Source organism: Mesorhizobium bavaricum, from assembly GCF_056781655.1.
The window spans coordinates 849,756-1,073,482 of record NZ_CM165566.1 but is presented as its reverse complement, the minus strand read 5'-3'; the positions used below and the strand labels follow the sequence as shown (position 1 = coordinate 1,073,482).

The 223,727-nt window shown below is 64.2% G+C and carries 214 protein-coding genes and 2 tRNA genes (2 of these 216 cut by a window edge); 117 read left to right on the top strand and 99 right to left on the bottom strand.

Translation table 11 applies throughout. The features are described 5' to 3' along the window. A protein-coding gene (locus AC1RZR_RS05105; RefSeq protein WP_481827841.1) for an RNA polymerase sigma factor crosses the window boundary here: on the top strand, positions 1 to 413 show its final stretch. Its footprint begins 835 nt before the window's first position; only the last 413 of its 1,248 coding nucleotides appear in the window; its start codon lies beyond the left edge, outside the window; the stop codon is at positions 411 to 413. Positions 414 to 449: 36 nt separating this feature from the next. Here AC1RZR_RS05105 and AC1RZR_RS05100 read toward each other — a convergent pair whose 3' ends face one another. From AC1RZR_RS05100 to hrcA, 6 genes are all read right to left on the bottom strand, one after another. Further along, complete coding sequence (locus AC1RZR_RS05100; protein WP_481827840.1) at positions 450 to 1,076, bottom strand: glutathione S-transferase family protein; 627 nt, start codon at positions 1,074 to 1,076, stop codon at positions 450 to 452. 199 nt (positions 1,077 to 1,275) lie between these two features. Then, positions 1,276 to 2,256, bottom strand: coding sequence for a cysteine synthase A (gene cysK / locus AC1RZR_RS05095; RefSeq protein ID WP_481827839.1), 981 nt, complete (start codon positions 2,254 to 2,256; stop codon positions 1,276 to 1,278). A 196-nt stretch (positions 2,257 to 2,452) separates the two neighbouring features. Then, positions 2,453 to 3,070: a LysE family translocator gene (locus tag AC1RZR_RS05090; protein ID WP_481827838.1), complete on the bottom strand. Its 618-nt coding sequence runs from the start codon at positions 3,068 to 3,070 to the stop codon at positions 2,453 to 2,455. 174 nt (positions 3,071 to 3,244) lie between these two features. Beyond that, complete coding sequence (locus tag AC1RZR_RS05085) at positions 3,245 to 4,612, bottom strand: PQQ-dependent sugar dehydrogenase (RefSeq protein ID WP_477268678.1); 1,368 nt, start codon at positions 4,610 to 4,612, stop codon at positions 3,245 to 3,247. Between the two features lie 111 nt (positions 4,613 to 4,723). Further along, the gene (locus AC1RZR_RS05080) at positions 4,724 to 4,921 is read right to left on the bottom strand and encodes a hypothetical protein (RefSeq protein WP_379094055.1); all 198 of its coding nucleotides are present in this window, start codon (positions 4,919 to 4,921) and stop codon (positions 4,724 to 4,726) included. 23 nt (positions 4,922 to 4,944) lie between these two features. Then, positions 4,945 to 6,030 carry a heat-inducible transcriptional repressor HrcA gene (gene hrcA / locus AC1RZR_RS05075; protein WP_379094052.1) on the bottom strand — a complete coding sequence of 362 codons (1,086 nt, stop codon included), beginning with the start codon at positions 6,028 to 6,030 and terminating at the stop codon, positions 4,945 to 4,947. 175 nt (positions 6,031 to 6,205) lie between these two features. Between hrcA and rph the strand changes: the two genes are divergently transcribed. From rph to AC1RZR_RS05035, 8 genes are all read left to right on the top strand, one after another. Continuing rightward, the gene (gene rph / locus AC1RZR_RS05070) at positions 6,206 to 6,922 is read left to right on the top strand and encodes a ribonuclease PH (RefSeq protein ID WP_379019093.1); all 717 of its coding nucleotides are present in this window, start codon (positions 6,206 to 6,208) and stop codon (positions 6,920 to 6,922) included. 206 nt (positions 6,923 to 7,128) lie between these two features. Beyond that, a complete protein-coding gene (locus AC1RZR_RS05065) occupies positions 7,129 to 7,539 on the top strand; it encodes a VOC family protein (protein ID WP_477268677.1) in 411 nt (136 codons plus the stop codon). A gap of 14 nt (positions 7,540 to 7,553) precedes the next feature. Beyond that, positions 7,554 to 8,216 carry an RdgB/HAM1 family non-canonical purine NTP pyrophosphatase gene (gene rdgB, locus AC1RZR_RS05060; protein ID WP_477269810.1) on the top strand — a complete coding sequence of 221 codons (663 nt, stop codon included), beginning with the start codon at positions 7,554 to 7,556 and terminating at the stop codon, positions 8,214 to 8,216. After that, positions 8,213 to 9,376: a radical SAM family heme chaperone HemW gene (gene hemW, locus AC1RZR_RS05055; protein WP_477268676.1), complete on the top strand. Its 1,164-nt coding sequence runs from the start codon at positions 8,213 to 8,215 to the stop codon at positions 9,374 to 9,376. The genes rdgB and hemW overlap by 4 nt, the downstream gene beginning before the upstream one ends. Before the next feature lie 53 nt (positions 9,377 to 9,429). After that, positions 9,430 to 9,753: a low molecular weight protein tyrosine phosphatase family protein gene (locus AC1RZR_RS05050; RefSeq protein ID WP_477268675.1), complete on the top strand. Its 324-nt coding sequence runs from the start codon at positions 9,430 to 9,432 to the stop codon at positions 9,751 to 9,753. A gap of 23 nt (positions 9,754 to 9,776) precedes the next feature. Further along, the gene (locus AC1RZR_RS05045; RefSeq protein ID WP_477268674.1) at positions 9,777 to 10,214 is read left to right on the top strand and encodes an EamA family transporter; all 438 of its coding nucleotides are present in this window, start codon (positions 9,777 to 9,779) and stop codon (positions 10,212 to 10,214) included. A 404-nt stretch (positions 10,215 to 10,618) separates the two neighbouring features. Further along, positions 10,619 to 11,545, top strand: coding sequence for a 16S rRNA (cytidine(1402)-2'-O)-methyltransferase (rsmI, locus tag AC1RZR_RS05040; protein WP_477268673.1), 927 nt, complete (start codon positions 10,619 to 10,621; stop codon positions 11,543 to 11,545). Beyond that, positions 11,538 to 11,915: a YraN family protein gene (locus tag AC1RZR_RS05035; protein ID WP_477268671.1), complete on the top strand. Its 378-nt coding sequence runs from the start codon at positions 11,538 to 11,540 to the stop codon at positions 11,913 to 11,915. Before rsmI ends, AC1RZR_RS05035 begins: the two co-directional genes overlap by 8 nt. Before the next feature lie 93 nt (positions 11,916 to 12,008). Here the strand turns inward: AC1RZR_RS05035 and AC1RZR_RS05030 are convergent, their stop codons facing one another. Further along, positions 12,009 to 12,815: an undecaprenyl-diphosphate phosphatase gene (locus tag AC1RZR_RS05030; protein ID WP_477268669.1), complete on the bottom strand. Its 807-nt coding sequence runs from the start codon at positions 12,813 to 12,815 to the stop codon at positions 12,009 to 12,011. A gap of 159 nt (positions 12,816 to 12,974) precedes the next feature. On the opposite strand from AC1RZR_RS05030, the gene AC1RZR_RS05025 reads away from it, so the two are divergent. From AC1RZR_RS05025 to AC1RZR_RS04975, 11 genes are all read left to right on the top strand, one after another. Continuing rightward, positions 12,975 to 13,667 carry a glutathione S-transferase family protein gene (locus tag AC1RZR_RS05025; protein WP_111545347.1) on the top strand — a complete coding sequence of 231 codons (693 nt, stop codon included), beginning with the start codon at positions 12,975 to 12,977 and terminating at the stop codon, positions 13,665 to 13,667. After that, entirely contained in the window at positions 13,648 to 14,802 is a 1,155-nt protein-coding gene (gene queG / locus AC1RZR_RS05020; RefSeq protein ID WP_481827837.1) for a tRNA epoxyqueuosine(34) reductase QueG, read from the top strand. Before AC1RZR_RS05025 ends, queG begins: the two co-directional genes overlap by 20 nt. Beyond that, the gene (locus AC1RZR_RS05015; RefSeq protein ID WP_477268665.1) at positions 14,799 to 15,701 is read left to right on the top strand and encodes an SDR family oxidoreductase; all 903 of its coding nucleotides are present in this window, start codon (positions 14,799 to 14,801) and stop codon (positions 15,699 to 15,701) included. Before queG ends, AC1RZR_RS05015 begins: the two co-directional genes overlap by 4 nt. Positions 15,702 to 15,767: 66 nt before the next feature. After that, positions 15,768 to 16,859, top strand: coding sequence for a penicillin-insensitive murein endopeptidase (gene mepA, locus AC1RZR_RS05010; RefSeq protein WP_477268663.1), 1,092 nt, complete (start codon positions 15,768 to 15,770; stop codon positions 16,857 to 16,859). 188 nt (positions 16,860 to 17,047) lie between these two features. Beyond that, positions 17,048 to 18,094, top strand: coding sequence for a glucokinase (locus tag AC1RZR_RS05005; RefSeq protein WP_477268661.1), 1,047 nt, complete (start codon positions 17,048 to 17,050; stop codon positions 18,092 to 18,094). A gap of 78 nt (positions 18,095 to 18,172) precedes the next feature. Beyond that, entirely contained in the window at positions 18,173 to 20,056 is a 1,884-nt protein-coding gene (locus AC1RZR_RS05000) for an ABC transporter ATP-binding protein (RefSeq protein ID WP_481827836.1), read from the top strand. After that, a complete protein-coding gene (gene dapB, locus AC1RZR_RS04995) occupies positions 20,053 to 20,880 on the top strand; it encodes a 4-hydroxy-tetrahydrodipicolinate reductase (RefSeq protein WP_481827835.1) in 828 nt (275 codons plus the stop codon). The genes AC1RZR_RS05000 and dapB overlap by 4 nt, the downstream gene beginning before the upstream one ends. Positions 20,881 to 20,967: 87 nt before the next feature. Beyond that, on the top strand, positions 20,968 to 21,588 hold the full coding sequence (locus tag AC1RZR_RS04990; protein ID WP_481827834.1) for a 2,3-bisphosphoglycerate-dependent phosphoglycerate mutase: 621 nt from the start codon (positions 20,968 to 20,970) through the stop codon (positions 21,586 to 21,588). 74 nt (positions 21,589 to 21,662) lie between these two features. Continuing rightward, positions 21,663 to 21,747, top strand: a tRNA-Leu gene (locus AC1RZR_RS04985). Positions 21,748 to 21,896: 149 nt separating this feature from the next. Continuing rightward, positions 21,897 to 23,588: an FAD-dependent oxidoreductase gene (locus AC1RZR_RS04980; RefSeq protein WP_481827833.1), complete on the top strand. Its 1,692-nt coding sequence runs from the start codon at positions 21,897 to 21,899 to the stop codon at positions 23,586 to 23,588. Further along, on the top strand, positions 23,588 to 23,896 hold the full coding sequence (locus AC1RZR_RS04975; RefSeq protein ID WP_481827832.1) for a UBP-type zinc finger domain-containing protein: 309 nt from the start codon (positions 23,588 to 23,590) through the stop codon (positions 23,894 to 23,896). The genes AC1RZR_RS04980 and AC1RZR_RS04975 overlap by 1 nt, the downstream gene beginning before the upstream one ends. 25 nt (positions 23,897 to 23,921) lie before the next feature. Here AC1RZR_RS04975 and AC1RZR_RS04970 read toward each other — a convergent pair whose 3' ends face one another. The 3 genes from AC1RZR_RS04970 to AC1RZR_RS04960 form a co-directional block, all read right to left on the bottom strand. Beyond that, a complete protein-coding gene (locus AC1RZR_RS04970) occupies positions 23,922 to 24,092 on the bottom strand; it encodes a hypothetical protein (RefSeq protein ID WP_477268649.1) in 171 nt (56 codons plus the stop codon). Positions 24,093 to 24,192: 100 nt separating this feature from the next. Continuing rightward, positions 24,193 to 24,372: a hypothetical protein gene (locus AC1RZR_RS04965; protein WP_477268647.1), complete on the bottom strand. Its 180-nt coding sequence runs from the start codon at positions 24,370 to 24,372 to the stop codon at positions 24,193 to 24,195. Positions 24,373 to 24,491: 119 nt separating this feature from the next. Next, entirely contained in the window at positions 24,492 to 26,513 is a 2,022-nt protein-coding gene (locus AC1RZR_RS04960) for a transcriptional regulator (RefSeq protein WP_481827831.1), read from the bottom strand. 213 nt (positions 26,514 to 26,726) lie between these two features. Here AC1RZR_RS04960 and AC1RZR_RS04955 point away from each other — a divergent pair, with 213 nt between their 5' ends. The 16 genes from AC1RZR_RS04955 (at position 26,727) to AC1RZR_RS04880 (ending at position 45,087) form a co-directional block, all read left to right on the top strand. Beyond that, a complete protein-coding gene (locus tag AC1RZR_RS04955; protein ID WP_481827830.1) occupies positions 26,727 to 27,815 on the top strand; it encodes a PLP-dependent cysteine synthase family protein in 1,089 nt (362 codons plus the stop codon). An 11-nt stretch (positions 27,816 to 27,826) separates the two neighbouring features. Continuing rightward, positions 27,827 to 29,314, top strand: a complete 1,488-nt coding sequence (locus AC1RZR_RS04950) for a pyridoxal phosphate-dependent decarboxylase family protein (protein ID WP_481827829.1) — start codon at positions 27,827 to 27,829, stop codon at positions 29,312 to 29,314. Positions 29,315 to 29,342: 28 nt separating this feature from the next. Continuing rightward, the gene (locus AC1RZR_RS04945) at positions 29,343 to 29,720 is read left to right on the top strand and encodes a hypothetical protein (protein WP_481827828.1); all 378 of its coding nucleotides are present in this window, start codon (positions 29,343 to 29,345) and stop codon (positions 29,718 to 29,720) included. A gap of 158 nt (positions 29,721 to 29,878) precedes the next feature. Beyond that, complete coding sequence (locus tag AC1RZR_RS04940; RefSeq protein ID WP_379093985.1) at positions 29,879 to 30,250, top strand: hypothetical protein; 372 nt, start codon at positions 29,879 to 29,881, stop codon at positions 30,248 to 30,250. Positions 30,251 to 30,445: 195 nt separating this feature from the next. After that, positions 30,446 to 31,072 carry a CDGSH iron-sulfur domain-containing protein gene (locus AC1RZR_RS04935; protein ID WP_481827827.1) on the top strand — a complete coding sequence of 209 codons (627 nt, stop codon included), beginning with the start codon at positions 30,446 to 30,448 and terminating at the stop codon, positions 31,070 to 31,072. 269 nt (positions 31,073 to 31,341) lie between these two features. Continuing rightward, positions 31,342 to 33,384: a hydantoinase/oxoprolinase N-terminal domain-containing protein gene (locus AC1RZR_RS04930; RefSeq protein WP_481827826.1), complete on the top strand. Its 2,043-nt coding sequence runs from the start codon at positions 31,342 to 31,344 to the stop codon at positions 33,382 to 33,384. 229 nt (positions 33,385 to 33,613) lie between these two features. Continuing rightward, positions 33,614 to 35,782, top strand: coding sequence for a malate synthase G (locus AC1RZR_RS04925; protein ID WP_481827825.1), 2,169 nt, complete (start codon positions 33,614 to 33,616; stop codon positions 35,780 to 35,782). A gap of 341 nt (positions 35,783 to 36,123) precedes the next feature. Then, positions 36,124 to 37,266 carry a GNAT family N-acetyltransferase gene (locus tag AC1RZR_RS04920; protein WP_481827824.1) on the top strand — a complete coding sequence of 381 codons (1,143 nt, stop codon included), beginning with the start codon at positions 36,124 to 36,126 and terminating at the stop codon, positions 37,264 to 37,266. A gap of 80 nt (positions 37,267 to 37,346) precedes the next feature. Then, positions 37,347 to 38,174 carry a MurR/RpiR family transcriptional regulator gene (locus AC1RZR_RS04915; RefSeq protein ID WP_477268627.1) on the top strand — a complete coding sequence of 276 codons (828 nt, stop codon included), beginning with the start codon at positions 37,347 to 37,349 and terminating at the stop codon, positions 38,172 to 38,174. Next, complete coding sequence (locus tag AC1RZR_RS04910; RefSeq protein ID WP_481827823.1) at positions 38,158 to 39,054, top strand: N-acetylmannosamine kinase; 897 nt, start codon at positions 38,158 to 38,160, stop codon at positions 39,052 to 39,054. The genes AC1RZR_RS04915 and AC1RZR_RS04910 overlap by 17 nt, the downstream gene beginning before the upstream one ends. A 71-nt stretch (positions 39,055 to 39,125) precedes the next feature. Continuing rightward, the gene (locus tag AC1RZR_RS04905) at positions 39,126 to 39,848 is read left to right on the top strand and encodes an N-acetylmannosamine-6-phosphate 2-epimerase (RefSeq protein WP_481827822.1); all 723 of its coding nucleotides are present in this window, start codon (positions 39,126 to 39,128) and stop codon (positions 39,846 to 39,848) included. After that, the gene (locus tag AC1RZR_RS04900) at positions 39,845 to 40,867 is read left to right on the top strand and encodes a Gfo/Idh/MocA family protein (protein ID WP_481827821.1); all 1,023 of its coding nucleotides are present in this window, start codon (positions 39,845 to 39,847) and stop codon (positions 40,865 to 40,867) included. Before AC1RZR_RS04905 ends, AC1RZR_RS04900 begins: the two co-directional genes overlap by 4 nt. A gap of 99 nt (positions 40,868 to 40,966) precedes the next feature. Next, positions 40,967 to 42,259, top strand: coding sequence for an ABC transporter substrate-binding protein (locus AC1RZR_RS04895; protein ID WP_481827820.1), 1,293 nt, complete (start codon positions 40,967 to 40,969; stop codon positions 42,257 to 42,259). 73 nt (positions 42,260 to 42,332) lie between these two features. Continuing rightward, complete coding sequence (locus AC1RZR_RS04890) at positions 42,333 to 43,208, top strand: carbohydrate ABC transporter permease (RefSeq protein WP_481827819.1); 876 nt, start codon at positions 42,333 to 42,335, stop codon at positions 43,206 to 43,208. Further along, positions 43,208 to 44,020: a carbohydrate ABC transporter permease gene (locus AC1RZR_RS04885; RefSeq protein WP_481827818.1), complete on the top strand. Its 813-nt coding sequence runs from the start codon at positions 43,208 to 43,210 to the stop codon at positions 44,018 to 44,020. Before AC1RZR_RS04890 ends, AC1RZR_RS04885 begins: the two co-directional genes overlap by 1 nt. Before the next feature lie 5 nt (positions 44,021 to 44,025). After that, entirely contained in the window at positions 44,026 to 45,087 is a 1,062-nt protein-coding gene (locus tag AC1RZR_RS04880) for an ABC transporter ATP-binding protein (RefSeq protein WP_481827817.1), read from the top strand. Positions 45,088 to 45,130: 43 nt separating this feature from the next. Here AC1RZR_RS04880 and AC1RZR_RS04875 read toward each other — a convergent pair whose 3' ends face one another. Next, positions 45,131 to 46,660: a YifB family Mg chelatase-like AAA ATPase gene (locus AC1RZR_RS04875; protein ID WP_481827816.1), complete on the bottom strand. Its 1,530-nt coding sequence runs from the start codon at positions 46,658 to 46,660 to the stop codon at positions 45,131 to 45,133. Between the two features lie 181 nt (positions 46,661 to 46,841). Continuing rightward, positions 46,842 to 47,786 (bottom strand): glutathione synthase, encoded by a 945-nt coding sequence (gene gshB / locus AC1RZR_RS04870; RefSeq protein WP_379093958.1) that lies wholly within the window; start codon positions 47,784 to 47,786, stop codon positions 46,842 to 46,844. Between the two features lie 248 nt (positions 47,787 to 48,034). On the opposite strand from gshB, the gene AC1RZR_RS04865 reads away from it, so the two are divergent. The 10 genes from AC1RZR_RS04865 (at position 48,035) to AC1RZR_RS04820 (ending at position 59,054) form a co-directional block, all read left to right on the top strand. Beyond that, positions 48,035 to 49,306, top strand: coding sequence for a glycosyltransferase family 2 protein (locus AC1RZR_RS04865; RefSeq protein WP_481827815.1), 1,272 nt, complete (start codon positions 48,035 to 48,037; stop codon positions 49,304 to 49,306). Positions 49,307 to 49,314: 8 nt separating this feature from the next. After that, a complete protein-coding gene (locus AC1RZR_RS04860; RefSeq protein WP_481827814.1) occupies positions 49,315 to 49,701 on the top strand; it encodes a GtrA family protein in 387 nt (128 codons plus the stop codon). Positions 49,702 to 49,802: 101 nt separating this feature from the next. Further along, the gene (locus tag AC1RZR_RS04855; protein ID WP_481827813.1) at positions 49,803 to 51,602 is read left to right on the top strand and encodes a GtrA family protein; all 1,800 of its coding nucleotides are present in this window, start codon (positions 49,803 to 49,805) and stop codon (positions 51,600 to 51,602) included. 148 nt (positions 51,603 to 51,750) lie between these two features. Beyond that, positions 51,751 to 53,100, top strand: coding sequence for a putative bifunctional diguanylate cyclase/phosphodiesterase (locus tag AC1RZR_RS04850; RefSeq protein WP_379093946.1), 1,350 nt, complete (start codon positions 51,751 to 51,753; stop codon positions 53,098 to 53,100). 166 nt (positions 53,101 to 53,266) lie between these two features. Continuing rightward, positions 53,267 to 54,034, top strand: a complete 768-nt coding sequence (locus tag AC1RZR_RS04845; protein WP_481827812.1) for an SDR family NAD(P)-dependent oxidoreductase — start codon at positions 53,267 to 53,269, stop codon at positions 54,032 to 54,034. Next, complete coding sequence (locus AC1RZR_RS04840; protein WP_481827811.1) at positions 54,031 to 54,975, top strand: 2-dehydro-3-deoxygalactonokinase; 945 nt, start codon at positions 54,031 to 54,033, stop codon at positions 54,973 to 54,975. The genes AC1RZR_RS04845 and AC1RZR_RS04840 overlap by 4 nt, the downstream gene beginning before the upstream one ends. Then, complete coding sequence (locus AC1RZR_RS04835; protein ID WP_477268586.1) at positions 54,972 to 55,610, top strand: 2-dehydro-3-deoxy-6-phosphogalactonate aldolase; 639 nt, start codon at positions 54,972 to 54,974, stop codon at positions 55,608 to 55,610. Before AC1RZR_RS04840 ends, AC1RZR_RS04835 begins: the two co-directional genes overlap by 4 nt. Next, positions 55,610 to 56,491 carry an SMP-30/gluconolactonase/LRE family protein gene (locus AC1RZR_RS04830; protein ID WP_481827810.1) on the top strand — a complete coding sequence of 294 codons (882 nt, stop codon included), beginning with the start codon at positions 55,610 to 55,612 and terminating at the stop codon, positions 56,489 to 56,491. Before AC1RZR_RS04835 ends, AC1RZR_RS04830 begins: the two co-directional genes overlap by 1 nt. 121 nt (positions 56,492 to 56,612) lie before the next feature. Then, complete coding sequence (locus tag AC1RZR_RS04825) at positions 56,613 to 57,686, top strand: D-alanine--D-alanine ligase family protein (RefSeq protein ID WP_481827809.1); 1,074 nt, start codon at positions 56,613 to 56,615, stop codon at positions 57,684 to 57,686. A gap of 87 nt (positions 57,687 to 57,773) precedes the next feature. Next, positions 57,774 to 59,054: a low temperature requirement protein A gene (locus tag AC1RZR_RS04820; protein ID WP_477268580.1), complete on the top strand. Its 1,281-nt coding sequence runs from the start codon at positions 57,774 to 57,776 to the stop codon at positions 59,052 to 59,054. Between the two features lie 39 nt (positions 59,055 to 59,093). Here AC1RZR_RS04820 and AC1RZR_RS04815 read toward each other — a convergent pair whose 3' ends face one another. The 4 genes from AC1RZR_RS04815 to AC1RZR_RS04800 all read right to left on the bottom strand — a co-directional run bounded on the left by AC1RZR_RS04815 (position 59,094) and on the right by AC1RZR_RS04800 (position 61,031). After that, positions 59,094 to 59,510, bottom strand: a complete 417-nt coding sequence (locus tag AC1RZR_RS04815) for a GFA family protein (RefSeq protein ID WP_481827808.1) — start codon at positions 59,508 to 59,510, stop codon at positions 59,094 to 59,096. A gap of 19 nt (positions 59,511 to 59,529) precedes the next feature. Next, on the bottom strand, positions 59,530 to 59,994 hold the full coding sequence (locus AC1RZR_RS04810) for an SRPBCC family protein (protein ID WP_481827807.1): 465 nt from the start codon (positions 59,992 to 59,994) through the stop codon (positions 59,530 to 59,532). Beyond that, the gene (locus tag AC1RZR_RS04805; protein WP_135899705.1) at positions 59,991 to 60,311 is read right to left on the bottom strand and encodes an ArsR/SmtB family transcription factor; all 321 of its coding nucleotides are present in this window, start codon (positions 60,309 to 60,311) and stop codon (positions 59,991 to 59,993) included. Before AC1RZR_RS04805 ends, AC1RZR_RS04810 begins: the two co-directional genes overlap by 4 nt. A 174-nt stretch (positions 60,312 to 60,485) precedes the next feature. After that, positions 60,486 to 61,031 (bottom strand): autotransporter, encoded by a 546-nt coding sequence (locus AC1RZR_RS04800; RefSeq protein WP_481827806.1) that lies wholly within the window; start codon positions 61,029 to 61,031, stop codon positions 60,486 to 60,488. 179 nt (positions 61,032 to 61,210) lie between these two features. Between AC1RZR_RS04800 and AC1RZR_RS04795 the strand changes: the two genes are divergently transcribed. Next, positions 61,211 to 61,957, top strand: coding sequence for a GntR family transcriptional regulator (locus AC1RZR_RS04795; protein ID WP_481827805.1), 747 nt, complete (start codon positions 61,211 to 61,213; stop codon positions 61,955 to 61,957). A 10-nt stretch (positions 61,958 to 61,967) separates the two neighbouring features. Here AC1RZR_RS04795 and AC1RZR_RS04790 read toward each other — a convergent pair whose 3' ends face one another. From AC1RZR_RS04790 to dnaK, 6 genes are all read right to left on the bottom strand, one after another. Further along, a complete protein-coding gene (locus tag AC1RZR_RS04790) occupies positions 61,968 to 62,255 on the bottom strand; it encodes a DUF1330 domain-containing protein (RefSeq protein WP_477268569.1) in 288 nt (95 codons plus the stop codon). Between the two features lie 18 nt (positions 62,256 to 62,273). Beyond that, on the bottom strand, positions 62,274 to 62,987 hold the full coding sequence (pyrF, locus tag AC1RZR_RS04785; RefSeq protein WP_481829020.1) for an orotidine-5'-phosphate decarboxylase: 714 nt from the start codon (positions 62,985 to 62,987) through the stop codon (positions 62,274 to 62,276). A gap of 26 nt (positions 62,988 to 63,013) precedes the next feature. Beyond that, positions 63,014 to 63,610 carry an NADPH-dependent FMN reductase gene (locus tag AC1RZR_RS04780; RefSeq protein ID WP_481827804.1) on the bottom strand — a complete coding sequence of 199 codons (597 nt, stop codon included), beginning with the start codon at positions 63,608 to 63,610 and terminating at the stop codon, positions 63,014 to 63,016. 227 nt (positions 63,611 to 63,837) lie between these two features. Continuing rightward, entirely contained in the window at positions 63,838 to 64,440 is a 603-nt protein-coding gene (gene pmtA / locus AC1RZR_RS04775; RefSeq protein WP_481827803.1) for a phospholipid N-methyltransferase PmtA, read from the bottom strand. 115 nt (positions 64,441 to 64,555) lie between these two features. Continuing rightward, positions 64,556 to 65,686: a molecular chaperone DnaJ gene (dnaJ, locus tag AC1RZR_RS04770; RefSeq protein WP_378919643.1), complete on the bottom strand. Its 1,131-nt coding sequence runs from the start codon at positions 65,684 to 65,686 to the stop codon at positions 64,556 to 64,558. Positions 65,687 to 65,899: 213 nt separating this feature from the next. Then, positions 65,900 to 67,816 (bottom strand): molecular chaperone DnaK, encoded by a 1,917-nt coding sequence (dnaK, locus tag AC1RZR_RS04765; RefSeq protein ID WP_481827802.1) that lies wholly within the window; start codon positions 67,814 to 67,816, stop codon positions 65,900 to 65,902. A gap of 213 nt (positions 67,817 to 68,029) precedes the next feature. On the opposite strand from dnaK, the gene AC1RZR_RS04760 reads away from it, so the two are divergent. The 5 genes from AC1RZR_RS04760 (at position 68,030) to AC1RZR_RS04740 (ending at position 77,832) form a co-directional block, all read left to right on the top strand. Further along, positions 68,030 to 70,270, top strand: a complete 2,241-nt coding sequence (locus tag AC1RZR_RS04760) for a hypothetical protein (protein ID WP_481827801.1) — start codon at positions 68,030 to 68,032, stop codon at positions 70,268 to 70,270. A gap of 10 nt (positions 70,271 to 70,280) precedes the next feature. Further along, positions 70,281 to 74,132, top strand: a complete 3,852-nt coding sequence (locus AC1RZR_RS04755) for a DUF7929 domain-containing protein (protein WP_481827800.1) — start codon at positions 70,281 to 70,283, stop codon at positions 74,130 to 74,132. A gap of 199 nt (positions 74,133 to 74,331) precedes the next feature. Then, the gene (gene rpe, locus AC1RZR_RS04750) at positions 74,332 to 75,009 is read left to right on the top strand and encodes a ribulose-phosphate 3-epimerase (protein ID WP_477268557.1); all 678 of its coding nucleotides are present in this window, start codon (positions 74,332 to 74,334) and stop codon (positions 75,007 to 75,009) included. A 388-nt stretch (positions 75,010 to 75,397) separates the two neighbouring features. After that, on the top strand, positions 75,398 to 76,144 hold the full coding sequence (locus tag AC1RZR_RS04745) for a GntR family transcriptional regulator (protein WP_477268555.1): 747 nt from the start codon (positions 75,398 to 75,400) through the stop codon (positions 76,142 to 76,144). Positions 76,145 to 76,317: 173 nt separating this feature from the next. Beyond that, positions 76,318 to 77,832, top strand: coding sequence for a malonate--CoA ligase (locus AC1RZR_RS04740; protein ID WP_481827799.1), 1,515 nt, complete (start codon positions 76,318 to 76,320; stop codon positions 77,830 to 77,832). Positions 77,833 to 77,871: 39 nt separating this feature from the next. On the opposite strand, the gene AC1RZR_RS04735 is transcribed toward AC1RZR_RS04740, so the two are convergent. The 5 genes from AC1RZR_RS04735 to AC1RZR_RS04715 are packed head-to-tail and all read right to left on the bottom strand — an operon-like array spanning position 77,872 to position 82,881. After that, complete coding sequence (locus AC1RZR_RS04735; RefSeq protein WP_481827798.1) at positions 77,872 to 78,984, bottom strand: NAD(P)/FAD-dependent oxidoreductase; 1,113 nt, start codon at positions 78,982 to 78,984, stop codon at positions 77,872 to 77,874. Positions 78,985 to 78,993: 9 nt separating this feature from the next. Beyond that, complete coding sequence (nagA, locus tag AC1RZR_RS04730; RefSeq protein WP_481827797.1) at positions 78,994 to 80,166, bottom strand: N-acetylglucosamine-6-phosphate deacetylase; 1,173 nt, start codon at positions 80,164 to 80,166, stop codon at positions 78,994 to 78,996. Beyond that, positions 80,163 to 81,197, bottom strand: a complete 1,035-nt coding sequence (locus tag AC1RZR_RS04725; protein WP_481829019.1) for an SIS domain-containing protein — start codon at positions 81,195 to 81,197, stop codon at positions 80,163 to 80,165. Before AC1RZR_RS04725 ends, nagA begins: the two co-directional genes overlap by 4 nt. Positions 81,198 to 81,220: 23 nt before the next feature. After that, positions 81,221 to 82,003 carry a GntR family transcriptional regulator gene (locus AC1RZR_RS04720; protein ID WP_379093883.1) on the bottom strand — a complete coding sequence of 261 codons (783 nt, stop codon included), beginning with the start codon at positions 82,001 to 82,003 and terminating at the stop codon, positions 81,221 to 81,223. Beyond that, positions 82,000 to 82,881, bottom strand: a complete 882-nt coding sequence (locus AC1RZR_RS04715; protein WP_477268546.1) for a glucosamine kinase nucleotide-binding domain-containing protein — start codon at positions 82,879 to 82,881, stop codon at positions 82,000 to 82,002. Before AC1RZR_RS04715 ends, AC1RZR_RS04720 begins: the two co-directional genes overlap by 4 nt. A gap of 199 nt (positions 82,882 to 83,080) precedes the next feature. Between AC1RZR_RS04715 and AC1RZR_RS04710 the strand changes: the two genes are divergently transcribed. From AC1RZR_RS04710 to AC1RZR_RS04685, 6 genes are all read left to right on the top strand, one after another. After that, positions 83,081 to 84,040: an N-acetylmuramic acid 6-phosphate etherase gene (locus tag AC1RZR_RS04710; protein WP_477268544.1), complete on the top strand. Its 960-nt coding sequence runs from the start codon at positions 83,081 to 83,083 to the stop codon at positions 84,038 to 84,040. A 2-nt stretch (positions 84,041 to 84,042) separates the two neighbouring features. Continuing rightward, the gene (locus AC1RZR_RS04705; protein WP_481827796.1) at positions 84,043 to 85,302 is read left to right on the top strand and encodes an ABC transporter substrate-binding protein; all 1,260 of its coding nucleotides are present in this window, start codon (positions 84,043 to 84,045) and stop codon (positions 85,300 to 85,302) included. 237 nt (positions 85,303 to 85,539) lie between these two features. Next, positions 85,540 to 86,469, top strand: a complete 930-nt coding sequence (locus tag AC1RZR_RS04700) for a carbohydrate ABC transporter permease (protein ID WP_477268540.1) — start codon at positions 85,540 to 85,542, stop codon at positions 86,467 to 86,469. A 10-nt stretch (positions 86,470 to 86,479) separates the two neighbouring features. Beyond that, positions 86,480 to 87,319 (top strand): carbohydrate ABC transporter permease, encoded by an 840-nt coding sequence (locus AC1RZR_RS04695; RefSeq protein WP_477268538.1) that lies wholly within the window; start codon positions 86,480 to 86,482, stop codon positions 87,317 to 87,319. Next, complete coding sequence (locus AC1RZR_RS04690) at positions 87,316 to 88,395, top strand: Gfo/Idh/MocA family protein (protein WP_481827795.1); 1,080 nt, start codon at positions 87,316 to 87,318, stop codon at positions 88,393 to 88,395. The genes AC1RZR_RS04695 and AC1RZR_RS04690 overlap by 4 nt, the downstream gene beginning before the upstream one ends. A gap of 15 nt (positions 88,396 to 88,410) precedes the next feature. Further along, positions 88,411 to 89,409, top strand: a complete 999-nt coding sequence (locus AC1RZR_RS04685; RefSeq protein WP_023810856.1) for an ABC transporter ATP-binding protein — start codon at positions 88,411 to 88,413, stop codon at positions 89,407 to 89,409. A gap of 59 nt (positions 89,410 to 89,468) precedes the next feature. Here the strand turns inward: AC1RZR_RS04685 and AC1RZR_RS04680 are convergent, their stop codons facing one another. From AC1RZR_RS04680 to AC1RZR_RS04660, 5 genes are all read right to left on the bottom strand, one after another. Continuing rightward, positions 89,469 to 90,314, bottom strand: a complete 846-nt coding sequence (locus AC1RZR_RS04680; RefSeq protein ID WP_481827794.1) for a fumarylacetoacetate hydrolase family protein — start codon at positions 90,312 to 90,314, stop codon at positions 89,469 to 89,471. Between the two features lie 25 nt (positions 90,315 to 90,339). Further along, a complete protein-coding gene (locus tag AC1RZR_RS04675; RefSeq protein ID WP_477268532.1) occupies positions 90,340 to 91,071 on the bottom strand; it encodes an SDR family oxidoreductase in 732 nt (243 codons plus the stop codon). A gap of 253 nt (positions 91,072 to 91,324) precedes the next feature. Continuing rightward, entirely contained in the window at positions 91,325 to 93,697 is a 2,373-nt protein-coding gene (locus tag AC1RZR_RS04670; RefSeq protein WP_481827793.1) for an aldehyde dehydrogenase family protein, read from the bottom strand. A gap of 67 nt (positions 93,698 to 93,764) precedes the next feature. Continuing rightward, positions 93,765 to 94,820 carry a deoxyribose-phosphate aldolase gene (deoC, locus tag AC1RZR_RS04665; protein WP_481827792.1) on the bottom strand — a complete coding sequence of 352 codons (1,056 nt, stop codon included), beginning with the start codon at positions 94,818 to 94,820 and terminating at the stop codon, positions 93,765 to 93,767. A gap of 247 nt (positions 94,821 to 95,067) precedes the next feature. Beyond that, positions 95,068 to 95,895, bottom strand: coding sequence for a ferredoxin--NADP reductase (locus AC1RZR_RS04660; RefSeq protein WP_477268526.1), 828 nt, complete (start codon positions 95,893 to 95,895; stop codon positions 95,068 to 95,070). A 220-nt stretch (positions 95,896 to 96,115) separates the two neighbouring features. Between AC1RZR_RS04660 and AC1RZR_RS04655 the strand changes: the two genes are divergently transcribed. The 4 genes from AC1RZR_RS04655 to AC1RZR_RS04640 all read left to right on the top strand — a co-directional run bounded on the left by AC1RZR_RS04655 (position 96,116) and on the right by AC1RZR_RS04640 (position 102,018). After that, positions 96,116 to 98,200: a hydantoinase/oxoprolinase family protein gene (locus tag AC1RZR_RS04655; RefSeq protein ID WP_481827791.1), complete on the top strand. Its 2,085-nt coding sequence runs from the start codon at positions 96,116 to 96,118 to the stop codon at positions 98,198 to 98,200. A 1-nt stretch (position 98,201) separates the two neighbouring features. Then, positions 98,202 to 99,941 carry a hydantoinase B/oxoprolinase family protein gene (locus AC1RZR_RS04650; RefSeq protein WP_481827790.1) on the top strand — a complete coding sequence of 580 codons (1,740 nt, stop codon included), beginning with the start codon at positions 98,202 to 98,204 and terminating at the stop codon, positions 99,939 to 99,941. Positions 99,942 to 100,057: 116 nt separating this feature from the next. Continuing rightward, positions 100,058 to 100,834, top strand: coding sequence for an ABC transporter substrate-binding protein (locus tag AC1RZR_RS04645; protein ID WP_481827789.1), 777 nt, complete (start codon positions 100,058 to 100,060; stop codon positions 100,832 to 100,834). Positions 100,835 to 100,887: 53 nt separating this feature from the next. Further along, complete coding sequence (locus tag AC1RZR_RS04640) at positions 100,888 to 102,018, top strand: aminomethyl transferase family protein (protein WP_481827788.1); 1,131 nt, start codon at positions 100,888 to 100,890, stop codon at positions 102,016 to 102,018. An 81-nt stretch (positions 102,019 to 102,099) separates the two neighbouring features. On the opposite strand, the gene AC1RZR_RS04635 is transcribed toward AC1RZR_RS04640, so the two are convergent. Further along, entirely contained in the window at positions 102,100 to 104,004 is a 1,905-nt protein-coding gene (locus AC1RZR_RS04635) for a BTAD domain-containing putative transcriptional regulator (RefSeq protein WP_481827787.1), read from the bottom strand. Positions 104,005 to 104,121: 117 nt separating this feature from the next. Between AC1RZR_RS04635 and AC1RZR_RS04630 the strand changes: the two genes are divergently transcribed. Continuing rightward, the gene (locus tag AC1RZR_RS04630) at positions 104,122 to 104,328 is read left to right on the top strand and encodes a hypothetical protein (protein WP_481827786.1); all 207 of its coding nucleotides are present in this window, start codon (positions 104,122 to 104,124) and stop codon (positions 104,326 to 104,328) included. A 123-nt stretch (positions 104,329 to 104,451) separates the two neighbouring features. Here the strand turns inward: AC1RZR_RS04630 and AC1RZR_RS04625 are convergent, their stop codons facing one another. The 6 genes from AC1RZR_RS04625 to AC1RZR_RS04600 all read right to left on the bottom strand — a co-directional run bounded on the left by AC1RZR_RS04625 (position 104,452) and on the right by AC1RZR_RS04600 (position 111,539). Then, the gene (locus AC1RZR_RS04625; RefSeq protein ID WP_477268512.1) at positions 104,452 to 105,108 is read right to left on the bottom strand and encodes a methionine ABC transporter permease; all 657 of its coding nucleotides are present in this window, start codon (positions 105,106 to 105,108) and stop codon (positions 104,452 to 104,454) included. Next, complete coding sequence (locus tag AC1RZR_RS04620) at positions 105,089 to 106,177, bottom strand: methionine ABC transporter ATP-binding protein (RefSeq protein ID WP_481827785.1); 1,089 nt, start codon at positions 106,175 to 106,177, stop codon at positions 105,089 to 105,091. The genes AC1RZR_RS04625 and AC1RZR_RS04620 overlap by 20 nt, the downstream gene beginning before the upstream one ends. A gap of 76 nt (positions 106,178 to 106,253) precedes the next feature. After that, entirely contained in the window at positions 106,254 to 107,108 is an 855-nt protein-coding gene (locus AC1RZR_RS04615; protein WP_481827784.1) for a MetQ/NlpA family lipoprotein, read from the bottom strand. A gap of 250 nt (positions 107,109 to 107,358) precedes the next feature. Continuing rightward, positions 107,359 to 108,846 (bottom strand): aldehyde dehydrogenase, encoded by a 1,488-nt coding sequence (locus AC1RZR_RS04610; RefSeq protein WP_481827783.1) that lies wholly within the window; start codon positions 108,844 to 108,846, stop codon positions 107,359 to 107,361. Next, positions 108,843 to 110,045, bottom strand: a complete 1,203-nt coding sequence (locus AC1RZR_RS04605; protein ID WP_481827782.1) for a cytochrome P450 — start codon at positions 110,043 to 110,045, stop codon at positions 108,843 to 108,845. The genes AC1RZR_RS04610 and AC1RZR_RS04605 overlap by 4 nt, the downstream gene beginning before the upstream one ends. A 45-nt stretch (positions 110,046 to 110,090) precedes the next feature. Next, positions 110,091 to 111,539: an APC family permease gene (locus AC1RZR_RS04600; RefSeq protein WP_481827781.1), complete on the bottom strand. Its 1,449-nt coding sequence runs from the start codon at positions 111,537 to 111,539 to the stop codon at positions 110,091 to 110,093. Between the two features lie 166 nt (positions 111,540 to 111,705). On the opposite strand from AC1RZR_RS04600, the gene AC1RZR_RS04595 reads away from it, so the two are divergent. From AC1RZR_RS04595 to AC1RZR_RS04570, 6 genes are read left to right on the top strand one after another with little or no spacing between them, the layout of a single operon-like run. Further along, entirely contained in the window at positions 111,706 to 112,476 is a 771-nt protein-coding gene (locus tag AC1RZR_RS04595; RefSeq protein WP_477268503.1) for an IclR family transcriptional regulator, read from the top strand. After that, positions 112,476 to 113,756: a Tm-1-like ATP-binding domain-containing protein gene (locus tag AC1RZR_RS04590; RefSeq protein ID WP_481829018.1), complete on the top strand. Its 1,281-nt coding sequence runs from the start codon at positions 112,476 to 112,478 to the stop codon at positions 113,754 to 113,756. Before AC1RZR_RS04595 ends, AC1RZR_RS04590 begins: the two co-directional genes overlap by 1 nt. A gap of 8 nt (positions 113,757 to 113,764) precedes the next feature. Further along, positions 113,765 to 114,421, top strand: a complete 657-nt coding sequence (locus AC1RZR_RS04585) for an HAD family hydrolase (protein WP_481829017.1) — start codon at positions 113,765 to 113,767, stop codon at positions 114,419 to 114,421. 20 nt (positions 114,422 to 114,441) lie between these two features. Beyond that, positions 114,442 to 115,791 (top strand): aminotransferase class III-fold pyridoxal phosphate-dependent enzyme, encoded by a 1,350-nt coding sequence (locus AC1RZR_RS04580; protein WP_481827780.1) that lies wholly within the window; start codon positions 114,442 to 114,444, stop codon positions 115,789 to 115,791. A gap of 33 nt (positions 115,792 to 115,824) precedes the next feature. Continuing rightward, positions 115,825 to 117,132, top strand: coding sequence for an aminotransferase class III-fold pyridoxal phosphate-dependent enzyme (locus AC1RZR_RS04575; RefSeq protein WP_481827779.1), 1,308 nt, complete (start codon positions 115,825 to 115,827; stop codon positions 117,130 to 117,132). Next, the gene (locus AC1RZR_RS04570) at positions 117,129 to 118,151 is read left to right on the top strand and encodes a phosphotransferase enzyme family protein (protein ID WP_481827778.1); all 1,023 of its coding nucleotides are present in this window, start codon (positions 117,129 to 117,131) and stop codon (positions 118,149 to 118,151) included. Before AC1RZR_RS04575 ends, AC1RZR_RS04570 begins: the two co-directional genes overlap by 4 nt. A 17-nt stretch (positions 118,152 to 118,168) precedes the next feature. Here AC1RZR_RS04570 and hpaH read toward each other — a convergent pair whose 3' ends face one another. The 5 genes from hpaH to AC1RZR_RS04545 are packed head-to-tail and all read right to left on the bottom strand — an operon-like array spanning position 118,169 to position 122,783. Continuing rightward, positions 118,169 to 118,969 carry a 2-oxo-hept-4-ene-1,7-dioate hydratase gene (hpaH, locus tag AC1RZR_RS04565; RefSeq protein ID WP_481827777.1) on the bottom strand — a complete coding sequence of 267 codons (801 nt, stop codon included), beginning with the start codon at positions 118,967 to 118,969 and terminating at the stop codon, positions 118,169 to 118,171. Beyond that, entirely contained in the window at positions 118,966 to 119,841 is an 876-nt protein-coding gene (locus tag AC1RZR_RS04560) for a fumarylacetoacetate hydrolase family protein (protein ID WP_481827776.1), read from the bottom strand. Before AC1RZR_RS04560 ends, hpaH begins: the two co-directional genes overlap by 4 nt. Before the next feature lie 31 nt (positions 119,842 to 119,872). Then, positions 119,873 to 120,853, bottom strand: coding sequence for a 3,4-dihydroxyphenylacetate 2,3-dioxygenase (gene hpaD, locus AC1RZR_RS04555; RefSeq protein WP_481827775.1), 981 nt, complete (start codon positions 120,851 to 120,853; stop codon positions 119,873 to 119,875). A 14-nt stretch (positions 120,854 to 120,867) separates the two neighbouring features. Further along, entirely contained in the window at positions 120,868 to 122,385 is a 1,518-nt protein-coding gene (gene hpaE / locus AC1RZR_RS04550; protein ID WP_481827774.1) for a 5-carboxymethyl-2-hydroxymuconate semialdehyde dehydrogenase, read from the bottom strand. 11 nt (positions 122,386 to 122,396) lie between these two features. Continuing rightward, positions 122,397 to 122,783, bottom strand: coding sequence for a 5-carboxymethyl-2-hydroxymuconate Delta-isomerase (locus tag AC1RZR_RS04545; RefSeq protein WP_481827773.1), 387 nt, complete (start codon positions 122,781 to 122,783; stop codon positions 122,397 to 122,399). Between the two features lie 222 nt (positions 122,784 to 123,005). Here AC1RZR_RS04545 and hpaR point away from each other — a divergent pair, with 222 nt between their 5' ends. Beyond that, the gene (gene hpaR, locus AC1RZR_RS04540) at positions 123,006 to 123,401 is read left to right on the top strand and encodes a homoprotocatechuate degradation operon regulator HpaR (protein ID WP_477269798.1); all 396 of its coding nucleotides are present in this window, start codon (positions 123,006 to 123,008) and stop codon (positions 123,399 to 123,401) included. 30 nt (positions 123,402 to 123,431) lie between these two features. Here hpaR and AC1RZR_RS04535 read toward each other — a convergent pair whose 3' ends face one another. Both AC1RZR_RS04535 and AC1RZR_RS04530 read right to left on the bottom strand, forming a co-directional pair. Continuing rightward, the gene (locus tag AC1RZR_RS04535; protein WP_378985887.1) at positions 123,432 to 123,941 is read right to left on the bottom strand and encodes a flavin reductase; all 510 of its coding nucleotides are present in this window, start codon (positions 123,939 to 123,941) and stop codon (positions 123,432 to 123,434) included. Positions 123,942 to 123,947: 6 nt separating this feature from the next. Continuing rightward, positions 123,948 to 125,492, bottom strand: coding sequence for a 4-hydroxyphenylacetate 3-hydroxylase N-terminal domain-containing protein (locus tag AC1RZR_RS04530; RefSeq protein WP_477268484.1), 1,545 nt, complete (start codon positions 125,490 to 125,492; stop codon positions 123,948 to 123,950). A 92-nt stretch (positions 125,493 to 125,584) separates the two neighbouring features. Here AC1RZR_RS04530 and AC1RZR_RS04525 point away from each other — a divergent pair, with 92 nt between their 5' ends. From AC1RZR_RS04525 to AC1RZR_RS04465, 13 genes are all read left to right on the top strand, one after another. Then, positions 125,585 to 126,454, top strand: a complete 870-nt coding sequence (locus tag AC1RZR_RS04525; RefSeq protein WP_477268482.1) for a helix-turn-helix domain-containing protein — start codon at positions 125,585 to 125,587, stop codon at positions 126,452 to 126,454. A 150-nt stretch (positions 126,455 to 126,604) separates the two neighbouring features. Continuing rightward, positions 126,605 to 127,699, top strand: a complete 1,095-nt coding sequence (locus AC1RZR_RS04520; protein WP_481827772.1) for a transporter substrate-binding protein — start codon at positions 126,605 to 126,607, stop codon at positions 127,697 to 127,699. Next, on the top strand, positions 127,696 to 128,298 hold the full coding sequence (locus tag AC1RZR_RS04515) for an ANTAR domain-containing response regulator (RefSeq protein WP_481827771.1): 603 nt from the start codon (positions 127,696 to 127,698) through the stop codon (positions 128,296 to 128,298). Before AC1RZR_RS04520 ends, AC1RZR_RS04515 begins: the two co-directional genes overlap by 4 nt. 1 nt (position 128,299) lies before the next feature. Beyond that, the gene (locus AC1RZR_RS04510; RefSeq protein ID WP_481829016.1) at positions 128,300 to 129,184 is read left to right on the top strand and encodes an ABC transporter permease; all 885 of its coding nucleotides are present in this window, start codon (positions 128,300 to 128,302) and stop codon (positions 129,182 to 129,184) included. After that, entirely contained in the window at positions 129,181 to 130,101 is a 921-nt protein-coding gene (locus AC1RZR_RS04505) for an ABC transporter permease (RefSeq protein WP_481827770.1), read from the top strand. Before AC1RZR_RS04510 ends, AC1RZR_RS04505 begins: the two co-directional genes overlap by 4 nt. 45 nt (positions 130,102 to 130,146) lie before the next feature. Beyond that, positions 130,147 to 131,790: an ABC transporter substrate-binding protein gene (locus tag AC1RZR_RS04500; RefSeq protein WP_481827769.1), complete on the top strand. Its 1,644-nt coding sequence runs from the start codon at positions 130,147 to 130,149 to the stop codon at positions 131,788 to 131,790. Further along, positions 131,780 to 132,724 carry an acetamidase/formamidase family protein gene (locus AC1RZR_RS04495; RefSeq protein WP_481827768.1) on the top strand — a complete coding sequence of 315 codons (945 nt, stop codon included), beginning with the start codon at positions 131,780 to 131,782 and terminating at the stop codon, positions 132,722 to 132,724. The genes AC1RZR_RS04500 and AC1RZR_RS04495 overlap by 11 nt, the downstream gene beginning before the upstream one ends. Beyond that, complete coding sequence (locus tag AC1RZR_RS04490) at positions 132,721 to 134,538, top strand: ABC transporter ATP-binding protein (protein WP_481827767.1); 1,818 nt, start codon at positions 132,721 to 132,723, stop codon at positions 134,536 to 134,538. Before AC1RZR_RS04495 ends, AC1RZR_RS04490 begins: the two co-directional genes overlap by 4 nt. A 430-nt stretch (positions 134,539 to 134,968) precedes the next feature. Further along, entirely contained in the window at positions 134,969 to 136,177 is a 1,209-nt protein-coding gene (locus tag AC1RZR_RS04485) for an ABC transporter substrate-binding protein (RefSeq protein WP_481827766.1), read from the top strand. A gap of 12 nt (positions 136,178 to 136,189) precedes the next feature. Next, entirely contained in the window at positions 136,190 to 136,969 is a 780-nt protein-coding gene (locus AC1RZR_RS04480; RefSeq protein WP_481827765.1) for an ABC transporter ATP-binding protein, read from the top strand. Then, complete coding sequence (locus AC1RZR_RS04475; RefSeq protein WP_481827764.1) at positions 136,962 to 137,672, top strand: ABC transporter ATP-binding protein; 711 nt, start codon at positions 136,962 to 136,964, stop codon at positions 137,670 to 137,672. The genes AC1RZR_RS04480 and AC1RZR_RS04475 overlap by 8 nt, the downstream gene beginning before the upstream one ends. Further along, the gene (locus AC1RZR_RS04470; protein ID WP_481829015.1) at positions 137,672 to 138,559 is read left to right on the top strand and encodes a branched-chain amino acid ABC transporter permease; all 888 of its coding nucleotides are present in this window, start codon (positions 137,672 to 137,674) and stop codon (positions 138,557 to 138,559) included. The genes AC1RZR_RS04475 and AC1RZR_RS04470 overlap by 1 nt, the downstream gene beginning before the upstream one ends. Position 138,560: 1 nt before the next feature. After that, positions 138,561 to 139,532 (top strand): branched-chain amino acid ABC transporter permease, encoded by a 972-nt coding sequence (locus AC1RZR_RS04465; protein WP_477268460.1) that lies wholly within the window; start codon positions 138,561 to 138,563, stop codon positions 139,530 to 139,532. A gap of 46 nt (positions 139,533 to 139,578) precedes the next feature. Here the strand turns inward: AC1RZR_RS04465 and AC1RZR_RS04460 are convergent, their stop codons facing one another. From AC1RZR_RS04460 to AC1RZR_RS04425, 8 genes are all read right to left on the bottom strand, one after another. After that, positions 139,579 to 139,971, bottom strand: coding sequence for a lysozyme inhibitor LprI family protein (locus AC1RZR_RS04460; protein WP_481827763.1), 393 nt, complete (start codon positions 139,969 to 139,971; stop codon positions 139,579 to 139,581). A 134-nt stretch (positions 139,972 to 140,105) separates the two neighbouring features. After that, complete coding sequence (locus tag AC1RZR_RS04455; RefSeq protein WP_481827762.1) at positions 140,106 to 141,086, bottom strand: 2-dehydropantoate 2-reductase; 981 nt, start codon at positions 141,084 to 141,086, stop codon at positions 140,106 to 140,108. A 2-nt stretch (positions 141,087 to 141,088) separates the two neighbouring features. Then, positions 141,089 to 142,615, bottom strand: a complete 1,527-nt coding sequence (locus AC1RZR_RS04450) for an acyl--CoA ligase (RefSeq protein WP_481827761.1) — start codon at positions 142,613 to 142,615, stop codon at positions 141,089 to 141,091. Between the two features lie 77 nt (positions 142,616 to 142,692). Then, a complete protein-coding gene (gene ggt / locus AC1RZR_RS04445) occupies positions 142,693 to 144,279 on the bottom strand; it encodes a gamma-glutamyltransferase (protein WP_481827760.1) in 1,587 nt (528 codons plus the stop codon). 30 nt (positions 144,280 to 144,309) lie between these two features. After that, positions 144,310 to 145,110: an ABC transporter permease gene (locus tag AC1RZR_RS04440; RefSeq protein ID WP_481827759.1), complete on the bottom strand. Its 801-nt coding sequence runs from the start codon at positions 145,108 to 145,110 to the stop codon at positions 144,310 to 144,312. Next, entirely contained in the window at positions 145,107 to 146,021 is a 915-nt protein-coding gene (locus AC1RZR_RS04435) for an ABC transporter permease (protein WP_481827758.1), read from the bottom strand. Before AC1RZR_RS04435 ends, AC1RZR_RS04440 begins: the two co-directional genes overlap by 4 nt. Further along, positions 146,018 to 147,103 (bottom strand): ABC transporter ATP-binding protein, encoded by a 1,086-nt coding sequence (locus tag AC1RZR_RS04430; protein ID WP_481829014.1) that lies wholly within the window; start codon positions 147,101 to 147,103, stop codon positions 146,018 to 146,020. Before AC1RZR_RS04430 ends, AC1RZR_RS04435 begins: the two co-directional genes overlap by 4 nt. 77 nt (positions 147,104 to 147,180) lie before the next feature. Then, positions 147,181 to 148,221: an ABC transporter substrate-binding protein gene (locus tag AC1RZR_RS04425; protein ID WP_481827757.1), complete on the bottom strand. Its 1,041-nt coding sequence runs from the start codon at positions 148,219 to 148,221 to the stop codon at positions 147,181 to 147,183. 230 nt (positions 148,222 to 148,451) lie between these two features. Here AC1RZR_RS04425 and AC1RZR_RS04420 point away from each other — a divergent pair, with 230 nt between their 5' ends. Then, positions 148,452 to 149,162, top strand: a complete 711-nt coding sequence (locus AC1RZR_RS04420) for a GntR family transcriptional regulator (RefSeq protein ID WP_481827756.1) — start codon at positions 148,452 to 148,454, stop codon at positions 149,160 to 149,162. Between the two features lie 675 nt (positions 149,163 to 149,837). Here AC1RZR_RS04420 and AC1RZR_RS04415 read toward each other — a convergent pair. Continuing rightward, positions 149,838 to 150,596: an SDR family oxidoreductase gene (locus AC1RZR_RS04415; protein ID WP_481827755.1), complete on the bottom strand. Its 759-nt coding sequence runs from the start codon at positions 150,594 to 150,596 to the stop codon at positions 149,838 to 149,840. Between the two features lie 9 nt (positions 150,597 to 150,605). Continuing rightward, entirely contained in the window at positions 150,606 to 151,682 is a 1,077-nt protein-coding gene (locus tag AC1RZR_RS04410; protein ID WP_477268440.1) for an AraC family transcriptional regulator, read from the bottom strand. 158 nt (positions 151,683 to 151,840) lie between these two features. Between AC1RZR_RS04410 and AC1RZR_RS04405 the strand changes: the two genes are divergently transcribed. The 3 genes from AC1RZR_RS04405 (at position 151,841) to AC1RZR_RS04395 (ending at position 154,982) form a co-directional block, all read left to right on the top strand. Next, the gene (locus tag AC1RZR_RS04405) at positions 151,841 to 152,299 is read left to right on the top strand and encodes a (2Fe-2S)-binding protein (RefSeq protein WP_481827754.1); all 459 of its coding nucleotides are present in this window, start codon (positions 151,841 to 151,843) and stop codon (positions 152,297 to 152,299) included. A 2-nt stretch (positions 152,300 to 152,301) separates the two neighbouring features. After that, a complete protein-coding gene (locus AC1RZR_RS04400; RefSeq protein WP_481827753.1) occupies positions 152,302 to 154,542 on the top strand; it encodes a xanthine dehydrogenase family protein molybdopterin-binding subunit in 2,241 nt (746 codons plus the stop codon). A 65-nt stretch (positions 154,543 to 154,607) separates the two neighbouring features. Beyond that, on the top strand, positions 154,608 to 154,982 hold the full coding sequence (locus tag AC1RZR_RS04395) for a c-type cytochrome (RefSeq protein ID WP_481827752.1): 375 nt from the start codon (positions 154,608 to 154,610) through the stop codon (positions 154,980 to 154,982). A 273-nt stretch (positions 154,983 to 155,255) separates the two neighbouring features. Here the strand turns inward: AC1RZR_RS04395 and AC1RZR_RS04390 are convergent, their stop codons facing one another. After that, positions 155,256 to 156,785, bottom strand: coding sequence for a winged helix-turn-helix domain-containing tetratricopeptide repeat protein (locus tag AC1RZR_RS04390; RefSeq protein WP_481827751.1), 1,530 nt, complete (start codon positions 156,783 to 156,785; stop codon positions 155,256 to 155,258). Positions 156,786 to 157,013: 228 nt separating this feature from the next. Between AC1RZR_RS04390 and AC1RZR_RS04385 the strand changes: the two genes are divergently transcribed. Continuing rightward, the gene (locus AC1RZR_RS04385; RefSeq protein WP_481827750.1) at positions 157,014 to 157,268 is read left to right on the top strand and encodes a DUF1127 domain-containing protein; all 255 of its coding nucleotides are present in this window, start codon (positions 157,014 to 157,016) and stop codon (positions 157,266 to 157,268) included. 162 nt (positions 157,269 to 157,430) lie between these two features. On the opposite strand, the gene AC1RZR_RS04380 is transcribed toward AC1RZR_RS04385, so the two are convergent. Together AC1RZR_RS04380 and AC1RZR_RS04375 are read right to left on the bottom strand one after the other, a co-directional pair. Next, positions 157,431 to 157,507 (bottom strand) — tRNA-Arg (locus AC1RZR_RS04380). Positions 157,508 to 157,786: 279 nt separating this feature from the next. Then, complete coding sequence (locus tag AC1RZR_RS04375) at positions 157,787 to 159,277, bottom strand: ATP-binding protein (protein ID WP_481827749.1); 1,491 nt, start codon at positions 159,275 to 159,277, stop codon at positions 157,787 to 157,789. Positions 159,278 to 159,554: 277 nt separating this feature from the next. Here AC1RZR_RS04375 and rpmH point away from each other — a divergent pair, with 277 nt between their 5' ends. The 4 genes from rpmH (at position 159,555) to AC1RZR_RS04355 (ending at position 162,615) form a co-directional block, all read left to right on the top strand. Next, a complete protein-coding gene (gene rpmH / locus AC1RZR_RS04370) occupies positions 159,555 to 159,689 on the top strand; it encodes a 50S ribosomal protein L34 (RefSeq protein ID WP_008833937.1) in 135 nt (44 codons plus the stop codon). Between the two features lie 16 nt (positions 159,690 to 159,705). Next, positions 159,706 to 160,059: a ribonuclease P protein component gene (rnpA, locus tag AC1RZR_RS04365; protein ID WP_111545239.1), complete on the top strand. Its 354-nt coding sequence runs from the start codon at positions 159,706 to 159,708 to the stop codon at positions 160,057 to 160,059. A 14-nt stretch (positions 160,060 to 160,073) separates the two neighbouring features. Next, on the top strand, positions 160,074 to 161,888 hold the full coding sequence (yidC, locus tag AC1RZR_RS04360; protein ID WP_481827748.1) for a membrane protein insertase YidC: 1,815 nt from the start codon (positions 160,074 to 160,076) through the stop codon (positions 161,886 to 161,888). 166 nt (positions 161,889 to 162,054) lie between these two features. Beyond that, positions 162,055 to 162,615, top strand: coding sequence for a fasciclin domain-containing protein (locus AC1RZR_RS04355; RefSeq protein WP_481827747.1), 561 nt, complete (start codon positions 162,055 to 162,057; stop codon positions 162,613 to 162,615). 190 nt (positions 162,616 to 162,805) lie between these two features. Here AC1RZR_RS04355 and AC1RZR_RS04350 read toward each other — a convergent pair whose 3' ends face one another. From AC1RZR_RS04350 to AC1RZR_RS04340, 3 genes are read right to left on the bottom strand one after another with little or no spacing between them, the layout of a single operon-like run. Next, positions 162,806 to 164,353 carry a DHA2 family efflux MFS transporter permease subunit gene (locus AC1RZR_RS04350; protein ID WP_481827746.1) on the bottom strand — a complete coding sequence of 516 codons (1,548 nt, stop codon included), beginning with the start codon at positions 164,351 to 164,353 and terminating at the stop codon, positions 162,806 to 162,808. Beyond that, positions 164,350 to 165,642 carry an HlyD family secretion protein gene (locus tag AC1RZR_RS04345; RefSeq protein WP_481827745.1) on the bottom strand — a complete coding sequence of 431 codons (1,293 nt, stop codon included), beginning with the start codon at positions 165,640 to 165,642 and terminating at the stop codon, positions 164,350 to 164,352. The genes AC1RZR_RS04350 and AC1RZR_RS04345 overlap by 4 nt, the downstream gene beginning before the upstream one ends. Continuing rightward, a complete protein-coding gene (locus tag AC1RZR_RS04340) occupies positions 165,635 to 166,087 on the bottom strand; it encodes a MarR family winged helix-turn-helix transcriptional regulator (RefSeq protein WP_481827744.1) in 453 nt (150 codons plus the stop codon). Before AC1RZR_RS04340 ends, AC1RZR_RS04345 begins: the two co-directional genes overlap by 8 nt. Positions 166,088 to 166,259: 172 nt before the next feature. Here AC1RZR_RS04340 and AC1RZR_RS04335 point away from each other — a divergent pair, with 172 nt between their 5' ends. From AC1RZR_RS04335 to yihA, 3 genes are all read left to right on the top strand, one after another. After that, entirely contained in the window at positions 166,260 to 166,580 is a 321-nt protein-coding gene (locus AC1RZR_RS04335) for a hypothetical protein (protein ID WP_481827743.1), read from the top strand. Between the two features lie 125 nt (positions 166,581 to 166,705). Further along, positions 166,706 to 167,344 (top strand): CatB-related O-acetyltransferase, encoded by a 639-nt coding sequence (locus AC1RZR_RS04330; RefSeq protein ID WP_481827742.1) that lies wholly within the window; start codon positions 166,706 to 166,708, stop codon positions 167,342 to 167,344. Beyond that, a complete protein-coding gene (yihA, locus tag AC1RZR_RS04325; RefSeq protein ID WP_379105078.1) occupies positions 167,341 to 168,000 on the top strand; it encodes a ribosome biogenesis GTP-binding protein YihA/YsxC in 660 nt (219 codons plus the stop codon). The genes AC1RZR_RS04330 and yihA overlap by 4 nt, the downstream gene beginning before the upstream one ends. A gap of 107 nt (positions 168,001 to 168,107) precedes the next feature. Here the strand turns inward: yihA and AC1RZR_RS04320 are convergent, their stop codons facing one another. Further along, on the bottom strand, positions 168,108 to 168,842 hold the full coding sequence (locus AC1RZR_RS04320; protein WP_481827741.1) for a TetR/AcrR family transcriptional regulator: 735 nt from the start codon (positions 168,840 to 168,842) through the stop codon (positions 168,108 to 168,110). 144 nt (positions 168,843 to 168,986) lie between these two features. On the opposite strand from AC1RZR_RS04320, the gene AC1RZR_RS04315 reads away from it, so the two are divergent. After that, positions 168,987 to 170,171: an HlyD family secretion protein gene (locus AC1RZR_RS04315; protein ID WP_477268409.1), complete on the top strand. Its 1,185-nt coding sequence runs from the start codon at positions 168,987 to 168,989 to the stop codon at positions 170,169 to 170,171. 22 nt (positions 170,172 to 170,193) lie between these two features. Next, on the top strand, positions 170,194 to 171,789 hold the full coding sequence (locus AC1RZR_RS04310) for a DHA2 family efflux MFS transporter permease subunit (protein WP_481827740.1): 1,596 nt from the start codon (positions 170,194 to 170,196) through the stop codon (positions 171,787 to 171,789). A 223-nt stretch (positions 171,790 to 172,012) separates the two neighbouring features. Here AC1RZR_RS04310 and msrB read toward each other — a convergent pair whose 3' ends face one another. The 4 genes from msrB to AC1RZR_RS04290 form a co-directional block, all read right to left on the bottom strand. Continuing rightward, positions 172,013 to 172,516 (bottom strand): peptide-methionine (R)-S-oxide reductase MsrB, encoded by a 504-nt coding sequence (gene msrB, locus AC1RZR_RS04305; protein ID WP_481827739.1) that lies wholly within the window; start codon positions 172,514 to 172,516, stop codon positions 172,013 to 172,015. 209 nt (positions 172,517 to 172,725) lie between these two features. Next, positions 172,726 to 173,283: a fasciclin domain-containing protein gene (locus AC1RZR_RS04300; RefSeq protein ID WP_481827738.1), complete on the bottom strand. Its 558-nt coding sequence runs from the start codon at positions 173,281 to 173,283 to the stop codon at positions 172,726 to 172,728. A gap of 214 nt (positions 173,284 to 173,497) precedes the next feature. Continuing rightward, a complete protein-coding gene (locus AC1RZR_RS04295) occupies positions 173,498 to 174,226 on the bottom strand; it encodes an anti-sigma factor (protein ID WP_481829013.1) in 729 nt (242 codons plus the stop codon). Further along, positions 174,223 to 174,762, bottom strand: a complete 540-nt coding sequence (locus AC1RZR_RS04290) for a sigma-70 family RNA polymerase sigma factor (protein WP_379105067.1) — start codon at positions 174,760 to 174,762, stop codon at positions 174,223 to 174,225. The genes AC1RZR_RS04295 and AC1RZR_RS04290 overlap by 4 nt, the downstream gene beginning before the upstream one ends. Positions 174,763 to 174,999: 237 nt before the next feature. Between AC1RZR_RS04290 and AC1RZR_RS04285 the strand changes: the two genes are divergently transcribed. Both AC1RZR_RS04285 and argB read left to right on the top strand, forming a co-directional pair. Next, positions 175,000 to 176,496, top strand: coding sequence for an amidase (locus AC1RZR_RS04285; protein ID WP_481827737.1), 1,497 nt, complete (start codon positions 175,000 to 175,002; stop codon positions 176,494 to 176,496). Between the two features lie 217 nt (positions 176,497 to 176,713). Beyond that, positions 176,714 to 177,607: an acetylglutamate kinase gene (gene argB / locus AC1RZR_RS04280; RefSeq protein WP_379105064.1), complete on the top strand. Its 894-nt coding sequence runs from the start codon at positions 176,714 to 176,716 to the stop codon at positions 177,605 to 177,607. Positions 177,608 to 177,638: 31 nt separating this feature from the next. Here argB and AC1RZR_RS04275 read toward each other — a convergent pair whose 3' ends face one another. The 3 genes from AC1RZR_RS04275 to AC1RZR_RS04265 all read right to left on the bottom strand — a co-directional run bounded on the left by AC1RZR_RS04275 (position 177,639) and on the right by AC1RZR_RS04265 (position 180,424). Continuing rightward, positions 177,639 to 178,037 (bottom strand): RidA family protein, encoded by a 399-nt coding sequence (locus AC1RZR_RS04275; protein WP_477268398.1) that lies wholly within the window; start codon positions 178,035 to 178,037, stop codon positions 177,639 to 177,641. 246 nt (positions 178,038 to 178,283) lie between these two features. After that, positions 178,284 to 179,831 carry a magnesium-protoporphyrin IX monomethyl ester anaerobic oxidative cyclase gene (gene bchE, locus AC1RZR_RS04270; RefSeq protein WP_481827736.1) on the bottom strand — a complete coding sequence of 516 codons (1,548 nt, stop codon included), beginning with the start codon at positions 179,829 to 179,831 and terminating at the stop codon, positions 178,284 to 178,286. 116 nt (positions 179,832 to 179,947) lie between these two features. Further along, a complete protein-coding gene (locus tag AC1RZR_RS04265) occupies positions 179,948 to 180,424 on the bottom strand; it encodes an Lrp/AsnC family transcriptional regulator (protein WP_027040109.1) in 477 nt (158 codons plus the stop codon). A 139-nt stretch (positions 180,425 to 180,563) separates the two neighbouring features. Between AC1RZR_RS04265 and phhA the strand changes: the two genes are divergently transcribed. Continuing rightward, the gene (phhA, locus tag AC1RZR_RS04260) at positions 180,564 to 181,400 is read left to right on the top strand and encodes a phenylalanine 4-monooxygenase (RefSeq protein WP_481827735.1); all 837 of its coding nucleotides are present in this window, start codon (positions 180,564 to 180,566) and stop codon (positions 181,398 to 181,400) included. 106 nt (positions 181,401 to 181,506) lie between these two features. Here the strand turns inward: phhA and AC1RZR_RS04255 are convergent, their stop codons facing one another. Further along, positions 181,507 to 181,989, bottom strand: a complete 483-nt coding sequence (locus tag AC1RZR_RS04255; protein ID WP_481827734.1) for a MarR family winged helix-turn-helix transcriptional regulator — start codon at positions 181,987 to 181,989, stop codon at positions 181,507 to 181,509. Positions 181,990 to 182,084: 95 nt separating this feature from the next. Between AC1RZR_RS04255 and AC1RZR_RS04250 the strand changes: the two genes are divergently transcribed. Beyond that, the gene (locus AC1RZR_RS04250) at positions 182,085 to 182,252 is read left to right on the top strand and encodes a hypothetical protein (protein ID WP_477268389.1); all 168 of its coding nucleotides are present in this window, start codon (positions 182,085 to 182,087) and stop codon (positions 182,250 to 182,252) included. A 79-nt stretch (positions 182,253 to 182,331) separates the two neighbouring features. On the opposite strand, the gene AC1RZR_RS04245 is transcribed toward AC1RZR_RS04250, so the two are convergent. The 3 genes from AC1RZR_RS04245 to AC1RZR_RS04235 form a co-directional block, all read right to left on the bottom strand. Beyond that, on the bottom strand, positions 182,332 to 183,771 hold the full coding sequence (locus AC1RZR_RS04245; protein ID WP_481827733.1) for a GMC oxidoreductase: 1,440 nt from the start codon (positions 183,769 to 183,771) through the stop codon (positions 182,332 to 182,334). After that, entirely contained in the window at positions 183,768 to 183,968 is a 201-nt protein-coding gene (locus AC1RZR_RS04240; protein WP_481827732.1) for a hypothetical protein, read from the bottom strand. Before AC1RZR_RS04240 ends, AC1RZR_RS04245 begins: the two co-directional genes overlap by 4 nt. Positions 183,969 to 184,170: 202 nt before the next feature. Further along, positions 184,171 to 184,932, bottom strand: a complete 762-nt coding sequence (locus AC1RZR_RS04235; protein WP_477268383.1) for a GGDEF domain-containing protein — start codon at positions 184,930 to 184,932, stop codon at positions 184,171 to 184,173. A 161-nt stretch (positions 184,933 to 185,093) separates the two neighbouring features. Between AC1RZR_RS04235 and AC1RZR_RS04230 the strand changes: the two genes are divergently transcribed. Next, on the top strand, positions 185,094 to 185,801 hold the full coding sequence (locus AC1RZR_RS04230) for a pyrimidine 5'-nucleotidase (protein WP_481827731.1): 708 nt from the start codon (positions 185,094 to 185,096) through the stop codon (positions 185,799 to 185,801). Between the two features lie 33 nt (positions 185,802 to 185,834). Here AC1RZR_RS04230 and AC1RZR_RS04225 read toward each other — a convergent pair whose 3' ends face one another. Next, complete coding sequence (locus AC1RZR_RS04225) at positions 185,835 to 186,674, bottom strand: LOG family protein (RefSeq protein ID WP_477268379.1); 840 nt, start codon at positions 186,672 to 186,674, stop codon at positions 185,835 to 185,837. 228 nt (positions 186,675 to 186,902) lie between these two features. On the opposite strand from AC1RZR_RS04225, the gene dapD reads away from it, so the two are divergent. The 4 genes from dapD (at position 186,903) to AC1RZR_RS04205 (ending at position 189,340) form a co-directional block, all read left to right on the top strand. Further along, a complete protein-coding gene (gene dapD, locus AC1RZR_RS04220) occupies positions 186,903 to 187,757 on the top strand; it encodes a 2,3,4,5-tetrahydropyridine-2,6-dicarboxylate N-succinyltransferase (RefSeq protein WP_379105039.1) in 855 nt (284 codons plus the stop codon). 70 nt (positions 187,758 to 187,827) lie between these two features. Continuing rightward, complete coding sequence (locus AC1RZR_RS04215) at positions 187,828 to 188,181, top strand: DUF805 domain-containing protein (RefSeq protein WP_477268376.1); 354 nt, start codon at positions 187,828 to 187,830, stop codon at positions 188,179 to 188,181. Beyond that, complete coding sequence (locus AC1RZR_RS04210; RefSeq protein WP_481827730.1) at positions 188,174 to 188,551, top strand: DUF805 domain-containing protein; 378 nt, start codon at positions 188,174 to 188,176, stop codon at positions 188,549 to 188,551. The genes AC1RZR_RS04215 and AC1RZR_RS04210 overlap by 8 nt, the downstream gene beginning before the upstream one ends. 12 nt (positions 188,552 to 188,563) lie before the next feature. Further along, positions 188,564 to 189,340: a hypothetical protein gene (locus AC1RZR_RS04205; protein ID WP_481827729.1), complete on the top strand. Its 777-nt coding sequence runs from the start codon at positions 188,564 to 188,566 to the stop codon at positions 189,338 to 189,340. Here AC1RZR_RS04205 and AC1RZR_RS04200 read toward each other — a convergent pair. Continuing rightward, positions 189,240 to 190,283, bottom strand: coding sequence for a 2-dehydropantoate 2-reductase (locus AC1RZR_RS04200; protein WP_481827728.1), 1,044 nt, complete (start codon positions 190,281 to 190,283; stop codon positions 189,240 to 189,242). The two genes, AC1RZR_RS04205 and AC1RZR_RS04200, sit on opposite strands and share 101 nt — an antisense overlap. Positions 190,284 to 190,398: 115 nt before the next feature. Here AC1RZR_RS04200 and dapE point away from each other — a divergent pair, with 115 nt between their 5' ends. Next, positions 190,399 to 191,592 (top strand): succinyl-diaminopimelate desuccinylase, encoded by a 1,194-nt coding sequence (gene dapE, locus AC1RZR_RS04195; protein ID WP_481827727.1) that lies wholly within the window; start codon positions 190,399 to 190,401, stop codon positions 191,590 to 191,592. A 2-nt stretch (positions 191,593 to 191,594) separates the two neighbouring features. Continuing rightward, positions 191,595 to 192,227 (top strand): transporter, encoded by a 633-nt coding sequence (locus AC1RZR_RS04190; RefSeq protein WP_379105033.1) that lies wholly within the window; start codon positions 191,595 to 191,597, stop codon positions 192,225 to 192,227. Here the strand turns inward: AC1RZR_RS04190 and truA are convergent. From truA to def, 4 genes are all read right to left on the bottom strand, one after another. Further along, positions 192,197 to 192,964 carry a tRNA pseudouridine(38-40) synthase TruA gene (gene truA / locus AC1RZR_RS04185; protein WP_481827726.1) on the bottom strand — a complete coding sequence of 256 codons (768 nt, stop codon included), beginning with the start codon at positions 192,962 to 192,964 and terminating at the stop codon, positions 192,197 to 192,199. The two genes, AC1RZR_RS04190 and truA, sit on opposite strands and share 31 nt — an antisense overlap. 131 nt (positions 192,965 to 193,095) lie before the next feature. Further along, positions 193,096 to 193,605, bottom strand: coding sequence for a GNAT family N-acetyltransferase (locus AC1RZR_RS04180; protein WP_379105031.1), 510 nt, complete (start codon positions 193,603 to 193,605; stop codon positions 193,096 to 193,098). Continuing rightward, positions 193,602 to 194,537: a methionyl-tRNA formyltransferase gene (gene fmt, locus AC1RZR_RS04175; RefSeq protein ID WP_481827725.1), complete on the bottom strand. Its 936-nt coding sequence runs from the start codon at positions 194,535 to 194,537 to the stop codon at positions 193,602 to 193,604. Before fmt ends, AC1RZR_RS04180 begins: the two co-directional genes overlap by 4 nt. A gap of 4 nt (positions 194,538 to 194,541) precedes the next feature. Next, the gene (def, locus tag AC1RZR_RS04170; protein WP_379105028.1) at positions 194,542 to 195,072 is read right to left on the bottom strand and encodes a peptide deformylase; all 531 of its coding nucleotides are present in this window, start codon (positions 195,070 to 195,072) and stop codon (positions 194,542 to 194,544) included. Positions 195,073 to 195,175: 103 nt separating this feature from the next. On the opposite strand from def, the gene AC1RZR_RS04165 reads away from it, so the two are divergent. Beyond that, a complete protein-coding gene (locus AC1RZR_RS04165) occupies positions 195,176 to 196,447 on the top strand; it encodes a DNA recombination protein RmuC (protein ID WP_477268361.1) in 1,272 nt (423 codons plus the stop codon). Positions 196,448 to 196,589: 142 nt separating this feature from the next. On the opposite strand, the gene AC1RZR_RS04160 is transcribed toward AC1RZR_RS04165, so the two are convergent. The 3 genes from AC1RZR_RS04160 to AC1RZR_RS04150 form a co-directional block, all read right to left on the bottom strand. Further along, positions 196,590 to 196,994, bottom strand: a complete 405-nt coding sequence (locus AC1RZR_RS04160) for a GFA family protein (RefSeq protein WP_379105026.1) — start codon at positions 196,992 to 196,994, stop codon at positions 196,590 to 196,592. Positions 196,995 to 197,067: 73 nt separating this feature from the next. Continuing rightward, positions 197,068 to 198,033 (bottom strand): cation diffusion facilitator family transporter, encoded by a 966-nt coding sequence (locus AC1RZR_RS04155; protein ID WP_481827724.1) that lies wholly within the window; start codon positions 198,031 to 198,033, stop codon positions 197,068 to 197,070. Positions 198,034 to 198,180: 147 nt separating this feature from the next. Beyond that, entirely contained in the window at positions 198,181 to 198,990 is an 810-nt protein-coding gene (locus AC1RZR_RS04150) for a transglutaminase-like domain-containing protein (protein ID WP_477268354.1), read from the bottom strand. Positions 198,991 to 199,202: 212 nt separating this feature from the next. Here AC1RZR_RS04150 and AC1RZR_RS04145 point away from each other — a divergent pair, with 212 nt between their 5' ends. After that, positions 199,203 to 199,328: a hypothetical protein gene (locus AC1RZR_RS04145; protein WP_258591069.1), complete on the top strand. Its 126-nt coding sequence runs from the start codon at positions 199,203 to 199,205 to the stop codon at positions 199,326 to 199,328. Between the two features lie 205 nt (positions 199,329 to 199,533). Then, positions 199,534 to 199,848, top strand: a complete 315-nt coding sequence (gene sugE / locus AC1RZR_RS04140) for a quaternary ammonium compound efflux SMR transporter SugE (RefSeq protein ID WP_481827723.1) — start codon at positions 199,534 to 199,536, stop codon at positions 199,846 to 199,848. Between the two features lie 166 nt (positions 199,849 to 200,014). Here sugE and AC1RZR_RS04135 read toward each other — a convergent pair whose 3' ends face one another. After that, complete coding sequence (locus tag AC1RZR_RS04135; protein WP_481827722.1) at positions 200,015 to 200,443, bottom strand: DUF6481 family protein; 429 nt, start codon at positions 200,441 to 200,443, stop codon at positions 200,015 to 200,017. A gap of 314 nt (positions 200,444 to 200,757) precedes the next feature. On the opposite strand from AC1RZR_RS04135, the gene AC1RZR_RS04130 reads away from it, so the two are divergent. Next, complete coding sequence (locus AC1RZR_RS04130) at positions 200,758 to 201,819, top strand: LLM class flavin-dependent oxidoreductase (protein ID WP_481827721.1); 1,062 nt, start codon at positions 200,758 to 200,760, stop codon at positions 201,817 to 201,819. Between the two features lie 39 nt (positions 201,820 to 201,858). On the opposite strand, the gene AC1RZR_RS04125 is transcribed toward AC1RZR_RS04130, so the two are convergent. Further along, positions 201,859 to 202,689 carry a helix-turn-helix domain-containing protein gene (locus tag AC1RZR_RS04125; protein WP_481827720.1) on the bottom strand — a complete coding sequence of 277 codons (831 nt, stop codon included), beginning with the start codon at positions 202,687 to 202,689 and terminating at the stop codon, positions 201,859 to 201,861. A 94-nt stretch (positions 202,690 to 202,783) separates the two neighbouring features. Next, positions 202,784 to 203,338 carry a carboxymuconolactone decarboxylase family protein gene (locus tag AC1RZR_RS04120; RefSeq protein WP_477268345.1) on the bottom strand — a complete coding sequence of 185 codons (555 nt, stop codon included), beginning with the start codon at positions 203,336 to 203,338 and terminating at the stop codon, positions 202,784 to 202,786. A gap of 302 nt (positions 203,339 to 203,640) precedes the next feature. Between AC1RZR_RS04120 and AC1RZR_RS04115 the strand changes: the two genes are divergently transcribed. The 3 genes from AC1RZR_RS04115 (at position 203,641) to AC1RZR_RS04105 (ending at position 206,761) form a co-directional block, all read left to right on the top strand. After that, a complete protein-coding gene (locus AC1RZR_RS04115) occupies positions 203,641 to 204,810 on the top strand; it encodes an AI-2E family transporter (protein ID WP_477268343.1) in 1,170 nt (389 codons plus the stop codon). 67 nt (positions 204,811 to 204,877) lie between these two features. After that, positions 204,878 to 205,879, top strand: coding sequence for an LLM class flavin-dependent oxidoreductase (locus AC1RZR_RS04110; protein WP_481827719.1), 1,002 nt, complete (start codon positions 204,878 to 204,880; stop codon positions 205,877 to 205,879). A gap of 111 nt (positions 205,880 to 205,990) precedes the next feature. Continuing rightward, positions 205,991 to 206,761, top strand: coding sequence for an inositol monophosphatase family protein (locus AC1RZR_RS04105; RefSeq protein ID WP_481827718.1), 771 nt, complete (start codon positions 205,991 to 205,993; stop codon positions 206,759 to 206,761). 91 nt (positions 206,762 to 206,852) lie between these two features. Here AC1RZR_RS04105 and AC1RZR_RS04100 read toward each other — a convergent pair whose 3' ends face one another. From AC1RZR_RS04100 to AC1RZR_RS04075, 6 genes are read right to left on the bottom strand one after another with little or no spacing between them, the layout of a single operon-like run. Continuing rightward, a complete protein-coding gene (locus tag AC1RZR_RS04100; protein WP_481827717.1) occupies positions 206,853 to 207,314 on the bottom strand; it encodes a MarR family winged helix-turn-helix transcriptional regulator in 462 nt (153 codons plus the stop codon). Then, the gene (locus tag AC1RZR_RS04095) at positions 207,311 to 207,895 is read right to left on the bottom strand and encodes an amino acid synthesis family protein (RefSeq protein ID WP_477268335.1); all 585 of its coding nucleotides are present in this window, start codon (positions 207,893 to 207,895) and stop codon (positions 207,311 to 207,313) included. The genes AC1RZR_RS04100 and AC1RZR_RS04095 overlap by 4 nt, the downstream gene beginning before the upstream one ends. Then, entirely contained in the window at positions 207,888 to 208,769 is an 882-nt protein-coding gene (locus AC1RZR_RS04090; RefSeq protein ID WP_481827716.1) for a UPF0280 family protein, read from the bottom strand. Before AC1RZR_RS04090 ends, AC1RZR_RS04095 begins: the two co-directional genes overlap by 8 nt. Further along, positions 208,769 to 210,310, bottom strand: a complete 1,542-nt coding sequence (locus AC1RZR_RS04085) for a 6-hydroxynicotinate reductase (protein ID WP_481827715.1) — start codon at positions 210,308 to 210,310, stop codon at positions 208,769 to 208,771. Before AC1RZR_RS04085 ends, AC1RZR_RS04090 begins: the two co-directional genes overlap by 1 nt. Then, positions 210,307 to 213,123 carry a molybdopterin-dependent oxidoreductase gene (locus AC1RZR_RS04080; protein WP_481827714.1) on the bottom strand — a complete coding sequence of 939 codons (2,817 nt, stop codon included), beginning with the start codon at positions 213,121 to 213,123 and terminating at the stop codon, positions 210,307 to 210,309. The genes AC1RZR_RS04085 and AC1RZR_RS04080 overlap by 4 nt, the downstream gene beginning before the upstream one ends. Continuing rightward, on the bottom strand, positions 213,120 to 213,983 hold the full coding sequence (locus tag AC1RZR_RS04075; RefSeq protein ID WP_477268326.1) for an FAD binding domain-containing protein: 864 nt from the start codon (positions 213,981 to 213,983) through the stop codon (positions 213,120 to 213,122). The genes AC1RZR_RS04080 and AC1RZR_RS04075 overlap by 4 nt, the downstream gene beginning before the upstream one ends. Positions 213,984 to 214,246: 263 nt before the next feature. Between AC1RZR_RS04075 and pncA the strand changes: the two genes are divergently transcribed. Together pncA and AC1RZR_RS04065 are read left to right on the top strand one after the other, a co-directional pair. Further along, positions 214,247 to 214,861: a bifunctional nicotinamidase/pyrazinamidase gene (gene pncA / locus AC1RZR_RS04070; protein ID WP_481827713.1), complete on the top strand. Its 615-nt coding sequence runs from the start codon at positions 214,247 to 214,249 to the stop codon at positions 214,859 to 214,861. Positions 214,862 to 214,988: 127 nt separating this feature from the next. Further along, positions 214,989 to 216,314 (top strand): sodium:proton antiporter, encoded by a 1,326-nt coding sequence (locus AC1RZR_RS04065; protein WP_481829012.1) that lies wholly within the window; start codon positions 214,989 to 214,991, stop codon positions 216,312 to 216,314. Here the strand turns inward: AC1RZR_RS04065 and AC1RZR_RS04060 are convergent, their stop codons facing one another. The 7 genes from AC1RZR_RS04060 to pncB form a co-directional block, all read right to left on the bottom strand. Then, on the bottom strand, positions 216,315 to 217,034 hold the full coding sequence (locus tag AC1RZR_RS04060) for an ABC transporter ATP-binding protein (protein ID WP_477269790.1): 720 nt from the start codon (positions 217,032 to 217,034) through the stop codon (positions 216,315 to 216,317). It abuts the gene before it with no gap. Between the two features lie 11 nt (positions 217,035 to 217,045). Beyond that, positions 217,046 to 217,771 (bottom strand): ABC transporter ATP-binding protein, encoded by a 726-nt coding sequence (locus tag AC1RZR_RS04055; RefSeq protein WP_481827712.1) that lies wholly within the window; start codon positions 217,769 to 217,771, stop codon positions 217,046 to 217,048. Then, positions 217,768 to 218,730 (bottom strand): branched-chain amino acid ABC transporter permease, encoded by a 963-nt coding sequence (locus AC1RZR_RS04050; protein ID WP_481827711.1) that lies wholly within the window; start codon positions 218,728 to 218,730, stop codon positions 217,768 to 217,770. The genes AC1RZR_RS04055 and AC1RZR_RS04050 overlap by 4 nt, the downstream gene beginning before the upstream one ends. Then, a complete protein-coding gene (locus tag AC1RZR_RS04045) occupies positions 218,727 to 219,608 on the bottom strand; it encodes a branched-chain amino acid ABC transporter permease (RefSeq protein ID WP_477268316.1) in 882 nt (293 codons plus the stop codon). The genes AC1RZR_RS04050 and AC1RZR_RS04045 overlap by 4 nt, the downstream gene beginning before the upstream one ends. Before the next feature lie 181 nt (positions 219,609 to 219,789). Next, complete coding sequence (locus tag AC1RZR_RS04040) at positions 219,790 to 221,091, bottom strand: ABC transporter substrate-binding protein (protein WP_481827710.1); 1,302 nt, start codon at positions 221,089 to 221,091, stop codon at positions 219,790 to 219,792. Positions 221,092 to 221,305: 214 nt separating this feature from the next. Further along, on the bottom strand, positions 221,306 to 222,784 hold the full coding sequence (locus AC1RZR_RS04035) for a hypothetical protein (protein WP_481827709.1): 1,479 nt from the start codon (positions 222,782 to 222,784) through the stop codon (positions 221,306 to 221,308). 30 nt (positions 222,785 to 222,814) lie between these two features. Continuing rightward, positions 222,815 to 223,727, bottom strand: the 3' portion of a protein-coding gene (pncB, locus tag AC1RZR_RS04030; protein ID WP_481827708.1) for a nicotinate phosphoribosyltransferase. The gene runs 392 nt beyond the window's last position; 913 of the gene's 1,305 nt are visible here — the last part of the coding sequence; its start codon lies beyond the right edge, outside the window; the stop codon is at positions 222,815 to 222,817.

The window sequence follows — 223,727 nt, the reverse complement described above, 5'->3', positions numbered from 1 at the left end:
CCCTGCTCCGCCGCGCCGCCACCATGGGCGTCATCGGCCGCTACCAGTTAGAGGCGGCGGTGCAGTCCGTCCATGCGGCGCGGCGGCTGACCGGCCTGACCGACTGGGGCGCGATCCGAGGCTTCTACGATGCGCTGTCGGTCATCGCCGGCTCCCCGGTGGTGGCGATCAACCGAGCCGTGGCGATCGCCGAGGCCGAGGGCGCCGCGGCGGGACTGGCGGCCCTTTACGTGCTGGGCGACGACAAGCGGCTTGATGATTATCAGCCTTATTGGGCAGCCCGTGCGGGGCTGCTGGCCAGGCTGGGCACAATCGGGAAAGCGGTGGAGGCCTATGATCGGGCGATTGGCCTGGAACGCGACCCGGCGGTGCGCCGCTTCCTGCAAGGAAAACGGGCAGCGCTCAGGAATTAGGCGTCGAAGGATGGAACTTCGCCGCCGGCAATCCGCTCAGGCTGGCCACATCTCGTGCGACAGGTTGAGCGTCTGCATCAGCGGATGTTCGCGCAGCCCGGCCCACAGACGTTCAACGTTCGGCCAGGCCGCTCGCGCCCTGTCGGCGTCGGGATGCCAGGCCACCAGCATGACGAGATAGATGTCGGCCAGTGACATCCGGTCGCCGACCAGCCAGTCACGGCCCTCAAGAGCGGTATCGAGAACGGCGAAGCCGCGATCCATCTCGGCAATGGCTGCCTGCTTGACCGCCTTCGTGCCGTCGGCATCGGTCGTGTAGCGATGGGCGTAGTACAGCCGCAGGATCGCTGGATAGAGCACCGACGACATGAAGGCCATCCAGCGCAGGAAGTCGACGCGGGCCGGCGCGTCGACTGCCGGCGCCAGGCCGGCATTGGGGTGCCGCTCGGCAAGCAGGATGCAGATCGCCGCTGATTCGGTCATCGAGCGGCCGTCCGGCAAGGTCAGCACCGGAACCTGGTTCAACGGACTGATGTCGAGGAACGCCGGATCGGGCCGGTCCGCCTTCGGCACGTCGATCTGCTCGAATGGCGCGTTCGCCAGCGCCAGCGCCGCCTCGACGACGAAGCCGCCGCTGCCCGCACGGGTGTAAAGCTTGTACATGAAATCCTCCCCCCGGCCCGCGCAAAGCAGGTCGAGGGCGATATGAACCGGAAGCAGGGTCCTGCTCAAGCCGGTGGCGTCGGCCACGGCCGGTTTTTCGGCGGGCCAGGCGGAAACGCCGATGCAGAACTTTTGATGCCGGCAGGAGAGAGAGAGAGAGAGAGAGAGAGGGCGCGAAGGATCGCGCCCAATCGGTTCCCTACGCCCCCAGCCCCTCAAATAGGATTGTCGACAAGTAGCGTTCGGCGAAGGACGGGATGACCACGACAAGGTTCTTGCCCTTGTTCTCCGGCCGCGAGCCGACGACGATTGCCGCCTGCAGGGCCGCGCCCGACGAGATGCCCACCGGCACGCCTTCGAGGCGGGCGACGAGGCGGGCATTGGCGACCGAATCCTCGTTCGAGACCTTGACGATCTCGTCATAGATCGTGGTGTCGAGGATTTTTGGCGCAAAGCCGGCGCCAATGCCCTGGATCTTGTGCGGGCCGGGCTGGCCACCCGACAACACCGGCGAGGATTCCGGCTCGACGGCGACGACATGCACCGAGGGCTTGCGCGTCTTCAGCACCTGGCCGACGCCGGTGATGGTGCCGCCGGTGCCGATGCCGGCGACGAAGATATCGACCTCGCCATGCGTATCGTTCCAGATTTCCTCGGCCGTCGTCGTGCGATGGATTTCCGGGTTGGCCGGGTTCTCGAACTGCTGCGGGATGATCGCGTTGGGGATCGTCGCGGCCAGTTCGTCGGCCTTGGCGATGGCGCCCTTCATGCCTTTCGGGCCCTCGGTCAGCACCAGTTCGGCACCGAGCAGCGCCAGCATTTTCCTGCGCTCGATCGACATCGTTTCCGGCATGGTCAGGATCAGCTTGTAGCCCTTGGCGGCGGCGGCGAAGGCAAGCGCGATGCCGGTGTTGCCAGACGTCGGTTCGATCAGCGTCGTCTTGCCGGGAGAAATCTTGCCGGAGGCCTCCAGCGCCTCGATCATCGCCACGCCGATACGGTCCTTGACCGAGGCGATCGGATTGAAGAATTCGAGCTTGGCGATGAGATTGGCCACGATGCCCTTTTCCTTGGCGAACTTGTCGAGCCGCACCAGCGGCGTGTCGCCGATCGTGTCTGTGATGGAATTGTAGACGCGGCCGCGACCGGGCACGCGGGCAGGGGTGACGGGCTTGTTCATTGGTTTCGCTCCCAGGACTTCAGGCAAGTGAGAATTTCAGGCACATGGCATTGCAGCCGGCAAGATAGGGCCTTCGGTCGCGCAAGATAGCCTGTCGGTCGAAAATATCGAGTGGGGCCCGTGTCTAAAACATCAGGCTCCCGGAAAAGCATTTCCCGGAAAAGCCTGCCCCTGGAATGTTTTGGCCGAAAGCGGCCTACTGGCGGGCGGCAATCGCCGCCGCGGCGCCGACCATGAAGCCGGCGGCGGTACGGTTCAACGCCTTGAGCGCGCGCGGCGACTTCAGGAACCAGCGCGCCTTGGCCGCCAGCGCCAGATAGGGCACCAGAACCACGAGGAGCACGACAACCGTCAGTGCGACGAGAATGCCGTAATCGGCCAGCGTGATCGTCTTCAGGTCGACGATGGTCGGTGTGATCGCCAGGTAGAAGATCATCGTCTTCGGATTGCCGAGCGTGACGGCGAGGCCGGCGATGAAGCTTGAAACCAGCCCGCCCTTGCCCTTCTTCGCCTCGACCGTCTCGGGCGTGATGCCGCTGGTCCAGAAGCGCCAGCCAAGGAAGGCGAGGTAGGCGACACCGAGCCATTTGATGGCCAGGAAAACCATGCCGAAGGTCTGCGCGACGAAGGCAAGGCCAAGCACCACGGCGGTCAGATAGGTGAGATCGCCAAGCATCAGGCCAAAGGACATCGCCAGCGACGAGCGGAATCCGGAGCCGAGCGCCCGCGCGACGAGCGCGGTGACGCCGGGGCCGGGAATGGCGGCGGCGATGCCGAGAGCGGCACTGTAGGCGAGGAAGCCGGTAAGGGTCATGGTTGCGGCCTTGCGCGTCAAAAGTCTTGGTCTTTATGCATCTCGTTGTCCCAAAACCGCTGCGTACTTTTGCGCGACATGCATTATGACGGCGCCTTATGACACAAGGTCAACCAGGCGTGAATTCCCTGGAGCCGGATTCGATTGCACCAAGCCGACATGCGCCCAGGCGCATCAGGAGCGGCCGCCATAGGTGACGCGCCAGATTGTGCCGTTGCCATCTTCGGTCACGATCAGCGCGCCATCCCCGGCCACCGCCACGCCGACAGGCCGTCCCCACACCTCGCCGTTGGAGACGACGAAACCGGTGATGAAATCCTCATACTCGCCGGTCGGCTTGCCGTCCTTGAACAGCAACCTCACCACCTTGTAGCCGGTCCTGTTGCCGCGGTTCCATGAACCGTGCAAGGCGACGAAGGCGTCGCCTTTGTATTCGGCCGGAAAGCCGGAACCGGCGGGCAAGTTTTTTCCGTCGTAGAAGGCGATGTTGAGCGGCGCCGAATGCGCCTGCATCAGCACATCGGGAATGGTCGCCTTGCCGGCAAGGTCGGGGCGTTCGCCCTTGTGGCGCGGATCCTCGTTGTTGCCGATATAATACCAGGGCCAGCCATAGAAGGCGCCGTCCTTGACCGCGGTCGCATATTCGGTCGGCACATTGTCGCCGAGCGCATCGCGCTCGTTGACGACGCACCACAGCGCGCCGGTCGCCGGCTGAACGGTCATGCCCGAACAGTTGCGCAGGCCGGTGGCGACGATGCGGCCATTCTTGCCGTCGGGGTCGAAGGCCAGCACATCGGCGCGGCCGTCTTCAGACCCCCAGGCGGCACCCAGCGGCTTCGACTTCGCCCAGGCGTCGAGGCCGCCATCCGGCTCCCTTGTCATGTCCTGCGCGACATTCGAACCCGAGCCGACCGACAGGTAAAGCGTCTTGCCGTCCGGCGAGAAAACGATGTCGCGGGTCCAATGATGACTGGCAGGGATGCTATCGACGATGGTTTCCGGATCACCGGCGGCCTTCAGGTCGCCATCGCGGTAGGCAAAGCGCACGATGCCGTCGCTGTTGGCGACGTAGACCCATTGCGGATCATTGCCCGGCGGATAGAAGGCGATGCCGTAGGGCTGGTTGAGATCGCCAGCAAAGATGCCGTCCTTCGCCAGCTTCGCGCTGCCCTCGGCGAGACGATAGACGCGGATCTGGTTGGCTTGGCTGTCGGCGACGAAGAGATCGCCGTTCGGCGCGATGCGCACGACGCGCGGATTGTTGATACCCGACGCGATCAGCTCGGCCGAAAAGCCCGGCGGCAGCTTCGGCTTCGCGTCAGCTGGCCTTTCGACCAGGCCGGCGCTGTTCGAGGTGGATTTGCTGACGTAAGGCCTTGGCAGGTCCTCCGGCCTGATCAGGCGGCGCACCCCCGGCCTGTCGGCGCGCCAGTCGCCGAAGGCGGCCGCGCCTCTCAGCACCGGCTGCTCCGCCTGCTGGGCGAATGTTATGGCGGTGAGAAACAGTGCCGCGGGAATAGCCAGCCCGGCCGATCGGATCATTCTGTTCTCCAATTCCGGCCACAGAGACCGGTTGCGAAGAGAACAAACGGGCAGTTTCGTCGATCGTTCCGTGGCACACGATGAGTTCAAGTGAAACGGAGGTTGCCAGCCTCAGTTGCCGGCGGCGTAAAAATCGTCGTCGAGGCGTTTTTCCAGTTCGACGAGATCGGCCGGCAGCGGCAGGCCCATGGCGCGCATTTCCCGCAGTTTTTCGCGCAACTGCTCGTGGATTTCGTGCTGGTCTTCCGGCTGGTTGATCATCTCTTCCAGCAACAGGCTGATCCGGGCCTTGAATTCTTCGAGCGCCATCGTCGTCTCCTCGGTTACCCAGCTCAACGCAGCATGCGGGAAATCAGCTGCGCCGTATAGTCGACCATCGGCACGATACGGGCATAGTTGAGCCGGGTCGGGCCGATGACGCCGAGCGCACCGACGACGCGGGCATCCTTGTCGCGATAGGGCGCGACCACCAGCGACGAGCCCGACAGCGAAAACAGCTTGTTTTCCGAACCGATGAAGATGCGCACGCCCGATCCCTGTTCGGCCAGGTCGAGCAGCTGGATCAACCCGTCCTGCGTCTCCATGTCCTCGAACAGGTGGCGCAACAATTCGATGTCGGCCTGGGCGGTAACGTTTTCGAGCAGATTGGCGCGGCCGCGCACGATGAGCCGCGCCGGCAGGCCGCTGTCGGCGCCCGCCCACACCGCCAGCCCTTTTTCGACCAGGTCCTGCGACAGCGTGTCGAGCGCGGCCCTGGTCTCTTCCTTGATGCGGGCAATCTCGATCCGCGCCTCGGCCAGCGTGCGGCCGCGAATATGGGCGTTGAGGAAGTTCGAGGCTTCGTGCAATTGCGAAACGGTGATGCCGGCCGGCAACTCGACGACGCGGTTTTCGACGTCGCCATTCTGCGACACCAGCACCGCCAGCGCCTTGGTCGGCTCGAGCTGGATGAATTCGATATGCTTCAGCGCCACCTCGTTCTTGGCGGCCAGCACCAGGCCGGCGCCGCGCGACATGCCCGACAGCATCTGGCTGGCCTCGGTCAGCATATGCTCCAGTGTCGCGCCTGAGCCGGACGCCCGGACCTGCGCCTCGATGGTGCGCCGCTCCTCGTCGGAAAGGTCGCCGAGTTCCATGAAGGCATCGACGAAGAAGCGCAGGCCGGCCTGCGTCGGCAACCGGCCGGCCGAGATGTGCGGCGCATAGATCAGGCCGAGATGCTCGAGGTCGCTCATCACATTGCGGATGGTGGCGGGCGATAGTGAGGACGGCAGGATGCGCGACAGGCTGCGCGAGCCGACCGGTTCGCCGTCCTTCAGGTAGGAATCGACGATGCGCCGGAAGATGTCGCGCGAACGCATGTCGAGCGACTGAAGCGCGGGCGACAGCAGACTGGGTTCGGCGACTGCCTTGGTCATTCGGCCAAAAACCTCCGGCCCAAGGATATAGACTTCACCACGGCCCGCGCAACCGGTGTCTGAGTCAGATCACCCGCTGTCTGAGTCAGATCATCCGGCCATTTTCCTTTGCGCCACGCGCCCCATGTGGTTACAAGCCGGCCAAGAATCCGAAAAATGACGGGAAAGAGCCTGAATGCGCCCCTCCAAACGCCAATTCGATGAAATGCGCGCCATCTCCTTCGAGCGCGGCGTCTCCAAGCACGCCGAAGGCTCATGCCTGGTGAAGTTCGGCGACACGCATGTCCTGTGCACGGCCAGCCTCGAGGAGAAGGTGCCGGGCTGGATGCGCAATTCCGGCAAAGGCTGGGTCACGGCGGAATACGGCATGCTGCCGCGCTCGACCGGCGAGCGCATGCGCCGCGAAGCCTCCGCCGGCAAGCAGGGTGGCCGCACGCTGGAAATCCAGCGGCTGATCGGCCGCTCCTTGCGCGCCGTAGTCGACCTGCAGGCGCTGGGCGAACAGCAGATCACCGTCGACTGTGACGTTATCCAGGCCGATGGCGGCACCCGCACCGCGTCGATCACCGGCGGCTGGGTGGCGCTGTATGATTGCCTGCGCTGGATGGAAGCCCGCCAGATGGCCAGCGTCGCCAAGGTGCTGAAGGATCATGTCGCGGCGATCTCCTGCGGCATCCATGACGGCCAGCCGGTTATCGACCTCGATTATCTCGAGGATTCCTCTGCCGGCACCGACGCCAATTTCGTCATGACCGGCAAGGGCGGCATCGTCGAGATCCAGGGCACCGCCGAGGGCGAGCCTTTCTCCGAAGAACAGTTCGCAGCCCTGATGGGTCTGGCCAAGAAGGGCATCCAGCGCCTGGTCAGCCTGCAGCAGATGGCGGTGGCTTAGTTTTTTATGCCGAGCTTGAGCGCCCCCCTTTGGCCTGCCGGCCATCTCCGCCTCCAGGGGGGAGATCGGCTTTCGCCAACTGTCGGCGGCGCGATTTGTGCGGAGGCGCTGAAGCTGCCGATCTCCCCATTTGAGGGGGGTCCGAAGGACGGGCCGAGACCGGTGGCTCGGGCCAGGCAAGCCGGCAGGCCAAAGGGGAGCGCTTCGTGACGCCTCCCGCAATCCTGGAATCCGCTCTCTACGTTACAGACTTGCAAGCCGCCGAAAGCTTCTACGCCGACGTGCTTGGACTTCCCCTCCTCGGCAAGGTCGACGGTAGGCATCTTTTTTTCCGCTGCGGGCCTGGCGTGCTGCTCATCTTCAACGCCGAGGCGACGAAAGTGCCGCCCGCAGCCGACGCGAGACTGAAAGTGCCGCCGCATGGCGCGGTCGGCGAGGGTCATCTGTGCTTTGCGGCCAGCGCCGACGAGATCGCGGAGTGGAAAGCGCATCTTGAAGCAAAGAAGATCGCCATCGAAAGCGAATTTGAATGGCCGCAGGGCGGCCGTTCGATCTATATACGCGACCCCTCGGGCAATTCGATCGAATTCGCCGAGCCACGAATCTGGGGCATATGATGCATTCGCCAACCATTCACTCGCTTGACGGAAAAAAGATCGTCGTCGCCAGCCACAATGCCGGCAAGCTGCGCGAATTCGCCGATCTGATGGGGCCGTTCGGCTTCGAAGCGAAGTCGGCCAAGGACTATGGCCTGCCGGAACCGGACGAGACCGGCACCACCTTCGAGGAGAACGCCTACATCAAGGCGCTCGCCGCTGCCCAGGCGACCGGCCTGCCGGCGCTGTCGGATGATTCCGGCCTGTGCGTCGACGCGCTCGACGGCGCGCCCGGCGTCTACACCGCCAACTGGGCCGAAACCCCGGACGGTTCGCGTGATTTCGGCATGGCCATGCAGCGCACCGAAGTGGCACTGCAGGAAGTCGGCGCCGCCTTGCCGGAACAGCGCACGGGGCGCTTTGTCGCCGTGATCTGCCTGGCCTTTCCCGACGGTGACGCCGAATATTATCGCGGCGAGGCCGAAGGCACGCTGGTCTGGCCGCCGCGCGGCGAACTCGGCTTCGGCTACGACCCGGTGTTTTTGCCCAACGGCTTCGACAAGACCTTTGGCGAGATGAGCGCCGAGGAAAAGCACGGCTGGAAACCCGGCCAGCCGACCGCGCTGTCGCACCGCGCCCGCGCATTCCAGAAATTCGCCCAGGCGCGATTGGATCTGGCCAGATCGGGCTCGGTATGAGCATGCTGCTTGACCGGGCGCCCGGCTTTGGCGTCTACGTCCATTGGCCGTTCTGCGCGGCCAAATGCCCCTATTGCGACTTCAACAGCCACGTCCGCCACCAGCCGGTCGACCAGGACCGCTTCGCCGCCGCTTTCGAGGCCGAGCTTGCGACAATGCGCGAGCGTACCGGGCCGCGTGAGGTGACCAGCATTTTTCTCGGCGGCGGCACACCGTCGCTGATGAAGCCGGAAACCGTGGCCAGGGTTTTGGACGCCGTGGCGAAGAACTGGACGGTGCCTGATGGCATCGAGGTGACGCTGGAGGCCAATCCGTCCTCAGTCGAGGCCGAACGTTTTCGCGGCTACCGGGCTGCAGGGGTCAATCGCGTGTCGCTCGGCGTGCAGGCACTGAACGATGGGGATTTGCGTTTCCTCGGCCGGCTGCACAATGTCGAAGAAGCGCTTCATGCGATCGGTCTGGCGCGAGAAATCTTTCCGCGCCTGTCCTTCGACCTGATCTATGCCCGGCCCGGCCAGACGCCCGACGCCTGGCAGGCCGAGCTCGAACAGGCGATCAGCCATGCCGCCGATCATCTGTCGCTCTACCAGCTGACCATCGAGGAGGGGACGCCCTTCCACGCCCTGCATGCGGCGAAGAAATTCATCATTCCCGACAACGACGCCGCCGCCGACCTCTATGCGCTGACACAGGAGATCACATCGGCGCACGGACTACCGGCCTACGAGATTTCCAACCACGCCCGGCCGGGCGCCGAGAGCCGGCACAATCTGACCTACTGGCGCTATGGTGAATATGTCGGCGTCGGGCCGGGCGCGCATGGCCGCTTCGTCGAAAACGGGCGCCGCACGGTCACGATCGCCGAACGGATGCCGGAAACCTGGGCCAATCTGGTCGAGGCCAAGGGCCATGGCGTCACCGGCGGCGAGATCCTGACGCGCTCGGAAGAGGCCGACGAATTCCTGCTGATGGGCCTGCGGCTGGCCGAAGGCATCGACCTCTCGCGCTACGAGGCGTTTTCCGGACGCGCTCTGTCGAGCGCGCGACTATCGGTGCTGCAGGGCGAGGGGCTGGTGGCGCCGATCGGCAACGCTCGGCTCCGCGCCACGCCGACCGGCATGATCGTGCTCGACGCCGTGGTGGCGGATCTGGCGCGCTGAAGCATGATCCCGAAAAGTGGGTCCCGGTTTTCGGACAAGATCATGTTCGGTCCTTGAAAAACGTCCTCTTCGTCTGCAGCCAGAACCGCTTGCGCAGCCCGACCGCCGAGCAGGTGTTTTCCAAGCGCAGGGATGTCGAGGTCGCGTCGGCCGGAACCAACCACGATGCCGACACGCCGTTGACGCATGGACTCGTCGCCTGGGCCGACATCATCTTCGTCATGGAAAAGGCGCACCGCGCCAAGCTGCAGAAGAAATTCAAGGCCAGCCTGAAGAACGCCCGGGTCATCTGCCTCGACATACCGGACGACTATGAATTCATGGACCCGGTTCTGATTCGCCTTCTGGAAACACGCGTTTCGCGATATCTCGGTTGAGACGTCATCCGCGAGGCCACCGAATGAACCTGACCGTTTCCTCCTGGCAATTCTGGGCACTGTTGTCGGCGGCTTTCGCAGCGCTTACGGCGATCTTCGCCAAGGTCGGCATCGAAAACATCAATTCGGATTTCGCCACCTTCATCCGCACGATGATAATCCTCGTCGTGCTCGGTGCCATCCTGCTGGCCAGCGGCCAGTTCCAATCACCGGCTACGATCTCTGGAAAGACCTGGCTTTTCCTCGGCCTGTCCGGTCTGGCCACCGGAGCCTCGTGGCTTTGCTACTTCCGCGCCCTGAAGATCGGCAATGCGGCGCAGGTGGCGCCGATCGACAAGCTAAGCGTCGTGCTTGTGGCGGTGTTTGGCGCGATCTTTCTCGGCGAGCGACTCTCCGGAGCGAACTGGCTTGGCGTCGCCCTTATCGCGGCGGGGGCGGTGCTGGTCGCCTATCGGGGCTAGCGGTACGCCGTTGCGGGCGTTTTTCGTTTCAAGACGGGTGATGAAGATATCGAAGCGATTGGGCATCGTCCGGTCAGTGCTCCGTCGTGCTGTCGGTTTCGGAAAGTTCTACGCTCGCGGGTAAAGTGCGCGCGGCAGGCTCTTGGCCCGGGGTGCTCTCGGGTTTGGCAGCCAGGCGCCTGTCCCTAGGCTTGGCAACGCGCTTGCGGCCGGCATAGTAGGGCTCGAAAGCGTCCTGTATCGTCAGGGTGTCCATCCTGTCCTCCTCCGGAATCAGGAGCTAAATCTGCCGAACCCGGTTTCGTTCCCCACTGTGGCAAAGGAATGGCGGAATCTCACATCGATCCACGCTTTTGCAACCGGGCGTGAGCCGTGCCAAACAGGGCTGAACGGAGAAGGCATCAGTGACCGGCGAGACAGCCAAGCGCAGCTATGTGGTCGGGCAGACCGAGATCGCGGCCCGCCCGCTCGAGCCGGCGCTCTACCTGGTGGCGACCCCGATCGGCAATCTCGCCGACATCACGCTGCGCGCGCTGGAAACGCTGGCCGCCGCCGACATCGTCGCTTGTGAGGACACGCGGGTTTCACGCGTGCTGCTCGACCGTTACGGCATTCGCCGCCGCACCACGGCCTATCACGAGCACAATGCCGGCGAGGCCGGGCCGAAACTGATCGCGGCACTTCAATCTGGACAGAGCGTGGCGCTGATTTCCGATGCCGGCACGCCGTTGGTGTCCGATCCTGGCTACCGGCTGGTCGGCGAGGCGATCGATCATGGCATTCGCGTCGTACCGATCCCTGGTCCGTCGGCGCCACTCGCGGCGCTGACGGCGTCCGGCCTGCCTTCCGATGCGTTCCTGTTCGCCGGCTTCCTGCCGGTCAAGACCGGGCAGCGGCTGACGCGGCTGGAAGCGTTGAAAGCCGTGCCGGCGACGTTGATCTTCTTTGAATCGCCGCGCCGGCTGGCCGAGTCCCTCGGCGCCATGGTCGAAGCGCTTGGCGGCGAGCGCAAAGCTGCGATTGGCAGGGAATTGACCAAGACTTTCGAGGAGATGCGCACCGGCACGCTGCAGGTGCTGGCCGACCACTATGCGGCGGCCGATACGCCGAAGGGCGAGATCGTCGTCTGCATCGGCCCCGCCGAGGCCAAGGCCGACGAGCCGGCCGACATCGACCGCCTGTTGTTGTCGCTCGCCGCAGAAATGCCTGCCTCCAAGGCGGCGGCGGAAGCCGCGAAAATGACCGGCGGCCAGAAACAGGCGCTCTATCGGCGGCTGCTGGAGCTCAGGGATGCCGCCGAAGACCCCATCGCGGAAGGCGACGGTGGCTGAGCGGCCCAGCGCCAGTCGCCAGAAGGCCTATCGGCGCGGCCATCGCGGCGAATGGCTGGCGGCGGCAGCGCTGATGCTGAAGGGCTACCGGATTCTCGCGCGCCGTCATCGCACCCGCTTCGGCGAGATCGATCTGATCGCCCGGCGCGGCGACCTGGTGCTGTTCGTCGAGGTCAAGGCGCGCCGCACGCTGATCGAGGCCATGGAGGCGATCGGCCATGAATCGGAGCGTCGCATCGAAGCGGCTGCCGACATCTGGCTGTCGCGCCAGTCCGACTATGGCAAACTGTCAATGCGCTTCGACATGGTCGCGGTGCTGCCCTGGCGCTGGCCGGTGCACATCGAGAACGCGTTTTATGGAAGGAATTAGGGGAGAACCGTTGCTCGCCCTTCGCCTGGCGCAGGGCGTTCGTCGTTCGGAAAACCAAGCAATTGGCTTTCAGTCCGCTTCGCGGACGACAGCTCACCCCCAAATCATTAGCGCCACCAGCCCGACGCCGCCAACCACCAGCCGCCACCAACCGAACAGCGAGTAGCCGTTGCGCGAGACGTAACCGAGCAGGAAGCGCACGACGATGAGCGCCGTGACGAAGGCGGCGACGAAGCCGATGGCGATGATCGGCAGATCGGCGCTGCTCAGAACGTTGCGGTTCTTGAACAGGTCGAAAGCGAAGGCACCGACCATTGTCGGGATGGCGAGGAAGAAGGAGAATTCCGCCGCCGCGCGTTTGTCGACGCCCAGAAGCAGCGCCCCGACGATCGTCGATCCCGAGCGAGACGTGCCGGGGATCAGCGACAGGCACTGGAAAAGCCCAATCTGCAGGTAAAGCCGGGTCGGGAACCGCTCGACGTCGCGGTAGACCGGCTTGAGGTTCATGCGGTCCACCGCCAGCAGCACGACGCCGCCGATGATCAGCATAATGCAGATCAGCCTTGGCGATTCGAACAGCACCGTCTTGATGAAATCATGCGCCAGCGCGCCGATGAGGGCCGCTGGCAGGAAGGCGATGAGGATGCCGATGACGAAGTGCCGCGTCAGCCGGTCATGCGGCAGGTCGAGCAGCATTTGCCACAGCCGACGGAAATAGACGCTGAGAATCGCCAGGATCGCGCCGAGCTGGATCAGGATTTCGAAGGCCTTGCCTGTCGAATGGAAGCCGAGGAAATGCCCGGCGAGCAGGATGTGGCCGGTCGACGAAACCGGTATGAACTCGGTCAGCCCCTCCAGCAGGCCGAGCAGCAGGGCTTCGACGATGGTCTGGCTTTCCATGGCTACCTCGGCATTCGCGTGACGGCTAACAGAACGGCTTGCTTGTCATGGCCTGCAAGTCCCCCTATAGGTCGCAACACCTGACGGCCCGCAGACCGGGCGGCCAAGACTTACCGGTGCGACCGGCGATTCGCCAGTGCGCTTTATCATCGCGGAACCATGCTGACGCTTTTCCATCATCCCATGTTCGCCACCTGTCGCTTCGTCCGCCTCGCTTTCGGCGAGTATGGCGAGGAGTTGGCCCTGATCGAGGAAAAGCCGTGGACGCGGCGCAAGGAGTTCCTGGCGCTGAACCCGGCCGGCACGCTGCCGATTCTGCTGGCCGAAGGCGACGTGCCGATCGTCGGCGCAACCGTCATCGCCGAATATCTCGATGAGACGCGCGGCGTCTTGAAGCGTGACAAGCGGCTGTTCGCAGAGGATCCGATGCAGCGCGCCGAAATCCGCCGGCTGATCGACTGGTATCTCAACAAGGCCGAAAGCGAAGTCACCCGTCATCTGGTGCGCGAACGGGTGCTGAAGCCGGTCATGCCGGAAACGGCAGGCGGTGGCTCGCCCGATTCGGGCGCGATCCGCGCCGCGCGCGCCAACATCCGCCAGCACATGAAATACACCAACTGGCTGGCAGGCACCCGCCATTGGCTGGCTGGCAGCAGGGTCACCTATGCCGACCTCGCGGCCGCCGCGACGCTGTCGGTGCTCGATTATCTCGGCGAGATCGACTGGCGCGAACACGCCGCCGCGCGCGAATGGTACACGCGGGTGAAGTCGCGGCCCTCCTTCCGGCCGCTCTTGACCGACCGGGTGCGCGGCCTGTCGCCGGTGTCGCATTATGCGGACCTCGACTTCTGACGCCGCGAAACTGCGCGCGCTGATCGACGCAGAGGCGCATCGTGCCGGCTTCGATGCCGTCGCCGTCACCACCCCCGATGCGATCCCGCTGGCGCCGGCGCGCCTGGCCGAATTTGTCGCCGACGGGTTTCACGGTTCGATGGACTGGATCGCCGAGACGCTCGAACGCCGCAGCGAACCAACCGCGCTGTGGCCGCAGGTGCGCTCGATCATCGTGCTGGCGATGAATTACGGCCCCGACCAAGATCCGCGCGGGGTGCTGGCCAAGCGCGACCGCGGCGCGATCTCCGCCTATGCGCAGAACCGCGACTATCACGAGGTGATGAAGGGCCGGCTCAAGGAAATCGCCGGCAAGCTTGTGGCGCGCGCCGGCGGCGACGTGAAGGTGTTTGTCGACATCGCACCGGTGATGGAAAAGCCGCTGGCCGAGGCCGCCGGGCTCGGCTGGCAGGGCAAGCACACCAATCTGGTCAGCCGCGAGCATGGCTCCTGGCTGTTCCTGGGCACCATCTTCACCACAGCCGAACTCCTGCCCGACCGGGCCGAGATCGACCATTGCGGTTCCTGCCGCGCCTGCCTCGACGTCTGCCCCACCGACGCTTTCCCGGCACCCTACCGGCTCGATGCGCGGCGCTGTATTTCCTATCTGACCATCGAGAACAAGGGGCCGATCCCACATGAATTCCGCGAGAAGATCGGCAACCGCATCTATGGCTGCGACGACTGCCTCGCCGCATGCCCGTGGAATAAGTTCGCCCGGGCGGCTTCCGAGGCAAAGCTCGCCGCACGTGACGAATTGCGCGAGCCGCCGCTCGCCGAATTGCTGCATCTCGACGACGCAGCCTTCCGCACCTTCTTCTCCGGTTCGCCGATAAAACGCATTGGCCGCGACCGTTTCGTCCGCAACGTGCTGATCGCCGCGGGCAATTCCGGCGATGCCGTGCTTGCCGGTGCAGTGCGTGCACTGCTGGACGACGCCTCGCCGCTGGTGCGGGGCGCGGCAATATGGGCGCTGGCGCGGCTTGTGCCCGATGCCGAATATTCCGAACGGGCCGTTGCCGGCCTGAAAACCGAGAACGATGCGGCGGTGCGCGACGAATGGCGTCTGGCGCTGGCAACCAGGGCACATGCATGAGCGAAAAGCAGATCTTCATCTTCGGCGCCGGCTATTCCGGCAAGGCTTTTGCCCGAGCCAGCAAAGATGCCGCCAGGATCTTTGGCACGACGCGTTCGCCGGAGAAGTTCGAGGCGCTGCCGCAGGCCGGCATCGCGCCGCTGCTGTTCGACGGCGCACTGACCGGTGAAATCGGCGAGGCGCTGGGAAAAACCACGCATCTGGTGATTTCGGTCGCCCCGGAAGAGGCCGGTGATCCCGTGCTGAATGCCGCCCGCGCCGCGATCGTGACCCGGATGCCGGCGCTCGAATGGATCGGCTATCTCTCTACGGTCGGCGTCTACGGCAATTATGATGGCGCATGGGTCGATGAAACGGCCGAGTGCCGGCCCGTGTCGAAGCGCTCGGTGATGCGAGTGGCGGCCGAACAGGACTGGCTGGAATTGGGCCGGGAGATCGGCCGGCCGGCGGCGATCCTGCGGCTGTCCGGCATTTATGGCCCCGGCCGCAACGCGCTGGTCAATCTGGAAAACGGCACCGCCAGGCGGCTGGTCAAGCCGGACCAGGTGTTCAACCGCATCCATTGCGACGATATCGCGGGCGCGCTGTGGCAGCTTATCGACCGCAATACCGGCGGCATCTTCAACGTCACCGACGACCTGCCGGCGCCGCCGCAGGATGTCGTCGCCTATGCCGCTTCGCTGATGGGTGTCACACCGCCGCCCGAAATTCCCTTCGACGCCGCCCAACTTTCGCCCATGGCGCGATCCTTCTATGGCGAGAACAAGCGCGTCGCCAATGCGGCGATCAAGGTGGCGGGCTATTCCCTGCGCTTTTCGGACTACCGCGCCGCTTTCGACCATATGTGGGCAAGCGGCGACTGGCGCGACGGCGAAGCGCGCAGCCCGATGAAGCGCTAATCATCGAAGCGCCGCGCGTTGCGTGTTATGATTCGGTCTTGGAATTGCGGTGGGGGATCCGGGTTCATGAAGACAGCGATGCGGCCATCTCTTGGCAAGAAATCATTGCTGGCGGCAGCACTTGGTCTGCTCGCCCTGACCAGCCTCGCCGTGCAGCCGGCAACGGCCGAAGAGCGCGCAAAAGACCTGTTCGGCGCCAAGAAACTGCCGGCGGCAACAGCCGCGCAGTCGATCGGCTTCTATTCAAGAGGCTGTTTTGCCGGCGGCGTCGCCATCCCGATGGATGGCCCGACCTGGGAGGTGATGCGGCCGTCACGCAACCGCCGCTGGGGCCACCCGGCGATGATCGCCGTGATCGAGAGACTGTCGCGCGACGCCGCGGCCGATGGCTGGCCCGGCTTGCTGATCGGCGACATTTCGCAGCCGCGTGGCGGCCCGATGATGACAGGCCATGCCTCCCACCAGATCGGCCTCGACGCCGACATCTGGCTGACGCCGATGCCCAGCTCTCCACTGTCGATGGCTCAACGCGAAACCAAAAGCGCCACCTTGATGGTCGACGAGAAGACCCATCTGGTGAAGGATGCGCTGTGGACGCCGGCGCATACGCGGCTTCTGCAGCGGGCGGCGAGCTACCCGCAAGTCGAACGCATCCTGGTCAATCCGGGCATCAAGAAAAAGCTCTGCGACACCGTCAAGGGCGACCGCGACTGGCTGCGCAAGATCCGGCCGTTCTGGGGCCACGACTATCATTTCCACATGCGCATCGGCTGTCAGCCGGGCTCGCCCGACTGCAAGGCCCAGGAAGCAACGCCGGCCGATGACGGCTGCGGCAAGCCGCTCGCCTGGTGGTTCACGCAGGAGCCGTGGCGGCCCAACAAGAACCCGGATGCGCCCAAGGCGCGCGACCTGATGACGATGGCGAACCTGCCGAAGGAATGCCGCGCCGTGCTCGACGCGCCGGGACCGGCGTCCGCCGAGGCCGCGACCTATCATGGCGGCGGTGTGCCGGTCGCGGTCGCGGCGCCCGAGCCCGAAGCACCTTCGCTGCCCGCCAGCACGGCCAGTGGAGCGGCCGGCTTGCCAACCTCGGTGAACGCTTTCACCGCGACCCCCGAGATCGGCATCCCGCTGCCGCGGCCACGACCGGGAAACTGACCGCCGTGGTGTTTAACCAGGGTTGAACCGGTTTAGCGTGCGGTTTTGCGAAATAGTGGCCGTTTGGCCGCAGAACCCGTTCCTGCGCGCCGCTGGTCTCGAAAAGCGATTTCCCTTTTCAAACTCATGCGCTAGTCAACGGGTGAACGGCGAGACGCCGTCGGGGGCGCCGGGGAACGGATGAGAGCATGCCAAGCACGGGCGATGACGATACTTTGTTGCGGTTTCCGGTCCTGATCGGCGACATTGGCGGCACCAATGCGCGCTTTTCGATCGTGCTCGACTCGAATTCGGAAGCGACTGAGCCGCAGATCGTCCAGACCGCCAATTACAACACCATCGACGAGGCAATCCAGGCGGCCGTGCTCGACCGCTCCTCGATCCGGCCCAATTCGGCGGTGCTGGCGGTGGCCGGCCCAGTCGACAGCGACGAGATCCAGCTCACCAACTGCCCGTGGGTCGTCAAGCCCAGGCAGATGTTCGCCAGCCTCGGCTTGAGCGACATCGTCGTGCTCAACGATTTCGAGGCGCAGGCGCTGGCCGTCGTCGCGCTCGGCGAAGAGCACATGGAAAAGATCGGCGGCGGCACGCCGGAACCCAATGCCGGGCGCGTGGTGCTGGGTCCGGGAACCGGGCTCGGCGTCGCCGGGCTGGTCTATGCGCTTGCCCACTGGATCCCGGTGCCCGGCGAGGGCGGCCATATGGATATCGGCCCACGCACGCCGCGCGATTTCGAGGTTTTCCCGCATATCGAGAAGCTCGAGGGCCGCATTTCGGGCGAGCAGATCCTGTGTGGACGCGGCCTCGTCAACGTCTACCGGGCGGTGGCCAAGGCGGATGGTAAGCCCGCCCCCTTCTCCACGCCGGCCGAGATCACCGGTGCGGCACTGGCCAAGACCGATCCGGTCGCGGAAGAAGCGCTGGAGACCTTCGTCACCTGCCTCGGGCGCACCGCCGGCGATCTTGCCTTGGTGTTCATGAGCCGCGGCGGCGTATTCCTCACCGGCGGCATCGCGCAGAAGATCGTGCCGGCGCTGAAGGCCGGCAATTTCCGCGCCGCCTTCGAGGACAAGGCGCCGCACAGCGCGCTGATGCGCACCATGCCGGTCTATGTCATCACCCACCCGCTGGCAGCGCTTTTGGGCCTTGCCGCCTACGCCCGCAACCCGTCGCTGTTCGGGGTCCAGACCGAGGGCCGCCGCTGGCGCGACGAAGTTAGTCATCCCAAGGCATAGGCAAGCCGGCCGCTTGGCGCTAAGAGGAGTGCCGAATTGCCCGGCCGCGGGAAGCGGAAACCTTGTGAAGCGCCCGATTTGACACTTCAATCCCCTAATTCGTCGAGACCCCGTGCGGGCGAGATCGTGGCGGTCATCCGCCGCATCCTCGAGGAAAATGGCCGCGACTACCGAGGCGCGTACATTTTCACGATCCTCTGCCTGCTGACCGTGTCGGCGACGACGGCCCTCGCCGCCTGGATCATGAGCCCGGTCGTCAATCAGATCTTCTACGAACGCCGCGGCGATCTGATCCCATGGATCTGTGCCGCATTGCTCGGCGCTTTCATTCTGCGCGGCCTTGCCGGCTACGGCCAGGCGGTGACGATGGCCAGGATCGGCAACAATCTGGTGGCGCGCTACCAGCAGCGCATCTTCAACCACCTGATGAAGCTCGGCGTCAGCTTCTTCAACGACACCCGGTCCGGCCGGCTTGCGGCGCAGGTCAACGAGAACGTCAACGGCATTCGCGACCTGCTGTCGATGACGGTGACCTCGACCGCGCGCGACGCCGTCTCGCTGATCGGCCTGGTCGGCGTCATGATCTACCAGGATCCCATACTCTCCTTGAGCTCGCTGCTGATCGGGCCGCCGCTGATCTGGACCGTCACCTACCTGATGCGCCGGGTGCGGCGCATCACGCGGGAATCGGTGCAGATCAACTCGCGGCTGATCGGCGCCATGCAGGAGGCCACCCAGGGCATCGCCATCGTCAAGGCCTTCACCATGGAGGACGAGCTGTCGCGCCGGATCAGCAAGCTCGCCGACGATGCGGAACAGCGATCGAACAAGATCGCCCGCGTGTCCGAGCGGTTGACGCCGATTTCCGAACTTCTGGCCGGCATCGCGTTCGCCAGCGTCATCGCCTATTCCGGCTATCGGGCCACCGTTCTCGGCCAGCCGCCGGGCGCGGTCTTTTCCTTCATCACGGCGCTGACGCTGGCCTATGATCCGGCTCGCCGACTGGCACGCATGCAGGTCGGCATGGAACGCGCGCTGGTCAATGCGCGCATGATCTACGAGCTTCTCGACATCGAGCCGCAGCAGGGTGATGTGTCCGGAGCCGCCGAGGCGAAATTCACCTCCGGCGAAGTGCGTTTCAACAACGTGTCCTTCCGCTATGTCGAGGAAGCGCCGGTCCTGCAGGACCTGAGTTTCGTCGCCGCCGCCGGCAAGGTGACCGCCATCGTCGGCGCTTCGGGTGCCGGCAAGACGACGCTGGTAGCGCTGCTGCAGCGCTTCTACGACGTCGAGGCGGGCAGCATTGAGATCGACGGCCAGGACATCTCGAAGATCACCAAACAGTCGCTGCGCGGCTCCATCGCCTATGTCTCGCAGCAGCCCTATTTGTTTGAAGGCACCATCCGCGACAACATCCGCTACGGCCGGCTGGGCGCCACCGATGCCGAGATCGAGCGTGCCGCGCAACAGGCCGCGGCCGACGATTTCATCCGCCAGCAGCCGCAGGGTTATGACACCGCGGTCGGCGAGAACGGCGTGACGCTGTCAGGCGGCCAACGCCAGCGCGTGTCGATCGCGCGTGCCATCGTGAGGCAGGCGCCGATCCTTTTGCTCGACGAAGCGACATCGGCGCTCGACAACGAGGCCGAAGCCCGTGTCCAGCAGGCGCTCACCCAGGTCATGGAAGGGCGCACCACCATCGTCATCGCGCACCGGCTGTCGACGGTGGTCAATGCCGATCACATCATCGTCATGGAGCAGGGCCGGCTGGTCGAAGAGGGCACGCATGCCTCGCTGATGGCCGATCCGCACAGCGTCTATGCGCGCTTCCACCGCATACAGGGCGTCAAGGGCCTGGGGCTTGTCGACGACAGCGCGCCGATCCAGACTTCGGCGCGAGGCCCAGTTCAGGGCCCAGTCCAAGGCATCGAGACGCAGAGCATCGCCGGGAGCACAACATGAGCGATACGTCCGCAACCGAGATGGGCCTGGTGGTGGTGGGCGCTGCCGGCCGCATGGGCCAGACTCTGATCCGCGCCATCCACACCATTCCTGGCGCGCGGGTCATCGGCGCCGTCGAGCGTGCGGGCTCGCCCTATTTGGGCAAGGATGCCGGCGAACTCGCCGGCGTCGGTCGCATCGACGTGCCGATCGGCGATGATCCGCTGCCGGTCTTCGCCAAGGCAGACGGCGTGCTCGATTTCACCACGCCGGCCTCGAGTGTCGACTTCGCTGGCTACGCGGCGCAGGCGCGCATCGCCCATGTCATCGGCACGACGGGATGCTCGGCCGACGACAATGCGAAAATCGCTGCGGCGGCGCGCCATGCGGCGATCGTCAAGTCTGGCAATATGAGCCTCGGCGTCAATCTTCTCGCGGTGCTGGTCGAACAGGCGGCGCGCGCGCTCGACGCTGACGATTTCGACATCGAGATCCTCGAAATGCACCACAAGCACAAGGTCGACGCGCCGTCGGGCACGGCGCTGCTGCTCGGCGAGGCCGCCGCCGCCGGGCGCGGCATCCCGCTTGAAGGCAACGATGTGCGTGTCCGCGACGGCCACACCGGGGTGCGAAAAACGGGCTCGATCGGCTTTGCCACGCTGCGCGGCGGCTCGGTGGTCGGCGATCACAGCGTGATGCTGGCCGGCACCGGCGAGCGCATCACGCTGTCCCACCATGCCGAGGACCGCGCCATCTTCGCCCGCGGCGCGGTCAAGGCCGCGCTGTGGGCGCGCGGCCGCAAGCCGGGACTGTATTCGATGCGGGATGTGCTCGGCCTTAGCTGAGCGGCCAATCCACACCTTGTTTTAACGCAATTCCGGACGGAAAACCGCTTCACACTTTTCCTGGAATTGCTCTTGAAGGGAGCAAACATGTCGAGAACCCTCGTGCTCGTGCGCCACGGCCAGAGCGAATGGAACCTGAAGAACCTGTTCACAGGCTGGCGCGATGTCGACCTGACCGAGCAGGGCCACGCCGAGGCAAAATCCGCCGGCCAGAAACTCAAGGCGCGCGGCCTGAAATTCGACATCGCCTTCACCTCGGCGCTGGTCCGGGCGCAAAAAACCTGCCAGCACATTCTCGACGCCGTCGGCCAGAGCGATCTGACAACCATCCGCGACCAGGCGCTGAACGAGCGCGACTATGGCGATCTCTCCGGCCTCAACAAGGATGACGCTCGCAAGAAATGGGGCGAGGAGCAGGTGCATGTCTGGCGCCGCTCCTACGACGTGCCGCCGCCCGCCGGCGAAAGCCTGAAGGACACCGGCGCGCGTGTCTGGCCCTATTACCTGCACGACTTGCAGCCGCATGTGCTGCGCGGTGGCACCGTGCTGGTCGCCGCGCACGGCAATTCGCTGCGCGCGCTGATCATGGCGCTGGACGGCAAGTCGGGCGAGGAGATCGTCAAGCTGGAACTCGGCACCGGCGTGCCGGTCATCTACACGCTCAACGCCGATTCCACGGTGGCTTCCAAGGAAGTGCTAGAGAGCTGAGCCGGCAAGCAGCAAACGCTTTGAAAAAAGCGCGTTGACACACATCGCTCGCCCGCTTACATGAGCCCGCACCAGCCCAGATGGCGGAATTGGTAGACGCGCACGGTTCAGGTCCGTGTTCCGCAAGGAGTGGAGGTTCGAGTCCTCTTCTGGGCACCAAATTCCCGTTTCGAACCTTTCGATGGTTCAGAAACCCCAAAGAAAAAGCCCGGCTTGTCCGGGCTTTTTCTTTGCCGCCACCTCGCCTCCCGGCTAGGCGCTGAACAAACCCCTTCAAACTCTGCGGCCGCTTCGGTACGGTCGAAACCATGTCTCAAACCAGCAATCCGATCTTCGGCGCGCGTCGCGATCAGGCGTTTCCCACGCTGGCTGAAGCCGACATCGATCGCATGCGGCGGTTCGGCGAGGCCAGCTTCTATGCCGCCGGCGAGCACATCGTCACGGCCGGCGATGTGGCGCCCGGTTTGATCGTCGTGCTGTCGGGCAAGGTCGACATCATCCAGGACGGCGGTCTCGGCCGGCGCGAAACGATCGTCACGCATGGTCCGGGCAGCTTCGTCGGCGAACTGGCCCAGCTTTCGGCCCGGCCCTCGCTGGTGAATGCGCAGGCCGCCGAGCCGGTGGAGGCGTTCGTCATCGCCTCGCAGAGGCTGCGCGACCTGATGGTGCAGGAAGCCAATCTCGGCGAGCGCATCATGCGCGCGCTGATCCTGCGCCGTGTCGGGCTGCTGGAGAGCGCCACCAGCGGGCCGATCATCATCGGACCCGTCGACAATGCCGACGTGTTGCGGCTGCAGGGTTTCCTGGCTCGCAGCGGTCAGCCGCACCGGGTGCTTGATTCCAACAGTGATCCTTGCGCCAAAACCCTGGTCGAGCGCTTCGATGTCGACCCTCACCATCTGCCGATCGTGCTGTGTCCGAACGGCCGGCTTTTGCTCAATCCCGGCGAGAAGGACCTCGCCCGCTGCATCGGCCTGCTGCGGCCGATCGATGCCGACAAATTATACGACGTCGCCATCGTCGGCGCTGGACCGGCCGGGCTGGCGGCGGCCGTCTATGCGGCTTCCGAAGGGCTGTCGACGATCGTGCTTGATTGCCGCGCATTCGGCGGACAGGCCGGCGCCTCCTCGCGTATCGAGAACTATCTCGGCTTCCCGACCGGCATTTCGGGCATGGCGCTGATGGCGCGCGCCTACAACCAGGCGCAGAAATTCGGCGTCGAAATGGTGATACCGGACGAGGCGAAGCTGCTGAGCGCCGCGACCGACGGCGCCCGGTACCGGCTTGATGTCGGCGACGGCGAGACCGTGCGGACGCGCACCGTGGTGATCGCCAGCGGCGCGCGCTATCGCCGCCTCGATGTCGCCAATCTGGCGCAGTTCGAGGGTACATGCGTGCATTATTGGGCCTCGCCCATCGAAGCGCGGCTTTGCGCGGGCCAGGAAGTGGCATTGGTCGGCGCCGGCAATTCGGCTGGACAGGCGGCTGTCTACCTAGCCAGCCATGTGCGCAAGGTGGCACTGCTGGCGCGCGGCGGCAGCCTCGATGCCAGCATGTCGCGCTATCTGGTCGAGCGCATCAAGGCGCAGCCGAACATCGAGGTGCTGACCGGGACCGAGGTCGAGGCGCTGGAGGGCGACGAGGGCAATCTCGGCTCCGTGCGGTGGCGCAACCGCGCCAACGGTGCGGAAACGACGCGCCCGATCCGCCATCTCTTTCTGTTCATCGGCGCCGATCCGAATACGGACTGGCTGGCGAACTGCGACGTGACGCTGGACGCCAAGGGTTTCGTCCGCACCGGATCGGACCTAGGATCGGCGCATTGTGTGATGGAGACGAGCCGCAGCGGGGTGTTTGCCATAGGCGACGTCCGCGCCGGCTCGGTCAAGCGCGTTGCGGCGGCTGTCGGCGAAGGTGCCCAGGTGGTTGCGGCGTTGCACGCCTATCTCGCGCAAGACGGCAGCCACGCCGTTACGCCGGAACGGATCGGGAGAGTGTGATGGCGGATGAATGCAGGCATGCGGCTGATATCAAGGACGTGACGCCGAGCGCCTTCGGCTGCGAGGAATGCCTGAAGAGCGGTTCGCAATGGGTGCATCTGCGGCTCTGCCGCACCTGCGGCCATGTCGGCTGCTGCGACGACTCGCCCAACCGTCATGCCACCAAGCATTTTCACGCGACCCGCCATCCCATCATCGAGGGCTACGATCCGCCGGAAGGCTGGGGTTGGTGCTACATCGACGAGGTCTTCTTGGATCTCGGCGACCGCACCACGCCACAGAACGGTCCGATCCCGCGCTTTTATTAAGGAGGCAGCCAGGGTGATCGCGCGATCAGTCTCGCTTCGGCGATGCCGGCGCGGGCTCCTGGTTCTCCACGCTGTTGTCGTTTACCTGGAAGGCTATTCCTTCAACCTTCTTTTTCTTTAGGTCGCCGGTCTGTTGCTGCGGCGGGCGCTTTGGATTTTCCGCGGTGTTGTCGTTCACGTCGAGGGCTCTCGTCATCATGTCCTCCATGCCTGGAAACACAATGTTCGACGCTGCGTGGGGTTCCCAGCCAGAAGAAAGTGCTCTCCCGAGAGGACAACAGCCGACGGGTATGCGCTTATCGCACGGAGCCGGTGACGGTCGGGTCGACCGTGCCGGGAACGGATTTGCGTTCGTTGCCGGCAAGTGCGGCGATGAGCAGCAGGCTGGCGACAACCGGCACGAACAGGATGGCAACGCGGGCTTGCACGTAAAAGATGGTGCGCCATTCGTTGCGCTTCTCGGGGCTGTTGCTCATCATACTCACTTTGTCAGACCCCCCGGCCATGATATAGCCGGGAACGGTTAAGCAACTCCTTCCGACTTTGTTAACCCGGCGGAATTGAGGCGAAGGTCTTGGGTCACCATCCCCCGGCTTCAGCCCAGCCCGATCCGCCTTGCGCCTTGCCGGAACAGCGCCACCGCGTCCGGTTCGAAGCGGAAGGTGCCGATGAAATCGTCGACGCCGTAGTTCGGCAACGTCTTGCGGATGGCAGCGGCAAAGCCGCGCGCCTCGTCGAGCCGGCCCGCCAGCGCCAGGCAGTGTGCGGCGATCGCCAGGATGATGGCGTGGGCATTGGGCCGCGCCGCCGCCTTCAGCGCCCATTCGGCCGCTTCCTCGAACTGGCCGAGCCGTACATGCGCCATCGCCCGCGCGCCCAGCATGCCGAACAGCAGCGGGTCGAACGGGCTGAGATGGCGCGAATGATCGGACGAGCCAATCGCTGCCTGCGGGTCGCCCGACTGCGAGTGCACGAAGGACAAAGCATAGTGGCCAAGCGCGAAGTTGGGGCTGAGATCCACCGCCCGTTCCAGTTCGAGCAGCGAGTTGTCCTGTTCGCCGCGCAGCCACAGCGCCCGGCCCATCGCCCAGTGCGCGGCCGGATTGTGGTCGTCGACCAGCAGGCTGTGGCCGGCGCTTTCGAAGGCCAGCCCGCTTTCCCGGTCGCGGTCGCCCCAGCGCTGGAAGGCGTTCTGCCAATGGGTAAAGGAGAGGCCGGCATAGGCGCGGGCGAAGGTGGGATCGAGCTGCACTGCCATGTCGAAAAAATGCCGCGCCTGCTCGTTCTCGGCCTGGGTGAAGCGGTACATGTGCCAGAGGCCGCGGTGATAAGCTTCCCAGGCGTTGAGCGAATTGGGCGCCTTGAGCATGGCGCGGTTGCGCTCGACCGTTTCGATCTCGGCCGAGATCGACGAGACGATGCTGTTGCCGATATCGTCAAGCACGCCGAAGATGTCGTCGGGCCGGCGCTCGAATGTCTCGGCCCAGACGATCCTGGCCGTGCGCACCTCGATGAGTTCGACGCTGACAATCAGGCGGCCGGGCGGGCTGCGCACAGTGCCGGTGGCGACATAGTCGACATTCAGCCGGCGGCCGGCATCCTCCGGCGCGATGCTCTTCTCTGCCAGCGCGAACACCGATCCGCGTGCGATGACGAAGAAATCCCTAAGCTTGGCGAGACGGGTGATGATGTCGTGGGTAAAACCGTCGGCGAGCCCGCCGCGTGTGCCGGTTTCCTCGACAAACGGCATCACCGCCAGCGAAGCCTGGCTGGGCTCGACCGCGCCGGCATCGCCAGGCGCGGCGACCAACTGCGACACCGCGGACAGGCAGGCAGGCTGTGCCGGGAGCAAGATCCCTGACCGTTGCTCGCGCATCGCCCGCCAGGCGATTTGAACCGGCCCGAAATCGAGCTCCTCCGACTGGAACAGCCGAGCCGCCGACGCCAAATGCTCCTCGGCGGCGCCGATGGCGCCACGCTCCGCCAGATTGGACAGCAACGCCAGATGCGCGCGCGTGTCGAATGGCGCCAGCTCGACCCATTTGTCGAGATGCGCTGACACATCCGGTGTGTCAGCCGGAGGGTTTGCGGCGAGATGTTCCAGCACGGCGGCATGGCATGAGTGAAAGCGGCGGCGCTGGGCGACCAACCAGCTGTTGAAATGCGGGCTGCGGTCGAGTTCCAGCCCGTCGAGAAAATCGCCGGCGAACAATTCGGCGAGTGTCCGGAGCCGCTCCGTATCGAGCGTGTCGACCCCCTGCGCGGCCGCACGGGCGACCTCCAGCGCATCGACCAGGCAATCGCTCAGGTCAAGCGCGACCGTGTCGCCTTGCGTCTCGACCCGGCGCCGGTCCGGCGCGTCGAGCGCACCGCGCAGCTTGCTGAGGCACCATCGCAATTCGCCACGGGGGTCGTTGGGCACGTCCCACAACAGCTCGCACAGGCGACTGCGGCCGACGGCATGCGGCGCCAGCGCCAGATAGGCGAGCAGCGCGCGCAGCTTGCGTGACGCCGGCAGCGCAACCGGAACGCCGTTGCGGGAGATCGTCAGCGATCCAAGCAGGCGCACGGATAGGCCGGTCGCTTCGCCGTCCAGTCTCGATCTGGCGGATTCCACGTGCTTTTCCACGCCTGCTCCCACGCTGGCCTGTCGGCCTCTCCTATACCACCGAAGGCGACACGGCGCATCCGACGGCGATTTTCCGCGCCGGATACCGCCATTGCCACATCGTCGGCAGTCAGTCCTATCGCGGCAAGGTCTCGAAACCTCGCCGCCCAAGCCGCCGGTTTGTAACCGGCTTGTGATGGAAAACGATCGAGGAGATCAAAGATGTTGCATCAGCAGAAAATCAGAACCACGGCCGGGCGCGGCCGCCTGTTCGACAGCATTCTCGACACCGTCGGCGATACGCCGGTGGTCCGCATCAACAATCTGGGGCCGGCCCATGCGACGATCTTTGTGAAGGCCGAGTTCTTCAACCCGGGCGCTTCGGTGAAGGACCGGCTGGCGCTCAACATCATCGAGGAAGGCGAGCGCACTGGTGCGCTGAAGCCGGGGCAGACGGTGGTCGAGGCGACCAGCGGCAACACCGGCATCGGGCTGGCCATGGTCTGCGCGCAAAAGGGCTATCCGCTGGTCGTCACCATGGCCGACAGCTTTTCCGTCGAGCGCCGCAAGCTGATGCGCATGCTGGGCGCCAAGGTGGTGCTGACGCCGCGCGCCGAGAAGGGTTTTGGCATGTACAAGAAGGCGGTGGAACTGGCTGAGGCCAATGGCTGGTTCCTCGCCCGCCAGTTCGAGACGGCCGCCAATGCCGCCATCCACGAAGCGACCACGGCGCGCGAGATCGTCAATGATTTCGCCGGTTCGCGGCTCGACTGCTTCGTCACCGGCTATGGCACCGGCGGCACCGTCGTCGGCGTGGCGCGGGTGCTGCGCCGCGACCGGCCGGACACCCGCATTGTCCTGTCCGAGCCGGCCAACGCGCAGCTCATCGGCAGCGGCAAGGCGCAGCAGCGTGGTGCCGATGGCGCTCCCGCGGCCACCCACCCGGCCTTCGAGCCGCATCCGATCCAGGGCTGGACGCCGGATTTCATCCCCAACGTGCTGCAGGAGGCAATCGACGCCAGCCTCTATGACGAGGTGATGCCGGTTGCCGGGCCCGAGGGCATCAAATGGGCCAAGGCGCTGGCGCGCCAGGAAGGCATCTTCACCGGCATTTCCGGCGGCGCCACCTTCGCCGTGGCGCGGCAGGTCGCCGAACGGGCGCCGGCCGGCGCGGTGATCCTGTGCATGCTGCCCGACACCGGCGAGCGCTACATGTCGACGCCACTGTTCGACGGCATCGAGGCCGAAATGGACGCCGACGAGATCGCCTTGTCGCGCTCGACGCCTGCATGCCAGTTTCCGGCGGCTTGAGGGAGACAGTCATGGACACGGCGCAGGAAATCCTCGGCATAGCGGCCGAGGAAACGCTTGACCCCTCGGACTGGGCCGATGTGCAGGCCCTGTCGCACCGGGTCATCGATGACGCGATCGACTACCTGCAGGACGTACGCGACCGCCCGGTCTGGCGAGAGATGCCGGCGGATGTGCGAGATGTCTTCGCGACACCCTTGCCTCGATCGCCGGCGCCCCTTGCCGCTGTCTATGGCGAGGTCTCGCGGACCGTGATGTCCTATCCGATGGGCAACATCCATCCGCGCTTCTGGTCCTGGTATATGGGGTCAAGCAACTTCACCGGCGCGCTCGGCGATTTCCTGGCGGCAATCCAGGGCTCCAACCTCGGCGGCGGCAACCACGCCGCCGGGCTGATGGACAGCCAGGTGGTCAACTGGTGCAAGCAGATGCTGGGTTTGCCCGCGTCGGCCAGCGGCACGCTGGTCAGCGGCGGCTCGATGGCCAACATCATCGGGCTGACCGTGGCGCGCAACACCAAGGCCGGCATCGACGTGCGCGAGCACGGCGTTGCCGCCATCGAGAAGCCGCTGCGCTTCTATGGCTCGGACCAGATCCATTCCTGCCACCGCAAGGCGATGGAAGCGCTCGGCCTGGGCAACCGGGCGCTGCGCCGCATCCCGACCGATGCCGGACTGCGCATCGACATCGCTGCCTTGCGCGCGGCGATCGCCGAGGACCGCGCGGCCGGGTTCAAACCGGCCTGCGTCATCGGCACGGCGGGCACGGTCAACACCGGGGCGATCGATGATCTGCAGGCGCTTGCCAAGCTGGCGCATGAGGAAGACCTCTGGTTCCATGTCGACGGCTGCATCGGTGCGCTGATCGCCATCGCGCCCGACAATGCCCATCGCGTCGCCGGCATCGAATGGGCCGATTCGGTTGCGCTTGATCCGCACAAATGGCTGCACGCGCCTTTCGAGGTCGGCTGCGCCCTGGTCAGGGACGCCGCCGCGCACCGCAGGACCTTCACCGTGACGCCAGAATATCTGGAATCGACACCGCGCGGTCTTGCCTCCGGCGAATGGCTGCATGACTACGGCTTGCAGACGTCGCGCGGCTTTCGCGCGCTGAAGGTGTGGATGGCGCTGAAGGAGCATGGCGCCGACAAGTTCGGCCGCCTGATCGACCAGAACATCGCGCAGGCGGGTTACCTCGCCGGGCTGATCGAGGCCGAGCCGCAGCTCGAGCTGGCCGCCAAGCCGACCATCAACATCGTCTGTTTCCGCTATCAGGCCGGCCTCGCCGGTGAGGCGCTGAAGGCGCTCAACACCGAGATCATGTTGAGGCTGCAGGAAGAGGGCATTGCCGCGCTGTCGGACACCACCGTGCATGGCCAGCACTGGCTGCGGGTGGCGATCACCAATCATCGCACCCGGCGCGAGGATCTCGACCTTCTGGTGCGTGAAACGGTGCGGCTGGGACGGCGGATCGCGGCACAACGCCCTGCGTCTTCCTAGTTCCCTGCGGGCATGCGATTCTGCCGCCATGATTCGGGAGATCGAGACCGTGACGCTGGTTCGCATGGCTGCACTTGTTGCCGTGCTCTTCACCACCTCGGCCGAGGCCACCGAGATGGCTTTCTTCGTCAAGAACCTGCGCAAGGAAGCGGTTGCGGTCGAGTTGTTCAGCCGCGACCGCGAAACGGTCTGGCCAGGCAACGATCAGGTGTTCCTGATCGACCCCAGCTCGCAGAAATCGGTGCCGCTCACCTGCAATCAGGGCGAACACATCTGCTACGGCGCCTGGGTCGATGGCAACGACAGCATCTCCGCCGGCGTCGGGCCGGACAATGACCAGCCCTGCGATACCTGCTGCTTCATCTGCGTGGAACATTCGACCGAGACGATCGATCTGGTGCCCTAGGGGACGCGTCTTGCCGTCTCCCCGGATGGAGAAGGGAAAGAAGTGCACCAATATCCCCAAAATCAGTCCGGAATTGTTGCAATCGTCCCTTTGGCGGCCACGTGCACCATGCGATGATTGCACAGCGGCCAAGTGGGCCGCCTATTCAGGGGGTTACCATGTCTTACGCTTATGCGCGCCGTACGCTGGCCGCGCTGTCTCTCGTCATGCTGGTCGCGCCGTCGGCGCATGCCGGCGATGTCACCTTCGCCATCAAGAACAGCCATCCCAATGCCATGCGCCTCGAGCTTTACAGCCAGGACCGTGACTATGTCTGGCCGGGCAACGACCAGGATTTCTACCTCAATGACGGCGAGACCAAGTCGTTGCCGGTTTCCTGCAACGAGGGCGAGTCGATCTGCTACGGCGCCTGGGTCGATGGCGACGAAGAGACCTATTGGGGCGTTGGTCCCGGCAACAAGGAAAAATGCGACGACTGCTGCTATACCTGCAGCGGCGGCGAGACCGAGGAGATCGATCTGGTTCCCTGACCGGTTTGCCAGCTTGACGGCTTTCCGGCGGGCGCCATAGAGCAATTCCAGGAAAAGTGTGACACGGTTTTCCCGGGAAAAGCGCGTAGCGCTTTCCCTTAGGGAATTGCGCTGAACACAGCGTGCACAAATACCCAAAGCGCGCCGCGCCGGACTGTTCGGGCGCGACGCGCTTCAGGCAATAGGAGCCCAGCCATGGCCGGCATGGTCGAAAGTGACAAGATCGACGTCGGGTTTTCCGGCAAGCGCTGCATCCATTCGCGCAACTGCGTGCTTGGCGATCCGCATGTCTTCGTGCCTAACGCGCCAGGGCAATGGATCCATCCCGAGGCCGCCAGCGTCGAGAAGATCGTCGCCATCGCCGAAAGCTGCCCCTCGGGCGCCATCACCTATATCAGGAAGGATGGCGGGCCGCAGGAACAGCCGCCGGTGGTCAACACCGTGCGGCTGCGGGAAAACGGCCCGCTGGCCGTGCATGCCGAGATCGTGCTCGACGGCGAGACCTTTTATCGCGCCACGCTCTGCCGCTGCGGTGCGTCGGAAAACAAGCCGTTCTGCGACGGCAGCCACAACAAATCAGGGTTCACCGCCACCGGCGAGCCGCCGCTGAAGGACACGCCGGCGCTGGAAATGCGCGACGGGCCGCTCAACGTCACGCCGACGAAAGACGGTCCGCTCAAGCTCGAGGGCAATCTGGAGATCGTCACCGGCACCGGCCACACCGTCGATCGCACGCAACGCACCTTCCTCTGCCGCTGCGGCCATTCGGCCAACAAGCCGTTTTGCGATGGGACGCACAAGAAGGTTGGGTTTGTGGGCTAAGGTGTCGAGATTCAGGTGAGGCCGGCGTGCAAATGGCGGCGTCGTGCGCTTTCGCTGCTCACGTACTTCAAGCACGCTCCGCTCCGATTCTCGGAAGCCACCATTTTCGACTCGGCTTGACCTGAATTTCGACACCTTAGCGGAGGTGCTAATGCCTCTTGGGGAGATCGAACCCATCGTGGCCTAGCGCTCGCGTCTTTATCGCCCGGCCCGTATCGGCTAAGGGGCGGGGAGCAAAAACACCTCGCCCCCCGCCGGATCCGCAAAGAATGACCGCCAAGACCAAGCCAAAGCCGCTGTTCCTCGGGATCGACACCGGCGGCACCTACACCGATGCCGTGCTGTGGTCTGAAACGGAAGGTAAGCAAGAGGGGCCGAACAAGGGCAAGGTGCTGGCCAAGGCCAAGGCACTGACCACGCGGCATGACCTGGCCGTAGGCATTTCCGGCGCGGTCGATGCGGTGCTGCAGAAGGCCGGCACCGATCCGGCTGCCATCAAACTGGTCTCGATGTCGACTACGCTTGCCACCAACGCGCTGGTCGAGGGCCAGGGCGGCCGCGTGGCGCTGGTGATGATCGGCTTCTCCGAGGCCGACCTTGCTCGTGACGGGCTGAAGGCCGCCCTCGGCACCGACCCGGTGGTGTTCTGCTCCGGCGGCCACGACGTGCATGGCAATGCCGCCAAGCTCGACCTGTCCGGCCTGGAGGCAGCGCTGCCGGAACTTGGCGCCTCGGTCTCCGGCTTTGCCGTCTGCGCCTATTTCGCCACCCGCAATCCGGCGCATGAGATCACTGCCCGCGAGCTGATCCGCGAAAAGACCGGCCTGCCGGTCACATCAAGCCATGAGCTGTCGGCCAAGCTCGGCGGTCCGCGCCGGGCGCTCACCACACTGCTCAATGCCAGGCTGATCTCGATGATCGACCGGCTGGTGGCGGCGACCGAAGGCTTCCTCGAAGCGCGCAACATCGCCGCACCCCTGATGGTGGTGCGCGGCGACGGCGCGCTGGTGTCGGCGGCGTTTGCCCGCCAGCGGCCGATCGAGACCATCCTGTCCGGCCCGGCCGCCAGCCTGGTCGGCGCCCACCACATGACCGGGCTCGACAACGCCATGGTGTCCGACATCGGCGGCACCACCACCGACGTCGCCGTGCTCGACCAGGGCCGGCCGCGGCTCGATCCGGAAGGCGCCACCGTCGGTGGCTTCCGCACCATGGTCGAGGCGGTGGCCATGCGCACCTTCGGCCTTGGCGGCGATTCCGAAGTGGCGCTGGAGGATGGCTCGCTCAACCCCAAGATCCTGCTCGGACCGCGCCGCTTGGTGCCGCTGGCGCTGGCCGGCATGGCGCATGGCGAAGCGGTGACAGCCGAGCTGGAGCGCCAGCTGCGCGCGCCCAATCCTGGCCGCATGGACGGCCGCTTCGCGGTGCGCACCGGCGTGCCGGACCGGCTCGCCGCCGGATTGACCGGCGCCGAAGCTCGGCTTTACGAGGCGATTGGTGCCGTGCCGCTCGCCGTCGACAGGCTCTTGACCTCGAACGCGCAGAACGCGACGCTGAACCGGCTGGTGTCGCGCGGGCTGGTGCATGTCGCCGGCTTCACGCCGTCGGACGCTGCCCATGTGCTGGGCAAGCAGGCGAACTGGGATCCGGTCGCCGCTCGGCTGGGGGCCGAACTCTTCGCCCGCAAGCGCGACGGCCGCGGCCAGCCGATCGCTGCGTCGCCGGAGGTGATCTCGGAAAGGGTGCTGGTGACGCTGACACGCTGGTCGGCCGAATACATCCTTGAAACCGCCTTTGCCGAGGACGGCCTCGACGGCGCCTCTACGGTGGCGCATGCGCTGGTGCAGCGCGCCGTCGATGCCCATCCCGGCATTGCCCGGCTGAGCGTCACGCTCGACCGCCCGGTCATCGGCCTCGGCGCTTCGGCGCCACTGCATTATGCCGGCCTGCCGCCGCTGATCGGCAATGAGTGTGTGGTGCCGGAAGATACCGATGTCGCCAACGCGCTCGGCGCCGTCGTCGGACAGGTGCGGGTGTCGGCCGAAGCACGGGTCAGCCAGCCCAGCGAAGGGCTGTTTCGCCTTGCCTCAGGGGAAACCGTGCGCGATTTCCTCGACGAGGCGGCGGCGATCGCGGCCGCCGAGGCCGATGTCCGGGCCATCGTCGCCGAGCGCGCCAGGGATGCCGGCACCGACAGCGCCGAGATCGAAGTCGCGACCGAATTCCGCGTCTCGACCGTCGAAGCCCAGCGCATGTTCATCGAGGCGCATGTGGTGGCCGTGGCCTCGGGAAGGCCACGCATTGCCGTGTAGATTCAGCTGATGCCGGCCTGCAAATGGCGGCTTCCTGCGCTTCCGGTGCTCACGTACTCAAAAGTACGCTCCGCTCCGGTTCTCGGAATCCGCTATTTTGACTCGGCCTGATCTGAATCCCGCACGCCGTGTGAAGCGATGCAAATACACCGCCTTCACCCTAAGCTGAATTGACCCGGCAAACCTGACATGCCAAAGGCCCGCAAAGCCTTTCATCTGGAGAAGCCTGATGACCGATCGCATCGAGATCGCCGGATTGCGGATTGCCCGCGAGCTGCATGACTTTGTGGCAGGCGAGGCGTTGCCCGGCACCGGCATCGAAGCGGCGGGCTTCTGGAACGGCTTCTCGGCCATCGTCCACGACCTCGGCAGCAAGAACCGGGCGCTGCTGGCGAAGCGCGACGCCATGCAGGAAAAGCTCGACGGCTGGTATCGCGACCACGGCGCGCCCGTCGACATGGAGGCCTACAAAGCCTTCCTCAAGGAAATCGGCTACCTTGTTCCCGAGGGCCCCGCCTTCAGCGTCTCGACCGATAATGTCGATCCGGAAATCGCGGTCGTTGCGGGCCCGCAGCTGGTCGTGCCGGTGATGAATGCCCGCTATGCGCTCAACGCCGCCAATGCGCGCTGGGGTTCGCTCTATGATGCGCTCTATGGAACCGACGCCATTCCCGAGACGGACGGCGCCGAAAGAGGCAAAAGCTTCAACCCGACGCGCGGCGCCAAGGTCGTTGCCTGGACGAAGACCTTCCTCGATGAGGCTGCCCCGCTCACCCTCGGCAAATGGGCTGGGGTGAACGGCCTGTCGCTGGCGCAAGGCGCGCTGCGACTGAGTGCCGGCGCGGGTTCGACCACGCTGGCCAACCCGAAACAATTCGTCGGCTACCGCGGCGATGCAGCCAATCCCGCTGCCGTTCTGCTTGTCAGGAACGGCCTGCATATCGAGATCGTGATCGACCGCAACAACCAGATCGGCCGCACCGATCCGGCGGGCATCGCCGATGTCATCCTGGAATCGGCGCTGACCACCATCCAGGACTGCGAGGATTCGGTCGCGGCGGTCGATGCCGAAGACAAGGTCGTGATCTACCGCAACTGGCTCGGCCTGATGAAAGGCGACCTGGCGGAAGAGATCACCAAGGGCGGCAAGAGCTTTGTCCGCAAGCTCAATCCCGACCGCGCCTACACCACGCCGGCCGGCGGCACGCTGACGGTGCCTGGCCGGTCGCTGATGCTGGTCAGGAATGTCGGCCACCTGATGACCAATCCGGCGATCCTTGACCGCGACGGCAACGAAGTGCCGGAAGGCATCATGGATGCGGCGATGACGGCGCTGATCGCGCTGCACGATGTCGGGCCGAGCGGCCGCCGCGCCAATTCCCGCGCCGGCTCGATGTATGTCGTGAAACCCAAGATGCACGGGCCGGAGGAAGTCGCCTTCGCCGTCGAGATCTTCGACCGTGTCGAAGCCCTGCTCGGCATGGCCAGGAACACCATCAAGATGGGCATCATGGACGAGGAGCGGCGCACCACCGTCAACCTCAAGGAGGCGATCCGCGCTGCCCGGGAACGCGTCGTGTTCATCAACACCGGCTTCCTCGACCGCACCGGCGACGAGATCCATACCTCGATGGAAGCCGGCCCGATGATCCGCAAGGGCGACATGAAGCAGGCCGCCTGGATCTCCGCCTACGAGGCCTGGAATGTCGACACCGGGCTGGAGTGTGGGCTGGCCGGCCACGCCCAGATCGGCAAGGGCATGTGGGCGATGCCCGATCTGATGGCGGCAATGCTCACCGAGAAGATCGCCCATCCCAGGGCCGGCGCCAACACCGCCTGGGTGCCGTCGCCGACCGCGGCGACGCTGCATGCCACGCACTACCACAAGGTCGACGTCCATGCCGTACAGGCGGCGCTGAAGAGCCGGCCGAAGGCGAAACTTGACGACATCTTGTCGGTGCCGGTCGCGGTGCGGCCGAACTGGACTCCCGACGAGATCCAGCGCGAGCTCGACAACAACGCGCAGGGCATTCTGGGCTATGTCGTGCGCTGGATCGACCAGGGCGTCGGCTGTTCGAAAGTCCCTGACATCAACGATGTCGGCCTGATGGAGGACCGCGCCACGCTGCGCATCTCCTCGCAGCATATCGCCAACTGGCTACACCACGACGTCTGCTCGCGCATCCAGGTGATGGATTCCCTGCGGCGCATGGCGGCCATCGTCGACCTGCAGAATGTCGGCGACCCGCTCTACCACCCGATGGCCGCCGACTTCGACCGCTCCATCGCCTTCCAGGCCGCCTGCGACCTGGTCTTCAAGGGCCGCAACCAGCCCAACGGCTACACCGAGCCAGTGCTGCACGCACGGCGGCTGGAGTTGAAGGCGCAGCAGAGATAGAGCCTGAACACCCGCGCCATGCGAAAGCGAGTGCCGGGAAAAGCCGATCCAACCCACCGGCATATAGGCACTGCGGCCGGTGCGCCTGAGCTGGCTGGCGATGACGCCGACGATTGCGGCGGCTTCGCCGAACATGATCTGCAACGATTCTGGCATCCAGCCGAGCCGGCGGGGTGGCCTTTGAGAGGCTGCACCTGTGCTGGTGCCAAGCGCCGGTCGTCCAGACGACTGCCCGCCATTGGATTTCAGGGTGCGGAGGGTCCCGAGCTCACGCAGCCGAGTTCGCGGTTGCGTACGGATATTTTCAAGCTATGATGAAAATCTCCACAGACGGAAAAGCTATGAAAAAAAACTTCATACCCACCGTCGAGACAGCCACCGCGGAGGATGCCCCGGAGATAGCTGCCTTGCTAAGCTGGGCCTTCGGCTTCGGCAAGGCTCGGTCCGAGGAATACATTGCCAATGTCGGCCTCGACTCGCTCCGGCTGCTGCGCAGCGGGGGCAAGGCCGCCGCCTGCGCGGCGCTGCTAGAGACTGCGCACGGTTTCCATGGCAAGCCGGTGCCGGCGGCCAACATCGCGCATGTGGCGATAGCGCCGGAGCATCGCGGCCGGGGTCTGGCCGTGCCCTTCGTCGATGCCTTGTGCGCGGAGGCGCAGGGCAAAGGGGCTGTCATCGCCACGCTGTTCGCCTCGACGCGGCCGGTCTATCGCAAGAGCGGCTTCGAGCTCGCCGGCCATGAGATCATCTACGAGGCCGACACCATCAGCCTGCCGGTTGCGAGCAAGCTTGCCTTCGAGCGCGTCGAGCTGGATGATCCACGCATCGCCATCGCCTATTCCGCCAAGACGACCCGGGAGGCCGGTTTGCTCAGCCGTGGCCAGCCGCACTGGAATGAGCTGTGCCGAACACCGACCGACGCGCTGGCTGCCTATCTGGCCGAAGGTGACGCTGCCTATCTCATCCTCGACATGGGTGACGAGACCTGCCTGATGGTTCGCGACTGGTACGCCGGCTCGCCGCAGGCGGCGCAAGGCGTTCTTTCCTTCCTCGCCAGGTTCCGCTCGGTCTATCCTGTCGTGCGCTGGCATGGCGGCCCGCAAGACGATCTGGTGGCGGCGATGCCGGACAAGGGCTGGCGTCTGGCCCATCAGGAGGAATGGCTTTTGAGGGTGCTCGATCCCGCCGCCGCCTTGCGGCAGCGCGGCTATCCTGTCGACGATACCAGGCTGGCGCTGCGCATCGGTGAGGCGGAGACGGCGCTGGAGATCGAAATCAAGTCCGGCGCGGTCGAGGTTCGCGAGGCGACCGGCGCGTGCCCGATCGTCACCCTTCAAGGCCCTGCCTTCGTGCAGATATTCACAGGCTTTCGAAGCGCCTCGAAACTGGCGCAGTATGGCCAGGCCGTCGGCGCCGCGGCGGACATACGCCTGTGTGACCAGCTGTTTGCCGGCCCGCCGCCCTGGGTGGCGGAGCATTTCTGAGCATGATCCCAAAAAGAGGATACCGGCTTTTGGACAAGATCATGCTCAAACAAAAAGAATCGTAGCAGCAAGGACTCTTCATGACACATGCGCTTATTGCCTCGCTGAGGGCGGCCGCCGGAGACATGACGCCCGCGCTGGCGCGCGTCGCCGACACGGTGCTGGCGCAGCCCGAAGCCACTTTGCGCCAGAGCATAACCGAGCTTGCCGAAGCCTCCGCTTCGTCCGAGGCCAGCGTCATGCGCTTCTGTCGCGATCAGGGCTTCACCGGTTTCCAGGATTTCAAGCTCGCTCTGGCCAAGGAACTGGCAACCGACGAACGGGCCAGGGACATCGGCTTGCCGACCGATGACATCCAGCGGCTGGTGGAAACCGCCATCATCTCGTTGCGCGAAACCGAGCAGCTGATTGTCAGGGAAGACATTGCCAAGGCCGCGCGGCAGCTTCTGGCGGCAACTGTAGTCGACTGCTTCGGCATTGCCGCCTCCGGCGTGACGGCGCAATATCTTGCCTACAAGATGACCCGCATCGGCAAGCTGAGCCGCGCCCTGGGCGATGCGCATCTGGCGGTCATGGCGGCGGGAACCGCGCAACCGGGCACCGTGCAGGTGGTCATTTCGAGTTCGGGCTCGACCGTGGACGCGGTGCGGATCGCCGAGCTCGCCCGGTCGCAAGGCGCCTTCGTCATCGGCATATCCAACCGCTCGAAGAGCCCGCTGGTCGCGGCCTGCGATCTTGCTCTGATCGCGTCCTGGCCGGAAACGCCGCTGACCGGCGGTGCCTTCCCCTCGAAGATCAGCCAGCTTCTGATCGTCGATGCGCTGGTGGCCGAGATGACGCGGCAGGATCCGGCGCGGCTGGTGCTGCTCGGCCGCACGGCGGAGGTTGTGAGTGACCGCAGCTTCTGATCGTCCGGTCTTTGCCGTTGACATCGGCGGCACCAAGATTGCCGCCGCAGAGGTTCTCGGGCGGCAGGTGCTCGACCGGCGGCAAACGGCGACGCCGAGGACAGGCAGAGGCGACGATCTTGTCGCGGCAATCGCCGGCCTGGCACCGAAACATGCGCTCAGTGCCGTCGCCGTCGCCACCACCGGCATCGTTCGCGACGGAGCGCTGACCGCGCTCAACCCAGGGACCTTGCCGATCGAGAACAGCTATCCGCTGGCGCGGGCGCTCGAACAGGCGCTCGGCGTGCCGCCACTGGTCGTCAACGATGCCCAGGCAGCCGCCTGGGCCGAATTCGCAGTCGGTGCCGGCCACGGCTTCAACAATTTCGCCTTCATTACGGTCTCGACCGGTATTGGCTGCGGCCTGGTTATCGACGGCCGCTTGCTGACCGGTGCCGCCGGGCTGGCTGGCCATGCCGGCCATACCATGTCCGATCCCGGTGGCGTCGCCTGCGGCTGCGGCCGGCGCGGCTGCCTGGAAACGATCGCCTCGGGCACCGCGCTTGCCCGTCGCGGCAGCGAGCGGCTTGGCCGCTCGGTTGGTGCGCCCGACCTGTTCGAAGCCGCCGCGCAAGGCGACGGGATCGCCGCCGAGGTGATCGCTTCGGCCGTCGATGCGCTGGTCAACGCCTTTGCCGACCTGACCGCGGCAGCGGACATCGATTGCTTCGCCGTCGGCGGCGGCGTTGGACTGGCCGCCGGCTTCATCGAGGCTTTGCAGGCACGTTCCCTACATCTGCCGCCCATTTTCCAGCGACCGATCGTTGCCGCCCGGGCGGGTGCCGATGCGGGTCTGCTCGGGGTCGCTTTGCTAAGTGACGGAAATTTTCATCATAAATGATTGCTTGACAAAAACTTTCATCCGCGATTGATTGCAGGGGTAACGCTTCCCGACGTGAGGAGATGCCCCCGGTGCAGGTCCCCCAGGCGCAAGGCAATGTGCTGGCTCAGCTCGATGGCACGCTGGTGGTCTCGTGCCAGGCCGAAGCAGGCATGCCGCTCGACACGCCCGACCACATTGCCGCCATTGCTCGGTCGGTCGTCCTCGGCGGCGCGACCGGCGTGCGCATCGAAGGTGCCGCCAACATTGAAGCCGTCCGCCGGCGGATCAGCGTTCCGGTCATCGGCCTGATCAAGGCCCGCCGCGCCGACGCCGAAATCTACATCACCCCGACACTCGATGACGTAGCCGCCGTCATTGACGCGGGTGCCGACATCGTCGCCATGGACGCCACCAATCGGCCCCGCCCCGCCACCCTCGAAGCAATGCTCGGCGCGATCGCGGCCAGGGGACGCCTGTCGATGGGCGACGTCAGCACACTCGACGAAGGCAAGCGCGCCATCGATGCCGGCGCCTCGGTCATCAGCACCACCATGGCCGGCTACACCCCTTATTCCACCCAACAGCGCGGGCCCGACTTCAAGCTGATGGAGCAGCTCGCCGGCGCCGGCCTGCCGTTCGTCGCCGAAGGCCGCATCTGGACGCCGCAGGAGGCCGTCCGCTGTTTCGAGCTCGGTGCCCGTTTCATCGTTGTCGGCGGCGCCATAACGCGGCCGGACGCCATCACCCGGGGGTTCGTCGACCAGGTCGCGTCGTGGAGCGCCAACCCGCAATTGAAGAGGAACCAGTCATGATCAAGCGCCGCCGCGTCGCCGTCATCGGAGCGGGCTTCATGGGCTCCATGCACGCCGCGATCTTCGCCAACATGGTCGGCTGCGAACTGGCGGCGATCGTCGACCCCAATCTGGAGCTGGCCGGTGCCGTCGCGGCCAAGGCGCCGGGCTGCAAGGTCTATGGCAGCCACGAGGCGCTGCTGGCGACCGAGCGCGATCTCGACCTCGTCTCGATCTGCACACCCGACAATCTGCATCTGGCGCCGGCGGTTGCCGTGGCCGAGGCCGGCATCAACGTCTTCGTCGAAAAGCCGATCTCCTCCAAAATCGAGGATGCGCAGGCGATCATCGCCGCATGCGAGGCGGCCGGGGTCAAGCTCGGGGTCGGGTATCTCCTGCGCTTCGACCCCCGCTACGCGGCCGCCAGGGACTTGATGACATCGGGCAAGATCGGCGAGCCCATCCACATCTATGTCCGGCGCAACAGCGCCCGCACCGAGGGCCCGAAGCGCTACGGCGGCAAGCTGCCGCTGGCACTGCATGTCACCGTGCACGATGTCGACATGGTGCTGTGGATGCTCGACGGGCAGCACCCGGTTTCCGTCTACGCCCAGCAGACCGACCGGCTGCTCGGCGCCTCCGGCACCCAGGACAGCATCGCTGCGATCGTGCGCTTCTCCGGCGGCACGGTGGTGAATTTCGAAAGCGCCTGGTCGCTGCCGGCCGGAGCTCGCCAGATGATCGACGCCCGCATGGAGCTGATCGGCACCGAAGGCTCGTTCGAAGTCCAGTGCGGCGACAGCGGTCTCTACTATGCCAACAATGAAAGCTCACGCGAGATCGACACCCAGCATTGGCCTGTCGTCAATGGCCGCCTCGACGGCGACCTGGCGCGCCAGCTCAGCGGTTTGCTCGCCTGGCTTGATGGTGCGGCGATGCCGATCGCCAGCGGTCGCGATGCCCTTCGTTCGCTCGAACTCACCCTTGCAATGATGCAATCGGCCGAGAGCGGCGAAATCGTGCGCCTCGGTGGAGCATAATCCCGAAAGGTGGGTACCGGTTTTCGGAAAAGATCATGTTCAAACAAGCAGATGCGCGAATCCAACGAGGCCAAGCGGCCCAACAATGGGAGACGAAAAATGCTTACCAGACGCAATGTGTTGATGCTTACCGCGGCCGTCGCCGCACTCGCCACGGCCATGCCGGCCTCGGCGCAGGACAAGCCGTTCGACGGGGTGCAGCTGTCGGTGCTGCTCGAAGGTCATCCGACGACCGACGCCATCCAGAGGATGCTGCCGGAATTCAAGCAGCAGACCGGCATCGACGTCGCGCTCGAAATCGTTCCCGAAGGCGACATCACGGCCAAGGAGCTGCTGGAGTTTTCCTCCAAGTCCGGCCGCTATGACGTCGTCCAGAACAACATCATCTACCTGCCAGGCTTCGTGAAGTCCGGCTTCATCGTGCCGCTCGACGACTTCCTGGCCAAGCACGCAGCGCAGTTCGACAAGGCCGATTTCGTGCCCGGCTATTTCAACACCAATGTTCTCGACGGCAAGCTCTACGGGCTGCCGGTCTATGGCGAGAGCACTTTCGTCATGTACCGCAAGGACCTGTTCGAACAGTATGGTCTCGCCGCGCCCAAGACGTTCGAGGACATCGAGAACGCGGCCAAGACCATCTCCGAGAAAACCAACAAACAGATCGCCGGCATCACCATGCGCGGCCAGCAAGGCATCCAGGGCGTCTATGTCTGGGCTGCCTATCTGTGGGGCTTCGGCGGCTCGTTCCTCGACGCCAGCGGCAAGTCGGCGCTGGCAACGCCGGAAGGCATCGCTGCACTCGACGCCTTCACCAAGGTGCTGAAGGACTACGGTCCGGTGGGCGTCGCCAATTTCGGTTGGGAGGAAAACCGCCTGCTGTTCCAGCAGGGCAAGGCGGCGATCACGCTCGATGCCACGGTCAACGGCGCCTACAATGAAGATCCCACGGCCTCGTCGGTGGTCGGCAAGGTCGGCTATGTGCCGGTGCCGATGCAGTCGTCGTCGCCCAAGGGCGGTTCGTCGTCACTCGCCGTCCACTCGATGTATGTCTCCGCCGAGTCCAAGAATCAGGAAGCGGCCGCGTTCTTCGCTGCCTGGGCGACCGCGAAGGAGCAGCAGCTGAAGGCGATCGAAACCGATCCCAATTCCGGCGTGACATCGCTTGCGGTGCTGAACAGCGACAGTTTCAACAAGCGCTACGGCGCCTTCAAGGAAGGCATGATCGCCGCCATCAATGCCGGCAATCCGCAATATCTGCCGACCGTCGAGCAAGCCAACGAGATCATCAACAACACCGGCATTGCCGTCTCCAAGGCGCTTTCCGGCACCGCCAGCGCTGCCGACGCCCTGAAGGAAGCAGATGAAGCCAACAACGCCGCGCTCGCCCGATAAGCGGGCAGGCGTGCCCTGCCGCATGCGCTCCCTGTGCGCGGCAGGGCGAATTCCCGAATTGATGGATTGAACCGTGGCAACAGCAGCGTCGGATCCGACCAGGCACTTCTTCCAGCCGATCATCCTCTGCTTGACCGTTGCCTCGGTCGCGCTGACGCTGTTCGTGATCTGGATATCGCTGCACGACCTGTCGTTGATGCGCGCCGGGCGCGAGAAGTTCGTCGGCCTCGACAACTATCTCCGCTTCTTCGGCGATCCGCGCGCCATGGCCGCACTGTGGCGCACGGTGCTGTTCACGACGCTGGCGACCGTGATCGAGATCGCGCTCGGGCTCGCCGTCGTGCTGTTTCTCGACCGCGACTTCGCTATGAAGCGGCTGGTCAGGACGCTGCTGCTGGTGCCGATCATCATGACGCCGGTGGTCGTCGGCCTGACATGGCGCTTCCTCTTCGATCCGGCCACCGGCATGGCGAACTACCTTCTGTCGCTGGCCGGCCTGTCCCAGGTCGACTGGTTGGGCAGCCCGCAGCTGGCGCTGTATTCGGTGCTCATCGCCGACATCTGGCAGTGGACGCCTTTCGTCATCCTTTTGGTGATGGCGGCACTGGAATCGGCGCCGACCGACCCGCTCAATGCCGCCCGCGTCGATGGTGCGCGCGAATGGCAGGTCACCTGGTATGTGCTGTTGCCGATGCTGCGCCGCGCGCTCGCCATCGTCGCGCTGATCAGGGCGATCGATAGCATTAAGGCTTTCGACCTCTTCTACATCATGACACGCGGCGGGCCGGCGCTGTCGACCGAAACGCTGAACTATTACGGCTACATCGCCGCCTTCACCAATTTCGACATCTCCTACGCGCTGGCCATCGCCATCATCCTGACGATCTTCACCAATGTCGCGCTGCTGACCATGTACAGCGTTCTGTTTCCGAAATCGGGAGAGCGCTGATGGCCAGGCGGGCGCTTTTCTATCTCGGGCTGCTGCTGCTTTTGCTGGCTGTGCTGTTTCCGCTCTACTGGGTCGTCGTCACCTCGTTCAAGACGACGCGCGATGCCTTTGCCATTCCCCCGGTCTGGCTGTTCAGCCCGACGCTGGAAAACTACCGCACGGTGTTCGCCAACCGCGGCTTCCTCAGCGCCTTCGCCAACAGCTTCATCATCTCCATCCTGTCCAGCGCGCTTGCGGTCGCCGTCGGCTCGATCGCCGCCTACGGACTGGCACAGCAGCCGGGCGACCTGCGCCGCTCCAAGGAAAAATTCATCCTCAGCCTGCGCATCGCGCCGGCTCTGCTGTTCGTCATCCCGATGTATTATCTGGCGACCCGGATCGGCGCGCTCAACCAGCATTGGCTGCTGATCGCCGCCTATGCCTTCGTCAACGTACCGTTCGCCATCTCGCTGCTGATCACCTTTTTCGACGACATTCCCAAGGAGTTGCGCGACGCGGCCCGCGTCGACGGCGCACGCGAGTTTAGCGTGTTCTGGCATGTCTATCTGCCGGCCGCCCGCGGCGGCATGGTGGCGACACTGATCCTGTGCGTGCTGTTCACCTGGAACGAGTTCTTCGTTGCCCTTGTGCTGACCGGCCGCGACACGCAGACGCTTCCAGTCAGTATCACCTCGTTCCTGACATTCCAGGGCATTCAATGGGGCGCGCTCACCGCCGCCGCCACCCTCATCATGCTGCCGATGATCGTGCTTGGCATTCTGGTGCAAGGGCAGATCGTGCGCGGTATGACACTTGGCAGCGTGAAGGGTTAGATCCGATGGCGAATTTGTCTATAAGGTCGGTGTCGAAATCCTACGGTGCGGTCAGCGTGCTGGAAGATGTCTCTGTCGAGGTCGAAGAGGGATCCTTCGTCGTGTTGCTCGGGCCGTCGGGCTGCGGGAAATCGACGCTGCTGCATGCCGTTGCCGGACTGAACCCGATCGATTCCGGCACCATCGTCATCGGCGACCGCAACGTCACCAATCTTCCCGCGCGCGAGCGTGACGTGGCGATGGTGTTCCAGTCCTACGCGCTCTACCCGACCATGTCGGTGGCCGAGAACATTGCGTTCCCGCTGAAGATGCGCGGGCTCGACCGCAAGACATCAGACGAGAAGGTCGCTGCGGTGGCGAAGCTGCTGCAGATCGAACCCTTGCTGGGTCGCAAGCCGCGTGAGCTATCCGGCGGCCAACGACAGCGCGTCGCCATCGGCCGAGCGCTGGTGCGCGATCCCCGGCTGTTCCTGTTCGACGAGCCGCTGTCCAACCTCGACGCGGCGCTGCGCACGGAGCTCAGGGCCGAGATCAAGCGCCTGCACCAGTCGATCCGCCGGACCATGGTCTATGTGACGCATGACCAGACCGAGGCGCTGACGCTGGCCGACAAGATCGTCGTGCTCAAAGCCGGCAAGATCGAGCAGATCGGTACGCCGCTGTCGCTCTATGACGATCCCGACAATGCCTTCGTTGCCGGCTTCATCGGCTCGCCGCGCATGAATTTTCTAAAAGGCAAGGTGGCCGAGGACGGCCAAAGCCTGCTCGTCGGCGACGCCAGGGTCGACATCGCCCATCTGGCAACGAGGCTTGGACATGGCCAGCAGGTCAGTTTGGGCATCAGGCCGGAACATCTCGACGACAAGCAGGGGGTTGAGCTTTCGCTCACCGTCGACGTCACCGAGCGCCTGGGATCGACCTCCTATGTCCACGGTGTGCTGCCGAGCGGCGAAACGGTGGTTGCCGAACGGCGCGAGGACCAGCCCCATTTCGGCGAAACCATAACGCTGCGCTTCCTGCCCGGCCGCACGCGCATTTTCGACGCGCAAGGGGCACGCGTTCGCTGATGCCACCGCGCCGGTTTGCCGCTTCCATCAAGGAGCGAATGCGTCAAGCCGCCTGCGCGACGCGTTCCGAACTCATGCGGTAGGAGATTGCTTCCGCCAAATGGATGCGGCCGACCGTCTCGCTGGCGTCGAGATCGGCCAGCGTGCGTGCCACCTTCAGCACGCGATGATAGGCGCGGGCGGAAAACGCGAGCTTTTCGCTGGCGTCCTTGAGCAGCGACAGGCCGGCGTCGTCGGGCATGGCAATCTCCTCGATGACCGACGGCGCGCAATGCGCGTTAGTGGTGGCTCGGGCGCCGAGCCGTTCGAAACGCTCGCGCTGGATGGTGCGGGCTCGCGCCACACGCAGCGCCACGGCCGCACTTTTCTCCGCCCGGTCCGGCCGGATCAGGTCGCTGGCCGAGACCGCCGGCACCTCGATCCGGAGGTCAATGCGGTCGAGCAGCGGGCCCGAGATGCGCGCCTGGTAATCGGTGCGGCAGCGCTCGCCGCGCAGGCAGCGGTATCCTGGCTCGCCGGCCATGCCGCATCGGCACGGGTTCATCGCCGCGACCAGCTGGATGCGCGCCGGATAGGTGACGCGATGGTTGGCGCGCGCGATCATGCAGTCGCCGGTCTCCAGCGGCTGGCGTAGCGCGTCGAGCGTCTGCGGCGTGAACTCGGGAAACTCGTCGAGGAACAGCACGCCGTGATGGGCAAGCGACACTTCTCCCGGCCGTGCGCGCAGGCCGCCGCCGACCATCGCCGCCATCGAGGCCGAATGGTGCGGGGCGCGGAACGGCCGCCGGTCGGTCAGCTTGCCTTCACCGAGTTCTCCCGCCACCGAGGCGATCATTGAGACTTCGAGCAATTCCTTCGGCGCCAGCGGCGGCAGGATCGACGGCAACCGCTGCGCCAGCATCGACTTGCCCGATCCAGGCGGCCCGACCATCAGTAGGTTGTGTCCACCAGCCGCCGCCACTTCCAGCGCCCGCTTGGCGGTCTCCTGGCCCTTGATGTCGGCGAGGTCGGGCAGGTCGCGCGCCGACGCGTGGATGCCGGCCTCGGGCCGCGACAGCACCTGCGTGCCGCGAAAATGATTGGCAATCGCAATCAGGCTGCGCGGCGCTAGAATGTCGAAATCGGCGCCGGCCCAGGCCGCTTCCGGCCCGCAGGCGAACGGGCAGATCAGGCCCTTGCCTTCGGCGTTGGCGCCGATCGCCGCCGGCAAGGCACCGGCGACCGCGGCAATCGTGCCGTCGAGCGACAATTCGCCAAGCACGACATAGCTGGCCAGCATGTCGCCCGGAATGGCGCCCAGGGCCGCCATCAGGCCAAGCGCGATCGGCAAATCGTAGTGGCTGCCTTCCTTGGGCAGGTCGGCTGGTGCCAGATTGACCGTGACCTTCTTCGACGGCATCGACAGGCCGGAGGCATGCAATGCCGCCTGCACCCGTTCGCGGCTCTCCGCCACCGCCTTGTCGGCCAAGCCGACGATATGCATGTTGACCTTGCCGGGTGCGATCATCACCTGCACGTCGACCGGCACGGCCTCGATGCCCTGGAAAGCGACCGTGCGAACCCGCGCCACCATTCGTGCAACCCCGATATGGGCTGGCCCCAGCCCGTGTGAGGCCGGGAATGGCCCCACAGGGAGACAATCACAGTTCCCCGGTCAAATCAAGAACATTACAGGAACATGCAGTCGCACCGGTCGCGGCCGGGTTGTGCCTGGTTGAAAAGGCGGAACATGGTTAAGACAAAATGAAAACGGACTAGGTCCGCCGCTTGTCCTCGACCGCGTCCCAGAACAGGCTGGCAATGTCGGCGCCGCCAAAACGCCTGACTTCGCGCACGCCGGTCGGCGAGGTCACGTTGATCTCGGTCATGTAGTCGCCGATGACGTCGATGCCGACGAGGATGAAGCCGCGTTCCTTCAGCGCCGGCCCGATGCGGGCGCAAATCTCGCGCTCACGCTCCGTCAGCTCGGTCTTTTCGGCGCGGCCGCCGACATGCATGTTGGAGCGTGAATCGTGCTCGGCGGGCACCCGGTTGATGGCGCCGACCGGTTCGCCATCAATCAGGATGATGCGCTTGTCGCCCTTGCGCACATCCTTCAGGTAGCGCTGCACGATATAGGGCTCGCGGAACATCTGGCCGAACATTTCCAGGAGCGAGGCGAGGTTGCGGTCGGCCTCCAGCAGATGGAAGATGCCGGCGCCGCCATTGCCGTAGAGCGGCTTGATGATGATGTCGCCGAACTCCTTGCGGAAGGCGGCAACCTCGAGCGGATCCTTGGTGATCAGCGTGTCCGGCATCAGGTCGGAGAACTCGGTGACGAAGATCTTTTCCGGGCTGTTGCGCACCCAGGCCGGGTCGTTGACCACCAGCGTCTTCGGATGGATGCGCTCCAGGATATGCGTGGTGGTGATGTAGTTCATGTCGAAGGGTGGGTCCTGGCGCAGCAGGACCACATCCATTTCCGAAAGGTCCGTGCGCACCTTTTCGCCGAGCGAGTAATGGTTGCCCTTCTCGTCGCGCACCTGCATCTCCTCGATGCGGGCAAACACCTTGCCGTCGCGCAGCGACAGCCGGTCGGGCGTATAGTGGAACAGCTGATGGCCGCGCCGCTGCGCTTCCAGCGACAGCGCGAACGAGGTGTCGCCGGCGATCGACACCGTGGAGATATGGTCCATCTGGACGGCGATCTTCAGCTTCATGGCAAGTCTCCGGCGGCTCGGATGGGCAACTGTCTTGCCTGTACAGGCTCATTGCCCGTCTGCCAATCGTGACATTTTGAAGTTGGCATCAGCGATCCGCAACGCGGGGGAGGCCCTGACCGTTCCGGTCATTTGGAGACAAGGCGAGGCTGTGCGTCATCGTTTTCTTAAGCCTTGCCGTGCAAGGGTAAGCTCTGAATGCGCCCGGCCGATCTGACGCAGCCGGGCACTCGATGGAACAACGACCAATGAACGCCGTCACCGCCATCCGCGCCACCGCAACCAAACAGCTCGAACTCACCATCCTGATGCCATGCCTCAACGAGGCCGAGACGCTGGCCATCTGCATCGGCAAGGCCAGGGCCTTCCTCGACCAGGCGGGCATCTCCGGCGAGGTGCTGATATCAGACAATGGCAGCACCGACGGATCGCAGGCGATTGCCGAGGAGAGCGGCGCCCGTGTCGTCCCGGTTGCGCAGAAGGGCTATGGCGCAGCCCTTCTGGGCGGCATCGCTGCAGCCAAGGGCCGCTTCATCATCATGGGCGATGCCGACGACAGCTATGATTTCGGCGCGCTGGAAGCGTTCGTTGCGCGGCTGCGCGATGGCGCCGACCTGGTCATGGGCAATCGCTTCCAGGGCGGCATCGAAGCCGGCGCCATGCCGCCGCTGCATCGCTATCTCGGCAACCCGGTGCTGAGCTTTGTCGGCCGCCTGTTCTTCCGTATCAAGACCGGTGATTTCCACTGCGGCTTGCGCGGCTTCAACGCCGACAGCATCAGGAAGCTCGACCTGCAGACGACGGGCATGGAATTCGCCAGCGAGATGGTGGTGCGCGGCGCCCTTGCCGGCCTGCGCATCGAGGAAGTCCCGACCACACTCAAGCCCGACGGCCGCAGCCGGCCGCCGCATCTCAGGACCTGGCGCGACGGCTGGCGGCATCTGAAATTCCTGCTCGTCTACAATCCGCGCTGGATGTTCTTCATCCCGGGCACGGTGCTCGGCGGCCTTGGCATCGTGTTCGCGGCGCTGCTGGTGTTCGGGCCGCTGCGCGTGATCAACAATCTGTCGCTCGACCTCAACACCTTCGTTGCCGCCTGTTTCATGGTCGTCACCGGCGTCCAGCTCATCACCTTCGGTGCCATTTCGCGCTACTATGCCGAGATAACCGGGATCCTGCCGCGCAGCAGCCGGTCCGACTGGCTGACCAGAACCATCAGCACAGACCGTCTCGCCGCCAATGCCGGCATCTGCTTTGCCGGCGGCGTGCTGTTCTTCGGCTATGCCGTGGCGCGCTGGGCGCATCTCGGCTTCGGCCCGCTGAACGATTCCGAAATCCCGCGCATCGTCGTGCTGGGCCTGAGCCTGATGGTCATTTCACTCCAGGCCTTCTTCTCGGCCTTCCTGCTCGGTGTCCTGGAAATACCGGTCAAGCGGCTGAAAGCCGGCCAGGCCGGCCGTTCCAATGAATTACGGGCCAATGAATCGGCGGCCACCCAAACGCCGCCGCGCGACGCGTGAGCCAGGCATTGCCAGTCTTTGTCCAGACGCGCCTGTTCCGGTTCCTGACGGTCGGCGTCGGCGCCGCATTGCTGCTGTTCGTTCTGTCGTGGCTGCTGGTCTCGCTGGGCTTCTCGCCCTTCGTCGGCAGTGTCGTTGCCTATGGGCTCACCTTCATTGTTGCCTATAGCGCGCAGCGCGGCTGGACATTCGGCGGCCAGCACGATCATGCCAGCGCCATGCCGCGCTATCTCGCGCTGCAGCTCGGATGCGCTCTGTTTTCGGGGATGGTGTCGCACCTGGCGGTCACCCGTTTCGGCATGTCGGCGCTTGCCATGTCGGCGCTGATGACGGTTGCCGCAAGCACGGTGAGCTACATTCTGTCGTCCCTATGGGTGTTTCCGGCGCGCGATTAGCTGGATCGCGGGCGGCTTTACGCTTTGTGAAGCGGCCTGCGTTAGCCTGCGCTGATAGACATTGGCTGAAAGCCCATCCCATGCCCACCGCACATACCGCGATGCTTTCCAAAGATGGGGCACGCGCCTCCTGGCGAGCGGACCTCATTCTGGCGCTGCTTGCCACGCTCGGCTTCCTTGCCGTCAACGCCTGGGCCGGGTTCCCGGCGCTGACCAATGCCGGCGGCGACAATGACGATCTGCTGCGGCTGGTCGAGGTGCGCGACCTGCTGGCCGGCCAGGGCTGGTTCGACCTGCATCAATACCGGATGGGCCTGGACGGCGGCTTCGTCATGCATTGGTCGCGGCTGGTCGATGCGCCGATCGCCGCCATCGTGTTCGCCGTATCGAGCCTGACCGGCAGCACCACGCTTGCCGAGGACATCGCGCAGGTGGCGTGGCCGGCACTGCTCTTCGGCCTGACCATGGTCTTCATCATTCGTGCCGCACGCAGCTTTGCCGGCGATGGCGCGATGCTGCCCGCCGTCATCGTCGGCGCGGCGGCATTGTATTTCATCGGCATCTTCGCGCCGGGCGCGCTCGATCATCACAATGTCCAGCTGATGCTGACCGTTGCCAGCCTGAGTTTCCTGCTCGAAGCGCCTGTGCACCGGCCGGCGGCATTGCTTGCTGGCCTGTGCGCCGCGCTGACCTTGGCCGTCGGCATGGAAACTGCCCCCTACGTCGCCAGCATCGGCGTCGGCGTGGCGGCGCTGTTTGCCTTTGATGCAGCCGGCGAAAGGGGGATCGCCAGGGATTTCGGCCTTGGCTTTGCCGGCGTATCGGCTCTTGTCTTCGTCGCCACCATCCCGATCTCGGCCTGGAGCCAGGCACAATGCGATGCCTTCTCGACGGCACAGTTCGTCGTGGCGGCCCTTACCGGAACCGGCCTTGCGGCGATCGCCTCGATCGAAGCGGTCGGCCTCTCGCGCGGACGGCGTCTGCTGTCGCTTGGCGTGCTTGCCCTCGTGCTCGGCGCGGTCCTCCTTCTGCTGTTCCCGCAATGCCTCTCCTCTCCCTATGCCGGGCTTGATCCGCGGCTGCAGACGCTATGGCTCGATCATATCGAGGAGGCGCAGTCGCTGTTCCAGCTGGTCGCCCACGATCCCGCCGAGGTGGCGGCGCGCTATGCCACGCCGCTGGTGGCGATCGTGCTGATGGCGCAGCGCTTCGTCCGTGGCGGCTGGCGGCGGCAGGACAGTCTAGTTGCCGTGCTGCTGGTCGTGGCGTTCGTGGTCAGCGCCTGGCAAGTGCGCGGCTCGACCTTCTCGATCGCCTTCGCGGTGATCCCTCTTTCGGCCTGGATCGCCAAATGGCGGCGGCGGGCCGAAACCAGCCCGTCGCGCAGCTCGGCGCTGCGCATGGCCGCGGCCTGGCTCATCTCGGTGAACTCGATCTGGTCAGGTGCCGCCCAGGCGGCGTCGGCGGCGCTCGCAACCGGTGCAAAGATCGCCAGCGACGCTGGCGTCGACCCGGCCTGCCAGGCCAAGGCCAGCTTTGCCGCACTCGGCAGGCTGCCGGATACCACCGTGCTCGCTGTTTCCAATCTCGGATCGCCGATCCTGATTTACTCCGGACATCGCGTGTTCGCCGGGCCCTACCACCGCAACGTCGCCGGAAACCTGCTCGCGCTCGACGCTTTCCTCGGGTCCGATGCGCAAGCCAGGTCGATCGTCGGGGAGCATCACGTCGGTCTTGTCGCGCTCTGCCGCGGCAACCCCGAAAGCCAGCTTCTCGCCTTCACCGCGCCGGGCGGTTTTCTCGCCGGGCTGATGCGCGGCGACGTACCGGAATGGCTGGAGCCGATCGCGGACACACGTGGCGCCTCGCTCGAACTCTATCGCGTCCGGCCCAACGGCTGAGGATCTGCGTGAAGGCCTGACGCGCGTGGCGTCAACCCTGCTGAAAGCAATGCCTTTTACCCGCGAATAATCGATTTGGGGATACGTTTCCTAAAGGGTTTGCTGCCAGTCTGAGACTAAATTCCGACGTCACAAAACAGGGACACCGATGCAAACTTCGTTTGGCACCGGACAGGCAAACAGAGAGAGCACGGATCTGGCATTCACCGATCCGTTGACCGGGCTTGGCAACCATCGCCGCTTCTTCGACAAGGTCGATCGCCTGATCAGCGACCGTGCCGACGACCCGGCGCCGTTCACCGTCGGCATTCTCGATCTGGACGGCTTCAAGCCGATCAACGACCTGTTCGGGCACAAGGCCGGTGACGATATCCTGATCCAGGTCGCGATGCGGCTGCGCGCCTCGATGGACGGCTATTCCACGGTCTGCCGCATCGGCGCCGACGAATTCGCCTTTCTCTATCCGATGGTGTTCAGCGAGGACGCTGCGGCCGACAAGTCCCGCATGCTGATCGAGATTCTTTCGGCGCCCTATGATGTCGGCGAACGCACCGCCAGGCTTTCGGCCTCGGTCGGCTGCTCGCTGTTTTATTCGGGCGACGAGACCACCGAGATCCTGGTCAACAAGGCAGAGACGGCGCTCTACCACGCCAAGCGTTCCGGCCGTGGCCGCGTCGTCGTCTACACTCGCGAGATGGAAGAGGCGGCCAAGCGCGTCACCCGCATCGAACAGGCGCTGCGCCGCGCTGTCTCGGCCGGCGAGGTGGAGCCGCATTTCCAGCCCATCGTCGACCTCAACACGCGCCGCACCATCGGCTTCGAGACGCTGGCACGCTGGACCGATCGGGACCTCGGCTCCGTGCCGCCAACGGTGTTCATTCCCATCGCCGAGGAGCGCGGCATCATCGGCCCGCTGTCGCAGCTGGTGCTGCGCAAGGCGACCGAAGCGGCCAGAAGCTGGCCGAAGGACCTGTTCCTGTCGTTCAACCTGTCCCCCTCGCAGCTCGTCGACCAGAACACCGGCCTGCACATACTGGCAATTCTCGACCGCACCGGCTTCGATCCGCGACGGCTGGAGATCGAGATCACCGAGACCGGCCTGATGAACGATCCTGCCTCGGCCGAGAAGATCGTCGAGGATCTGCGCCGCGTCGGCATCCGCGTTTCGCTTGACGATTTCGGCACCGGCCAGTCCTCGCTCGGCCGCTTGCGCGAGTTCCATTTCGACAAGCTCAAGATCGATCGCGCCTTCGTCTCTTCCATTCTCGACGACCGCCCGTCCGAGCACATCATCCGTGCCATTCTCGCCATGTGCGAGGGGCTCGGCATGGACGTGGTCGCCGAAGGCATCGAGCAGGAGGCGCAGGCCGACCGCCTGGTCCAGTTCGGCTGCGCCGGCGGGCAGGGCTATCTGTTCGGCAAGCCCGTCGATGCCGATGCCACGCTCGGCTACCTCCGCGATTCCTTCCGCGGCGCCTTGCACGCCAAGGCGGTCTGACCGCCAATTTCGAAGCGGTCCGCAATCCCGATGATGCCGCCCTGCGCATCCGGTGCGGCGCATTGTCGTTTTGTCTGACATAAGCCCGCAAATCCGCCTTTTCGCCCTTGCCCGCAGGACTTCTCTGGCTAGGATGCGCGCCGGTCATGCAGGGAGAGAACAGATTATGATGCCTTCGGCGCATTTTGCCGACCTCGAGGGAGCCTCGGTGCTGATCACCGGCGGCGGCTCCGGAATTGGCGCGGCGCTGACCGAGGGTTTTGTGCGCCAGGGCGCCCATGTCGCCTTCATCGACATCGCCGATGGCCCAAGCATCGCCCTTGCCGACCGCATCGAGAAGACGTTCGGCCGCCGGCCGCTGTATCTCAAGACCGACCTGCGCGACGTCGAAGCCCTGCGTGCGTCCGCCGCCAGGGCGGCCGACGCACATGGCGATGTCACCGTGCTGATCAACAACGCGGCGTGGGACGAACGCCACGCCGTGGAAGACGTGACAGTGGAGTTCTGGGACAACAACCAGGCGGTCAATCTGCGGCCGCATTTCTTCACCGCACAAGCGGTAGCGCCGGGCATGAAGCGGTCCGGCGGCGGCTCGATCATCAACTTCACCTCGACGTCCTATCTGATCAATCACCCCGACATGCCGGCCTACACTGCCGCCAAGGCCGGCATCCTCGGCCTGACCAAGGGGCTGGCCGGCAAGCTCGGCGTTGATGGCATCCGCGTCAACGCCGTAGCACCCGGCTGGGTGATCACCGAGCGGCAGAAAGAGCTCTGGGTGACCGAACAGGCGCTGGCCGCCCATGTCGCCAAGCAGTGCATCAAGCAGGTGATGCAACCGGACGACATCGTCGGCACGGTGCTGTTCCTGGCCTCGGACGCATCGCGCATGCTGACCGCGCAGATGCTGATCGTCGATGGAGGTTTCCTGTGAGCGAAGCGCCGGCGGTAGCGGCCGTGGACTGGGGCACGACCCGCATGCGGGTCTGGCTGATCGATAAGAGCGGCAAGGTTGTTGCCGAACGGCGTGGCGATGACGGCCTCATCACCGCTCAGCAGAAAGGCTTTTCGAGCATCCTCGAAGGGCATCTGGCGGCGATGGCCGCGCCGGAGGCGCTGCCCGTCATCATCTGCGGCATGGCCGGCTCGCGCCAGGGCTGGCTCGAGGCGCCCTATGTCACCGTGCCGGCGCCGCTTAGTGCCATCCTGGCAGGTGCCGCCCGGGTGCCCGGCCAGGACCGCGACATCCGCATCGTGCCGGGCCTTGCCCAACGGCTGGCCGATGCGCCCGACGTCATGCGGGGCGAGGAAACCCAGCTTGCCGGCGCCGGCCTGCCGGCCAACGGACGCCAGCTGGTCTGCATGCCAGGCACCCATTCGAAATGGGTGCTGGTCGAGGACGGCGCTGTTGCCGGCTTCGGCACCTGGCCGACCGGCGAGCTGTTCTCGGTGCTTGCCGCGCACTCGATCCTGCGCCATTCGCTTGGCGAACACCCTAAGCCGGTCACCTCGGACAATCCATTCTTCCGCCGCTGGTGCGAAACGGCATTGACTGAGGACGGCGATGTCACCTCGCGGCTGTTTTCCATCCGCGCCGCCGGCCTGCTGCAGGATCTGCAAGCGGACGATGCCGCCGCCTGCCTGTCCGGCCTGCTGATCGGTGGCGAGATTGCCTCGGCCAGCCGCCGCCATGGCGCCGGTGCGGAACCCGTCGTGCTGGTCGCGTCCGGCGCGCTTGCAGCACTCTACCAAGTCGCACTCGGCCTTGCCGGGCTTAAGGTCCGCACCGTCGATGCCGACGAGGCGGTGCGTGCCGGTCTCGTCGAAGCCGCGCGCGAGAACGGCATGATCGCCAGAACCGGAGCAGCCCTATGAGCCAGACCGCACCTTTTCCCAAGCTCAAGCGAGGACTGGTCGCCATCCTGCGCGGCCTCAAGCCGGCCGAGGCGATCGCGATCGGCCAGGCGCTGTTCGACGCCGGCATCGAGGCGATCGAAGTGCCGCTCAACTCACCGGAGCCCTTTACGTCGATCGCCCGGATCGTCGAGGTGCTGCCGAAAACAGCGCTCGTCGGCGCCGGCACGGTGCTGACAGCAACCGATGTCGATGGCTTGCACAAGGCCGGCGGGAGACTGCTGGTCAGCCCCAACATCGATGCCGAGGTGATGGCGCGTGCGATGCAGTACGGCCTGGTGACGATGCCCGGCGTGTTCACGCCCACCGAGGCTTTCCAGGCGATCCGGCTCGGCGCCTCGGCGTTGAAATTCTTCCCGGCGAGCGTGCTCGGTGCGGTAGGCATTTCCGCGATCCGGGCTGTGTTGCCGGCGCAGACATTGGTCGGCGCTGTCGGCGGTGTCTCGGAAAAGGACTTTGCCGGCTACAAGGCTGTCGGGGTGACGGTGTTTGGTCTTGGCTCCAGCCTGTTCAAGCCGGGCATGAGCGTCGACGAGGTGGCGGTGCGCGCGCACGCCGCCGTCACGGCCTGGGACGCGGTGTTCGGAGAAGCATGATGAGCGAAGCGGCCGTTTCGGTTTTTTCCGATCATATCTGCCAGCTCGGCGAAGGGCCGAGCTACGATCCCGCCACCGATGCGCTGTTCTGGTTCGACATCGTCAACGGCCAGCTTCTGGAAAAGCCCGTGGCCGGCGGCGCGCTGAAAATCCACGAGCTTGGCCAGATGGCAAGCGCCATCGCCATCATCGACGACCAGCGCCAGCTGATCGCCACCGAGACCGGCCTCCATGTCCGCGATGTCGCGACCGGCACCATGACGCTGCACACGCCTATCGAGGCCGACAATCCAGCCACCCGGTCCAACGATTCCCGTGTCCATCCCTGTGGTGCGCTGTGGACGGGCACGATGGGCAAGGCGGAGGAAAAGGGGGCCGGTTCGATCTACTGGTTTTTCAAAGGCGAACTGCGCCGCCTGTTTTCGGACATCACCGTGTCGAACTCGATCTGCTTTTCGCCGGATGGCGCGCTCGCCTACTACACCGACACCTCGACCGGACTGTTGATGCGGGTCGACTGCGACCCGGCGACCGGCCTGCCCTCCGGCGAGCCGAAAATCTTCGTCGATCACCGTTCGGCCAAGGGTTATATCGACGGCTCGGTGCTCGACCGTGACGGCGTGCTGTGGAATGCAGTCTGGGGCGGCAAGGTGCTCAAGGCCTACGCCCCTGACGGCACGCTGCTGCGGTCTGTCGCCATGCCGGTGACGCAGCCATCCTGTCCGGCCTTTCTTGGCAAGAACGCCGACCGGCTGGCAGTGACGTCCGCCTGGAAGGGGAAAGACGACAAGCAGCGCCAGCTCGATCCGCAGGCGGGCATGACCTTCCTGCTCGACATCAAGGTCAACGGCCGTTTCGAGCCGCGCGTGCTGATCGCGTGATTGAACCGCGATCGGCCGGTGCGCTGTCACGCAACCGTCCGACCCGGTCGGTTTCGCGAGAGCCGATTGCCCTCGCCGTGCGATGGTAGGCGATCCAACCGCTGGAAAACCGTGCCAAGTCATGACGAGCCAAAAGCCAAAACTGATCCTCGTCCATGAGCCGGAAAAAGCCTGCTTCGACCGTCTGGTCGCCGACGGCCATGCACCGGAGCGTGCCGCCGAAATCGCTTCCTATCTGGCGCAGTCGACCGATCTCGCCCCCGAATTCGACGCGCTTGCCGCCGCCTCCCAGGCACGCGGCCTGTCGTTCACGGCACTGGCGCTCGACGATGCGGCAAGCGTGCTCGCCGGCGAGCATCCCGGCACGGCACTGGTCTGGACGCTGACCGACGGCATTGCCTATTTCCGCGGCGGCGCCGCACCCGCTTTGGCGAGGCTGGGCGGGCTCAAAACGATCGGCGCCGACGATGCGCTGTTCGCGCTCTGCCAGGATAAGTTCCGCTCCGGGGCGGTGCTTGGCGCGCTCGGCCTGCCGGTGCCGCCGGCCGGTCTTGCCCGCGATGGCAGATGGCTGGTCGAACCGCCAGCGTCTGCCGCCGGCTGGTTCGTCAAGCCCAACCGGCTTGGCGCCAAGATCGGCATCTGGGCGGATTCGCGCACCAGCGATCTCGGCCATGCCCTGGAGCTCAGCCGCCGCGTGTTTGCGGCCTATCGCGATGACGTCGTCGTCCAACCCTATGTCGCCGGCCGCAACGTGCGCGCCAGTTTCCTCGGCCTGGTGCAGGGCGCTGGCGTCGAAGCGCTTGGCGTCGCCTTTGTCGATTCGGGCGGCGATTTCCAGACCATGGCGGACAGCCTGGCGCTCTACGGCGACACTGGCGAGGCGGCGAAGGCGGCGGGACATTATGCCGAACCGGTGCTCGTTGCGGTCGCCGACAGCCAGCTGGTCGCCGACGCCAGGATTCGCGCCATCGCCGAGCGGCTGATGAGCGGGCTCGGCCTGCGCGACGTATTCTCCATCGATCTCCGGGTCGAGGCGGATGACACGGTCCATCTCATAGAGTTCGAAGTCTGCCCCGGCCTGCCCTGCTTCGACTTTCGCGCCTATTGCCGCCAGCAATGGGGTCTGGAGCTTGCCGACGCCATGGCCGAGGCCGCGGCGAGCCGGCTGGTTGGCCCAAACCATCGTATTTGAACGGCGCGGCAGCTCCGGCTGTGCGCCTTGACGCGTCCTGCCTTGCGTCTAGTGTCGGCTCACGACCCTCAAGCCGAAGGCCGCGCGATGACCACCACGCCCGTCAACCCCGAAGCCCTTCATCATCATGTCAGGCGCATGGCCGGGCGCGATCCGCATGAGGTGCATCGTGTCGCGACGCCGCTCGAGCTTCTGTTCGACCTGACCTTCGTGACCGCGTTCAGCTTCGCCTCGTCCCAGCTCGCCCATGCGCTGGCCGAGGGCCACTACGCTGCCGCCTTGCTCGGCTTCGCTTTCGCCAGCTTCTCCATCTGCTGGGCCTGGATCAATTTCTCCTGGTTCTCCTCGGCCTATGACACAGACGACTGGATCTTCCGCCTCGTCACCATGGTACAGATGATCGGCGTGCTGGTGCTGGCGATCGGCCTGCCACGCATGTTCGCCTCGATCGAGCACGGCGAGCACCTCAACAATTCGGTGATGGTGCTTGGCTATGTAATCATGCGGGTGGCGATGGTCTTCCAGTGGCTGCGCGCTGCCCGGCAGGACCCCGCCCGGCGCCGCGCCTGCCTGACCTACGCCACCGCCATCGCGGTCGCCCAGATCGGCTGGTTGGTGCAGATCGTCGTGGATTTCCCAGTCGGCACCAGCATCATACTCGCCTGCATTCTCGGGCTCATCGAACTGGCGGGGCCAGTGATCGCCGAACGCAAGGATGGCGGCACGCCCTGGCATGCGCACCACGTGACCGAACGCTACAGCCTGTTCGCCATCATCGCCCTGGGCGAGGGGGTCGTCGGCACGCTGGCGACCCTGTCGGCCGTGGTCGAGGAGCAGGGCTGGACCGTGGATGCGGCACTGGTCTGCGTCGCCGGCACCGGGCTCACCTTCGGCATGTGGTGGGTCTACTATATGCTGCCCTCAGCCCCGATCCTGCATGCGCACCGCAACCGATCATTCATCTGGGGCTACGGGCAGATGCTGATTGTCGCTGCCATTGTCGCGACGGGCGCCGGGCTGCATGTCGCGGCCTATTTCATCGAGCACAAGGCGCATATCGGCCCGGTTGCAACGTTGCTTACCACCGCCGTTCCCGTCGCTTTCTTCCTGGCGGCGATCTATGCGCTCTACACGTATCTTGTTCAGCGCTTCGACCCGTTCCACATCTGGCTGCTGCTCGCCACCGCGGCTGTGGTGGCGCTTGCCGTCCTCGCAGCACTTGCCGGCGTCGACATGGCTGTCTGCCTGATCATTCTGATGCTGGCGCCGGCCGTCTCCATCGTCGGCTACGAAATGCTCGGGCACCATCATCAGGCGGAAGCGCTGGCAGGCGTCGAACACTCGACGCGACAAGAAGCGAACCGCTAATTCGGATCATATCGGCCGGTTTGCGACTGCCCAGCAGAGCTATCCATGCGGCATTCGCTCGAATGCCTGCAACGAGGAATCAATCGTGTCCCAGGCATGGCCGCCGACCGTGTAGGTGACTACCTGTGGATTGAAATCGCCGGGGTCGTCGAGGCTGGTCGCGTGGACCGCAATCAGGTCCGGCATGGCGACGAATGTCAGGTAGACCGGTGCTCCGCAGGTCGGGCAGAAGGCATGGATCTTTTCGTTGCCGCTGGCGCCTTTCACACGCCAGGTGCTCGCCTCACCGGTGATTTTCATGTCGGCGCGCCGGCCGAAGGTCAGATAGGATCCATGGCCGGTGCCCGCGCGCTTCTGGCAATCGAGGCATTGGCAGTGGTTCTGGAAGATGGGCTCACCGCTTGTTTCATAGCGGATCGCGCCGCACGCACAGCCGCCGATATAGCGCTTGGTCATTGTCGTTCTCCCGCTGGGGTCAGGCCGATTTCGGCTTGGCGAAAAGGTCGATGCCACTGCCGGTTTCGAGGAAGGATTTCATGCTGGACAGCACGGCCGGCCATCCTTGGCTGATGCCTTTCGCCATGCCGCTGCCAGCTTCGAGTTCGTCATGGGTGACGGTCAGCCGCACCATGGTGTCGTATTCCTCGATGCCGAACGTAACCCGGCTGTATTGTGACGGATCGCCGGCCTGCGAGGCGTTCGCCCAGGTCATGACGAGACGGGTCGGCGGCGAGATCTCGACGACCTCGCCGACGAGTTCGACGGTCCGCTCGTCATTGGCGCGGATATGTTCCCACTTCGATCCCGGCTTCCAGTCGGAGACGTTCTCGTGGCCCCAGTAGCGCTTCGCGATGTCAGGCCTGATTATGGCCTCGAACACTTTTTGCGGCGTCGATCTGATATAGGTCACGTAGACAAAGCTGGTCGTTTCTCGGGTCATTGGTCGTCTCCTTCGAGTTCTTGCTTCAGGTCGTGCAGCAGGCTCAGCCGCTGGCGTTCGAATTTCCGCACCCACCGCTCGTAGACTTCGTGCAGCGGCACAGGGTTGATGAAATGCAGCTTTTCCCGGCCGCGCTTGACCGTGCTCACCAGATTGGCCGCCTCCAGCAGGTCGATGTGCTGGGTGGCGGATTGCCGGGCCATGTCCAGGTTTTCGCAGAGCTGACCGAGCGTCTGCCCGTTCTTCTCACACAGAAGGTCAAGCAGCCTCCTGCGTGTCGGGTCGCCCAGTGCCTTGAAAACCTTGTCGGCGTCCATCAGCCTCACTCGTCCGCTTGTAAGGCTACAATATGCAGGTATTTACCTGCATGTCAACGGCAGCAATTCCAGGAAAGTGTGAAACGGTTTTCCCGGGAAAAGCGCGTAGCGCTTTCCCTGGGGAATCGCGTCAAACAAAGAGATACCGGCGCCGTGGCGATCAGCTGGCAAAGGCTACTCGGGCTGAATGGGCCGTGCGCCGGCCATGTAGCGGTCGTTGTCGAACGGCTCCGCATGGCTGTCGGCCAGACTCCACAGCTGGCGGCTGGTGCCTGGCAGATCACCCAGGTAAACGTGAAGCGCTCCCGAGCGGCCATTGCCCGTATTCGCAACCGAGTGAATTGTATCGGGGGACATGTGCGTCACCGCCGGTGCCACAAAATCCTGCCGTTCTGGAGTGTCAATTTCGTCGCCGGTGGCCGGGTAAATGAAATTTGTCTCGCTGCCCCTGTAGATGCCGATCAAGGCATCCATCAGGTGGTTGTGCGGCGGATACTGCACGCCGGGAGAGAGCGTGATGTGATAGATCGTCAGGTTGGGGCTCGCATGCAGGAGCAACTCATCGTCTTCCTCCTCGTGAACGAGCCTGCCGAGCGAATGGAAACGGTTCGTATAGAAGCTGAGCACGGCCTTGACCCCATCGAAGGGATCGGGGTCTGCCGCCGCGTTGACGATATCCGTGATGGCAGGGTACAGAGGGGAGTCGGCGGATAGGGGCATTCCACGGTTCCTGTCTGAGATGCTCAGTTGAGGTATCTAGGACGGTCAACGCTAGCCAATGCCGATGCCGACGTCAATCGGGGGCCAGGGCATGATCCCGAAAGGGGAATCCGGTTTTCTCGGACAAACGGTTTCCGTTTGTCCGGAGATCATGCAGAATAAATGGATAGTGCGAAATCATGAAATCGACGAAAGCCACGCCATCGAAGTCGCCCGATACCACGGTCGGGACGACGGCACTGTCGACGGCGGACGTCCTGCGCAGCCAGCAGGCATACGAGCAGTTGAAGAGCGACATCGTCGCCTGCGTCCTGTCGCCCGGCGAAGCCTTGACGGAGAAGCAGATCGAGGCCCGCTACGCGATCAAGAAGGCGACGATCCGCTCAGCGCTGGCCCGCCTCATGCAGGAAGGGCTGGTCAGTAGCGAGCCGCGTCGCGGTTATATCATCACCACGTTGACCTTGCGCGACGTCGGCGAGATCTTCGACGTCCGCAGCCTGATCGAACCGGAAGTGTTCAGGTTTGCCGCCCCAGGCATCACCGAGCGGGGGCTGGATGACATCAGGCTGGCCGCAAGAAAGGTGCTGAAACCCGAAACGCTGCGCAGCCATGTTGCGTTCCTAGCGGCCGACCGTGGCTTTCGTCTGGCGATTGCCGAACTGTCCGGGAACCTGCGGCTGGCACAGCTCCTCAGTCAGATTCTCGATCAGTCGGAGCGCGCGCTGCATCTCGGCTTCAAGTCACGCGATTTCACCCAACTGATCATCGAACAGCAGAAGCAATTGCTGCAAGCCTGCGAGAAGAGCGACGTTCCCGGCATTGTCAAACTTGCCCGCTCGCACTGCCTCGCCCTCAAGCACCAGCTGATCGGAGCCCTGCTTGGCGGGGCGAAGCTGAGGGAAGTGAACCTTCAGGACTTCGTCTGACGCGGCGACTTCAGATGCCTTCGACCAGCACGATCTCGCCGTCGGCGACCTTCTGGCGGATGGCGACGGCGCGCTGGTATTCCGGCGAGTGGTAGCAGTCATGCGCCGCGGCGAGCGATTCGAATTCGATGACGACGTTGCGGGCGCGCCCGACACCCTCGGCCAGCTCATGCGCACCGCCGCGCGCCAGGAATTTCGCGCCGAAGCGCTCGAAGGCAGGCTTGGCAGCGGCAACGTAGTCCTTGTAGCCTTCGGTGTCGTGCACATCGACACGAGCGATCCAGTATCCCTTGGGCATTCTTTTTCTCCCTGGTCCTTACGCCGAGCGCATTTCGGCGATGATCGCTTCGGCCGCTTCTCGCCTGTCGGCCACCGCGACGATCGGTCGGCCGACAACGAGGTGGCTGGCACCGTTGCGGATTGCTTGCCCCGGCGTCACCACGCGCTTCTGGTCGCCATGGTCGCTGCCGGCCGGCCGGATGCCGGGCGTCACCACCGCCATGTTGGGCCCGACGATGCGGCGCACCGCTTCGGCTTCCGCGGCCGAGCAGACGATGCCGCCCATGCCGGCATGCAGCGCCTGTTCCGAGCGTCTCAGCACCAGCGTATGCGGGTCATATTCATAGCCGACGTCGATCATGTCCTGCTCGTCCATTGAGGTCAGCACGCTGACGGCGAGCAGGCAAAGCTCGCTGCCCCTGGCCGCTTCCACAGCTGCCCGCATCGCCTTGGGATAGGCATGGATAGTCAGCATGGTCACGCCCATCTTGACGATGTTCTCGACGCCCTTGGCCACCGTGTGGTCGATGTCTAGCAGTTTCATGTCGAGGAAGATCTTCGTCCCGCCGCTGGCCAGTTCCCTGGCGAAGTCGAGCCCGCCGGCGAAGGCCAGCTGATAGCCGATTTTGTAGAAGGAGACGACGCCGTCGAGTTCGCGCACTGCCTTCTCGGCCTCCTGCACTGTCGGCACGTCGAGGCCGACGATCAGTCTTTCCTGGATGGATTGGGCCTGTATCGATTGGGGCTGCATGGATTTGGTCCGCATGGTATCGGCGATCACGCCTCGATCCGGGTGGACAGCATGCGCGATGTTTCGATCAGCGTGCGGCATAGGTGCTCCATCGATTTGTACAGTCTTTCGTCGCGGAAATTGCCGTCCTCGTCGAAGGCGCTGCCGCCCTCGGGCACCGAGCATTCCGGCGTCACCACCTCCATCTGGCAGCGCACCAGCACGGCGCGCAGATGGTTGATGCAGCGGATACCGGCAAAGTGGCCGTTGGAGGACGAGCAGAGGCCGGCCACCTTGCCGGCAAGCGGCCTGACCGGCCGGCCGCCATCCCTGCGCACCCGGCTTACCCAGTCGATCGTGTTCTTCAGCAGCGGCGGAATGGAGCCGTTATATTCGGGCGTGGCGATCAGCAGCCCGTCATGGGCGTTCACCAGGCGGCCGAGTTTCAGGGCATTTTCGGGAACGCCTTTTTCCTTTTCCAGGTCCTCGTCGAGGATTGGCAGGGGATAGTCGGCGAGCGTGATGCGGGTCACCTCGGCGCCCTGCATGGCGAGCTCCTTTTGCGCCACATCGGCCGTCCTGCCGCTGTAGGCGCCGCTGCGCACCGAGCCGGCGAAGACGAGGATTTTCGGGATCACTGCCATTGGCCAACCTTGTTCCCGGACAGGTACAGCCAGAGACCGCTCAAATCAACGCACCGGTCCAAAAATCGAAACCGATTTTGGCGGCACATGCGTGAAGGGTGTGTTGAAATTCAGGTCAGGCCGAGCCGAAAAGGGTGGCTTCCGAGAACGGAGCGGAGCGTACTTTTCGCACGTGAGCACCGGAAGCCGCCGATTGCAGGCCGGGCTCACCTGAATATCGGCACACCCTAATGCGCTTCGCGCCGGTAGATCCATAGCTGTGTCGGCGGGATGTTGCGGAAGATGAAATCGAAATGCTTGACCGTGTAATCACCACGGCCGGCTGGGATCGGCGACATCGGGCCATAGGTCAGCTGCACGATCGGCCGGCCGACCGGGATGCGGTCGAGCAGGCTCTCGATATAGGCGATGCGCTGGGCGACCGGAAAATTGAGCAGCGGTACGCCGGAAACGACGGAATCGAAGATCATCCCGCTCTTGTCGCCAAGCGTGGCGTTGAGGTTGAAGGCATCGCCCTCGATGACGTTGACGCCGGGATAGAGCTGCCGCAGGTGGCGGACGAAATCGGTGGAATATTCGACCGCGTAGAGGTTTTCGGGCCGCACGCCCTGGGCCAGGATGGCGCGGGTGATGACGCCGGTGCCGGGACCGACCTCGAGCACCGGCAGGCCGGATTTCGGATTGACGATCGAGGCCATCTTGCGGGCGGTGATCGAGCTGGTCGGCACGATCGAGCCGACCGTCTTCGGCTTGTCGATCCAGCCCTTGAAGAATTTGAGTTCGTCGTCGAACTTTTCGGCAAGCGCCTTCCGCAGTCCGGGACGTGTCATGCAAGCTCTCCTCAACTCTCCCCGCAAGTTACTTAACACCTGAGCGGCGCAAGGCAAGGCAAGGCGGCGCCGATGTCGTGGATAAGATAACTTTCGTCGCGTCTCGCGATATGCATCACCGCTCGCCGAAGGACTCGAAGAAATCCTTCATGCGAGCGAAAAATCCGCTCGATTGGGGCGAATTGTCCTGCGAGGAGAGCTGTTCGAACTCCTCCAGCAGCTCGCGCTGGCGGCGGGTGAGGTTCTGCGGCGTCTCGACCGCGGTCTGGATGTAGAGGTCGCCGACATTGGGCTGGCGCAGCACCGGCATGCCCTTGCCCTTGAGGCGGAACTGGCGTCCGTTCTGGGTGCCTTCCGGCACCTTCACCTTGGTCTGCGTGCCATCCAGCGTCGTCACTTCGAAGGAACCGCCAAGGGCGGCCGTCGTCATCGAGATCGGCACCTTGCAGTAGAGATCGGCGCCATCGCGCTGGAAGAACTCGTGCGGCTTCACCGCCAGGAAAATATAGAGGTCGCCTGACGGCCCGCCGCGCAGGCCGGCCTCGCCCTCATTGGCAAGGCGGATACGGGTGCCGTCCTCGATGCCGGCCGGGATGTTGACCGACAGCGAACGCTCTTCGGTGACGCGGCCCTGGCCGGCGCATTTCGGGCATGGGTCCTTGATGGTCTGGCCGCGGCCCTGGCATTGCGGGCAGGTGCGCTCGATGGAGAAGAAGCCTTGCGTGGCGCGCACCTTGCCATGGCCGTTGCACATGGAGCAGGTGACAGGCTGGGTGCCGGGCTTGGCGCCGCTGCCCGAGCATTCCGAGCAGGAGATCGAAGCCGGCACGCGGATCTGCGCTGTCTTGCCGGCAAAGGCCTCCTCCAGCGAGATTTCCATATTGTAGCGCAGGTCGGCGCCGCGCTCGCGCCCGCCCGACGAGCGGCGCTGGCGCCCGCCCATCATGTCGCCGAAAATATCCTCGAAGATGTCGGCGAAGCCGCCGGCGCCAAAGCCTTGCGCACCGCCATTCATGCCGCCCTGCTCGAAGGCCGCGTGGCCGAAGCGATCATAGGCGGCGCGCTTCTGCGGGTCCTTCAGCGTCTCGTAGGCTTCGTTGATTTCCTTGAACTTGTGCTCGCAGGAATGATCGCCGGGGTTGCGGTCGGGGTGGAACTGCATGGCGAGCTTGCGGAAAGCGCTCTTGAGCTCCTTCTCGTCGGCGCCTTTCTGGACACCCAGCGTTTCGTAGAAATCAGCTTTCATTTTTTCCCGCTGTCCAGATGCTCAACGTCTTGAAGCATTGTTGCGTCTTTTGCCGGCACTGACGTTTCGATTTAGGTGCGATGGAACCGCGATGCCAGTGTCGACGCGGCTTTGCTCGCAATTTTTTGGCGAGGTCCGTGCTTTTTCTGCAAGGGGTTGCAAAAAAGCCCGGCCTTGCGCCGGGCTTTCAGCATTATCTTGCCGTCAAACGGTTCAGGCCGACTTCTTCTTGTCGTCGTCCTCGTCGATTTCCTCGAAATCGGCGTCGACCACGTCGGAGTCCTTGGCGGCGTCCGCCTTGGCGTCGGCTTCCGCGGCCTCCTTCTGCGAAGCCTCGTACATGGCCTGGCCAAGCTTCATCGAAGCCTCGGCCAGCGACTGCGACTTGGCCTCGATGTCGGCCGCGTCGTCGCCTTCGGCCGCAGCCTTCAGCGCCGTGATCGCGTCTGCGATCGCCGTGCGGTCGGCTTCCGAGACCTTGTCGCCATATTCCTTCAGCGACTTCTCGGAAGAATGCACCAGAGCTTCGGCCTGGTTGCGGGCCTCGACCAGCGCACGCCGCTTCTTGTCGCTCTCGGCATTGGCCTCGGCGTCCTTGACCATCTTCTCGATGTCGGCGTCAGAAAGACCACCCGAAGCCTGGATGCGGATCTGGTGCTCCTTGCCGGTGCCCTTGTCCTTGGCCGAAACGTTGACGATGCCGTTGGCGTCGATGTCGAAGGTGACCTCGATCTGCGGAACGCCGCGCGGCGCCGGCGGAATGCCGACCAGGTCGAACTGGCCGAGCGCCTTGTTGTCGGCGGCCATTTCGCGCTCGCCCTGGAAGACGCGGATGGTCACGGCCGACTGACTGTCCTCGGCCGTCGAGAACACCTGGCTCTTCTTGGTCGGGATCGTCGTGTTGCGCTCGATCAGGCGCGTGAACACGCCACCCAGCGTCTCGATGCCGAGCGACAGCGGCGTCACGTCGAGCAAAAGCACGTCCTTGACGTCGCCCTGCAGCACGCCGGCCTGGATGGCGGCGCCGAGTGCGACGACCTCATCCGGGTTGACGCCCTTGTGAGGCTCCTTGCCGAAGAACTGCTTCACGATCTCCTGGATCTTGGGCATGCGGGTCATGCCGCCGACCAGGACGACTTCGTCGATTTCGCCAGCCTTCAGGCCAGCATCCTTGAGCGCCGCCTTGCAGGGGTCGATGGTGCGCTGGACGAGGTCGTCGACCAGCTGCTCGAACTTGGCCCGCGTCAGCTTCAGCGTCAGGTGCTTCGGCCCGGTCGCATCGGCGGTGATGAAGGGCAGGTTGATCTCGGTCTGCGTCGTCGACGACAGCTCGATCTTGGCCTTTTCAGCCGCCTCCTTGAGGCGCTGCAGGGCCAGCTTGTCGTTCTTCAGGTCGATGCCCTGTTCCTTCTTGAACTCGGCCGCCAGGTACTCGACCAGGCGCATGTCGAAATCCTCGCCACCGAGGAAGGTGTCGCCATTGGTCGACTTCACCTCGAACACGCCGTCGCCGATCTCGAGCACCGAAATGTCGAACGTGCCGCCCCCAAGGTCATAGACGGCAATCGTCTTGCCTTCCTTCTTGTCGAGGCCGTAGGCGAGCGCGGCGGCAGTCGGCTCGTTGATGATGCGAAGCACTTCCAGGCCGGCGATCTTGCCGGCGTCCTTGGTTGCCTGGCGCTGGGCGTCGTTGAAATAGGCCGGAACGGTGATGACCGCCTTCTCGACCTTCTCGCCGAGATAGGCTTCCGCCGTTTCCTTCATCTTCTGCAGGATCATGGCCGAGATCTGGCTGGGCGACTGCTTCTTGCCGCCGGCTTCGACCCAGGCATCGCCATTGTCGCCCTTGACGATTTTGTAGGGGACAAGCTTCTTGTCCTTCTCCGTCACCGGATCGTCATAGCGGCGGCCGATCAGGCGCTTGACCGCGAAGATGGTGTTTTCAGGATTGGTGACCGCCTGGCGCTTGGCCGGCTGGCCGACGAGACGTTCGCCGTCGCCGCTGATGGCGACGATCGAAGGCGTCGTGCGCGCGCCTTCCGCATTCTCGATCACCTTCGGCTCCTTGCCATCCATGATGGCGATACAGGAGTTGGTGGTGCCGAGATCGATACCGATTACTTTTGCCATTTTTCTAGTCTCTCCGCTAAGCAGGCTCTCAGGACCCGTACAGGCGTTCCGACGAAAGCCCCTGTTCACAAGAAAATCCGTTCCGGCAACCGGCATTCCGGCGCCGAACGGCTTGGCGCGTATATAAGAACAGGCGGCATCGCGCGCAAGCATTCTGCGCAAGGCTTCCATGAACCTTTCCACCGCCGCCTGCGACTGATGTCCAGGTGCCGCATGGTGCGGCCCGGAAAGGAAGCCCCCATGACCAGTAACCCAGAGGCTCTGCGGTCTCCGGGAACGACAGGAGCTCGGCGCGACCACCGCCTTCGGGACGGGGTCGATGCGCTGGGCTTTCTGCTCATTCCGTTGACCCTGCGTAAGAGCAGGCGTATCGTGAGGTTGAGGAAAGCAGACAATTCGATCAGGGAAGAACGTGCCGGACCACCGCGCCTTGCCCTGTTTTGCGCGGCAAGGCCGGACGTTTCTCCCGTGGCTAACGGGGGTAGCTTCATGTCTCGCGTCCGCGGCACGTTCGTGTCTTCTCTTGACGGCCGCGTGCGCCGGGCCATGCGTCCAGGCGGATTGCTGGCGCTGGCGCTCACCGCCATTCTGTGGCTGGGTGGCGCCGGGCAGGCGCAGGACAGCCAGACCCAGATCATCTATCCCGGCTCGATGGCGGTGACCGGATTTTCCGGCACCATCATTCCCAATTTCGACGAGGGCCTGCCGCCCGGCGTCGATCCGGTCGACGAAACCTTCATCGACACCACGCGCGCCACCTTGCGCGTGTTCGACGTCTCGCATCTCGGCGGGCCGGCCGCGGGCCAGCTCGTCTTCACGCCGCCGCCCTTCGAGGTCACGGCCGAACAGATCGGCCAGGTGTTCGGCCTCACCTATGATGACGGCGTGCGCGACGGTGTTCCGTCCGGCATTCCCAATCTTTATGCCGGCGCCACCTCGCTGCACGGCATCCGCATCGTCACCCCGGATGCCGACGACGATGGCAGGCCGGAGCGGCAGCGCCGCGGCACGGTCGGCGCCACCTTCATGGAAGGCCAGTTCGGCACCGAAAACGGTGGCGGGCCGGGCACCGTCTGGAAGATCGACGGCATCACCGGCCAGGTCTCCAAGTTTGCCGACATCGACACCAACAGCGGTCCCGGCATCGGCAATCTCACCTTCGATCCCATCCACCGCCAGTTCTTCGCCTCCGACCTCGACACCGGCCTGATCCATCGCATCGACGCCGACGGCAGGCTGATTGACAGCTTCGACCATGGTGTTGCCGGCCGTCCGGCGCATGGGCTGGCTCCGCTCGCCGACGATGGTTCGGTGATGGACATACAGGGCGCGGCCTTCGACAGCGAAGACCCCGACAACTGGGGCTACACGCAGGACGAGCGACGCGTCTGGGGCGTCTCCTATCATGGCGGCCGGCTCTATTATTCGGTCGGCGAAAAGTCTGAAATCTGGTCGGTGGGCATTGCCCGCGACGGTACCTTTGCCGGCGACCCGCGCTGGGAACTGACGGTCAAGGCCGACAAGGACTACGCCGTCACCGACATCGCCTTCGACAACAGCGGCTTCATGTACCTGGCCCAGCGCGGCCCGGTCGAAAACCGTTACGACTACAGCCAGTTCGCCGATTCCGGCAAGGGCGAGGTCATCCGCTACTGGCGCGAGAATCCGGACGATCCGGCGACGGAATCGGTCTGGGTCGAAGTGCCGCAGGAATATGCCGTCGGCTTCCCGCAAGGTAACCGGCAGTCGGCCGGCGGTCTCGACTTGCAATATGGCTATGACGCGGACGGCAATCTCGACACCTCGGTCTGTACGCAGACGCTGGTCAACACCGGCGACAAGCTGCGCGACAATCCGGCTCTCGCCGAGCAGCTCGCTACCGGTGGGCCGCTCGCCGTGCATGGCGTGCAGATCACGCCCAAGGAACTGGTCAAGCCGGCCAACGTGCCGCCCTTCGGCTCCTGGTTCGTCGATTTCGACGGCTATTTCGAAGATCCCGAAGTGGAAGGCCATGTCGGTGACGTCGCCGTCTGGCATCCCTGTGAGGGCCGCGCCGGCTATTATGAAGAAATCCCGGGCGGCTACCTGCCACCCTTCTATCCGCCGGACTTCCCACCGCCCGGCAATCTGCCCCCCTGTCTCGATGTCGAGGACGTCCAGTATTTCTGCACGCCTTCCGGTCTCGAGGCCGATCTCTATCTCCATGACCATGCCGGCTTCGGCGGCGATTCGATCAAGGCCCAGTCCAGGACGCCAGGCGTCGGGGTGACTTCCCCCATGTCGCATGCGCCCGGCACGCCATACACGATCGGCATCACCGGCCACTATCCGGGCGACACAGTCGATGTTGGGCTCTGCTTCTACAGGAAGTCCGACAAGGACAAGGGTGGCTACTACCCTTGCTGCAAGATGACTTTGCCGCTCAGAACCCCAGCCGTCAGCTGCGAACGTTGAGGAGGGGAAGATGAAAAATCTCGCACTTTCCCCGCTCGCGGCAAACAACAAGTCAACCGTCATGGAGACGATCATGAAACCCCTGTCATACGCCAGGCGCGGCGCGCGCTGGCTGATGGCGGCCGGTATCGCGGTCGCCATGCTAACCCCTGTGCAAGGCTTCGCGGAAAGCGCCACGCCGATCAGTCCGGAGCTGAGGCTCGACCTCGACAACTCGCGCGTCGTCACTCCGGGGCCGGACTGGGTCGTGCCCTTCTTCACCAAGAAAGGCACTCAGAGGAGCTGCGACTATGTCGTCTTTTCCCTGAGCTTCGGCTTGCGCGGCGATCCGCAGGGCTTTGCCGCCCCCAGCTTCGCGGCCAGACTGAAAAAAGCTCGGCTCGACTTCAGGGACCAGCTTCCGCACGGCCTTGAGATCGTCAACGTCAATGTGGCCGGCGACGGCACGGATGCGGCCGGCGGACCCCTGCCGGGTGCAACGATCGGCACATCGGCAAGTCCGAACGATACGGCGACGGTTTCCGATTTCCGGATTTCCGCCGCCGACCTCGACGGCGTCGGCGCTCCCAACGAGCGCGTCATAACCTTCCAGATCACGGCCAAGATCGACCATGCGGCGTTTCCTTCGCCGACGATCGTCGACAACCAGGGCATGATCAAAGTGACGCCGGAAGCCGGCACGGGGAGCATCATCCCGTCGCAGGATCCGAGCAAGCCCGACGACGGCGACTTCAAGACCGGAGAAAAGACCTCGATCAAGATCGACGTCACCAAGTGCAATCCGCCGCCGCCACCTCCCGGCAAGGAATGCTTCAAGGTGGAACGCGGCACGGTTGATTGCGTGCCCGGTGGCGGCGCCTTCATCTACCACATGCCTGTCGGCCCCGAGATGGGCGGCAAGTGGGTGCAGGTTTCGACGACAACGCCCGGCATCACCATCATCCCCGACACCCAATTGGTGCCGGCGGGCGGCGGCGTGCTCAACTGGAAGATCGTCGGTGCGTCACCCGGCGATGTCATCCACCTCATCGTCACCGGCATCGAAACCTATGCCGGCCCGAAGGAGGGCTGGGGCCTGTGCTGCACGCAGACCATCGACATCGTCATCCCGCGCGACCAGAGATGCCCGCCCAAGGACAAGGAACCGGACCTCAAGGTTGAAAAGCGCGCCGAAGTCCAGCGTTGCACGATGGGCGGCGGCTGCGACTTCACCATCAGGGTCACCAATGTCGGCACCGGTGCCTATCACGGCAAGATCGTGCTCGACGAGGTGACGCTGCCGGTCGGCTCAACGCTGGATTCAGGGCCCAATCCGCCCTGGGTCTGCGTACCCGGCACCACCCCGATGACGTGCACCTATCCGGTGACCACGCTCAATCCGGGGGCCTTCGTCGACCTCAAGCTCGGCTTCAAGCCGGCTGGCGGCTGGCGAGGCAGCGTCCTGCGCAACTGCGCCGCCTACAACTATGCGGCCAGCGGCAAGTCGCTGTTCGGCAGCCAGTCGAACGATCGCGGCTGCGCCTCGATCCCGATCTGCCGGCGTGGCGATCGTGACCGCGAGTGCCAGCCACCGGTCGACAAGAAGGTCGACCTGATCCTCAAGAAGCGTGCCCGCACAGAGGTCTGCACGGCCGACGGCATCTGCACGTTCGTGATCGACATCATCAACAACGGCACCTTCACCTACAATGGGCCGCTGACGGTGATCGACAGCTATCCGGGCGGTGCGCCGGCCTCCTCGACCTTCGGCCCGACCCCGCCATGGACATGCGGCCCGACCGGCCCCGGCCTGTTCCGCTGCGACAATGCGGGCATCTCCCTCGCACCGGGCGCCTCGACGCCGATCTTCGTCAAGGCGGTCATGCCGGCCGGCTACCAGTCGGACACGGTGGAGAACTGCGCCGAGGTGAAGGCCATTCCTGGTGAAAACGACCTCACCAACAACAAGGCTTGCGCCAAGGAACGCATCCGTCACCCCAATGGCGGCAAGCCCGCTTTGCGCATTACCAAGGTGTGCAATGGCTCGCTGGCCGGCGCCGCGGTCGTCTCTTGCCGCATCACCGTCGTCAATGCCGGCACGGCTGCCCCCACCGGTCCGGTGCGGGTCAACGACGCCGCCACGCTGGTGTCGGGCGGCGCGCCCGTCCAGATCCAGACCGTCACTCCCGACGGCGCGGAATGGGCGTGCGGACCAGTTCCGGCCAATGCGCTGTCGTGCCAGATTCCTGGTGCGGTCATGACACCCGGAACCAGCCGCCACTTCGACGTGACGGTTTCGGCGAACGGCGAGTTCGAGAACTGCGCGCGGGGTTCGTATGGTCCGGCGCCAGGCGACGACGTCGTCTATCCGATCGGCCAGGCCTGCGCCAAGGGCGGCGGCACTTCGACCATTCGCGTCGAAAAGACCGGCGACCGCGAATGCAAGCTCGGCCAACCCTGCACGTTCGAGATCACCATCACGAACGACGGTGCAAGTCCCTTCTCCGGTCCGGTTCGCATCGGTGATGCGATCGGCGTGGAGGGTCTCGGCCGGCTGGACGGCGTTGCGATCACCTCGATCGAACCGCCCTTCGGTTGCTCGCCGGAGCCGGCAACCTTGCCGCTGTCCTGTATTGCCAACCTGACGCTCGGCGCCGGGGAAAGCCAGGTGCATCATGTCACCGTGGTCATACCCGACGACGGCCGCCTGGCCAATCTGCGGGGCAACGTCAACGGCCAGAACTGCGTCGGCGTCCTGTCTCCCGACACACGGGTGCAAGGCGGCGACGTGCTCCCCGGCGACCAGGCCAATGTGCAGGGCGATCGCGGCAAGGCCTATGCGTGCCACCCCTTCACCATCACGCATGAGGTGAAGAAGGAGTGCTCGCAAGGCTTTGTCATGAACGATGCCGGCCGGTGCGTCTGCCCGGCAGGCACCACCTTCCGCAACGGCCAGTGCTCACCCGACGGTGGTGTCATCGTCGAGCCAAAGCCGAAGCCCTGCGTACTGCTCGAAGGCCAGATCCGCACCGAGGACGGACGTTGCGTCTGCCCACGCGGAAGCGGGCTTGAAAACGGAAGATGCGTCAAGACTGACAAGCCTGAGCAGTGCACCATCCGAGGCCAAGTCCATAACTCTGACGGCGATTGCGTCTGCCCGAAGGGTACGGAAGTCAGGGGCAATGCCTGCCGACCGATCCGGCCGAAGCCTGAGCAGTGCATGATCCGAGGCCAGGTCCACAATTCGGACGGCGATTGCGTCTGCCCGAAGGGTACGGAAGTCAGGGGCAATGCCTGTCGTCCGATCCGGCCGAAGCCTGAGCAGTGCACGATCCGAGGCCAAGTCCATAACTCTGACGGCGATTGCGTCTGCCCGAAGGGTACGGAAGTCAGGGGCAATGCCTGTCGTCCGATCCGGCCGAAGCCCGAGCAGTGCACCATCCGTGGCCAGATCCACGACGCCAACGGCAATTGTGTCTGCCCGAGGGGTACCGAGGTGCAAGGCAATGCCTGCCGGCGCAAGCAGCCGACGGTGGAGCAGTGCGAGATACGTGGCCAGGTCCACAACAAGCGCGGCGAGTGTGTCTGTCCGCGTGGGACCGAGGTGATCGACGGCGCATGCCGCAGGTCCAGGCCGCAGGTTGAGTGCGCACCGGGTTCGCAGCTGATCAACGGCCAGTGCCAGCCGATCATCAAGCGGCGCTGCCCGGTCGGGACAGTTGGGCGGTATCCAAACTGCAGGCCAATCCGCGGACAACCGTCGTTGGAACCGGGCCTGCTGAACCCGAACGTCCTGCAGCAGCTTTTGCCGCGGCGCAAGACGCAAAGCGACCAGCAACTGCAGGACGATTCGGCTGGAAACATCCAGAACACCAAGCCGTAACCGTCTGCGACACAGACCAGAACCCGCCGGATCTGATCCGGCGGGTTTTTGTTTGGATCGCGCCAATCGGCGCCAACACGGGCGGTGACGTTCTAGCCTGTGCAGCCGCGGCGCCTGCGCACTCGACAAGTCACCTGTGGCGCATTAGGCAGTCGATCCAGAGTGGCCGGATGAAGGGCGCTCGGAAAGGCCGCACCTAATGAGCAAAAAGACCTTGATCGCACCATCGGTGCTGGCATCGGATTTTTCCAGGCTCGGCGACGAAGTCGAGGCTGTGGTGGCTGCCGGCGCCGACTGGATCCACCTTGATGTGATGGACGGGCATTTCGTCCCCAACATCACTTTTGGGCCGCCGGTGATCAAGGCGATCCGCAACCGCACCAAGGCCTTCTTCGACTGCCACCTGATGATCGCGCCGGCCGACCCCTATCTGGCCGCCTTCGCCGAGGCCGGATGCGACGGCATGACGGTGCATGCCGAGGCCGGGCCGCATCTCGATCGTTCGCTGCAGACGATCAGGAACCTTGGTAAGAAGGCCGGTGTGTCGCTCAATCCGGCAACGCCGGAAAGTGCGGTCGAATATGTGCTCGACCGGCTCGACCTGATCCTGATCATGACCGTCAATCCGGGCTTCGGCGGCCAGGCCTTCATTCCGGCGATCGTCGACAAGGTGAAGCGGGTCAAGGCGCTGATCGGCGGCCGGCCGATCCGCATCGAGATCGACGGCGGTGTGTCGGCCGAAACCGCGCCGCTGGTCACCGCCGCCGGCGCCGACGTGCTGGTGGCAGGCGCTGCCATCTTCAAGGGCGGCAGCGTCGACGCTTACCGGCAAAATATCCAGGCGATCAGGACGGCAGCAGACAACGCAGCCGGCTAACCCATTGCGTTCATCTCGTCCTTGGCCCTCACGCTGGCCAAACGGCTCTCGTGCCGGGCACGCTCCGTCAGGATGATTCGCAAAGCATCGCGCCCCCGATGGGGGTCTGCGTAGATCCTTCTTTGCGCGCGATAGAAAGGACGATCGCGCGTGCACACAAGAACAGATGATCCTGCGTGCATACAAAACATGTTAAGTTTCCGAAGGTTGTAGAAATGAGCGGATTTGCTGGATCGAACAGCGAAACATCGCATATTTCTTCGTGCTTAAGTACAATAACGGTATCTTCAGCTTGAGCGTTAGCGGGCGAAGGCTGTAGAGTACACGTACGGAAGGGACTGCTTTCGGACTCGAATTGCCCAAACAGAATTGGGGACAAGGAGTCGCTTTGACATACGGAGCTGCCAATCTGAATGACGACGGCGCAGGACCCAAGAGCACGCTTGCCAGCACGGTCTATCACCAATTGCGGGACGACCTTCTCGGTGGAGTTCTTGAAGCCGAGAGCAAGCTGCGGGTCGAATGGGTGGTTTCCAAGTATGGGGCCGGCGCTTCCCCTGTCCGTGAGGCTCTCAATCGCCTCGCCTCGGAGGGGCTTCTCGGCAGGCACGACCAGCGCGGCTTCTTCATCATGCCCGTCAGCGCGTCGGAACTCGAAGAGCTGACGCGCACCCGTTGCTGGCTCGAGGAACGAGCGCTTCGCGAATCCATCGCTCACCGCACCGCCGAATGGGAAGAACAGCTCGTACTGGCGTTGCATCGCCTGGGGCGTGCGTCACGTCTTTCGCAGGAGGATCTCTCTTCGCTCAATCCGGATTGGGAGAGGCTGCACCGCATCTTTCATCGGGTCCTGGTTTCGGCCTGCCGGTCGCAATGGCTGGTGGGCTTCTGTGAGCAGCTTTCCGATCACGCCTATCGCTACCGGCAAATGGCAAGTGACGGCGAAAGCGTCAAGCGCGACGATTTCGGCGAGCATCGCCTGATCGCCGAATGTGCGCTGGACGGCAATGCCGACGGTGCCGTCGAAGCCCTGATCAACCACTACCAGTTGACCGCTGCCATGTGCATGGAACGCTTCCAGCGAGGCGAAGGTCCAAAGGCGGTTGTCGGCAAGGCCGAACGCGCCCGGCGATAGCGTCGGTTCCCGGCACTCTTTTGCGGCCATTGCTCGCAACCCGTTGGTGCGGTGAGTGACCGCTGTCGGTGGTCTTGACGGCGCGGCCAAGAACCGCGAACTCTCGCCGCCAATGCATGCCAATCGAAAAGCATGCCCAGCGCCGCCGTTTCCGCCACCCCCAGGAAGACTCTATGAGCAACCATCTGTTCGACGCGTTCCGTTCCCGGATGCCGGCGCCCGCGCGCCTGTTGATGGAAACCGATGATGGGCGCTCGCTGACCTATGGCGATATGCTGACGCGGTCGGCGCAGCTGGCGCATGCGCTCTTGCAATTGGATGTCGAGCCCGGCGACCGGGTCGCCGTTCAGGTCGAGAAGAGTCCCGAAGCCGTCCTGCTCTATCTCGCCTGCCTGCGTGCCGGTGCCGTCTTCCTGCCGCTCAACACCGCCTACACACTGGCCGAGCTGGAGTACTTCTTCAGCGATGCTGCACCACGCCTGGTCGTCTGCGATCCGACCAGAGCGGCCGGCATCGGCGCACTGGCGGAAAAATCGGGCGCTGCCACCGTCACGCTCGGCCGCAATGGCGAAGGATCCCTGACGGAGCAGGCCTCACGCCTGCCGGCGGACTTCCACGATGTGGTGCGCGGCGGGGACGATCTCGCGGCGATCCTCTACACGTCGGGAACGACCGGTCGCTCGAAAGGCGCCATGCTCAGCCACGAGAACCTCGCCTCGAACGCGCGGGTGCTGGTCGACCACTGGCGCTTCACGAGGGACGATGTGCTGATCCACGCGCTGCCGATCTTCCACACCCATGGTCTGTTCGTCGCCACCAACGTCGTGCTGATGGCCGGCGCCTCGATGCTGTTCGAACAGAAATTCGACCCCGCCCGCATCGTCTCGCTTTTGCCGCGCGCCACCGCCCTGATGGGTGTGCCGACCTTCTACGTGCGCTTGCTGCAGCAGGACGGCCTGGACCGTCAGGCGGCGAAAGCCATCCGCCTGTTCATTTCCGGTTCGGCGCCGCTGCTGGCCGAGACGCACAAGGCCTGGCGCGCACGCACCGGCCACGCGATCCTCGAACGCTACGGCATGACCGAGACCAACATGAACACCTCGAACCCCTATGACGGTGAACGGCGCGCCGGCACGGTCGGCTTCCCTTTGCCGGGCGTAGCAGTTCGCATCGCCGATCCCGACAATGGCCGGCCGCTTGCCCAGGGTGAGGTCGGCATGATCGAGGTCAAGGGCCCGAACGTCTTCGGCGGCTACTGGCGCATGCCGGAGAAGACCAAAGCGGAATTCCGCGCCGACGGCTTCTTCATCACAGGCGATCTCGGCATGGTCGACGCCGACGGCTACGTCCACATCGTCGGCCGCGGCAAGGATCTGATCATTTCCGGCGGCTACAACATCTATCCGAAGGAACTCGAAAGCGAGATCGACGCGCTTGACGGGGTTAGCGAAAGCGCCGTCATCGGCGTTGCCCATCCGGATTTCGGCGAAGGCGTCACCGCCGTCGTGGTGCGGTCGCCGGCGTCGCAAATCACCGGGGCCGAAATTCTCGGCGCAATCGCTGAGCGCGTCGCAAGATACAAGCACCCGAAACGGGTGATCTTCGTCGACGAACTGCCGCGCAACACCATGGGCAAGGTGCAGAAGAATCTTTTGCGCGACACCTACAAGGGTCTCTACACTTCCTGAGGCTGGACGTGCTTGAGGCTGGGGGTGCGCAAGCGGTTGTCAGCCCGGGTGCAACAGCTCCACGACATGCTCGGCGATCGCCAGGCTTGACGTCAGGCCGGGGCTCTCGATGCCGAACAGATTGACGATCTGGCCGGCGCCATGGTCGGCCGGACCCTGGATCGTGAAGTCGGCCGCCGCCTGGCCCGGGCCGGACAGTTTTGGCCGGACGCCGGCATAGGCAGGCTGCAGGGCACCGTCGGCAAGACCAGGCCAATAGCGTCTGATCTCGTCGTAGAAGGCCTCGCCGCGGGTGGGATCGACCGTATAATCCACGCTGTCGATCCATTCGACATCCGGGCCAAAGCGCGCGCTGCCGGCGAGATCGAGGGTGAGATGAACCCCGAGGCCGCCATTGACCGGCACGGGATAGATCAACCGCGAGAAAGGCGACCGTCCCGAGAGCGAAAAATAGTTGCCGCGTGCCAGCCAGTGCGGCGGAATGTGGGCTTGCGGGAAACCTTCGATCCGGCCTGCCACGGCCTGTGCATCGAGACCCGCGGCGTTGACGAAGGCGCCGGCCTGCAAGGCGAAGCTCTCGCCATTGGCATCACGCGTATCGATCCGGATGCCGCCGGCCTCGATGGCCGCGTTGGAAACGGTGGTGAGGAACGCAAAAGAAGCGCCGGCGGCCTCCGCGTCGCCGCGCAGCGACAGCATCAGCGCCTGGCTGTCGATGATGCCGGTCGATGGCGACAGCAGCGCGCCGGCGCATCGCAGCGCGGGTTCGAGGCTTTCGGCTTGTGCCTGCGTCAAGATTTCGAGATCGGCGACCCCGCAGCTCTGAGCGTTGGTCCGGATCGCGCCCAGCCTGTCCAACTGGTCCGGTTCCACGGCGACGATCAGCTTGCCGGTGCGGGCATGGGCGACATTGTGCTCGCGGCAATAGGCGTAGAGCCGCTCGCGGCCCTCGACGCAGAACCGGGCCTTCAGGCTGCCCGGCGCATAATGGAGCCCGGCATGGATGACTTCGGAATTGCGCGAACTGGTGCCGGTGCCGATCGTGCCGGCCTGTTCGACCACCAGCACCTCGCGGCCCGACAGGGCAAGCGCCCTGGCGACGGCGAGCCCGACGACGCCCGCTCCCGCAATGACGCAATCGACGTCATGCATGGCCTGATATCACCTCGCGCTATCGGTTGAAAAAACCCTGTCGCCGCCGATCCAGACGTTTCTGATATCGAGATCGTCCGACAGTGCGACAATGTCCGCCGCCGTGCCGTTGGCGAAGCGCCCGAGCCGGTGCGACTGGCCGATCGCCTGCGCCGGATAGAGCGAGGCCATCCGCAACGCCTCCGACAGGTCCAGTCCGACAACCCGGTGGACGTATCGAATAGCCGAGATCATGTCGAGATCCGCACCCGCCAGCGTGCCGTCGGCGAGCCGAAGGGTGCCATCCCTGCGATAGATGGTGCGGCCGTTGAGCGTGAACGAGGTCATGTCGGTGCCGATCGTCGCCATGGCGTCGGTGACCAGCACGATCCGGGCCGGTCCCTGCTTGGCGCGCAGCGCGATCTTGATGGTGGCGGGATCGACATGGATGCCGTCGGCGATGATACCGGCCGACAAGGTGCCGATGTCGATGGCCGCACCCGCCAGCCCGGGCTCGCGGTTGCCGATCTGGCTCATTGCGTTGAACAGATGGGTGACCATCGATGCACCGGCCGCGGCAAAGGTGCTGGCCGTGGTGTAGCCGGTGTCGGAATGGCCGAGGCTGACGATGATGCCGGCCCTGGTCAGCGCCGAGACGCGCACCGGTTCGACGGATTCCGGTGCTATGGTGGTGAGCAGCACCGGCAGTCTTTGCCGCGCCGCGACCAACGTCGCCTGGTCGGCGTCCGTCATCGGCCGGATCAGCGCCGGATCATGCGCGCCCTTGCGGGCGATCGACAAATGCGGTCCTTCCAGATGCAGGCCGAGGAAACCCGGCAGCTTGCGCAGCGCCGCTGTTTCGCCGGCAGAAATCGCGGCGGTGGTGATGGCGGGCGTGTCGGTGATTAGCGTCACCAGCAACGCCGTCGTGCCGAAGGGCACGTGTGCCCGGCAGATGGTTTCGATCGAGGCGACATCGGGGTGGTCGTTGAGCATGACGCCGCCGCCACCATTGACCTGCAGGTCGACGAAGCCGGGCGCCAGCATGCCGCCGCCGGTCTCGATGACGCGGATGTCGGAGGGAATGGCGCCTGTGGGCAGGATGGCCTCGACGAGACCGTCGCGCACGACGAGTGCGTGGCCGTCATGCCAGTCGTCGCCATCGAAAATGCGGGCGCCAGTCAGGGCAAAGCGGTCGCTCATACGGTCTCCGTCACCTTGCGAAGATTGCGTGGCGTGTCCGGATCGAGGCCGCGATGGCGGGCGAAGGCCTCGACGAACATGTAGAAGGAGACGATCAGCGTCAGCGGATCGGTCAGCGGGTGGCCGGTGGCGACATGCGGCAGGCGCACGGCGCGCTGGGCAAGTGCGGAGGTGACGAACACCGGCGCTCCCTTGGCCGCCAGGCTGTCGGCGGCTTCGGCGACGGACGGTTCGGATGCATCGCGCGCGGCCAGCGCCAGCACCGGAAAGTCCGGGCCGATCAGTGCCAGCGGGCCATGCATGACTTCGGCAGCACTGTAGGCCTCGGCATGCATGCCGCAGGTCTCCTTAAATTTCAGCGCCGCCTCGTTGGCCATCGCCGCCGACGGGCCGCGGCCGAGGATGAACAGCGACTTCTGCTTCTCGATAGTCTCGGACAGCACCGTCATCCAGTCGCAGGCGATCGCCTTGTGGAAATGCTCGGGCAATTGGAAAAGTGCTGCCAGCAGCGCCTCGTCGCCGGTGGCATGCGCCATCAAGGCAAGGCCCGCAACGGCGGAATTGATGAAGGTCTTGGTCGCCGCCACGCTGCGCTCCGGCCCGGCCAGGATATCGATCGCATAGTCCGAGGCGCGGGCCAGCGGCGAATCGGCGGTGTTGGTGATGGCGATGGTCAGCGCGCCGCCGGCTCGCGCGGCCTCGGCCATGGCGACGATGTCGGGGCTCTTGCCCGACTGCGAGATCGCCAGGCAGGCCGAGCCGCCGAGCCTGAGCCTGGATCCATAGATCGAGGCGATCGACGGACCGACCGAAGCGACGGCAAGTCCGGCGGTGAGCTCGACGGCATATTTCATGAAGGTAGCGGCATGGTCGGACGAACCGCGCGCCACGGTGACGACAAAATGCGGGTCACGTTCGCGGATGCCGCGCCCGGCCTCGCTCAGCACCGCGCCGGAGCCGTCGAGCAGGCGGGCGACGGCCTGCGGGATCTCTTCGATCTCGCGCCGCATATGGGTCATCTCAGTCGACATGGTCGGCTCAGTCGGCTCTGCAGTCATGGTCGGCCCTCTTCGCTCGGCCCTGTCAGCCGCAGTTCGGCGACGAAATCATAGGCGTCGCCCCGGTAGATGGAGCGGGTGAATTCGATCACCTTGCCGCTCGCCAGATAGGAAATGCGTTCGATGTGCAGGCCGGCAATTCCCGGCGGCACTTCGAGCAGGCGCGCGTCGCCGTCGCCGAGATTGGCGGCGGAGATGCGCTGCACCGCCCGCACCGGCCGGTTGCCGGTCAATTCCAGCGCCGCATAGAGCGAGGAGCCTATCCCCGCCGGGTCGGGCAGCACGCTGGCCGACAGCGACGCGCGTTCGATCGCCAGCGGCGTGTCGTTGGCAATGCGCAGGCGCGCCACCCGCGCCACAAGTTCGTTCGACGACAGGCCGAGCACCATCATCTCGTCCGGCGAGGGCGCGTAAAGGCCGCGGTCGAGCCAGGCCGAACGCACCGCCATGCCGCGCCGCGCCATGTCCTCGGTAAACGAGGTCAGCCGCGACAGCGATTGCTCGACGCGTTCCATGCGCGGCGCCACGAACGTGCCGGAGCCGTGGCGTTGCACCAGGATGCCGCCCTTGACCAGGTCCTGCACCGCCTTGCGCACGGTGACGCGCGAAATGTCGGCCTTGGTGGCGATGTCGCGCTCGGAGGGTAGCGCGTCGCCCGGTCCGATCAGGCCGCGATTGACCGCGTCCTCGATGCTCTTGCGCAGTTGCAGATAGAGCGGCGCGCCGCTTTGCGACGACTGTTTCAGCGTGGCGAAGATCTGGTCGGCGGCATCGCTCATCGAGCCGCCTCCGCTGTCCCGGTAAAAAGGCGGGCCGCCATCTGCACCGCGCCGCCCAGCGCATCGTCGAGCGGCGGCTTCAGCAGGACCCGGTAGCGCGCCGACAGGCGCGGCGCGTAGAGCGGCGCCAGCCCGCCGAGCAGGCATAGCGGCGCGTCGTCGGCGAGGTCGAGCGCGCCGAGCGCGGCTTCGACATCGGCGACCACCCTGTCCAAAATCCAGTTGGCGACGCTGTCGCCTTTTTCGGCATGCTCGAACACCTTGGGCGCGAAGCCGCCGAAATCGCCGGGCTTGGCGTTGGTGGTGAATTCGACCACGTCCTCAGGATTGTTGCGGAAGACCGCGAGCATGCTCTGCGTCAGCGGTGAGCCCTGGCGGACGCCGTCATAGGCGAGCAATGTCTGTTCGAGCAGGTCGCGGCCGATGCGCGCGCCGCTGCCCTGGTCGCCGACCTGAAACCCCCAGCCGCCGATGGCGCGCGATTTGCCGTTCTTGCGTGCCATATAGGCGGTGCCGGTGCCTAGGATCGCCATGGCGCCGTCGCCGGAGCCGACAGCGCCTTCCAGCGCGATCTCGGCGTCGGTCTCGACGCGGCTGATGCTGAACGGCAGGATGGCCTCGAGTTGCTGCCGGTAGGTGCCGACATTGGCGCCGGCGAGGCCGAGAATGGCCGGTGTCTGCGGAATCAGGTTCGGATCCTGCCCGGCGGCGATGAACGCCTGCCGCGCGGCCTCGACGATGTTCGACCGGGCACCGGTCAGGTCGGTGCGGATGTTGGCGGCGCCGCTCTTGGCGCGGCCAACAACGGCGCCATCCGCAGTTGCCAGGGCGGCCCTGCAGCTGGTGCCGCCGCCATCGATACCGAGCACGAAATTCACGCGATTTCTCCTCCGGGCGGATAATACCAATAAAATACCAATAGCCAAGGATTAATTTGCGTTTCAAAAAGATTAAGCCGTATTTTATTGAAAAACCTACATATTTCGTCGACTCAGCGATTTCCGGTCAGCGAATTCGTTAATGCATGTGGACAAGTGGTATTTTTTTGGTATTGTTTTCCGAATTGGAGGAACCGGGATGGCCGAAACGCGCACCGAAGCGCTTCACCAGAATGCCGAGGGGCTGGATATCCAGGCCCCGGACGCCATCCTTTCTTCTTTAGCCGATGCGCAGATCGAGGCTGCAAAGGTCGTGCACAATGCCATTCCCGAAATCGCCAGGGCAGCCGAGATCATCGCGGGTAGACTGAAGGGCGGCGGCAAGCTTGCCTATGCCGCGGCCGGCAGTTCCGGCCTGATGGCGCTGGCCGACGCGCTCGAGTTGCCCGGTACGTTCGGCATTCACCGTGACCGCATCGCCATCCTGATCGCCGGCGGCGACGAAGCCTTCCGGACGCTGGCCGGCGGGCCGGAAGATGATACCGAGGAGGCCGCAGCAGCCGTCATCAATGCCGGCATCGGCAAGGGCGACTGCCTGATCGCTATTTCCGCCAGCGGCACCACGCCCTATGCGGTGCGGGCCATCGAGGAAGCCGCTCGTCGCGGTGCCGCCACCATCGGCATTGCCAACAACCGGGACTCGGCTCTGCTGCGGCAGGCCGAAACCGCGATCCTGCTCGAAACGCCGCCGGAACTGATTGCCGGTTCGACACGCATGGGCGCCGGCACCGCCCAGAAGATCGCGCTCAACATGCTGTCGACGCTGACCGCCGTCCATCTCGGCCATGTGCATGACGGCTACATGGTCAACCTGATGGCCGACAACATCAAGCTGCGCGACCGCGCGGCGCGCATCGTCGCCGCCGTCAGCGGGCGCGGCAGGGACGAAGCGGCGCGCCTGCTCGAGAAGAGCGGCGGCGCGGTCAAGACCGCCATTCTGCTCGCCGCCGGCGCCGACAGCGCCGATGCGGCGGAGAAACTGCTGGAAGGAACCGGCCAGAAGCTGAGGCCGGCGCTTTCCGCGATCGAGGGGAGCAAGGGGCGCACTGCCTCTGTTCTCATCAAAACCGAACCTGAAAAAGGTCAACAGGGAGACTGAGCATGACAACGAAACTACTGACGGCACTGCTTTTGGGCACCAGCATTCTCGGCTCGGCCGGGGTGGCTTATGCCGCCGACGTAACGCTCAACATCGAAAGCTGGCGCGGCGACGACCTTGCCATCTGGAAGGATAAGCTGATCCCGGCTTTCGAAGCCAAGAACCCCGGCATCAAGGTGGTGTTCGCACCATCGGCGCCGACCGAGTACGACGCCGCCCTTGGCGCCAAGCTCGCCGCCGGCTCGGCGGGCGACCTGATCACCTGCCGCCCGTTCGACAAGTCGCTTGAACTGTACAAGAAGGGCAACCTCGCCGACCTCTCGGCGCTGCCCGGCATGGAGAACTTCTCGCCGGTGGCCAAGTCCGCCTGGCAGACCGACGACGGCAAGGCGAGCTTCTGCGTGCCGATGGCCTCGGTCATCCACGGCTTCATCTACAACAAGGACGCCTTCGACAAGCTCGGTATCAAGGTGCCGGAGACCCGCGACGAGTTCTTCGCCGCGCTCGACAAGATCAAGGCCGACGGCACCTACATCCCGATGGCGATGGGCACCAAGGATCTCTGGGAAGCCGCGACCATGGGCTACCAGAACATCGGCCCCAACTACTGGAAGGGCGAGGATGGCCGCGCGGCCCTGATCAAGGGCGACCAGAAGCTGACCGACAAGGACTGGGTCGCGCCGTATGAGGAACTGGCCAAGTGGAAGCCGTATCTCGGCGACGGCTTCGAGGCACAGACCTATCCGGACAGCCAGAACCTGTTCACCCTTGGCCGCGCCGCCATCTACCCGGCCGGCTCGTGGGAAATCGGCCTGTTCAACACCCAGGCCCAGTTCAAGATGGGCGCCTTCCCGCCACCGGTCGAGAAGGCCGGCGACACCTGCTACATCTCCGACCATACCGATATCGGCATGGGTCTGAATGCGGCTTCGAAGAACGCCGATGCGGCCAAGACCTTCCTGTCCTGGGTCGCCTCGCCGGACTTCGCCACCATCTACGCCAACGCGCTGCCGGGCTTCTTCAGCCTGAACTCCTCGCCGGTGAAGATGGTGGACCCGCTGGCGCAGGAATTCGTCTCCTGGCGCGGCAAGTGCAAGTCGACGATCCGCTCGACCTACCAGATCCTGTCGCGCGGCACGCCGAACCTCGAGAACGAGACCTGGGTTGAATCGGCCAACGTCATCAACGGCACCGACACGCCGGAAGCTGCCGCCAAGAAGCTGCAGACCGGCCTCGACAGCTGGTACAAGCCGGCGAAGTAAGAGCTCAGGCAGCGAGATCGGCCGGGCGTATGCCTGGCCGGTCTCGGACTATCCTGGTTTTTCAGATAGCGATTGTCGGCACCGCCTCTCGGCCTTACCCTCCCTTCGTGGGGAAAGGCTGGCTGACCTGTCGCAAGCCTTTGTCCTTCCTGCACCGGAAGGACATTCGGGCCGTGCATCGAGGCGTCATCTAGATCAACTCCCATTTGGAACCGAGAGACGGCGGGGACCGAACTCATGGCCGCAGAAATTCGACCGAAACGACCGTTCCGCTGGCACATTGGCGTCTTCCTGGCGCCGGCGCTGCTTGTCTACACGGCGATCATGATCCTGCCGCTGGCCGGCACGCTGCAGCTGTCGCTGTTCCGCAACATCGAGCAGCACCAGGTATTCGTCGGGCTGCAAAACTTCCGCACGCTGTTCGGCGACCCCAACTGGTCGGTGAATTTCTGGAACGCGCTCCGCAACAATGTCTGGTTCTTCATCATCCACATGCTGGTGCAGAACCCGATCGGCGTGATGCTGGCGGCACTGCTGTCCAGCCCGAGACTGAGATTCTCGGCCTTCTACCGCACGGCGATCTTCGTGCCGACCATCCTGTCCTTCGTCATCGTCGGCTTCGCCTGGAAGCTGATCCTCTCGCCGCTATGGGGCGTGGCGCCGCATCTGCTCGATCTCGTCGGCCTGAAAAGCCTGTTCACGCCATGGCTGGGCAAGGAAGAATACGCGCTGACGGCGCTCAGCCTGATCTCGGTGTGGCAGTTCGTCGGCATTCCGATGATGCTGATCTATGCCGCCCTGCTGTCGATCCCCGAAGAGGTGATCGAAGCCGCCGAATGCGACGGCATCACCGGCATGTCGCAGTTCTGGAAGATCAAGCTGCCGCTGATCCTGCCGTCGATCGGCATCATCTCGATCCTCACCTTCGTCGGCAACTTCAACGCCTTCGACCTGATCTACACCGCGCAAGGCGCGCTCGCCGGGCCGAACTATTCGACCGATATTCTCGGCACCTTCCTTTACCGCGCCTTCTTCGGCTTCCAGCTCCAGGTGGGCGACCCCAACATGGGCGCGGCGATCGCCACGATGATGTTCCTGATCATCCTCGGCGGCGTCTGCGTCTATCTCTTCCTCGTGCAGACGCGCCTGCGTCGCTACCAGTTCTGAGAGGCACGAGATGAGCACCGCAACCCGTTCCCTGCCCCGCACCATCGGTGCCCACGCGATCCTGTTGACCTACACGGCGATCGCGCTGTTCCCGGTGATCCTCGTCATCATGAACTCGTTCAAGTCGCGCGCCGGCATTTTCGGCGCGCCGCTGACGCCGCCGACACCCAAGACCTTCGACCTGATCGGCTACACCACGGTGATCGGCCAGGGCGACTTCATCCACTATTTCCAGAACAGCCTCGTCGTCACCGTGGCGTCGCTGTTCTTCGTGCTTTTGTTCGGCGCCATGGCTGCCTTCGCGCTGTCGGAATACCGTTTTCGCGGCAGTTCGCTGATGGGGCTTTATCTGGCGCTCGGCATCATGATCCCGATCCGCCTCGGCACCGTCGCCATCCTGCAGCTGATGGTGGCGAGCGGCCTGGTCAACACGCTGACGGCGCTGATCCTGGTCTACACCGCGCAAGGCCTGCCGCTCGCCGTCTTCATCCTGTCGGAATTCATGAAGCAGGTGTCCGACGATTTGAAGAACGCCGGCCGCATCGACGGGCTGTCCGAATACACCATCTTCTTCCGGCTGGTGCTGCCGCTGGTGCGGCCATCGATGGCGACGGTCGCCGTCTTCACCATGATCCCGATCTGGAACGATCTGTGGTTCCCGCTGATCCTGGCGCCGTCGGAAGAGACCAAGACGGTGACGCTCGGTGCGCAATTGTTCCTCGGCCAGTTCGTCACCAACTGGAACGCCATCCTGGCCGCCCTGTCGCTGGCGATCATGCCGGTGCTGATCCTCTATGTCATCTTCTCGCGGCAGCTGATCCGCGGCATCACGTCTGGAGCCGTCAAGTGAGTTCGCAAACACCCCTTCGCGTCCCAAATCCTCTACGGGTAATTGTCGCCGGCCTCGGCAATATGGGCCGCAGCCATGCGCTGGCCTATCACACCAATCCGGGGTTTGAGATCGCAGCCCTGATCAACCGTTCCGACGTGCCGCTGCCGGACGGGCTTTCCGGCTACGGCATCCGCCGTTCCTTCGACGAGGCGCTGCGCGATGAAGAGCCTGACGTCGCCTGCATCGCCACCTATTCCGACAGCCATGCCGACTATGCGGTGAAGGCATTCGAGGCCGGCTGCCACGTCTTCGTCGAAAAGCCGCTGGCAACGACGGTGGCCGACGCAAAACGCGTCGTCGCCGCGGCCAAGGCCAACGGCCGGAAGCTGGTGATCGGCTACATCCTGCGCCATCACCCGTCCTGGGTCCGGCTGATCGCCGAGGCGCGCAAGCTCGGCGGCCCCTACGTGTTCCGCATGAATTTGAATCAGCAATCCTCCGGCCACACCTGGGAAACGCACAAGCAGTTGATGAAGACGACCTCGCCGATCGTCGACTGCGGCGTGCACTATCTCGACGTGATGCTGCAGATCACCGACGCGAAGCCGGTCGAGGTGCGCGGCATGGGGCTGCGGCTGACCGAAGATGTCGCGCCCACGATGTACAATTACGGCCATTTGCAGGTGCTGTTCGATGACGGTTCCGTCGGCTGGTACGAAGCCGGCTGGGGTCCGATGATTTCGGAAACCGCCTTCTTCGTGAAGGACGTCATCTCACCGAATGGCTGCGTGTCGATCGTCATGAAGGAGGGGGTGAAGTCCGATGACATCGATACCCACACCAAGACCTCGACCATCCGCCTGCACAGCGCCGCGACCGGACCGGACGGCCAGTTCGTCAAGCCTGACGAGATGCTGTCTATGGCAGGCGAACCCGGCCATCAGGACCTCTGCGATCTCGAACAGGCCTTCGTGCTGAAGGCGATCCGCGAGGATCTGGATCTCACCAAACACATGGACGACGCGGTGAAATCGCTCGCCGTCTGCCTTGCCGCAGACGAGAGCGTGCGCAGCGGCGCCGCCATCAAACTCTAGAACAGGGACGAAGCCGTGGGCTCGCTGAACATCGAGAACGTGAAAAAGGCCTTCGGGCCGGTCGAGGTGCTGAAGGGCATCAACCTCGAAGTGAATGATGGCGAATTCGTCGTCTTCGTCGGCCCGTCGGGCTGCGGCAAGTCGACCCTGCTCAGGGTCATTGCCGGGCTGGAGGATTCGACCTCGGGCCGCGTCGTCATCGACGGCGCGGATGTCTCCGCCACGCCGCCGGCCAAGCGCGGCATCGCCATGGTGTTCCAGACCTATGCGCTCTACCCGCATCTGACGGTGAAGAACAATATGGGCCTCGGCCTCAAGCAGGCGGGCACCCCGGCGGCCGAGATCGAGCGCCGCATTGGCATCGCTTCGTCGATGCTGTCGCTGGAGCCCTATCTCGAAAGGCGGCCGGCCGAGCTGTCCGGCGGCCAGCGCCAGCGCGTCGCCATCGGCCGCGCCGTGGTGCGCGAGCCCAAGCTGTTCCTGTTCGATGAGCCATTGTCCAACCTCGACGCGGCACTGCGTGTCAACACGCGGTTGGAAATCGCGCAGCTGCACCGCCGGCTGAAGGCGACGATGATCTACGTCACCCATGACCAGGTCGAGGCGATGACGCTGGCCGACAAGATCGTGGTGCTGAATGCCGGCCGGATCGAGCAGATCGGCGGCCCGATGGAGCTCTACAATTCGCCGGCAAACGAGTTTGTCGCCGGCTTCATCGGCTCGCCGAAGATGAATTTCGTCGATGGAGCCCGCCTGGGCGAGACAGCCAAGACCATCGGCGTGCGGCCGGAACATCTGACCGTCGATCCCAAATCCGGTGCCTGGAAGGGTACGGTCGTCCACGCCGAGCATCTCGGCGCCGACACCAACCTCTATCTCGACTGCGAGAAGGCCGGACTGATCACTGTACGCATCTTCGGCGTCTACGACGCCGAACCCGGCGCCACGCTCTATGCGACGCCGGACCCGGCGAAAACCTATCGGTTTGGCGCGGATGGGAAGGTGCTGAAGTAGGGCGCGCGTAGCGCGGCAGGTCTTTCCTTCTCCCACAAGGGGAGAAGGTGGAGAGACGCCTACACGTCAGCCTTGAACGTCTGCTTCTGCTGTCCCAGGCCCTCGATACCCAACTCGACGACATCACCAGCCTTCAAAAACACAGGCGGCTTCATGCCGAGCCCGACGCCGGGCGGCGTGCCGGTCGAAATGATGTCGCCCGGGTGCAGCGACATGAACTGGCTGAGATAGGACACCAGGTAAGCGACGCCGTAGACCATGGTCTTGGTCGAGCCGTTCTGCATCGTCTTGCCGTTGACCGTCAGCCACATCTTGATGTTCTGCGGGTCGGCGACCTCGTCCTTGGTCACCAGCCACGGGCCGATCGGCCCGAACGTGTCGCAGGACTTGCCCTTGGTCCACTGTCCCTGCCGCTCGGCCTGGAAGGCGCGTTCGGACACGTCGTGGGCGACGCAATAGCCGGCGACATAATCGAGCGCGTCGGCTTCGCTGACATATTTGGCGGTCTTGCCGATGACCACGGCCAGTTCGACTTCCCAGTCGGTCTTCACCGAGCCGCGCGGGATCAGCACGTCGTCATCCGGTCCGACGATGGCCGAGCTTGCCTTCATGAAGATGATCGGCTCGGGCGGCACGGTGGCGCCGGTCTCGGCGGCGTGGTCGGAATAGTTGAGGCCGATGCAGATGAACTTGCCGGTGCCGGCAACGCAGGCGCCAATGCGGGGCTTGCCGGAAACCGCAGGCAGCGACTTCGGATCGAGCTTGGCCAGCGTCGCCAGCGCCGCCGGATCGAGCGCCTTGCCGCCGATGTCATCGACGTGGCCGGTGAGATCGCGGATCGTTCCATCCGCATCGAGCAGGCCGGGGCGTTCGCTCCCTGCCTCGCCATAGCGCAGCAGCTTCATGGTGTGTCTCCTCAGTCAGAATGGTTCAGATCGACCAGCCGCCGTCGATATTATAGGCCTGTCCGGACGTATAGGTGGCGCCGGCCAGATAGACGGCGAGATCGGCGATTTCCTCCGGCGTGCCGAGCCGGCCCATTGGCTGGCGGGCGATAAAGGCAGCGCGGGCGGCATCGTAGTCGCCTTGCGCATGCATGCGATCCTGCAGCGACGGGCTTTCGACCGTGCCGGGGCAAATGGCGTTGCAGCGTATGCCCTTGCCGACATAGTCGGCGGCAATCGCCTTCGTCAAGCCAATGACCGCGGCCTTGGTGACGCCATAGGCGAAGCGGTTCGGCACGCCTTTGCCGGCGCCGGCAACGGATGACATGTTGATGATCGATCCGTCGCCACGCTCCAGCATGCCGGGCAGAACGGCCCTTACGGTACGGATCATGGCGCGGACATTGAGGTTGAAGGCGAAATCGAGATCGGCGTCCTTCATCTCGAGGATCGAGCCGGAATGGACGAACCCGGCGCAGTTGAACAGCACGTCGACTTTGCCGATCTCGGCAAAGGCGGCGTTGACGGCCTCGTCATTGAGCACATCGAGCTTGCGGGTCTTGATGCCGGACGTCTTGGCGAGTTCGGCGAGAAGTGCTTCGTTGATGTCGGTTGCATGGACGACGGCACCTGCCTTGGCGAAGGCCAGCGCACTCGCCTTGCCGATGCCTTGCGCCGCTGCCGTGACGACAACGACCTTGCCTGCCAGATCCGCCATGCTCTTCTCCTCGTCCGCTTAGGATCGTTCGGGTCTATCGGCTGTCGGCCGGGGCGTCATGGGCCAGTCGCCACTATGCGGCCTGCGCGCCTGTTAGCCCACAGATAAAGATGTTTTTTCTCGTTAAAGAACATGCATCCGGGCGTCAAGCCCGAACACGGTCACCATCGCGGCAGCGGCGCCGAAACTGCTCAAAGCGCGGTTGATGCATGTCGTTGCCCCAAAACCGCTCCGCACTTTTGGGCGACATGCATTAGTCGCCGTAAGGCACCCAGACGTTCTTGACCTCGATGGCGCGGCGCAGGAAGGCGTCGCCGGCGGCTTCGTCGGACGCCCAGTCGAGACCGCGGCCGTTGCCGCTCCAGACGCGCTTGAGGTTGCCGATGGATTCGGCCTCCGCCTTGGCGCAGGTCTCGGCATCGGCGAACACCCAGAGCCCGTCGACATCGTCATGCTTGGCCAGCACGCCGGCAAGTTCGGCCGTGCGGCCCGTCACGATGTTGATCGCGCCGGCCGGAACGTCGGAATATTCGATGACCTGATAGAGATCGGTGGCGAGCAGCGGATAGCGTTCGGACGGCACCGCGACCACGGTGTTGCCCATGGCGAGCGCTGGTGCAATCAGCGAGATCAGGCCGAGCAGCGGCGAGGCGTCGGGTGCTACGATGCCGACGACGCCGACCGGCTCGTGCAATGCCAGTGTCACGGCGCGGGCCGGCGGCTGGTGCACCCGGCCCTCGAACTTGTCGGCAAGGCCGGCATAGAGGAACAGCCGCTCGATCGACTGGTCGACCTCGTCGCGTGCCGCCTTGGCGCTGGCGCCGGTGAGCTCGGTGAGGCGGTTGGCAAACTCGCCGGCGCGGCCGGAAAGGTTCTCGGCCAGATAGTAAAGCACCTGGGACCGGTTGTAGGCGGTCGCCTCCGGCCAGCCCTTGCAGCCCCGCGCCGCCGAAACGGCGTCGCGGATATCCTTGCGGCTGCCGAGCCCGACTTCACCGGCGAGCTTGCCCTTGGCGGTTGCGACGGCAAGTGAATAATTGCCGTCCGGCCGCACTTGCTTGCCGCCGATGAAAAGCTTTGCCGTGCGGTCGATCGTGCCGCCGTCGGACTGCTCGACAGGCTGTGCCGAGACCGTCGCGGGCTTGATGGCCGGGCCGAGCGGCAGTTTTGCCGAGAGATATTCGAACATGCCTTCGCGCCCGCCTTCGCGGCCGAAACCGCTCTCGCGGTAGCCCCCGAAACCGCAGGCGGCGTCGAACATGTTGGTGCCGTTGACCCAGACGACGCCGGCCTTCAACTGCGGCGCGACATGCAAGGCGAGATTGACATTTTCGCTCCACACCGAAGCGGCCAGCCCATAGCGCGTATTGTTGGCGAGCTCGATCGCTTCCTCGGTGTTGCGGAAGGTCATGGTCGCCAGAACCGGACCGAACACCTCTTCCTGCGCCAAGATATTAGCCGGCGAAACACCGGTGGCGAGCGTCGGCAAATGGTAGTAGCCGGCGGCTGGCAGCGCTGCGTCCGGCTGCCAGCAGACGGCCCCCTGTCTGGCGCCTTCGGCGACTAGACCCTTGACCCGGTCCAGCTGTGTGGCGTCGACCAGTGGTCCGATGTCGGTGTTCTTGTCGAGCGGGCTGCCGACGCACAGACGGCTCATTCGCGTCTTGACCTTGGCAATGAGGGCATCGGCGATGCCTTCCTGCACCAGCAGCCGCGAACCGGCGCAGCAGACCTGGCCCTGGTTGAACCAGATACCGTCAACCAGCCCTTCGACGGCGCTGTCGAGATCGGCGTCCTCGAAGACGATGAAGGCCGATTTGCCGCCAAGCTCCAGCGACAGTTTTTTCCCTGAGCCCGCCGTGGCTTTCCTGATGATCTTGCCGACTTCCGACGAGCCGGTGAAGGCGATCTTCTGGATGCCGGGATGGTTGACGATGGCCACGCCCGCCTCCGGGCCGCCCTGGACAATGTTGACGACACCCTTCGGCACGCCCGCACGTTCGCAGATCTCGGCGAACAGGATGGCGGTCAGCGGCGTGAATTCGGCCGGCTTCAGCACCACGGTGCAGCCGGCGGCAAGCGCCGGCGCGATCTTCCAGGCCAGCATCAGCAGCGGAAAATTCCACGGGATGATCTGGCCGACTACACCGACCCCCTTGTGGCCGGGGAAATCCCTGTCCAGCGCCTGCGCCCAGCCGGCGTGGTGGATGAAATGGCGGATGGCGAGCGGCACGTCGATGTCGCGGCTTTCGCGGATCGGCTTGCCATTGTCGATCGATTCCAGCACCGCGAACAGGCGCTGGTGGCGCTGCATGGCGCGGCCGATGGCGTAAAGCACTTTCGCTCGGCTGTAGCCTGAAGACGCCGCCCATTTCGGCAGCGCCTTGGCTGCGGCCGAAACCGCCGCGTCGATATCGGCGGCATTGGCATCGGACACTTTGGCCAGCAGCTTGCCGGAAGACGGCTCGTTGGTGTCGAAGGTCTTGCCGCCGGCAGCGGCTTTCCAGTCGCCACCGATGAACAGCGCCTTGCCGAAGTCGCGCGCGGCGAGCCACGCATCGGCCTCGTTGGGGGCTTCCGGCGCCGAGCCGTACTCCATGGCGTGATAGCGGTCGAGAATGTTCATCAGGTACCTCCTTCACCCTCCCCCTTGTGGGGAGGGGTCGATCGGCAAGCCGATCGGGGTGGGTCGCTCAAGCCATCGCGTGGCGATGATTGGCTGAATAGTGACCGGTCAGGTGATGCTCGAGCTGCCGCTCGATGTCGGTCAAAAGGCTCGAGGCGCCGAAGCGGAACAGGTCCGGCTCCAGCCACGGCCGGCCGAGCTCTTCCTTCATCAGCACCAGCCAGTCGAGCGAAGCCTTTGCCGTGGAAATGCCGCCGGCCGGCTTGAAGCCGATGAGATAGCCGGTCTCCTCGAAATAGGCACGGATGGCGCGCACCATGGCGAGGCCAACGGGCAGCGTCGCGTTGACACTTTCCTTGCCGGTCGAAGTCTTGATGAAGTCGGCACCAGCCATCATCGCCACCATCGAGGCCAGCATGACATTGCGCAACGTGGCGAGGTCGCCGGTGCCGAGGATGACCTTCAGATGCGCGTCCCCGCAGGCGGCGCGCATCGAGACGATCTCATTGTAGAGCTCCCGCCACTTGGCGCCGAACACCAGCCCGCGCGGAATGACGACGTCGATCTCGTCGGCGCCGTCCTTCACCGAGGCCTCGATCTCCTGCAGGCGGGTCGACAGCGGCGCAAGGCCGTGCGGGAAGGCGGTGGAGACGGCGGCGACATGGATGCCGGTGCCGCGCACGGCGTCGACGGCGGTGGCGACGAACGGATGATAGACGCAGACGGCCGCCGGCCGGATCGTCTCGCCCGCGATGCCGAGCCCCTCGACGATGTCGCGGCGGAACGGATTGATCGCCTTGGCGCACAGCCGGCGCACGCGTTCTTCGGTGTCGTTGGAATTCAGCGTCGTCAAATCCATGCAGGCGACGGCGCGCAGCAGCCAGGCTGCCTGGTTGTCGGCCTTGATCGAGCGTCGCTTGGTCAGGCTGGCGACGCGGCGTTCCAGCGCCGAGCGGTTGACGCTGCGCACCGATTCCATGAAGCCGAGATCGAGCTTCATGCCAGGGTTGCGGGCAATGCGGTGGTCCGGCGCGACGGGAGTGTTGGCGGCGGCACGCGCCGGCAGCGGCGTCACCTTCGACGCGCCGGCACCAAGCTCGGCTTCGCGGATTGTGCTGCTCATCTCCTGCCCTTTCATTCAGCGATCATGCCAAAGATAGCCCGCGAAGTCGTCCTTCACGAGTCCCTTAATGCATGTCGCCCAAAAGTGCGCAGCGGTTTTGGGACAACGACATGCATCGACAAAAACATAAAGCGCGTCGCGTCAGTCGACGCGACGTGCCTTAGCCGCTCATAGCTGAAAAAGGCTGCGGATGCAGCTGGTTTTTGACCGAAAGGTCAAAATGCAGATTGAGGCGTCGGCGCCCGGCTCAGCCGACGAAAGCGCGTTCGACAACAAAACTCGCCGGATGATGCAGCGAACCTTCCTCGAAGCCGAGGCTTTCGGCCAGCTCCTTGACGTCCTTCAGCATGTGCATCGAACCGCAGATCATGATGCGGTCGGTTTCCGGATTGAGCTTGTCGATGCCGAGATCGGTATAGAACTTGCCGGATCCGATCAGCGCGGTGATGCGGCCCATGCGTGCCGAGTCTTCGCGGGTCGTCGAATTGTAGAGGGTGACGCGGCCGCCGGTCAGCTCGCCGATCAGCGGATCGCTTTCAAGCGCCGCCACCAACTCCTGGCCATAGGTGAGCTCGGCATTGTCGCGGCAGGTGTGCGTCAGGATGACCTGCTCGAACTTCTCGTAGGTGTCGGGGTCGCGCAGCAGGCTGGCGAAGGGCGCGATGCCGGTGCCGGTCGAGATCATGAACAGGCGTTTTGCCGGCGTCAGCGCGTCGACGACCAGCGTACCGGTCGACTTCTGGCGCATGATGACGGTGTCGCCGACCTGGATCTTCTGCAGTTCCGAGGTCAGCGGGCCATCCGGCACCTTGATCGAGAAAAATTCCAGCTCGTCGTCCCAGGCCGGGCTCGCCACCGAATAGGCGCGGAACACCGGCTTCTCGGCATTGGGCAGGCCGATCATGACGAACTCGCCGGAGCGGAAGCGCAGCGACTGCGGCCGGGTGATGCGGAACGAAAACAGCCGGTCGGTGTAGTGCTTCACTGAGACCACGGTCTCGGCATAGACATTGGCCGGAATCGGAAACTGCAGCGGGCGGGCGCCGGCGATGTTGAGTGCGGATGTGGTGTTCATCAAATCCAACCTTCTGGCCCAATTCCGAACGCGGGCACCAAACCTTCACCTGCGCGCCCGAACCATTCAGGTTTCGGCGTGCTGTCTGCACACTCCAAAGCGGTAAGCTCTTGTGTCCGGAATTTATTAGTATACAAACGATATTTGCGTCAAGATACCAGCGTAAAACACCTTTCCAAACTGACGCATATCCGTAGTCCGGGCATTTCGGGTTTCGACAATGAAAGAGAATTTTTCGGCGCAAGCGCGCGATTCCCTGGGAAATGTGGTTGCCGGTATCGATGTCGGCGGGACCTTCACCGACCTGCTTCTGATCGACGGCCGCGACGGTGGCCGGGTGCATATCGCCAAGACGCCGACCACGGTCGACAACCAGGCTTTCGGCGTCGTGTCGGCGCTCGGTGCTACCGGATTTCCGATCGACGGCATCGACCTCATCGTGCACGGCACGACCACCACCACCAATGCGGTGCTCGAGCGCCGGCTGGCGAAAACCGGCATGATCACCACACGCGGCTTTCGCGACGTGATCGAGCTCGGCCGGCGCACACGGCCGCAGGCCTATGGCATGACCGGCAGCTTCGTACCGATCATCCCGCGCAATCTCAGGCTCGAAGTCTCGGAACGCGTCGAGGCGTCGGGCACGGTGCGCACGCCGCTCGACGAGGCCGAAATGCGCGCGGCGGTGAAGACGCTGATCGAGGCCGGTTGCGAATCCCTCGTCATTCATTTCCTGCATTCCTACGCCAACCCTGCGCATGAGCGGCGCGCCGCCGAGATCGCCGCCGAGCTCTGGCCGAACGGCTACATCACTTCGGGCCATGCGCTGCTGTCGGAAGCGCGCGAATTCGAGCGCGGCGTCACCGCCTCGGTCAACGCCTCCGTGCAGCCGATCCTCGAGCGCTATGTCGAGCGGCTGCGCAAGGAATTGGGGGCAAAAGGGTATGCCCGCGACTTCCTGATCATGAACGGCAATGGCGGCATGATCTCGGCCCGCTTCGTCACACGTGAGTCGGCCAAGACCGTGATGTCCGGTCCGGCTTCGGGCGTCATCGCCGCCGCCTATACGGGAAAACGCGCCGGCTTCGAAAATCTCGTCACCTATGACATGGGCGGCACCTCGACCGATGTGGCGCTGATCCGCCACGCCGAGCCGGCGGTGTCGAACGAGATCGAGATCGAATACGCCATGCCGATCCATGTGCCGATGGTGGCGGTGCACACGGTCGGCGCCGGCGGCGGCTCGATCGCTCGCGTCGATGCGGCCGGCTTGATCCAGATCGGTCCGGAAAGCGCCGGCGCCAATCCCGGCCCGATCTGCTACGGGCGCGGCGGCCTGGAGCCGACCATCACCGACGCCAATCTGGTGCTCGGCCGGCTGGCGCCGAAGAAGCTGCTGGCGGTCGAAAATCCGGTCACCGTCGAGCGCGTCACCGGCATCTTCGAGGACAAGATCGGCAAGGCGACCGGCCTGTCCGGCGTCGAGGCGGCGGGCGCGGTGCTGCGGCTCGGCAACATGAAGATGGCCGGCGCCATCCGCATGGTCTCGGTGTCGCGCGGCCATGATCCGCGTGATTTCGCGCTGTTCGCCTTCGGCGGCGCCGGGCCGCTGCATGCGACGGCCCTGGCGCGCGAACTCGGCCTGCCGAAAGTGCTGGTGCCGGCGCGGCCAGGCATTACCAACGCACTCGGCTGTGTCGTCGCCGATCTGCGCCACGACTTCGTCAACACCGTCAACCAGCCGGTGGCGGTGCTCGATGAAACCCAACTCCACGCCATATTGGAACGGCACCGAAACGAGGGCGAGGAGCTGATCGGCAAGGAAGCGGTGAAGCCGGAGACGATCCGCGTCAGCCACTCCGCCGACATGCAGTTCGTCGGCCAGACCCACATCATCAACGTGCCATTGCCTTCCTCGTCGGTGACTAGGCACGAGCTGCAAAACCTGTTCGAAAAGGCCTATTTCGCCCGCTTCAAGGTCGAACTGCCGGAAATCCGCGCTAACCTGGTCAACCTCAACACCTCGGTGACCGGTGTGCGGCCCGCGATAGACCTGTCGCGATTGATCGACCCGGCGGGGCGCGGGAAAACGCTGGACGAGGCGCGGCGCGAGATCCGGCCGGTCTGGTATGGCGGGCGCTGGCACGACACGCCGGTATACGCACGCGAAAAGCTGCCGCTCGACGCGGTCATCGAAGGCCCGGCGATCCTCGAGCAGATGGACGCCACCACCGTGCTCGAACCCGGTGACCGAGCGCGCTCGGACGCTGACGGCAACATCATCATCGATATTGGCGAGGTCTGAGATGAAGCTCGACGCCATCACGCTTTCGGTTCTCCAGGCCGCTCTGCAGCAGGTCTGCGACGAGATGGACCTGACGTTTTCCCGTGCCGCCTTCTCGCCGGTTATCGCTGAAGCCAACGACCGTTCCGACGGCATCTATTCGGCGGTCGACGGCTCGCTGATAGCGCAAGGCTCGCAGGGCCTGCCGGTGTTCGTCGGCGTGATGCAGTATTCGACCAGGACGGTGATCGAGATGATCGCCGACGGCCGCTGCCTGCCGCCCGTGCCCGGCGACATCTACATCGTCAACGACCCCTATCTCGGCGGCACGCATCTGATGGATGTGCGCTTCGCCATGCCGGTCTACAGGGACGGCACGATTTTCTGCTGGCTGTCCAACACCGGCCACTGGCCTGACATTGGCGGCTCGGTGCCGGGCGGCTTCTCGGCGTCGGCGACGGCGGTCGAGCAGGAAGGCCTGCGGTTGCCACCGGTCAAACTGTTCAAGAAGGGCGTGCTCGATCCCGAGATCTACGCCATCATCTGCTCCAACATCCGCGTTGCCGACCAGCGCATCGGCGACATCCGCGCCCAGGCCGCCGCATTGCTGATCGGCCAGGACCGGCTTAACGGAATCCTGGATCGTTACGGAGATGAAACAGTTGTCGAGGCGATTGCCGAACTGCGTCGGCGCGCCGCCGAGCAGATGCGCGCCAACATATCCGCCATCCCCGAAGGCACCTACCATTCCAAGGCATTTGTCGATTCCGACGGGGTGGTCAACGAGCCGCTGACCATCGCGCTTGCGGTCGAGAAACAGGGCGACACGCTGACCTTCGATTTCGCCGGCTCGTCAAAGCCGTGCGCCGGGCCGATGAACAGCGTGCTGGCGACGACGCTGTCCTCGGTTTACCTCGCCATGCGCCATATTTTCCCGGACGTGCCGATCAGCGCCGGCGCCTTCGAGCCACTCATCGTCAAGCGGCCGGAAGGCACTTTCCTCGACGCCAAATATCCGCGCCCCGTCTCCGGCTGCGCCGCCGAAGTGTCCCAGCGCATCGCCGAGGCGGTGTTCGCGGCCATGGTGCAGGCGCTGCCCGACAAAGTGACGGCGGCCCCCGCCGGCTCCAGTGGCAATTTCGCGCTCGGCGGCAACGACCCAGCGCGCGGCCGCGATTACGTCATGTACCAGATCTCCGGTGGAGGTTATGGCGGCAATGCCGGCCATGACGGCCTGACCAATGGCTGCTCGACCATCGGTATCTCCAAATCGCCGCCGGTCGAGATCATGGAGCAGGCCTTCCCGGTGCTCTACCGCCACTATGCCTTGCGCGAGGGTTCGGGCGGCGCCGGCAAGCATCGCGGTGGTTTTGGCCTCGCCTATGAGGTCGAGATCCTGCGCGGCGACGCCCGCGCCTCCTTCGTCATGGACCACGGACGTTTCGGCCCGCAAGGCGCGCTCGGCGGCAAGGACGGCGCGGTCAACACGGTGACGGTCTTCCGCGGCGGCGAGGAACACGTGCCGCCGCATCTCTCCAAGGAGCAGGACATCGCCCTGAAGGCCGGCGACCGTGTGCGCGTCGGCACGCCGGGCGGTGGCGGTTATGGTGATCCGCGTGAGCGGGATGCCGAGCTGGTGCTGCGCGACGTGGCGCTGGGGTATTACACGTCGGAGGAAGCCGGCGAAAAATTCGGCGTTGTCTTGTCGGCAGGCGAGCTCGCCGTTGACCGGGAGGCGACGGACAAGCAGCGCGCCGGCTGATACTGCCGGCGGCTTGGATCGCCGGCCGCGCCGTGATCGGCGCATGACATGTCGTTTCCGTCTCCGCCGCGGGTATGAAAGACCGTAGACTTCTCCGGTCAACGGAGATCTCGGACATGCGTCTTTTCGGTCGTTTCGTGCTTGCCGCCTCGGTCGCCCTGGTTCTCGCCACGGGTGCCGCTTCCGCCCAGGACAAGAAGCTCAGGATCGGCACTGAGGGCGCCTATCCGCCCTTCAACTACGCCAATGCCGACGGCACGCTTGGCGGCTTCGACATCGACCTCGGCAAGGCGCTGTGCGCCGAGATGAAGGCCGAGTGCGAGTTCACCGTGCAGGATTTCGACGGCTCGATACCGGCGCTGCAGGCCGGCAAGTTCGATGCGATCATCAACCTCACCATCACCCCGGAGCGGGCCGAGAAGGTCGAGTTCACCCACAAATACTACCAGACGCCGCCGGCCATCGCGGTGCCGAAGGATTCGACCATCGCCGGCACCGCACCGGACGACCTGAAAGGCAAGGCGCTCGGCGTCCAGACCGCGACCATCCACCAGAAATTCGCCGAGCAGAAATACTCGGGCTCGACCGTCAAGGCTTACCCGACCGGTGATGACGCCCGCACCGACATGGCCAATGGCCGCCTCGACGCGATGATGGATGGCTCGATCATCCTGACCGAATGGCTGAAGAAACCCGACGGCGCCTGCTGCAAGCTGCTTGGCACCTTGACCGCCGATTCGGCCATTCACGGACCCGGCGTCGGCATCGCGCTGCAGAAGGGCGACAAGGAGCTGGCCGACAAGTTCAATGCGGCAATAGACGCACTGCGTGCCAACGGAAAATACAAGGAAATCAACGACAAGTATTTCTCGTTCGACGTCTACGGCAGCTGATCCCTGCACCAGTGCACTTCGGCGGCGCCGCCCGGCGCAGCCGATTTCCATGAATGATGGAGACTTCGTTGGCTGAGCGGCGCTCCCCCTTCTACAGCAGCATCGTCGGACTGGGCGCGACCATGGGTCGGGTCGGTGGCGATTTCATCTCGGCCAAGACCTATTCCGGCATTGCCGACGAGCACCTGAACACGCGCAGGAATGTCGGCGTCCAGGATCTCAGCACCATGGGCAAGATGGACATCAAGGGGCCGGACGCCGAGGCGCTGGTCAACCATGTCATCGTCAATGACGCAGCGGCGATGAAGCCGGGCCAGGTCCGCTATTCCACCGTCTGCCGCGACGATGGCGGCATCATGGACGACCTCACCGTGTTCCGGCTGGCGCCGGAGCATTTCATGCTGGTGACCGGCTCGGTCAACCGCCTGAAGATGCTGCCGTGGCTTTTGCATCATGCGCAGGGCCGCAAGGCCTATGTCACCGACATCACCGCGGCCATCGCCTTCCCGACCATCCAGGGGCCGCGCTCGCGCGACTTATTGAAGGCGCTTGTCGCGGATGCCGATCTGGACGGGCTCAAGCGCTGGTCGTTCGCCTCAGGGCGCATTGGTGAGACGAAGATACTGATCTCGCGCACCGGCGTGACGGGCGAGCTCGGCTTCGAACTGTTCGTGCCGGCCGACGAGGCGGCTTCGGTCTGGAACGCGCTGATGACAACCGGCCGCGACTTTGGCCTGAAACCCTATGGCGTGCTGGCGATGTTCACGCTGGGGCTGGAAAAGGCCTATCCGGCGCATGGCATCGACATGGACGAGACCCGCACGCCGTTCCATGTCGGCCTCGACCGCTGGATCAAGTTCGACAAGGGCGATTTCGTCGGCCGCGAAGCGCTGCTCAAGCTCCGCGACAAGGGTCTCGACGAGCAATGGGGTGGGCTCATCCTCGACGGCGACAGGCCGGCCGCGACCGACGCCAGGGTACTGGCTGATGGCGAGGATGCCGGCGTCGTCACCTACAGCGACCACGGCTATTCCCTGGGCAAGGTGCTGGCGACCGTGCATCTGCGGCTGCCGTTCACGGCTGTCGGCACCGAACTCAGCATCGACATCGACGGCAAGCCGACCCGCGCGGTCGTGGCACCGATACCGTTCTTCGACCCCGAGGGGGTCAGGCTGAGGGGCTAGCGCGGCTTGTTCCGGAAATCGCTTTTGGGCTTTCCTTTTTGGTTAAGGGAATGAACGGGTATCGTCGCGGAAGGCCGACATTCATCCATCGGGTATGCCGACAGCGAGCAGGTCTCTCCGAAGATCCTCCAGGATTTTTGGGTTGCGATACGGATCGATCAAGATGGTGCTTACAGTCACACCGGGCCTTGCCGCCAGACACTGTCTAGCTGCGTGAGCGGCGAGTTGCTCGTCACCCATTCTCAAATGACAGACCGCGAGAAACGCATAGGCCCAAAATGCATAGGAATTGAGATTCCGGTAGGAGGCTATCGCCTCAGGATACCGCCCGAGAATCAGAAGAACTTGTCCGCGTAGATCCCAGAACCAATCGTAATTTAGGGGATCACGGGCGATACAGACGTCCAGATCGGACAAAGCTTCTTCATGCCGACCGAGATAGCTCCAGCACAAGCCCCGTATCGCCCTTGCCCGGGTTTCGTTCGGGTTAAGGTTCACACCCTGCTCAAGATGCAGCAGCGCCTCCTCTAACTGTCCCATGAAGATCAGCGTGTGACCCGCCGCAATATGGCTCCATGCCTCTTTCGGCCCAAGCTTTAGAGCGCGGCGAGCATGGGCAAGAGCGATCTTGAGCGTATTCCCGTCCCCCTCAAGCAGCCATTTGCTTGTGAGTACAGTCGCCATCATTGCATGGATGGTAGCGACATTCGGGTCGAGCTCAATCGCCCTGGCAAGATAGGGCTCTGCTTCCAGCGTAGTGTCATAGCGGACCATCCGAACGCGAGCCTGAAGATACAGATCGTAGGCATCGAGTTGGGTGATCGGAAGGCGCCGTATCTTCTCCACACCCGAAGTTCGGATTGTGCCGACGACGGTGATAGCGACACTTCTTGCGATCTCCTCCTGGAGCTCAAAAATATCTGTCAGCTCCCGATCGAATCGATCGGCCCAGATTTGATTGCCGGATCTGGCCTCGATGAGTTGCGATGAGATCCTGACCCTGTCGCCGGCACGGCGAATGCTACCCCGAAGCAAGTAGTCGACGGACAACTGCTTCGCGATGGTGACGGCATCGACAATCTTTCCCTTGAACACAAAGGAGGAATTGCGGGCTATGAGATGAAGTTCACCGAATCGCCCCAGTTCGGTGATGATGTCCTCGGTGACCCCGTCGCTGAAATATTCCTGGCTGGGGTCGCTGCTCATATTCTCGAATGCAAGGACTGCAACGACTGGCCCGCGGCTTGATGCGCCACCGGTGTGCGGTCTGGGCGTCTCGTCCATGCTCCGGCGCAATAGCCGAAGCTCGTCACCTGGCTCCAGGTTCAGCTCGCGCTTCAGCAACAGCTTGCACGCCTCATACTGCTTGATGGCGAGCGCAGCCTGACTCGAGGCGATATGCGCCCGCATCAGCGCGGCATGCGACGGCTCCCGCAGCGGATCAAGAGCAACCAGCCGTTCGGAAATAGCAACGCGCTCGGTACCGCTCACCGATTCAGCCAAAACTTGGAACACATCGATTGCGCGCGAGGACAGGTCGGCACGGACTTCGCGCAGCCAATCCTCGAAAGCGTTGTCGGACGTGCTCAACCCATCAAGAAAAGGCCCGGCATAGAGGGTGGCTGCCCGCCGAAGATCGGCTGTATCGCGGCTCGCGGATGCTGCGACGAATTCAGTTACGTCTATGGTGAACAATTTCGGATTGAGCGCGACGCGATCCCCGACCAGGACCAAGGCGTCGGCTCCCAACCCGGCAAAGTCTTTGCGGATAGCAGCCAGGGCCTGGCGCAGGCTGTTTCTCGCCTGCTCCTCACCTCGATCGCTCCACAGAAGAGCAGCCAGCTTGTGACGCGTCACCTCCTGGTTCGGCGCTACGGAGAGAATGCCCAGGAGTGCTCTATTCTTCTTGGCGGGCATCTCCAAGGGTTTCCCCTGCGGCGACGTCAGGTGAAAACCACCCAGGAGATCGAGCCGGGCCGGGCTCATCGCGATGTACTCTGAATTTCTGCTTTTTTCGCGATATTCACGAGCTTTTCACAGGCATCTCACGCCCCGCATTCGATGTTGCCTCTCGCAACTAACAACATCCGAGAGGAAACTCCAATGTCCATCGTCACAGAGGTTTTGGGAAAGGCAGGTGAAACGCTCGCGAACGAACTGCCGAAGTGGCGTAAGGTCCACCTTGGCCGATTTTTGTACAGCATAGCAGCGGCATATGCCTCTGCGACCTGGAAGGCTTACGGGGCGGCTACTGGCCTTGGTGCGAATAGTCCAGGACGTCAACCTGACGACGACGTCGGCAACTACTGAACTTCTTCGTCCCAACCTCGCGACGCAGACCTCGTCCAAGCCATGATCTGCGGGCTTTGTGGTTCAGAAAGCACAGCTACAGGCTCGTATGGAAGACAACGTCCCCAGATCGGCGGCCAGTCCTTAGGACCGCCGATCCAGCCTCGCCACCAGCCGGTCGCCCGCCCACTGGATGCCGCAGACCAGGATGATCAGCACGATGACCACGGCGATCATGACTGACGTTTCGAAGCGCTGATAGCCGTAGCGGATAGCGAGGTCGCCGAGCCCGCCGGCACCGATGGCGCCGGCCATGGCCGAGGCGCCGATCAGCGTCACCAGCGTTACCGTGAAGCCGGCGACGATGCCGGGTAGCGCTTCGGGCACCAGCACCTCGCGGATGATCGTCCAGCGGTTGCCGCCCATGGCGCGCGCCGCTTCGATCAAGCCGCGGTCGACTTCGCGCAGGGACACTTCGGCGATGCGCGCATAATAGGGCGTGGCGGCGATCGACAGCGGCACGATCGCCGCCCAGGTGCCGATCGAGGTGCCGACGATCAGGCGTGTCACCGGGATCAGTGCCACCAGAAGGATGATGAAGGGCACCGAGCGGAAGCCGTTGATGACGGCGCCGAGCGCGCGGTTCAACCACAGGCTTTCGGCAATGCCGCCGCGTTCGGTGACGATCAGCGCCAGCCCCAGCGGCAGGCCGAAGACCAGCGAGATCAGGCCGGACGCGGCCGTCATCAGCACGGTTTCCCAGATCGAACGCAGCAAAAGCTCAAACAGGATTGGCGACATGGCCGAGCACCTCCACCCGCGCCTGGCGGGCCTTCAAGAATGTGATTACGTGCGCGAGATGTCCTGCGTCGCTGCCCGGCACGGCCAGGAACAGCGTACCGACAGGCTGCTGCTGGATATGGTCGACGCCGCCGTGGATGAGACGGAAGGGGCCCGGAACGGCGGTGGCAAGGTCGGACAGCAGCGGACCGCGCGCCGCTTCGCCGGCCACGTCGACGCGCAGGATTGTTTCCGTGCCGGCTGACGGCACCAGCCGGGCTGCGAGTTCTGCCGGCAATTGCGGCCGGATGGCGCCCAGCAGGCTTCTTGTGATGTCCGAGCGCGGGTCGGCAAACACCGACCAGACTGGCCCTTCCTCAACGATGCGCCCGGCATCGATCACCGCCACACGATCGGCAATCGAACGGATTACCTCCATCTCATGGGTGATCAGCAGGATGGTCAGGCCAAGCTGCCGGTTGATGTCTTTCAGCAAGGCAAGGATCGACCGCGTCGTCTCCGGATCGAGCGCCGAGGTGGCTTCGTCCGACAGCAGCAGCGCCGGCCGCGCCGCAAGCGCCCGGGCGATGCCGACGCGCTGCTTCTGGCCGCCCGACAGTGACGCCGGATAGGCCTTGGCCTTCTCCGACAGGCCGACGAGGTCAAGCAGTTCGGCGGCCCGTTGCAGCCGCTCGGCATTAGGCCGCCCCTCGATCTTCAGCGGCAGCGCCACATTGTCCTCGACCGTCTTGGCCGACAGCAGGTTGAAATGCTGGAAGATCATGCCGATGCGCCTTCGCAGCGGCTGCAGGTCGCGCTCGCCGAGCCGGCTGATCTCGCGACCCTCGATGAACACCTCGCCGGAATCGGGCCGCTCCAGCCCGTTCAGGCAGCGGATCAGCGTCGATTTGCCGGCGCCGCTGCGGCCGATGATGCCGAGGATCTCGCCCTTGCGCACCGTCAGCGAGATGCCATCGAGTGCCGGCGTGGTGCCAAAGCGGCGCTTCAGGTCGACAAGGCGCACAACATCCTGCGGTGTTGCGGCGGCCTGGTCCGTGGTTTCGGCTGTTGCGGCGAAATGCTGGTTCATACGCATATCCCAAAAATACGATTGCGGCCCGCGCGTTGCGCGGACCGCCTTCCCAGTCAAAGCAGGCACATTATCCCTAGTAGGCGCTGAGGCCGGTGCCCTTGTAGACCTTGTCGAACTCGGCCTTCACCGCCTCGTTCTGATAGGACGCGACCAACGTCTTGACCCAGCCCTCGTTCTCATTGCCGGCCTTCACCGCGATGAAGTTGCGGTATGGGTTGTCGGCGATGGGCTCCTGCGCGATTCGGTTTTCCGGCGTCAGGCCACTTTTCAGCGCCCAGTCGGTGTTGACCACCGCCGCGTCGAGATCCTCCACCGAGCGACCGACGATGCCGGCGTCGAGTTCCTTGATCACCACCTTCTTGGCATTTTCGGCGATGTCGGCGGTTGTGGCGAGAATGCCGGTGCCCTCCTTCAGCTTGATCACGCCCTCGTTCTGCAGCACGCGTAGCGCCCGGCCTTCATTGGATGGATCGTTCGGCACGCCGATCACCGCGCCCTCGGGCAGGTCGGTGACCTTGGTGTACTTCTTCGAGTAGAGGCCGATCGGCCAGACGCCGGTGTAGCCGACGCGAACGATATGGTAGCCCTGCGTCTTGATCTGGTTGTCGAGATAGGGCTGGTGCTGGAAGGCATTGGCGTCGATTTCGCCGCGCTCCAGCGCCTCGTTGGGCTGAGTGTAGTCGTTGAACACCACGGTCTCGATGGCGAGGCCCTTTTCGGCCGCCTGCGCGACGACGACCCGCCACACGTCCTCGTCCTCGCCGCTGATGATGCCGACCTTGATCGCCTTCTTGTCCTCGGCGAACGACGCATGGGGCGCCATCAGGCTGCCGATGGCGACGGCCGATGCGAACAGCAGAGCAAGGCCGCTGCGCCGGTTGAGGGGTGACCAAAGGGAAGATGGAAAAGTGTTTCTGAAGTCAGTCATGATTGATCTCTGCGGTTGTGAAGTCATGCAGCCAGGCGGATTGCCGAGCCTTGATCACATCGTCAGAAATTCTATCGACTTTATCAAAGAACGCGTTTCGCCGTTCTCGTCAAAGCCGGGAATATTCTCTCAAAGTTTTCAGGAGAGTGAGCACAAGACGTCGCCGGACGACCGCAGCGGGCTGCGCTGCGATCCGGTACGCCTTGGCGGGAATGTCAGATTCGGAGAGAGACCAGCGCTGACGCAGATCTCAAAGCGCGATCCATGCCGTCTTCAGATCGAGATATTTGTCCATCGCGTGCAGCGACTTGTCGCGGCCGAAGCCGGACTGCTTGACGCCACCGAGCGGCACGGTGATGTCGGCGCCGCCATAGGTGTTGACGTGGACGACGCCGGCATTGATGGCGCGCACCATGCGGTGGGCGGTGGAAAGGTTGGCGGTCCACACCGCTGAGGCAAGGCCGTAGACGGTCGAATTGGCAAGGCGCACCGCTTCCTCCTCGGTCTCGAAACGCATGACGCCGAGCACCGGCCCGAACACCTCTTCGCGGGCAAGCTGCATCTCTTGCGTCACATTCTCGAATATCGTCGGCGCCATGTAGCTGCCGCCGGTCTCAGTAAGAATGCGTTCGCCACCGGTGACGAGACGGGCGCCCTCAGCCTCGGCTCGGGCGACGAAGTCGAGATTCTTGCTCAGCTGTTCGGCGCTCGACACCGCGCCGACGTCGCTCGAGAGATCGAGCGGATCGCCAACCTTCAGCCGTGTGGTTGCCGAGAGAAGCTCGTCCATGAAGCGGTCATAGGCCGACGATTGAACAAGAAGGCGCGAGCCGGCAACGCAGACCTGGCCGGAATTGCGAAAGATGCCATTGGCCGAGACGACCGCCGCTTGTTTGAGGTCCGGGGCATCGGCAAAGACGATGTTGGGCGACTTGCCGCCGAGTTCGAGAAAGACGCGCTTCAGATTGGAACGCGCGGCGTATTCGAGCAGCCGGCGGCCGACCGGCCCCGAGCCGGTGAAGGCGATGGCGTCGACATCCATATGCAGGCCGAGCGCTTCACCAGTGACCGAGCCGCGCCCGGTGACGACATTGAGCACACCGGCGGGAAGTCCAGCCTCGCTGGCCAGCTCGGCCAGCCGCAGCAGGGTGAGCGAGGCGATCTCAGGCGGCTTGACCACCACGCAATTGCCGGCGGCCAGCGCGGGCGCGATCTTCCAGGCGCCGATCATCAGCGGAAAATTCCACGGCACGATGACACCGACGACGCCGAGCGGCTCTTTGTGAATCAGCCCGAGCACATTGTCGGCCGTCGGCGCGATCTCGCCATAGATCTTGTCGATCGCCTCGGCATAGTAGCGGATGGTACCAGCCGCCGAGAGCGGTTCCGCCTTGTAGGCCATGCCGATCTCGGTGCCATTGTCGCGCACGCCAAGCACCGCCAGCTCGTCTGCATGCTTTTCGACCAGCTCGGCGAGTTTTGTCAGCACTTTCTTGCGAAAGGCGGGTGCCGAGCGCGACCACGAACCGTTCTCGAAGGCCTTGCGCGCCGACCGGACGGCACGGTCGATGTCGGCGGCATTGCCGTCGGCGATGCTGGCGAAGGGGCGACCGTCGATTGGTGATATCACCGGCAGCGTCGCGCCGCTTGTCCCTTCGGTTTGTTCGCCATCGATGAACAGGTCCCGCGCGCCGATTTCCGTCTTGCGCAGCGTGTCGATGGCATTCTGGCTGATCATTTGGGATTGGCTCCGAAACTAACATGCAATGTGGTTGGCGCCCGGAATTCCCAGCCGCGAAACACCGGCTCCTTGCCCGGCACCAGGCGGAGATCGGGGAAGCGCAGCAGCAGCAGCCTCACCGCAAGGCACATCTGCTCGCGCGCGAAAAACCGGCCCGAACAGAAATGATGGCCAAAGCCGAAGGCGGCATGGTTGCCTTCGTCGCGGTTGATATCGAAACGGTCGGGGTCGGCAAAGCGGCTCTCGTCGCGGCTGGCCGAGGAGACAAGTGCCGCGACCGCGGCGCCGGCCGGGATCGTCACGCCGCCAAGCTCGACCGCCCGCGTCGTCTGCCGCGTCTGCGTACCGATCGGCGCGACCCAGCGTAGGCCCTCGTCGACGGCCTTCGGCACGAAGATTTCCAGGTCATCGAGGACCTGCCGCAATTGTGCGGGATGCGAAAGCAGGCCGGCGAGGATCGAGCCGGCGCCATGTCCGGGCTCCTGCATGCCGCCGAGCAGGATGACCTTGATGCTTGGCATCAGGAAGTCGATCGGTCGTGTTGTGCCTTCCGGCATGCCGTCATGCAGCATGTGCGACAGCGCGGAGTCATCGGGCTCACGCGCAAGCCGCTCCAACGTCGGCAGGATGGCGGCGCCGACCTCGGCGCTGATCGCATCGGCGATCTCCTGCCGCTTGGGATCGTTCTCGAAATTGATGGCACCTTGGGCAAGGCCGTAAAACCAGCGGCGCAGCGTCGGCATGTCGATGTCGGCAAGGCCGAGCGAGCGTGCCAGGCTGAGCGTCGACACCGGCTCGAAATAGTCGGCCATCAGCTCAGCCGCACCTTGTTCGGCGATGCGGTCGAGATAGGGCTCGGCGATCGACCGCACGAGATCGCCGGCATAGGCGGCGACGGTGCGCGGCCGGTACTTCGGGTCGACACCTCCGCGCAATTGCTTGTGGGTCTCGCCGTCGGTGGTCAGGATGGTCGGCTTGCCGAACGAGCGCTCAACGGGCGATGAGCCGACGACGGCGGAAAAGATGTCGGGCGATTTCGCGACGCTCTCGACATCCTTCCAGCGGGTGACGAACCACAGATTGACCGCCGGCACAAAGGCGACTGGGGCGCTGCGCCGGAGCTCGGCATAGATCGGATAGGGATCGGCCTCCAGCGCCTCGACGGTGATGTTTTCGGCAAAGCTCAAGGCCGCCACTCCCTTTGCGTGAGGGGGCGGCGTGACCGCCCCCTTCTGCTTTGCTCAATCTTTCAATGGCTGGCCGAGGTTTTCGAAGGCGACCGGATCGCGGCTCTTCAGCGCGCTCGCCAGCAGCAGGCCGACCACCGCCGCAATCAGCACCAGTCCCGGCAGGAATACGCCGAGGAAGCCGCTGGCGCCCGACAGGCCACCGAAATTGATGACGATCAGATAGATGATGACGACGAAGGCGATGAAGGTCAGTCCGGGCAGGATGGTGGTCTTCAACGCATTCTCCTGCGCAGCCGGATTGGCCCGGAAGAACATCACCACGGCGAGCGACGCCACCGCCATCATGACGATGACGCCGAGCGTCGCGACATTGGTCAGCCACGAAAACAGTGCCAGCACCGGATCGAGGCCGAGCACGGCGAACAGCCCGACGACGATTGCGGCGAGCACGCTCTGGATGACCGAGGCGACATGCGGGCTCTGGTGCACCGAATGCGTCACACCGATCGTTTGCGGCAAAAGCTTCTCGCGACCAGAGACATAGATGTAGCGGGCAACCGCGTTGTGGAACGCCAGCACGCCGGCAAACAGGCTCGACACGAACAGGATGCTCATCGCCTGCGACAGCATCGTTCCGGCATAACGATCAGACAGGCCGAACAGGAAGGTCGTTGGATCCTGCAGCCCCTGCAGCGCCGGCAGCAGCTTGTCGACACCGGCGCCGACCGCCATCAGCCATGCCGTGACCATGTAGAAGACACCGATCAGCAGCACGGAGAAATAGGTGGCGCGCGGAACCGTGACCTCGGGGTCGCGGGCTTCCTCGGCATAGATGGTCGTCGCCTCGAAACCGATGAAGGCGGCAAAGCAGAACAGGATGGCGATGGCCGGCGCGCCTGATGTGATCTGGCTCCAGCTGAACGGCGCCATCGACAGGCCGCTATCGCCACCGGTCTTGAGGATGGCGACGTCGAGGACCAGCACCACCAGATATTCGCACAGCACCAGCACCGTCAGGATCTTGGCCGACAGGTCGACCTGCCGGTAACCGAGCACGGCGACCAGCGCGATGGCGATGAAACTCCACACCCACCAGGGCAGGTTGATGCCCCAGCCGGCGAACAGCCCTGATGTGGCCGCACCGAGCAGGCCCATGACGCCGATCTGCATGGCGTTGTAGGACAGGATGGCGATCAGGGCCGTGGCGCCGCCGGCCAGGCCGCCGAGCCCGCGCGCCGCATAGGCATAGAAGGCGCCGGCATTGCCGACATGGCGCGACATCGTCACATAGCCGACTGCGAACAAAAGCAGCAGGATGGTCACGATGAGATAGGTGCCGGCGAAGCCGGCGCCATTGCCCATCAGCATGCCGAGCGGCGTGCCGCCGGCGACCGCGGTAAGGGGAGCCGCCGCTGAAATCACCATGAAGGTGATGGCGCCGACGCCGAGACTGTTCTTGCGCAGCCTGTTGGCTGGCGCCTGCTCCGAAACTGCTGACATTGGTCCCTCCTGTATGCGAACCCTCAGGCTCGCCGGCCGATCGGCCTGTCCCATGCGCTCTGGATGTCGGTTCATTATTTGAACCCTTATTTTGAATATAGACTTGCAAACAAAGCCGATGCCTGTCAAGTTAATTCACACGTTAAATGATTATCCGGAGGCAGGGTTGGGTACGGTCGGCAAGGCGATTTCACTTCTGGAGCTGTTCACCGTCGACGAGCCCGCGCTCGGACTGTCCGACCTGGCGCGCCGGTCGGGCTTCGACAAGGCGACGACACGACGGCTGCTGTTGGCGCTGACCGGCCACGGCTTCGTCGAGCAGGATGCCGCCACCCGGCACTATCGCCTCGGCGCCGGTCTGTCGCGGCTGGCGCGCATCCGCGAGGCGCGCTTTCCCTTCCTGCAGACGGCGGTTCCCCTGGTGCGGGATCTCGCGGCCTCGACCGCAGAGACCGTGCACCTCTCGGAATTCGGCGTCGACACGCTGGTTACCGTCCATGTCGAACATCCGGCCTGGGCAAATCGGGTCAATGTCGATATCGGCCAGCTTTTGCCCTTGCACTCCACCGCATCGGGCATCGCCTACCTGGCCTTCGCCCGCGACGAGACCGTCAAGGCATGCCTGACGGGCTCGCTAGATGCTTTCACGGCGCATACGCTCATCGAGCCGGCCGCCATTTCCCGCTCCATCGGCGAGACGCGTGACCGCGGCTATTCGATCTGCGATCAGGGTTTCGAGGAGGGCGTGATCAGCGTCGCGGCGGCGATCCGCGCGGCCGACGGCTTTGCGCTCGGCACGATCGCGGTGGCGGCGCCAAAGGCCAGGACGACGGCGGCGGCGATCGCGGAACGGGGACTTGCGGTGATGGCCGCGGCACGGGAGATTTCGATGCGCCTCAATGGCGAAAACCTGCAAAACCTCAGGAGGCAGGCATGATGTCTGCAGAGACGGCGCCCCGCATCCTGGTGATCGGCACGGGTGACACCAAGGCTGATGAGCTTCAGTTCATGAAGCAATGCATCGAGGCCTCGGGCGGCAGCGCGGTGATGATGGATGTCAGCGTGCTGGGCGACCCGCCCTACAGCCCGGATCACGACAAGCACGCCGTCGCCCGGGCCGTGGAAGTGACGATCGCCGAGATCGTCTCGAGCGGTGATGAAAACACCGCCATGACACTGATGGCCGGCGGCGCCGTGCAACTGGCGCGTCAGCTTCATCAACGCGGCCAGATCGACGCCTTCATCGCCATCGGCGGCTCGATGGGAACCGACCTGGCGCTCGATGTCGCGCTTTGCCTGCCGCTCGGCGTGCCGAAATTCGTCGTCTCGACCATCGCCTATTCGCATCTCATCCCGCCCGAACGCGTCGCGCCCGACCTGATGATGATCCTCTGGGCAGGGGGGCTCTATGGCCTCAACAGCATCTGCAAGCTGGTCCTGTCGCAAGCCTGCGGCGCGGTCGTCGGCGCGGCGAAGATCGTGCTGGCGTCGCGCACGTCAGCACCCGCCATCGGACCGACCGTCGGCATGACGTCGCTGGGCAGCAGCTGCCTGCGCTACATGAAGACGCTGAAGCCGGCGCTGGAGCGGCGCGGCTATGACGTCGCCGTCTTCCACACCACCGGCATGGGCGGCCGCGCCTTCGAATCGATTGCCGGACAAGGGCGCTTCTGCGCGGTGTTCGACTTCAGCCTGCAGGAAATCACCAACCATCTCGCCGGCTCCGTCGTCAGTTCCGGCGCAGACCGCCTGGAAAATGCCGGCGCTCGTGGCATTCCGCAGATCGCCGCGCCCGGCGCGGTCGATATGGTCGATCTGCCGACCTGGCAGGATTTGCCGGCTAAATTCTCCGAGCGCCCGTTCCATGCCCACAACCGGCTGATCGGCTCGGTCACAGTCGACGCCGACGATCGTCGCCAGGTCGCCAGAACCATCGCCGCCAAGCTCGGCGCGGCGAAGGGGCGCTCAGCCTTCATCCTGCCTTCCGGCGGCATCCAGGAATGGGACATGCAGGGCGAGCCGCTGTACGAGCCCGAAGCCCTTGCCGCCTTCGTCGACGAAATGCGCAAGACCATTCCCGCATGCGTCGAGTTCCATGAGATCGACGCCCACATCAACAGCGAGGACTTCGTCGGCAAGGCGCTCGAGATTTTTGACCGCTGGGTCGAGGAGGGCATTGTCCCGCGCGGCACACCAGTCAAGGGAGTGGCCGCTTGAGCACTCCTTTGGCCCAGGCGCTGGTTCTTGATTTCGGCGGCGTCGTCACCCGAACGCTGTTCGAGACGCATGCGCTGACCGAACAGGCGCTCGGCCTCATCGAGGGAACGTTGCAATGGCGCGGGCCGTTCGATCCGGACAGCGATCCGCTGTGGCGCTCGATGCAGGCCGACGAGATCAGCGAGCGCGACTACTGGCGCACCCGCACCGGTGAAGTCGGCCGGCTCGTCGGCGAGGATTGGCAGGCGATGGAAACCTTCGTCCAGCGTGCGCGCGGCGCCGAACCGGAAAAAGTGGTGCGGCCCGAGGCCGACCGTGCCATCCGCGCCGTCCATGCGGCGGGTTTTCGGCTCGCAATCCTGTCCAACGAGCTCGATCTGTTCTATGGCGCCGACTTCCGCCGGCGGCTGCCGCTGCTCGGCCTGTTCGGCACCATCGTAGACGCCACTTATACCGGCATCCTCAAGCCCGATCCCCGCGCCTATGCCTTCGTCACCGAGGCGCTTGGCCTGCCTGCCGAGTCCTGCGTCTTCGTCGACGACCAGCAGCGCAATGTCGATGGCGGTCGTGCCGCAGGCATGCGCACCGTTCATTTCGACGTTGCGCGGCCAGCACTTTCCTATGCCGAGGCCCTCGGCCATTTCGACCTCGTCCCGGCCGTCTGAGACCATTTGCGGAGCCTGTCATGCGCGACATCAATTTCCTCACCGAGACAAACGCCAAGCCGATCTGGCATCCGATGGCGCATCCAGCCGAGATGCGGGCCAATCCGCCGAAGATTATCATGAAGGGTGAGGGTGTCACCGTCACCGACATCGACGGCAACAGCGTGCTCGACGCGGTCGGCGGCCTGTGGAACGTCAATCTCGGCTACAGCTGCGACCCGATCAAGAAGGCGATCGCCGACCAGCTCGGCGCGCTGCCCTACTATTCCGGCTTTCGCGGCACCTCGACCGGACCGTCGATCGAGCTCGCCTACGAGCTCAGTGAATGGTTCGAACCGGAAGGCATGGTGCGGACGTTTTTCACCTCGGGCGGCTCGGATTCGGTCGAAACCGCGCTGCGGCTGGCCCGGCAATACTGGAAGATCCGTGGCCAGGGCGACCGCACCAAGTTTCTCGCCCTGAAGAAGGGCTATCATGGCACGCATTTCGGCGGCGCGTCGGTCAACGGCAACGCCAATTTCCGCCGCAACTACGAGCCGCTGCTGCCCGGTGTCTTCCACATCCCGGCGCCGTGGACCTTCCGCAACCCTTTCGACGAGGCCGACCCGGAACGCCTGGCGAAACTGTGCGCCAGGGCGCTGGAGGACGAAATCGCCTTCCAGGGCGGCGACACGATCGCCGCTTTCATCATGGAGCCGGTCCTGGGTGCCGGCGGCGTCATCGTCCCGCATGAAAGCTTCATGCCGCTGGTGCGTGAAATCTGCGACCGCCACGAAATCCTGCTGATCGCCGATGAGGTGGTGACAGGCTTCGGCCGCTCGGGCGCATGGTCGGGCTCGCGGCTGTCGGGCGTGAAGCCGGATTTCATGACCATCGCCAAGGCGATCACCTCGGGCTATTTCCCGCTCGGCGCCACGTTGATCGGCGCCAAGGTGGCCGATGTCTTTGAAACCGATAAGACCAGCTTCGGCTCGATCGGCCATGGCTATACCTATTCCGGCCACCCGGTCGGCTGCGCCGCGGGGCTGGCGGCCCTTGCCGAGACAAAGCGGCTTCGCCTGGACGAGAACGCGGCCGCGCGGGGCATCGAGCTGGCAGCCGTGCTGGAAGGGCTGAAGGCAAGGCACGCCATCGTCGGCGATGTCAGGTACAAGGGCCTGATGGCGGCGCTCGAACTGGTCTCGGATCGAACCACCAAGAAGCCTGCCGACAAGAAAACCATGGCCGTGGTTTCGGAGGCGGCTTATGAAGCCGGCGTCATGCTGCGCGTCTCCGGCAACAACATCATCCTGTCGCCGCCGCTCATCATCAGCGCCGCCGACGTCGCGAAGATCGGCGAAGCGCTGGATGCTGGCCTGTCGAAGCTCTGACGGATTAGCGGACACAACGGAGTTCGGTAAGAAATGGCTTATTCGCAGGAAAAACTGGCCGAGGATGCGCTGGTTAGCCGGCGTTCCCGCCTGCTCGGCGCAAAATCGCAATTGTTCTATGACGAGCCCGTGCATCTGGTGCGCGGCGAAGGCGTCTGGCTCCATGACGCCGACGGCCGCAAATATCTCGATGCCTACAACAATGTCGCCCATGTCGGCCATTGCCACCCGCATGTGGTCGAGGCCCTGTGCCGGCAGGCAAGTCTGCTCAACACCCACACGCGTTATTTGCACACGGCCATCCTCGACTATGTCGAACGGCTGACCGCGACCTTCGATGCCAGCCTGTCCACCGCCATCCTGACCTGCACCGGCAGCGAGGCCAACGACATCGCGCTGCGCATGGCGCAGGCGGCGACCGGCCGCATGGGCATCATCGCCACCGACGCCACCTATCACGGCAACACTTCCGCCGTTTCGCAGCTCAGCACGCGCATGCCGCCGGTCGGCGGCCGTGCCCGCCATGTCAGGCTGGTGCCGGCGCCCGACAGCTATCGCCATCCGGATGCGATGGCCAACGGCAAGGCTTTTGGCGACGCGGTGCTTCAAGCCATCGCCTCGCTGCAGCAGGACGGCATCGGCCTGTCCGGCATGATCCTGTGTCCGCTGCTCGCCAACGAAGGCTTCCCGGCGCTGCCATCCGGATTCTTCGATGACGCGGTGCATGCCGTGCGCGAGGCCGGCGGCCTGGTCATCGCCGACGAGGTGCAGCCCGGCTTCGGGCGCACCGGCAGCCATTTCTGGGGCCACCAGCGCGCCGGCTTCGTTCCCGACATCGTCACCATGGGCAAGCCGATGGGCAACGGCCATCCGGTCGCCGCCGTGGTCAGCACCAGGGAGATCCTGGCGACCTTCCGCAATGCTTTCCGCTACTTCAACACGTTTGGCGGCAACCCGGTTTCGTCTGTGGTGGCGAATGCCGTTCTCGATGTATTGGAGCAGGAGAACCTCGTCGCCAACGCGCGCGATGTCGGCGCCTATGCACTGGGCCTGCTGCGCCCGCTTGCCGACCGCCATGAATGCATCGGCGAGGTCAGGGGCGCCGGGCTGTTCTTTGGTGCCGAGCTGGTTCACGACCGCGAGACGCGTGAGCCAGCGCCAGACATTGCCGAGCAAGTCGCCAACCGGATGCGCCATCGCGGCGTACTGATGGGCAAGACCGGCATCCACGGCAATGTGCTGAAGATCCGCCCGCCGATGCCGTTCTCGCGCGACAATGCCGCCTTTCTGATCGGCACGCTCGACGAGGTGCTTGGCGAAGTTGGCGGAGTGCCGGCGTGAACGCTGTTTCCACGAAGTCAGAGCCAGAGACGGAAGCGGATGTCACAGGGCTTGCCCGGCGTGCGCTCGAACATTGGGGGGTTCGTTACGGTGAGCCGGAGCTGCTGAAGTACCGCGAGAATGCGGTGTTTCGTGTCCGCCTACCCGATGGGCGACCGGCGGCCATGCGCATTCATCGGCTTGGCTATCACTCGGACGAGGCGTTGCTCTCGGAGCTGCAATGGATGGGCTTCCTGCAATCTGCCGGCGTCGCCACGCCATCTCCCATCCCGGCGCTGAGCGGCGACTTGTTCGTACCGGTCAGCACAGGCTCTCTAACGCCGCCGCGTCAGGTCGATTGTCTCTCCTGGCTGGAAGGCCGCGCTGTCGGCGCACGAGGCGTGCCGCTGGATTTCACGCCCGAGCAGGCAAGACAGGTCTTCACGGCGATCGGCCGAACCATCGCCCACATGCACAATGTCTCTGCCGTCTGGACACCACCCGCCGGCTTCGCCCGCCATGCCTGGGATTTCGACGGTTTCTTCGGCCCGAACCCGAACTGGGGCCGCTTCGAGACCTCTCCCTTCCTCGACGGCTCCCGTCGGGAGCTGGTTTTCCAGGCGCGCGAAAAGGCCGTGCAGGCGCTGTCGGATCATGAACGCAGCGCCCGCAATTTTGGCATCATCCATGCCGACCTGGTGCGCGAGAATGTGCTCGTCCATGAGGGCGCGATCCGCATCATCGACTTCGACGATTGCGGCTATGGCTGGCACATGTATGACCTTGCCGTCGCCCTCTACCAGAACCGCGAGGAGGCGATCTATCCACTGATCGAGACCGCCCTGCTCGACGGATATCGGCTAGAGCGGGATCTGACCCCGCGGGACATCGCCGCACTGCCGCTGTTTTCAGCGTTGCGCGCCTTCGCCTTCCTCGGATGGGTGCAGAGCCGTGTCGAAGGCGACATCACCAGGGATGTCGGCATGCGCATGTCGAGCATCGCCGCCGATGTGGTGATTGCCTATCTGCATGGCGGCTGATCGGGGTTGGCCGCCCGTCAGGAAAAGTGAATGCTGACGGTTCCCGAACTGCCGAAATCGGCGACGATAGTGTCGCCGGGCCGCGCCTCGACGGGTCGAACGAAGGACCCCGACAGGACCACCTCTCCAGCCGCGATCGACAGGCCGTAGCGGGCGAGCCTGTCGGCCAGCCAGGCAATGCCCATCGCCGGATGGTTGAGCACGCCGGCGCCAAGCCCGGTCTCCTCGACCTCGGCATTGCGCGAGACGATGGCGCCGATCCAGCGCATGTCGGTCTCCTGCGGCCGCTGCGGCCTTCCGCCGATGACGATGCCGGCATTGGCGGCATTGTCGGAAATCGTGTCGAAGAAGGTGCGCGACTTCTTCGTCTCCGCATTGACGCGCTCGATGCGCGTGTCGAGGATTTCGAGCGCCGGCGTGATGTAGTCAGTGGCGTCGAGCACGTCGGAGATGGTCACGCCGGGGCCCTTCAACGGTGTCTTCATGACAAAGGCGATCTCGGCCTCGACACGCGGCTGGATGAAGCGGCCGGGGGGAACCGTCGCTCCATCACTGAAGAACATGTCGTCGAACAGCACGCCCGAATCGGGCGTGTCGATGGCGAGCGCATATTGCATGGCCTTGGAGGTCAGCCCGATCTTCCAGCCCTTCGGCTTCAGCCCGGCATCGACCTTGCGCCGCACCAGCGCCGCCTGGACGCGATAGGCGTCCTCCATCGTTGCCTCGGGAAAATCGAGGCTGAGCAGGCGGATCTGGCGGCGCGAACGCTCGGCCTCGAACAGCCGCGCCGCGGCGTCTTCCACTTGCAGAGGGGTCATTGGGCCGCCTCGTCGACGACGCCATTTTTTAGCACGCCGATGCCTTCGGCCTCCACTTCGATCACATCGCCCGGCTTCAGCCAGATCGGCGGCTCGAAGCGGGCGCCGGCACCTGTCGGCGTGCCGGTGACGATGACGTCGCCAGGCACCAGCGTGGTGAAGGTGGAGACATAGGCGATGATCTTGCGGAACGAGAAGATCATCCGGCTGGTGCGGTCCTGCTGGCGCAACTCGCCATTGACGCGGGTGGTCAGCGCGATGTCGGCAATCTGCGCCTCATCCGTGAAAGGCACCAGCCACGGGCCGATCGAGCCGCTTCGGTCGAAATTCTTGCCTTGCGTGACGTTGAACTTGGCATGCCGCACCCAGTCGCGGAGGGTGCCCTCGTTGCACAGCGACAGCGCCGCGATGTGACCGAGTGCGTCGGCCTCGGCAATGCGCCGGCCGGCCTTGCCGATGACGATGACGATCTCGCCCTCATAGTCGAGCTGCGAAGAGTCCGGCGGCCGCACCAGCGGCGTGCCATGGCCGACGAAGGAGCGCGGAAAGCGGATGAACAGCGACGGGTTCGAAGGCGCCGCCTGGCCGTCCTTGTACTCCTCGTTGCGGTCCGGATAATTAACGCCGACGCAGATGATCTTTTCCGGTGACGGGATCGGGATGTCGTAGGCGATGGCGTCGAGCGGGAAATCGGGGGCGTAGGCGTCAGCCTCTTCCGCCAGCCGCAGCAAGGCGCCGGCCTCGATCACCTCGCGCAGCGTCGGCCACTGGCCATGGCGGGCCGACAGGTCGACCACGCCCTTGCCGGTGATCGCGCCAAAACGCGCCGTGCCGCCGACGGTAAAGGTGGCGAGCCGCCCATGTCCAGTCATCCGGGCCTCCTCATTCGATCTGCGTCCGCCATCAAGGCGCGATGATCGGCGACGCCATCAGATCAGGCTGGCGTGCCGCAACCCCGGCAAATGCACTGCCTTCCTCGAACCAGCTTTTTGGCGCCGGTGCGCCCCACAGGGTCTGGCGCTGCGGGTCCTTGAGGTCCCACTTGATCGGCTCGAGGTCCGGATCGACCGTCTGGTAGTCCGAGCAGTAAATCTCGATGCGGTGATTGTCCGGGTCGCGGACGTAAAGGAAAAAGGCGTTGGAGATGCCGTGCCGGCCGGGGCCCCGTTCGATGTTCGGCAAATAGCCGGTCGTCGCCATCAGGTCGAGAAGGTCGATGATGTTGAGCGGCGTCGGCACCCAGAAGGCGACGTGATGCAGGCGCGGCCCAATGCCGTTGGTGAAGGCGATGTCGTGGACGCCGCCCTTGCGATGCGTCCAGGCGGCCCACAGCTTTCCGCTGCTGGCATCCTCGGTGTATTCGGTAACGCGAAAGCCGAGCTCGTTGTAGAAGGCGACGGACTCGTCGACATTAGGCGAAAAGCAGTTGAAATGGTCGATGCGCAGCGGCTTGACGCCGTGATAGAGCGCATACTTCTGATGGATCGGCGGCAGCCGCTCCATCTGGGCGTAGAATTCAAGCGGTATGCCGTGCGGATCGCGCGTGCGGAAGGTGCGCGACTGGTAGGGCCGCTCGACCCATTCGACCGGCAGGCCTTTTCCCTTGAAGAAGTGCTCGGCCTTGTCGAGATCGTCCTCGGAGAACAGCTTGAAGCCGAGGTCGCGCGCTTCGGCGGTGTAGGCCTTCTTCAACACGATGCAATGGTGCCCGCGCTCCTCCAGCGCCCGCAGATAGATCGTGTCTGGTGTCTCGTCGGTGACCTGCAGGCCGAGTGTGTCGACATAGAACGCACGGGATCTGGCGAGGTCGGTGACGGCCAGTTCGAGATGGCTGAGGCGCACGATGTTGAAGGCAGGGTAGAGATTGGGCTTGGGCAAGGGCATTTGATTTCCTCTGATCAGCCGCCGAGTTTTTGGATCGCGTGCGCCGTCGTGGCGAAGGCGATGTTCTTCGTCTCCATGTAGAAGTCGAAGGAATGGTCGCCACCGTCGCGGCCGATGCCGGAATTCTTGACGCCGCCGAACGGCGTCGGCAAATGGCGCACATTTTCCGAATTGACCCAGATCATGCCGGCGTCCAGCGCGTCGGTGAAGCGGAAGGCGCGGGTAACGTCCGACGTCCAGAGGTAGCCGGTCAGGCCGTATTGCGTGTCGTTGGCCAGCGCCAGCGCTTCGGCTTCGTCGGCAAACGGAATGGCGCTCAGCACCGGCCCGAAGATCTCCTCCTGCGCGATGCGCATGGTGTTGGTGACGTTGGTGAACAGGGTCGGGCCGACATAGCAGCCGCCGCCCGGCCCTTCGACCTTGCCGCCGCCGGCCGCGAGCGTCGCACCCTCCGACCTGCCGATGTCGATGTAGGACAGCACCTTCTTTTCATGCACCGGATGGATCAGCGGCCCGACCACCGTTTTCGGATCGAGTGGGTGACCGACCACGATGCGCTTCGCCCTCTCGGTGACCTTGGCGGTGAAGCTTTCATAGACCGATCCCTCCACCAGCAGGCGCGACGACGAGGTGCAGCGTTCGCCGTTCAGCGAATAGATCATGAAAACGGCCGCATCGGCGGCGCGCTCCAGATCGGCGTCGGCAAAGACGATCACCGGATTCTTGCCGCCGAGCTCGAAATGCACGCGCTTCAGCGTGTCGGCACCTTGGCGCATGATCATCGAACCGGTGCGGCTTTCGCCAACGAAGCCGATCGCCTTGATATCTGGGTGCTCGGTCAGCGCCTTGCCGGCGTCTTCGCCCAGACCGTTGACGAGGTTCCAGACGCCTTTCGGCAGCCCGGCCTCCTCGGCGATCTCGACCAGCAGGCGGGCGGTCAGTGGCGAGAATTCAGCCGGCTTATGAACCACGGTGCAGCCGGCCGCCAGCGCCGGCGCGATCTTCCAGGTCGACAGCATGAACGGCGTGTTCCAAGGCGTGATGATGCCGACCGGGCCGATCGGCACCCGGGTCGTCAGGTTGACCTGGCCCGTGGTCCGCAGCGTCTCGCCGTCGCGCGCCTCGGGCGCGCGGTCGGCAAAGAAGCGGAAATTCTCGGCACCCCGCAACGCCGCCTTGGCCATGAACTTCAGCGCCTGGCCGGTGTCCATGCATTCGACGAAGGCGATCTCCTCGGCGCGCGCCTCGATCGCGTCGGCTATTTTGTGCAGCAGCTTCTTGCGCGCCTCGCCCGGCATTGCGGCCCAGGCCGGAAACGCCGCCTTCGCCGCCCTGGCGGCGCGGTCGATGTCGGCGCCGCCGCCTCGCGCAACGCTCGCCAATGGCTTGAGGTCGACCGGCGACAGCGTTTCGAACGTCGCGCCGTCGAGCGCCGGCACCGCTTCGCCACCGATCTGGTTCAACACGCCGTCTCGCTTGAAGCGGGCCAGATAGGCTTCGGCCTTCGTCAGATTGCCTTGCAGGTCGGACATATCAGCTTCCGTCACTTGCCGCGCAGTCGCGGGTGGATTGCGTTTTTCTTCCAGCTCAGCACCGGGTCGATTTCCCGGATCTCGAGCGACAGGGCGAAATGCGGCGTCTCGAACAGCGCCGCAAGGTGCTCGCTCACCGCCGCGAAGACGGCCTCGCCGGTCCGCTTCTTCTCATCCGCACTGCGCCCGGTGCCGATGCGAAACGACATGTCTAGGAAGGCGTTTTCCGGCAGCCTGTCGGCCACGGCATAGGACTCGGCGCGAAAAGCCCGGACCCGCACGGCGCCGGTCTCGAACAGCCCTGTATCCAGCACTGTGCGCAACACCAGCGCGCACAATTCGCCCATGTCGACCCTGGCATCGAGATTGGCCGAATACTCGATGGAGAAGTGAGGCACGGCGTTTCGCTCCCCGATCATTTGCCTTGCTGTAGTTAACGCGTTAATTACATGAGGCATCCGCGAAGTCAAGTCTTGCATCGGGCTTGGCGCAACGATACGGGATGGCAAGGACGGGCTTTTGGCGGGCGGAATCAGCTGAAGGAAGGCCTGTTTTCGATCGCAAGCCACCGTGGGAGGCTCTTCTTCTTGCTGCCTGAAAACACCCGCCGTTCCCTGCCAATGGCGCTTCTGCACGCCCGCGAAGCGGTGATGGCGCGGTTTCGCCCGATGCTTGCGGCGCATGACGTGACCGAACAGCAATGGCGCGTGCTGCGTGTGCTGAGCGAAGCCGGCCCGGTCGAGGCGACGGAACTTGCCGATCGCGCATCGGTGTTGCCGCCCAGCCTGACGCGCATCATCAAGGCGCTTGAGGGACGCAAATTCATCACCCGCAACAAGGCTGAAGGTGATGGCCGCCGTGTCGTATTGACCATCGCCCCGGCCGGTTCCGCCCTGATCGATGCCCTCTCGCCCGAGCGTCGCGTCATCTATGACGAGATCGAACAGCGCTTTGGCCACGAGAAACTTGAGCAGTTGCTCGATCTCCTGGAGAGCCTCATCGACGGCGAGAGCTGAGGCTCTCCGGTCCGGGCGGCTTCGCCCTGTTCAGCCGCCAAAACTGCCAAGCCGCGTCGGCTGCGTATAATTGCGGTCGACATAGAGCAGCGCCGAGCCGCCGCTGCCGTGCCTGACATCGATGACCCGGCCGATCATCACATTGTGCGTGCCTACGACGTGAACTGTCTCGATCTCGCAATCGAAATTGACGATCGCATCCGACAGCGCCGGCGTGCCGGAGGTCAGTGTCTGCCAGCGCGCGGCCGAATAGCGCGCTTCCATGTCCCTGGTCGCGCCAGCGAACTTTCCCGCCAGATGCATGTGGTCATGCGTCAGCACGTTGACGCAGAAGCGCTGGTTGGACAGGAACATGGCAGCCTGCGTCGAGCGGCCGTTCATGCAGACGAGGAGCGTCGGCGGCTCGTCGGAGACGCTGCACATGGCGGTGGCGGTGAAGCCGCCGCGTCCCGCTGGACCGTCGGTGGTGACGATGTTCACCGGCGCGCAGACCCTCGCCATGGCGTCGCGGAAATCGGCTTTCGAAATCTGCGTGGCCATCTGATTTCACTCAGCCGGCGAAGCAAGTGGATTGAGCCAGGTATCTCCGGTCCAGCCATTCTCGTCATAGTCGGCCATGCAGGTATCGACCAGTTCCTCCATCGCCTTCAGCCGCCCACCGCGTTCGGCACCCTTCAGCACCTGCAGTCGCACCTCTTCCGGCGCCCCGGCATAGTTGAGCTCGTAGAGCGCGTGGCGGCCGCCGAACTCGGTGCCGGTCGCGTCCCACAACAGCTTCATGATTTTGATGCGCTCGATGTGGCCCATGTCGTTGGAGCCTCGCACATATTGGGCGAGGTATTTGTCGATCTCGGGATTGGCGAAGTCGCGCACCGATGACGGCAGGTAGATCAGGCCAGAGGCGATCACCCGGCGCACGGTGTCGATGACGCGCGGATAGGCTTCCGACATGAAGGTCCGGTAGGCGAGCGCAGCCTCCAGATTGGGCAGCACCGCGCCATTCGCCCACGGGATCGGATTGTAGGCCATGGCATTGGAAAAGCTCCAGAACATGTGCCGCAGCGCGATGACCTCGCCAAGTGCTGCCTGGTTGCCGCGGAAGGCATCGCCGCCGGTGGCGCGCAGCGCCTTCGCCAGCAGTCCGGCGAGGAAGTCGAGTTTGACGGCGAAACGCGTGCAGCCTTGGAAGCAATAGCCATGCATGAAACCGGAAGCCGGGTGGAACGACAGGATTTTCTGCGCATCGCGCAGCACCAGCACGTCCTCCCAGGGGATGAAGACATTGTCGAGCACCAGGATCGCGTCGTTCTCGTCGAAACGCGAAGACAGCGGATAGTCGAAAGGTGCCGCCACCGTATTGGCCGTCTGCTCGTAGGAGACGCGGCAGAACATCTTTATCCCCGGCGCATTCATCGGCACGATGAACATCACCGATAGCGACGGATCCTCGGTCACCGTCGCCGATCCCTGTGCCAGGAAATTGTAGTGGGTCAGCGCCGAGGACGTCGCCACCACCTTGGCACCGGAGACATAGATGCCGGCATCGGTCTCCCTGGTGATGTGGACGAAGACATCCTTCACCTGTTCGGCTGGCTTGTGGCGGTCGATCGGCGGGTTGACGATGGCGTGGTTCATGAACAGCGCCGCTTCCTGGGCTCTCTTGTGCCAGGAAAGCGCATTGTCCTTGAACGGCCCATACCAGTCGGCATTGGCGCCGAGCGTGTTCATCAGCGCCGCCTTGTAGTCGGGCGTGCGCCCCATCCAGCCATAGGACATGCGTGACCACTCGGCGATTGCCGTCTGCTGCGCGACCAGCTCGGCGGAGGACTTGGCGACGCGGAAATATTTGTGGGTGTAGCCGCCGGAACCGGTGTCGGTCGGCGAGGTCAAAGCGTCGCGCTGTTTGGCATCGTGCAGGGCGTCGTAGAGGCGCGCCAGCGACCGCACCGAATTGCGCATCGCCGGGTGCGTGGTGACGTCGGCGATGCGTTCGCCGTTGATATAGACCTCGCGGCCATCCCGCAGGCTTTCCAGATACTCGGCCCCTGTGAACGGGCGCCCCTTGTCGGCACGGAAGTCTTCTGACCGCATGATGTTCCTCCACTTGAGCGCCAACCCTAGCGCCCCGGGCGTGGAACGGTTATGGACGGAACGGCAAAATCGATTGGACTTTTTCCGACGCCATGAGCCAGAATTCCATCCCTGACTTCTTCGTCTATGGTGAGCCGGTGCGGCCGCTCGATGTCGGTTTCCTGCATGTCGAGACGGTGCTGGCCCGCAGCAACATCCATCTTGGCGAGGTTGCCGCGCACAAGCATCCGCAGATGGGTCAGATCACCTTCTGGACTAGCGGCTCGGGAACCTACCGCATCGAAGACCGGTCCTGGGACTTTTCGGCACCCGCCGTCAGCTTCGTGCCGAGCAATGTCGTGCATGGCTTCTCGATCGGACCCGCTACCGACGCCATCGTCGTCTCGGTCGCTGACGGCGCGCTCGCCGCCATTGCCGGCCAGAGCTTGCTGCCGCTGGACAGGCCGGTGTTTGCCGACGGCCTGCCGCGGCATGCCGCGTGGAAAAAGCTGGCCGCGGTGCTGGACATGATCGCTGCCGAATACACCGAGGCGCAAGCCGGCAACGACAAGGTCCTGCCGGCGCTGATCGCCGTCGCGCTCTCCCACATTGCCCGCCTCGGTCCCGGCGCGACCGCCTCCGCAATGTCTTCCGAGGCTTCGCTGGCACTGGGCCTGCGTCGGCTCGTCGATGTGCATTTCCGCGACAACTGGCCGGTCGACCGCTATGTCGAGACGCTGGCCACGACGCCGCATCTGCTCGACAAGGCCGCCCGCGCGGTGCTGGGCAGCGGCGTCAAGCGGGTCGTCAGCGAGCGGCGGCTGCTGGAGGCCAAACGGCTGCTGCTGTTCACCGTGCGCACGGTCGAGGACATCGCCTACGAAATCGGCTTCGACGACCCGGCGTACTTCTCAAGAGTCTTCCGCGCGCGGGTCGGCGAAGCGCCCGCAGCCTGGCGCCGGAAGCAGTTGCGAGAGGGTTGAGTTGAATGCCGCACTTTCCCGCTTGACTGACCCGCCGTACCGAATACGCTAGGACAAAATACCGGCTCTGATCGCCGGGCGGCAAGAATGCCTCGTATGCCTCGCCCCTCCGGCGCTGGCTGCGGGGCATTGTCATTTTTGGGGATCTGTTTGAAACGGCGTATCGAGATCGGCATCCTTTATTCCCGCTCGGGGAGCTATCAGCTCGTGTCCGATGCGTGCCGGATGGGTGCCATGCGCGCCATCGCCGACATCAACGCCGACCGCCGCTATGGCATCGAACTGGTGCCGGTCGAGCGCGATCCGCAAAGCAATGCGGACCGCTATGCGACGCTCTGCGAGGACATCTTCAGGACCAGCAGCGCGCGCCATGTCGTCGGCTGTGTCACCTCCTGGAGCCGCAAGGAGACGATCCCGGTGCTGGAGAAAGCGGGCGGCATGCTCTGGTACGCCTGCCCCTATGAGGGCTTCGAGGCCAACGAGCACGTCGTCTACATGCACGCTTGCCCCAACCAGCATCTGGTTCCGCTGATGGCGCATGTCGTGCCGCGCTTCGGCGCCAACGGCTTCCTGCTCGGCTCGAACTATATCTGGGGCTGGGAGATGAACCGCGTGGCGCGCGACCTGATCGCGGATGCCGGCGGCAAGGTTCTGGGCGAACGCTACCTGCGCATCGGCGAGACCGATGTGTCGCGTCTGATCGCCGAAATCCGGGCGACACGGCCGAACTTCATCCTCAACAATTTGATCGGCACATCGTCCTACGCCTTCCTGGCGGCTTATCGCGACCTGGCAGGTGAGGATCCGGCCTTTGGCCCCGAAGCCTGCCCCGTCATCTCCTGCAACCTCACGGAGGGCGAGCTGCCGGCGCTCGGCGTATCCGGGAAAGGCCATCTGTCGGTCGGGCCCTATTTCGCGCCGCAGCCGGCCGCCTTTGCCTCGTCCTTCGAGGCCTCCGCCTATGCCTCGGTGCAAGTGATGGCCGACGTGCTCTCGCACGATGCCGACGCCGGTCCGGCGGAATTTTCCAAGGCCTTCGCCGAACGGCGCTTTTCCACCCGGCTCGGGCCGATCGCCATCGACGCGCACTCCCAGCATGCCACGCTGCCGGTGATCATCGGGCGCATCGCGGATGGGTTCTTCGAGGTTGTCAGCCGCGAGGACGAGGTTGCGCCGGACCCCTATCTGTCGCGCTACGACCCTGCCACGACCTTCGGTCGCCCGCGCCTGAGGGTGGTGTCGTGAGCAAGACGCCACGCATCCCCAATCTCGGTGGGGCCAGGGCCTTCGTCCTGCATCGCCCGCATCCGACGGTGCAGGCGATAACCAGGCAATTGTCGGCGATCGGCCTCATCACGCTGGATTGCTGGCCGGAACTGCCGCCCGAAGCGCTCGCGGCTGATTTCGTCTTCTTCGACGCCGATCTCGGCTTCGACGAGCAATTCCCGTGGAAGCCGAGTGAGGCGCCGATGCCGCTGGTGGCGTTGATAGGCTCCGAAGCGCCGGGCCGCATCGAATGGGCGTTGTCGCACAAGGCCGACGCCCAGCTGCTGAAGCCGGTTGGCAATGCCGGTGTCTACAGCGCGCTGCTCATCGCGCGGCAGAGTTTCGAGGCCCGCAAACACCTGGCCAGCGAAATCGCCTCGCTTCGCCAGCGCGTCGCCGAGCGCCAGACCATCGTGCGCGCAGTGGGCGCGCTATCGAAGGGCACCGACGACGACCGCGCCTATGCGCAGCTGCGCTCGCTGGCGATGAGCTGGCAGATCAGCGTCGAGGACGCCGCGCGCCGGATCGTGGCCATGACGGACGAGGAGGGCGGCGATGACCAGTCCCATCGCGCCTGATATGCCGGCGGCCGGGCGCATGCCGGTCAAGCCGCGCGCCGGCGTCTGGCGCCGTCTGGTCAAACGCCGTCTGGTACTGCTCGGCCTGGTGATCGTCGCCATCGTCGTCGCCGGCGCCGTGCTGGCGCCGTGGCTGACCGGCTATGATCCCAACGAGCAGATGTTCGACGGCCTGACGTTGGAAGGCTCGCCCTTGCCACCCAACGCCCAGTTCTGGCTCGGCACAGATCTGCTCGGCCGTGACCTCTTGACCCGCATCCTCTACGGTGCGCGCACTTCGCTGATCATCGGCATCGTCGCCAATGGCGTAGCGCTTTTCATCGGCACTTTGGTCGGCGTCACCGCGGGCTATTTCCGCGGCTGGATCGGCGGCGCGTTGATGCGCTTCACCGACCTGATGATGGCCTTTCCGGCATTGCTGCTCGCCATTTGCCTGGCGGCGGTGTTCGAGCCCAGCCTGTGGATCGTCGCCATGGTCATCGCCCTGGTCAACTGGGTGCAGACCGCCCGCGTCATCTACACCGAGACCAGCTCGCTCGCCGAGCGCGAGTTCATTGACGCCGAACGCACCATCGGGGCGAGCGCGCCACGCATCCTGTTTCGCCACATCCTGCCGCATCTCCTGCCGACCATCATCGTCTGGGGCACGCTCGGCATCTCCACAACGGTGCTGTTGGAGGCGACGCTCTCCTTCCTCGGCATCGGCGTGCAGCCGCCGACGGCGTCGTGGGGCAACATCATCTTCGAGAACCAGACCTACTTCCAGGCCGCACCCTGGCTGGTGTTCTTCCCGGGCGCCGCGATCCTGGCGCTGGCGCTGGCTTTCAACCTGATCGGCGATGCGCTGCGCGACATCCTCGATCCGACGCAAAGGGGCCGGGCATGATCGCCTATCTCGGTCGCCGCCTGATCCAGTCGCTGCTCATCCTGCTCGGCGTCTCGCTGATCACCTTCGCGCTGCTCTATCTCCTGCCCGCCGATCCGGTGCGCCAGATTGCCGGCCACAGCGCCACGCCGCAGACGATCGCGAACATCCGCCAGCAACTCGGCCTCGACCAGCCCTTCGCCGTCCAGTACTGGCGCTATCTGACCAAGCTCATCAGCGGCGATCTCGGCCGCTCCTACATCCAGCGCTCCGAGGTCACGGAGCTGATCGTCTCGCGACTGCCGGCAAGCCTGCTGCTGATGGTCGGCGCCATCCTGTGCGAGCTGCTGATCGGCCTGAGCATGGGCCTGATCGCCGCCGTCAAGCGCGGCACCGCGACCGACCAGACGCTGATGGTCGCCTCCTTCGTCGGCGTCTCGGCGCCGCAATTCGTCGTCGGTCTTTTGCTGCTCTACGTCTTTGCCGTGCGGCTGAGCTGGTTTCCGATCGGCGGCTACGGCACCTGGCGTCATCTGGTGCTGCCGTCGCTGACCATGGGCATCCTCGGCGCCGGCTGGTACGCGCGCATGATGCGCTCGTCGATGATCGACGTGCTGCGCCAGGATTATGTGCGTACCGCGCGCGCCAAGGGTCTGGCGCGTCGCGCCATCCTCTTCCGCCACGCACTGCCCAACGCCATTCTGCCGGTCATCGCCATGATCGGCATCGACATCGGCATCTTCATGGGCGGCATCGTCGTCGTCGAAAGTGTGTTCGGCTGGCCCGGCATCGGCCAGCTCGCCTGGCAGGCCATCCAGCGCGTCGACATTCCGATCATCATGGGTGTCACGCTGGTGTCGGCCCTCGCCATCGTGCTCGGCAACCTGCTCGCCGACATCATCGCGCCCTTCATCGATCCTCGCATCAAACTCAGATGACAACCAGGACATGATCGAAAACAAACAGAGAAAGGGAACGTAACAATGAAAAAGTTTCTGGCATCCACAGTAGCGGCATCGGCGCTGGCGCTGATGCTAGGCATGACAAGCGCTCGCGCCGAAGACACCATCGATCCGAACGCCAAGCAGGGCGGCGAAATCATTGCCACATACAAGGACGATGTCACCACGCTCGACCCGGCGATCGGTTACGACTGGCAGAACTGGTCGATGATCAAGAGCCTGTTCGACGGGCTGATGGACTACGAGCCTGGCACCACCAACCTGAAGCCCGACCTCGCCGAAAGCTACGAGATTTCGCCCGACGGCAAGACCTTCACCTTCAAGCTGCGCCATGGCGTGAAGTTCCACAATGGCCGCGAAATGACGGCCGATGATGTGAAGTACTCGCTTGACCGCGTCACCAATCCGAAGACGCAGAGCCCCGGCGCCGGCTTCTTCGGTTCGATCAAGGGCTATGACGATGTCGCCGCCGGCAAGGCCGAAAGCCTCTCCGGCGTCACCGTGGTCGACCCCTACACCGTCAAGTTCGAGCTGACCCGCCCGGACGCCACCTTCCTGCATGTCATGGCCATCAACTTCGCGCATGTCGTGCCGAAGGAGGAAGTCGAGAAATACGGCGCCGATTTCGGCAAGCACCCGGTTGGCACCGGCGCGTTCAAGTTCGCCGAGTGGACGCTCGGCCAGCGCATCGTCTTCGTGCGCAACCCGGATTATTGGCACAAGGGCCTACCGCATCTCGACAAGATCACCTTCGAGGTTGGCCAGGAGCCGATCGTGGCGATGCTGCGCATGCAGAAAGGCGAGATCGACCTGCCCCTTGATGGCATTCCGCCGGCAAAATTCCAGGAGGTGATGGCCGATCCCGAGCAGAAGGCGCGCGTCGTCGAAGGCGGGCAACTGCACACTGGCTACATCACCATGAACACCACAATGCCGCCCTTCGACAATGTGAAGGTCAGGCAAGCCGTCAACATGGCGATCAACAAGGCGCGCATCGTCCAGATCATCAACAACCGCGCGGTGCCGGCCAACCAGCCGCTGCCGCCGTCGATGCCGGGCTACGACAAGGAGTTCAAGGGCTATCCCTATGACGTCGCCAAGGCCAAGGCGCTGCTTGCCGAGGCTGGTCATCCCGATGGCTTCGACACGCAATTGTTCGCCATGAACACCGATCCCAATCCGCGCATCGCCCAGGCGATCCAGCAGGATCTGGCGGCCGTCGGCATCAAGGCCAGCATCCAGGCATTGGCCCAGGCCAACGTCATTGCCGCAGGCGGCGACAAGGCCGGTGCGCCGATGATCTGGTCCGGCGGCATGGGCTGGATCGCGGATTTCCCCGACCCCTCAAACTTCTACGGTCCGATCCTCGGCTGCGCCGGGGCGGTTCCCGGCGGCTGGAACTGGTCATGGTATTGCAACAAGGATCTCGACGCCAAGGCGGCCGTGGCCGACTCGATAACCGATCCGGCGAAGTCGGAAGAACGCAACAAGATGTGGAGCGCCATCTACGACAAGATCATGGAAGACGCGCCCTGGGTGCCGGTCTTCAACGAGCAGCGCTTCAGCATGAAATCCGCACGCATGGGCGGCGCCGACAAACTCTATGTCGATCCGGTCCATGTCTTCATCAACTACGACAATGTGTACGTAAAAGATGTGCAATAACTGCGACTACACCATCCACGGGCGCCATCACCATTTCGGCTGGGACAATTCGTTTGCCCCGGCCGAGCGGGTGGCGCCCGGCTCGACCATCGAGTTCCAGTGCCTTGATGCCGGCGGCGGTCAGTTGCAGGCCGACAGCACGGTCGACGACATCGCCAAGCTGGAATTCGCCAGGGTCAACCCGGTCACCGGGCCGATCTTCGTCGAAGGGGCCGAGCCCGGAGATGCCTTGAAGGTGACGATCGAGATGTTCAAGCCGTCCGGCTTCGGCTGGACGGCGAACATCCCGGGTTTCGGGCTGCTCGCCGACGACTTCAAGGAGCCGGCGCTCAACATCTGGAAGTATGACGCCGCCTCGCTCGCGCCGGCGCTGTTCGGCAAAAATGCGCGCGTGCCGCTGAAACCGTTCGCCGGCACCATCGGCAATGCGCCGGCTGAGATGGGCCACCACTCGGTGGTGCCGCCAAGGCGGGTCGGCGGCAATCTCGACATCCGCGATCTCGCCGCCGGCACCACGCTCTATTTGCCGGTCGAAGTGGCCGGTGCGCTGTTTTCAGTCGGCGACACCCATGCGGCGCAAGGCGATGGCGAGGTCTGCGGCACGGCGATCGAAAGCCCGATGGACGTCGTGCTCAAGCTCGACCTGGTCAAGGATGCCAGGCTGAAGACGCCGCGCTTCACCACCTCGGGCCCGGTGACCCGTCATCTCGACGCCAAGGGTTATGAGGTCACGACCGGCATTGGCCCCGACCTGATGGCCGGCGCCAGGGAGGCGGTCGCGCAGATGGTCGACCTGCTCGCTGGCCGCTACAAGCTCGATCCCGTCGAGGCCTATATGCTGGCCTCGGTCTGCGGCGATCTCCGCATCAGCGAGATCGTCGACATGCCGAACTGGGTGGTGTCGTTCTACTTCCCGCGCTGCGTTTTCGAATGAACGCAGGCGCGGGCAGGAAGCGGGCCGGAGCAACCGCTCCGGCGACGGCGGGGCCGGTGCTCGACATCGCCGGCCTGTCGGTCAGCGTGCGCGGCGAGGACGGCGAGCGGGACGTCGTCTCCAACCTGTCGCTGACATTGGCTCGTGGCGAAACACTCTGCATCGCCGGCGAATCCGGCTCCGGCAAGTCGATGACGGCGCTGGCGATCATGCAGCTCCTGCCGCAACCTGCCGCACGCATATCTTCAGGGAAAATCCGACTTCGTGCTGGGGATCTGGGCGATACCGATCTGGCGACGCTCGACGAGCGCCAGATGCGCCGGATTCGCGGCGACCGCATCGCCATGATCTTCCAGGAGCCGATGACCTCGCTCAATCCGGTGCTGTCGATCGGCCGGCAGCTCACCGAGTCGATCGAAGCGCATACCAACCTGTCACGGGCGCAGGCTCGCCAGCGCGCCATCGAGGCGCTGAAGGCGGTGCGCATCTCGGAGGCCGAAAGCCGGCTAAGGCAGTTTCCCCACGAGTTGTCCGGCGGCATGCGCCAGCGGGTGATGATCGCCATGGCCCTGGCGCTCGAACCCGACGTGCTGATCGCCGACGAGCCGACGACGGCGCTCGACGTCACCGTGCAAGGCGAAGTGCTGGAGTTGTTGCGTGACCTGCAGCGCCAGCACGGCACCAGCGTCATCCTCATCACCCATGACATGGGCGTGGTCGCCGAAATGGCCGATCGCGTCATCATCATGCGGCACGGCCGCATGGTCGAGGAAGGCATCACATCGGACATCTTCGCCCGACCGCAGGCCGATTACACGCGCGAGCTGCTGGCCGCCGTGCCGCGCATCGGCAGTGGCGCCGGCCGCCAGAAATCCCGGGATGCCGAGACGGTGGCGCCGGCTCTCGTCGCTGAGGTCAACGATCTGCATGTCCGCTTCGATCTGCGTGGCGGCGTCTTCGGCCGGGTCAACCGCCGCGTCCACGCCGTCGAGGGCGTCAGCTTTTCGATCGCCCCGAACGAGACGCTAGCATTGGTCGGCGAGTCCGGTTGCGGCAAGTCGACCACCGCCAAGGCGCTGGCCGGGCTGGTTCCTTACAGCGGCGACATCGTCATTGGCGGACGCAATCTGTCGGGGCTTGGCCGCGACGAGCGCAAGGCGGTCCGCCGTGACGTGCAGATGATCTTCCAGGACCCCTTCGCCTCGCTCGACCCGCGCATGCGCGTCGGCGACCTCGTTGCCGAGCCACTTGTGATCCACGGCATCGCCTCGAAGGAAGAGCGCCGGGAGCGTGTGGCTGCGCTGTTCGAGCGCGTCGGCCTGTCGGCCGACCAGATGGAGCTCTATCCGCATGAATTCTCGGGCGGCCAGCGCCAGCGCGTCTGCATCGCCCGGGCGTTGGCGCTGCGGCCGAAGCTGATCATCGCCGATGAAAGCGTCTCGGCGCTCGACGTCTCGGTGCAGGCGCGCGTGCTCGATCTGTTGAAGGAATTGCAACGCGAGTTCGGCGTCGCCTACCTGTTCATCTCGCACGACATGGCGGTGGTCGAGAACATCTCCGACCGCGTCGCCGTCATGTATCTCGGCCAGATCGTCGAGATGGGCACGCGCGACCAGGTCTTTTCCAACCCGCGCCACCCCTACACCAGGCGGCTGATCGATGCCGTGCCGGTGCCCGACCCTGCCAGGCGAAGAAGCCGCTTCGCCCGCCTCGATCAGGAGATCCCGAGCGCCACCCGCAAGATCGGCGAGGCGCCGCTGAAACTGGCGCTGACGGATGTCGGCAACGGCCATCTCGTCGCCGCAGAGAGCTGAGGCGTTGCTGCCCGGCGAAGAGCGCCCGTAAGCCTCTCACCGAGACTCCAGCCGCTCGAGACGACCTCGCCGTGCCGCAGGTCACGGTTCACATGTTCGTGTTCCACCTTGGAAACCCGGCTGGCGTCATGCCACCAAGCGCGTCGCGTGGAAACGGGTTCATTCGGCGCGCTTTAAGCTCTTGTTTTTTATGAGTGTCGACGGGTCAAAACCGCCGCACACTTTTGGGCGACATGACTACAGTCGGCCTTGCTGCCCCTGTCGCGGCGGCACCTTCGGGAGCCGGCCCGGCGAAGAAGGATGTGCACGCCTTCGAATATGAATCCGCAATGGCCCCTTGCCGTTCATCCGCATCTTCCTCATGTTCAATTTTCTGGTGATCGATCGTGGAGGGCCGGTCGGGTTTCATCGTGATGGGAGGAAGTAGACAATGAAGGCATGCTATCTCGTTTCTGCCGCGCTGCTTGCCGCGGCTGCGATCCCCGCCTCGGCCGCTGAAATTTCCGACGGCAAGGTCAAGATCGGCATCCTCAATGACCAATCGGGCGTCTATGCCGATTTCGGCGGCAAGTGGTCGGTCGAGGCAGCCAAGATGGCGGTCGAGGATTTCGGCGGCAAGGTGCAGGGAGCGCCGATCGAGGTCATCAGCGCCGACCACCAGAACAAGGCGGATATCGCCTCCAACATCGCACGGCAGTGGTATGACACCGAACAGGTAGATGCCATCATGGAACTGACGACTTCCTCGGTGGCGCTCGCCGTCCAGGGGATTTCCAAGGAAAAGAAGAAGATCGATATCGTTACCGGTGCGGCGACCACGGATCTCACCGGCAAACAGTGCTCGCCCTACGGCTTCCACTGGGCCTATGACACCCACTCGCAGGCAGTGGGAACCGGCGGCTCTCTCGTGCAGCAGGGCGGCGACAGCTGGTTCTTCGTCACCGTCGACTATGCATTCGGCTATTCGCTCAAGGATCAGACCACCAAGTTCGTCGAGGGTCACGGCGGCAAGGTATTGGGCGAAGTGCGTTATCCCTTGGGGTCGACCGATTATTCCTCCTTCCTGCTGCAGGCGCAATCGTCGGGCGCCAAGGTCATCGGGTTGGCGAATGCTGGCCTCGATACCTCCAACTCCATCAAGCAGGCGGCCGAATTCGGCATCGTGCAGGGCGGCCAGCGTCTGGCAGCACTTCTCTTCACGCTGGCCGAGGTGCATGGACTGGGCCTTCAGGCAGCGCAAGGCGTTGTGCTGACCGAGGGCTTCTACTGGGATCGCGATGACAAGAGCCGCGAATTCGCGCAGCGCTTTTTCAAGCGCACCAACCGCATGCCGAACATGATCCAGGCCGCGACTTATTCAGCGGTGACGCAGTACCTGAAGGCGATCGACAAGGCTGGCACCGACGAGACCGAGGCCGTCGCCAAGGAATTGCATTCGATGCCGGTGAACGACGTTTTCACGGCCAACGGCAAAGTGCAGTCCGACGGCAACATGGTCCACGACATGTACCTCTATCAGGTCAAGTCGCCCAGCGAGAGCACCAAGGAATGGGACTACTACAAATATCTCGCCACCATTCCCGGCAATGAGGCATTCCTGAGCGAGAAGGAGAGCGGCTGTCCAACGGCCGGCCAGTGATCGGCGCGGCCCGTGGCGCCGCCTGACCTGAACGGGAATGAGCCGCGGGTGGTGCTTTCCGCCCGCGGGTTGCGGCGCGACTTCGCCGGCTTCGTCGCCGTCAGAAACGTCGATCTCGATGTCCGCCATGGCAACATCCATGCACTGATCGGACCCAACGGCGCCGGCAAGACGACCGTCTTCAATCTGCTCACCAAGTTCCTGGCGCCGACCAGCGGCAGGATCGAACTGCTTGGCCACGACATCACCCGCACGTCGCCGGCCAAGGTTGCGCGGATGGGTCTGGTGCGCTCGTTCCAGATATCTGCAATTTTTCCGCACCTCAGCGTGCTCGACAATGTGCGCGTCGCGCTGCAGCGGCCGGGCGGACTTGCCGTTCAGTTCTGGCGCTCGCTCGCGGCGCTCGATCGGCTGACGCCGCGCGCCGTGGAACTGCTGCGCTCGGTCGGTCTCGACGACGCCAGGGACAGGCTCGCCGGCGATCTTTCCTATGGCAGGAAACGCGTGCTCGAGATCGCCACCACCCTGGCGCTCGATCCGAAAGTGCTGCTGTTGGACGAGCCGATGGCGGGCATGGGGCACGAGGATGTCGGCACGGTTTCCGACCTCATCCGCTCGGTTGCCAAGGATCGCGCCGTGCTGATGGTCGAGCACAATCTGACTGTCGTGGCCGATCTTTGCGATTGGATAACGGTCATGCAGCGCGGCGAGGTCCTTGCCGCCGGCGACTACGCCACCGTCAGCCGCGACGAACGCGTGAAGGTCGCCTATATGGGCACCGCCGATGACTAGTGCAGCACCTCTGCTAGCGGTCCGCGGCCTCAACGCCTGGTATGGCGAGAGCCATGCGCTGCATGGTGTCGACCTGGAGGTGTTTGGCGGCGAGACGGTCACGCTGCTGGGCCGCAACGGTGTCGGCAAGACGACGACGCTGCGCGCCATCATCGGGCTGATCCGCAAGCGAACTGGCCAGGTTGTTTTCGACGGCAAGGATCTGATGCAACTGCCGCTGCACCGGACCGCGCATCAAGGCATCGGCTTCGTGCCGGAGGAACGTGGAATCTTCGCCACGCTGACTGTCGACGAGAATTTGATCCTGCCGCCGGTCGTCGCCGAGGGCGGCATGAGCGTCGACGAAATATTCGATCTGTTCCCCAATCTGAAGGAGCGACGCAACAGCCCCGGCACAAGGCTCTCGGGTGGCGAACAGCAGATGCTGGCGATCGCGCGAATGCTGAGAACCGGCGTGAAAATGCTGCTTCTCGACGAGCCGACAGAAGGTCTGGCTCCGGTCATCGTGCAGCGTATCGGCGAATTGCTGGCGACGTTGAAAAAGCGCGGCATGACGATCCTGCTGGTCGAGCAGAATTTCCGTTTCGCCAGCCGTGTCGCCGACCGATTCTATCTGATGGAGCACGGCAAGGTCGTGGCCGGGTTTCCGACCGGCGAACTGGCGGACCGCATGACCCTGCTCCACGAAGTTCTGGGTGTATGATGACGATGATCTTCGGCATCCCCGTTCAGGCATTGCTCGGCCAGTTGCTGGTCGGGCTGATCAACGGCTCTTTCTACGCCATGCTCAGCCTGGGCCTGGCCGTCATATTCGGCCTGCTTCGTGTCATCAATTTCGCCCATGGCGCCCAGTATATGTTAGGCGCCTTCGTCGGCTATCTGCTTCTCGCGCATCTCGGCATTGGCTACTGGCCCGCTTTGATCCTTTCACCGCTGATCGTCGGCGTTTTCGGCATCGTGGTCGAGCGCCTGGCGCTGTCGAGACTGTATGATCTCGATCCGCTCTATGGCCTGCTCTTCACCTTCGGCCTCGCGCTCGTTCTCGAAGGCGTATTCCGCTATTATTACGGCGTGTCGGGAAATCCCTACACGGTGCCGCCGCTGCTTTCCGGGGGCACCAATCTCGGCTTCATGTTTCTGCCCAATTATCGCGGCTGGGTCGTGGTCGCCTCGATGATCGTCTGCTTCGGAACCTGGGCGCTGATCGAAAAGACCAGGCTGGGTTCCTATTTACGCGCGGCAACCGAGAATCCCCGTCTCGTCCAGGCTTTCGGCGTCAACGTGCCGTTGCTGCTGACCCTTACCTACGGTCTGGGCTCTGCCCTTGCCGGGCTGGCCGGAATTCTGGCCGCGCCAATCTACCAGGTGAGCCCTCTGATGGGATCGGATCTCATCATCGTCGTCTTCGCGGTCGTGGTGGTCGGCGGCATGGGATCGATCCTTGGCGCGATCGTCACCGGCTACATGCTCGGCCTTGCCGAAGGCTTGACCAAGGTCTTCTACCCCGAGGCCTCCAACCTCGTGGTGTTCGTCATCATGGCCATCGTGCTGCTGGTCCGGCCGGCCGGCCTGTTCGGGAGGGACGCCTGACATGGCCGAACTGACGCTTCGCGAGGCGCCCGCCAGGACCTCGGCACGGCTTGAATGGACGCTGGTCGGGCTTGGCATCCTGGCACTGCTGGTGGCGCCTTTCCTGGTCTACCCGATCTTCCTGATGAAAATGCTGTGCTTCGCGCTGTTCGCCTGCGCGTTCAATCTCCTGCTCGGTTATACCGGGCTCCTGTCGTTCGGCCACGCCACCTTCTTTGGCGGCGCCGCCTACTTCACCGCGCATGCCATCAAGGTCTGGGGGTGGCCGCCGGAGGCGGGTATCCTGCTCGGCATGGCGGGCGCGGCACTGCTCGGCCTGGTCATGGGCTTTTTCGCCATTCGCCGGCAAGGCATCTATTTCGCCATGATCACTCTGGCGCTATCGCAGATGTTCTTCTTCTTCTGCGTTCAGGCGCCCTTCACCGAAGGCGAGGATGGCATTCAAGGTGTGCCGCGCGGCATCCTGCTTGGCGTCCTCGACCTGAACGTCTCGATGAACATGTACTATTTCGTGCTGGCGGTGTTCCTGGTCGGCGTCTTCGCCATCTGGCGCATCGTCAATTCGCCCTTCGGCATGATCCTGCGCTCGATCCGCGAAAACGAGAATCGCGCCATTTCGCTGGGCTATTCCGTCGCCAACTACAAGCTGGGAGCTTTCGTCATGTCGGCGACACTGGCCGGCCTGGCTGGTGCGCTCAAGGCGATCGTTTTCCAGTTTGCCACGCTCACCGACGTCACCTGGCAGATGTCGGGCGAGGTGATCCTGATGACGCTGCTCGGTGGCATCGGCACCATGGTCGGGCCGATCATCGGCGCGAGCCTCGTCGTCGGGCTGGAAAACACGCTTGCCACTTCCGGCTTCCCGGTGACCATCGCCACCGGGCTGATCTTCATGGTCTGCGTGCTGGTCTTCCGGCGCGGCATTGTCGGCGAGCTTTATGCACGGGTGCTCGGGCAGCTGGGCAAGGGCTGATCAGCTCCAGATCTACTACGCGGTTGATCGGCCCGCGGTTGAGTGACTACGGATTTTTCTGGACACGCTTTTCGAGTTCGGCCGTGCGTGCGCTCAAATCGTCCAATTCAAACCCTTGAGATGTGAAGAAGGCGGCTTCTCCGTTGTCGGGATCGGCGGCAAGACGGTGCGTTTCCCGCAGATGATGCTTCAGCCAGGCGCGCTGCTCGCGCTGCAATCGGGCACGTTCGGTGCCATGCTCGCGACGCATCAAGGTATTGTAAGCCGCGTTCAGCCTGGCATCGAACTTGTCGATCTCGACTTTCCCGCAATCCAACATTTTCCACGTGTAGCCGCCGGATCGGTCGATGCACGCTTTCATTTCGGCGTCGCTCTGCGCCATTGCGGGATGAGCCGCTGTCACGGCCAAGATTCCAAGGAGGCAGGCATATCGGAGCATGGAGGCGGTTCCTTGATACCAAAGGCTGGATGGACATATCCGTTTCGGCACGCCCTTCTCGGATCGCCAACAAGGGCGGGCCCACGATATGTTGGGGCAGGGCGCGAGCGCGTCAAGGTTGGGAGTGCCTTACCTCACCCGTAACACCCGCGCTCCACCGCCAGCCGCCGCACGAGCGCCTGCACGGCATCGATGGTGGGGGTCGGCTTGTCCGTTAGCCGGCCAAGCTCCTGCACGGCCGTCACCAGTGCGTCGATCTCCATCGGCCGGCCGCGCTCCAGATCCTGCAGCATCGAGGTCTTGTGCTCGCCGACATCGCCGGCGCCCTTGATGCGGCGGTCGACCGCGATCGGGAAGCGCACGCCGAGGCTTTCGCCGATCGCCTGGGCTTCCAGCATCATGGTGCGGGCGAGTGTCCGGGTGCCCTCGTCGGCAACGATCGCGGCCAGCGTGCTGCCGGTCAACGCCGAGATCGGGTTGAAGGAAAGATTGCCCCACAGCTTGACCCAGATTTCGCCGCGGATGTCGTCGCGGACCGGCACCTGCAGCCCGGCCTTGACCATCACCTCGGCCAGCCGCGTGACCCGTTCGCTGCGCTCGCCGGAGGGTTCGCCGAGCGAGAAGCGCTTGCCCTCGACATGGCGGATGAGACCGGGCGCGTCGACTTCGACGGCGGGATAGACCACCGAGCCAATGACGCGTTCGGGCCCGATCCGCTCCCAGATCTTGCCGCCGGGGTCCACCGCGTTCAACCTGGTGCCTTCGAGCGGCCCGCCGACCTCATGGAAGTACCACCATGGCACGCCGTTCTGCATGGTGACGACGGCGGTGTCCTGCCCGAGCAACGGTGCGATCTGGTCAAGAGCAGGGGTGAGGGAATGAGCCTTCAGCGCCAGCACCACATAGTCCTGGGCGCCAAGCTCCTCGGCTTTCGCGGCGGCCCGGACGGGAGCCAGCGATTCCTGGCCGTCTTCGATCAGGCGCAGGCCATCTGCCTTGATCGCGTCGAGGTGGGCGCCGCGAGCGACGATCGACAGCTCGGTCCGGCCGGCCATGGCAAGCTTGGCGGCGAGATAGCCGCCGATCGCGCCCGCGCCAAAGATGGTGATCTTCATCATCAAAGTCCGAGTTTGGCGGCAAGCCCGATGCGCTGCAATTTGCCGGTGGCGCCTTTCGGGATCTCGTCCAGGATCAGGATCTTGCGCGGCACCTTGAAGTCGGCGAGCCGCGTCGCGGCATAGATGCGAATGTCGCTCTCATTGGCTGTCATGCCTTCGCGCAGCACCACCGCCGCCGCCACTTCCTCGCCAAGCTTGTCATGCGGCATGGCGAAGGTGACGACCTGCGCCACCGCGGGATGATCCATCAGCACGTCGTCGACCTCGAGCGGCGAGATTTTTTCGCCGCCGCGGTTGATGATCTCCTTAAGCCGGCCGGTCACCCGCAAATAGCCGTCCTCGTCGAGCACGCCCTGGTCGCCGGTGTGGAACCAGCCATGCGCGAAAGCCGTGGCATTGGCATCCGGGTTCTTCTCGTAGCCTGCCGTCACATTGGGTCCGCGAATGACGATCTCGCCGGTCTCGCCCGCACTGAGCAGTCGCCCGTCAGGCGCCATCACCGCCACTTCCGGTCCGGCGGAGGCGCCAACGCTGCCCGGCTTGCGCAGGCCGGGCGGCAGCCGGTTCGACGCCATCTGGTGCGCTGCCTCGGTCATCCCATAGGATTCGATCACCGGACAGCCGAAGGTCGCCTCCAGCTCGGCCATCACTTGCGCCGGCAGCGACGCCGAGGACGAGCGGATGAAGCGCAGGCGCGCTGCCGCCAGCGCCTCGGCATTGCGTGCCGCCCGCGGCAGGATCGCCTGGTGCATCGTCGGCACCGCCGTGTACCAGCTTGGCCGCGCCTCGCTCAGCCACTGGAAGAAGCGCAGCGCGTTGAAGCCCGGCGTGCAGTAGATGCTGCCGCCGGCGGCCAAGGAGGAGAGCACGGCCGCGATCAGTCCGTGAATGTGGAACAGCGGCATGATGTTGAGGCAGCGGTCATCGGCCGTCAGGCCGAGCGTCGCGCCGATATGGGCCGCCGAGGCCGCGATGTTGGCGTGGCTGAGCGGCACCAGCTTGGGCCGCGACGTGGTGCCGGAGGTATGCAGTAAAAGCGCGATCTCGCCGTCCTGCGCCATGTCAGAAGCGGCCTGCGGGCCGATCGCCGCGCCCTCGATCGCAAAACTTCCGGCTGGTGCGTCAGGCAAGCCAACAAGCCGGAGCACGCCGATGCCGAGACGCTCGGCAACCGCCACTGCAGGTCCGGTCTCGCCCTCTGCAACGAGGATCGCCTTGGCGCCGATATCGGTCAGGTAGAAATCGAGCTCGTCCGCGCGATAGGCGGGATTGAGCGGCGCCGTCGAGGCGGCTGCGGCCACCGCGATGAAGGCGGCGGCCATCTCCGGCCCGTTCGGCAGCACGATGGCCACCCTGTCGCCCCGGCCGATGCCGCGTGCATGCAGTTCGGCAGCGGTGGTGGCGATCAGGCTGCGCAATCCGCCATGGGTGAGCGTCGCCCTGTCGGGCGCCGAAATCGCCGGGGCATCGTCCGCCCCTGCGACAAGACGGCGAGAGAGCTCTGAGATATCTGCGATATTGGTCATGATCACCGACTATCTTTTCAACCCGTCAAAATCCAGTCACGACACGCCACTGTGATGCCATGGCAAAACCGGAGCCATCAATAGCCAAGCGCCAATCCATCCTTGCGCGGATCGGAGGCGCCGGTCAGGGTTCCCTTCTCCCAGTCGATCAGCACAACCTGTCCACCACCCAGCGGGTGATGCGGTTCGGCTGTGCGATGGCCGCGCCGGCGCAGGCCCTCGATCGCCTCTGTGGAAACGCTGCGCTCGGCCTCCACGGTATCATCATTGTAGAACACCCTCGGCGCGTCCAGCGCCTGTTGCGGGTCCATGCCGAAGTCGATCATGTTGGTGAGCAGATGGACATGCCCGAACGGCTGGTAGCCGCCGCCCATGACGCCGAACGGCATCACCACGCGGCCGTTCCTGGTTGCCATGCCGGGCATGATCGTGTGCATCGGCCGCTTGCCGGGCGCGATGGCGTTCGGGTGCGCCGGATCGAGGCGGAAGCTCGAGCCACGGTTCTGCAGGACGATACCGGTCTTCGGGCCGACGACGCCGCTGCCGAACGAATAATAGGTCGAGTTGATGAACGAGACCGCATTGCGGTCGCGGTCGACGACGGAGATGTACACCGTGTCGCTGCCGGGCAGGTCCACGCGCGGCAGATGCGTCATGGCGCGTTCGCGGTCGATCTCGGCGCGCAGCCGGTCGGCGTAGGCGCTGGACAGAAGCTGCGCCACCGGCACCGGAACATGGTCCTGGTCGCCGACGAAGCGGTCGCGGTCGCGATAGGCAAGCCGTCCTGCCTCGATCTCCAGATGCAGGCGCTCGGCGCCATTGGGGTCAAGCCCGCCAAGCTTGAAACCCGACAGCACATTCAGCATCAAAAGCGCCGTCAGCCCCTGATTGTTCGGCGGCATCTGGTGAATGGCGTAACCGCCATAGGAGGTACTGACCGGCGCCACATAGTCGCCCCTGGTCGCGGCGAAATCCTCGGTCGAATGCAGTCCGCCCAGTTCATTGAGCCGGCTGACGATGTCGTCGGCAACGGCGCCCTCGTAAAAGCCGGCACGGCCCTGCCTGGCGATTGTCCGCAAGGTGGCGGCGAGTTCCGGTTGCCGGTGGACATCGCCGGCCTTCGGCGCCTTGCCGCCCGGCAGGAAGATGCGCGCGGCATGCTCGTCGGCCGACAGGTCCGTCTCTGGTTCCGCCCAGTCGAAAGCAACGCGGTCGTGCACGACATAGCCGTTCTCGGCATAATGGATGGCCGGCGCCAGCGCCTCGGCAAGGCCCTTGCGGCCATGGTCCTCAAGCAACCGGGCCCAGGCGTCAACGGCACCCGGCACGGTGACCGCATGTGGTCCCTGCAGCGGGATACGGTCGAAGCCTTTTTCCAGATACCAGTCGACCGTCGCCTTGGCCGGGGCGCGGCCGGAGCCGTTGAAGGCCAGCACGTTGCCTTGTCCCGCCGGGCAGTAGAGCACGAAGCAATCGCCGCCGATGCCGGTCGACTGCGGTTCGACCACGCCCTGCACGGCGGCGGCGCAGACGGCTGCATCCATGGCATTGCCGCCGGAGCGCAGCATCTCGAGCGCGGCAAGGGTCGAAAGCGGGTGCGACGTTGCCGCCATCGCTTCCGTGGCACGAACCGGCGATCGGCCGGGAAACTGGAAATCACGCATTCTGTCTGGATATCCCATGGTCACTTGAAATCAATGCCGTCGGCCGAAGATCTGCGCAACCGACAACAGAACGACCGACAGCACGATCAGGCAGGTCGAGATCGCGGCGATCGTCGGGTCGATCTGGTCGCGCAGCGCATTGAACATGCGGCGCGTCAATGTCGTCGTCTCACCGCCCGAGATGAACAGCGAAACCACCACTTCGTCGAAGGAGGTGATGAAGGCGAACAGCGCGCCGGAGACGATCGAGAAGCGGATCTGCGGCATGGTCACCTGCCAGAATGCGGCGATCCGTCCCGCGCCGAGGCTGCGCGCCACCCGCTCCTGGTTCATGTCGTAGGAGCGCAAGCCCGACAGCACGGTCAGCACCACCAGCGGCAAGGCCTGCACCGTATGCGCGATGACCAGGCCGGTCAGCGTGTTGTTGAGCCCGATCCGCGCATAGAGGAAGAAGGTGCCGATGCCGATCAGGATCACCGGGATGATCAGCGATGCCGTCAGCAGCGCGTTGATGGTGCCGTTGAAGCGCAGCGTGCCCCTGTTGATCGCATAGGCGGCGGCGGTGCCGAGCGGCGCCGCCACCAATGTCGTCATGATCGCCACCTTGACCGAGACGATCGTCGCGTCGCGCCACTCCAGCGACTGGAAATAGGTTTTATACCAGCGCAGCGACCATTGCTGTGGCGGGAATTGCAGCAGCGTTGAATCCGAAAAGGACATGATGACGATGATGATCGACGGCGCGATCAGGAACAACAGCACGAGGCCATTGAGCGCGTAGAGCCACAGACGTTGCCGGTGCGAAATCGGCAGGCCGAAATCCTCGCTCATCGTGAACTCCACGCACCGGTGGCGCGCGCGCCTAGCAGCCATTGGAACAGGCCGAGAAGCGCCAGCGTGACCACCAGCAGCACCACGCCGAGGGCCGCTCCGGCTCCCCAGTTCGAATAGAGGCTGGTGGTCTGTTCCATGCGCATCGCCCACATGATCACCTTGCCGCCGCCCATCAGCGCTGGCGTGACGAAGAACCCGAGGCACAGCACGAAGACGATGACCACGCCCGAAGCAAGGCCGGGCAGAGACAGCGGAAAGAAGATCTGCCGGAAGGTGGCGGCCGGTCCGGCGCCAAGATTCATCCCGGCGCGCAGGCAGTCGGTGTCGATGGTCTTCATCGAGGCGTAGAGCGGCAGTACGAGGAACGGCAGCAAAATGTGCGTCATGCCGATGACGACACCCGACAGATTGTTGGCGAGCGACAGCGGCTGGCTGATCACGCCGAGGTCGATCAGCCAGCTGTTGATCAGGCCCTTGCGCTGCAGGATCACCAGCCAGGCATAGGTGCGCACCAGAACCGAGGTCCAGAACGGCAGGATGACGAAGATCAGACAGATAGACGCCGCCCGGCGCGGCAATTGCGACAGCATGTAGGCCAGGGGATAGCCGAGCAGGACGCAGGCGCCGGTGACGATGAAGGCGACCTTGAAGGTGGTGACGAAGGTCTTGATGTAGGAGGCCTGCTCGACGAAGCGCGCATAGTTGGCGGCGCTGAAGGCGCCGGCCTCGTCGAACAGCGACAGCCAGAACAGCCAGCCGATCGGCACGATGATGATGGCGAAGACCAGGAACAGGCTTGGAGACAGCAGCACCAGCAACCGCAGCGACTCGCGCCGCGCATCGTCGAGCAACGCCTGCGCGTTCAGATCAGCGCCGGCAGAGTCGTGGAAGGCGGATTGCGCGCTCATAAGTCGGATGCCACCAGGATGGTGTCCTGTGCATCGAGGCCGAGGCTGATCGGCTGGCCGGGAGCCGGCATTCGGGCCAGCACGTCGCTCCGGCAATAGTCGCGCAGCGTCAGCTGGCGGCCATCGCGTAGCACCGCGTAGCAGACGAAGCTGTCGCCCTGATAGATGATGTCGCCAACGGTCGCGTCGAGCACATTGACGCCGCTTTGCGGTTCGCCATTTGCCAGCAGTCGCAGCTTCTCCGGCCGCACCACCATCAACTGCTGGCCCGATGCCGGCGCCGGTGCGGCGGTATGAATTCTCCTGTCCTCATACCAGACCGAACCGTTGCGGCATTCGACCGGAATGAAATTCGATTCACCGATGAAGCCGGCTACAAACCGCGTCCGCGGCGTGGCGTAGAGGGCTTCGGGTCTGTCGAGCTGTTCGATGCGCCCGCCGTTCATGACAGCGATGCGGTCCGACATGGTGATGGCTTCGCGCTGGTCATGGGTGACATAGACGGTGGTCATGCCAAGCCTGCGATGCAGGCTGCGCAGCTCGATCTGCATGTGCTCGCGCAGCCCCTTGTCGAGCGCCGACAAGGGTTCGTCCATCAGCACAATGCGCGGCTCGAAGACGATGGCACGCGCAAGCGCCACGCGCTGACGCTGGCCGCCGGAAAGCTGATCGACCCGGCGCTCGCCCAGGCCCTGCAGCTTGACCAGATCCAGCGCCTTCTCGACACGCTCGGCCGTCTCGGCGGCGGCGACGCGGCGCTGCTTCAGCGGAAAGGCGATGTTGTGGGAGACGTTCATATGCGGAAACAGCGCGTAGTTCTGGAACACCATGCCGATGTTGCGCTTGTGCGGCGGCGTGGTGATGATCTCGTCGTCGCCAACCCTGATCGAGCCGGCATTGGCCCGCACAAAGCCGGCCAGGATCATCAGCAGTGTCGTCTTGCCGGAGCCTGACGGCCCGAGCAGCGTCAGGAATTCACCGGCCTCGACATCGAGGTTGAGGTCGCGCAGCACCGCTACGCTGCCAAATCGTTTCTCGATCCGGCGCATGCTGATCGGCAGCGCGGATGGCGCAATGGACAAGATCATCGTCTCCTGGGCAAGGGCGGCAAAAGCAGGGCGAGGCGTCGCCCTGCCGTGATTTGGGTTCTGGCCGCAGCCTATTGCTGGACCAGATTGTTGAACTTCTCCGTTGCTTCCACCAGCGTGTCGCGCCAGAACTCGGCATCCTGCAGCACCTGCTTCTTGACGTTCTCGGGCGCCGAATTGATGTCCTTGATCCGGTCCTGCGGGATCTTGCCCGTCTCGAAGGCCTTCTCGTTGACCGGCCCGTTGTCGACATAGAGCGGCAGGTTGGCCTGCAGCTGCGGGCTGACGAACATTGCCAGCGCCTTCATGGCCGCATCCTTGTTCTTGGCGCCCTTGGGAATGACCATGCAGTCGGCGGTCAGAACACCCTGGTCGAACGAGAAGCTGACCGGCGCGCCTTCCTTCTTCAAGGTGCCGGCACGGCCGTTCCAGATGCTCGCCATGTCGACTTCGCCATCCTTCACCAACTGCATGGCCTGGGCGCCTGAGGTCCACCAGGCATCGACGTGACCACGGATCTTGTCGACGGATTTCAGTGCACCGTCGATATCGACGGGATAGACCTTGTCGATCGGAATGCCTTCGGCCAGAGCGGCGACGCTCAGCGTCTCCGTCGCCTGACTGCCGCTCAGCGCGCGCCGCCCCGGAAACTTTTCGACATTCCAGAAGTCGGCCCATGTCTTCGGGCCTTTGTCGCCAAAGACATCGGTCCGGTAGATGAGAACGACGGAGGTGTAGGAAATGCCGACCCAGTCGTCATGGACGAGCTTGGGATTGATGCCGCTCTTGTCGATGATGCCGTAGTCGAGTTTTTCGAACAGACCTTCCTTCGAGCCGCGGGCGCATTCGTCGGCGCCAAGCTCGGTGATGTCCCATTTGACGGCATTGCCGGTCACCTGCAACCGCACGTCGTCGAGGCCGTTGGTGGTGTCTTCCTTGATGGTGATGCCGAGCGCATCGGCCGTCGGCTTGAAGAACGCCTTGGTCTGCGCCTCCTGGTAGGTGCCGCCCCATGAGGCGACGGTGATGGTGTCGCCCGCCATGGCGGGGGCTGCGAGCGACGCCATCAGGGCGGCAACCGCAACAACGCTAACGCTTCTGGTCCTGTTCATTTTCGGCTCTCCAACCGGTGTTCCCATTGTTTTTGATTTCGCATGCTATTTTGTATACAATTTTGAGTGTAGCGTAGCGATTGATGATGTCAACACCGGCCGGTGCAATCGAATTCATGCGTGTCGAGCCTGACGGGGTGGCAAGCATCGGCTGCGCTGGGGGGCGTGGCAAATTACGCCGACTGCGACTACAGCTATGCGTGTTCCGGCTGAAAGACCGGAGAACTGGGATGGGAATCTTGGCCAAGGAAACCAAAAATACGCTGCGCGACTCGGTCTACTCCTCGCTCAAGGCGATGATCGTGACCGGTCAGATTCCGCCGGGCTCGCGCGTGACCGAGAGCGACATCGCCGCGAAGTTGAATGTCAGCCGCACGCCGGTGCGCGAGGCCTTCAACCGCCTCGAGCGCGACGGCCTGGTTACCGGCAGGCCACGCCAGGGCTATGTCGTCACCGAGTTCGACATCAACATGTTCCGCGAGGCCTTCGAGATCCGCGAACTGCTCGACGGCCATGCGACCGAACTGGCCGCAGTCGCGGCGACGGAAAAGGACAAGGCGCGGCTGTGCGCCATGCTGGCCGAATGCGAGCGGCTGGCCGCCATTCCCGAGCGCACCAACCGGGAAAAATTCCAGGAGCTCGAGGTCGGCATCGACCTGCATCGCGTCATTGCCGAAATCAGCGGCAATGTGATGCTGCACGGCATGCTGTGCGGCATCCTCGACAAGTGCCAGCACTATGTGTGGACGGAGCTCTTGTGGCTGGACGAATGGAAGATCGCCCGCGACGAGCACGCGGAGATCGTCGACGCCATCTGCGCTGGCGACGCCAGCCGAGCCGGCACCCTGGCGCGCGCCCATGTGCGGGGGTCGCGTGACAATGTGTTGCGCCTGCTGCAGGCCAAGTCGGATTACCAGAATTTCCTCGCCAAGGCATCTTGAATACGCCGAAGGATGAAGCGCTCGGCAGGCCTTCGTGGGCACGCCCGAAAATTCGAACGCCTTAGCGGCCGGCGTCTCTCACGGGCTGAGTTCTATGCGCTGTGGCCGGACCTGTGGCCGGCCAACGATAACGAGCGGAGGGGCATAGCCGGCGAGGCCGGCTGTATTCGGCGGCTGGAATGACGTGACAGCCAGTCGCGTCCTGGTTTTCCAAATCGGCACGAGGTGCCAGTGGCTCCTGCTTAGCGACGAATATGGATCCGGCTGGCGCCCCCGCCGATCGAAGTGGACCGCCAGGCTTTCGTTGACTGCGGCCAATACAACGCACCGCTCGAGTTGATCGTCCGACAGCTCGCAATCAGGGACTTTATCTCGCACCGACTGAACTGCCGAAAAGGTCGAGATGATGCGTCCGGGAGCAGAGGAGTCGATATATCCAGCGATAGCGTCAGTGACGTCATCGGGAACAAGAAAGTTGAATTGGCGCGAGCCGGTCGTGGAAGCTACGATCCGATTTAGCATTTCGCCTGCTGAAAGCCCCACCGGATGCTATCGCTGCGAAGGGCATATCAGCAAGAACTAATGGGAATCGATAGGGCGTTATGCACCGAATTCTAGATTGAACTGAAGAAAGGACGCGCTGCCTCGTTCGTTCCGGCGAAGCGCCTTTGGCCTTCAGCCCTTGCGCTCCTGAAGGCTGTTGCCGCCATCGACCACCAAGAGGGTCCCGTTGACATAGCTGGCGCCTTCCGATGCCAGGAACACCACCGCTGCCGCGACTTCCTCCGGCCGGCCGGCCCGCGCGGGTGGCGTATGCAGGGCCGCCATCCGCTCCATCTCGCTCGACGACCCCGTTTCGATCCAGCCGGGGGCCACGGCGTTGGCCGTGATGCCGTGTCTCGCCACTTCGAGCGCCAGCGTGCGCGTCAGGCCGACCATGCCGGCCTTGGCGGCGGAATAGGCGGCCGTACCTTCGAAAGACACCAGCGGCCCGGTGACCGACGCCACATTGACGATGCGCCCGTAACCCGCCTCGACCATCGCCGGCAGAAACGCCCGGGTGACCAGGAACGCGGTCTTCAGGCTGACGTCGATCCCTCGGTCCCAGTCGGCCTCGGTCATGGAGAGGAACGCCTTGTCGACCGATGGCGATGCCAGCGAGCCCATGCCGGCATTGTTGACCAGGATATCGACGGCGCCGACGCGCGCCCGCAGCCGCACGACATCGGCAGCGATGGTCAGATCGGCGACCGCGCCTGCGGCATCGATGCCTTCGGCGCAAAGCTCGGCGGCGCGATCGAGCACGCGCGCACTGGCGCCGGTGAGGAAAACGGCATGGCCGGCATGGCCGAGCTGCCGGGCAACGACAAAGCCTATGCCGTCAGCGGCACCGGCCCCGGTGATCAGCGCACGCTTGATGCTGGCAGGGGACATCGCGAGTCCTCAAGTGTGAAGGCTCGACTCGCCGCCGGCCTTCGAATGGGCCAACCGAACGGCCTGTGGCGTCGATCCGGTCCAAGTCTGGAACGCCCGCACGAAGGAGTTGGGGGCCTCGAAGCCGAGCAGGAACGATATCTCCGTGCTGGATAGTGACGAGTTGTGCAGGTAGTGATGCGCAAGTGAATTGCGCAGGGCATCGAGCGTCTTCTGGAAGCTGCTCCCCTCCTCTCGCAACCTGCGCTGCAGCGTGCGCTTGCTGACGCCGAGCTTTCTGCACACGCCTGGCATGGACAACTCGCCGGCGGGCAGGGCCTCGAGCAGGACACTGCGCAAGCGTTCGACGGTGCTGGCATGTTCCAGGTCGGCCAGGCGCTGTCGAAGGGCCGGTTCGAAGAACTTCCACATGCCATGGTTCGCCGTGAGGAATGGGCGCTGCGTGTCTTCTGCCGCGAACACCACGGAGGGCACGGGCAGGTCTTCCACCGGAACGCCGAACCAAGTGGCGTAGGCGCGCGCATCACTCGCCGACAGGTCGGGTGCGGGCCATCCCACGCGCAGCGGGTGAACCGGGGTGCGAGTGGCAAGGCGCGCGAGCTGCACGAGGAAGACCAGCTTGAACGCCATGAGCACGCGCGGCGGGGTTAGCGCGCGGTCGAGGAACTCCAGCGCGGTGGTGGTGCGGCATGGGTCGTGCTCAAGCTTCAGCGCCACCGGCCCGCTCTTGTATTTGGCGAGGCGGTCGAGCGCACCGTTCATGTCTTCGCTGCACAAAGCGACGAAGAGTTCCGGATTGAACCAGTCGGTCGACATCTTCTGCGCAAAGCGCAACGGCGCCGGGCCGCCTGCGTTCCCGGCCTCCTCATCGATGGCGTCCCAGAGCCGGAAGTAGGTCGCGGAGTCGAGCCGGACACTTTCGCCTGCGAACAGGTCGCCCCGCAATTTCGCGCGGCGCAGCACGTTGGCCCCACTTACCCCGGCGTCTTGCATCATCACCCGCCAACTGGACCAGACCGAGAAGGTGCGGGCGTGGACGAGGCGGTCGTTGGGGGCGGTCAGGCCGTCGGTAGGCGCAGATGGCATGTATCGAGTCTAGGTCGCGCATCGCACCAGCGCAATGACCGATCGCGCCAAACAGGCGGTGGCTGGTTGGCGCGTTTGGCGCAATTACGGCGCCATCGGCGATTGCGCGCGGCCATGCCGTTGGTAAAAAGGCGTCGTTCACCGAAAGAGCAGGCGACATGAAGCTGACCGTCAACGGAAAGTCCTACGCGATCGACGTGGAGCCCGAGATGCCCCTGCTGTGGGTACTGCGCGATGAACTGAACTTGCCTGGCACCAAGTTCGGCTGCGGCATGGCGCAGTGCGGCGCGTGCACCGTGCAGGTGGACGGTACGGCCGTGCGCTCGTGCGTGACGCCGGTCGGCTCCGTCAGCGGTGCTGTCACCACGGTCGAGGGCCTGGGCGCCCCTACCACCTTGCACGCCGTGCAGGCGGCCTGGGTGGAGCGCCAGGTCGCCCAGTGCGGCTACTGCCAGTCGGGCCAGATCATGAGTGCTGCCGCCCTGCTGCAGGAGAACCCGGCGCCCACCGACGCTGACATCGACGAAGCCATGTCAGGCAACCTGTGCCGCTGCGGGGCCTATCCGCGCATTCGCGCGGCCATTCACGACGCTGCCAAGCGCATCCAGGGAGCCTGACCGTGGGCAAGCTTGGAACCATCGCTCGCCGCACGTTCCTGATCGGCTCGGCCGCTGTCGTCGGTGGCGTCGCCTTCGGCGTCTACAAGGTCAGGCAAGCGGCGCCCAATCCGCTGCTGGACGACCTGCCGCAAGGCGCTACCGCACTTACGCCCTATGTGCGCATTGATGGCCAGGGCGTGACGCTGATCACCCCGCGCGCCGAGATGGGCCAAGGCATCCACACCACGCTCGCGGCGCTGGTGGCCGAGGAACTGGATGTGGCGTGGGACAGCATCCGCGTCGAGCACGGCCCCCCGGGCGCGGCCTACTACAACCGCGCCCTGGTGGAAGCCAATGTCCCCTTCGCCGACCTGGATCACGGCCTCGCGGCCGAAGCCATGCGGGGCGCCATGAGCGTGATGGCCAAGCTGTTGCCGATGCAGATCACCGGCGGCTCCTCCAGCGTGGCCGACCTGTTCGACCGGATGCGTGTCGCCGGCGCGGCGGCGCGATTCGCGCTGCTGGCGGCCGCGGCGCAGAAGCTCAGCCTGCCGGCGGCGCAACTGAAGACCGACAACGGCAGCGTCGTCGCCCCCGACGGCCGACGCTTGACCTACCTGGAACTGGCCTCGGCAGCGGCCGCGATCGACCTGCCGGCCAGCCCGCCGCTGAAACCGCGTGAGCAGTGGCGCTACCTCGGCAAGTCGATGCCGCGGGTCGACATGGTGGCCAAGTGCACCGGCACGGCAACCTTCGCCATCGACGTGCGGCTGCCCGACATGGTGTTTGCCACCGTGCGTATGAACCCGGCAATGGGCGCCGCGCTCGTCAGCTTCGACGCCACCGCCGCCACGGCGATGCGCGGCGTGTTGAAGGTGATTGACCTGCCCGGCGGTATCGCCGTCGTCGCCAACAACACCTGGCGCGCCTTCCAGGCCGCGCAGGCCGTGCAGTGCAACTGGGCCGGGCCCGGCTACCCGGCCAGCACGACGGCGATGATGGATGGCATCGTTGCATCGATGGCCGAGAAGAACCGGGACAGCCGGCTGCGCGACGACGGCAACGTCGACGAGACACTGGCCGATGGCACGGTGCTCGAGGCCGAATACCGCGTTCCCTTCCTGGCGCACGCGACGATGGAGCCGATGAACGCCGTGGCCTGGCTGCATGAGGGCCAGCTCGACATTTGGGCCGGCGTGCAGAACCCCACGGCGGCGCGTGAGCAGTCGGCCAAGGTCGCCGGCCTCGACCCCGCCCAGGTGCACCTGCACACCACGCTGATGGGCGGTGGCTTCGGCCGACGCCTCGAGGCTGACTACGTGATACAGGCCGTGCGGCTGGCCACGGCGATGACCGGCAAGCCGGTCAAGATGACCTGGAGCCGCGAAGAAGACATGACGCTGGACTTCTACCGCCCGGCGGCCGTGGCACGTTTGCGCGGCGCGGTGGCCGGGAAGCAGGTGCAAGCGCTCGACGTGCGGGTGGCCTCGCTGTCGGTGGCCGAGTCGAACCTCGGCCACCTTGGCCTGCCGGCACTGGGCCCGGACAGGCTGATCATCGAGGGGGCCTACGACCAGCCCTACGGCATCGCCAACTACCGCGCCACGGCTTACCGCACGCCGGCCGGGCGGCCGGTGAGTTATGCGCGCTCGGTGGGCAACTCGTACAACGGCTTCTTCATCGAGAGTTTCATCGACGAACTGGCCGCGCAGGCCGGCGCCGACCCGCTGAACATGCGGCTGGCGCTACTCAGCCACGAGCCGTCGCGCAAGGTGCTGTCGGCGGTGGCGGCCATGTCGGGCTGGGACTGGCCGCTGGCCGCCGGCCGCGGCCGCGGGGTGGCCTTCCACCTGTGCCGCGGGGTGCCGGTGGCCCAAGTGGTCGAGATCACGACCACCAAGGAGGGTGTGAAGATCGACAAGGTGTTCGTTGCCGTCGACGTGGGCACGGCGCTGGACCCGCGCAACATCGAAGCCCAACTGCAATCGGGCGTTATCTTCGGGCTCAGCGCCGCGCTTTATGGCGAGATCACCTTCGCCAAGGGCGCTGCCGAGCAGACCAACTTCGACAGCTACCCGGTGCTGAGCATGCAGCAGGCGCCGGAGATCGCGGTCAAGGTGCTGGAGAACGGCGGCACGATCCGCGGCGCGGGCGAAACTGGCGTCCCGCCCGCGGCCCCGGCGCTGGCCAATGCGATCTTCCATGCCACCGGAAAACGCATTCGTGAACTGCCCCTGCGAAAGCACATCGATTTTGTCTGACGGAGAGTGCAACGCCACTGTCTCATCTCCACCTGCATCCGTGCCTGCTCTTCTGGGAAACACGCATGACAAAAATTATGGTTTCTGTTGCGGGCTCCTCTCTGGTCCTTCTCTCAACAATAATCTCGGCCGCTGCAGAAGGAGATGCGGCCTTGGGGCAAAAAGTGTTTCAGCGCTGTTCCGCCTGTCATTCGACCACCGACCAGAAGAAGGTGGGACCCGGCCTCGGCGACATAGTTGGGCGTACCGCAGGCACGATGGAGGGCGTCCGCTATTCGGCAGCCATGAAAGCATCAGGATTGGTGTGGGACGAGGCGACATTGGATCGGTTCCTCGCAGCGCCCCGCGATGTCGTGCCGAAGACCACAATGACCATTAGCGTGCCCAAGCCTGAAGATCGGCAGAATATCATCGCCTACCTGAAGTCCCTATCCCGGTAGTGGCGATCGGCCGGCCGGGCATAGCGTTTGTTGACGAAAATCTCGTCGGTCAGTTGACGTTCGCGCTCGCCCGCTGCCAGTCAGCATGGAACGACAGTTCATGATCATATCAGGCGCGGCATCATTGCAAAGATCAGCGTCGGCATACCGTAAGGCCGCGAGGCAGGTGCTTTGGCCAATTGTGCCTGCACGCTGTAAATCGCAGAAGGACAAGCGTTCGGTCGGGGCAAACCAACCGGCAGCAGCGTCAACGACACTACAAATGCCGGTGCGTCATTCCGGAAGACCGGCCTTGCGGAAGCCATCGACGAAATGCTCGAGCGTCGCAGCGTCGCGGAATGGCTCCGTCGTGGCCCAGTGGCGGGTTGTGAAATGCGGGTTGCCGACGAGGAACAGTTCGACCTCCGCGCGCGCCTCGTCGAGCCGGCCGAGTTGCGCAAGGCTTGCGGCCAGGAAACGGCGTGAGCTTGTCCGATATGTCTCGTCCCTGCGCAGGGTCTCGACGGCGGCTTCGTAATCGCGGGCCGCATATTGCGCCGCGCCGAGCGTCAGATAGTACCAACTTGGCGGAAACGGGTTCAGCCGGAACGCCTTGCGAATATGCTCGAGACTCTCCTCGACTCGCCCGGCCAGGGCCGCGATGTCGGACAATGCCGCCCAGGCGTCAGCCTCGTTCGGGTCGAGCTCGAACGCCTTGGCGAACTCGGCATCCGCCTCGGCGAAGTTGCGCTCATAGGCAAGCAGGTAAGCCAGGACCCAGCGGCAGCCGGCATCGTTGGGATCGATCGCCACGGCTTTGCGCGCCAGTTCCAGAGCAACGCTACGGGCAGATTCAGTTGGTCCGCCGGAATGCACCCACCCCATCCAGTGGTTCATGGCAAGCCAGCGATACGCCTCGGCATATTCCGGATCGAGCGCGACCGCGCGCGTGAGCATCAGATGCGCTTCCTGGGCCATCTGCGGCGAATCATCCATCAGCTTGCGCGCCCGCACGCAGAGATCGTAAGCCTCGAGATTCTTGGGCCGGTTGCGCGGCGGCGGTGCGCGCAGCCGGCCAAGCAGCGCCTCCACGATCTTGGCCGTCACCTCGTCCTGAACGGCAAAGATGTCTTCCAGGCCGCGATCGAAGCGTTCCGCCCATAGATGATCGCCACTCACCGCGTCGACCAGCTGCGCGTTGATGCGCACGCGCCCCGCGGCGCGTCTTGCGCTGCCCTCCAGCAGGTAGTGCACGCCAAGATCCTGCGCGATGGCGCGCACGTCCATCGCCTTTCCCTTGTAGGCAAAGACCGAGTTGCGCGCGATGACGAACAGGCCGGAGATCCTGGACAGGTCGGTGATCAGGTCTTCGGTCAACCCGTCCGCGAAGGAGTCCTGCTCGGGATCGTTGCTGACATTGACGAAGGGCAGCACGGCTATCGATGGTTTGCCGGGCAGCGGCAGAGGTTTTCGCTTCGCATCCGCAAGCTGTTCGATGGCCCCCGTGAAGCGGTAGCCGACGCGGGGGACGGTGACGATCCATTCGCCGCCCCCATCACTGCCATCCCCGGCCGGACCAAGCAGCTTGCGCAGCTGCGCAATCTGGACGGTGAGGTTGCCTTCCTCGACGGCCGTCCCCGGCCACGCCGCGTCCATCAATTCGGTCTTGCTCAGGATGTCGCCGGGCCGTCCGACGAGTGCCGCAAGCAGCTTCAGCCCACGGTAGCCAACGGCAACGGGGACATCGTTCCGAAGCAGCGTTCCCGCACCGGAATCAAGCACGAACGGACCAAAGGCAAAGCGCGATCCCTGCATACGGCGCATCTATAGAGCAATTCCAGGAAAAGTGTGAAACGGTTTTCCGTCCGGAATTGCGTCAAAACAATGAGTTAGAGCAGGTTTCCGGTTCCGTGGACCGGAGAACTGCTCTAGCCCGTTTGGAACTTTTGAGAACTATTTGGGAGGGCTTAATTACGGCGCTGTCCGTATCCGGCAGAATTCAACCTCTTTCAGGTCGAGGGTTTTGGACCCTCAAACCCTATGGAGGTTGCCATGACCAATATTCTTGAATTTGCCCCGCATAAGGCAGCGCGGTCGGGAACGCCCGTGGCGCCGGTGTCGCGTCGGCACCTGACGACCCTGCGAAGCATTGTCGCGACCTGGCGCGACCGGACCTGGCGCGAGCGGATACGCTTCCGCTGGGAACTCGAGCAAATGTCGAAGGCCAATCCCCATTTGATCGACGATATCGGTCTGACGGACCGGCAGGTCGAGGCAGAGATCGCCAAGCCGTTCTGGCAAGCATGAGGCGAGTGCTGCAATGACACCGGATCGCCAGTTTCCACGTACCGCAGCGGCTCGCCGGCACTTGCACTCGCCTGAATTTGCCGATCCTGCTTCGAAGGTTGCAAATCCATCCCGCCTGCGCTCTTCAGCAGGTGCCGCAGCTAACGGTTTCGATGATTGGAATGGCGCGCCCGAAGAGATTCGAACTCCTGACCCCCAGATTCGTAGTCTGGTGCTCTATCCAGCTGAGCTACGGGCGCGCAACAGGCCATGCTTTCCATGACCCCGCGAGCCGATCGTGAACGACCGGCCGCGACGAGACGTGTTCCCTAGCGACTGAATTTCCGAAAAGCAAGCCGATCCGGCAAAAGTTTTGTCGGAGGGGCTTCAGTCCAGCGGCGATAGCCCGAATCCGGGCGCTTCCAAACGGCGTCGAAGCCATGGCTCGCTCAATCCCTGAAGGGAAGTGCGCCGATCCCTGCAGAAAATAGGCGCCGGGTCCGCAGGCAACAGCATCGGGCGAAACAGCGCCCGACCCATCATGCCGGGCGGCGCAGGCCGTTGCGGGCCTGGTCGAGCCGGACCGGCTGGTCGGGAATGGTGACCGCGAATGTCGTGCGCCCGCCAATGCTTTCCACCAGCTCCACCGTGCCGCCGTGCGCCCGGATCAACTCGTGTGCGATCGCCAGGCCAAGGCCGGTGCCGCCGCTGCGCGCCGAGCCGCGAAAAGCCGCGAACAGGTTTTCCCGCGCCTTGGGTGGTAGTCCGGGCCCGGTGTCGGTGACGACGATGCGGCTGACGCTGCCCAGCCGCACGGCCGACACCGCCAGTCGCCGGACCAGCGCACCTTCGGTGTCCGACGCCATGGCCTGTACCGAATTGCGGCAGAGATTGGTGAGCACGCGGAACAGCTGATCGGAATCGGCGTCCACTTCGAAGGCTGGCTCTATGGCATTGACGAACTCGATGCCCTGCTCGATGTCGAGCAGGCCATGCACATCCTCGACCAGCTGGCGCAGCCGCAGCCTGCGGCGCGAAGGCGGCGGCTCCTGCGTACGGCCGTAGTGAAGCACGCCTTCGGAATAGGAAACGGCGCGGTCGAGTGCGCGCAGCAGTTTCGGTGCGAAGGCCTGCACCGTCGGGTCCTTGACCTGACGCAGGCGGTCCGACATCAGCTGCGCCGAGGCCAGGATGTTGCGCATGTCATGGTTGATCTTCGACACGGCCAGACCGAGGTCGGCAAGGTGCTTCTGCTCGGAGAGCATCTTCTGCAGTCGCACCTGCATCTGCGACAGCTCGCGTTCGGCAACGCCGATCTCGTCGGCGCGTGCGGCGGGATGGATGATGCGTCCGGGATCGTCGGGCGCTTCGGAGAACGACAGCATAGAGCGCGTCATCGTCCGGATCGGCCCGATCATGATCAGGTCGATCGCGGCATAGACCAGCATGGCGGTGAACAGCGAGATCAGCAGCGAGACGAAGGCGACGTTGCGCGAATATCTGAGCATGGCATTGCGCAGACTGTTGTCCGGCATGATCAGCTCGAACTCCTTGTCGCTGTCGCCGACCGGACCGAAAACGCGCAGCATGCGGTTGCCGCCGAAAAACAGCGTGTCGAGCGCGCCGGTCATGCCCTTGATCATGCCGATGCTGGCGATGTCGACGTGTTCGTCGACCTTCGGCGGCATCTCGGCCACCACCAGCAACCGTGAGACGCCGCCGTCACGCACCGCGATCGCCTTGGCGCCGATTGCCATCAGCACGTCGTTCTGGGCCGTCCGCGACAGCGAGGTGGATTCACCTTGCACCAGCACGATCGACACCGCCGCGGCCGTGCTCAGCCGCTCCTTCAGCCAGTTCAGCCGGTAGCTGGCGATCCAGGGCAGGAAGATCAGCACTTCGGCCAGAAGCACGAAAACGATGGTCAGCAGCAACAGCTTGGTCGACAGGCCGCGCGACAGCGGCACCGTGCGCACGGCGGCTGGCGCCGCCGTGCCGATCCTTTCCTCCGCTTGTATGGTTTCGCTCATGCGGCTATGTCTTCACGATCACTTGATCAACGCAGATTAGGCGATTACGGCTTTTTTGCCAATTTCATCCTTCGTCGGAAACATAAACCGGCCTGATGGCGACCGGCTTCGGCCTGACGACGCCGGATTGACTTCCAAAACCCTTCTTTCTATAAGCCCGCTCACGCTCGGGCCATTCGTCCCGGCGCGGTTTCGATCGCGCCAAAACCGGCCCGGCAAAGCTCCTGTTACACAGTGACAGAATCAAGAAGGGCCGCACCCCGCGGTATTAAAACAAATGAAGCGTACCTACCAACCGTCTAAACTCGTCCGCAAACGTCGGCACGGCTTCCGTGCCCGCATGGCCACCAAGGGTGGTCGCGGCGTCGTCGCAGCTCGCCGCAACCGCGGCCGCAAGCGGCTCAGCGCCTGAACGGAAGACGAGATCGTTGCCCGCATCCGGCAAGCCAGTGGGACCAAATCCCAAGCGGCTTCTGAAGCGCGCGGAATTCCTGGCCGTCCGTCGTGGTGAAAAGCGACGCGGGCGGCTTTTTCTCGTTGAGGTTCTCGACCGCGGCGACGGTCTGTCGCCGCGCGTCGGCTATACCGTCACCAAGAAGGTCGGCAACGCGGTTGTCCGCAACCGCGTCCGGCGGCGGCTGCGAGAAGCCGTCCGTACGCATGCGGCAAGTGACATGGCGCCTGGCAATGACTATGTCATCGTCGGGCGCGAAGACGTGCTTACCATTCCGTTCGGCCAGTTGAAGGCCGAACTCTCCCGCCGACTGCGCGGAACACGATAGGCCAAGGGCTTTCGATGGAAAACAACCGGAACTTCTTCATCACCATCGCGCTGTCGGTGCTGATCCTGGCGGTATGGCAATATTTTTACGTGTTGCCGCGCAGCGAACAGCAGCGCGAGGCCGCCCGCATCGAGCAGCTGCGCGTCGAAGAGCAGAAGAAGGGCGCCGACGCCGCCAACCCCGGCGCCGATACCGCAACGCCCGCCGCGCCTGGCGCCATTCCCAATGCACCCGGCACCGACGCCGTGACGCCGGCCGGCCGCGAACAGGCACTCGCCACGACGACCCGCGCCAAGATCGACACACCGAGCCTCGAGGGTTCGATCAACCTGACCGGTGCCCGTCTCGACGACCTCAAGCTCAAGCACTACACCGAGACGGTCGACAAGAACTCGCCCGAGATCAGCCTGCTCAATCCGGCCGCACTGCCCAATGGCTATTATGCCGAGATCGGCTTTGTCGGCAACGACAAGACCGGCGTGGTGCCCGGTCCCGAGACGGTGTGGGCCGTCGATGGCAATGCCACGCTGACCCCGACGACGCCGGTCACGCTGACCTATTCGAACGACAAGGGCCTGACCTTCAAGCGCACTTTTTCGGTCGACACCAACTACATGTTCACGGTTTCCGATACGATCCAGAATTCGGGCGCGGCTGCTGTTTCGCTGTCCAATTATGGCCGTGTCACCCGTTTCGACAAGCCGGCCGTCGCCAGCACCTATGTGCTGCATGAGGGCCTGATCGGCTTCACCGGCACCGAAGGCCTGCAGGAACACAAATACGCGTCCATCGAGAAGGACAAACAGGCGACGCCGGGCAAGTCGACCGACGGCTGGCTCGGCATCACCGACAAATACTGGGCAGTGACGCTGGTGCCGAGCGAGAAGCAGCCGTTCCAGCCGCGCTACGCCTATTTCGAGGACGGCCGCCATCGCTACCAGTCCGACTTCCTGACCGACCCGATCACCGTCGATGCCGGTCAATCGGCGACGGTTGAGAGCGAAGTCTTCGCCGGCGCCAAGGAAGTCGGCAAGATCAACGCCTATGCCGAAGACCGCCACATCAAGCGGTTCGACCTCCTGATCGACTGGGGCTGGTTCCACTTCATCACCAAGCCGATGTTCTGGCTGATCGACACGCTCTACAAATTCTTCGGCAATTTCGGCCTGGCGATCCTCGCCACCACCGTCATCGTCAAGGCCATCTTCTTCCCGCTCGCCAACAAGTCCTACGCATCGATGGCGAACATGAAGAAGGTGCAGCCCAAGATGCTCGAGATCCGCGAGAAATACGCGGACGACAAGATGAAGCAGCAGCAGGCGATGATGGAGCTGTACAAGACCGAGAAGATCAATCCGCTCGCCGGCTGCTGGCCGGTGGCGCTGCAGATTCCGGTCTTCTTCTCGCTCTACAAGGTGCTCTACATCACCATCGAGATGCGCCATGCGCCGTTCTTCGGCTGGATCCAGGATTTGGCGGCACCCGATCCGACGTCGATCTTCAACCTCTTCGGCCTCGTTCCGGTCACTTTGCCGCACATGCTGATGATCGGCGTCTGGCCGCTGATCATGGGCGTCACCATGTTCCTGCAGATGCGCATGAACCCGACGCCGCCGGACCCGACGCAGGCCGCGATCTTCACCTGGATGCCGGTGATCTTCACCTTCATGATGGCGGGTTTCCCGGCCGGTCTGGTCATCTACTGGGCTTGGAACAACACGCTGTCGATCCTCCAGCAGGGCGTGATCATGAAACGCCAGGGCGCCAAGATCGAGCTGTGGGACAATCTGGTCGCACTGTTTCGAAAGAAACCGTCACCGGCGGAATAGCCTCTTTTTTGTCAAAAAGCCCCGGCTGGTCCGGGGCTTTTTATTTGGGCAAAGGTCAGGTCACGTTCCCGTGATCGGCGAAACTGCAAGCCGTCGCGGGGCGTGACTGCGGGTGCATTTCCAAAGGCGATCAATTCCGATCAGCCCTCACCCGGAGGAAGACTACATGCGTATGCCGTCATTCAGGATCATCGCGCTTTCCGCACTTGTCGCTGGCGTGGCAATTGCCGCGCCAGCCTACGCCAAGAACCCGAATGTTGGCGGCGCGCCGATGTACACCACCAAGACCATCGTCGAAAACGCCGTCAACTCGAAGGATCACACGACGCTGGTCGCTGCCGTCAAGGCCGCCGGCCTGGTCGACACGTTGCAGGGCGCCGGTCCGTTCACCGTCTTTGCGCCAACCAATGAAGCGTTCGCGGCACTGCCCAAGGGCACCGTCGACACCCTGCTCAAGCCCGAGAACAAGGACCAGCTCACCAAGGTCCTGACCGCGCATGTCGTGGCCGGCAAGATCTCCGGCAAGGAGATGATGGCCAAGGCCAAGGCGATGGGCGGCAAATATGAGATGAAGACCGTTTCCGGCGACACGCTGACCGCCGAGGTCAAGAAGGGCAAGCTCTACATCATGGACGAGTCCGGCGGCGAGGCCAAGGTGACGATCGCCGACGTCAATCAGTCGAACGGCGTCATCCATGTCGTCAACAAGGTGCTGTTGCCGAAGTAACGGCTTCCGGCGAAGGGGATCAGCAGGTCCGTCGAGGCTTTCTCGGGCTTGCCGTCCCGACCTCATGACGCGGTGTTTCTCGGCAAGCCGTATCGGGCATCGGGCGGGGTCCTGTAGTTCCTCACAGGACCCCGGTTTCTTTTTGGCTGCGGCTTGCCCCAAAGAACGGACGTCGACAGCTGCCAAGGCATCACTCCATGACCGCGCTGTGGTCGACCTCGGCCGGCGTCGCCGGCTTGCGCAGCAACAGAACCAGCGGGATGGCGGCAAGAGACAGGATCATCATCAGCTTGAAGTCGTTCATGTAGCTGATGATCGTCGCCTGCAGCGTGACCACGCCGTCGAGCGCGGCGCGGCCGGCGGCGCTGTAAGGGTTCATCGCCTGGAAGATCGCCGGGTTGCCGAACGCCTGGTTGTAGGGCGTCACATAGGTGGCGATGTTGGCGTGGTTGATCTGCACGTTCTGCGTCAACAGCGCGGTGACGACCGAGATGCCGACGCTGGAGCCGATGTTTCGCGACAGATTGTACAATCCGGTGCCTTCCGCGCGCCGCTCCGGCGCCAGCGTGGCGAAGGTGATGGTGGTCAGCGGAACGAACAGGAAGCCGAGCCCCGCACCCTGGATGAAGCCGGTGCGGATGATCGTCCATTGCGAGACATCGGGTGTCCAGCCGGTCATGTCGTACATCGCCCAGGCGGTGATCAGCAGCCCGGTCAGCAGCAGCCAGCGCGTATCCACCTTGCCGACCAGCCTGCCGACCAGGAACATGCAAGCCATGGTGCCGAGGCCGCGCGGCCCCATGACGATGCCGGCCGTCACCACCGGATAGCCCATCAGCGTCTGCAGATAGGGCGTCATCAAGGCCAGCGAGGCGAGGTAGGTGATGCCGATGATGAAGATGAAGACCATGCCGACGGCAAAGTTCCGGTCGAGGAAAAGCCGCGGGTTCACGAACGAGTTGCGGGCGGTGAAGGTGTGGACGAGGAAGATGTAGAACGCCGACGCGCAGATCAGCGCCTCGACGATGATCTCGGACGACGAGAACCAGTTGAGCTGCTCGCCGCGATCGAGAAACATCTGCAGCGAAGCGATGGTGAGGCTGAGCATGCCAAATCCCAGCCAGTCCAGCCTTGCCTTGAGGTCGGTCTTGGTTTCCAGGACGAACATCGACACGCCGGCGAAAGCCAGCATGCCGATCGGGACGTTGATGTAGAATACCCAGCGCCAGCTGACATTTTCGGTCAGCCAGCCGCCGATGACCGGCCCGAGCACCGGTCCGACCATCACCGAAACGCCGAACAGCGCCATCGCCGAGCCGCGCTCTTCGACGCTGTAGATGTCGAGCAGGATGCTCTGCGACAGCGGCACGAGGGCCGCGCCGAACAGGCCTTGCAGCAAGCGGAAGCCGACGATCTGCGGCAGCGACTGCGCGAAGCCGCAAAGCACCGAGGCGACGACGAAGCCGGTGATCGAGATCAGCAGGATGCGCTTGCGGCCGAAACGGTTGGCAAGGTAGCCCGACGGCGGCGTCATCACCGCCGCGGCGACGATGTAGGACGTCAGCACCCAGTTGATCTGGTCGGCGCTCGCCGAAACGCTGCCCTGGATATAGGGAAGCGCCACATTGGCGATGGTCGTATCCAGCGCCTGCATGATCACGGCAAGGATCACGCAGGCGGTGATGGCGCCGCGATTGGCGACCACCGATGTGCCACCTGTCGCGGACGCGCGGGTCATGACTTCTGCTCGAACCGGTTGATGAGATCCGTCACGAAGTCCGGCAGGCCGCGCGCATGGCCGGTATCGATGCCGACCACGACGCTCATTCCGCCGCGCAGCGGCGGCTTGCCCTGCGGATCGTCGACCGTCACGCGCATCGGGATGCGCTGCACGACCTTGACCCAGTTGCCGGTGGTGTTCTGCGCCGGAAGCAGCGAGAAGCTCGACGATGACGCCGGGCTGATGGAGGCGACGGTGCCGTGCCAGACGCTGCCCGGATAGCTGTCGACGCTGATTGTCGCCGTCTGTCCCGGCCGCACATAGGTCAATTCAGTTTCCTTCGGCTCCGCCGCGATCCAGAGGTCGGTCGCCGACACCAGGCTGAACGCCGGCTGCGACGCCGGCAGGTACTTGCCGATCTGGAGCGCCTCGACATTGGTGACGATGCCGTCGAACGGCGCCTTGACGATGGAATCGCCGAGGTTGCGCTGGGCGTCGTCCACGGCGGACTGGGCCTGCAGGTAGAAGGGGTTCTTCTCGACCGGCTGGTTGGCGTCGCCACCCAGCTGGGCAAGCGTCGCCTGCGCCTGCGCCTTGGCGACCGACACTTTCTGGCGGGCGGCGACGAGGTCGTGCTGGGCGCTGTCGAAGGTCGCCTTGGAGGCGGTCGAGGTCTTGAGAAGATCCTGCTGGCGTTGGAAAGCGGCCTCGTAATAGGGAATGTCGGCTTCGGCCTGTTCGATCAGCGACTGCGACTGCTGGTAACTCGCCTGCAAGGTCAGCACCTGGTTGCGCACCGTCCCAAGCTGGGCTTGGGCCGCGGCGAGAGCGGTCTCGAAAGAGGCCGGCCTCAACCGAAAAAGCACCTGGTCCTTCTTCACCGCCTCGTTCTCGTGCACGTCGATCTCGAGCACGGTGCCGGAGACATCGGTGGAAACGCCGAGCGACTGCGCCTGGATGTAGGCATTGTCGGTGGTCATGACCTGGCCGCCGACAACGTAGTAATAGCCGCCGACCGCCAGCGCGACCGGAAGCAGGGCGAAAAGGATCGGCCGTGTCAGGCTGCGCTTGGGCTTGACCGGCGCCGGGGGCGCGACGGCAACCCCGGCTTGCTGCTGTGGCTGCGTGGAAGGAGCCTCAAGTCTCGCCGGCTCCAGGGCAACCGGTGCTTCGAGTTGGTCATCGGCGATGACGGTGTTGGCTCGCCTCTGCTCGCGCTCGCTATCCAGCCGGATGATCTGGTCGGTCTTCCGATCGGTGGAAGGTGCATCCCCGGCGGGCTTCTTGGGTGAGGTTGAATCAGCCATGTACTTTCTCCCGGTCGACGGCTGGCTGGGCGCAAGCCTCGAGCAGATTGGATTTGATCAGGGATAGGGTTTGCAGCAGGTGCGACTGGGCATCCGCCGAGAGGCCGACGAAGGCCTCGTCGCGCGTTTTCTGGCCGTTGCTGCGCATGATTTCGAGCAGCGGATGGGCTTCCGGCGTCAGGTAAAGCAGCCATGCGGGATTGGGCCGGCGCTCGATGAAGCCGCGCGCCTCCATCTTGTCGAGCAGCCGGGCGAGTGTGATCGGCATGATCTCGATCAGGTCGGCCAGTCTGTTCTGATGGATGCCTTCATGCAGCGACAGATAGGCCAGCGCCTGCCATTGGGCGCGGGTCAGCCCCAAGGCCCGCGAACGCTGCTCGAACCGCTTTCGAAGCAGGCGCGCGACATCGTGCAGCACGAAGCTGATGTTGGGTGACGATGGCATGGGAAGGACTGGATTTCTTGGGTGTGACTTTTAGTGAGCATGCTTATTATCATCATGCACATAATCCTGCTGGACGCGGTGCACAAGACGCACTAAGTCCGCTTGGAAAAAATGTCGCACACGCTGCGGCGCAACAGAAAGGTCCGGCGACAGGCAGTTGCAGGACGAGGACATGACGATGAATTGGCTCAAGATCGCGACCGTGGCGGCGCTCGCCGGATGGCCTTGCACTGCGCTCGCAAAGGAGGCGGTCAGCTGCGGCGGCGCCGCCATGCTGGGTGGGGCGCAATTGAACTGCAGCCACGTCGAACCCCAGGCGCCGCCTCAGTTTTGCACGTATAGCTGGGCTCTGCATACGCCGGCCGGCGACCAGAAAATCGTCGAAGGCACCTTCATGGTGCCGCCCGGGGCTTCCAACGTCACCGTCTATCAGGGTAGCGGTTTCGACAGCGCGCTGTCCGATCCGATCGTGATCTGCCGCGGCAGCAAATGAGCGACGCCGCCACGGAAGGCTCGCTCCCCAGCCGATTGGTGCTATAGGGCGGATCACGCTATTTTGAACGGGTGCATGCGGACTTCGCCTGGCACCCGGCGGCCAATTTTCTGACGGACCTCGACATGGACGGACCCAACCCTGACATCAAGCACCCGATCCCGATGCACACCCGCGTCGGCTTCCTCAAGGGACTGGTGAGCGCGCCGAACATCGAGATCGGCGATTTCACCTATTATGACGACCCCGACGGGCCGGACAAATTCGCCGAGAAATGCGTGCTGCACCACTATCCGTTCATTGGCGACAAGCTCATCATCGGCAGGTTCTGCGCCATCGCCGAGGGCGCCCGCTTCATCATGAACGGCGCCAATCACGCCATGTCCGGCTTTTCGACCTATCCGTTCAACATCTTTGGCCATGGCTGGGAAAAGGGTTTTGACCCGGCGACCTGGTCGAAGGAAGTGCGGGGCGACACCGTGCTCGGCAACGATGTCTGGGTGGGCATGGACGCGGTAATCCTGCCAGGCGTGACGATCGGCCATGGCGCCATCGTTGCCGCGAAATCGGTGGTGACGCACCACGTGTCGCCCTATGCGATTGTCGCCGGCAACGCGGCCAAGGTGGTCAAGATGCGTTTCGACCACAGGACGATCAGGCGGCTGCTGGCGGTGGCGTGGTGGGACTGGCCGGTAGACAAGATCAGCCGCAACCTCGATGCTATCCGGGGTGCCGATATTTCTCTTCTGGAGGCAGCAGCTTGAACGCTCTGAACAACACCGTTATCGGCACCGAACTGTTTACGCGCGGGTGGATATTCATCCGCGGCGTGCCGGCAATGAAGTTCCTGCCGCCAGAAGGGCCGCCGGAAATTGCCTTTGCCGGCCGCTCGAATGTCGGCAAGTCGTCATTGATCAACGCGCTGGTCAATCAGAAGGGGCTGGCGCGCACCTCCAACACGCCGGGGCGTACGCAGGAGCTCAACTATTTCGTGCCGGATGGGTTTTCCGGCGAGGGCGCCGACCTGCCGCCCTTGGCGCTGGTCGACATGCCGGGCTATGGCTACGCCACCGCGCCCAAGGAGAAGGTCGACGAGTGGACCAAGCTGGTCTTCGACTATCTCAAGGGCCGCGTCACGCTGAAGCGGGTCTATGTGCTGATCGACGCCCGCCACGGCATCAAGGCCAAGGACGACGAAGTGCTGTCGCTGCTCGACAAAGCGGCGGTGTCCTACCAGATCGTGCTGACCAAGACCGACAAGATCAAGGTTGCCGGTGTGCCGCGGCTGATCGAGGAGACGCTGGCAAAAATCAAGAAGCGGCCGGCGGCGTTTCCGTTCGTTCTGGCGACGTCGTCGGAAAAGGCCGAAGGCCTGCAGGAATTGCAGGCTGCGATCGTGCTCGCCGCGAATGGCGGCTAGATCTCGAAAAGTGGAATCCGGATTTCGCGAAAGATCATGCTCAAACAGACGCGCGATTTAAGGAAATGTGCGTAACGGGTTTCCGGATTTGCGGAAAAAACAAATAGCTAACGCTTGGCCTCGATGGCAATCATCTGGTGGCTTTCTTCCGCGACAAGGCTTTCGGTCCCGTAGGCCTTCAGGAACATGGCAACGCCGGACCTGACGATGTGGTCGATTTCATCCTGGCTCGGGGCCTTGGTGCGGTAGGCGAATATGCACTGACGGAAAAGACCGGCCAGGCACAGGTCGGTGAACTGATAGGCGGCAAGATCGACATCGTCGATCCGCAGCAGGCCGCGCTCGATGGCGGCATTGAGAAAGATCATCAATTTGTCATGGCCGCGTTTTGGGCCGCGTTCGTAAAAACGGGCGCCCATGTCTGGTATCCGGTCGGATGCGCCGATCACCGTACGCTGCGCCTGGATGACCTTGGCCGACGTGATCTTGAGGGCAAGAACCTTGCCGAACTTCACCAGTGTCTCGCGCAGGTCGTCGGCGTGGTCCAGCACATCATACATGTTCTTGAAGATCGTGCCGCGCTCTTCCTCGATCAGCGCTTCGAACAGCTCTTCCTTGTTGGCGAAGTAGACGTAGATCGTACCTTTGGAGACACCGGCCTCGCGGGTGATGTCGTTCATCGACGCCGCTTCGAAGCCCTTGTCGATGAAGACACGACGGGCGCCCTCGATGATCTGGCTGCGCTTGACCGGATCCTGGCCCGCCGCAGGACGGCCACGGCGCAGGCTGTCCAGCAGGTCGCCGCATTGGTCGGTTTCGACGTTGGGCGGAGTCTCGGCCATGAAAGTCACACCTCGAAAATAATTCGAACCAATCGGTTCGATTGCCCTTGATATGGTCCTCTTTCCGCGCTATGTCAACGCCCGGATCGAACCGAACGGTTCATTATTATACCTTAGAGACTATTCCAACTTTAGAGAGATGTCATGTCCTCGAACGCGCCGACCACCGCCGAAGTCCGTCCTTTCCCAAATGCCAAGGTCGCGCCGGCGACGGAAGCACCGGAAGTGCCTGTCCTGCCTGCCGTATCGTCGCCGCCGGTGGAGGCTCCGGCCAAGAAGAAGCGCTCGGTGCGCTCCTTTCTGCTGCCGATCATTGGCGTTGCCCTGCTGAGTGCCGGCGCCTGGTACGGTTACAATTACTGGACCACGGGCCGCTTCATGATCTCGACGGACGATGCCTATGTCCAGGCCGACATGGCGTTCATCTCGCCCAAGATTTCCGGCTATGTCGATCAGGTCAAGGTGAGCGAGAACCAGCAGGTCAAGGCTGGCGATCCTCTGCTGGTCGTCGATGACGGTGACTACAAGATTGCTGTCGCCCAGGCCGAGGCGCAGATCGCCACGTTGAGCAAGACGCTCGACCGTATCGACGCCCAGACCGACGCGGCGCGCGCCTCGCTGCAGCAGGCGCAGGCGCAGAAGGTCGCCGACCAAGCCGCGGCCGACAATGCGGCGAAGGTCGCCGATCGTGCCTCGCAACTACTCAAGACGCATGTCGGCACGCAGGCACAGCTGGACGATGCCCAGACGGCGGTCCAGCAGGCCAATGCCGCCCTTGTCGGCGCCGACGCGCAGATCGCCGCGGCACAGGCCAATATCGGCGTGCTGCAGGCGCAGCGCGCCGAATCGGCAAGCACGCTGGCATCCTTGCAGCTCAGCCATGACAAGGCCGTGCGCGATCTTTCCTTCACCGTGCTCAAGGCGCCTTATGACGGCGTCGTCGGCAATCGCTCGGTCGAGCAGGGCGATCTCGTCAGCCCCGGCCAGAAGCTCGCCGTCATCGTGCCGATGGACAAGCTCTACATCGTCGCCAACTTCAAGGAGACACAGCTTGCCCGCCTGGTTCCCGGCGAGAAGGTCAAGATTGCGGTCGATGCGACCGACGGCCAGGATTTCGAGGGCACCGTCTCGTCGCTGGCGCCGGCTTCGGGTGCCGTGTTCTCGCTGCTGCCGCCCGAAAACGCCACCGGCAATTTCACCAAGGTGGTGCAGCGCGTCCCGGTCCGCATCGACGTGCCGGCCGACGTGCTGAAGAGCGGCAGGCTGCGCGCCGGCTTGAGTGTCGTCGTCGCCGTCGACAGCCGCACCGCGCCTTCGGCCTCGAACTGAACGGCCGCCGGGGAGCAATGCCATGGCCACCGCAACCCTGACAGCAGGAGCGCCGCCCGCGAGGCCGGCTGTGCCTGACACCATTTCCACGCGGCGCGTCATCGCCTTCCTGGCGATGGTGTTCGGCATGTTCATGGCCATCCTGGACATCCAGATCGTCTCGGCCTCGCTGGCCGAGATCCAGGCCGGCCTGAGCGCCAGCTCCGACGAGATCCCGTGGGTGCAGACCGCCTATCTGATCGCCGAGGTGGTGATGATCCCGCTGTCGGGCTTCCTCAGCCGGATGCTGTCGACACGCGTTCTGTTCACGGTCTCGGCGGCGGGCTTCACCGCAGCCAGCGCGCTGGCAGCGACCGCCACCAACATCGACCAGATGATCGTCTACCGTGCCGTCCAGGGCTTCATCGGTGGTGGCATGATCCCGAGCGTCTTTGCCGCTGCCTTCACCATTTTCCCGCCCTCGCGCCGCGCCGTGGTCTCGCCGATGATCGGCCTGGTGGCGACACTGGCACCGACCATCGGCCCGACCGTCGGCGGCTATATCAGCCATGCCATGTCCTGGCATTGGCTGTTCCTCATCAATGTCGTGCCCGGCATCCTGGTGACGACGGCGGCCTGGACGCTGATCGACTTCGACAAGCCCAATCTCAAGCTGTTCAGCAAGTTCGACTGGTGGGGTCTCGCCGGCATGGCGGCCTTCCTGGGCTGCATGGAATATGTGCTCGAGGAAGGCCCGAACAATGACTGGCTGCAGGACCAGGGCGTGTTCATCTGCGCCGTCATCATGACCGTCGGCGCGGTGGTCTTCTTCTGGCGGGTGTTCACCGCCGAGGAGCCGATCGTCGACCTGAAGGCGTTCAGCAACGTCAACTTCGCCTTCGGCTCGTTGTTTTCCTTCGTCATCGGCATCGGGCTCTACGGCCTGACCTATCTCTACCCGGTGTTCCTCGGGCGCATCCGCGGCTACGATTCGATGATGATCGGCGAGGCGCTGTTCGTCAGCGGACTGGCGATGTTCGTCACCGCACCGATCTCGGGCATCCTGTCGAGCAAGATGGACCCACGCCTGATGATGATGATCGGCTTCTTTGGCTTCGCCACCGGAACATGGTGGATGACACATCTGACCGCCGACTGGGATTTCTATGAGCTGCTTATCCCGCAGATCCTGCGCGGCTGTTCGATGATGCTATGCATGGTGCCGATCAACAACATCGCGCTCGGCACCTTGCCGCCCGACCGGCTGAAGAATGCGTCAGGCCTGTTCAATCTCACCCGCAACCTCGGTGGCGCGGTCGGCCTGGCGATCATCAACACGGTGCTGATCGACCGCAACGCGTTCCACTACGCAAGGCTCTCCGAGCACGTGCAGTGGGGCAGCGCCGCCACGCAGACCAAGCTGCAGAACATGACACTCAATTTCGAGCAGACCGCCGGCCTCGACGCGACAAGTGCTGCGATCTCCAAGCTGTCGGGCATGGTGCAGCAGCAGGCCGCGCTGCTGTCCTTCATGGACGTGTTCTATCTGCTGACGGTGCTGTTCGCGACGCTCGGGCTGTTCACCATGATGATCCGCAGGCCGGCAGCAGCCGGTGGCGGCGGTGGTGGCGGCCACTAGAGCAATTCCAGGAAAGTGTGAAACGGTTTTCCATCTGGAATTGCGTCAAAACTAAAGAGATTCAGAGCGGTTCGCCGTTTCCGTGAAACGGTGAACTGCTCTGATATCAAAACGTGGACATCCGTTTCGGGAAGCTCCTCCAGTCCACGCCCGAAAATGTCTGACCACGCAAAAAACTCCGGGCCGCAAGCCCGGAGTTTTTCGTTATGCTGATGGGTTCTTGTCAGGCCGTGGCGGGCTTGAAGGTCAACGCCACCCCGTTGATGCAGTGTCGTAGGCCGGTCGGCGCCGGGCCGTCGTCGAAGACGTGGCCGAGATGGCCGCCGCAACGGCGGCAATGCACCTCGGTGCGGGTCATGCCGAGCGACCTGTCCACGGTTTTGCCGATGCCATTGGCGATCTCTTGCCAGAAGCTCGGCCAGCCGGTGCCGGAATCGAACTTCGTCTCGGACGGGTAGACCGGAAGGTCGCAGCCGGCACAGGCAAAGATGCCCTTGCGGTGTTCGTTGAGCAGCGGGCTGGTGCCGGGATATTCGGTGCCTTCCTTGCGCAGGACGTCAAAGGCAGCCGGTGACAGGATGGCTTTCCACTCGGCGTCGGTCTTGGTGACCTCGAATTTTTCGGCGGCCAGTGCTGCCTGTGGACTGCCCATGCGCAACACCGTGGCCGCGGCCCCGACGACGCCGATGGCGGCGACACCGCTCAAAAGTAAGTCGCGACGGTTCATGACCAATTCCTCCTGTTGTCTGTCTGCCAAACTATACCGCCACGTGGAAATCAAAAGCCGGTGACGGTGGCCCTCACACGACCACTCCGCGCCGGTCCACATCTCAATGTGGGCGGTGCGGAGTGCGCGGGTCGCTTGCGGATCACGGGAGCGAGACCATGCAATCGACGAGAGCCCTTGCTGCGATTTCGTCGGCAGCGAGCCCCTTGTTACATCTTTGGCAAAAGAACCTTGTCGATGACGTGGATGACGCCATTGGACTGTTCGACGTCGGCGATCGTCACATTGGCGATATTGCCGTTCTCGTCGGTCACGGTGACCTTGCCGCCGTCGGCCTTCAGCGACAACTCGCAGCCGCCAACGGTCTTGACCTTGTGGGCGCCGCCATCAGCCTTGGCCATCGCGGCCACGTCCGCCCCCATCGCCTTGGCGCCGATGACATGGCAGGTCAGGATCTTGGTCAGCTTGTCCTTGTTCTCGGGCTTGAGCAGGGTTTCGACCGTGCCGGCCGGAAGCGCGGCAAAGGCGTCGTTGGTCGGCGCGAACACCGTGAACGGCCCGGCGCCCTGCAAGGTTTCGACAAGGCCGGCGGCCTTGACCGCGGCGACCAGCGTCGTGTGGTCCTTCGAGTTCACGGCGTTCTCGACGATGTTCTTGTTGGCATACATGGCGGCACCGCCAACAATAGGGTTTTCGGCATAGGCCGCGGTGGCAAGGGCAGAAACAGCAATCGCGCTGGCAAGCAAAAGGGTGGCGTATCTACGCATGATGTCAAACTCCTCGGGTTTTTCTCTTCCCATCTTTGGGGACGCGAGGAGATACGGAACGCAAATGCGAGAGTTTCAAAAATATCGGGAATTTTTATTTTTATCCATGCCGCCAAGGAGATTTATACGCCAAGCGGCCCGCCGACAAACAGGCCCAACTAGACATGCGTGGCGGAAGATAGACTTCTGGTTTTCCAGTGTGGGTGAAAGCCGGTCAGATGCTCTTCAGATCGCCCGCCGCGACCACCGGTCCGGTCGGCTGTCCGGTCGGTGAACCGCCCGCCGGCTCGAGGCTGACGGCGAGTACCGCGCCCTGGGCGAGCTTCTGCTGGGCTGCCGGCGAGACGACAATATGCGCCGTCGATCCAGCCGGAATGACGCCCATAGAGACCGGCGGGTTCTTGCCCTCGATCATCCACAGCTCGAAGTCCTTGCCGGCGGCTCGCTCGCCGGAGACATGCGACAGGCCGACCTCGTGATGCGCGGCATCGTAGACGGCGAGATATTTGACATCGCTGCCCTCGGCGGCCAGCGAGGCGACGAGGCGCGCCTGCGGCTGCTCGACCGGCGGGTTGAGGGTGGGCACGGCGATGTAGATCGCCAGCGCGGCGACCGCCACTGCTGCGAGGCCACGCCAGAAGGCCAGGCTGGACCACAGCCCGTCGCGCGATTCCGTGGGCGTGGTGACAGCCGCGGGGGACGCGAACAGGCGGCGATCGACAGCAGCCTTGACCGAAGCCGGCGGCTCGATTTCCGCGTAGGCAGCGGCGAGCGGCGAGAAAGAGACCTCCCAGCCGTCGACAAGACGGGCGAACCCGGTCTCCGCATCGATGCGCCTGGACGCGATCTGCCGCTCGTCCGCCGGCAGCACGCCGAGAACGTATTCGGCAGCGAGCAGGTCGTCGCCTCCACGTTCCGGTCCGTTGTCTTCCGCCAGCGTCATCTTTCCAGACATTCTCTGAGTTTCAACAGGCTGCGGCGCAGCCAGGTACGCATCGTGTTCAACGGCACGCCATGGCGCTCCGCCAGTTCGGCATAGCTCTCGCCCTTGAGATAGGCGCCCCGAACGGCCGCCGCCCGGTCCTTTTCCAGCTCATCGAGACAATGATGGATGCGTTCGGATTCATCACCCGCCACCACCATCGCCTCGGGCCCTGGCGCCGGATCGGCCACATCGAGCGCGGCATCGATATCGACGGCGGGCTTGCGCCGCGCTCTGATGCGATCGATCGCATGGTTGCGCGCGATGGCCACCAGCCAGGAAATCGGGCTCAGATCGGATACGGCAAAACGGTCCGCCTTCGTCCAAATCTTGACGAAGACTTCCTGTAGCGCTTCTTCCGCATCTCCCCGATCATTCAATACACGAAGGCAGACGCCGAAAAGTTTCGCGCTGGTCTGCCTGTAGAGCAGATCGAACGCAGCCCGATCCTTCATCGAAGTCCGGACGATCAGCTTGGTGATGTCCTGCGGCGTCATGCGAGCCAAATTAGGCAATTGCGATGTATTTGCAACGACGGAAACATTCTTGTGCACCTAAAGTTCCCTGCTTCGGGTCGCCCGGGCGTTCGGTCGATTGGCAATGAAATCGCCACTGGCTCCATCTGTTCATTTGAGCATGATCTCTGGACAAACGGGTTCCGTTTGTCCGAGAAAACCGGTTTCCACTTTTCGCGATCATGCTCTAGCTTGCCTTTAGCGACGGGGGGAATGCGCATGTCGGTTGAACATACACTGTGGGCGCAAGACGCAACCGGCCTCGCCGATCTGGTCCGCAAGGGTGAAGTTTCGCCGGTTGAACTGACCGAAGCGGCCATCGCCCGTGCCGAGGCCACCCGTCCCGACATCAACGCCACCGCCGAGCCGCTCTATGATGCCGCGCGGGCCCGCGCAAAGACTGTCGACCGCTCGCTGCCGCTGGCCGGCATTCCTTTCGCCATCAAGGACCTCGGCATCGCCATCAAGGGCGTGCCGACGCATGGCGGCAGCCGCATTCCGGCATGGCTGGCCGATGTCAATTCGGTGCTGACCGACCGCTATCTCGCCGCCGGGCTCATCCCGATCGTCACCTCGACGTCGCCGGAACACGGGCTGCGGCTGGTGACCGAATCCAAGGCCTTCGGCATCACCCGCAATCCCTGGAACACCGGCCATACCAGCGGCGGCTCGTCCGGCGGTGCGGCGGCGCTGGTCGCTGCCGGCGTCGTGCCGGTCGCGCATGCCTCCGATGGCGGTGGCTCGATCCGGGTGCCTGCCGCCTGCACCGGACTTGTCGGCCTCAAGACGTCGCGCGGCCGCATACCGCTGACGCCGTTGGTGAGCGAGAGCTGGTACGGCATGGTGGTCGACCATGCGCTCACCCGCTCGGTGCGCGATTGTGCGCTGCTGCTCGACCTCACCCACGGTCCCGACCCTTTATCGCCCTATGCGGCGCTGCCGCCGAAAGGCAGCTTCGCCGCTGCTGCCGCACGAGATCCCGGCAAGCTCAGGCTGGCCGTGTACCGCAAATCGCCGCTCGGCCTGCCGGTCTCGGCCGAGACGCTTGTGGCGCTCGACACGGCGGTGGCGCTCGCCCGCGAGGGCGGTCATACCGTCGAGGACATCGACCTGCCCTTTATCGGGCGCGATTTCCTGGCTGATTTTGCCGGCAGCGTGGCCTCGGCCGTCGCCGGCACGATGCGGGCCGAAGCGCTGCGTGTCGGCCGTTCCGTTTTGGGCGACATCGAGCGGGCGACGCGGGTCGTCGCCCGCTTCGGCGAACATCTGTCGGCCGGCGAGACCTATGCCGGCCTGCAGCGGCTGCATGCTATCTCGAGACAGCTGATCGAAGGGACTGCGCAGTATGATGCCGTGCTGATGCCGATCATTGCGCACCCGCCACTCGCCTGCGGCGCCATGGACCCGAAAGGCGCCGACGAACTCATCGAAAACCTGCTCGACAGGCTTCATCTCAGCGCCTTGCTGAAGCTGAAGCCATTGTTCGGCCAGATGATGGACAAGAGCCTCTGGTTCACCCATTGGCCGGCGATCCAGAATGTCAGCGGCCAGCCGTCGATCGCATTGCCCGTCCATGTCACCGACGCCGGACTGCCGCTCGGCATCCAGGCGGCGGGTCGTCCGGGCGACGAGGAGACGCTGCTGTCGCTTGCCGCGCAGATGGAGAAGATCTCGGGTTGGCTGGGCCGCAGGGCGCCGCTGAGAGTGCCGTCATGATGACGAGGTCGTGAGGCGCTCGAATATGACAGCAAAGCCATTTGCGGCTGGCGCCAATTCCCGCTAAGACGCCGCCGTCCTTTCCAAGTGCATGTCGCCCAAAAGTGTCCAGCGGTTTTGGGATAACGACATGCATAAACCCAGTGCATGTCGCCCAAAAGTGCCCAGCGGTTTTGGGACAACGACATGCATAAACCAAAAGCCGGGAACCAAGCCGATGACGGAGATAACCGCCACCGCCGAAATGCAGGCCGCCCTGCTTTCGCGGGCGCTGCCCTACATGCAGCGCTACGAGAACAAGACCGTCGTGGTGAAATATGGTGGTCACGCCATGGGCAATATCGAGCTTGGCAAGGCTTTCGCCCGTGACATCGCGCTCTTGAAACAATCCGGCGTCAATCCGATTGTCGTCCATGGCGGCGGTCCGCAGATCGGCGCCATGCTGGCCAAGATGGGTATCGAATCGAAGTTCGAGGGCGGCCTGCGCGTCACCGACCAGAAGACGGTCGAGATCGTCGAGATGGTGCTGGCCGGTTCGATCAACAAGGAGATCGTGGCGCTGATCAATGCCGAGGGTGAATGGGCGATCGGCCTGTGCGGCAAGGACGGCAACATGGTTTTTGCCGAAAAGGCGCGCAAGACGATGATCGATCCGGACTCCAACATCGAGCGCGTGCTCGATCTTGGCTTCGTCGGCGAGCCGGTCGAGGTCGACCGCACCTTGCTCGACCTTCTGGCGCGCTCCGAAATGATCCCGGTGCTGGCGCCGGTGGCACCGGGCCGCGACGGCCACACCTACAACATCAACGCCGACACTTTCGCCGGCGCCATTGCCGGCGCCTGCCAGGCGACACGCCTGCTGTTCCTGACCGACGTGCCCGGCGTGCTCGACAAGAACAAGAAGCTGATCGACGAACTGACGGTGGCCGAGGCCAAGGCGCTGATCAGGGATGGCACGGTCTCCGGCGGCATGATCCCCAAGGTCGAGACCTGTATCGAAGCGATCGAGCGCGGCGTCGAAGGCGTCGTCATCCTCAACGGCAAGACGCCGCATTCGGTGCTGCTTGAGCTGTTCACCGAACACGGCGCCGGCACGCTGATCGTGCCCTGAGCGACCCTCTTGGCAGCTTGCTGCCAATCTATCAGGCGGATTGGGGAAGGCGCGCGATGACCTTGATCTCGAAGTCGAATCCCGCCAGCCAGTTTACGCCGACCGCGGTCCAGTTCGTGTAGGGCGGCTCGCCGAACGCCTTCAGTCGAACGGCGTCAATCGCCGGCCATTGCGTGGCCGGATCGGTGTGGAACGTGGTCACGTCGACGATGTCGTCGAACGTGCAGCCGGCGGCCTTCAGCACGGCCGCGAGATTGTCGAAGGCAAGCTGGACCTGCTTTTCGAAGACCGGCTCGGCCGACCCGTCCTCCCGGCTGCCGACCTGGCCCGAGACGAACAGAAAGTCGCCCGAGCGGATCGCCGCCGAATAGCGGTTGATCTCATAGAGGGCCTGCCGGCCGGCAGGGAAGATCGCGTCGCGTTTGGTCATAGTTTCACTCCATCTAGACAAGGCAGACCCAACCCCCGACGATCGCGAAATGGCTTCGCCGGGAAGGCGAGAGCCGGTCGCAAGGCTTCAGGGTCTTGGATCGCTGCGCTCCACTGTCCGGGGCGGCTATTGACATACGCCCCGTATGCCCGATGTGGGTGGATACGGAGCGTATGTCAATACGCATACGCGCCGTATGTTATTTTTCAGAGGTGACGTTAGCCACGGGCCAAGCTCATCGAGCGGTCAGGCATTGGGCGAGATCGGGATCCCAGGCAAAGCCAGCTTGCGCGCCGGGCGGCGAACGGTCATCGATTCCTCCTCGGCGTCCTGCGGCGCGCCCCAGAACTCGGCAAGCGTCGGGCCGTCTTTCACCCGGCCGTCGCGGGCCACAAATCCCCAGACCTCGCGGAACCAGACGCGGCGGCCCATTTGCGTGTACCAGCGCATCGAATGCCGCTGCTCGGGGTCCTTGTGAAACAGGATGCGGGCCAGCGCCTTCGGCCGCGACTGCACCGCCAGTTCGATCAGCTTGACGCTGAAGAACAGCATCCACGGCTTCAGCCTGGTCATCTGCAGCACCTGGTGCTTGTAGTCCCACAGTCGGGCATCCTTCTGGATCACCTTGCGATCGCGCGCGATCCTGAAGAACGGTGTCCAGCGATGCGGCGTCACATACAGCGCCTGGATCTGGTCCGGGTCGTAGGCGATGAGCTGGCGAAAGCCGCGCCATAGGTCGCGAAAACCTTCGTCCTCGAAACCGGCCACCCAGGTCGCCATCGACAGGATGCCGTGCTGGCGCAACAGCCGGATCGCCTCGCGGTCGGATGAGGTGCTGCCGCCCTTGCGGATCAGTTGCAGCGTCTGTTCGTCGGTGGTTTCCATGCCGAGCAGCCAGCGGATGACGCCGGCCTTGCGGTAGAGATGCAGGATGTCGGCATCGCGCACGATGTCGTCGGCGCGGGTCGAGCCGACGATCAGCACCGGCACGTTCTCGGCGATCATGGCGTCGAGAAAGGAGCGCCAGGCCTTCTTCGAAACCGTCGGATTCTCGTCGGCGAGGTTGATCAGCTCGACGCCGTGCTCGCGATGCAGCCAGGCGATCTCCTTGGCGAGTTTCACCGGATCGCGATGCCGCCAGCGGGTCCAGAAGCCGCGCTGGCCACAATAGTTGCACAGATGCGGGCAGCCGCGCGAAAACTGCATGACCACTGCACGCTTGCCGCCCCAATAGCTGTAGCGCCTGTGGTCGATCAGCTCCCACCCGACGCGGTAGGCGTCGAGATCGGCGATGGTCATCGCCGGCTGGGTGGCGAAGGGGCGGCGCAGATCGTCGCGAAAGGCGATGCCGGCCACGCTCGCCGGCGGTTGGTGCATTTCCAGCGCCTCGACCAGCGCCACGACGGTCGCCTCGCCCTCGCCGCGCACGATGAAGTCGAAGGCGTCCGTCGCGGCGAGGATGTCGCGCCAGTGATAGGTCGGGAACACGCCGCCATAGATGACGATGGTCGCCGGTTCGCGCTGCTTGATCATGCGCGCGATGAGCAAGGCGGTCGGGTGCGCCGAGGTCGAGCCGGAATGGCCGATCAGGACGAAATCGGGATCATCGTCGAGTGCGTTGCACACCACCATGTCGAGCGGCATCGGCCCGAATTCGGCGTCGACGAGCCGCACCTCATGCCCGGCATCGATCAGCGGCCCGCCCAGCGCCAACAGGCCAAGTGGCGGCAGGTGATCGTCGGGCACGCGGCTGCCTATGGCGGTGTGAGGTGGATTGATCAGGACGATTTTCATGGCGGACCCCTGGGATGGTTGGTCCGCGCATGCTGGCCGGCGATATGGACGCGCGCTTGGCCCGTTTCAGCAGTTTGCGTGCAGCTTTTCCGCAGGAATGCCGTGGGCGAGCATCATCACCGCCTGAGGTGGCCGAGCGGCACGTGGCCGGGGCCCTTGATGTTCTGCAACACCAGCTGGGTGTGGACGTCACGCACGCCGTCGAGCCGCATCAGCCGGTGCATGACGAAGGCGTTGAGCTCGTCGACCGACGGCACCATGACATGCAGCAGGAAATCGTGGTCGCCGGTCATCGTCCAGCATGAAGACACCTCGTCCATGCGCTGCACGGCGGCAATGAAGCTTTCGGGCGAGCCGTCGCTGTGACTGACGAGGCGAACCTGGATGAACACCTCGACCATCAGGCCGACAGCGCGCCGGCTGATCACCGCGGCAAAGCCCTTGATGATACCGGCCTCCTGCAGCGCTTCGAACCGCCGCGCGCAGGGCGTCGTCGATAGGCCGATCTCTTGCGCCAGCTCGGATACCGGCTTGCGCCCGTCGCGTTGCAGGACATCGAGCATCTTTATCTCGAAATCATCGAACTGAGGCATTGTCACTCCCCTGATGCGATTTTCGAGTGAATCTTATCTCGAATATCGCGTTCGAGCCATCATCAAAACCGATTTGCCTCGGAAAATCCGGTTAGGATTGCGGCACATTCGCCATTCATGATTTGCGAGGAGAAGAACCATGACCACGATGAGCGTTGCCGAATACGCCCGCGACTGCGCGGCACAAGGGTTGCGCGGCGACTATTCGGTCTGCCGTGCCGATTTCACCGTCTCGCAGGGCTACAATTACAGCGCCGAGGAACAGGCGGTGTGGCGCACGCTGTGCGACCGCCAGACCAAACTGACGCGCAAGCTCGCCCACCACTCCTATCTCGACGGCGTCGAGAAGCTCGGCCTGCTCGACCGCATCCCCGACTTCGACGACGTCAGCGTCAAGCTGCGCAAGCTGACCGGCTGGGAGATCGTCGCCGTACCGGGTCTTATTCCCGCGGCACCGTTTTTCGACCACCTCGCCAACCGCCGATTCCCGGTCACCAACTGGCTGCGGACCAGGCAGGAACTCGACTACATCGTCGAGCCTGACATGTTCCATGATTTCTTCGGTCACGTGCCGGTGCTGTCGCAACCGGTGTTCGCCGACTTCATGCAGATGTACGGCGAGAAGGCCGGCGACATCATTGCGCTGGGCGGCGACGAGATGATCACCCGGCTCTACTGGTACACGGCCGAATATGGCCTGATGCAGGAGAGCGGCCAGAAGCTGAAAGCCTTTGGCGCCGGCCTGATGTCGTCGTTTACCGAATTGCAGTTCGCCGTCGACGGCGAGGACGCTCACCACGTGCCCTTCGACCTCGAAACGGTGATGCGGACGGGTTACGAGATCGACAAGTTCCAGCGCGCCTATTTCGTGCTGCCGTCGTTCGACGCCTTGCGCGATGCTTTCCAGACCGCCGATTTCGAGGCGATCGTCGCGCGCCGCAAGGGCCAGCCGGCGCTCGATCCGGCGACGGTCTGACGGCTTAAAGCGCGTCGCGTCGAAACGGATTCTTGCGACCCGCTTTAAGTTTTGCTTCTATGCATGTCGTTATCTCAAAAACCGGGCCACTTTTGAGCGACATGCATTAGCCGGCCTCGGCCTTCAGCCGCGCCAGCTGGTCGCACTGCAGGTCGAGTGCGGCTTTGACGAAGCGCGATATGGTGGCGAGCTCGGCGTCGCTGAAGGTCTCGATCACCTTTTCGCCTTCCCGCGCGATGGCGCCGTAATAGCGCGCCGACAGCTCCCGCGTGGCCTCGGTTGCCTCTATCACCACCTTGCGCCTGTCCTCGAGACTGCGCGTGCGCGTCAGCAGGCCGCGTGCCTCCAGCCGGTCGATCAACGCGGTCACCGCGGCCGGCGTCAGCCCGGTCGCCGTGGCGATCGCGCCGGCCGATTGCGGGCCGCCATACAGCAGTCCCAGGCAATGCCGCTCCGCCGTATTCAGCCCGAGCCTCGTCCCCACCGCTTCGTCGTAGGCCTGCGTCGCGTCCTGCCATTGCATGATCGCAAGACCGATGGCCGTCGTCATTTCGGCACGATTCCCGCTTGACGAATTTACTTCGATCATCTAACTATCAATCTGTCTAACATTTAGACTGTCTCAACAATATGCGGTCGCAGCGCCCACAAGGCAAGAGCCGGCCGCCACCATGGAGTAAAAAAATGAGCTTGATTCAACAGCGCCCGCCCCTCTCGCATGAGGAAGAATTCAAATATGCCAAGCTGGCGCTGGAATGGTATGGCTGGGGCTCCCCCATCGGCCTCGGCATTCTGCTCGTGGCGCTGGCCGCTGCCGCGGTGCTGGTGCGCATCGCCGTCTACGGCTTCTGAGCCATGCCGCGCATCTACCGGCGCCATCATTGGCGCCGGTATTGTCGAGATGCTTCGACATCCCGAGACGTTGGAACCGTCAGACGGTGACCACCTTGCTCAGATGGTCCCCCAGCCGGCAGGCCAGTGCGGTGATCGTTGTCGTCGGATTGCATTCGCCCGATGTGCAGAACACCGAGGAGCCGCCGACATAGAGGTTGTCCATGCCGTGCACCTTGCAGTTGGCGTCGACCACACTCTTGGTGACGTCGGTGCCCATGCGCGTGCCACCCATATGGTGATGGCCCGCCGTCTCGTCATTGGTCGGGTAGTCGCCGCCATTGGCGATCCAGTCGGCAATGCGCACCCGGCCGAGATTCTTCTCGATCAGCGTCGTGCCGAACAGCCTCAGCCCTTCGAGAAGGGTGCGGCGTTCCAGTTCCGATTTCATCCAGTGCAGCTCGATGCGCGGCACGCCGGCATGGTCGACATCGGTCTTCGACAGCTCGATCTGGTTGGAGGCCATCGGCGCCTGTTCCCAGGCAACATAGAGCTGGGCCGCGCAGCGCAGGTTCTGGCTGAGCTTGGAGGACATCCACTCGGCCATGTCGGGGGCCGTGCAGGCGAGGTCGGCGATCAGGCTTTTGACGCCCGGATACGGCGTCTCGATCAGCCTGATGCCGAAATTCATGATCTGCAGGCGCTCCATGGCGGCAAGCGTCGGCGAGAAGAAGGCCTCGTTGACGGCATCGACCTCGAACTCGCCATAGTCGTCCAGGATGGCATTGCCGCCCTCGAAGGTCGGATGCTCCATCCAGTAGCGGCCAAGCGCCGTCGCATTCGGCACGACACCGCCGTTCGAGCGCTGGTTCGACCACAAAAGCAGTCGCGAATTCTCCAGTCCGCCGGTGCAGACAATGAAATAGTCGGCACTGAAGGATCCGGCATCCTGCCCGTTGGACCACAGCCTGGCGCCCGTCACCCGCTTGCCGTCGCCGGCAAGTTCAGTGGCGTAGGTGTTGAGCACGACCGCGATGTTTCCGCTCCTGTCGAGCTCGTCGGCGAATTTTTCGCCGAAGCGCACCGCCGGGCTCTTGATCAGCTGCACCCAGCGAATGTCGTCGGAGACCGGTACATCCGGCTGGAAATTGGGAAGTTCGAGGATATCGTGCACTTCCCGCAGATAGGGTTCGATGTCGGTGCGGCGGATCGGCCAGCCCGTGTCGGGCGCCCAGGCCTTCGGCTCGAAATCCTGCTTGTCGAGCACGCGGCACCAGCCTGCCCAGTGGTTCGAACTGCCACCCATGAACCGCAGCCGCGTAACGTCGAGATCGAAGTAGAAATCGCCCACCGTGGTGCCACGGTAGAAATCCTGCGACTCGTCGCTGAATTCACGGGAGCCGGCCTCGAGCACCACGACAGGAATGCCCGCGGCGCCAAGCTTGCGCGCAATGGTGGTGCCGGCCGGGCCGGAGCCGAGGATGCAGACCTTGGCGGTGAAGTTGGCGGCGCGAAACGCCTCATAGTTGTCGAAGATCATGCCAGATCGCTCCGCTTCAGGATCCAGCCATTGACCTCGACGATCTCGTTCGGGTCGGGCCGGGTTGGATCGGCCCGGGTTGGATCGGAATGCGAGGCATCGGCATCAGGCAGCGTGCGGAACAAGGACAGGGCGGGCAATGCGATGAGCGCCTGCATGATCGTGCGGCGGGATATTTTCTTGATGAAGAAACTCATGGCGACTGGTCTCTCGGGTGGGGGCCTCGGCTACGCAGGGCGCTCCCGGAAAGACAGGTCCCGGAACGACACATGCATCGCGGCAGAAGCCAGTATCGTGCCAGCCTAGCCGCAAAGCAGCGAAAGCCGGGTAAACGGCGCAACCGAGTGCGAACAGGGTTAGAATTTCGTTAACGGGCCGGGTAGCGGATCGACCGGCTGATCACGCCGCTTCGGAAATGTCCGTATCGAGGATCGTCAGATTGCGGCCCCGGTGCTTGGCCTGGTAAAGGTGCCGGTCGGCGGCGCGCATCAGGTCCGATACGCTGATATCCTCGCCACAGACGGTCCCGCCGATGCTGACCGTGAGCGGAACGGTCCGCTCGTCGACGGGCCGGAAACGGATCAGCTCGACCTCGCGGCGAATGCGCTCGGCGACGCGCTTGGCCTCCTGGTCAGTGGCACCGATCAGGAAGGCGCCGAACTCCTCGCCGCCGATGCGGCCGAGCACATCGCCGCCGCGCACGCCGCGCTCGATCGCGCTGGCGATCAGAAGCAGCGCGTCATCGCCGGTCAGGTGGCCAAAATTGTCGTTGATCCTCTTGAAGTGGTCGGCGTCGATGATCAGCAATGCGCCGCGATCGGACTTGCGGCGGGAGCCCTCGAGCGCGGCAAAGAAGTTTTCCCGGTTGAGCATGCCGGTCATGTCGTCGCGGCTCGCCTTTTCCGCCAGGCGGCGATGCGCGGCGGCGAGCTGGGCATGGGCTCGGGCGAGATCGCGATGCGCGCTTTTCAGCCTGTCGCTTTGCCAGAAAGTGCTCGCGCTGGCGACCCATGCGAGGACCAGCGGACACAGCGTGGAGGTCAGCCAGATGGTGCGGTTGACCGGAAATCCCATCGCCGGGACGATGATCAGCGTCAGCAGGAGAGAGGCCGCGACAGAGGCAAAAGCAACGGCGGCGGATCTCAGAATTATGCTGTTCATCGCGGGCTCCCACAGGTCTGTCTCTCTGCCAGCAAGCCCTGAAGGTCACCTTTCCCGGATGCCTAAAATTTGAATCGTGGTGCCATTTCCGCCACTCTTGACGCGTAGAAGTTGTGGATAAAGTCTCTTTCGGAATGTCCGTTTCATGCCATAAGGAGCGCATGACCACGCTGCCTGATCCCGCCCGCTTCGCCCATGTCACCGACTGGGTGTTCGACCTCGACAACACGCTCTATCCGCATCATTCGAATCTGTTCTCGCAGATCGACGTCAATATGACCGCCTATGTCGGCGAACTGCTGGCGCTGCCGCGAGAGCAAGCGCGCAAGTTGCAGAAGGAGCTCTATCAGGAATACGGCACGACGTTGAACGGGCTGATGACACGCCACGGCATCGATCCCGACGATTTCCTCGAGAAGGTGCATGACATCGACTATTCATGGCTGGTGCCCGATCCCGTTCTCGGCACCGCCATCCGCCAGCTTCCGGGCCGCAAGTTCATCTTCACCAATGGCGACCGCAGGCACGCCGAACGCACCGCGCGCCAGCTCGGCATTCTCGACCATTTCGACGACATCTTCGATATCGTCGCCGCCGGGCTCAATCCCAAACCGGCGCGCCAGACCTACGAGAAGTTCGCCGAACTTCACGCCGTCACCGGCCACAATGCGGTGATGTTCGAGGATCTTGCCCGCAACCTTGCGGTGCCGAAGTCGCTGGGCATGACCACGGTGCTCGTGGTGCCACGCAATTTCGAGCCGACCTTTTCCGAGATCTGGGAGCGCGACCCGGCCAACGAGGATGATGTCGATTTCGTCACCGACGATCTGGCGAGCTTCCTGACGGCGATCGTCGAAGTTACGGCGTAGGTTCGTCCGTGTTCGGCGGGACGTTGCCTGCTCTCACAAATTGTAGAAGCGGCTGATGATCCCCCAGGCTTCGTCGGCGGTGTCGACGAAGTCGATGATGTCCTGGTCGCCGGGGCTGATCGTGCCCTGTTCGGCGAGGAAATCGAGATCGATCGCCCGTTTCCAGAAGGATTTGCCGAACAGGATCACCGGCACGCGCTCCATGCGCCCGGTCTGGATCAGGGTCAGTGTCTCGAAGAATTCGTCCATCGTGCCGAAGCCGCCGGGAAACACCGCGACAGCCTTGGCGCGCATGACGAAATGCATCTTGCGGATGGCGAAATAGTGGAAGTTGAAGCAGAGCTCCGGCGTCACGTAGATATTCGGGGCCTGCTCATGCGGCAAGACGATGTTGAGGCCGATCGACGGCGCGCCGACGTCGTCGGCGCCACGGTTTCCCGCTTCCATCACGCCGGGCCCTCCGCCGGTCACTACGACATACTCGCGGTAATATGAAGCAGCCGACTGCTGCGAGCAGAGGCGGGCGAACTTGCGCGCCTCCTCGTAATATTTGCTGTTTTCCTCGAGGTTCTTCCTCTGCGTCTCGTTCTTGGCCGCCCAGGCCTCGCCGCCGGGCTCCGGCAGGCGTGCGCCGCCAAACAGGATCACCGTTGAACGGATGCCCCGTTCGGCCAGGATCATTTCCGGTTTCAAGAGTTCGAGCTGCAGCCTGACCGCGCGCAATTCGCGCCGCGTCATGAATTCGGGATCGTTCCAGGCCAGCCGGTATGTCTCGGCACGCGTCTGCGGCGTGTCCGGCACGCTCTTCGACCGCTCCAGATCCTCGTCCGAATGCGGCAGCGGGGTCCATCCCGCCTTTTCCATAGGAGTCATAATTGTCTTACCCGTCCAAATTCTTCAGTTGCGCCGTCCCATGGCGCAGCCGCGATTGACCCCCATTGAGCCTTAACATAAGCAGGTTCCGCAAAAGTGTCCGGCGGTTTTGCGACAAGAACCTGCTACATGCAAAGACCCTGGCAGGCAAAGCCTGCCAGGGGTCCGCGCGACTTTCAAAACAGGTTAAGGCGCAGCCCCTTAACAGCTTGGTAATGGAGCGAATTCATGTCGAAGCCCGATCTGGCGAGCCTCGAAAAGACCATTGAGAAGGCCTTCGAGGAACGCGACACGATTTCGACTGCGACCCGTGGCGAGACGCGCGACGCCATCCAGTCGGCGCTCGACCTGCTCGACCGCGGCACCGCCCGCGTCGCCGAGCGGCAGGCCGACGGCAAGTGGCACGTCAACCAGTGGCTGAAGAAGGCCGTGCTGTTGTCCTTCCGGCTCAACCCGATGGAGATCATAAAGGGCGGCCCCGGCCAGGCCGTGTGGTGGGACAAGGTGCCGTCGAAGTTCGACGGCTGGAGCGCCGTGGACTTCGAGAAGGCCGGCTTCCGCGCCGTGCCATCGTCGATCGTGCGCCGTTCCGCCTATGTCGCGCCGGGCGCAGTGCTGATGCCATCCTTCGTCAATGTTGGCGCCTATGTCGACAGCGGCACCATGGTCGATACCTGGGCCTCGGTTGGCTCCTGCGCCCAGATTGGCAAGAACGTGCATCTGTCGGGGGGCGTCGGCATCGGCGGCGTGCTGGAGCCGATGCAGGCCGGTCCTACCATCATCGAGGACAATTGCTTCATCGGCGCGCGCTCGGAAGTGGTCGAAGGCTGCATCGTGCGCGAAGGCTCGGTGCTCGGCATGGGTGTCTTCATCGGCCAGTCGACCAAGATCGTCGACCGCGCCACCGGTGAGGTCTTCTACGGCGAAGTGCCTCCCAACTCGGTCGTGGTGGCTGGTACAATGCCGGGCAAGAACGTGCCGGGCGAAAACTGGGGGCCAAGCCTCTACTGCGCCGTCATCGTCAAGCGTGTCGACGCCAAGACCCGCTCGAAGACCTCGATCAACGAATTGCTGCGCGATTGATCTTTTCCGGAAACGGACGCACCTTCCGCCGGCGCGACAATGAGTCGCGCGTGACTGATGGAGGGGTGACATGGACTGGAAGTATCTGCTGACCAGCTACGAGGGTCGCATCAACCGTGCCAAGTTCTGGGCTTGTGTCGGCGTTGTGTTTGTCGGCGGGATCATCGCGATGATCCTCGACAACATACTCGGCACGACGTTCAACCAAATGCCCTACGGCTTTATCTATTTGCTCTACTCGCTCGCCATGCTCTATTCGATCTTCGCCGTCTACGCCAAGCGCTGGCACGATCGCGGCAAGTCCGGCTGGTGGAGCCTGATCATCCTCGTGCCGATCATCGGCGGGATCTGGTTTCTGGTCGAGTGCGGCATTCTCGAAGGCACCAGGGGTGCCAATCAATATGGACCGGACCCGCTTGCCTGACAGATCGAATCTCACCTGGCTTTTCTTCAAAACCTCGGGCCGCGTCAGTCGCGCGGCCTATTTTCTTGGCGGGTTGCTCGTCGCCATCATACAGGCCTTTCCGCTCTACCGCTTCACGCTGGTGCCGGAAGGCTCGGCCGAGAGCAACATGTGGTCGTTCATCTTCTTCATCGCCTTCATCGCCTCGCTGTGGTCGAACATCGTGCTGGCGGTGAAGCGGCTGCACGACCTCGACAAGCCGGGCATTGCCGCGCTGATCCTTTTCGTGCCGGTGGTCTCGATCGTCGCCTTCCTTGTCTTGTGCCTGTTTCCAGGGCAGCCTGGACCCAACCGCTACGGCCGGCGCACCAACGAGCCGGCAGACTCCTGAGCGCCAACAGCCATGCGCTACCGCACGCTTGATCCGAAACTGATTATCGACACCGCCGAACGGCTGGAGGGCCGCGTCGCCGAGCGTTTTCCCGAGGCCGGACTGCGCGGCGTCGCCGCCGAACTGGTGTCGCTGTCACGCGATCTGACCAAGGCGGCTCAGGCGCTCGAAGCGCCGATCTGGTGGCTGCGCGGGCTCATCGTCGCCGCCGTCGTCGCCGGCGCGCTGATCTTCCTGTTCGTCGGCACCATCCTGCCGCTCATTCACATCTCCCAGTCCGATGATGCGGTGCAGTCGGTGCAAGGCATTGAAGCCACGATCAACATGATGATCCTCGCTGTGCTCGGCTTCCTGGCGTTGATCCGCACCGAGGAGCGCATCAAGCGCAAGCGGGTGTTTCGCCAGCTGCACGGCCTGCGCTCGCTGATCCATGTCATCGACATGCACCAGCTGACCAAGGATCCGGCAGCCCTCTCAGTCAACTTCAAGCCGACCTCGCACTCGCCGGCCCGCATCACCAATGCCGCCGACTTGGCGCGCTACCTCGACTATTGCTCCGAAATGCTGTCGATCACCGGCAAGATCGCGGCGCTGTTCGCGCAGTCGGTCAATGACGACGTGGTCATCGACGGCGTCAACGACATCGAGAACTTGGCATCCAACCTGTCGCGCAAGATCTGGCAGAAGATCACGCTGATCGACGCCCACCCGGCGGGGCAGCAACCTGCTCGGGCGCCAGCCCCGGCGACCCAGGCCGCCTCGCTTCCGCCTCGCGCACCAGCGCGGTAACCCTTTTCAGCACGGGTGCCGGCGTACCCGCCTTTTCGGCGAGGCTCAGGACAGCCCCCTGCAATTCATTGATCTCCGTCGGTCGGCCGCGCTGCAGGTCGTCCCACATCGACGAGCGGGCTTGCGGGTCGATTGCCAGCATGCGCCGCGCCAGCAGCCTGAACAGCCAGTCCGGCAGCCTGAGCACCGTCGGCAGCAGCGCCGGCCGCAAGCCGGCGATCCGCGCCGGCCCGATGCCGGACGCTTTCATCGCCGTGAGCGCCTCGTCGATCTGGCCGGCCAGGATCAGCCGCCAGCGACGGTCGGCGAGCTCCGTTGCCAGCGGCAGGCCCGACAGCGCCACCAGCGCATTGTTCAAATTCATCAGCAGTTTGCCCCACAGCACGGCCCTCATGTCGCCATGCGCCTCGACCGCAAACCCTTCGACGCCGAGAAGGCTGACCAGGCCGGCGTCGCCGTCTTCAATCATCACCTTGCCGTCGCTGGCGCGATGCACGCGCAGCGGCAGCTCGCCGTCGCGAGACTGCACCACATTGAACGGCACCATGCCGGCCAGCACCGTTCGGCCGTCGACCCCGGTGCGCAGCCTGTCGGCATTGTTGACGCCGTTCTGCAGGCTGATCACCACCGCACCGGGGCGGGCGTGGGCCCTGATGAGGTCTGCCATATCCTGCGTCGCGCCGCTCTTGACCGTCACCAGGATCACATCCGCCTCCGGCAGGACGACAGCCGGATCGGCGGTGACGACAAGCGCCTCCGGCTTGACCGAGCGGTCGCGGCCCTGGAGGTCGCTGATCCGCAGTCCGCCCAGCCGCAACGCCGCCTCGATGCGCGGCCGCGCCAACAGGGTAACCCGCCGTCCGGCGAGCGCCAGGCAGCCGCCGGCATAGCAACCGATGCTGCCGGCGCCGGCAACGACGATCCTTCTGTCCGCGTTTGCCATCTGTCGCTCCGCACCGGGCCGCAACTATACGACATGAAAACCATAATGTCGGCGCCATCACTGGCCCTTATGTCTGGCCGTGACAGGCCCCCCGCTTTCGATTATCGCTTTTGCCATGACGCTTCCGACCGATCCCGCCGAAAACCTTGCTGCCCTTATCCGTTGTGCTTCGGTGACGCCCGCCGAAGGCGGCGCGCTCACCGCGCTGGAGACGATGCTGAAACCGCTCGGCTTCCTGGTCGATCGCCCGGTCTTCTCAGAAGACGGCACGCCGGATATCGAGAACCTCTATGCAAGGCGTTCCGGCAACGGCCCGCATCTGATGTTCGCCGGCCATACCGACGTGGTGCCGGTCGGTGACGAAGCCGCCTGGACGCATCCGCCCTTCGGCGCCGAAATCGCCAATGGCGAGATGTACGGCCGTGGCGCTGTCGACATGAAGGGAGGCATTGCCTGCTTCATTGCCGCCGTGGCGCGCCATGTCGAAAAGAATGGCGGCCCGAAGGGGTCAGTCTCGCTGCTGATCACTGGCGACGAGGAAGGGCCGGCCATCAACGGCACGGTCAAGCTGCTCGAATGGGCGGCTTCCAGGGGCGAGAAATGGGATGCCTCGATCGTCGGCGAGCCGACCAACCCGGACGCGCTTGGCGACATGATCAAGATCGGCCGCCGCGGCTCGATGTCCGGCGCCATCACCGTCAATGGCCGCCAGGGCCATGTCGCCTACCCGCAGCTTGCCGACAATCCGGTGCGCGGGCTGATGAGTCTGGTCGACGCCTTGCTGCATCCTGTCTTCGACAAGGGTACCAGGGATTTCCAGCCGACCAATCTGGAGGTCACCTCCATCGATGTCGGCAACCCGGCCACCAATGTCATTCCGGCCAAGGCGACCGCGACCTTCAACATCCGCTTCAACGACACCTGGACGGCCGAGACCGTCCAGGCGGAAATCCACAATCGCCTCGATCAGGCGGCCAAACGCAAGAAGTACCGGGCCGGCAAGAAGACGCCGGTCGACTATGACCTCGTCTGGCGCGACCGGCCGAGCCATGTCTTCCTGACCCGCGACGACAAGTTGATCGAAACGCTCCGCGGCTCGATCAAGTCGGCGGTCGGCAAGGAGCCGACGCTGTCGACCTCGGGCGGCACCTCCGATGCGCGTTTCGTCAAGGACTATTGCCCGGTGGTCGAGTTCGGGCTGGTCGGCAAGACCATGCACATGGTCGACGAGCGCGTCGCCATTGCCGATCTCGAAACGCTGACACAAATCTATCAGCGCTTCATCGAAGACTGGTTCGGGCAGGGATGAGCATGCTTTCGGCGGACGAGACCCAAGCTTCGTTGACCGGTGCCTGGCGGCTGATGCTCGGCAAGGCCGACGGTCTGCGCCTGCTCGACCTGTCGGCCGACGGCTTCTGGAATTCCTTTTTCGCCATCATCGTTGCCGCACCGCCGCTGGTCGTCGGCTGGGTCGGCATCGCCAATGAGATCGGCGATCCCGACGCCTTCGCCGGACGCTTCAGCATGCTGGTGCGCCTGGCGACGGTCGATATCGGCTCCTGGGTGCTGCCGCTCATCGCATTGGCCCTGGTCGCGCCGCGCGCCGGGATTGGCGGCCGCTTCGTCCACTATGTCGTTGCCAGCAACTGGGCCTCCGCCATCACCGCCTGGCTGATGCTGCCCTCGGCGCTGATCAGGCTTTTCCTGTCGTCCGCAAGCCAGATATCAAGCGCCGTGTCGCTGCTGTTGTTTGCCCTGTCGATGGCGCTGACCTGGCGCATGACCAACGCCACCATCGGCAAGGGTGCCGCGGTCGGCACCGCCGTTTTCGTCGGCATGTTCATCGCGTCGCTATTGGTGCTGTTCGGCCTGCAGATCCTTCTCGGCATCACCGTTCCGGACGATGTCGGGCCTCAGAGCCTTTCCGGGCTCGTCTCCGGATAGTCGACGCCCACCAGAAACAGCCCGTCGGGCGGCGCCACCTGGCCACAGGCGGCCCGGTCGTGTGCCTCGAGCGCCGCTTTCAGGTCGGCGACGGTCCAGCCGCCTTCGCCGACGCGCTTGAGAGAGCCGACCATCGAGCGCACTTGATTGTGCAGGAAAGAGCGCGCCGAAGCCTTCACCTCGATCAGGTCGCCCTGCCGGCTCACATCGAGCCGCTCCAGCGTCCTGACCGGGCTGTTTGCCTGGCACTGGGTCGAGCGGAAGGTGGTGAAGTCATGCCGTCCGAGCAGGACTTTTGCCGCTTCGTGCATGGCACCGGCGTCAAGCCGCTTCGGCACCCACCAAACCTTGCCCTTGTCGAGCGCTGCCGGCGCGCGGCGGTTGAGGATGCGGTAGAGATAGTGGCGGCCGGTGGCCGAGAAGCGCGCGTCGAAGCTGTCGTCGACGACCACAGCTTTCAGGATAGCGATGCGCGCGCCGGCCGCCTGCAGATGGGCGTTGATGGCGTCACGCACCTTGTCGCCCGGCCACGCCTTGACGAGGTCGACATGCGCCACCTGGGCGGTCGCATGCACGCCGGCATCGGTGCGGCCTGCGGCGCGCAACCGGACCTCTTCGCCGCAGAATTTTTCGATCGCCTGCTCGATCGCCTGCTGCACCGAAGGCTGATCCGCCTGGTGCTGCCAGCCGGCAAACAGGCTGCCGTCATATTCGATGTCGAGGCGAAAACGCGGCATGCTAGAGCATGATGCCGAAAAGTGTGATGCGGCTTTCGGACGACATCATGCTCTATCTCTCTGAGGTAGAGGCGGATTCAGATTTCAGGTCGATTCGACCTGAAATCATCCGGCTCCAGGGCTGTTGCCGCTTACGCGGCGAGCGCCGAGCCGAAGGCCGAGGCGTAGACCAGTCTGCCGGCTTCCGGGGCGTCGCCCCAGGCCAGTGCCTGCAGTGCCTCGCCCTGGTACTCGCTCTCGAACTTTTCGGCGCGTTCATGGCTGTAGCCGAAACGGCTGTAGTAGGCCGGATCGCCCAGCACCACGGCCAGCGTCTCGCCGGCATCCTTGAGGCGGATATGCGCCTCGCGGATCAGCGCACCGCCGATGCCGCTGCCATGGAACGAAGGTTCCACCGCCAGTGGCGCGAGCGCCACGGCGGCAAAGTTCTTGCCGCCGCTCTGGACGAACAGCCGCGAAAACAGGATGTGGCCGACCACCTGGCCGTCTTCTTCCGCCACCAGTTCGGTGACGGCGTCGCCGCCGGTAACCAGCGCGTCGACCAGTCCGGCCTCCGCCTGCTGGCCGAAAGCGTGCTCCTCGACGAGGCGGATGGCCTCGCGATCTCGCGGCGTCGCCGCGCGTATCGACATCATGCTCATGAGAATCTCATTCCTTTTTCGATCTTGGCCCCGCGCAGGAATTCCGACGCGGCAGCGGGCCTTCCGCCCGCCCGTTGAACTTCGACCAGACTGATCGCGCCTGCCCCGCAGGCGACCGTCAGCCGGTCATCGAGAATTCCTCCCGACTCGCCGGCGCCTTGCGACAGCGTCGAGCGAAGCAGTTTGAGCCGCTCCAAGCGGCCGCCAATTTCTATCTCGGACCAGGCACCGGGAAAGGGCGACAGGCCGCGGATGGTATTGTGGACCGCGCCCGCCGAGCGAGTCCAGTCCACGCGAGCCTCGGATTTATCGATTTTTTTGGCGTAGGTCACCCCATCCACCGCTTGGCGAGTAAATGTCAGGGTGTTCCTTTCCAGTCGCGCCAGCGCTTCCACCATCAGTGCAGCACCGACACTCATCAATCGATCATGCAGATCGCCGGCTGTCATATCGGGTTCGATGGCGCATTTTTCAACCATTCCCACCGGACCGGTGTCCAGGCCCTCTTCCATGCGCATCACCATCATGCCGGTTTCGCTGTCCCCGGCCATGATCGCGCGCTGGATGGGCGCGGCACCCCGCCAGCGCGGCAGAAGCGAGGCATGGCCGTTGATGCAGCCAAGCCGGGTTGCCTCCAGAACCGCTTTCGGTAACAGCAAACCATAAGCGACGACCACCGCGACATCGGCCTGCAGGACTCGGAAAGCGGCCTGCTCGGCCTCGCCCCTGAGCGATACCGGTGTGCGCGTCTCGATGCCCAGCCGCTCCGCCTCGCGTTGCACGGGCGATGGCGTCAGCTCCAGCCCGCGCCGTCCGGCGGCGCGCGGCGGCTGGGTATAGACGGCGGCAACCTCATGTCCGGCCTCGGCGATCGCGCGCAGCGTCGGCACCGAAAACTCCGGCGTGCCCATGAAGATGACGCGAAGGGGCATTCCCCTATCCCACCATCTTGCCCGGCGCCTTGTCCCTGGCGAGCTTCTTGAACTTCTTCACCACCATGTCGCGCTTCAGCTTCGAGATGTGGTCGATGAACAGGACACCATTGAGGTGGTCGATCTCGTGCTGCAGGCAGGTCGCCATCAAGCCCTCGGCCTCGGTCTCCTGCAGCTTGCCGTCACGGTCGAGATATTTGACCCGGACAGTGGCAGGGCGTTCGACCTCGGCATAGTAGTCCGGGATCGACAGGCAGCCTTCCTCGTAGACGGAGCGCGTGTCGGCGCTGCTCAGGATTTCCGGGTTGATGAAGACATGCGGCGCCGGCGTCTCGTCTTCTTTGGCCAGATCGATCACCAGCATGCGCACCGGTTCGCCGATCTGGATTGCCGCCAGCCCGATGCCGGGCGCGTCATACATGGTCGCCAGCATGTCGTCGGCTAATTTGCGCAAAGGCCCGTCGACGCGCTCCACCGGCTTGGAAACCTGGCGCAGGATGGGGTCGGGAAGGATGATGAGCGGCTTGATCGGCATGGCGTTCCACCTAAGACCTCCAGCGAAAAGCGTCAACCGGGGCGCCTTGCCAGCGTTCACGTTTTGATCTGTGCCAGCCGACCGAATCGGCTATGCTGTCCACATGAATGATCTGACATCCATCCTTTCGGAGCCTGTCGCGCGGCTTGGCGCTTCCACGATCACGCTCGGCCATGCGCTGGCTTTCGGCGTGTTGCTGTTTCTTGGCCTGTTCGTGGCCCTGGTCATCGCGCTGTGGCGGTCGGCCAAGGCGCGCGCCGTCGCCGCCGCCGAAGCCGCCGATCATGCCCGCGACGCCGAGGCGCGGATGGCCGGCATCCTGCAGTCCCAGGCCGAGATGCAGGGCCGCATGGGCGCCATCGCCGAAGTGTTCGGGGCACGGCAAGCGGAGCTGACGCAGTCGATCGGCCAGCGCCTCGACGCCATGACCGGCCGCCTCGGCCAGACCATGACCGAGCAGACCAAATCCACGCATGAGAGCCTGGCCAAATTGCAGGAGCGGCTGGCGATCATCGATACCGCGCAAGGCAACATCCAGTCGCTCGCCGGCCAGGTTGTGCAGTTGCAGGCGATCCTCTCCAACAAGCAGACGCGCGGCGCCTTCGGCCAGTCGCGCATGGAGGCGATCGTTGCCGACGGCCTGCCGCATGGCGCCTACGAATTCCAGGCCACACTCTCGAACGGCAGCCGGCCCGATTGCCTGGTGAAGATGCCGAACGGCGCGCCGTCCCTTGCCATCGATGCCAAATTTCCGCTCGAAGCCTGGAACGCCATCCGCGCCGCCGATGGCGCCGACCTGCAGAAGATCGCCTCGCAGGCCTTTCGCCGCGACATCGAGATCCATGTCCGCGATATATCGGAAAAATACCTGATCCAGGGCGAGACGCAGGACACCGCCTTCATGTTCGTGCCGTCGGAATCGGTGTTCGCCGAGATCCACGAGAATTTCGAGGCCATCGTCCACAAGGCGCACCGCGCCCGCGTCGTCATCGTCTCGCCGTCGCTGCTGATGCTGTCGATCCAGGTCATTCAGGCCATCCTCAAGGACGCGCGCATGCGCGAACAGGCGCATCTGATCCAGGGCGAGGTCATCCGGCTGATGGAGGACGTTGCGCGTGTCGACGAGCGGGTGCGCAAGCTGCAGGTTCATTTCGGCCAGTCGGCCAAGGACATCGACGACATCCTCGTCTCGACGTCGAAGGTGACCAAGCGTGGCCAGAAGATCGAGGCGCTGGAGTTCGGCGCGCAGCCCGACGGCGAGGCCGGTCCCGAAGCCGCATCACGGCCTCCCGCTGCGAAGGTCGAAGCTGGCGCCCGCGTTGCCGATTCGAAGACCGGGCAACTCAGGCTGAGGGTCGTCGAAGGCGACGACTAGATCGGTTCATCGGTTTCACGGAGACGCAGAACCGCTCTATCTCCTTGTCTTGACGCAATTCCCCAGGGAAAGCGCTACGTGCTTTTCCCGGGAAAACCGTTTCACACTTTTCCTGGAATTGCTCTAAACCGCCGCAGCAGCGCTATTGCTCCTCCACGGTCGTCATGCCCTGAAATTCCGGCAGCCAATGCAGCGCCGAACGGTGCCATTTCTGCTGTGTCGGGATCAAATCCTCGCGTTGCCTCGCGGTTCCCGTTCGAATTCCGTAGACTTTTGGGCCATCCCCAACCGACGTGGCGTAAAGGTGCGAACCGCAGTCGGCGCAAAAGGCCTGGGCGCGCTTGGCGCCGCTCGCCCCGGTCTTGATATAGATTTTCGGCGTACCCTTGGTGATCCGGTAGTGATCCTCGGGCGCGGGAACAGTCACCCGAAAGGCCGTGCCGGTCAGTTTCTGGCAGTCCGAGCAGTGGCAGATCGAGGTCTTTTCCGGGTCGATCTCCGCTTCGTAGGTGATGGCGCCACAATGGCAGCCGCCGTCGATTTTCATCGTCGCTCCTCCAAAATCACTCCTGCCTGGGCTCAATCTTAGCTGGGCAAAGCCGCGAGGCAACGGCGCAGCGCTAGTCCAGAACCGGATCGGATGCGGGTTCGATCAGCTTGCGCCGCTGTTCCCAGGTGCCCGTGGTCTGCGGCTTGACGAACAGCCGCGTGATCTCCGGCATCTCTGTCTTCAGCCGTTTCTCGATACGCTCCACACAGGCTTCGATCTCGGGCGCCGTCAGGTGATCCTCGAATTCGATGCTGAGGCCGGCGACGATCTCTTGCGGTCCCATGTGGACGGTCAGAACACCGTTTGCCTTCTGCACCGCAGGATCCTGCTGGACGATCGCAAGCACCTTTCTCTGGACCTCCGGTGAGGCCGGCTCGCCGATCAGCAGACCCTTGCTTTCGCGGGCCAGGAAAATCGCCGTCGCTCCCAGGATCAATCCGATGCCGATCGAGGCGGCGCCATCGAGTTCCGGCATCTCGAGCAATTCCGCTGCCAGGATGCCGGCGAAAGCGACGACAAGGCCGAGCAGCGCGGCGCTGTCCTCGAACAGCACGGTGTAGACGCTCGGATCCTTGCTCGATTGCACGGCCTGCAGCCAACCCTGCTTGCCCTTCTGCTGGCGGAACTCCTTCAGCGCCACCAGCCAGGAACTGCCCTCGAACAGGAAAGACAGGCCGAGAACGATGTAGTTCACCTCAGCGTTGGCGACCGGTTCCGGCGACATGATGTGCACCACGCCCTCATAGAAGGACACCCCGGCGCCCAGCGCGAAGACCAGAAGGGCTACGATGAAGCTCCAGAAATAGAGCTCTCGGCCGTGACCGAGTGGATGTGTGCGATCAGCCGGGCGGGCGGCGCGGTGCATGCCGTAGAGCAGCAGACCGCCATTGCCGGTATCGACCAGCGAGTGCACGCCTTCCGACAGCATCGCCGAACTGCCGGTGAAGAAGGCGGCGGCGAACTTGGTCAGCGCGATGGCGAGATTGCCGGCGAGCGCCGCATAGATCACCCTTTTTGAGCCGCCATGCCCGGCCATGCTGTTGTCCCGTTCAAGGCGCCCAGACTAACGGCCAGACCGCCAAAGCTCCACAGGCATCACAACGCGCGAACTGTCGGCTTGTTCAAACGGCGCTGGGTAATGAGGTCGGTCGTTAGAGAGGGTGGGGCGGGCGGAAGACGGCGACTATCCGAGGATCTCGTCGGTCCACACCTTGAAACCAGCAAGCGTGCCCGGCCCGAAAATATGGGTCAGCGGCACGTCGGCGGCGTCACGGCCGGAGGCGATCAGGATACGGCCGATGCGCGGCGCATTGTTGCGCGGGTCGAAGACATGCCAGCGGCCGCCGAGATAGACTTCCATCCAGGCGGCAAAATCCATGCTCGACCACGGCTTTGGCGTGCCAATGTCGCTGATGTAGCCGGTGCAGTAGCGCGTCGGGATGTTGAGCGCCCGGCAGAAGGTGACGGCGAGATGCGCGAAATCGCGGCACACGCCACTCTGCTCGCGATAGGCTTCCGCCGCGGTGCGTGTCGGCCGCGCATTGCCGTAGTTGAAGACGATATGATTGTGGACGAAATCGCAGACCGCCTGCACACGCGCAATGCCGAGCGGCGTGTGGCCGAACAGGCGCCACGCTTCGCTCGCCAGCAGATCGCTTTCGCAAAAACGGCTGGGCAGCAGAAACAGGAGCGTGTCCGCCGGCAGGTCGCGCACCTCGTGCTGCCATGCCATCAGGTCGCCCATCTCGAAGGTGCCGGGATCGCGGATCACCGCGTCGGTGCCGAAGGTGAAGCGCCCGGGTGGGGCGACGAACCGGTTGCACCAATTGCCGAAACTGTCGCGATAGCTTTCGATCGGCACCGGCGGATTGGTGGTCAAAAAGTCCGGCCGCTCGAGATCGGAGGCGCGGGAATAGTGGACATTCAGCATCGCGATGAGCGGCGTTTCCTGCGGAAAGTCGAAGCTCATCTCGCAGCCGATGTGGATTCGCATTGTCGTCCTGACCGGCCTGCCTGTTCATCGCCCGGCGAAAAGCCGTGCTGATGCTGCAGTGCGAAGACAACCATGACACGGACCGGCATGGTTTACGAGCAAATTAGAAACCGGTTGAAAGCGGCCGACTGGCGGCGTCGACAGGCGCTGGCCTCTTGCAGTCGGACGTTTCTCTTGTTTCACTTCGCTTTCCACATCAGGAGGAACGAATCATGGCTAAAGGTGCGATGAAGGCAGGCAAGGAAGCCCGCAAGCCGAAAAAGGACGCCAAGAAGCCCGCCGCGGCGCCGGCCCTGAAGGCGCCGCCGGTCAAGGCGATGAAGCTCAAGGACAAGTAGGTCCGGCCATCCGCTTCGGGACCGATTGCGACCGGCGACGTTGTTGCCGGTCGTTGTTGATCGAGCGCTCGAAATTCCTATGTTGGCGTGGCGGGGACGACCTCGCGCTTTCCCCGAAATTCCGGCCGGGACGACCCGCCATTGTTGATTGAGCATCGGATTCCGAAAATCGAATTCGGCCCGATGCTCCGATGGAGCGTTGTCGATGTCGTGGATTCTTCTGTTTTTTGCCGGCCTGTTCGAAATCGGCTGGGCAATCGGCCTCAAATACACCGACGGTTTCTCGAAACTGATGCCGACCGTGCTGACCGTCGCCTCGATGATCGTCAGCCTCGCCCTGCTCGGCCTGGCGCTGAAGACGCTGCCCGTGGGTACCGCCTATGCGGTGTGGACCGGCATCGGCACCGTCGGTACGGCTCTGCTCGGCATCTGGCTGCTCGGCGAGCCGGCCACCGCGGTCAGGCTGGCCTGCATCGCGCTCATCGTCTGCGGCATCATGGGACTTAAGTTCGCAGCCTGATCATACCCCTGAAGCGCGTGGCGACGCGCTTCAGGTTCTTGTTTTGATGCATGTCGTCCTCCCAAAACCGGGGCGACCTTTTTGGGGCGACATGCATCGGACAAACACGTTCAGGGCCGCTGCAAGGCGACCCTGATTCTCGAAGCGGATGCTTCGTAGCTGGAGGCTAGCGGGCGGAGAAGCCTGGAGGCGTCCTGCCCGTGCGCTGCTTGCGCGCCGCATAGCGTGCGTCGCGCTTGGCCTTGCGTTCGGCTTCGTCGGCCAGCAAACGGGCAATGCGCTCGTTTTCTTCGGCTTCCAGAATCTTGGCTTCAGCCTGTGCCGCCTCTTCGGCCGCGATGCGTGCCGCTTCGGCTGCTGCCTCGCGTTCGGCCTTCTCGACCGCCTCGCGTGCCAGCTTTTCCTGCTTCAGCCTGGCCTTTTCAGCCTCGCGTATCTGGCGAGCCTCGAGGATCGCCTTGCGTTCGGCCTGTCGTGCCTGCACCGCAGGATCGTCTGCCGCCGGCTTTGACTTGAAGCGCTCCAGAAGCGCCTTCTTTGCCTCGTTCGCGGCATTGCGCCGCTCGAAAATGTCTTTTTCCCTGTAGATAGCCAAGTCCACTTCCCTGAAGTCAATTCGCGACGCTTACATACGCGCGAATACCGAGAGTTCAAGCGCCAAAACGGCATGCCAGCCATGAAATTCCGGGTTGTTGCAGTCGGGAGACGCCTTTTCGGGCGAAACCGACATGCACTGTTCACCGTCCGCCCCTCTGGCGGCGCGGCTGACGCGTCGCTACCTCTAGAGCGGTTCACCGAAATGGTGAACCGCTCTTTCACTCTGTTTTCACGCAATCCGGACGGAAAACCGTTTCACACTTTTCCTGGAATTGCTCTAGCCGGAAAACCCAACACCAGGATGACATTCGAATGGAACTCGGTCTCTACACCTTCGCCGACGTCAGCCCGCAGCCGGGCCCGGGCGCCATCGGCCCGCATGAGCGGCTGCGCAACCTGATCGAGGAGGTCGAACTGGCCGATCAGGTCGGCCTCGACGTCTTCGGTCTCGGCGAGCATCACCGGCCCGACTATGCGGCCTCGGCACCGGTGGTGGCGCTGGCCGCTGCCGCCGAGCGCTCGAAGCGCATCAAGCTGACCAGCGCGGTCACCGTCCTGTCTTCCGACGATCCGGTGCGCGTCTTCCAGCAATTCGCCACGCTCGACCTTCTGTCGGGTGGCCGTGCCGAGATCATGGCCGGCCGCGGTTCGTTCATCGAATCCTTCCCGCTGTTCGGCTTCAATCTCGAGGACTATGACGAGTTGTTCGCCGAAAAGCTCGACCTGCTGCTTGCCATCCGTGACAGCGTAAAGGTCACCTGGGCCGGCAATCTGCGGGCACCGATCAACGATCGCGGCGTCTATCCGAGGCCGTTCCAGGACAGGTTGCCGGTCTGGATCGCCATCGGCGGGACGCCGCAATCGGCTGCACGTGCCGGAGCGCTCGGCCTGCCGCTGGCGCTCGCCATCATTGGCGGCGAGCCGGCGCGTTTCGCGCCGCTGTTCGATCTCTACCGTGAGGCCGCCAAGCGCGCCGGCAGCGATCCGGCGGGCCTCGCAACCAGCATCAACGTGCACGGTTTCATCGCCGAAACCACGGAGCAGGCGGCCGATGATTTCTACGGCCCGCAGGCCGAAGTGATGAACCGCATTGGGCGTGAGCGCGGCTGGGGTCCGACATCGCGGGCGCATTTCGACCAGTCGCGTGGTCCCAATGGCGCCCTGTTCGTCGGCAATCCGGAGCAGGTGGCCGAAAAAATCGTCGCCCAGCACAGGATCTTCGGCAACGACCGCTTCCTGCTGCAGATGGCGATCGGCACCATGCCGCATGCCAAGATCATGAAGGCGATCGAACTCTACGGCACCAGGGTGGCGCCGATCGTACGCAAGGAAACAGCGAAGTCCGCGCCGGCACTGGCGGCGCCCGTCGCCTAGTCTAGGCAAGCGGCAGGTCCGCAGCCCGTCCGTTGCACGCTACCGGTTAGAGACGGCCGCCATCATCTCGGCATGATGGATCTCGGTCGCCTCGTCCGCCGGGAACATGCACTCGATGCGGAGTTCCTGAGCGGCAACGGTTTGCGGCGTGCCCACCGTGGTGACCATCGAAAAGTAGTTAAGGACCCGGTCTCCCCTGATGAAACCCAATGGAATGGCGGGCATGAAACCGATTGCCACGGGGTTCTTCCAGTCACTTTTCACGTCCGGATAGGCGAGCAGTTCTGCAAGCAAGGCCTTGGTCTTCTCGTCGACGATACGGCCGATGGATTCGCGATAGACACGTTCGAACAAACTCCTCGCCACATCCTGCCAATTGGCGATGCACGGACGCATGCCCTGAGGATCGAACATCAGGTGCAGCATGTTGCGCGGTCCCTGGCGAGCGGCGATGTCGATGAAACAGCCGAAGAAGCGCGGCGTGGCTTCGTTGGTCATGAGCACGTTCCAGTATCGATCCATGACCACGGCGGGAAATGGCTCGTGCTGCCGCAACATGCGCTGCAACGCATTGGTCACGCTCTTCATCTCGGCGGAGTCCCACTCGCTCTCGGAAAACATCGGCGCATAGCCTGCCGCCAGCAGCAATGTGTTGCGGTCGCGCAAGGGGATATCGAGCGCCTGGGCGATGGCCATCAAGGTCTGGCGGTTGGGAACGCTGCGGCCGCTTTCGACGAAGCTGATCTGCTTTTGCGAAATGCCGGTATCGAGTGACAGGTCGAGCTGGCTGCTGCCACGCAGATCACGCCAGTGGCGCAGGAGCACGCCCAGGTTCGGCATCATGTTGGTCGTGATTTTCGCCGATTTCATGGATCATATCCTCGCAACCACCTGCACCGTACACGGCGCATATGCCCCGACATCGCATGGATGGTGTCGGCCAATCCATGCGATGCCGATTGGCTCAGGCCGCCGCGGACCACGCCTGGGGCTGGAGGCGTTCCTCGATCGGCGTGCCGGCCATGTTGGTGGTGGTTGCCGCCACCGTGGAAATGCCGACACCGGTCACCACTTCCAGGATCTGGGCCTTCGAATAGCCCGCCGAAGTAAACGCGTCGATGTCCGCATCGCTCACGTTTCCTCTGTTCTCGATCAGCGCCTTCGTCAGCGCCGAGAGTGCCGCATATCTGGGATCTCTCGGCAACCGGCCATCACGGATTGCCTTGACTTCGCTTTCGGCAATCCCGTCTTCGATGGCGAAGGTCGAATGCGCCGCAACGGTCCATGGACATTTGATCGTGACCGCGTTGGTAAGCAGTAGGACCTGCTTTTCGATCTCGTCGAAGCTGCCGCCGTGAAAACTGCCGAAGATGCCGACGAATCCGTTGAGAAGAACCGGATTGTTCGCCATCGTCGCCAGCGCGTTCGGAAGGAAGCCAAATCTCTCTTCCAGCGCCTTCAGTGCAGGCTTGGATTTTTCCGGCGCCGTTTCGATTGTCTGAAGGTTGAATCTCTGCATTGTAACGTCCTCTTCCAAGGTCAATTTCCGACTGCGCTTTCGTATTGCGCCACGGCGGTGTTCGATCGTTGTTCGCTTGTGGCGCCACGAAAGCCTGCCTGTATTAGGCTTGTCCAAGGAGTGGTCTCAATTACACGCCATGTAATATTTCGATCGATCGCTGCGCTGCTGCCGTCTGATTTCCCACCAAGCCTCACGCCTGGCGGTCTCGTTCCCGAAGCCGGCTCATGGAACCTGCGCCCGTAACCTGCGTTTCATGCAGGCAATTGCCGATCGCGGAGGGCGGCGGCTCGAGGGTGACCATGAAAACCGAACCCGCTGCCTTGGGCGCAGGCGTTGCCGATGAGCCAGATCCGCGCGTCGAGACCCGCGCCGATACGCATCTGATGCGTTCGCTGCTCGTCGGCATCTTCCTGTTCATGGCTATCTACGCGCTCTACTTCGCCCGCGCCTTCTTCATGCCGGTGATGCTGGCTTTCCTGCTGGCCCTGACGCTGACGCCGATCGTCCGGCTGCTGCGCAAGCGCGGCATTCCAGAAGTGGTGTCGGCGACCCTTCTGGTGCTGCTGTCGATCTGCATTTTCGCCAGTGCCGGCTACCTGCTCAGCGGTCCGGTCATCGACCTCATCAACAACACCTCGTCGATCGGCCAGCAGCTGGCCGAGCGGCTGGCGCAATTGCGGCGTCCACTTGAGCGGATCATGCAGATCTCGCACCAGATCGAGCAGCTGACCGCGACATCGCAGGAGCCCGGCATCCAGAAGGTGGCGGTCGCCCAGTCAGGTATGCTGTCGTCAGCGGCCAGCAACATCCTGTCGGCGGGAACAAGCCTCACCATCATCTTCGTGCTGTCGCTGTTCCTGCTCGCCTCGGGCACGATGTTCTACGAGAAGATCATCCAGTCCTTCGCCAGCCTCAGCGAAAAGAAGCGGGCGCTGCGCGTCGTCTACGACGTCGAACGCGAAATTTCGCACTATCTGCTCACCGTCACCATCATCAATGCCGGCCTCGGCGCGGTGATCGGCCTTGGCCTGTGGGCGCTCGGCATGCCCAACCCGCTGGTCTGGGGCGTCGCCGCCGCCCTGCTCAACTTCCTGCCCTATGTCGGGGCGCTGATGACCATCTTGCTTGTCGCGGTGATGGCGCTGATCAGCTTCGACACCATCTCCTACGCTCTGCTGGCGCCGGCCTTCGTGCTTTTGTGCGACACTGTCGAAGGCCAGTTCGTGACACCGATGGTGGTTGGCCGGCGCCTGGAGATCAACGCCGTGGCGATCTTCATCGCCATCGCCTTCTGGTCGTGGCTCTGGGGCTTCGTCGGCGCCCTGATGGCGGTGCCGTTGCTGGTCGTCATCAAGGTGTTCTGCGATCATTTCGAGGGGCTCAGCCACGTTGGCAATTTCCTCGCCGCGCAGCAGACGGCAGTCGTCGTGGACGATGACGTCGCCGATCCCGAATCCGCAAAAGGCTGATCAATATTTTTGAATTTGCGGCGCCGCCAGGCGCTTCCTACATGCGGTCCTACACAGGATCCCGTTCATGACAGCCCTTTCCGTTCTCGACCTGTCGCCGATCGTCGAAGGCAGCGATGCCTCGCAGTCGCTGGCCAACTCGCTCGATCTTGCCCGTCATGCCGAACGACTGGGCTACAAGCGCTACTGGCTGGCCGAGCACCACAACATGCCGGGCATCGCCAGCGCGGCCACCGCCGTCGTCATTGCCCATGTCGCCGGCGGCACCAGGACCATTCGCGTCGGCGCCGGCGGCATCATGTTGCCCAATCATGCGCCTCTGGTCATTGCCGAGCAGTTCGGCACGCTGGCCGCCTTGCATCCGGGCCGCATCGATCTCGGCCTCGGCCGCGCGCCTGGCACCGACATGGGCACGGCACGCGCCTTGCGCCGCAACCTCGAGGCCGGCGTCGACAATTTCCCGCAGGATATCGTAGAGCTGATGGGCTACTTCCAGCCGGCCGAGGAAGGCCAGCGCATCCGCGCCGTGCCCGGCGAAGGCCAGAACGTGCCGATCTGGATCCTCGGCTCCAGCCTCTACGGCGCGCAGCTCGCCGCCATGCTCGGTCTGCCTTACGCCTTTGCCTCGCATTTCGCGCCGGCGGAACTCGATCACGCGCTCGACGTCTACCGCTCGCGCTTCCAGCCGTCGGAACAGCTCGACAAGCCGCATGTCATGCTCGGCCTCAATGTCTTTGCCGCGCCCACCGACGGCGAGGCGAGGCTGCTGTTCACCTCGCTGCAGCAAGCCTTCGTCAATCTGCGCACCGGCAGGCCCGGCCGGCTGCCGCCACCGGTCGAGAACTATGACCGCGATCTCGATCCGATGGCCAAGACCATGCTTGGCCAGGCGCTGTCCTGCGCCGTCGTCGGGTCCCCGGACACGGTCAGGCAAGGTATCGACGCGTTCGTGCGCCGCACCGGCGCCGACGAGCTGATGGTCACCGCGCAGATGTTCGACCATGCCGCGCGGGTGCGGTCGTTCGAAATCCTGGCCGAGGCCCACAAATCGCTGTCGCAAGCGGCCTGATAGTCTTGGAACGGATACTCCTGGCTTGGAAGGTGCGGTCTGCTTCTGCTAAGGGCGAGGCATCCTTCCGCAACATCGAGCTCCCCCGTGAAAAATGACCATGACGCACGCATGCAATTTGCCATCGAGCTGGCGCGGCGGGCGGGCGAACTTGGCCTGAGATATTTCCGCGACCTCGACAGCCTGACCATCGAGAGCAAGGGCCATCAAGACCTGGTCTCGGAAGCGGACCGCGAGGTCGAACTGTTCATCCGCGCCGCCATTGCCGCCGACTATCCGCAGGACGGCATCGTCGGCGAGGAACATGCCTCGGTAACGGGCTCGACAGGCTATGTATGGGTGATCGATCCCATCGACGGCACCGCCAATTTCGTGCGCGGCATTCCGGCCTGGTGCGTGGTGATCGCGTGCGCCCTGAATGGCGAGACCGTGGTTGGCGTCATCCACGAGCCGTCGACCGGCGAGACCTTTCACTGCCGGCTCGGCGGCGGCGCCTTCGTCAATGTCAGGCCGATCAGGACAAGTGCTGCCACCAGCCTGGAAGAAGGGTCCGTCGGGACCGGATTTTCAAACCGCGCCGACACCGAAAATGTCGCCGTGCTGGTCCGCATGATCCTGGCCGAAGGCGGCGTCTTCTTCCGCAACGCATCCGGCGCCTTGATGCTCGCCTATGTCGCCGCCGGCCGCCTGCTGGGCTATGTCGAGGAGCACATGAACGCCTGGGATTGCCTGGCCGGCATGCTCCTGGTCGAGGAAGCCGGTGGCACGGTCGTCAAACCCGATCCGACGACGGTGCTGCAGAATGGGACGCTGGTGATATCAGGCGGCAGGGGAGTCTTCCCGAAACTGCATCAGCTTGGTTCAGAGGCGTTCAAGCTCTGACCCTGCCGACCTCGTCACCCCACGGCGAAGCGGCACAATCAGGGGCAGTGCCGACCCGGGCTCATGCGGCCTGGAATCAACAAGGCTGCACCTACGCCAGTTTGGCCAGCAGCTTCATGAAGGCCGCGATCTCCTTGGCCGAGAGCGGCGCCAGCGTTTCCTGGGTGATCTCTCGCGCCAGTGGGATCAGGCGCTCGATCGCCTCGCGGCCCTCCGCGGTCAGGTTGACCAGCAGCCGCCTTTTGTCGACCTCGTGCTTGGAGAGATCGACCAGGCCGCGTGCCTTCAACCGGTCGATGACGCCCTTCACCGTCGCCGCATCCATGGCGATCAGCGTGCCGAGCTGGTTCTGCGAGGTCTCGCCGACATCGCGCAGCTTGGCGAGTGCCGCGAATTGCGGCGGCGTCAGGTCGGCGATATGGGCGGCGAAGATAGAGACATGACGCTGGTGCGCCTTGCGCAGGATGAAGCCGACCTGCTCCTGCAAGCGATAGTCGTTCTCATCAGGCTCTTCGGCCTCGACGAGCTTCAGCAGATTGTCCCCGCCACTCACCGCAGCCCGTCCCAGGCCTTGATATCCCCAGCCGCCAGTCCGCCCATGCGGTCGTGCACGCGCGGGCCACAGGTCATGGCGAGGCAGAACAGGATCTCGTCGGGGCGCGGGCCGTCGTTGATGCCGACTTCCATGGCGTCGAAATGGCTGCGCACATAGGCGGCATTGATGTGGCCGAGCGGCACGTCGAGCCGCGAGCCGAAGGCCCCGACCTTCTTGGCCGACGGTACGATCGCCTTGGCGTCGCCGAGCCGTTCGCGCATGGCATAGCCGCCGGGCACATGCCACAGCGCGCCATGCTCCAGCTCGCCGGCGGTGCCGACGATGGCGCCCTTGCCATAGCCGTCGATCTGCTTGGGATCGCCGCCGAGTGCCGCGATCAGCCGGTCGGCCAGCAACAGGCCGAGCGGCTTCAGATCTTCCATGGCGCTCTGCAAGTCTTCCACGTAGCGCCCGGCAAACGGGTTCTTGACCAGCGCCATGGCGGCAGCGCGCCGGCGCGGCACCTTGGCCACCGGCCCGCCCTCGTGAAAGATCTCTTCGGTCAGAACCGCGATCTTGCGGATCGGAAACTCAGGCATGGGCAACTTCCTTCCCTGGACTTTTGTTGGGCGCGGCAAGCGCCATGGCACCACTGATGCGGGTCTGGCCGGCAAGAAACAGCGCCGATGCGGCAATCAAGCCCCTGCGGCGGAAATCTTCGGCGACGGCAAGTCCGCTGTCCAGCGCCGTGGCGATTTCCGCTGAAGAAAGCCGTCCGACCTCCTGCGTCACCAGCCGGTCGCCAAGGTCGCTGTCCGGCGCCAGGTCGCGCGCCGGCACACGCCTGATGGCCGGATGGCCAGGCAGGTCGACGGCATTGGCGATCAGCGTCGCCGCGGCATCGGCTTCGGCCCCGGTCCGCGCCAGCACGGTGACGGCGTCGGCGATGCCAAGCGAAAACGAGCGCCCGCGCCAGCCGCTGGTGGCGACGCCGCGCACGCCATCCTCGGCGCGGATGATGATGCGGTCGGCCAGGCCATGTCCGGTGCCGGCAATGGCAAGCGTCATCGTCTGGCCGGCGCCGAGATGGAGCGCGCTGTCGCCGCCATTGTTGACATAGGCGCGGTCGATCCGACGGCCCGCAAGCAAGGCGCCGAGTACTTCGTCGGCTACCGAACCGGCGACGGCGGCCATCGGCGTGATGAAATCTTTCGCCAACGGCACGACAGCCGCTTCCATGCGCCGCGCTGTCGGACCAACGAGGACGCGAGGCCGAAGCGCGGCCGGTCGGCGCAGTTCAGGCAATTCCTCGACCAGTTCGGACAAAATGGTCTGGAAGCGTGCCGCGGCCTGCTCATAGGCCTTGCGGCATTCGGGCGCCTCGCCAAAGGCCTCGACGATCAGGTCGATCGGCCCGTGGTTCAGATGCAGTCGCTTGCCGTCCTGCAGCCAGTGCGCTTGCGGGCCGGTCATTATCCGGCCCCGTTCGGGGGCATACGGTGCAATTGTGCCAGCGGCGGCCATGGATTGCCGGCCGCGGCACTCGAGCCACGGCGCGGATTGAGATACTCGCCGCCCTTGGCGACGATATCCTCGACGCTGCGGATTTCGGCCTCGTAGCCGCCGAGCCTGATGTAGTCGTCGCGGCGCAGAGTGAATTCGATCGGCGCCACCAGCGCCGGTGTCGGCACATAGCCGAAGGCGCCTTCCGGCACCCGCGTGACATCGACCATCAGCGTGATGCCGCCGCCCGGCCAGACATAGACCGGCGCTCCGCCGACCGTCACATAAGTCTTCAGGCCCTGCACGGAACGGGTCAAGTTGACCGGGTTTTCGGTAACGCCGGCGCGCAGCGAACCGCCGGCGCCGCCGATAAACAGCACGGTGCATAGCGCCGGCTCGCAATTGTCCTCGATCAGCCCGACGGATTTCTGCAGCCGCTCCGGGAAGGGTTTCTGCACTGGCTTCAGTTCGTCATCGAGTTCGTAGTAGGCAAACTGCTCGCCGGTGGTCGAAACCATCAGCAGCGTCAGCCCGGGACGCGCACCCTTCTTGGCGTTCCACTCGCCGAGGATCGACAGCGGGTCGGATATACTGGTGCCGCCCCAGCCGAGACCGGGCTCGGACACCTTGAAATAGCGGCCCGGCGTCGAGCGGCGGCCGATGATTTTTATGCCCGTATCCTGCCAGCCCAGCACCTTGCCGGCCTGATGCTCGGAGACGACGCCGGTGATGTGGTCGTCGACCACCACCACCTCGTCGACCAGCCCGCGCCATTGCGTGGCGAACATGCCGATGGTGGCGGAACCGCAGCCGACCCGCATGCGGTGTTCCTGCTTGCCGTCGATGACGGGTGGTTTGCCGGCTTCGACGATGATCGTGGCGCCGCCGTCGATGCTGAGCTCCACCGGCTTGCGGTTGCACAGATTGAGCAGCGTATCGCAGGTGGCGCGGCCTTCGGCCTTCGAGCCACCGGTCAGGTGATGCACGCCGCCCAGCGACAGCATCTGCGAGCCGTATTCGCCGGTCGTGACATGGCCGATCGCCTCGCCAGCCGCGCGGACTATGGCGGTCTCGGGACCAAGGTGACGGTCGGTGTCGATCTTCACCTTGACGCCGCAATAGGAGAAGATGCCCTCGGTGACGACGGTAACGAGATCGACGCCCTCGACTTCCTGGCTGACGATGAAAGGGGCCGGTTTGTAGTCGGGATAGGTGGTGCCGGCACCGATGGCGGTGACGAAGCGGCGGCCGGTGTTGACCAGTTCGCCGTCCCATGCCTCGCCCTCGGCGACGAATGGCACCATGGCCGTGCCCGACTCGGTCGCGTGGTCGAGGATGGTCAGCGGGTCCATGCGCACGATCCTGCCGCCGACATTGCCGTAGCGGTCGCAGGCGCCGGTGCGGCCATCGGCGATGTAGCACATGACCGGGCAGGCATCGCAGCGGATCTTCTCTGCCACCTGCTTCTCACCGGGATCGTGGGTTTCGAAGCGTTCGGCAAGCTCGCTCATGGGCGTGCCTCCTTTTCGCGGATAGCGGCCCGGATGCGCGTCGGCGTCGCCGGAACCTTGGTGACCAGAACACCGGTGGCATGCCTGATCGCGTTGAGGATCGCCGGCGCCGTCGGGATCAGCACATGCTCGCCCAGCCCCTTGGCGCCGAACGGTCCTTCCGGATCCGGAACCTCGATCAGGATGGTCTCGATCGGCGGCACGTCGCCAATGGTCGGGATGAGATAGTCGTGCAGATTCTCGGTGCGGCCGGGGATATACTCTTCCATCAGCGCCATGCCGATGCCTTGCGCAATGCCGCCCTCGATCTGGCCCTCGACCAGCAGCGGATTGATCGCCGTGCCGACATCGTGCGCGGCGGTGATCTTGATCAGCTTCACCGTGCCGAGCTTGAGGTCGACCTCCAGCTCGGCGATCTGCGCGCCATAGCCATAGACCGCATAAGGCTTGCCCTGGCCCTTGGCATCGAGCGGCAGCGTCGGTGGATCGTAGGTCTCCTCGGCGCGGAAGACGAAGCCGTCGGCGTCCACGTCCAATGCTGCGAGATCGACGTGGCGCGTGGCCTCGCCCTCGCGGATGACGATCGCCGGGCCATCCAGTTGCAGGGACGCCTTTTCGGAAACATTGGCAAAGCGCAGGATCTTTTCGCGCAAGGCGCGGCCGGCCTTCTCCGCTGCCTTGCCGGTGACAAAAGTCTGGCGCGAGGCCGATGTTTTGCCGGCATCGGGGGAGATGGCAGTGTCGGCGCTTTTCAGCCGGAATCTCTCCAGCGGCAGGCCAAGCGCGTCGGCGCAGATCTGGGTGATGACCGTGTTCGAGCCCTGGCCGATGTCGACCGCGCCCTGATGCAGGATGATCGTGCCGTCAGCCGCTATGCCGACGCGGATAGTCGACGGGTTGGGCAGCGAGGTGTTGCCGCAGCCATACCAGCAGGAAGCGATGCCTATGCCGCGCTTTTTATCCCCACTAGTACTGTTGAATGCATCCGCATCGGTCTTCGCGCGCGCCCAATGCGGCCGCAACGACTCGAGGCATTCGGCAATGCCGACGCCGGAGTCCAGCCGCTGTCCGGTGACCGTTTCGGATCCGTTCCGAAGGCAGTTCTTCAGGCGAAACTCGAGCCGGTCGATGCCCAGCTTGCCGGCCAGCTCGTCATAGAGCGTCTCTTGCATGATCGTCGCCTGCGGCACGCCGAAGCCACGGAAGGCGCCGGAGATCGGCCCATGGGTATGGATGGCGCGGCCCTCGGCGCGGTAGTTCGGCGTCGCATACGGGCCAGACGCATGCACAGGCACTCGGTTGGCGACGGTCGGCCCCCAGCTGGCATAGGCGCCGGTGTTGAAATCACCGGCAAAGATCATGCCGGTGACAACGCCGTCGGCATCGGCGCCGATGGTCGCCGTCATCTCGGCCGGATGGCGCTTGGTGGTCGACATCATGGATTCGTTGCGGGTGTAGGCGAGCGCGGCCGGTCGGCCCGTCTTCAGCGCCACAAGTCCGATCAGCGGCTGCAGCGAGACGTCAAGCTTGGAGCCGAAGCCGCCACCGGTCGCGGTCGGCACGATGCGCACCTTGTCGACGGCAAGGCCGAGCACTTTGGCGGTCTCGTCGCGGTCCATGTAGGGCGCCTGGGTGCAGGCGACGACGACCAGCGTGTCGCCATCCAGATAGGCATAGCCGGCTTCCGGCTCGATATAGGCGTGCTCGACGTAGGAGGTATCGATGGCGCCGGACACGGTGATAGCAGCGCCGGCAAGGGCTGCCTCGGGATCGCCGCGCTCGACAAAGCCGGAGGTGAGCAGGTTCGCCGGACGGTTTTCATGGATCAGTCTGGCGCCGCTGGCCTGCGCTTCGCAAGGCTGCAGGACATGCGGCAGCTCGCTCCAGTGGACGGGGAAATCCGACAGGTCGAGATCGAGGATAGCCTCGCGCTCGCCGGCGACCAGCGCCACAGCCTCGCCACGAAGCCGGGCAAAGCCCTCGGCCAGCGCCGGCTGGTCGGCGAACGGGCCGATAACGCCGAAACAGTTGTTTCCCGGAATATCGGTCGCGGTGAAGACGCCGGCCACGCCGGGATGTTGCTTCGCCCAGCCATCGAGGTCGCCGAAGGCGAAGCTGGCATGATAGTGCGGCGAGCGCACCACCAGCACGGCCAACGCATCGGAGGGGAAGGAATCGCCGCCGAATTTCTCGCCGCCGGTCACCTTCGGCACGCCGTCGAGCCGGATGGGCGAGGAGCCGATGGCATGACCGGACTGAGGCAGGCGGAAATCGAGGCTTCCGGCATGCTGAGAGGCATCCATCACCGCTGCGATGATCTTCCGGTAGCCGGTGCAGCGGCAGAGGATGCCGCCGAGCGCGTCCTGCACCTCGGCCTCGGTCGGGTTGGGCTTCTTGTCCAGCAATGCCGTCGCCGCGACCAGCAGCGCCGGCGTGCAGATGCCGCACTGCGCTGCGCCATGGTCGAGGAACGAGGCCTGCAGCGCCGACAGCCGGCCATTGGCGAGCCCTTCGACTGTCGTAACCGCCGTTCCCGCGGCGGAAGCCGCCGGCATCAGGCAGGCGCAGACAGGATCGCCGTCGACCAGTACCGTGCAGGCGCCGCAATCGCCGGCGTCGCAGCCGACCTTGGTGCCGGTCAGCAGCAATTCGTCGCGCAGCACGGAGGATAGCCGGCGCAGCGGCGGCACGTTGACCGAGATGGCGGCGCCATTCACCACAAAGGCGATGTCGGCTCGCCCAGGGCCGAGGCCAGGCTGAACGCCGCCCGGATCGGACAGAGCTTCACGCACGTCGGGCGAGACCTGGCTCATGCCGCCACCACCTCGTGGTCATTCATCGGTCCACAGGCCTTCAGCACGGCGCGGGCAACGATTTCGCGCACCGCATCGAGCCGGTATTCGGCACTGCCGCGAACGTCGGCGATCGGCGACAGCTCAGCCATCGGCGCGGCCAGGACCGCATTGGCGAGCGCTTGGCCGGCGGGCAAGCCGCGCAAGGCGGCTTCGACGCCGGCGAGGCGCTTGGCCACCACCGAGCAGGAGCCGGCGGCGACCGCCGCTTGCCTGACAATGCCTTTGTCGACGACCAGACGCGCCGCCACCATGGCGATGGAAATGACGAGGTAGCGTCGTGCGCCGAGCTTGACGAAGCCTGACGTGCCGGTGGCGGCAGGTTTCGGCACGCGGATGGCCGCGACCATCTCGCCGGGCTGCAAGGCCGTGCGGCGATTGCCGAGAATGAAATCCTGCAGCAGCACGTGACGCGTCGCCGCCACTGAGCGCAGTTCGACCTCGGCATCGAGGATCAGCAGGGCCGGCACGCCGTCGGCGGCCGGCGAGGCGTTGCAGAGATTGCCGGCGACCGAGGCGACGTTCTGGATCTGCTCCGAGCCGACTTCACGCGCCGCCTGCTTCAGTGCGTCGAAGGCCGGCGGCAAGGGATGGCGGATGATGTCTGTCCAGGTCGTGCGTGCACCGATGACGAAATGGTCGTCCGTCTCGACTATGCCGCGCAGCGCCGCCAGGCCATTGATGTCGAGGACATTGTCGCGGAAGGGCTTGCTGCCTTGTGCCGGATAGAAATCGGTGCCGCCGGCAAGAATGCGCCAGGCGCCTTCGCCAAGCAAAGCGAGCGCTTCGTCGACCGAGGTGGGTTTGGCGTAACGGATCACGCTTTGCCTTCCAGAAAAGAGGTCTTCCAGAAACCGGTATTTCGAAAGACCCTGCCAGCATCGGTGCCGGGCGAAATTCATTCGTATGCAAATGATATCAAGACGGCAGGAATTGTCAAAGCCAGAGTTTGTGGCAGCTCGCCCGGGCACGCATTTGTTATGCCTTGAGAGGTTGACGCCGCCGGCCATCTGGTCGAGTTTCTGCGTCCGGTCGCGTCAGCGGCATTTTCCACTGGAGCCTGCGTACAGAAGAGGAAAGCCCCATGGCCGACGAAGCGCTTGTTGTCATCGACCTGCAGAACGACTTTTGTCCGGGCGGCGCGCTGGCGGTTGCCGGCGGCGACGAGATCGTGCCGCTGGTCAACGACCTGATCCGGCACGCCGACCATGTCGTGCTGACGCAGGACTGGCATCCCGCCGGCCATTCGAGCTTTGCCTCCAGCCATCCGGGGTCGCAGCCTTTCACGATGATCGACATGCCCTATGGCCAGCAGACTTTGTGGCCGGACCATTGCATCCAGGGCAGCCTGGGCTCGGATTTCCACTCCGGCCTCGCCTGGACCAAGGCCGAGCTCGTCATCCGCAAGGGGTTTCGGCCGGCCATCGACAGCTACTCGGCCTTCTTCGAGAACGACCGGACGACGCCGACCGGCCTTGCCGCCTATCTCAGGGAACGCGGCATCGATACGCTGACCCTGGTCGGGCTGGCGACCGACTTCTGCGTCGCGTTTTCGGCGCTGGACGCCGTCAAGCATGGTTTCAAAACCACCGTGCGGCTCGATGCCTGCCGTGGCATCGACCTCAACGGTTCGCTCGATGCCATGCTGCAGCGCATGCGCGATGCCGGCGTCACGCTCGAAGACCACGTCCTGGATTGAACGGACCGTGGGGCGCAAGAGGGGCTTTTTGCGGATTGGGACAGGAGTGGGCGCTGCGATCGCCGTCGCGCTGCTGTTGCCGGAACAAGCCTTGGCCGCGGAAGAACACGGCCTGCCCGGCGCCTCGATGTCGCTGTGGTGGGCGCTGCCCTTTGCCGGCCTGCTGCTGTCGATCGCCACCGGCCCGCTGCTGTTTCACCATGTCTGGGAGCACCATTACGGCAAGATCGCGGCGCTCTGGGCGGCGCTGGTGATCGTGCCGCTGGCATTGGCCTTCGGTATCCCCAGTGCGACCGCGGCGGTGCTGCATGCGCTGCTCGCCGAATACATGTCTTTCATCATCCTGCTGTTCGCGCTGTTCACCATTTCGGGCGGCATTCTCGTTGCGGGCAACATCCACGGCACGCCGCTGGTCAATGCCGGGTTGCTGCTGGTCGGCGCGTTGCTGGCCTCGGTCATCGGCACGACCGGTGCCTCGATGATCCTGATCCGGCCGATCATCCGGGCCAATGACGCCAGGCCGTTCAACGCCCATGTCGTCATCTTCTTCATCTTCCTGGTTTCCAACATCGGCGGCTCACTGACGCCGTTGGGTGACCCGCCGCTGTTCGTCGGTTTCCTGCGCGGTGTCGATTTCTTCTGGACGACCACCAATCTCTATCACGAGACGCTGTTCGTCGGCGGCGTCGTGCTGGCCGTCTTCCTGGCGATCGACATCATCCTGCATCGGCGCGAGGGCGGAGCGCCGAAGATCAAGGACCCGACGCCGGATTCGACAATACGCCTCCGCGGCCTGCCCAACATTCCGCTGCTGGCCGGCGTCATCGGCGCCATCCTGCTGTCGGCGACCTGGAAGCCGGGTGTCAGCTTCTCCGTCCAGGGCGTCAGCCTCGAACTGCAGAACCTGGTGCGCGACGCCATCATCCTGGTGCTGGCCTTCGTTTCGCTGGCCGTCTCACGCAAGGAGTACCGCGAGGCGAACGGCTTCAACTGGGGTCCGATATCAGAAGTGGCGAAACTGTTTGCCGGCATCTTCATCGCAATCGTGCCGGTGATCGCCATCCTGAGAGCCGGCCCCGGTGGCGCGCTGGCGCCACTGGTCGCGCTTGTCACCTCGGCACAAGGCACGCCCAACGACCTCGCCTATTTCTGGCTGACCGGCGCGCTGTCATCCTTCCTCGACAATGCACCGACGTATCTGGTGTTCTTCGAACTGGCCGGCGGCGACCCACGGCACCTGATGACAGAGTTTGCCTCGACCCTGGCGGCGATTTCGGCGGGCGCGGTGTTCATGGGCGCCAACACCTATATCGGCAATGCCCCCAATTTCATGGTCTATGCCATCGCCAGGCAGCGCGGCGTCAGCATGCCGGGCTTTTTCGGCTACATGCTGTGGTCCGGGCTGGTGCTGATCCCGACCCTCCTGGTTGCGGGCTTTCTGTTCTTCGGCTGATCAGCCGACACCGACATAGCGGCGAACCGCCGACGGGTCGGCGCGCAATTCCTCGACATCGACCGTCTCGCGGTTGCGGCCGTTCTCGATGAACGAGACGCGATCGGCGACGGACAGCACCGCATCGACACGCTGCTCGACCAGGATGGTCGAGACATGCATGTCGCGCAGTTTCGATACCGTCTCGCGAATTTTTGCGATCATCGACGGCATCAGCCCTTCGGTCGGCTCGTCGAGCAGCAGCACCTGCGGCTCGAGGCAGAGCGCACGCGCCATGGCCAGCATCTGTTGCTCGCCGCCGGACAAGGTGCCCGAGCGTTGCCTGAGCCGCTGGCGCAGCAGCGGGAAGAGGTCGAGCACGCTTTCGCGCGTCGCCTTGCCCTTGCTGCGCGCCATCAGCCCGATCTCGATGTTTTCAGCCACCGTCATCTCGGCGAACAGTCGCCTTCCCTGCGGCACATAGGCGACACCGGCCTTCGGCACCTCATGCGCCGGCAGACCGGTCAATTCTTGGCCACCGAGCCTGATCGAGCCGGCGCTTGAGGGAACCAATCCCATGATGGCCTTGAGCGTCGTCGTCTTGCCGGCGCCGTTGCGGCCGAACAGACACAGCACCTCGCCCTTGTTCAGCACGAGGTCGAGACCGTACAGCACCTGGACCTCGCCATAGAAGCAGTCCAGTCCCGAGATCACCAACGCTTCAGGCGTTGCCTCCGTCATGCTCGTTACAGTCATGGGGCGGTCCCCAGATAGGCTTCCTGAACAGCCGTGTTCTCGCGGATCGCCTCGGGCGTGCCTTCGGCCAGGATCTTGCCGGCGTTGAAGACGGTGATGCGGTCGGCTAGCTGCATGACGACCGGCATGTTGTGCTCGATCAGCAGCACGGTCGCATTTCTGGCGATCTCGCGCACCAGGGTGATGAAGTTGTCGATCTCGCTGTCGGCCAGGCCTTGCGTCGGCTCGTCGAGGATCAGCAGGCGCGGCTTCAGCGCCAGCCCCATCGCCACCTCCAGCAGGCGCTGGTGGCCATAGGACAACTGTCCGGCCGGCATGTGGGCGCGATCGGAAAGCCCGGTGCGTTCGAGCGCGGTCATGACGCCGGCCCGCACCGCGCCCTTCGAGCGGCCGTCGCTCAGCGTCCGCTGTACCGGCAGCGCGACATTGTCATAGGCGGAGAGATTGGCAAAGACGCTGGTGATCTGGAACGTGTAGGCGATGCCCTGGCGGACACGGACATAGGCCGGCAGGCCGGTGATGTCGGCTCCGTCGAAGACGATCATGCCGGAAGAAGGCTGGATGCGACCGCTAACCAGGCTGACGAAGGTGGTCTTCCCCGCCCCATTGGGACCAATGACGGCGCGGATCTCGCCGGGCATCAGCGCGAAGTCGACCCCATCGACGGCACGCAGACCCCCGAAATTGCGCGACAGGTCCTTGGTGGTCAAAAGCGGCATCATGGCAGCCACCCGAGCCAACGCTGCCGGATGCTGCCGAGAATGCCTTTTGGGAAAAACAGCACCAGCAGGATGAGGGCCACGCCGACGATCAGCAGATAGGCCGAGGTGTAGCCGCTGGTGATGTCGATGACATAATACATGAACAGCGTGCCGATCAGCGGCCCGAGCGTCGTGGCGCCGCCTCCCAGCAGCACCCAGAGCAGCGGCAGGATCGAGTATTGCACCGAAGCGAAGCTCGATCCGACATAGCCGAACAGCAGTGCATAGGCGGCACCCGAGGCCGCGCAGATGATGCCGGAGATGACGACGGCGGCGAGCTTGTTGGAGAAGGTGTCGTAGCCCAGCATCTTCGTCCGCTCCTCGTTCTCGCGGATGGCGACCAGCACGCGGCCATATCTGGAGCGGACGATCGCCAGGGTGACGAGAAGCACGATTGAAAACAGCCCGAGCGCACTCATGTAGCGCACTGTCGGGTTGGTGAGATCGAGCAATGTCGCACCAAAGGTGAGCACCCGCGCCGGCTGCGGCACAACCATGCCCTGGTCGCCACCGGTCCACCCTGCAAAATAGAGGATAAGGAGATAAAAAACCTGGGCGAACATCATGGTGACGATCATGAAGGCGACGCCCGTCGTGCGCAGCGCCAGCAGGCCGATGACCAGTGAAAGAACAACACCACAGCCGAGGCCCCCAGCGAATGCCGCCGGCACGCTCCAGCCGAGCTGGATGACGGCAAGGCCGGCACCGTAGAGCCCGGCGGCAAAGAACATGGCGTGGCCGAGGCTGAGCAGGCCGACATAGCCGAACAGCATGTTGTAACCCATGGCGAAGACAGCCAGCACCATGATGCGGGCGAGCAGGCCGTGATAGTACTCCGGCAGCAGGAAGCTCAGCACGAACAGCAGCGCGATGACGCCGAGATGCAGACTATAGGCCTTTGCCGGCGAAGCTTCGCTCATCGCGATGCCGTCCCGAACAGGCCTTGCGGCCGGAACACCAGCACCATGGCAACCAGCAACGTGGCGATGATCTTGGCCAGCGTTGGCGAGAAGAACATCGAGATGATGCCGTCCGACAGGCCGATCAGCACAGCGGCGACGACGGTGCCGCGCAGCGAGCCGAGACCGCCGATGATGACGACGATGAAGGAGAGCAGCAGCGGATCCTGACCCATCAGGTAATGTGCCTGGCTGATCGGAACGATCAGCACCGCCGCGATGGCCGCCAGCATGGCGCCGAGCGCGAAGACGCCGCCATAGACGCGGCCGACGGGAATGCCGAAGGCCTGCGCCGTCTCGCTGTCATACTGCGTGGCGCGCATGATCAGGCCGATCTTCGTGCGCGTCAGCACCAGCCATGTCGCGAGCAGCAGCAGGGCCGAAGCGGCGATAACAGACAGTTTGTAACCGGAATAGCCGAACCACGGCAAAAGGATGCGATAGCTGAACGGCGGCTCCACCGGCCGCGCCTCGGGACCATAGAAGGTCAGCGCCAGCTGCTGGATGATGTAGAGCATGCCGATGGTGGCAACGATGGTGGCTTCCGGATTGTAGTTGAGCCGGCGCAGCACCAGCCGCTCGGCGACCAGCGCGATGGCGCCGACGATCAGCGGCGCAACCACCAATGCCGCCAGGAAGCCGAGCGCCGGATGGCCGCCGATCGCCGTGGTGATCGCCCAGGCGAGCACGGCGCCGAGCATGAAGAACTCGCCATGCGCGACATTGACCACCCGCATGACGCCGAACACCAGCGACAGCCCAAGAGCCGTCAGCGCCAGCACGGCGGAGGTGACGAGGCCTTCGAGGGCGGCGAGGAGGAGGTGCGGACCAAAGTGCATCAGCTAAGCACCCAGCGCAGGTGCGAAACGCACCCCCGTTGAGGGGAAGTGGTCCTCGCAGCGGACGGAAAGCCAATTGCTTGGCTTTCCGAACGACGAACGACCGGAGCGACAGCGAAGGGCCGGGTCTTGCAGGACAGAGAGGGGTGGGCCGAAGGGCACTGCGCTTAAAGAACCCGCCTCACAGCGCCTGCGTCGTATAATCCCCTTCAGCCTCGTAAAGCCCGTCCTCGATCTTGGTCTTGTGGACGACCTTGAGCTTGCCGCCTTCGACCTTGGAGATGTTCTGGATTCCAAAACACTGGTGGATCTTGCCGTTGAAGGTTTTGGCGCCCTGCGGATGCTCCGGGCCTTCGGCGAAAGCGGTCAAGGCCTCGGTCGCCTCGACCAGCTTGGCGCGGTCTTCGGGTCCCTTGTAGCCGGCGTCTTCCATCGCCTTCTTGACGACGTAGAGCGTTTCCCAGCAGCCGAACATGTGCGCTGCGGTTGAGACGTCCTTGGGGTCGTCGACGGCGGCGCCATTGTCGTCGATGCCGACAGCGGCGCGATAGGCCTTCTGCGCCTCGGAATCATCGGCCTGCGCATAACGCGGCGAGCCTTCCCAGAAATGGCTGCCGTCGAGGAATTCGAGGCCGGGGCTGTTTATGTCGGTGGCTTCGAGCGAATCGATGAAGCCGAACAGCTGTGGCCGGTTGGAGCCGTAGAACTCGCCGAGTTCCTTGACGAAGGTGAGCACCGCCGGACCGACCATGACGTGGTAGATCACCTCGGTCTCGGCCGGGATCTGCGGGAAGTACTTGGTGAAGGACGATTCCGTCGGCGGGATGGCGATCTGGGCGATGACGTCGGCGCCTTGCGCCTTCAGCGCCGGCGGCAGGTAGTCGCGGTGATCGTAGCCGAAGGCGAAATCCGGGAAGATCATGGTGACCTTCTTGCCGACATTACCGGCAATCCACGGCGCCATCGACTGGATCTGGCTCTTCACGTCGGTGATGCCGGGCTGGAAGACATAGCGGTTCAGCTTGGTCGAGGCGACATGATGGCCTTCGCTGACGACGAAGTAGGGGATCTTGGCCTCGCCTGCGGCCGGCGCCGAGCCGATGACGACATGCGAGAACAGCGTCCCGAAGACGATGTCGGTCTTGTGCTGGGTGGCGAACTTGCCGACCACCTCGGCGCCACGGCCGGGATCGGTGCCGTCATCCTCGATGATCACCTCGACCTGACGGCCATTGATGCCGCCGGCGGCGTTGATCGCCTTGATCGCGGCAGCGGTGGTCTTCTCGTACCAGCGGCCATAGGCGGCGCCGATGCCGGTGCGATGCGACTGGAAACCGATCTTGATCGGCGCCGAACTCTGCGCCTGGGAATAGCGGACGAAGCCTGGCGCGGTGACCAGGCCGGCGGTGGCGGCCAACCCCTTCAGCGCCGTGCGCCGAGTGAGACGGGTTTTCGAGAGGTCGAAGGTCTTGCTCTTGTCCATGATGCCGTTCCCCTTGTTCAGCGTTAGGAGCGCAAAGTCCGCTCAGTTCCGGAAGTCGAAAAATTGCATGTGTACAAACTAAATCACCAAAGTCAGGACACGGCAATGCCGGTTCGAGCTCTTTGTTTTGACTCAATTCCGGACGGAAAACCGTTTCACACTTTTCCTGGAATTGCTCTAGGGGAATCCCGGCTTGTTTTCCAGCGCAAACGGCTCAGCCCACCGTTGGCGTGGCGAGCAGCCAGAGGCCGAACACCGTATAGGCGATCATCAGCACGGTGAGCGGGAACTGGCTGAGTGCTGCGCGGGAGGGCTGCGGGTGCAGGCGCCAGGCAAAACCGTGGGCGACGAGGACGGCGAGCACATGGCCAAGGATGATGGCGCCGGCCTGGACATTCCACAGCCACCACGCCGAGCCCGCTCCGGCAACGATGCCGGCCTCGATCTGCATGTCGGCGGTGCCGAACACGTTCCAGCCCAGCGCGAACGGGTCGGACAGGGACGCTACCGCATACTGGCCGTCGACGAGCAGCGACGTCAGATAGTGCGCGACATGATAGGCAAGCGCGATCGGCACGATCGACCAGACAAGTAAGCCGGCTGCCTCGCCAAAGGCCTGAATGCTGCCGGCAAGACGCAGGCCGAGCCAGACGGCAAGCATGAACACCGCTGCCAGCAGCAAGAATGTCAGAACGAGCCCGAAAGTGCCGCTCCCGATCACGGCGGTACGGCCGGGAAATTCGAGCGGATTGATACCGAACAGGCCAAGCCAGAAGAAGGTCTTCGACAGGCCGTCGAAGGATACCGACGACAGGGCAAGAAGCAGGAAGGCAATGCCGCTGGTCGGCAACGGATCGGCGGCCAGTAGTTTGGCGCCCGGCCAGCAGAGGCCAAGTCGGCCGGTTTCATTGCGCTCGACGACGGCGAAACGCGCCACCATCGAGAAGAAGACCGTCAGGAACTCACCTCCGCGGCTCCAGTCGCGGTAGCCGAACGCCAGCATGGCTAGGAAGGTGAACAGCCAGTAGAGGCCGGCGGCCAAGGCCAGCCGCGCCGGATCGTCGGGCGCCGGATCGATGAGTTCGAACCAGGCAAAGGCGAAGAACAACAGGACCGCCGGCCAGCAGCCGAGCCATTGGGGAAGCCGCGATGCCGGTTCATGCCTCGCGCCGAACAGGCGCGAAACAAGACGCCAAGGCCCATACCACGGGTTCAGCCATGACCAGATGTCACCGAAGACCCCTTGCAGCAGTGTGACGCCGGCCCACAGCAGGGTCCATATCACCAAAGGCAGCGGGTTGGAGAGCGGGTCGCGGCTGCCGGAAAAGCCGGCGGCGATGAGGATTGCAAAGCCGGCAAAGGAGATCAGGCTGACAAAGGTTCCGGTGCTGTCGCCGAAGGCGAACAGCAGCAGGCGTCGGCGCCAGAAACGATCGAGCCAATCCGCAGGCAACAGCGCCAGCACCAGGAAACTGACGGCGACGGCGAAAGCCCCGCCAACCAGATAATAGCCGGTCGGCAGGAGCAGGACGTGGCCACGATCGGAGGCGTGGGCGAAGGCAGGGGAGGGAAGAAGAAAGGCCAGAGAAGCGACGAAGCACGAGAGCAGGGTTCTCGAGGAAAAGCGCTCTACGGCGCCCCCCGAGATGTCCGGCAGGACAGAGGGGGGCGCGAAGGAACTCACGCTATCCAAGATTGCGATCTTGGCTGGCGAAGCCACCCCTCACACCTTGACCAGTTGCTCCACGCGATCCTTTTCGCCGAAGATCCTGAGATAACGCTCGATCTCTTTCTCGTCGCCCGTCGCCTTGGCCGGATTGTCGGAAAGCTTGACCGCTGGCCTTCCATTGGCCTCGGTGACCTTACAGACCAGCGATATGGCGTCCAGGCTGTTGGTTTCGGTTGGCGCGCAGCCCTCGAAATCATTGGTGAGGTTGGTGCCCCAGCCGAACGACATGCGCACCTTGCCCTTGAAGTGGCGGTAGGTTTCCTCGATGGTTTCGACCTCGAGCCCGTCGGAGAAGATCAGCAGCTTCTGCCGGGGGTCCTTGCCTTTGTCGCGCCACCAGGACAGGATTTTCTCGCCACCCTCGATCGGCGGCGCGCTGTCGGGGCGAAAACCGGTCCAATCGGCCACCCAGTCCGGCGCGTCGCGCAGGAACGACGCCGTGCCGAAGGCATCGGGCAGCACGATCAGCAGGTTGCCGCCATAATAGCGCTGCCAGTCCTGCAGCACCTTGTAGGGCGACTGTTTCAGCTCTTTTTCCGAGTTGGCGAGCGCCGCGAACACCATCGGCAGTTCATGCGCGTTGGTGCCGAGCGCTTCGAGGTCGTTGTCCATGGCCAAAAGCACGTTGGAGGTGCCGGTGAAAGCCTCGCCAATGCCTTCCTTCAAAGCCTCGACGCACCAGCGCTGCCACAGGAAGGAATGGCGCCGGCGCGTGCCGAAGTCCGAGATGCGGATGCCGGGAAGCGCCTTCAATCGTTCGGTCTTGGCCCACATCTTGGCCTTGGCGCGGGCATAGAGCACATCGAGCGCGAACGGGCCGAACGCCCGCATGGCCGCGCGGGAACGGAGCTCATTTATGATGGCGAGCGCCGGGATCTCCCACAGCGTGGTGTACATCCACGGCCCG

What these genes read in the sequence shown, in the direction of transcription:
- hpaD (WP_481827775.1), bottom strand. Translation starts at nt 120,853, where the DNA reads ATGCCCTTGCCCAAGCCCAATCTCTACCCTGCCTTCAACATCGTGCGC.
- AC1RZR_RS04245 (WP_481827733.1), bottom strand. Translation starts at nt 183,771, where the DNA reads ATGATCTTCGACAACTATGAGGCGTTTCGCGCCGCCAACTTCACCGCC.
- AC1RZR_RS04625 (WP_477268512.1), bottom strand. Translation starts at nt 105,108, where the DNA reads ATGTCGCCAATCCTGTTTGAGCTTTTGCTGCGTTCGATCTGGGAAACC.
- AC1RZR_RS04460 (WP_481827763.1), bottom strand. Translation starts at nt 139,971, where the DNA reads ATGCTCCGATATGCCTGCCTCCTTGGAATCTTGGCCGTGACAGCGGCT.
- AC1RZR_RS04385 (WP_481827750.1), top strand. Translation starts at nt 157,014, where the DNA reads ATGACCAATATTCTTGAATTTGCCCCGCATAAGGCAGCGCGGTCGGGA.
- AC1RZR_RS04650 (WP_481827790.1), top strand. Translation starts at nt 98,202, where the DNA reads ATGAAGCTCGACGCCATCACGCTTTCGGTTCTCCAGGCCGCTCTGCAG.
- AC1RZR_RS04925 (WP_481827825.1), top strand. Translation starts at nt 33,614, where the DNA reads ATGACCGATCGCATCGAGATCGCCGGATTGCGGATTGCCCGCGAGCTG.
- AC1RZR_RS05085 (WP_477268678.1), bottom strand. Translation starts at nt 4,612, where the DNA reads ATGATCCGATCGGCCGGGCTGGCTATTCCCGCGGCACTGTTTCTCACC.
- AC1RZR_RS04200 (WP_481827728.1), bottom strand. Translation starts at nt 190,283, where the DNA reads ATGGCAAACGCGGACAGAAGGATCGTCGTTGCCGGCGCCGGCAGCATC.
- AC1RZR_RS04945 (WP_481827828.1), top strand. Translation starts at nt 29,343, where the DNA reads ATGATTCGGGAGATCGAGACCGTGACGCTGGTTCGCATGGCTGCACTT.
- AC1RZR_RS04410 (WP_477268440.1), bottom strand. Translation starts at nt 151,682, where the DNA reads ATGCCATCTGCGCCTACCGACGGCCTGACCGCCCCCAACGACCGCCTC.
- argB (WP_379105064.1), top strand. Translation starts at nt 176,714, where the DNA reads ATGACGGAGATAACCGCCACCGCCGAAATGCAGGCCGCCCTGCTTTCG.
- AC1RZR_RS05015 (WP_477268665.1), top strand. Translation starts at nt 14,799, where the DNA reads ATGAGCGAAAAGCAGATCTTCATCTTCGGCGCCGGCTATTCCGGCAAG.
- AC1RZR_RS04965 (WP_477268647.1), bottom strand. Translation starts at nt 24,372, where the DNA reads ATGAGCAACAGCCCCGAGAAGCGCAACGAATGGCGCACCATCTTTTAC.
- AC1RZR_RS04295 (WP_481829013.1), bottom strand. Translation starts at nt 174,226, where the DNA reads ATGACGCTGGCGGAAGACAACGGACCGGAACGTGGAGGCGACGACCTG.
- AC1RZR_RS04800 (WP_481827806.1), bottom strand. Translation starts at nt 61,031, where the DNA reads ATGCCCCTATCCGCCGACTCCCCTCTGTACCCTGCCATCACGGATATC.
- AC1RZR_RS04645 (WP_481827789.1), top strand. Translation starts at nt 100,058, where the DNA reads ATGCGTCTTTTCGGTCGTTTCGTGCTTGCCGCCTCGGTCGCCCTGGTT.
- AC1RZR_RS04500 (WP_481827769.1), top strand. Translation starts at nt 130,147, where the DNA reads ATGAAAAAGTTTCTGGCATCCACAGTAGCGGCATCGGCGCTGGCGCTG.
- hpaR (WP_477269798.1), top strand. Translation starts at nt 123,006, where the DNA reads ATGGCGCTTCTGCACGCCCGCGAAGCGGTGATGGCGCGGTTTCGCCCG.
- AC1RZR_RS04990 (WP_481827834.1), top strand. Translation starts at nt 20,968, where the DNA reads ATGTCGAGAACCCTCGTGCTCGTGCGCCACGGCCAGAGCGAATGGAAC.
- AC1RZR_RS04290 (WP_379105067.1), bottom strand. Translation starts at nt 174,762, where the DNA reads ATGACGCCGCAGGACATCACCAAGCTGATCGTCCGGACTTCGATGAAG.
- AC1RZR_RS04535 (WP_378985887.1), bottom strand. Translation starts at nt 123,941, where the DNA reads ATGGCCACGCAGATTTCGAAAGCCGATTTCCGCGACGCCATGGCGAGG.
- AC1RZR_RS04250 (WP_477268389.1), top strand. Translation starts at nt 182,085, where the DNA reads ATGAGCTTGATTCAACAGCGCCCGCCCCTCTCGCATGAGGAAGAATTC.
- AC1RZR_RS04205 (WP_481827729.1), top strand. Translation starts at nt 188,564, where the DNA reads ATGCGCTACCGCACGCTTGATCCGAAACTGATTATCGACACCGCCGAA.
- AC1RZR_RS04885 (WP_481827818.1), top strand. Translation starts at nt 43,208, where the DNA reads ATGGCCAGGCGGGCGCTTTTCTATCTCGGGCTGCTGCTGCTTTTGCTG.
- AC1RZR_RS04695 (WP_477268538.1), top strand. Translation starts at nt 86,480, where the DNA reads ATGAGCACCGCAACCCGTTCCCTGCCCCGCACCATCGGTGCCCACGCG.
- AC1RZR_RS04190 (WP_379105033.1), top strand. Translation starts at nt 191,595, where the DNA reads ATGCTTTCGGCGGACGAGACCCAAGCTTCGTTGACCGGTGCCTGGCGG.
- AC1RZR_RS04720 (WP_379093883.1), bottom strand. Translation starts at nt 82,003, where the DNA reads ATGAGCGATGCCGCCGACCAGATCTTCGCCACGCTGAAACAGTCGTCG.
- AC1RZR_RS04090 (WP_481827716.1), bottom strand. Translation starts at nt 208,769, where the DNA reads ATGACCGGCCCGCAAGCGCACTGGCTGCAGGACGGCAAGCGACTGCAT.
- AC1RZR_RS04610 (WP_481827783.1), bottom strand. Translation starts at nt 108,846, where the DNA reads ATGATCAGCCAGAATGCCATCGACACGCTGCGCAAGACGGAAATCGGC.
- AC1RZR_RS04180 (WP_379105031.1), bottom strand. Translation starts at nt 193,605, where the DNA reads ATGAGCATGATGTCGATACGCGCGGCGACGCCGCGAGATCGCGAGGCC.
- AC1RZR_RS04315 (WP_477268409.1), top strand. Translation starts at nt 168,987, where the DNA reads ATGTCCTCGAACGCGCCGACCACCGCCGAAGTCCGTCCTTTCCCAAAT.
- sugE (WP_481827723.1), top strand. Translation starts at nt 199,534, where the DNA reads ATGTCGTGGATTCTTCTGTTTTTTGCCGGCCTGTTCGAAATCGGCTGG.
- AC1RZR_RS04880 (WP_481827817.1), top strand. Translation starts at nt 44,026, where the DNA reads ATGGCGAATTTGTCTATAAGGTCGGTGTCGAAATCCTACGGTGCGGTC.
- fmt (WP_481827725.1), bottom strand. Translation starts at nt 194,537, where the DNA reads ATGCCCCTTCGCGTCATCTTCATGGGCACGCCGGAGTTTTCGGTGCCG.
- AC1RZR_RS04630 (WP_481827786.1), top strand. Translation starts at nt 104,122, where the DNA reads ATGTCCATCGTCACAGAGGTTTTGGGAAAGGCAGGTGAAACGCTCGCG.
- rph (WP_379019093.1), top strand. Translation starts at nt 6,206, where the DNA reads ATGCGCCCCTCCAAACGCCAATTCGATGAAATGCGCGCCATCTCCTTC.
- truA (WP_481827726.1), bottom strand. Translation starts at nt 192,964, where the DNA reads ATGCCGCGTTTTCGCCTCGACATCGAATATGACGGCAGCCTGTTTGCC.
- AC1RZR_RS04850 (WP_379093946.1), top strand. Translation starts at nt 51,751, where the DNA reads ATGCAAACTTCGTTTGGCACCGGACAGGCAAACAGAGAGAGCACGGAT.
- AC1RZR_RS04660 (WP_477268526.1), bottom strand. Translation starts at nt 95,895, where the DNA reads ATGAACACCACATCCGCACTCAACATCGCCGGCGCCCGCCCGCTGCAG.
- AC1RZR_RS04395 (WP_481827752.1), top strand. Translation starts at nt 154,608, where the DNA reads ATGACAAAAATTATGGTTTCTGTTGCGGGCTCCTCTCTGGTCCTTCTC.
- msrB (WP_481827739.1), bottom strand. Translation starts at nt 172,516, where the DNA reads ATGAACCGTCGCGACTTACTTTTGAGCGGTGTCGCCGCCATCGGCGTC.
- AC1RZR_RS04050 (WP_481827711.1), bottom strand. Translation starts at nt 218,730, where the DNA reads ATGAGCGAAGCTTCGCCGGCAAAGGCCTATAGTCTGCATCTCGGCGTC.
- AC1RZR_RS04975 (WP_481827832.1), top strand. Translation starts at nt 23,588, where the DNA reads ATGGCGGATGAATGCAGGCATGCGGCTGATATCAAGGACGTGACGCCG.
- AC1RZR_RS04420 (WP_481827756.1), top strand. Translation starts at nt 148,452, where the DNA reads ATGGGAATCTTGGCCAAGGAAACCAAAAATACGCTGCGCGACTCGGTC.
- AC1RZR_RS04235 (WP_477268383.1), bottom strand. Translation starts at nt 184,932, where the DNA reads ATGAACAGCATAATTCTGAGATCCGCCGCCGTTGCTTTTGCCTCTGTC.
- AC1RZR_RS05005 (WP_477268661.1), top strand. Translation starts at nt 17,048, where the DNA reads ATGCCAAGCACGGGCGATGACGATACTTTGTTGCGGTTTCCGGTCCTG.
- pmtA (WP_481827803.1), bottom strand. Translation starts at nt 64,440, where the DNA reads ATGACACGTCCCGGACTGCGGAAGGCGCTTGCCGAAAAGTTCGACGAC.
- AC1RZR_RS04255 (WP_481827734.1), bottom strand. Translation starts at nt 181,989, where the DNA reads ATGATCGAAGTAAATTCGTCAAGCGGGAATCGTGCCGAAATGACGACG.
- gshB (WP_379093958.1), bottom strand. Translation starts at nt 47,786, where the DNA reads ATGAAGCTGAAGATCGCCGTCCAGATGGACCATATCTCCACGGTGTCG.
- AC1RZR_RS04300 (WP_481827738.1), bottom strand. Translation starts at nt 173,283, where the DNA reads ATGCGTAGATACGCCACCCTTTTGCTTGCCAGCGCGATTGCTGTTTCT.
- AC1RZR_RS04425 (WP_481827757.1), bottom strand. Translation starts at nt 148,221, where the DNA reads ATGAACAGGACCAGAAGCGTTAGCGTTGTTGCGGTTGCCGCCCTGATG.
- AC1RZR_RS04490 (WP_481827767.1), top strand. Translation starts at nt 132,721, where the DNA reads ATGAACGCAGGCGCGGGCAGGAAGCGGGCCGGAGCAACCGCTCCGGCG.
- AC1RZR_RS04865 (WP_481827815.1), top strand. Translation starts at nt 48,035, where the DNA reads ATGAACGCCGTCACCGCCATCCGCGCCACCGCAACCAAACAGCTCGAA.
- dapD (WP_379105039.1), top strand. Translation starts at nt 186,903, where the DNA reads ATGTCGAAGCCCGATCTGGCGAGCCTCGAAAAGACCATTGAGAAGGCC.
- AC1RZR_RS04470 (WP_481829015.1), top strand. Translation starts at nt 137,672, where the DNA reads ATGACGATGATCTTCGGCATCCCCGTTCAGGCATTGCTCGGCCAGTTG.
- AC1RZR_RS05080 (WP_379094055.1), bottom strand. Translation starts at nt 4,921, where the DNA reads ATGGCGCTCGAAGAATTCAAGGCCCGGATCAGCCTGTTGCTGGAAGAG.
- rpmH (WP_008833937.1), top strand. Translation starts at nt 159,555, where the DNA reads ATGAAGCGTACCTACCAACCGTCTAAACTCGTCCGCAAACGTCGGCAC.
- AC1RZR_RS04940 (WP_379093985.1), top strand. Translation starts at nt 29,879, where the DNA reads ATGTCTTACGCTTATGCGCGCCGTACGCTGGCCGCGCTGTCTCTCGTC.
- AC1RZR_RS04465 (WP_477268460.1), top strand. Translation starts at nt 138,561, where the DNA reads ATGGCCGAACTGACGCTTCGCGAGGCGCCCGCCAGGACCTCGGCACGG.
- AC1RZR_RS04215 (WP_477268376.1), top strand. Translation starts at nt 187,828, where the DNA reads ATGGACTGGAAGTATCTGCTGACCAGCTACGAGGGTCGCATCAACCGT.
- pncA (WP_481827713.1), top strand. Translation starts at nt 214,247, where the DNA reads ATGGCCGACGAAGCGCTTGTTGTCATCGACCTGCAGAACGACTTTTGT.
- AC1RZR_RS04740 (WP_481827799.1), top strand. Translation starts at nt 76,318, where the DNA reads ATGAGCAACCATCTGTTCGACGCGTTCCGTTCCCGGATGCCGGCGCCC.
- AC1RZR_RS04875 (WP_481827816.1), bottom strand. Translation starts at nt 46,660, where the DNA reads ATGGTGGCGCGGGTTCGCACGGTCGCTTTCCAGGGCATCGAGGCCGTG.
- AC1RZR_RS04855 (WP_481827813.1), top strand. Translation starts at nt 49,803, where the DNA reads ATGCTTTCCAAAGATGGGGCACGCGCCTCCTGGCGAGCGGACCTCATT.
- pyrF (WP_481829020.1), bottom strand. Translation starts at nt 62,987, where the DNA reads ATGCAGCCCCAATCGATACAGGCCCAATCCATCCAGGAAAGACTGATC.
- AC1RZR_RS04350 (WP_481827746.1), bottom strand. Translation starts at nt 164,353, where the DNA reads ATGACCCGCGCGTCCGCGACAGGTGGCACATCGGTGGTCGCCAATCGC.
- AC1RZR_RS04600 (WP_481827781.1), bottom strand. Translation starts at nt 111,539, where the DNA reads ATGTCAGCAGTTTCGGAGCAGGCGCCAGCCAACAGGCTGCGCAAGAAC.
- AC1RZR_RS04130 (WP_481827721.1), top strand. Translation starts at nt 200,758, where the DNA reads ATGGAACTCGGTCTCTACACCTTCGCCGACGTCAGCCCGCAGCCGGGC.
- AC1RZR_RS04920 (WP_481827824.1), top strand. Translation starts at nt 36,124, where the DNA reads ATGAAAAAAAACTTCATACCCACCGTCGAGACAGCCACCGCGGAGGAT.
- dapE (WP_481827727.1), top strand. Translation starts at nt 190,399, where the DNA reads ATGACGCTTCCGACCGATCCCGCCGAAAACCTTGCTGCCCTTATCCGT.
- AC1RZR_RS04040 (WP_481827710.1), bottom strand. Translation starts at nt 221,091, where the DNA reads ATGGACAAGAGCAAGACCTTCGACCTCTCGAAAACCCGTCTCACTCGG.
- AC1RZR_RS04620 (WP_481827785.1), bottom strand. Translation starts at nt 106,177, where the DNA reads ATGAACCAGCATTTCGCCGCAACAGCCGAAACCACGGACCAGGCCGCC.
- bchE (WP_481827736.1), bottom strand. Translation starts at nt 179,831, where the DNA reads ATGAAAATCGTCCTGATCAATCCACCTCACACCGCCATAGGCAGCCGC.
- AC1RZR_RS04285 (WP_481827737.1), top strand. Translation starts at nt 175,000, where the DNA reads ATGTCGGTTGAACATACACTGTGGGCGCAAGACGCAACCGGCCTCGCC.
- yidC (WP_481827748.1), top strand. Translation starts at nt 160,074, where the DNA reads ATGGAAAACAACCGGAACTTCTTCATCACCATCGCGCTGTCGGTGCTG.
- AC1RZR_RS04970 (WP_477268649.1), bottom strand. Translation starts at nt 24,092, where the DNA reads ATGACGAGAGCCCTCGACGTGAACGACAACACCGCGGAAAATCCAAAG.
- AC1RZR_RS04440 (WP_481827759.1), bottom strand. Translation starts at nt 145,110, where the DNA reads ATGAGCGAGGATTTCGGCCTGCCGATTTCGCACCGGCAACGTCTGTGG.
- dnaK (WP_481827802.1), bottom strand. Translation starts at nt 67,816, where the DNA reads ATGGCAAAAGTAATCGGTATCGATCTCGGCACCACCAACTCCTGTATC.
- queG (WP_481827837.1), top strand. Translation starts at nt 13,648, where the DNA reads ATGCGGACCTCGACTTCTGACGCCGCGAAACTGCGCGCGCTGATCGAC.
- AC1RZR_RS04580 (WP_481827780.1), top strand. Translation starts at nt 114,442, where the DNA reads ATGCGCGACATCAATTTCCTCACCGAGACAAACGCCAAGCCGATCTGG.
- AC1RZR_RS04265 (WP_027040109.1), bottom strand. Translation starts at nt 180,424, where the DNA reads ATGCCTCAGTTCGATGATTTCGAGATAAAGATGCTCGATGTCCTGCAA.
- AC1RZR_RS04415 (WP_481827755.1), bottom strand. Translation starts at nt 150,596, where the DNA reads ATGTCCCCTGCCAGCATCAAGCGTGCGCTGATCACCGGGGCCGGTGCC.
- AC1RZR_RS04735 (WP_481827798.1), bottom strand. Translation starts at nt 78,984, where the DNA reads ATGCATGACGTCGATTGCGTCATTGCGGGAGCGGGCGTCGTCGGGCTC.
- dapB (WP_481827835.1), top strand. Translation starts at nt 20,053, where the DNA reads ATGAGCGATACGTCCGCAACCGAGATGGGCCTGGTGGTGGTGGGCGCT.
- AC1RZR_RS04760 (WP_481827801.1), top strand. Translation starts at nt 68,030, where the DNA reads ATGGTGCGGCCCGGAAAGGAAGCCCCCATGACCAGTAACCCAGAGGCT.
- AC1RZR_RS04225 (WP_477268379.1), bottom strand. Translation starts at nt 186,674, where the DNA reads ATGACTCCTATGGAAAAGGCGGGATGGACCCCGCTGCCGCATTCGGAC.
- AC1RZR_RS04230 (WP_481827731.1), top strand. Translation starts at nt 185,094, where the DNA reads ATGACCACGCTGCCTGATCCCGCCCGCTTCGCCCATGTCACCGACTGG.
- AC1RZR_RS04110 (WP_481827719.1), top strand. Translation starts at nt 204,878, where the DNA reads ATGACAGCCCTTTCCGTTCTCGACCTGTCGCCGATCGTCGAAGGCAGC.
- AC1RZR_RS04340 (WP_481827744.1), bottom strand. Translation starts at nt 166,087, where the DNA reads ATGCCATCGTCACCCAACATCAGCTTCGTGCTGCACGATGTCGCGCGC.
- AC1RZR_RS04450 (WP_481827761.1), bottom strand. Translation starts at nt 142,615, where the DNA reads ATGACCAATATCGCAGATATCTCAGAGCTCTCTCGCCGTCTTGTCGCA.
- AC1RZR_RS04455 (WP_481827762.1), bottom strand. Translation starts at nt 141,086, where the DNA reads ATGAAGATCACCATCTTTGGCGCGGGCGCGATCGGCGGCTATCTCGCC.
- AC1RZR_RS04405 (WP_481827754.1), top strand. Translation starts at nt 151,841, where the DNA reads ATGAAGCTGACCGTCAACGGAAAGTCCTACGCGATCGACGTGGAGCCC.
- AC1RZR_RS04560 (WP_481827776.1), bottom strand. Translation starts at nt 119,841, where the DNA reads ATGACTGGACATGGGCGGCTCGCCACCTTTACCGTCGGCGGCACGGCG.
- AC1RZR_RS04810 (WP_481827807.1), bottom strand. Translation starts at nt 59,994, where the DNA reads ATGACCCGAGAAACGACCAGCTTTGTCTACGTGACCTATATCAGATCG.
- AC1RZR_RS04065 (WP_481829012.1), top strand. Translation starts at nt 214,989, where the DNA reads ATGTCGCTGTGGTGGGCGCTGCCCTTTGCCGGCCTGCTGCTGTCGATC.
- AC1RZR_RS04895 (WP_481827820.1), top strand. Translation starts at nt 40,967, where the DNA reads ATGCTTACCAGACGCAATGTGTTGATGCTTACCGCGGCCGTCGCCGCA.
- AC1RZR_RS04675 (WP_477268532.1), bottom strand. Translation starts at nt 91,071, where the DNA reads ATGGCGGATCTGGCAGGCAAGGTCGTTGTCGTCACGGCAGCGGCGCAA.
- AC1RZR_RS04640 (WP_481827788.1), top strand. Translation starts at nt 100,888, where the DNA reads ATGATGGAGACTTCGTTGGCTGAGCGGCGCTCCCCCTTCTACAGCAGC.
- AC1RZR_RS04160 (WP_379105026.1), bottom strand. Translation starts at nt 196,994, where the DNA reads ATGAAAATCGACGGCGGCTGCCATTGTGGCGCCATCACCTACGAAGCG.
- AC1RZR_RS04790 (WP_477268569.1), bottom strand. Translation starts at nt 62,255, where the DNA reads ATGCCCAAGGGATACTGGATCGCTCGTGTCGATGTGCACGACACCGAA.
- AC1RZR_RS04320 (WP_481827741.1), bottom strand. Translation starts at nt 168,842, where the DNA reads ATGGCCGAGACTCCGCCCAACGTCGAAACCGACCAATGCGGCGACCTG.
- AC1RZR_RS04655 (WP_481827791.1), top strand. Translation starts at nt 96,116, where the DNA reads ATGAAAGAGAATTTTTCGGCGCAAGCGCGCGATTCCCTGGGAAATGTG.
- AC1RZR_RS04900 (WP_481827821.1), top strand. Translation starts at nt 39,845, where the DNA reads ATGATCAAGCGCCGCCGCGTCGCCGTCATCGGAGCGGGCTTCATGGGC.
- AC1RZR_RS04115 (WP_477268343.1), top strand. Translation starts at nt 203,641, where the DNA reads ATGAAAACCGAACCCGCTGCCTTGGGCGCAGGCGTTGCCGATGAGCCA.
- AC1RZR_RS04145 (WP_258591069.1), top strand. Translation starts at nt 199,203, where the DNA reads ATGGCTAAAGGTGCGATGAAGGCAGGCAAGGAAGCCCGCAAGCCGAAA.
- AC1RZR_RS04815 (WP_481827808.1), bottom strand. Translation starts at nt 59,510, where the DNA reads ATGACCAAGCGCTATATCGGCGGCTGTGCGTGCGGCGCGATCCGCTAT.
- AC1RZR_RS04615 (WP_481827784.1), bottom strand. Translation starts at nt 107,108, where the DNA reads ATGACTGACTTCAGAAACACTTTTCCATCTTCCCTTTGGTCACCCCTC.
- AC1RZR_RS04080 (WP_481827714.1), bottom strand. Translation starts at nt 213,123, where the DNA reads ATGAGCCAGGTCTCGCCCGACGTGCGTGAAGCTCTGTCCGATCCGGGC.
- AC1RZR_RS04375 (WP_481827749.1), bottom strand. Translation starts at nt 159,277, where the DNA reads ATGAGCGAAACCATACAAGCGGAGGAAAGGATCGGCACGGCGGCGCCA.
- AC1RZR_RS05045 (WP_477268674.1), top strand. Translation starts at nt 9,777, where the DNA reads ATGAACCTGACCGTTTCCTCCTGGCAATTCTGGGCACTGTTGTCGGCG.
- AC1RZR_RS04345 (WP_481827745.1), bottom strand. Translation starts at nt 165,642, where the DNA reads ATGGCTGATTCAACCTCACCCAAGAAGCCCGCCGGGGATGCACCTTCC.
- AC1RZR_RS04055 (WP_481827712.1), bottom strand. Translation starts at nt 217,771, where the DNA reads ATGATGCCGCTTTTGACCACCAAGGACCTGTCGCGCAATTTCGGGGGT.
- cysK (WP_481827839.1), bottom strand. Translation starts at nt 2,256, where the DNA reads ATGAACAAGCCCGTCACCCCTGCCCGCGTGCCCGGTCGCGGCCGCGTC.
- AC1RZR_RS04705 (WP_481827796.1), top strand. Translation starts at nt 84,043, where the DNA reads ATGACAACGAAACTACTGACGGCACTGCTTTTGGGCACCAGCATTCTC.
- AC1RZR_RS04105 (WP_481827718.1), top strand. Translation starts at nt 205,991, where the DNA reads ATGCAATTTGCCATCGAGCTGGCGCGGCGGGCGGGCGAACTTGGCCTG.
- AC1RZR_RS04150 (WP_477268354.1), bottom strand. Translation starts at nt 198,990, where the DNA reads ATGCGAATCCACATCGGCTGCGAGATGAGCTTCGACTTTCCGCAGGAA.
- AC1RZR_RS04820 (WP_477268580.1), top strand. Translation starts at nt 57,774, where the DNA reads ATGACCACCACGCCCGTCAACCCCGAAGCCCTTCATCATCATGTCAGG.
- AC1RZR_RS04680 (WP_481827794.1), bottom strand. Translation starts at nt 90,314, where the DNA reads ATGAAGCTGCTGCGCTATGGCGAGGCAGGGAGCGAACGCCCCGGCCTG.
- AC1RZR_RS04095 (WP_477268335.1), bottom strand. Translation starts at nt 207,895, where the DNA reads ATGCCTGAGTTTCCGATCCGCAAGATCGCGGTTCTGACCGAAGAGATC.
- AC1RZR_RS04830 (WP_481827810.1), top strand. Translation starts at nt 55,610, where the DNA reads ATGAGCGAAGCGGCCGTTTCGGTTTTTTCCGATCATATCTGCCAGCTC.
- AC1RZR_RS04845 (WP_481827812.1), top strand. Translation starts at nt 53,267, where the DNA reads ATGATGCCTTCGGCGCATTTTGCCGACCTCGAGGGAGCCTCGGTGCTG.
- hemW (WP_477268676.1), top strand. Translation starts at nt 8,213, where the DNA reads ATGAGCATGCTGCTTGACCGGGCGCCCGGCTTTGGCGTCTACGTCCAT.
- AC1RZR_RS04755 (WP_481827800.1), top strand. Translation starts at nt 70,281, where the DNA reads ATGAAAAATCTCGCACTTTCCCCGCTCGCGGCAAACAACAAGTCAACC.
- AC1RZR_RS04955 (WP_481827830.1), top strand. Translation starts at nt 26,727, where the DNA reads ATGTTGCATCAGCAGAAAATCAGAACCACGGCCGGGCGCGGCCGCCTG.
- AC1RZR_RS05030 (WP_477268669.1), bottom strand. Translation starts at nt 12,815, where the DNA reads ATGGAAAGCCAGACCATCGTCGAAGCCCTGCTGCTCGGCCTGCTGGAG.
- AC1RZR_RS04980 (WP_481827833.1), top strand. Translation starts at nt 21,897, where the DNA reads ATGTCTCAAACCAGCAATCCGATCTTCGGCGCGCGTCGCGATCAGGCG.
- AC1RZR_RS04485 (WP_481827766.1), top strand. Translation starts at nt 134,969, where the DNA reads ATGAAGGCATGCTATCTCGTTTCTGCCGCGCTGCTTGCCGCGGCTGCG.
- AC1RZR_RS04435 (WP_481827758.1), bottom strand. Translation starts at nt 146,021, where the DNA reads ATGAGCGCGCAATCCGCCTTCCACGACTCTGCCGGCGCTGATCTGAAC.
- AC1RZR_RS04120 (WP_477268345.1), bottom strand. Translation starts at nt 203,338, where the DNA reads ATGCAGAGATTCAACCTTCAGACAATCGAAACGGCGCCGGAAAAATCC.
- AC1RZR_RS04780 (WP_481827804.1), bottom strand. Translation starts at nt 63,610, where the DNA reads ATGGCAGTGATCCCGAAAATCCTCGTCTTCGCCGGCTCGGTGCGCAGC.
- AC1RZR_RS04670 (WP_481827793.1), bottom strand. Translation starts at nt 93,697, where the DNA reads ATGAACATTCTCGACCGCTATCACGCCATGGAGTACGGCTCGGCGCCG.
- AC1RZR_RS04085 (WP_481827715.1), bottom strand. Translation starts at nt 210,310, where the DNA reads ATGAGCGAGCTTGCCGAACGCTTCGAAACCCACGATCCCGGTGAGAAG.
- AC1RZR_RS04700 (WP_477268540.1), top strand. Translation starts at nt 85,540, where the DNA reads ATGGCCGCAGAAATTCGACCGAAACGACCGTTCCGCTGGCACATTGGC.
- AC1RZR_RS04275 (WP_477268398.1), bottom strand. Translation starts at nt 178,037, where the DNA reads ATGACCAAACGCGACGCGATCTTCCCTGCCGGCCGGCAGGCCCTCTAT.
- hpaE (WP_481827774.1), bottom strand. Translation starts at nt 122,385, where the DNA reads ATGTCCGACCTGCAAGGCAATCTGACGAAGGCCGAAGCCTATCTGGCC.
- deoC (WP_481827792.1), bottom strand. Translation starts at nt 94,820, where the DNA reads ATGAGCAGCACAATCCGCGAAGCCGAGCTTGGTGCCGGCGCGTCGAAG.
- AC1RZR_RS04330 (WP_481827742.1), top strand. Translation starts at nt 166,706, where the DNA reads ATGGACGGACCCAACCCTGACATCAAGCACCCGATCCCGATGCACACC.
- AC1RZR_RS04930 (WP_481827826.1), top strand. Translation starts at nt 31,342, where the DNA reads ATGACCGCCAAGACCAAGCCAAAGCCGCTGTTCCTCGGGATCGACACC.
- AC1RZR_RS04805 (WP_135899705.1), bottom strand. Translation starts at nt 60,311, where the DNA reads ATGGACGCCGACAAGGTTTTCAAGGCACTGGGCGACCCGACACGCAGG.
- AC1RZR_RS04915 (WP_477268627.1), top strand. Translation starts at nt 37,347, where the DNA reads ATGACACATGCGCTTATTGCCTCGCTGAGGGCGGCCGCCGGAGACATG.
- AC1RZR_RS04725 (WP_481829019.1), bottom strand. Translation starts at nt 81,197, where the DNA reads ATGTCGACTGAGATGACCCATATGCGGCGCGAGATCGAAGAGATCCCG.
- AC1RZR_RS05090 (WP_481827838.1), bottom strand. Translation starts at nt 3,070, where the DNA reads ATGACCCTTACCGGCTTCCTCGCCTACAGTGCCGCTCTCGGCATCGCC.
- AC1RZR_RS04795 (WP_481827805.1), top strand. Translation starts at nt 61,211, where the DNA reads ATGAAATCGACGAAAGCCACGCCATCGAAGTCGCCCGATACCACGGTC.
- def (WP_379105028.1), bottom strand. Translation starts at nt 195,072, where the DNA reads ATGCCGATCAAGCCGCTCATCATCCTTCCCGACCCCATCCTGCGCCAG.
- AC1RZR_RS04165 (WP_477268361.1), top strand. Translation starts at nt 195,176, where the DNA reads ATGAATGATCTGACATCCATCCTTTCGGAGCCTGTCGCGCGGCTTGGC.
- dnaJ (WP_378919643.1), bottom strand. Translation starts at nt 65,686, where the DNA reads ATGAAAGCTGATTTCTACGAAACGCTGGGTGTCCAGAAAGGCGCCGAC.
- AC1RZR_RS04530 (WP_477268484.1), bottom strand. Translation starts at nt 125,492, where the DNA reads ATGCGGTCAGAAGACTTCCGTGCCGACAAGGGGCGCCCGTTCACAGGG.
- nagA (WP_481827797.1), bottom strand. Translation starts at nt 80,166, where the DNA reads ATGAGCGACCGCTTTGCCCTGACTGGCGCCCGCATTTTCGATGGCGAC.
- rpe (WP_477268557.1), top strand. Translation starts at nt 74,332, where the DNA reads ATGAGCAAAAAGACCTTGATCGCACCATCGGTGCTGGCATCGGATTTT.
- AC1RZR_RS04060 (WP_477269790.1), bottom strand. Translation starts at nt 217,034, where the DNA reads ATGACGGAGGCAACGCCTGAAGCGTTGGTGATCTCGGGACTGGACTGC.
- AC1RZR_RS04590 (WP_481829018.1), top strand. Translation starts at nt 112,476, where the DNA reads ATGTCTGCAGAGACGGCGCCCCGCATCCTGGTGATCGGCACGGGTGAC.
- AC1RZR_RS04495 (WP_481827768.1), top strand. Translation starts at nt 131,780, where the DNA reads ATGTGCAATAACTGCGACTACACCATCCACGGGCGCCATCACCATTTC.
- phhA (WP_481827735.1), top strand. Translation starts at nt 180,564, where the DNA reads ATGACCACGATGAGCGTTGCCGAATACGCCCGCGACTGCGCGGCACAA.
- AC1RZR_RS04635 (WP_481827787.1), bottom strand. Translation starts at nt 104,004, where the DNA reads ATGAGCCCGGCCCGGCTCGATCTCCTGGGTGGTTTTCACCTGACGTCG.
- AC1RZR_RS05100 (WP_481827840.1), bottom strand. Translation starts at nt 1,076, where the DNA reads ATGTACAAGCTTTACACCCGTGCGGGCAGCGGCGGCTTCGTCGTCGAG.
- AC1RZR_RS04390 (WP_481827751.1), bottom strand. Translation starts at nt 156,785, where the DNA reads ATGCGCCGTATGCAGGGATCGCGCTTTGCCTTTGGTCCGTTCGTGCTT.
- AC1RZR_RS04835 (WP_477268586.1), top strand. Translation starts at nt 54,972, where the DNA reads ATGAGCCAGACCGCACCTTTTCCCAAGCTCAAGCGAGGACTGGTCGCC.
- AC1RZR_RS04950 (WP_481827829.1), top strand. Translation starts at nt 27,827, where the DNA reads ATGGACACGGCGCAGGAAATCCTCGGCATAGCGGCCGAGGAAACGCTT.
- ggt (WP_481827760.1), bottom strand. Translation starts at nt 144,279, where the DNA reads ATGCGTGATTTCCAGTTTCCCGGCCGATCGCCGGTTCGTGCCACGGAA.
- AC1RZR_RS04710 (WP_477268544.1), top strand. Translation starts at nt 83,081, where the DNA reads ATGGCCGAAACGCGCACCGAAGCGCTTCACCAGAATGCCGAGGGGCTG.
- AC1RZR_RS04525 (WP_477268482.1), top strand. Translation starts at nt 125,585, where the DNA reads ATGAGCCAGAATTCCATCCCTGACTTCTTCGTCTATGGTGAGCCGGTG.
- AC1RZR_RS04155 (WP_481827724.1), bottom strand. Translation starts at nt 198,033, where the DNA reads ATGGCCGGGCATGGCGGCTCAAAAAGGGTGATCTATGCGGCGCTCGCC.
- AC1RZR_RS04505 (WP_481827770.1), top strand. Translation starts at nt 129,181, where the DNA reads ATGATCGCCTATCTCGGTCGCCGCCTGATCCAGTCGCTGCTCATCCTG.
- AC1RZR_RS04045 (WP_477268316.1), bottom strand. Translation starts at nt 219,608, where the DNA reads ATGCACTTTGGTCCGCACCTCCTCCTCGCCGCCCTCGAAGGCCTCGTC.
- AC1RZR_RS04355 (WP_481827747.1), top strand. Translation starts at nt 162,055, where the DNA reads ATGCGTATGCCGTCATTCAGGATCATCGCGCTTTCCGCACTTGTCGCT.
- AC1RZR_RS04575 (WP_481827779.1), top strand. Translation starts at nt 115,825, where the DNA reads ATGGCTTATTCGCAGGAAAAACTGGCCGAGGATGCGCTGGTTAGCCGG.
- AC1RZR_RS04475 (WP_481827764.1), top strand. Translation starts at nt 136,962, where the DNA reads ATGACTAGTGCAGCACCTCTGCTAGCGGTCCGCGGCCTCAACGCCTGG.
- hpaH (WP_481827777.1), bottom strand. Translation starts at nt 118,969, where the DNA reads ATGACCCCTCTGCAAGTGGAAGACGCCGCGGCGCGGCTGTTCGAGGCC.
- AC1RZR_RS04935 (WP_481827827.1), top strand. Translation starts at nt 30,446, where the DNA reads ATGGCCGGCATGGTCGAAAGTGACAAGATCGACGTCGGGTTTTCCGGC.
- AC1RZR_RS04825 (WP_481827809.1), top strand. Translation starts at nt 56,613, where the DNA reads ATGACGAGCCAAAAGCCAAAACTGATCCTCGTCCATGAGCCGGAAAAA.
- AC1RZR_RS04310 (WP_481827740.1), top strand. Translation starts at nt 170,194, where the DNA reads ATGGCCACCGCAACCCTGACAGCAGGAGCGCCGCCCGCGAGGCCGGCT.
- mepA (WP_477268663.1), top strand. Translation starts at nt 15,768, where the DNA reads ATGAAGACAGCGATGCGGCCATCTCTTGGCAAGAAATCATTGCTGGCG.
- AC1RZR_RS04335 (WP_481827743.1), top strand. Translation starts at nt 166,260, where the DNA reads ATGACGATGAATTGGCTCAAGATCGCGACCGTGGCGGCGCTCGCCGGA.
- AC1RZR_RS05025 (WP_111545347.1), top strand. Translation starts at nt 12,975, where the DNA reads ATGCTGACGCTTTTCCATCATCCCATGTTCGCCACCTGTCGCTTCGTC.
- hrcA (WP_379094052.1), bottom strand. Translation starts at nt 6,030, where the DNA reads ATGACCAAGGCAGTCGCCGAACCCAGTCTGCTGTCGCCCGCGCTTCAG.
- AC1RZR_RS04240 (WP_481827732.1), bottom strand. Translation starts at nt 183,968, where the DNA reads ATGAGTTTCTTCATCAAGAAAATATCCCGCCGCACGATCATGCAGGCG.
- AC1RZR_RS04125 (WP_481827720.1), bottom strand. Translation starts at nt 202,689, where the DNA reads ATGAAATCGGCGAAAATCACGACCAACATGATGCCGAACCTGGGCGTG.
- AC1RZR_RS04510 (WP_481829016.1), top strand. Translation starts at nt 128,300, where the DNA reads ATGCCGGCGGCCGGGCGCATGCCGGTCAAGCCGCGCGCCGGCGTCTGG.